Raw genomic sequence first — 226,572 nt, forward strand, 5'->3', positions numbered from 1 at the left:
ACCTCGTGTGAGTGGGTATGGGGCTAGTGTACTGTCGCGCCGCAGATGTATTAAGTAGCTGAAACACGCCATACTGTCTCGCAGACGTTGACAGTGAGTGCGCCATGAACCCTTTCGAAGACATGCGGTTGTTTACTCAAGTATTGGAGTCCGGCAGCTTCACTGCCGCAGCCGAGCACCTGGGGGTGTCCAAACAGCTGATCAGCCGCCGGGTAATGCAGCTCGAGGAGCGCCTGGGCGTACGCCTGCTCAACCGCTCCACCCGCCGGCTGGACGTGACGCCGCTCGGCCATGCCTACCACGAAGCCGCACTGCGCCTGCTTAATGAAGTGGAACAGGTAGAGCAGAGCATCGCCGGCGAGCATGGCCAGCCACGCGGTACCGTTCGCTTGAGCGCGCCCTTGTCGTTCGCGGTGGAGCACCTGAGCGGGCTGTTCCCACTGTTCATGCAGCGTTACCCGGACGTAAGCGTTGAAGTGGATTTGAGCGACCGCTCCGTGGACCTGCTCGCCGAAGGCTTCGACATGGCCCTGCGCATTGGCGACCTTGAAGATTCGAGCCTGATCGCCCGGCGCATCGCTCAGGTGGAGCGGGTGTGGGTATGCAGCCCGGCGTACCTGGCAGCCCGTGGCGAACCGGATAACCCTGCCGCATTGGCTGGCCATGAGTGCTTGCCGTACGGGCACGGCCGCACGTCTCAGTGGCGCTTCGAGCGGGAGGGGAAGGCGCAGGTGGTGCACGTAAGCGGGCGATTGCGCGCCAACAACGGGGAAGTGTTGCGCGACGCGGCCGTCGCTGGGCTGGGTATTACCTACCTGCCGCTGTTTATCGTGCGTAACGCCTTGGCCGAGGGCCGCCTGGCCCGCGTGCTGGATGAATGGCGGCCACCGGCCCTGGCGCTGTCCGCGCTGTACCCCCAGCATCGGCAAGGCTCGAGGGCCGTACAGGTGCTGGTGGAGTTTTTAAGGGAGCAACTGCAAGGCGCTTTATGACGACCTGCGTGAGCGCAGCAGGAAGATCACCAGCCCCACCAAGGGCAATGCAATGCCCAGCAGCACCACGCCGTGCCAGCCGGCGGCTTCGTACAGGCTGCTGGCAAAGGCCGAACCCAGCGCGCCGCCGATGAAGATACTGGTCACGTACAGCCCGTTGAGCCGCGCGCGGCTGCTGGCGTCCAGGGCGTAGATCACGCGTTGACCGGTGACCATGCTCATCTGCACCGCGAAATCCAGCAGCACGCCCGTAAGCGCCAGCCACAGCACACCGCCTGGCAGTTCCCCCAGCAAAAAGGCGGAGGGCGCCATCACCAGTGCCAGCAGCGTAGCGGCCCGGCTGTGCCCGGCATCCGCCAGGCGACCGGCGATAGGTGCCGCAATTGCACCCATGGCCCCTACCAGCGCGAACAGCGCGATCTGCGTCTGGCTCAGGCCGTATACGCGCGACAGTTCCACTGGCACCGTGGTCCAGAACAAACTGAACGCGGCGAACATCAAGCCCTGGTACAACGCGCGCTCGCGCAAGGCGGGGAAGCGATTGAGCAATACCACCATCGAATGCAGCAACTGGATGTAAGTCGCGCTGTGTGCCGGTTGCCGCCGGGGCAAGGTGAACATCAACAAGGCGAGGATGGCGACCATTACCACCGCAGCCACGATGAATACCGCGCGCCAGCCCAAATGGTCGGCAATCACACTGGCCAACGGCCGGGCCAGCAAGATGCCCAGTAGCAGGCCGCTCATGATATTGCCCACCACCCGGCCCCGGATGGCTTCGGGCGCCATGTGTGCGGCCATGGGAATCAGCATTTGCACCGCGACCGAGCTGAAGCCGATAAGCAGCGAGATGCCCAGGAATACCTCTGGCCGCGCCGTGAACGCCGCCCCCACCAGGCTCAGCGCCGCTAATACCACGGTGGCGAGAATAAGCCTGCGGTTTTCCAGCAGGTCCGCCAGCGGCACCAGCAGGAACAACCCCAGCGCGTAGCCCACCTGGGTGAGCGACACCACCAGGCTGGCACCGTGGGGTGACAGGCCGATGGCAGGCGCAATCAGCTCGATGATCGGCTGGCTGTAGTAGATGTTGGCAACAATGGCACCGCAACAGAACGCGAACAGCACTACCAGCGCGGGCGTGAGCGCCGTGTGGGCGCGAGGGATAGAGGTCATTTCCAGGTCCGGGAGAGGAGGGTTCATTCAGGCAGTGCTGGAGAGGCTTCTGGACATCACCACCAGCTCGGCAAACGACGTGGCGGCCATTTTTTTCATGGCGCGGGCGCGGTGGATCTTCACGGTGATTTCGCTAAGCCCCAGTTCACCGGCAATCTGTTTGTTCATCATGCCGCTCGCAGCGTAGTGCATCACCTGGCGCTCGCGCTCGCTGAGCATGGCATAGCGGCAACGGAGCTCGGCTTCCCCTTTGCGGGCCTGGTGTTGCTGGCGCGCCGCCTGCAGCGCAGTGTCCACGGCCTGCAGCAGGTCCTGGTCACGAAAGGGCTTGGGCAGAAAATCCACGGCGCCTGCCTTCATGGCCCGTACGGTCATGGGAATGTCCCCATGGCCGCTCATGAAAATCACCGGCAACGTCGCGCCCTGATTCGCCAGGAGCTGTTGTACCTCGAAGCCGCTGCTGCCGGGCAGCTGTACGTCAAGCAAGAGGCAACTGGGTACCTGTGGCAAGGGGGCCGCCATCAGCTGGGCGGCGCTGGAGAAGGTATCGACCGGGTGGCCCGCCGATCGAAGCAGGCGGCTGAGTGAGTCGCGCAGGCCATGGTCGTCGTCGACCACCAGCACTTTGTGCGAGGTATCACCGGGAGCGAAGCCGGCGCTCACAGGGCGGCCTTCTCGCTGACCAAGGGAAGGCGAAAGACGAAACAGGCGCCGCCTTGAGACGCATTGGTGGCGGAAATCCGGCCACCCTGGGCTTCGATCAACGACCTGCAGATGGACAGCCCCATCCCCAGGCCGTCCTGGCGGGTGGTGAAGAATGGGGTGAACAGGCCAGGCAGCACAGCGGCCGGGATGCCGGCACCGCCGTCCTGGATGCTGACGCTGAGCCAAGGACCTTGCACGCGGCTTTCGATGTACAGTTCGCGCGCCTTGGGCGCCACGCCTGTCATGGCCTGGCATGCGTTGATCAAGAGATTGATCAGCACCTGCTGTACCTGCACAGGGTCGGCCGATACGCGCGCTTCGGCTGTGTCGAGGGAAACCCGGGCACGCACCCGGTGGCGGCTCAATTCACCACGGATCAGGGCCAGGGTATCGGTGATCAAGCTGTCCATGCACAGGGATTGCCGCACGGGGTCACCCTTGCGGGCCAAGGCCCGAATGCGAGCGACCACTTCGCTGGCGCGGTGCGCATCTTCGGCTACCCGCCGCAGGGATTCGCACGCTTCCTCCAGCTCGGGCTGAGGCCGTTGAAGCCAGCGCAGGCCCGCGCCGCTGTTATTGGCGATGGCGGCCAACGGCTGATTCACTTCATGGGCGATCGAAGCTGCCAATTCGCCCAAGGTGGTCACGCGGCTGGCGTGGGCCAACTGGGCCTGTGCTTCGAGCAACGCCTGGGTGGCGCGCTTGCCCCGCAGGGCCAGGAGCGCTGTGATGCCGATGGCGGCCAGGCTGATGAGGCAGCGCGCCCAGGCGGGCCCGGTGTCCGCCGCCGGATGGCCATGTACCAGCGCAAACGCCAGCAGCGTGAGCCCTGCGCAGGCGGCCGCCACCCACAGCAGGGTTTTCGCCGAGCTGCGGTTCGCAAGCATCAGCAATACCGCGACATATAGCACCGCAACGGCGGTGTCCAGGCGGGTGACCGTATCCACGATAAAGATACAGCAGGCTACCAGCAGGGCAGCGAAGCCCCAGAAGCCCTGCCATTCGATAGAGACATGCCGGCGGATGCTCAGGCTGGTCATAGGTTTGGCACCGAAAAGAAAGGTGAGCGCGATGGCCCGTGGCGGCAGCCGTGGCAAAAAACGCCGGGGTTGAAGTTCCGCTACTTCATAAGCAGTTACAGAATAGTCGCAAATGTATCGTGTTTGCGGCGGCGTTGCTACCTCGTGCGGCGCACCCGTGCTAGAGCGGCTGGCCTGGCAACGGCGCAAGCATTGAGGCAGCCAGCAGCTCCCGGGTATAGGGGTGCTGGGGCGCCTCGAAGAGTTCGTGGCTGGGGCCGCGCTCCACAACCTGGCCGTCCTTCAATACGATGATGTCATGGGCCAACGCTCGCACCACGGCCAAGTCATGGCTGATGAACAGGTACGTCAGGCCGTGGCGCTCCTGAAGCTGACGGAGCAGGGCCACTACCTGCTTTTGCACGGTGCGGTCCAATGCCGAGGTAGGTTCGTCGAGGAGTATCAGTTCAGGCTTGAGCACCAACGCTCGCGCAATTGCGATGCGCTGGCGCTGCCCGCCGGAAAACTCATGGGGATAGCGGTCCCGGGTACTCGGGTCAATGCCTACCTCGCGCAACGCCTGTGCGACCACGTCCTCGCATTCACGGGCACTGGCGTCCATATGCACTTCCAGCCCTTCGGCAATGATCTGCCCCACCGACATGCGCGGGCTGAGGCTGCCATAGGGATCCTGAAACACCACCTGCATTTTTTTGCGCCACGGCCGCATCTGCTTCTGGCTCAACCCGTGCAACTCATGCCCCTGGAAGCGAATGCCACCCTCGGCGTCGATCAGCCGCAGGATGGCTTGGCCCAGCGTGGACTTGCCTGAACCGGACTCCCCTACGATGCCCAGGGTTTTTCCCCGTTCCACCGCGAGGCTTACGCCATCCACCGCTTTTATATGGCTCCATGGCTTGCGCAGCAACCCGCCGCCAAGGGCGTACCACACCTTCAGATCACTCACGTTGAGCACTTCTTCACGGGTGTCTCGGGGCAGGGCTTCGCCAGCGGGTTCGGCATCCAGCAACAGCCGGCTATAAGGGTGTTGCGGCGCGGTGAACAATTGCTCACATGGCGCCTGCTCGACGATCTCGCCACCACGCATCACGCATACCCGTTGGGCAATGCTGCGTACCAGGTTCAGGTCGTGGCTGATCAACAGCAACGACATGCCCAGGCGTTGTTGCAGGGACTTGAGCAAGGCGAGGATCTTGCGCTGCACGGTCACGTCCAGCGCGGTGGTGGGCTCGTCGGCGATCAGCAGCTCTGGCTCGCAGGCCAGGGCCATGGCGATCATCACCCGCTGGCGTTGGCCGCCCGACAACTGATGGGGGTACGCCCTGAGGCGCGAGCTTGGGTTGGCGATGCCCACCAGCTCCAGCAGCTCAAGGATGCGCGCCTTCGCCGCCTTGCCGGCAATGCCGCGATGCACCAGCAGGGTTTCGCCGATCTGTTGCTCTACTGTGTGCAACGGGTTGAGCGAGGTCATCGGCTCCTGGAAGATCATCGCGATGCAGTTGCCGCGTATTTCCCGCAGGGTCTTGTCATCGGCGCCGATCAGCTCCTGCCCGCGGTAGCGGATGCTGCCTTGGCTGTGACTTGCGCTGGCGGGGAGCAGTTGAAGAATGGCGTTGGCGGTCACCGACTTGCCAGAGCCGGACTCGCCCACCAGCGCCAGGCATTCGCCAGGGCAGATATTCAGCGACAGGTTGCGCACCACCGGTTCGCCGTTGAAGGCGATCCACAGGTCACGGATTTCGATCAGGTGTTCGCTCATCAGAAGCTCCGGTCAGGCGCGAGGGTCAAAGGCGTCGCGCAGCGCTTCGCCGATAAACACCAGCAGGCTCAGGATCACTGCCAGCGAAAAGAATGCCGTGAGCCCCAGCCAGGGCGCCTGCAGGTTTTGCTTGCCCTGGGCGATCAGCTCACCGAGCGAAGCGCTGCCGGCGGGCATGCCGAAGCCGAGAAAGTCCAGTGCGCTGAGCGTGGTAATGGCGCCCGTGAGAATGAACGGCAGGTAACTGAGTGTTGCGTTCATGGCATTGGGCAAAATGTGCCGCACGATCACCGTGCGGGTGGGGAGGCCCAGGGCACGCGCTGCTTTTACATATTCCAGGCTGCGCCCGCGCAGGAATTCGGCCCGCACCACGTCTACCAGTGCCAGCCATGAGAACAGCGTCATGATCCCCAACAACCACCAGAAGCCTGGCTCCACGAAGCCGGACAAGATGATCAGCAGGTAAAGCACCGGCAGGCCCGACCACACTTCCTGCAAGCGCTGCCCGAAGAGGTCTACCCAGCCGCCGTAATAGCCCTGCAGAGCACCGGCTGCCACGCCAATCAGCGAGCTGAGCACAGTGAGCGCCAGGGCGAACAGGATGGATACGCGCGCGCCGTAGAGCACCCGCGCCAGCACGTCACGTGCCTGGTCATCGGTGCCGAGCCAGTTGATGCCCGTGGGCGGGCTGGGGGCAGGGCGGGACAGTTCGTAGTTAGGCGTGTCCGGGCCGAACGAAATGGGCGGAAACAGCATCCAGCCGCCTTGCTCGGCCACCAGCTTGCGCACATAGTCGCTGCGGTAGTCGGGCTGGAACGGCAGCACGCCACCCAGCTGCTGCTCGGTATACCGTTTGACCACCGGGAAGTAATAGTGCCCACCGGCCTTGAGCACCAGCGGCTTGTCATTGGCCACCAGTTCGGCGCCCAGGCACACTGCAAACAGGCCGAGGAACAGCCACAACGACCACCAGCCACGGCGGTTTTTGCGAAAACGGTGAAGGCGCCGCTGCGCCAAGGGGGACAGGCGCATCAAGCGTTCCTCGAAAAGTCGATACGAGGGTCTACCAGGGTGTAGCACAGGTCCCCTACCAGTTTTATCAGCAGCCCGAAAAGGGTGAAGATAAACAGCGAGCCGAACACCACCGGGTAGTCACGCGAAACGGCGGCTTCGTAGCTCATACGGCCCAGGCCGTCCAGAGAGAAAATCACCTCCACCAGCAGCGACCCCGCGAAGAACACGCTCACAAACGCCTGGGGCAATCCGGCCACCACCAGCAGCATGGCGTTGCGTAGCACATGCCCGTACAACACCCGGCGCTCGCTCAGGCCTTTGGCGCGTGCGGTGACCACGTATTGACGGGTGACTTCGTTGAGGAAGGCGTTCTTGGTAAGGATGGTGAGGCTGGCGAAACCGCCAATGACCAGCGACAGCACCGGCAGCACCAAGTGCCAGAAGTAGTCGGTGATCTTGCCCAGCGTGGACAGCTCATCGAAGTTGTCAGACACCAGCCCACGCACCGGGAACCAGTTCAGCCCGGTGCCGCCGCAGAACACAACGATCAGCAGCATGGCAAACAGGAAAGACGGCATGGCGTAGCCGACGATTACCGCGCTGCTGCTCCACACATCGAAGGGGCTGCCATGGCGTACCGCCTTGCGAATGCCCAACGGGATCGACACCAGGTAGGTGATGAGCGTGGCCCAGAAGCCTAGGGAGAGGGTGACCGGCATCTTGTCCAGGATCAGGTCCGTTACCTTGGCACCGCGGAAAAAGCTGTCGCCGAAGTCAAACACCGCATAGTGCTTGAGCATCAGCCAAAGCCGCTCGTGGGCCGGCTTGTCGAAACCGTACTGGCGTTCGATTTCCTTGATCATCTGTGGGTCCAGCCCGCGGCTGGCGCGAGAGCTGCCCTGGGCTGCATCACCGCCACCGCCACCGGCCGGGCTGCCACCCACACCTTGCAGCCGGGCGATGGCTTGCTCCACCGGCCCACCGGGCGCGGCCTGCACGATCACGAAATTCACCAGCAGGATCACCAACAGGGTAGGGATGATCAATAGCAAGCGGCGCAGGATGTACAAGGTCATGGTCGCGCTCCCGTGGCCTTGGGCTGCGCCATCTGTTCGGTAGTGAGTGCCGTGGGGCTGACTTCCCACCAGGTTTCCGGCGCTTCGTCGTACGCCGCCTGAATGTCAGGTATGCCAAACCGGTTCCACCACACGGTGGACGTTCCCGGTGGGTAGTAATTGGGAATCCAGTAGTCGTTCCATTGCAGCACCCGGTCCAGGGCATGGGCGTGGTTGACCATGTCGTCGAAATTCGTGGCTTTCACCACACCGTCGATCAACCTGTCTACAGCAGGGTCGCGCAACACCATGTAGTTGCCCGAGCCGGTATCGGTGGCGGCGGACGAGCCGAAATAGTTCACCAACTCGAGGCCCGGCGATGCCGATACCGGGTAGCCGGCCACGATCATGTCGTAGTCCCTGGCCATCAGCCGGTTGAGGTATTGGGAGGGATCGATGCGGCGGATCTGCAAGTCGATGCCGATTTGCGCCAATGTGCGTTTGTATGGCAGCAGCAGGCGCTCAAGGCTGCTTTGGGCATTGAGAAAGGTGAACGTGAGCGGCTCGCCGCGGGCATTCACCAGCCGATCGCCGTCCGGGTGCCAGCCCGCGTCGGCCAGCAGCTGCAGTGCCTGCAATTGCTTGTCGCGAATAAAGCCTGTGCCGTCGGTTTTCGGTGCCTGGAACGCCGTGCCGAATACTTCGTCCGGCACCTGCCCGCGCAGGGGTTCAAGAATCTTCAGCTCGGCGGGCGTCGGCGGCTGGGTGGCTGCCAGAGGGCTGTTGGAAAAGAAGCTTTGCTGGCGGATGTACACGTTGCGCATCAGTTGACGGTTGCTCCACTCGAAATCCCAGAGCATGGCCAGCGCGTGGCGTACCCTTCGGTCCTGGAACACTGGCCGGTCGAGGTTGAACACGTAGCCCTGTGCCGGCTGCAAACCCTTGGGGGCCAGGTGTGCCCGTTGCAGGCGACCATCGTCCAGGGCAGGCCCGGCGTAACCGATGGTGTAGGCCGTGGCGGAAAACTCACGGTTGTAGTCGAAGCCGCCGCCGCGCAGTACCTGGCGAGCGACTTCGATATCCCCGAAGTATTCCACGCTGAAATGATCGAAGTTATACATCCCTCGCGCTACCGGCAGGTCCTTGCCCCACCAGTCCGGGTTGCGTTCGAAGGTGATACTGCGGCCATTGTCTACCTTGCCCACCCGATAGGGGCCGCTGCCCAGAGGGGCTTCAAAACCTCCGCCATTGGCAAAGTCCCGGCTTTTCCACCAGTGCTCGGGGAACACAGGCAGAGCGGCCACGTCCAGTGGCAACGTACGGCTGTCACGATTCTTGAAGTCAAAACGCACCTGGCGCTCGCCTTCCACCACGACCTCGCTCACGTCTGCGAACTGCGCCCGGTAACGCAGGCTGCCTTGGGTCATGAGCAGGTTGAAGGTGTAACGGACGTCTTCGGCGGTAATCGGCGTGCCATCGGCGAAGCGGGCGTTCGGCTCGAGGTAGAAGCGCAAGGCCAGGCCGTCGGGGCTCAGCTCCATCGCCTTGGCCACCAGGCCGTAGACGGTATACGGCTCGTCCAGCGAGCGGATGGCGAGTGGGGAGTACACCAGCCCGTCGATCTGGGAAACCCCGATGCCCTTGTCAATGTAAGGCATGAGGTGATCGAACTGGCCGATGTCCGTGGCCGAGCGCCGGAAGCTGCCGCCCTTGGGGGCATCAGGGTTTACATAATCGAAGTGTTTGAAGCCCTGGGGGTATTTGGCCGGTTCGCCGTACACCGTCAGCGCTGGCGCGGGTGCAGCGAGGGCGGCATTGCCCGTACACAGCGCAAGCACGCAAGAGAGGAAGAAGAAAACCGATCGCATTGGCTACCTTGAGCGGGTCCGCGAGAAATGTCCGGTTGCCATCATGCACGTTCGTGTACAGAAACAAAACGGCCCGCCGTTGGCGAGCCGTGATTCAGCGTGGCGGTGATCAGTCCTGGCGGCTGGTCACTTCCAGCAGGTGATAACCGAACTGGGTTTTCACCGGGCCCTGTACGGTGTTGACCGGGGCGCTGAACACCACGGTGTCGAACTCCTTGACCATCTGGCCTGGGCCGAACGAGCCCAGATCACCACCCTGACGGCTGGAGGGGCAGGTGGAGTTGGCCTTGGCAACTTCGGCGAAGTCGGCGCCGCCTTCGATCTGCGCCTTGAGTTCGTTGCACTTGTCTTCGCTGGAAACCAGGATGTGGCGTGCGGTGGCTTTGGCCATGGGGAAGTACCTCTCGATAAATGAACGCAACAGCCTAACCCGCGCTGGCCCCTGAGGCCAGCGCGATCAAGTGCTCAGCTTCGAGCGCACGCAGCGATCAGCGCGGCTTCGGTAGCCTCCCAGCCCAGGCAACCGTCTGTGATGGACACACCATAGCGCAATGCCCCCCCCGTTCCCTGTGCGCCCTCGAACAGGTGGCTTTCGAGCATTACGCCAATCAGGTCGCGGTTGCCCTCGCGCCGCTGACGGATGACCTCGGCAAGCACCTCGGGCTGACGTAGGGGGTTCTTGCCGCTGTTGGCATGGCTGCAATCCACCATGATCCGGGGCGCCAGGCCTGCCTTGAACAGCTGCGAGCGGGCCGCCGCCAGGTGCGCCTCGCTGTAATTGGGGCCGCCATGGCCACCGCGCAGGACCAGATGGCAATTCGGGTTGCCTTGGCTGCGCAGGATCGCCGGATGGCCGTGCAGGTCCAGGCCGAAGTGGCGATGCGGGTGGGCCGCGCTGCGGATGGCATCGCAGGCCACGCCCAGGGAGCCATCGGTACCGTTCTTGAAACCCACTGGCAGCGACAGCCCGCTGACCATTTCCCGGTGCACCTGGGATTCGGTCGTGCGCGCGCCCACCGCGCCCCACGCCAGCAGGTCGTCGAAATAAGCGGTGGCCATTGGCTGAAGCAGCTCGCCAGCCAGTGGCAGGCCGAGGTCCAGCAGGCCGAGCATCAATTCGCGAGAGAGCGTCAGCCCCAGCAGCATGTCGTCGCTGCCGTTCAGGCGGGGGTCGTACAGCAGGCCTTTCCAGCCCACCGTAGTGCGGGGCTTTTCTATATACGCCCGCATCACGATCAATAAGTCGTCTTTCAAGCGTTCGGCGAGCCGGGCGAGGCGCTGGCCGTATTCAAGCGCGCAGGCGGGGTCGTGGAGGGAGCAGGGGCCTGCGATGACCAGAAGCCGGTTGTCGCGGCCGTCGAGAATGTTGCGCACCTGTTGGCGCTGCTCTGCAACGTGCACTTCCAGTGCGCTGGACATCGGCAGGGCCTGGCGGAGCGCAAAGGCGCTGGGGAGTCGCTGGCCGACGCCGGGGTTGCGGTCGCTATCCAGTGAAGGGGTAGCGGTTAGGGCGGTGAGGCAAGGGGTGACGAGGGTGTTCATGGGCGATCCTTTTGCCCGCTGCGTTTCAAGCACGCAAGCGGGTAGTCAACGGTGTTCGTAAGCGCATATTCGCGCGAGCAAGGGCTTCGCCACCTTGAGTGGACCGGTCGGAGGCGGCGTGCTGTACCGAACGGGACGCGCTAAATCGCCAGGCGTAAACAGGGGTGGTGCGGTAGGTGGCGTAATACATGCTGTGAACTCCAAAAGTACAAGGGCTGAAAAAGCAAAACCCCCGATCGGGTGGCCGACCGGGGGTTTCGAAAAACGTTGGCAGGCTACCCGTATGCTGGGCGCCTGTATCGGGGAATCAGGCGCGCGTTTGGCTAAACCAGTAACCAAAATACGAGCAGGCATAAGCGGCTGCGGCGCGCACGGCTACGCCAGCCATGACGGCAGCGTGAGCGACGATACGAAGGGCCTGGGGCATGCTAGTGTCTCCTGATGAGGTTTCGGAGCTTACTGGAGCCGATAGGCAATCGCAATGCCCGTAGTCTCTGTTACGGCCAGGCAGTGGAGCAGCGCATGATCGTCGATTTTCAACCTGCGGCGGAAGCCGACCTGGCGTTCGCCCGCACCCTGGCACGGCGCACGATGATGCCGTACTACACCCGCCACGGCCTGCTGTGGCGCGACAGCGACTTCGATGATGGCTGGGGCTGGCGGGAAAACTACATGCTCTATCAGCAGGAGGAGTTGTTGGGGTTTGTCAGCCTGAGCGTGGATGCGCGTGCGCTGTACATCCGCGAACTCCATCTGCTGGAATCGGCACGGGGAAGGGGCGTAGGGTCGGCGGTACTCGATCGGATGGTGGCGCTGGCCGCGCGCCGACATCTGGGGCTGCTGCGCCTGATGGTGTTCAAGGACAACCCGGCGCAACGGCTTTACACCCGCAAAGGGCTGCAAGTTGTTGGCGAGGATCCCTGCTTCTGGCGAATGCAGAAGCAGGTGGACGCGCCGCTTTCGATACTTTCGCTATAAGTGCGATACAAAAAACTTCGGTGTACAGGTTGTCGCGTTCTGTACAATTCTTGTCGCGCGCTGAGCGCTTTCAGCTACCCTTCAACCGACCGGTGACCCGTGTCGCACATACAGTGCGGGCGACCGCGGCCGATAGTACTGATGTAGCAAGTATGTCGTCGCGTCCATGTGTGCCGGTGGCTACCTGTTCGCACTCATTTCTGCGTTCCGGAAGCCCACCCGGATCACCGGGCAAGGATGCTTTTTCATTTCAGGTTGTCTGGTAGCCGCATGTTGACAGGTATTTATTCTCCCGCACTGGTGGCGATCTCGTTCGCGGTCGCCATGCTCGCAGCCTACACAGCGCTGGACCTTGCCGGCCGTATCATCAGCGCCCACGGCAAGGCCGCTCTGCTCTGGATGGCAGGGGGCTCGTTGGCCATGGGCGTAGGCATCTGGTCCATGCACTTCATTGGCATGTTGGCGTTTCGTTTGCCGATCGTGCTGGGATATGACCTGGGCCTTACCTTGATATCCCTGCTGATCGCGATCGGCAGCTCCGGTTTTGCGTTGTGGATGGTCAGCCAGCCAAGCCTGCCGTGGCCGCGACTGGCCTGCGGCGCATTGATACTGGGGGCAGGTATCGCGGCCATGCATTACACCGGCATGGCCGCCATGCGTTTGCAGCCGGGCATCGACTATGACCCGCTGCTGCTGGGCGCCTCGTTGGTCATCGCCGTCGGGGCTTCGGCGGCGGCGCTGATCATTGCCTACCGGTTACGGCGCCACACGCCTCATGTGCGCCTTGCCCGGGCCGGCGCTGCCGTGGTGATGGGCTTCGCCATTGTGGGCATGCACTATACCGGCATGGCAGCGGCGCGGTTTCCCGAGGGCTCCTATTGCGGTGCGCTGGATGGCGTAAGCCTTACCGGGGACGGCCTCGCCTACCTGGTAGTGGTGACCTCACTGAGCGTGATCGCTATTGCCCTGTTGACCTCTGTGCTCGATGCGCGCCTCGAAGCGCGCACCGCCGACCTGGCCAGCTCCCTTACCGCGGCCAACAAGAAACTCACTCGCCTGGCCCTTCACGATAACCTCACGGGCCTGCCCAACCGTGTGCTGCTGGGCGACCGGATCGCACAGGCCATGCAGAGCGCCAACGAGGCGGAGACGTGCTTTGCGCTGATGTTCATCGACCTGGATGGTTTCAAGCCGATCAACGATGCGTTTGGCCATCATGTGGGCGACCAGTTGCTGTTGGGGGTTGCGGAGCGGCTGGGGGCAGGCTTGTCGGCCCAGGACACCCTGGCCCGGATAGGGGGCGATGAGTTCGTGCTGTTGGTGCCGCTGCGCCGGCCGGACGACGCGGTTTCGGTAGCGGCCACCCAGGTGGCGTTGCTTGCCGAGCCTTTCCGCGTGAACGAGCATGATTTGCAGGTTTCGGCCAGCGTTGGTGTGGTGCTGTATCCCGGATGTGGCATCGACCAGCATCAGCTGTTGATCAACGCTGACGCGGCGATGTACCACGCCAAAAGTAGCGGCAAGAATAACTACTGCTTCTTTGACGTTTCCATGAACAGCAACGCGCGCAAGCAATTGCAGCTCATTCAGGACCTGCGCCTGGCTGAGGCTCGTGGGGAGTTCCGGCTGTTCTACCAGCCCAAGTTCGACGCGGCCAGCGGCCGGCCGGTGGGCGCCGAAGCACTGCTGCGCTGGCAGCACCCTCAGCTGGGGTTGCTGGGGCCGGACAAGTTTATCGAGCTGGCTGAAAAGACCGGCATGATCATTCCCATCGGTGACTGGGTACTCAACGAAGCCTGCCGTCAGATGGCGATCTGGGTTCGCGAGGGCTATGACGACTGGCGTGTGGCGGTGAACCTTTCAGCGTTGCAGTTCTGCCATGGGGGCCTGGTGGAAAGCGTGGCGCTGGCCCTGTCCCGGAACGGGCTGGAGGCGCGCAACCTCACGCTGGAAATCACCGAAACCACCGCCATGAGCGATGCGGATGCCAGCATGACGGTGCTGCAGCGGCTCTCCGATATGGATGTGGACATTTCCATTGACGACTTCGGCACCGGTTATTCCAGCCTCATGTACCTCAAGCGGCTGCCAGCGAACGAGCTCAAGATCGACCGGGGCTTTGTTCGCGACCTGGAGCAGGACAGCGACGACGCGGCGATCGTGTCCGCCATTGTGGCACTGGGGCAAGCCCTGGGGTTGCGCATCGTGGCGGAGGGCGTGGAAACCGACACCCAGCAGGCATTTCTGACGCGGCTTGGCTGTGACTCCCTGCAAGGCTACTTGCTTGGCAGGCCCCAACCGGCGGAGCGGTTCATCTCAGAGATACGCGAAAAAGAGGTTGCCCCGGAACGGGCTTGAGCTGCGCGATACAATCGCACAACATCCAGATGCTCCCCGACCCAGGCGCCTCTCATTGAATAACCAGGCAAGCTCAAATGCCTCCAGGCCTTGGCGAAGTGGGCGACACGCTGTCTCCCACTGAGAAGGTCCGAATCATCAGCGAGCTGCGCTTCTCAGGGCAGCAGGCATGGCGCGCAGCACTTATTACTACCAGTGCAAGGTACTCGCCGCCCCGGACAGGTATGCCGACTTGAAGGCGCGGATACAGGCCATACACGGGGAATCGGACGCGCAATTTGGCTATCGAAGGGTCACCGATGCCCTTCGGGCAGAAGGGCGTCTAGCCAATGGCAAGACCGTGCGTAAGCTGATGCTTGAACCAGCTCGAAGGGCGCTCCCGCTAACCCACGAATAAACCCCAATAAAAAACGCCGGCATTGAGCCGGCGTTTTCATATCGCGGGAAAGGTATTTACACGCGAGGCGCGGCCTGAGCGCGCATAGCGTCGTAGTCGCGTTTTTCCAGCGGCACCGCGTTGCGCTTGCCCAGCTCTTCCATCGGGATGCGATAGGTTTCACGAGCAGTATAAGCGGCGAGGGCGGCCACGGCGGTCACGGCGAACGCGATGCTGCCAACGGTCAGCGGGATGTTGTCCGAGCCCGGTGGTGCAACGGCCGCGAACAACGCCGGGAGCAAGGCGGTGATCATGGTGCCCACGTTCTGGGAGATGGCCATGGCCGACACCCGGTAGCGGGTCTGGAACAACTCAGGATAGAAGCTTGGGAATACCGCGTTATAACCCTGGTACACCACACCCCACATCAGCAGTGACATGGCGAAAGCCAGCGGTACGCTGTGAATGCTGATCGCATACAGGTAGCCGAAGGACAGCAGGCCGGCGCCCAGTGCGCCACCGATGATCATCGGGCGACGGCCGATCTTGTCGGACAAGTTGCCCACAAACGGGATCACCATCACGGCTACCAGGTTGCCTACCACGGGAATCCACAGGTAAACGCTCTTCTCGAACCCGATGCCATAGGCAGGTTGCACCGCATAGGCTGCACCAAACACTGTGGCCACTACCGGGATCACGTTCATCAAGGCCATGCAGGTGACCAGGCCCATGTTCTGCCAGTTTTTCTGGAAGGCTTCTGCAATAGGGGACTTGGTGACCGCACCCTTGGCCTCGGCCTGGGTGAAAGCGGGAGTTTCGTGCACTTCGCGGCGGATGATATAGCCGGCAATCAGCACGATTGCGCTGAGCAGGAACGGGATGCGCCAGCCCCAGCTATTGAAAGCCTCATCGGGCATGAAGTAAGCCAGAGGCAAGAAGATCGCTGCGGCGAAGATCTGGCCCGCCTGCACGCCCTGTAGGGTATAGCTGGCGTAGTAACCTCGCCGCCCGAAGGGGGCGTGTTCCAGGATCATCGAACTGGCGCCCGAGATTTCACCCGCAACGGCAAAGCCCTGGATCAAACGCAGCACCACCAGCAAGGTAGGGGCAAGCATGCCAACCTGGCTGTAGGTGGGCAGCAGGCCCACTGCCATGGTGGCGAAGCCCATCAGGAACATGCACATCAGCAGTACGTTCTTGCGCCCACGGGTGTCACCTAGGTGACCCAGCACAAACGCGCCGATCGGGCGCGCTACGTAACCCACACCGTAGGTTGCAAGCGACGCAACGATTGCTACCTTGGGATCTGTAGAGGGGAAGAAAATCTGTGGAAAGATCAGTGCCGCCGCTTGGGCATAGATGAAGAAGTCGTAGTATTCCAGCGCGGAGCCGACCCAACCGCTGGCGGTGGCCTTCTTCGTCTGTTGTGAGCCTTTCGAATGGATGTCATGGCTAGCCATGTTTGTCTCCGTTGTTTTTATTATCAAGCGTGGCCGTCGTTGTGCCTGGAGGCAAAACTAACCGGGTGGTACATGAATATCAGCCGCCTTGCGGGGCGTCAACCAGCCCAGGGCGAGGCGCCTGAAATGCGTTCGATTAACGAACGAGGCATTGTGCCAAACTCCCGGGGCCCCTACATCTGATTTTGCTCAGTTTTGTCGCTCGTCCCAGGCGCCCGCCGCCAGCAGGCGCTCCGCCAGTTCTGCGGATACAGGGGCTTCGAGCCCGCCCATCTGAGCGCGAAGGTTGGCGTCGCTTCCTCGCACGCGCACTTCATGAGCGTCGCCAGGCAATAGCTCGCCAACAATGTCGATACGGGTCAGGCCTTCATCTTCAAACAGGGTAACAGGCATGGGCGCCTCGGCACTTAGCGGTACGGTAGGTAGTCAAACGCAATCATGACTTGGGAAACGTACATGGACGGCTGGTGGACGCAAGTAGTCGGTGCCCTGCAGGAGGAGTTTGCCGATATCACCGACATCGAGCAGCTCACCAAGGTGACTGCGCGGCTGCTGATTGCAGCATTGCTTGGCGGCATCCTGGGCTTCGAGCGAGAGCACAAAGGCAAGGCTGCGGGGGTACGGACGCATATGCTGGTGTCTATTGGCGCCGCGCTTTTTGTGTTGGTTCCGCAAATGGCTGGCTCGCAAGCCGACGCCCTGAGCCGAGTGGTGCAAGGCATCGTTGCCGGTATCGGCTTTCTTGGAGCGGGCACCATACTCAAGGGCAATCGGCTAGACACCCACGATGTGAAAGGTTTGACCACCGCCGCGGGCTTATGGATGACCGCCGCCATCGGGATCGCCGCCGGCATGGGCCGCGAGGCGACCGCCGTATTGAGCACGGTGCTCGCTTGGGCGGTACTGGCGCTCGGGCCGTTCCTGCTCGAGCGCAGCGAGCACAAGGGCGATAAATGAGCAATGTTCACGGCAGAATCTTCACGGTCCTCACCGCTCGGGTTTCGTAGGGCACGCTGATTTCGGCCTTGCCCGCGAGTTCCGGATGTTCGGCGATCAGCCTGCGTACCCGTTCCATGATCTGGGTTTTCTGGGGCTCGGGCGCGGCCGCGATAAAGCTGATGGACTTGATTCGCCGTACGATGACGTCTTCGGGGCTGCCGGTGTGCAAGTGCTTCCACGTCGCCTCTTTGAGCGGCGCATAACCGTGCTTGATGCCGTTGTTCAGGGGCTCGCGCCACTTGTTATCGTAGTAGCGCGGGTGGTCGCCAGCGAATTCGTTGACGATTTCCGCCAGCTCGTGCACCCAGCCTACGCTGGCATCCCTTACGTTCCAGAACAGCCCAAGGTGGCCACCTGGTTTGAGTACCCGGTGGATTTCCCGCATGCTCTGCTCGCTGGCGAACAAGTGGAAAGACTGTGCACACACCACTGCGTTCATGCTTTGCGACGGCAACGGGATCTCATCGGCGGTGCCTGAGAGGAGGGTGATACCGGGCAGGTTCTTGTGAAACCGTTCGGCCATGCTCGGCTCGGGCTCTACGGCTGTGACATTGGCATGGAGGTCAACCAGCAGCCGGGTGAACTTGCCCGTACCTGCGCCCAGGTCCAGCACCGCGGTCTGGTTCTTGATTTCCATCTCTGCCGTAAGCCATTTCTTGATCTCCGGCGGATAACCCGGGCGGCCTTGGTCGTAGGTATCGGAAACAAGGCTGAAACCGTGAAATTTCGGCAGGTGAAGAAACTCAGCGACGGTTTTCATGGTGGTTCCTCGAGCAACTGAGCGCAGGCTGCTGGCAGCCCAGGCGGAAACGGCGCGACGCCTGATTCAAGCGTAGCGCACCTATCGCCAGGCGTGAGGCGAGGTATAGCCGCACGTCGCCGTCACGGGCCATGGCGGGCTCAAGCGTGCCGGTTCTGCTCAGTGAGGCGTTGTACCGCAAGGCGGCGGTAGTGGCTGGGGGTCATGCCCTTGAGTTGTTGAAACCGCCGATTGAAGTTGGAAATGTTGTTAAAGCCGGATTCAAAGCACACCTGGGTGACAGGCTTGTCACCATCGGCCAGCAGCTCGCAGGACTTGCTGATACGCAGGCGGTTGACGAACTCTACAAAACTACGACCGGTTGCCTGTTTGAACACCCGTGAGAAATAAGTGGGCTTCATGCTCAAATGCTCCGCAACTTCCTCCAGTGACAGCTCGCGGCCATAGTTGGCAAAAATGAAGTCGACGGCCCGGTTGGTCCGATCAACGTTGTTCTCATCGGCCAGGTCGCTGGCACTGGTGGCCGACAGCAGCAGGTAATCCTCACTCGCGGCCAACACCTCCATCAGAATAAGGAAATAACCCAGCCGGGTAACCCCTGTGTGTGCGGCGATCAGTTCCATTAGCCGAGTGGCTTCGGTAATAAGGGCGCGATCCCTGAATTCGATCCCATAGCGCGCCCTGTCCAGAAGCGGAGCGAGGGTTTTGAGCTCCATGAATACGAGGTGGCCGGATTCGAACAGGGCATCGGTAAAGTTGACCAGCATGTCCCGCTGCGGGTAGTGCTCGCTGCCGTCTATCTGGCTGATCCAGTTATGGGGCAGGTTCGGGCCGGTCAGAAAAAGGCTGCCAGGATTGAAGTTGCCAATGTAGTCCCCGATAAATACCTTTCCGGAACTGGCGGTGATCAAGTGCAGTTCATATTCCTTATGAAAGTGCCAGCGAACGAGCGGGCACGGAAAACCGTGTTGGCGATAGATAATCGACAAACCCTCATGGTCGTCCATCAACTCATAGGAGGGTTCGCTGCCGCGGGCGGGTCTGCTCATCACGTGGCCTGGTCTTGTTATTGATGGCCTAGTTTCCAACATTTACCGTGCATTGCAACGTGGTTGTCCAGGCGTCACGACGCACCGGCGCCCTTGGACGACGGCAGGCGCAAGCTGTTGACGGCCTCTTGTGCCTGGCGCAGCGCCTGGCTGGCTTTCCCCTCGCACCGGTGGCGAATAGTGGCTGCAAGCGCTTCGATAAGCGCCACCGCGCTGGTGGTGCTTTCGCCGAGGACAGGATGGTTGCCGGGCGCATAAAGCGTAAGGCTTGCATTGCGCGCAAGCGGTGCTGCAGGAGAGTCGGTAATGGCCAGCACCGTTGCCTTCTGCCGCAGTGCGTACCGTGCCAGCGCGGCAACTTCCTCGTTGTAAGGCGGCAGCGCTACTGCAAGCAATGCATCCTGAGGCCCAACCCCCGCCAGCCGGCAGGCCGCCGCTTCGCCGCCGCCTTCGTTGCTGAGCGACGTGGTTTGGTGACACACCGGTAAAAAGGCTGTAGCCGCCAGGCCCGCCAAATGATGACAAATACCGAAGCCGAGGGTGTACACCCGGTTGGCACCGACCAGCGCATCGGCCATCCCGTTGAAGGTGCTATCGGCATTGGCCGCTAGCGTCGCGTCTAGATTCCCTTTGGAAATCCTTGCCTGCAGTTCCAGCGCGAAGGCACGGCCCGGCCGCTGTGCCAATTCGCTTCGGACCTTGTCCGCGGGGGAGATCAAGGCCAGCAAGTTCTCCACGAGGGCGGCGCGAAGGCCTGTGAAACCGGCCAGGTCGATGGCATGGGCCAGCCGATTGACCGCAGCGGTAGACGCCCCAGTGGCGAAGGCGATTTCATCGATGTTCATGGTGGCCGAGCGCATGGGATTGCGCAGGATGAAATCGGCAACCTTTCGCAGTGCGGGCTTAAGGGAGGGGGTGACAGTGACAAGCTTGCGCATGACGGGCGTTTCGTAAACCAGGCTGCCGGTAACATTAAGCATGGTCGTACCCTGTGGCTGGAACATCTGTGTAGGAAATTTCTACAAGAGTGTAGAGGTAATTCAATAAGGATCCAATAGTGGCGCACTGGAAATGAACAGCCCTGGCCGCAGTTTTTTCGCTCGCAGCGAATTCATGGATAGAGAAAAAGCGGCAACTTCAACCCCGTCAATTTATGGGTGATCGAGGATATTAGCTGCAAATCAAGTGCTTGGAGGGGGGAAGAAACACGACGATGGTGCGCTGGAGAGAAGCTTCCCGGCAATCGGACAGCCACATGACTTATCGCGGAAACATCTTGAATAGAATTTAATGATCGTAGCGGTCGATCAGAGGTCAAGGCCGAGAGGACCTTCGCGGTACACGCGGCCCTCTTTTTTTGTCCATAGTTTGTATAAGGTCAAGCGCTAGTAGTGCGCTGGGGCACAAGTGCATCCCGCACGCTGTCGCGCAGCGTGTCGATGCTGAAAGGCTTGCTGAGGAGCCGGGCGCCCTCGGGCAGTGTCAGGGTGTTGCCATAGCCGCTCGCAATAAGCACCGGTATGCCTGGCCGCAGCTTCATGGCTTCCTGTGCGAGGTCCAGCCCCGTTCGCTCTTTCGCGTCGCCCAACCCTACGTCCGTGACCAGCAGGTCAATGGCCTGGTCACTGGCGAGCGCCCCGATCGCCGGGTCCCAGCCGTCCGCTTCGATGACCTTGAACTCAAGTTCCTCAAGGACGTCCGCTATGAGCATACGGACGATGTCGTCGTCCTCGACCACAAGAATGGTATGGAGGTCGGATGAAGGCATGGATACATCCCATAAAGTGAAGGAAACGCTACGCGACCTAGGCCTGGGGGCAACCGGCCACACGAACTGGATGCGAAACCGCAAGGGGCATCGCAGGGGCGTTATCCTACGCCAATTCCCGGCCCCGCTTAAGAATTTTCATTGAAGAGGCAAGGAAACAGGATACGTGGCAAAATTTCCGGCAGACTTCCGCTGTTGTCCTCAAGCCAGGCCATGGATATGACCAAACCGTTTTCCCTCGACGAATTCGCCTTCCGCAAGATCCTGATGCGCAACGTAGCGCTTCCCCTCGGTGTCGGGATAGTCAGCGTGCTCGTGTTCGCCGCGCTGCTCAGCTACCTGATGAATGTCATCGGTTGGGTGGACCATACCGACCGGGTGATCAACAACGCCAACGAAGCGGTCAAGCTGTCGGTAGACATGGAAACCGGCATGCGCGGGTTTCTGCTGACAGGTGACGAGCACTTCCTCGACCCCTATGAAGTGGCCAAGCCACGCATAAAGGCAGAGCTCGAGGGCCTCAAGGGCCTGGTAAGCGATAACCCTCAACAGGTTGACCGGCTAAACCGCCTCGAAGCGTTGCAGGACGCCTGGAATCAGTTCGGCGCGGAAATGATCACCATGCGCCGGCAGAATCTGGATTTCCGTAGCGCAGTACAGGCTGGTCGTGGCAAGCGCCTGACGGACGAGATCCGCAGCGAGTACGACGGCTTTGTGGCGATGGAGCAGCAGCTTCGCATTCAGCGCAGCGAGGAAGTTACCCGTACTACATGGGTCGCGATAACCGTGTACCTGCTGTTTGTGATCATGCTCAGTGGATTGCTGGCGTACCGTGGCCGCCGTGATCTGCTTAACCTGTCCAACCAGTATGGCGACATCCTCGATGCACAAAACCGCAGCGCTGAGCGCCTGGAGGCTCAGGCCTGGCTGCGCACCGGTCAGACCCAGCTGGCGGAGCAGGTGCTGGGGCAGCTTACCGTGCAGGCGCTGGGCACTAATGTGCTGAGGTTTTTCTCGCAATACCTGGGCTGTGTAGTGGGCGCGCTTTATGTACGCGACGAGCAAAGCAACCTTCGTCGCGTGGCCACCTATGGATTTTCCCGCGAGCAGGAAGGCCGCGACCACGTGGTTCGAGGCCCGGAAGGGATTGTCGGGCAGACCGCACAGCAGGGTAGGCTGCATCGGCTGGACGATGTGCCCGAGGATTATTTCCGAGTGAGCTCGGGCCTTGGCGAAGGCTTGCCGCGCAGCGTGGCGGTGGTACCGGCCATGAACGACGGCCAGGTCAATGCAGTGATCGAGTTGGGCTTCCTGCGCCCCCTGAGCGAGCGCGACATTGCGTTCCTGGAGTTGATTGCCGGCAATGTGGGCACGTCCGTCGAAGCCGCCCGGTATCGTCAGCGGCTGCAGGAAGTGCTCGCCGAGACCCAGCAGCTCAATGAAGAGCTGCAGGTACAGCAGGAAGAGCTGAAAACAGCAAACGAGGAACTGGAAGAACAGTCTCGGGTGTTGAAGGAGTCCCAGGCGTACCTGGAAACGCAGCAGGCCGAGCTGGAGCAGACCAACGAACAACTGGCCGAGCGCACCGAGGCCCTGGCCAAGCAGCGTGACGCACTGGAGCATGCGCAGATACAGCTTGAGGAGCGGGCCGATGAACTGCAGCGCTCCAGCCGCTACAAGTCCGAGTTCCTGGCGAACATGTCGCACGAGCTGCGTACACCGCTCAACAGTTCGCTGATCCTTGCCAAGCTGCTGGCCGAAAACCCGGAAGGCAACTTGTCCACCGATCAGGTGAAATTCGCCGAGTCGATCTATTCGGCCGGTAATGACTTGCTCAACCTGATCAACGACATTCTGGACATCTCCAAGGTGGAGGCAGGCAAGCTCGACGTGCGCCCGGAGAACACCAACGTACACCGGCTTGCAGACAGCCTGCGAGTGATGTTCCAGCCGTTGGCGGCAGACAAAGGCCTGGACTTCCAGGTGCGGGTAGACGAGCAGGCGCCGGTTTCACTGTTCACCGACCGCCAGCGGGTGGAGCAGATCGTCAAGAACCTGCTGTCCAATGCGCTCAAGTTCACCGAACAAGGTCAGGTAAGCCTGACGGTCACCCGTGAGGGCGAGGACAACATCGCCTTTATCGTGGCCGATTCGGGCATTGGCATTGCGCCGGACCAGCAGCAGATCATCTTCGAAGCCTTCCGCCAGGCCGATGGCACCACAAGCCGCCGGTACGGCGGTACGGGCCTGGGGTTGTCCATTTCGCGCGACCTCGCCACCTTGCTGGGCGGCGCGATCAGCGTAAGCAGCACCCTCGGTGGTGGAAGCACCTTCACGCTGGTGCTGCCGTCGCACTTCGAACCCGGGGCGCTGCCCACCGCCGGAGCGCCGCGGATTGCCGCACACACCGTAACCGCCACGCCTGTACCAGCGCCCATCCCGGCAGCTGCCGCGCCTGCCGTGCAAGCCCCTGCCGTTCGGCCACCGGCGTTCCCGGATGACCGTGAACTGGCCCCTTCCGACCAGCGCTGCATCCTGGTGATCGAGGATGAGCCCAGCTTTGCGCGAATCCTTTATGACCTCGCCCATGAGTTGAATTACCGCTGCCTGGTCGCCCATGGCGCCGACGAAGGCTTCCTGTTGGCCGAGGAGTTCTTACCTGACGCCATCCTGCTGGACATGCGCCTGCCTGACCATTCCGGCCTGACGGTGCTGCAGCGGCTCAAGGAGCAACCCGACACCAGGCACATCCCGGTGCACGTGATTTCCGTGGAAGACCGGGTGGAAGCTGCCATGCACATGGGCGCGGTGGGCTATGCCGTGAAGCCGACGTCGCGAGAAGAGCTCAAGGCCGTGTTTGCCCGGCTTGAAGCCAAGCTCACGCAAAAGCTCAAACACATCCTTCTGGTAGAGGACGATGACCTGCAACGCGACAGCATCGCCCGGTTGATCGGTGACGAAGACATCGAGATCACCGCCGTGGCGTATGCGCAGGAAGCCTTGGATCTGCTGCGCGAGAATATCTACGACTGCATGATCATCGACCTGAAACTTCCTGACATGCTTGGCAACGATTTGCTCAAGCGCATGTCTACGGATGAGATTCGATCGTTCCCGCCAGTGATTGTGTACACCGGCCGCAACCTCACCCGCGAAGAAGAAGCCGAGCTGTTGAAGTATTCCCGCTCGATCATCATCAAGGGCGCACGCTCTCCCGAGCGCTTGCTCGATGAAGTGACCCTGTTCCTGCACAAGGTCGAATCCCAGTTGTCCCACGAACGTCAAAAGATGCTCAAGGCGGCCCGTAGCCGGGACAAGGTGTTCGAAGGGCGCAAGATTCTGGTGGTGGACGATGACGTACGTAACATCTTCGCCCTTACCAGTGCGCTGGAACAGAAGGGTGCGGTGGTCGAGATCGGCCGCAACGGCCGTGAGGCCATTGAACGCTTGAATACGATTGACGAAATAGACCTGGTGCTGATGGACGTAATGATGCCGGAAATGGACGGGTTCGAAGCCACGCGGGAGATTCGCAAGGATCCGCGCTGGCGCAAGCTGCCGATCATCGCCGTAACGGCCAAGGCCATGAAGGATGACCAGGAGCGGTGCCTCAATGCTGGCGCCAATGATTACCTGGCCAAGCCCATCGAACTGGATCGCCTGTTCTCCCTGATACGCGTGTGGCTGCCACAACTGGAGCGGATTTGAGTGTGCAAGAACGACCGGATCGCACCGAGGGCGCGCCGTCCATGACTGGCGACCGCACCCGGGATATCGAGATCAAGCTGTTGATCGAGGCGATCTACCTGAGGTACAGCTACGACTTCCGCAATTATTCCGGCGCTTCCATCAAGCGCCGGATACTTCACGCGCTGCGCCAGTTCGAGTGCCCCAGTATCTCCGCGCTGCAGGAGCGGGTGCTGTACGATCCGGCTGTGTTCACCGAGCTGCTGCAGTACCTCACCATCCCGGTCAGTGAGATGTTCCGCGACCCGGAGCATTTCCTGGCCATCCGGCGTGACGTTGTACCGCTGCTCAAGACCTATCCTTCCCTCAAGCTATGGATCGCCGGCTGCAGTACAGGTGAGGAGGTGTATTCGCTGGCTATCCTGTTACGCGAAGAAGGCCTGCTGGAACGAACCCTCATCTATGCTACCGACATCAATCCGGTTTCTCTGGAGCGGGCCAAGCAAGGGATCTACTCCCTGGAGGCTATCCGCGCCTATACCGAGAACTACCATCGTGCGGGTGGCAAGCGCAGCTTCTCCGATTACTACACCGCTGCTTACGATCACGCGATCCTGGATAGCACCCTGCGCGAGAACGTGACCTTTGCCGACCATAGCCTGGCAACGGACAGCGTGTTTTCAGAAACGCATATGATAACCTGTCGCAACGTATTGATTTATTTCGATAAAATCCTTCAGGACCGCGCGTTCGGGTTGTTCCATGAGTCCCTTTGCCACCGAGGTTTTCTCATGCTGGGAGCCAAGGAGAGCCTGGATTTTTCCGGCTACGCCGCCCGCTTCGAGACCTTGTCCCGACAGGAAAGGATCTACCGCAAGCTATGAAAGGGCCGCTCGCGTGAGGCCTGCCTGCGAGGCCGTGGTGGTCGGCGCGTCGGCGGGTGGCGTGGAAGCGCTGCTTACCGTGTTCGCTCACTTGCCTCCTGCCTTCGAACTACCTGTGGTGGTGGTACTTCATCTGCCGGAGCGGCGGCCAAGCGAGCTGCCCGGGGTACTGGAGCGCCGCTTGCGGCGGCCGGTGCGTGAAGCGCGTGACAAGGCTCCGGTGGAGCGGGGCCTGATTTACGTGGCGGGCCCCAGTTATCACTTGTCCATCGAGCGAGACCGTAGTTTTTCCCTTAGCCTGGAGCCCCGCGTGCATTTTTCACGGCCTTCCATCGACCTGTTGTTCGACTCTGCCGCCGATGCCTATGGCCCAGGCCTCACAGGCGTGCTTATGACCGGCGCGAGCGAGGACGGCGCGCGTGGCCTCGCTGCCATCCGCGAGGCCGGTGGCCGTACAGTGGTCCAGGACCCTGCCGAGGCCAAAATCGCAACCATGCCCGAGGCAGCGCTGGCGTTGTTTCGGCCTGATCACATTCTTACCTTGCACGGCATCGGCAAGCTACTGGCCGATCTGGAAACAGGCACATGTTAAGTCAAACCCCCGCCAAACTGCTGATTGTCGACGACTTGCCGGAGAACCTCCTGGCGCTCGAGGCCTTGATCAGCCGAAGTGATCGCGATGTCTACAAGGCGCTTTCGGCTGACGATGCGTTGTCGTTGCTGCTGCAGCATGAGTTCGCCATGGCCATCCTGGACGTGCAGATGCCAGGAATGAACGGCTTTGAACTGGCAGAGCTGATGCGCAGCACGGAGAAGACCAAGCACATTCCGATCGTCTTTGTGTCAGCGGCCGGCCGTGAGCTGAACTACGCCTTCAAGGGTTACGAAACCGGTGCGGTGGATTTCCTGCAAAAGCCGCTGGATACCTTGGCGGTGAAGAGCAAGGTCAATGTGTTTGTCGACCTGTATCGTCAGCGTAAAACGCTTAACGAACAGCTGGAGGCGCTAGAGCGCAGCCGGCGGCAGCAGGAAACGTTGCTCAAACAATTGCAGGCGACCCAGAGCGAGCTGGAGCACGCCGTGCGGATGCGCGATGATTTCATGTCCGTGGTCTCGCACGAGGTGCGCACGCCGCTCAATGGCCTTATTCTGGAAACCCAGCTACGCAAGATGCACATCGCCAAAGGCAATGCCGAGGCGTTCTCCCTGGACAAAATGCGCGGGATGGTGGAGCGCGACGAGCGCCAGATCCAAAGCCTTATCCGCCTGATCGAAGACATGCTCGACGTCTCGCGCATCCGCACCGGTAAATTGTCGATCCGCCCCGCCATGTTCGACCTTGCCCAATTGGTAGGCAATGTGGTCGATCGCTTCATGCCCCAGGCGCTCAATGCGGGTATGGAGATCGAATACACCGCGACCGCACCGGCGATAGGGAACTGGGACGAGTTCAGGATCGAACAGGTGGTGGCCAACTTGCTGACCAATGCCCTGAGATATGGCGGCAAGGGAAAGGTCGAAGTGGCCGTTCAGGCAGACGGAGACTGGGCTTGCCTGACCGTTCGCGACCATGGCGCCGGGATCAGTGAAGAGGATCAGCGGCGTATATTCCTTCAATTCGAGCGCGCGTCGAATCGCCATGGCATAGCCGGCCTCGGGCTGGGTCTGTTCATTTCCGAACAAATCGTGTCTGCGCACAAGGGGCGTATCGGTGTGCAAAGCACGCCGGGTGAAGGCGCCATGTTCAGTGTCCATCTGCCCCGGGCCACCGGCGGGGAACAATGAAGCAACCTCTTGTATCGGCTGCGGTCACATAGGCAGCCCGACATAACATCATATATAGGCATCGCAATGAGTGGAGACGCGCAAGACGTAGTATTGATCGTCGAGGATGAGCCGGTGATCCGGCAGGTCCTGAACGATTACTTGCGGGGGGAGGGGTATCATGTGCTGGAAGCAGAGAATGGCGTGGAAGCCTTCGGTATCCTTGCCACCAAGCCGCATCTGGATCTGATGATCACCGATTACCGCCTGCCTGGTGGTATTTCGGGTGTGGATATTGCCGAGCCGGCGGTAAAGCTGCGCCCGGAGCTCAAAGTCATCTTCATCAGCGGGCACCCGCAGGAAATCCGCGACAGTACCCACCCCATTGCCCAGCGCGCACCTGTACTGGCCAAACCGTTCGAGCTGGACGACCTGCACGCGGCCATTCGAAAAGAGCTAGCTTGAGCGCGCCTTCAGGCGCGCGGGAAGTAGAGTTCAACCCGGCTGCCGCGGCCGGCCTCGCTGCGCAAGGTTACGTGGCCCCCTGACTGACGTGCGAAACCATACACCATCGACAGCCCCAGGCCGGTACCCAGCCCCGGGGGCTTGGTGGTGAAGAACGGGTCGAAGGCCCGCCCCAAGGTCTCGCGGTTCATGCCGCAGCCGTTGTCTTCTACCCCGATGACAACGTAATCGCCGGCAGGCAGCGCGAGGCTCATGCCTGGCTCATTGATGCCGACACGCCGGTTGGCCGTGTCGATCACCAGGCGGCCGCCTTCCGGCATGGCATCTCCGGCATTGATCACCAGGTTGAGCAGGGCACTTTCCAATTGCCCTGGGTCTATGCAGGCCTGCCATAAACCCTCGGCAGGGCGGAACTGGAGCGAGATTTTTCCACTGAGGCTACGCCCCAGCAGGCCGAGGCCCGCGTGTATCAGACTGTTCACGTCCAATAGCCGGGCGTCGAGGGTTTGCCGGCGGGCGAACGCCAGCAGGCGATGGGTGAGGTGCGCTGCGCGTTCGGCCGAGGTTGCGCTCAGGTCGAGCAGGCTCTCCAGCTTTGTGTATTGGCCGTTGGCCAGCCGCCGCCGGATGAGGTCCAGGCCGCCGGTGATACCTGTAAGCAGGTTATTGAAATCCTGGGCGATCCCACCTGTAAGGCGGCCCACTGCTTCGAGGCGTGAGGGAGGCTCTACGCATTCCCCCAGCGCATTGGGGCCTGCCTGGAGGCTGTGGAGCTTGTCCCTCATCTGGTATTGCTTGCTGCGGTTTGCCAGGCTCGCCTCTACCAGCATTTCCAGCGCGGCGGGGTGGTAGGGGCGTTGCAACACCCGTACATTGCCGAGCGCGGCCAGGGAAGGCGGCGGCGCGAGCCGGCGCCCCCCTGTCGCGGCAGTCAATACCAATACTGGCAGGTCGGACCATTCCGGCTGGTTCTCGAGCCACGCTTGCAGCGGCGCAAGATCGCCACAGGCCAGGGTTTCGCTGGTTGTGATCAGCAAATCCGCACCGCGTTCGAGTGCAGGAAACAGCTCGGCGGGCGCTACCAACTGATACTCACCGCCTGTGCCGCTGTCGAGCACCGCGCACAGCTGGTCTCGATCCGGGCCAGGGGCAGCGCACACGAACAGGCTGGTGCTGCTGGCCGCGGTGGCACAGGCGCCATGCAGCGGCCAGTGACCCCGGTCGTCGCGCCAGGCGCGGCCGCTTTCTGGTTTTGCTGTCATCACCCTTGCCGCCCCCGTCCGTGCGTTGTAGTCCCGCCGCTGACTCCTGAAATTGCCGGCGCTAGCTTCTGGACCACAGGCACGCGCGCGGGTTCAGCCGTGAACCGGTTGCTACAGCCCTTGTTGGACAGCAGGGTCGTCGGGGTTCTGCTGCTCAAGCTCGGCCAGCAGCACCTGCACGTTCTGCAACTGGCCGGTCTGTTGCCAGTAGTCAATCAGCAACATCCGTGCCTTGCGGTTCGCGGGCTGGCGGCGCACCAACTGATCGAGCTGGACCTGGGCGGCGTCCGGCTGGCCCAGGCTATGCAACGTGGTCGCCAAATCAAAGCGATAATCGGCGGCCTCTGGCGCAAGCTCTACGGCTTTGGCCAAAGCCAGCAGCGCGAAGGCCGGTTCGCCATGGCCGAGCAGCCACAGGCCCAGCTCGTGCTGCAGGAAGGCATCGTCAGGGTGCTGGCGCAGAGGTTCGGCCAGCGCCGCGCGGGCTTCATCCGGTTTGCCACGTTGGTCAAGCGCCCGTGCCAACAATACTCTGGCGGGCAGGTTGTCGGGGCGCAGCGCCAGCACCGTACGCGCCGCCGTTTCGGCTTGCACCGGCGCCCCACGCTGCAGCAGCAGACGGGCCAGTTGCAGTTGGGCGCCGTAATCGTCAGGCATCGATGCCAACTGCTCGGCCCAGGTATTCAGTACTTCGCCCAGCCGATGTACATATTCGCCAGTGCCCGCGGGCCCAAGCTCGAGCAAAGCCTGGGCTGCGGCGGTGCGCACGGTTTCATCCGGGTCACTGAGCAGTGGGCCAAGAGCGTCTGCCTGGGCGACGGTGGGCAGCAGCCTGACGAGTGCCGCAACTGCGGCATGGCGAACAACGGGTGCCGGGTCGGTCAGGCCCTGGTGGGCGAATGCCAGCGCTCGAGGGCTGGGGTAATCCGGCAATGGCCCATACAGTGTGGCACGGGCGGCTGGCGCGAGGTCGTCGCGGGCAAGCTGCTGGTATAAACGCCGGGCGGCGCCGGGTTCTCCCCCACGTGCCGCGCGCAGGGCTTCGGTGTAGCTATGGGGTGCGAGCGATGGAGCCTGGGGCTGTGGCGGGGCGGAGAGGAACCAGATAACCGCGCCGGCCAGCAGGGCCAGGCCAAGAATCGAATACAAGCGTGAGGCGCGGGTCATGCGTGGGTCCGCCAATGCAGGACCCACAGCTTCGGGCACAAGCCCCGATGAGTCAAACCGAGGCGTTGATCCCGCGGGTCAGAAGATGTAATCGGTACTGAGAAAGCCCGAGCTGCGCGCCTGGATGATGTCGCTGACCAGTTGCTTGTTCGCCCCGTTGAAGCGTGTCGCGACCAGCGTTCGGATGGAAAAGCTGCGCAGGGCATCATGAACCGAAAGGGTGCCCTCGGCCGAGTCCTTGCGGCCGTTGAACGGATATTGGTCGGGCCCGCGCTGGCATTGCGTGTTGAGGTTGATCCGCCCGACCTGATTGGCAAAGGTATCCACCAGGCGGCCCAGCGTCATCGGATCAGTGCCGAACAGGCTCAACTGCTGGCCATAGGTGGAGTCGAGCACATAGTCGATCACCTCCTCGATGTCGTCGAAGGGCACCACGGGCACCACCGGCCCGAACTGTTCCTCCACATAAGCGCGCATCCCCGGCCCGACGGGGTAGAGCACCGCAGGTTGGAAGAAGGAGGCACGGGCGGTGCCGCCGCCGGGGTTGATCACTTGGGCGCCGTGGGCCTTGGCATCCTCGACCAGGCTGGTCAGGTAGGCCACTTTCCCGGGCTCGGGCAATGGCGTAAGGGTAACGTCAGGGTTCCAGGGCATCCCGGCGACCAGCGTGTTCACCCGGGCGCTGAACCGGCCGAGGAAGTCCTCGGCAATGCTGCGATGAACGAAGAGGATCTTCAGCGCAGTACAGCGCTGGCCATTGAACGACAGCGTCCCTGTGATGCATTCGTTCACGGCATTGACCAGGTCGGCATCGGCGAGAATGATGCCCGGGTTCTTGGCGTCCAGGCCCAGCGCCGAGCGCAGGCGGTGCGGCTTGGGGTGGAGCTTTTTCAGTTCCGCCGCCGCCTTGTGGGTACCAATGAATGCAAAGATGTCTATCTTGCCGCTGGCCATGAGAGCACTGACCGTTTCCCGGCCACTGCCGTAGATGACATTGATGACCCCTGCCGGGAAGCTGTCCCGGAACGCCGCCAACAGGGGGCGGATCAGCAACACGCCAAACTTCGCGGGCTTGAATACCACCGTGTTGCCCATGATGAGTGCCGGGATCAAGGTGGTGAAGGTTTCGTTCAGCGGGTAGTTATAGGGCCCCATGCACAGCGCCACGCCCATGGGCACACGGCGGATCTGCCCTAGCGTCCCTTGTTCCAGCTCGAAGCGGCTGGAGCGGCGGTCGAGTTCTTTCAGCGCATTGATCGTGTCGACGATGTAGTCACAGGTGCGATCGAATTCCTTCTCCGCATCCTTCAAAGGCTTGCCGATCTCCCACATCAACAGCTTGACGACCTCGGCGCGTTGTTCGCGCATTCTTGCCAGAAAGCCTTCGACGTGATGAATACGTTCGGCCACGCGCATCATCGGCCACACGCCTCGCCCTTTGTCATACGCCCTCACGGCGGCGTCCAGTGCTTGCATGGCTGCTTGGGCATTGAGCCGCGGCGTGCTGCCCAGTTGGGCATGCTGATCGCCCTGTTCGGTGGCGAGGCAGAGAGGGCTCACGACCGGCGCCAGCGGACCTTCCCACTGTTCGAAGCGGCCGTCGATCAAATACTCCCGCTGCTCTTGCGGTTCACCGAATTGCCAGGCCTGGGGAATGTCACCAGGCGCCGGAAAGAGTTGAGGCGGCAGAAAGGCTTCGCTCATGGGGCACTCCACTGGAGGGAAAACCCGAACTTTAGCAGCCTGCGCCCGGCCCGCCACATGAGGCCTGTTTAATGCCTTGCCGCCAATGCGCGCCCCATCGGCACCCTGGCACCGCCGCGCAGGCACAAGAGCGCGATCGCGGCCACCAGTAAACATGCCCCCGCCGCAAGGGCGAACGTGAGCCAGGCCTGCCCCTGCGCCACCAGGTACAGCCCGGTACCTGTCGCAAGTGCTTCGGCGAGTGCCCAGGTCAAGGTCAGTACGGCCATGGCGAAGGCGGGCCGGTTTGGGAACAGGCTCAGCGCCATCACCTGATACAGCGGGCCGAACACCATTTCCGCCAGGGTGAGCAGCAAGACAGCCGCCAATGCGACTGCCGGAGTGCCGCTTGCGTGAAACAAGGCAAACATGCCGATACCCATCAGCAGGTTGGAACCTGCCATCAGTACGCCGCGCCGCAGCCCTGCGAGCAGGCGGGTGAGGGGTAGCTGAAGCACCACGATCAGCCCGCTGCTAAGGGCGAACCACAGCCCTATGGCTTCCGGATCGAGACGCGGCTGAGCGTGTAGGGGGAACACGTTATAGAAATGGCTGAATGCAAAGAAGGACAGCGCGTTGATCGCCAGGAACAGCACAACGGCTGCCGCCGACCCCACCCTGGGCGTTTGGGAGGGGCGCTCGCGTTCGCCAGGTGGCTCGCTTGCGGGCGCCCCCAGGCAGAAGCAGAGCGCAACCGTGGCCGTGCAATACAGCAGCGGAAACAACGGGTAGTACGCGGGCCAATGCTTGAGGATTATTGCCGACGCATACGGTGTAATCCCGGCGCTGAGGTTTAACGCAACATTCTCCAGCGAGAACGCCTTCACGTGGTCGCTGCCAGTGTGGCCTGCAGCGATGTACGTCAGCTGAGCCAGGGATGCCAGGGAATGCCCCAGGCCGTACAGGCACACCAGCGGTAGCCAGGCAGCAAGGGAATAGTTGTGGGCGGCATGCAGCAGGTAAAGCCCGGCGATCGCCAGCCCGATCAGTGATTGGGTCACTACCACCAGGCGGCGTATCTCCGTGCGCGCAACCCACCGCACGAACAGTAACGAGCCAGCACGGTTGCACAGGGCGATGCTCGCGCCCAGCAGGCTGATCGCACCTGCCGAGAACGCAGAGGCCTGCGACAGCCACACGGCGAAGAACGAGAACAGCAGGCTCCAGCTGCCCCAGGTGGTGAAACGGATAAGGTAAATGGCCATTGCGCTCAATCCAGGCTGTAGGCAGGCAATTCCAGGCCACGGTCAGTATGGAGCCGTAGCGTGGCCAGGCTGGCCAGCACGTCCGCCTCCTGCCCGCTGAGCATGCCGACCCAGGCATAGTCCGAGGTGCCTATGGCCGGAACGGACGCGCCATCTGCCGCAAAGCGTGTATGGCGCGCCGAGGAGCAAGCCACTTCGATGCCGCTCAGGATCGCGGCTTCCGGCAACCCGTACCACACACCAAGGGTGCCCTTGAGCGGCGTGCGCCACCGGGGCAGCGCCGGATAAAAGTGAGCAAGCGGCAACAGCAGCACATGGGCCAGCAGTTCCGCTGGCATCACGTTGCAGGCCAGTGCTACCTGCTCCAGTACCGTCGCGCCACCAATACGGCCCACATTGGCGTCCACCAGGTGAAGCCCGGCGGGGCCGGCGATGCACTCGCAATGAAACCACCCATCCCGGCAGCCGCTGCGTTCGAACAGTTGCGCCAGGGAGGCCCAGCCCTGCGCCAGCTGTTCCGGCGCCAGGCTGGCGTTGGCGGGAAAGCGGTTGGCAACCTCGGTCAGGCCGATGCGGCTGCGGCGGGATAACCCCACCGGGTTCAGCCGCCCGCCTTGCAGGTAGCCCTCGAAGCTCACGAGTACACCTTCAAGGCGTTGCTGAAGAATCCACCGCTCGGCGTTCAGGTGAAAATGGCGCGCCAGATGTACCCTGATCTTGCCCACGGCGCCAATGCCGCCGGTGATGTGGCCCACGGCTTCGCCACCGGACCCGCAAGCGGGCTTCACTACCCAGTCGCGGCCCGGTGCGGCCAGCACATTTACCAGGGCTTCCGGGTCACAGGCTGTGAAGGCATGGCTTTGAGGGGACAATTCACCTGCCAGCTCCGCAACCACCGCCTTGTCGCTCAGCCGTGCCAGTGCAGCGCCGGGATGATCCCAGCCATGCGCCATCGCAACTCCCTCGACCAGTGGGAACAGTTCATCGAACAGGGTTGTAACGGCGCAGATGCTTTCAGCCAGCCCGCCGTGTTGGCGCAGATACCGCTCGACGGCGCCGCACTCCAGCGCCACATCATGGAAGCGCGACGAGGGGAAGTTGTCCCACACTTCGGCCGGCCGCCCCTGCCGGTCGCCGAATACCACCGGCTGCAACCCATAGGGCGCCAGAGCTTGTTCGAGGTACTTGAGGGCCACATTGCCTATGCCCAGGATCAGGAGTTTACGGTCGGTCATGGGAGCGGCCCTGAAAACGGAAGAGAATGTCAGCGAGCGCCGGGTTGAGCAGCTCGGGCTGCAGTGAAACCCTGGCGATGTGAACGTGCCCATTGAGTGCGCCCAGGTACAGGCTTGCACCCTGCGCCAGAAGGTGCGCGCGCAGGCTTTCGCCGGCCTGCCTGTCCGGCAAGGGGACGGTAATGAAATTGGTGGCCGAGGGAAGGCAGCGAAGCCCGCCGGCGACGGCCTGTTCCAAGAACCAGGCCTTCAATTCTTCCGTCGCGGCGACAACGCAACGGTGGTGCGCCTGATCCTGGAGCGCGGCCAGCGCCAGGGATTGCGCGACCGTTCCCACGCCATAGTGCACCCGGGCGCGGTTTGCCACCTCCAGCAGTGCCGGCTCCGCGATCGCGTAGCCGACGCGCATCCCAGCGAGGCCGTATGCCTTGGAGAAGCTGCGCAACCGCACCACATTGGGTAGGGGGTAGGCACAATGTTCGCTGCCAAAGGCCTCGTAGGCTTCGTCCAGGATCAACAGCGTACCCGCCGGCAGCGCGGCGGCGAAGGCCTTGATCGCGGCCGCGCCATGCTCGCTGCCGGTAGGGTTATCGGGGTTGGCCAGGTACACCACGCGCGCCCTCTGGCGTATTGCCTCGGCTGCCAGGCGTGCCAGGTCCACCTGCGCGCCGCTTTCGTTTACCGCATAGCTCACCGCGTACGGGCGAAGCCCCAGGGAGCGGGCGAAATAGCCCACGGTGGGGTAAGTGCCTGCCGCATGGATCACCACGCTGCCCGGATCCGCGAACGCCCGCAGGAAAAGGAAGATCAGCGCGTCGGCGCCAGCATCGACCAACGTCGAACCCACCGGCAGCCCATGGTGCGCCGCCAGCGCTTCGCGGAGCTCGAAGGCAGCAGGGTCGGGATAACGCCGCGCCTGCTCGAGCAGGGCCTGGCCGTACCGCGCGGTCAGGCCTTGGCTGTAGAACGGCAGCGCTTCGTTGGCGCTTAGCCGCGCGGTAACCGGGGCGCCGAGGGTACGTTCGAGCGCGGCAATACCCGGGAACGGGTTGCTACCTGTCGGTGACCGTAACGGCCGTGCAGGGCGGGGCATCAGAGGGTTCATAGGCGGTTCCGATGTTGGCCACTGACCAACAGTGCTTTGAGGCAAGCAGCTGCCTTGCGCCGCAGCTCGGGCAGCGCCTGCTCGGAGTAGAACGCGGCATGGGGCGACCACAGTACTTCCGGGGCCATCAGTGCCGCCGGCGGTGGTCGCTGCTCGTCGGCGTACACATCCAGCGCAACGCCTGCCAGTTGGCGCGCACCCACCGCTTCGCACAACGCGGTGGGGTCGATCAGGCCCCCACGAGCGGTGTTAACCAGATATTTGCTTTGCAGCCAGCGAAGCTCGGCTTTGCCGATAAGGTGTTGGGTGCGTGGCGTCAGCGGAGCGTGCAGGCTTACAAGATCGGCATCCCGGAGCAGGGCTTGGAGGCTTTCCCTGCGTTCGATTCCCAGGCTCTTCTCCCACCCGCTGTCGCGGGCGGGATCGTAAAACAGCACACGGCAGCCCAACGCCTTGAACCGTAACGCCACCGCCGCGCCGATTCGGCCCAGGCCCACCAGGCCAATGGTCAGGCCACGCAGGCGGGGCACAGGGCCTACCTCTCGCCAGTCCCAGCTACCGCCTCGCACGATGGCATCCGCGCGGGGCAGTCGGCGTATCAGCGCGAGTGCCATTGCCAACGTGTGGTCGGCCACTTCCTCGGTGCCGTAGTCGGGAACATTGGCAATGGCGATGCCCTGCAGCCGCGCTGCTGTCAGGTCTATATTGTCCACCCCCACCGCTGCCCGCACGATCGCTCGGCATTGGCTCAACCGCGAGAGGGCCCCGGCGGCAAGTGGCACCAGGTGCCAGCTGATGGCACCGTCACAAGCCAGTGCTGCAGTAGAAAGGTCCGCCACTGTGTCCACGTGAACCAGTGTTACCTCCACCCCGGGGCCAAGCACCTCGGCCTCGATGTCCGGTGTGTCGACGTAACTGTTGCGGGCAGAGTCCAGCACCAGCACTCTGGTCCCTTTCAAGCGGTCGCCGACTATTGAGGGAACACGCATGGCTGGCCCTTCCAATTGGTGAAATGAATGCGCTCGTTACCTTGGGCGTCCACTTCGAGGCGCGTAGGGGCGCCGCCCAGTTCCAGGGGCAACGTGTGCTTGCCACTGAGGTGCGGTATCACGAATTCGGGTACCGCCAGGTTGGACACGTGGCGCTTGAGCTGCCGCAGTAAGGTGAGCGCGTGTTGGATAGAGGCGGCATAACGGCGGTGCCCCGGGGAAAACGGCATGAACTGGTAGAGGTAATGAGGGGTGACCCCGGCGCGATACAGCCCCATGCAGAGGCCGCGCAAGGTAGCCAGTTGATCGTTGACGCCGGCGAGCAAGGGCATATTGGCGAAGAGCAGCGGCACAGCCGTTTGCAATGACGCCACGCCGGTGAAAAAGGCTTCGGTCAGCTCGCGAGGGTGGGCTACATGCAGCCCCACTGCGGTGACCCGATGGCGCGCCAGGGATTGCACCAGGGCAGGCGTAATCCTGAAGGGGTTGAACGTCAGGGCCCGGGTATGCACGCGGATCACGATATCCGGGCGGCACTCGCGGATGCTCTGCAGCAGCCCGTCCAGTCGGGCATCGGACAGCATCAGGGGTTCTCCACCACTCAGGATCACTTCCTCAACGTCAGCATGGCTGGCCAGGTAATCCAGCGTTGCCTGCCAGTCGCTTTTGCGCAGGGCGGGCTTGCCCGGCTGTTTTTCCAGTGTGCGCAAGGCTTCGTAGCAAAACTGGCAATAGGCGTGACACACGTTGGCGGCGCGCACGATCACCCGGTTGTCATATTTGTGCTGACAGATACCTGTGACCATTTCGGCATCGAGCTCCCAGTTCTCGGTGCTGCCGTCGTATTCGAAGGCACTGGCTTGCGTGAACTCCGGGATGGTTTGCGCCCAGATGGGGTCGTTCTCGACCGGGCGCTGGAAGTCGTCAGTCTCGATGAGCGCCAGGGCATAAGGGGTGAGCGAAACCTTGCGGGTATCGAACGCCCCCCGAAGGCTTTCGAGGCGTTCACTGTTGGCCAGGCCAGGGAAGGCCTGAACCAGCTCTTCCAGTGTGGATACGCTGTTCTGTTGCTGCCATTTCCAGTCGAACCAGCAGGGCTGCGGGATGGCCTGGGTCATAACGCGCCTCCTTGGGCATTGGTGCATTCCTTGTAATGGGGAGAAGTCTATGGCGCCGAGCGAGTTGGCGGCCTAACAGCCAAGGCCTCACAACGCCTAACTGTTAGCAGATGGCACCTAACAGCGGCGCAACGGGACTATTTCCCCGGCAGCGTTATGACCGTTCAGCCCAAAGGGGTAGAGTCCGGGGAACACCAGCAAGCGGAACGGCGGGTACATGATTGCAGGCAGTCGCGACAGCCCAGCGCAGAGGGCGTTTCTGGAGATCAGCGAGGTGCTGGCCAACGGAACTTTCCAGCCAGGCGAACAGCTCCCTTCCATCCGCCGATGGGCCGAGCGGCCAGGTTTGAGCTTCCATGGCGTGGTGCGTGCCTACGAACGTCTCGAAGCGCTGGGGCGCGTGGTGGCCAACCCCGGCCGCGGTTATTTTATGGCAGCGCAGGGCATGGCCGCCGACGACATGGCAGGCGCAAGCAGGACAGGCGAGGGCGCCGGTTCGCTCATGGCCGCCCCACCCACCCGGGCGAGCACGGAGATGGACCCGTTCTGGGCTCTTTTCCACGCCTCGGGCACTTCGATGAAACTGGGCTGCGGTTGGCTTCCGCCAGAGTGGACAGACACCCGCTCGCTCGCCCGGGTTATCCGCCGCACCGCCACCTTTGCCCGCAGTTCGCTGGTGGAATACGGCGATCCAGCGGGCTACCTGCCGATGCGAGAAGCACTGGCCTGTCATTTACGGGGGCGCCACTGCCTGCCAGTGACTGCCTGCAATATCCTCACTACATTAGGTGCGACCCAGGCACTAGACCTGATCATCCGGCTGCTGGTATCGCCGGGCGACCGGGTACTGGTAGACGACCCCTGCAACAGTAACCTGATCCGACTGTTGCATTTGCGCGGCGCTCAGGTGATCGGCATAACCCGCCTGAACGACGGCCCCGATCTGAACGCTGTGCAGGCCCGGTTGCAAGAGGGTGCGGTGCGAGCGTTCTTCATCAATTCGCGGCTGCATAACCCGACGGGCACCTCCGTGAGTCCGCGGCAAGCCTGTTCACTGCTGAAACTGAGCGCGGCGCATGGCGTGCTCCTCGCAGAGGACGATGTCTATGGGGATTTCTGTACCCGGCCAGCACACCATCTGGCCAGCCTGTCGGGATTGGTGAACGTCGTGTATGTGGGCAGTTTTTCCAAAACCTTGTCGGCCAACCTGCGCGTGGGCTACGTGGCCGCGCCTCCTGCGCTGATCGCTCGGCTGGCAGACCTCAAGCTCCTGACCAGCGTGGCCGTACCCGGATTTTGCGAGCGTTTCATTGGTGCGATCCTCGCCGATGGCAGCTATGAACGGCATGTGCGCAAGGCCCGCTTGCGGTTGCAAACCGCGCAGGCCACTACCCGTGCAGCGCTTGAGCGATGGGGCTGGGAGCTCTATCACACCCCTCGCGAGGGTATGTTCGTGTATGTGCGTCACCCCCGGCTGGCGTGCACGCGGGGCCTGATCGAAGCAGCGCTGGCCCACCAGGTATTACTCGCGCCAGGGCGGCTGTTCAGCGCCGATGGCAGTGAGGCCCCCTGGTTGCGTATCAACGTCGCGCATTTTGACCGAGACCGGGCCAAGGCAGTGTTCGAATCGTTTGTCGATCAAGGGTGTTCGTCGTAATCAGCGGCTAAAACTTGCAGCCTGGTTTACCCTTCTTCACTACCCGGAAGGCCTGGTGCCGGGTTGTGTCGCAGGAGGTTGCGTATGGATCAGACCCAAGCCCTCGAGGCACTCTCCATGCTGTGCCGAAAACTGGCCGGCGCCCCCGTCCTTGCCCTGACCGGGGCAGGGATCAGCACGGCTTCAGGCATACCGGATTACCGTGATACTGAAGGTGTGCGCCGCGGCAATGCGCCCATGATGCACCAAGAGTTCGTGAGTTCGCTGCAAGCGCGCAAACGGTACTGGGCCAGGGCGATGGTGGGCTGGCATGGGGTGGAGCGGGCGCGGCCCAACCCTGCCCATGAAGCGCTGGCGCGGCTGCAGGCTGCGGGCCACGTGGTATCGGTGGTCACCCAGAACGTGGATGGGCTGCACGAGCAAGCCGGTAGCCGCGATGTGATCGAGTTGCACGGCAACCTGCACCGCGTGGTGTGCCTGGATTGCGCGGCCACGCTCTCCCGTGCGGCCATGCAAACCGCCCTCGAAGACGCGAACCCTTCCCTTCAGGACGTGCGCGCGGTGCTGGCACCGGACGGTGACGCCCAGCTGGCCGCCAGGTTCCTCGAACAATTCACCTTGCCATTGTGCCCCGCGTGCAACGGCGACCGGCTCAAGCCCGACGTTGTGTTCTTCGGTGACGGCGTGGCAACGCATACGGCGCGGGCTGCCCTGGAGGCGACCGAGCGCGCCGCAGTGATGCTGGTGATTGGCTCATCACTTATGGCCTATTCCAGTTACCGGCTATGCCTGGAGATGTCGCGTCAGGGCAAGCCCCTGCTGGCCATCAACATGGGCCGTACCCGAGCTGATGCCCTGCTGGCGCTCAAGGTTCGCCAGCCTTGCGAAGGGGCCTTGCCCTGGCTTGCGGATCAGTTGGGCGCCGAGTGAATATCCCGCCGGGCAACGTCCATATCGCTCGGGATCACGCCATCCTTCATGCCAAGCAGTACCGCTACCTTGTGGGCCTCCCCCCGTCGGCCCTTCTTGCGCCCTGACAGCACCTGGTAGGTGGTGGCGGGGTCCACATTGTGCTCACGGGCAAATTGTTGAACCGATTTCCCCTGATGATCCAGCCAAGCTCTCGCTTGTGCGGCAGTCCGTATACCGTGCATAGTTCAAGTCCGTTTTTCTAGATTTAATAGTGTTGGATTCCACACCGCTTTGGGTGTTTCGGAAAGGATTATACATTCAAATGACTGCAATTGGTTCTCGCATCCGCGAGGAACGTGAACGCCTTCGGCTTACTCAACGAGCCTTCGGTGAGATAGGCGGCGTAGAGCCCAATGCCCAGGGAAAATACGAAAGCGGAGAGCGCTGGCCCAAGGCCGATTACCTGGCCGCGGTGGCGGATCACGGTGTGGATGTGCTGTATGTGCTTACCGGAGCGCGCGCGGCCGAACCCATCGACCAACTGGACGAAGCCGAAGCCAGCCTGCTGAGGGGCTATCGCTCGCTGCCGTCAGCTGCCCAAACCGCGCTGGCGGGGATGGCAGAGGCCCTGGTGGCGTTGCTACCCGCCAGAAACATTGACGGCAGGCGAGGGCGCTGAGACCGCCGGTACGCAGTTTTCGTTTAGGCCTAGGTTCGCGTGGTGGAACTTTGTTAATGTACCGTTCTGAATGTAAAGCGTAACGAGAGGTGTCTGCTTGATTAGGGTGCTAGTGGTCGACGATCACGATCTGGTACGCACAGGCATTACTCGCATGCTGTCCGACATCGACGGGCTTCAAGTGGTCGGCCAGGCGGAGTCGGGGGAAGAAGCGCTGAAGGCTGCGCGGGATCTGAAACCAGACGTGGTACTGATGGATGTGAAGATGCCTGGCATCGGCGGGCTGGAAGCCACCCGCAAGATGTTGCGCAGCCATCCTGACGTAAAGGTTGTGGTGGTTACGGTGTGCGAGGAAGATCCGTTCCCCACGCGGTTGCTTCAGGCAGGTGCCGCAGGGTACCTCACCAAAGGCGCTGCGCTTGGCGAGATGGTTCAGGCCATTCGCCTGGTGTTTGCCGGCCAGCGCTATATCAGCCCACAGATTGCGCAGCAACTGGCGCTCAAGTCGTTCCAGCCACAGACCACGGCGTCCCCGTTCGATCTGTTGTCAGAGCGGGAAATCCAGATCGCCTTGATGATCGTTGGGTGCCAGAAGGTGCAGAATATCTCGGATCGGCTTTGTCTTTCGCCAAAGACGGTGAATACCTATCGGTACCGCATTTTCGAGAAGCTTTCCATTACCAGCGATGTCGAGCTGACCTTGCTGGCCGTTCGCCACGGCATGGTCGACGCCAACGCGTAAAACATGACTCAGACTTTCGATCCGTCCGCCTTCCTGGCGACCTGCAGCGGCCGCCCCGGCGTTTATCGGATGTTCGACGAGGGTGGGCGGCTGCTTTACGTCGGCAAGGCCCGAAACCTCAAGAAGCGCCTGGCGAGCTATTTCCGCAAAACCGGGCTGGCGCCCAAGACCGCCGCCCTGGTGGGGCACATCGCCCAGGTGGAAACCACCATCACGGCCAACGAGACCGAGGCCTTGCTGCTCGAGCAGACGCTCATCAAGGAGTGGCGCCCGCCGTACAACATTCTTCTGCGCGACGATAAATCCTACCCTTACGTTTACCTGTCGGACGCCGAGTTCCCCCGGCTGAGCATCCATCGGGGCGCGAAGAAGGGCAAGGGCCGCTATTTCGGCCCCTATCCCAGCGCGGGCGCGATCCGCGAAAGCCTCAGCCTGTTGCAGAAAACCTTCCAGGTTCGGCAGTGCGAAGACAGCTATTTCAAAAACCGCACGCGCCCATGCCTGCAATACCAGATCAAGCGCTGCAAGGCGCCTTGCGTGCGAGCCGTGGAAACCCCGGAGTACGCCGAAGACGTGCGCCACTCGATCATGTTCCTCGAAGGCCGCAGCCACCAGCTCACCAATGAGCTGTCTGAAACCATGGAGCGGGCGGCCATGGACCTTGATTTCGAAAAGGCCGCGGAGCTTCGCGACCAGATTGCCGTGCTGCGCCGAGTGCAGGATCAGCAAAGCATGGAGGGGGGCACCGGCGATGTGGACGTGATCGCTGCGTTCGTGAACCCGGGCGGGGCCTGCGTGCACTTGATCAGCGTGCGCGGCGGGCGGGTACTGGGCAGCAAGAACTTCTTCCCGCAGGTAGGTATTGAAGAGTCCCTCGACGAGGTGATGTCGGCATTTCTGTCCCAGTACTACCTGGGCAGTTCCGAACGGGAGCTGCCCACGGAGCTCATCGTCAATACACTTCCCGAAGACATCGAGGCGCTGGTCGAAGCTGTTGCAACCTTGCGAGGCCGTGAACTTGCAGTCAGCCACCGCGTGCGTGGTACCCGGGCGCGCTGGCAGCAGCTGGCCGTGACCAACGCTGACCAGGCACTGGCCGCGCGGCTGGCGAACCGGCAGCACGTTACCGCGCGCTTCGACGCCCTGGCGGACGTGCTGGGGATGGACGAGCCACCGCAGCGGCTGGAGTGTTACGACATCAGCCACTCGAGCGGGGAGGCTACCGTTGCCTCCTGTGTGGTGTTCGGCCCCGAAGGCCCGATCAAGTCGGATTACCGCCGCTACAACATCGAGGGTGTGACCGCGGGCGACGATTACGCTGCGATGCATCAGGCCCTTACCCGCCGCTTCAGCAAGATCAAGAACGGCGAGGGCAAGCTACCGGACGTGCTGCTGGTGGACGGTGGCAAGGGGCAGCTGAACATGGCCCGCGAGGTATTGCAGGCGCTGGAGGTGCCCGAGCTGATCCTGATTGGCGTGGCCAAGGGCGTGACCCGAAAGGCAGGTTTTGAAACGCTGTACCTCAATGACGTGGCCAACGAATTCACGCTGAAGGCTGACTCGCCCGCCCTGCACCTGATTCAGCAGATACGCGATGAAGCACACCGTTTTGCAATCACCGGCCACCGCGCACGGCGTGGCAAAGCCCGGCGTACGTCCACACTTGAAGGTATCGACGGGGTAGGGCCCAAGCGCCGACGCGACCTGCTCAAACACTTTGGAGGGCTCCAGGAATTGTCCCGTGCCAGCATCGACGAAATCGCCAAGGCACCTGGCATCAGCAAAAAGCTGGCGGAGTCGATTTATGCCAACCTGCACAGCGAGTAGAATGGCCGCTCAACCTGCTGCCAGTCGTGCCGATGAATATTCCTAATATCCTAACTGTGTTGCGCGTCGCGCTGATTCCGATCTTCATTCTGCTGTTTTACCTTCCGTACCACTGGAGCTACCTGGCGGCGAGCAGCGTGTTCGCCATTGCCGCCGCTACCGATTGGCTCGACGGTTACCTTGCCAGGCGGCTCGAGCAGAGCACTCCCTTTGGCGCGTTCCTCGATCCGGTCGCAGACAAGCTCACGGTGGCGGTGGCGCTGGTGCTGCTGGTGCAGGCTCACGCCAATATCTGGCTCACCCTTCCCGCTGCGGTCATCATTGGCCGGGAAATCGTAGTGTCGGCCCTGCGTGAATGGATGGCCGAGCTCGGCGCCCGCGCTCAGGTGGCCGTCTCCAGCCTCGGTAAATGGAAGACCGCCGCTCAAATGGTTGCGTTGATCATCCTGCTCGGCAACCCACCTGCGCTCACCTTCATCGTGCTCCTTGGCTACGGCTTGTTGTGGATCTCGGCGGCGCTCACGCTGTGGTCCATGGTCAATTACCTGCGCGCCGCGCTGCCCCATCTGAGTACTGATGTAAAAAAATAAAACTATTTTTGAATCAAAGGCTTGACGGCCTGCGCCGTTTAGATAGAATGGCGCCCGTCAACACGACGCGGGAATAGCTCAGTTGGTAGAGCACGACCTTGCCAAGGTCGGGGTCGCGAGTTCGAGTCTCGTTTCCCGCTCCAGTTTTCGCATCGGGCAGGTTCCTGTCAGGTGTTTTGAGGCCGAGTAGCAAAGTGGTTATGCTGCGGATTGCAAATCCGCCTACGCCGGTTCGATTCCGACCTCGGCCTCCATCATTGAAAGCCCCGCAGATCAACGGTCTGCGGGGTTTTTCTTTTGCGCCTTCGACATCCTTTTTTGCACATACGGGCCACATCAGGGACAGTTCCGGATGTCCCGCCCGCGCGACGGCACCGATCACGTCACAAGATTTTCAGAGCGCGCTATGCTGCAAGGGTCGTAGGCAATGCCCGTATGGGGCATTGATCGTGTACGAAACCTGACCAGCGAGAAGCCTATGGATACTTTGATAGTCCAGCTCCGAGAGGCCAGGGTGAACGGTCGTAATGTATCGCACATTGTTGTTAGGACACCCCCTCTCTGGTACCGCATCGCACTTGATCCGCTGACCGATCGCCAGCCCGACGGCATGGCGTTCCTGGGCGTACCGGTGACCTACCACGAGGCAGAAGAGGAGGGCGACGTCAGCGAATTCAGCCTTGTATTCGAGGAGTAGCGGCATGCCGCGCCGCCGGGCGGGCCCAGGCCAAGGGCCCGCCCGGCCGCGGACGCAACCAGGCGGCAGTCAGTCGTGGTCCGCGCGGGCGGCCAGTACAGTGAAGCCCGCAGCGATCACAAGCAAGGCCACGCTCAGGCCAAAGGTGGCCCGGTAGCCGCTGGCGTCGTACAGCAACCCGCCGAGGGTCGCGCCCAGCATGATCGCCAGTTGCACGATCGCCACCATAAGGCCCCCGCCTGCTTCGGCGTCGCGAGGAAGGGTTTGTGAGAGCCACGTCCACCAGCCCACCGGAGCGGCGGTCGCGATCAGGCCCCATACTCCCAGCAGCACAGCACTGCTACCGGCTGAAGCGCCAATCCAGATCAGCGCCACAGCGATGGCAGCCATCAGCACAGGAATGGCCACCAGCGTGCGGTACAGGCTCCTTTGCAAAACGCTGCCGATCGTGGCGGTACCAACGAAGCCTGCCACTCCCATGATCAGCAATATCCCCGACACCGTCTGAACATCAGCGTGGCCCGCCGTTTCGAGGAACGGGCGCAGGTAGGTGAACAGGGAAAATTGGCCCATGAAAAACAGGCTTACGGCGACCATGCCCAGCGAAACGGCCGGCCGTTTCATCAAGCGCCAGAGTGCCTTTGCCCCTGCGCTACCTTGGGGTTGCAGGGCGGGCAGGCTCAGTAGCTTCCAGAGGAAAGCGATCATCGCGACGGGTACGACAGCGAAGAATGCCCAGCGCCACCCTATGATCGCGCCCAGATAACTGCCTAGCGGCGCGGCAATCACGGTCGCCAAGGCGTTCCCGCCATTGACGATAGCCAGGGCCTTCGGCACCTGATGGTCCGCCACCAGGCGCATGGCGGTTGCCGCCGACATGGACCAGAAGCCGCCGATTGCCACGCCGATCAGCGCCCGGCCAACCATGAAGATTCCATAGTTTGAAGCAGTGGCCACCACGGTGCCGGAGATCACCATCAACAGGGTGAGCGACAGCAGCAGCAGCTTACGGTCTACCCGGCCTGCCAGGGAAGAAATAGACAGGCTGGTGATCAGCGCGAAGGCGCCCGAAATCGAAATCGCCTGGCCGGCCCCGCCTTCGGTGATATGAAGGTCGGTAGCAATAGGCGTGAGCAGGCTGACCGGCATGAACTCGGACGCTACCAGGGCAAATGCCCCCAAGGATAGCGCGAACACCGGGGCCCAGCTGGCGGCGGGTTCGCGGGGCCCGGCAATGCCAGGCAGGGAAAGGTGTTCGAGGGTGTCTGACACGTTGGGGATCTCAAGCAGGCGATGGCGAGGCAGCCATGCTAGCGGGGCGCACCTTGGAGAAAAATTGCTCCCCGGTTGATGGACTGTTGAAGCTTGCTCACCAATCCAGCGGGTCGATTGCTTATTGGTTGGCTATCACGAATGGCTAGGCGTAGCTGAGCGGACGGATTAGCATCGCCCAAACAGGTATTCCCTAAACAATCGTGAAGGCAGGTCAATAATGGCGCTTCCCAAGATCAGCGACTTGCAAGCCTTTGTGGCTGTGGCTCAGGACCAGAGCTTTACCAAGGCTGCAGCGCGGCTGGGTGTTACGCCTTCCGCGCTCAGCCATACGTTGAGGGCGCTGGAGGCTCGGCTGGGCATTCGCTTGCTCACCCGCACCACCCGCAACGTGGCGCCCACCGAAGCAGGGGCCAGGCTATTGCAGGCAGTGGCGCCCCTGTTCGATCAGATTGCCGAGGAGGTATCGGCGCTGGGGGAGCTGCGGGACAAGCCGTCTGGCAGCATTCGGATAACCTGTTCGGATGACGCCGCCGAACGGTGTATCCGGCCGATGCTCGCAGGTTTTCTGGCCGAGTACCCCGACATTCAGGTCGAGGTCAGCATTGACTACGGCTTCACCAACATCGTGACGGAGCGATTCGACGCCGGCATCCGCCTGGGGGAATCCATCAGCAAAGACATGATCGCGGTGCGCGTCGGCCCGGACTGGAGGCTGGCCGTGGTAGGGACGCCGGCCTATTTTCGCCGTCATACCGCACCGGTATTGCCCCAGGACCTGACGCAGCACAGCTGCATCAACATCCGCCACTCGGCCAATGGGGCCTGTTATGCCTGGGAATTCGAAAAGGATGGACGCAAGCTTACGACTCGGGTGAGCGGGCAATTCACGGCCAACAGTATCGTGCATGTGATGAATGCAGCGCTCGACGGCATCGGGCTGGCTTATGTCCCTGACTTTCTCGCCCAGCCATACCTGGAAAGCGGCCGGCTGGTCGAGGTGCTTGCCGACTGGAGTCCCACGTTCGACGGTTTCCACTTGTATTACCCGCACCGCAGCCACGCATCGCCGGCCTTCGCAAAGTTCGTAGAGGCTATCCGCTTTCGCGACTGACCAACGATGCTGTGGCTACCATTGACAGGTTGTCAGCCTTACCCTTACGTTAACGTAAAGTAACCGGCTGGAAGCGCTCCTTGACCACCACCTATACGATCTCCGAGCTGGCCCGTGTGCTGGACGTCACAACCCGGACCATCCGGTTCTATGAAGAGCAGGGCATGCTGACGCCTGAGCGGCGGGGCCAGGAACGGATTTTCCACCCACGCGACCTGGTCACCCTCAAATTGATCCTCAGAGGCAAGCGAATCGGCTTTTCGCTGGCCGAATGCAAAGAGCTGATCGACCTGTACGACCCCGCTGGCAATCGCCGGCAGCTTGCGCGCTTTCTGGAGAAGATCGAAGAGCGGCGCAGCCAGCTCAAGCAACAGATGCTCGATATCGAGCAAATGCATCTAGAACTGGACACTGCCGAAGAGCGTTGCAGGGCCGCGTTGGAGCAAGCCGCCATGCCCTGACGCAGCAGCCCTGAAGCGCGCACCTGCACCTCCCAACAATTACAAAAGAGAGAGCACACAGCGATGACACCCTTGCCCGGCCTTAATTTTTTTCTTGGTGAAGACATCAACATGCTGCGCGATTCGGTCGCAGGCTTTGTAGCGGCCGAAGTGGCACCGCTTGCGGAGCAGGCCGACCGTGACGACGCGTTCCCCATGCACTTGTGGCGCAAGTTCGGGGACATGGGGCTTCTGGGCCTCACGGTACCCGAAGAGTATGGTGGCGCCGGCATGGGCTACCTGGCCCACATGGTTGCCATGGAAGAGGTGTCTCGCGGTGCAGGTGGCATTGGCCTGTCTTACGGTGCGCATTCCAACCTGTGCGTGAACCAGATCAACCGCAACGGCACCCATGAACAGAAAACACGCTTCCTGCCGAAGTTGATTTCAGGCGAGCACGTGGGCGCGCTGGCCATGAGCGAGCCCAACGCCGGCTCCGATGTGGTGTCCATGCGGCTGCGGGCCGACCGTGTGGGTGACCACTATGTGCTCAACGGCACGAAGATGTGGATCACCAATGGGCCGGATTGCGACGTGCTGGTGGTGTACGCCAAAACCGACCCGGCCGCGGGAGCGAAGGGCATCACGGCGTTTATTCTTGATACCGACACCCCCGGCTTCTCCGTGGCGCAAAAGCTCGACAAGCTGGGCATGCGTGGCTCGCACACCGGCGAGCTGGTGTTCGACAACGTGGAAGTGCCCGTCGAGAACGTGCTTGGCCAAGTTAACCAGGGCACAGGCGTGCTGATGAGCGGCCTGGACTATGAGCGCGCCGTGCTCTCCGGTGGCCCGCTGGGGCTTATGCAGGCCGCCATGGATGCGGTAGTGCCGTACTTGCACGACCGCAAGCAATTCGGCCAGAGCATCGGCGAGTTCCAGCTTATCCAGGGCAAGGTGGCGGACATGTACACCACCCATCAAGCGTGCCGTGCCTACCTGTATGCCGTGGGCAAGCATCTGGATGCCCTGGGCAGCGGCCATGTTCGCCAGGTTCGCAAGGATTGCGCCGGCGTCATTCTGTACGCGGCGGAAAAAGCCACATGGCTTGCTGGCGAGGCCATCCAGATTCTTGGTGGCAACGGCTACATCAACGAATTTCCGGTGGGCCGTATCTGGCGCGACGCCAAGCTGTATGAGATCGGCGCGGGCACCAGCGAAATACGCCGCATGTTGATCGGCCGTGAGTTATTCAACGAAACCCGCTAAGGGCGCTTCTTTCGCATACAAGGGACGTTCACATGAGCATTTTGAATTCCGCGATCAGCGCCCAGGCGGCCGACTTCAAGGCCAACCAGAGCGCTATGCTCGAACAGGTAGGTGTACTGCGCCAGTTATTGGACCGCGTTCATCAGGGTGGCGGGGAAGTAGCGCAGGCACGACACACCGCTAAAGGTAAGTTACTGCCGCGCACGCGCATCAACCTGTTGCTCGACCCCGGTTCGCCTTTTCTTGAAGTGGGCGAGCTGGCGGCCTTCCAGGTGTACGACGAGGACGTTGCTGCGGCCGGCCTGATCGCAGGCATCGGCCGGATCGAAGGCACCGAATGCATGATCATTGCCAACGATGCCACGGTGAAGGGTGGCTCCTATTATCCGCTCACGGTGAAAAAACATCTGCGCGCCCAGGCCATCGCTCGGCAGAATCGCTTGCCGTGTGTGTACCTGGTGGATTCAGGCGGTGCCAACCTGCCGCGTCAGGACGAGGTATTCCCCGACCGCGAGCACTTTGGCCGTATTTTCTTCAACCAGGCCAATATGAGCGCCGAAGGCATTGCGCAGATCGCCGTGGTGATGGGGTCCTGCACCGCGGGTGGCGCCTACGTGCCGGCCATGAGCGACGAAACCATCATGGTCCGCGAACAGGCGACCATCTTCCTGGCCGGCCCGCCCTTGGTGAAGGCCGCTACCGGCGAGGTGGTCACCGCCGAAGCGCTCGGGGGTGCCGACGTGCATTGCCGCACGTCCGGGGTGGCCGATCACTACGCGGAAAACGACGAGCACGCGCTGGCCATTGCCCGGCGTTGCATCGCCAACCTCAACCACAAGCCTGCTCAGGCCGTAACGCCCGCTACGCCCATAGCCCCGCGTTATCCGGCCGAGGACCTGTACGGCATCGTGCCCGCCGACCCTCGCCAGCCCTTCGAGGTGCGCGAAGTGATCGCTCGCCTGGTGGATGACTCGCGCCTGGATGAATTCAAGGCGCTGTTCGGGACCACCCTGGTTTGTGGTTTTGCGCGCATCAATGGCTACCTGGTGGCGATCCTGGCGAACAATGGCATCCTCTTCGCCGAGGCGGCGCAAAAGGGCGCGCACTTTATCGAGCTGGCGTGCCAGCGCAAGGTGCCGTTGCTGTTCCTGCAGAACATCACGGGCTTTATGGTGGGGCAAAAATACGAGGCAGGCGGCATCGCCAAGCATGGCGCCAAGTTGGTCACCGCGGTGGCCTGCGCCCGGGTGCCCAAGTTCACCGTGATCATCGGCGGCAGCTTTGGTGCCGGCAACTATGGCATGTGCGGCCGCGCCTACGACCCCAATTTCCTGTGGATGTGGCCCAACGCAAAAATCGGGGTGATGGGCGCCGCCCAGGCGGCGGGGGTGCTGGTGCAGGTGAAGGAAGAACAGGCTCGCCGCGCCGGGCGTGAGTTTGGGGACGCTGAAGCGCAGGCACTCAGGCAGCCACTGGTCGCGCAATACGAGCAGCAGGCCCACGCGTTCTATTCCAGCGCGCGCTTGTGGGACGACGGGGTGATCGACCCCGCGCAAACCCGGGACGTACTGGCGCTGGCCTTGGCCGTGGCGGCCAATGTACCTGTGGCCGATACCCGCTTCGGCGTGTTCCGCATGTAATCACCGCGCCGCGCCTATAGCGACGGCCTGGCCTTCGAAGAGCACACAACAATGACAAACTTTTCGACCGTAACCCTCGAACGACACGCCGATGGCGTGGCCACCCTGTGGCTTAACCGCCCTGACAAGAACAATGCCTTCAACGCATTGATGATCAGCGAACTTCGCGAAGCCTTCCGGCTGATCGCCGCGGATACCCGTTTGCGCCTGCTGATCCTGCGCGGGCGTGGCCGGCACTTCAGCGCCGGTGCCGACCTGGCCTGGATGCAAGCCAGCGTGAACCTGAGCCTGGACGAAAACCTCGCCGACGCACGCGCCCTTGGCGATATGCTTGAAGCCCTCCATACCTTGCCGATACCAACCCTGGCGGTGGTCGACGGTGCCGCCTTCGGCGGTGCGGTGGGCCTGGCGTGTTGTTGCGACATGGCTGTCGGCACACAGGATGCGCAGTTCAGCCTGTCAGAGGTGCGGCTGGGCCTTGCCCCTGCGGTGATCAGCCCCTACGTAACCCAAGCCATCGGAGCCCGCGCCACGCGCCGCTATACCCTCACGGCGGAGCGTTTCGATGCCGCCCGGGCCCGGGAGCTTGGGCTGCTGGCGGAAGTGTACGCGCCTGAAGCCCTCGAGGGCGCCCTGGGCCAGTGGGTTGCCAAATTGGTGAATAACGGCCCCGCAGCCTTGCGTGCGAGCAAGGCGCTGCTGCTGGAAGTAGGTGACGGGGCGGTCACTGAGCCACTGCGTCGTCGCACCGAAGAGGTGATCGCGCAACTGCGCAGTGGTGCCGAGGGGCAGGAAGGGATTGCCGCCTTCCTGGAGAAACGCTCCCCCAACTGGCAGGCGAGGGCAGGCGCATGAGCGTACTTGACCGGTTGTTAATCGCCAACCGTGGCGAGATCGCGTGCCGCATCATGCGGACCGCCCAGGCGTTGGGGATCGAATGCGTAGCGGTGTACAGCGATGCGGATCGTGGGGCACGCCATGTGCGCGAGGCGGACCTTGCCATTGCCTTGGGCGGCACCAAACCCGCCGAGAGTTACCTAAACATCGACAAAGTCATCGCTGCAGCGAAGGCCAGCGGGGCTCGGGCGGTACACCCGGGGTATGGCTTTCTGTCCGAGAACGCCACGTTCGCGCGTGAGTTGGAGGAAGCAGGCCTGATATTCATCGGGCCGCCAGCCTCGGCCATCGACGCCATGGGCAGCAAGGCGGCGGCCAAGGCGCTGATGGAAGTTGCACAGGTACCGCTGGTGCCGGGCTACCACGGCGAGAACCAACGCTACGAAACCTTCCGAGCCGCCGCCGAGCGCATTGGCTACCCCGTGCTGCTAAAGCCCAGCGCGGGGGGCGGCGGCAAGGGCATGAAGGTTGTGGAAAACGAGGCCGGCCTGGCCGAGGGCATAGACTCTGCGCAGCGGGAGGCCCAGTCCTCCTTCGGCGACGCCCGCCTGCTGGTGGAAAAGTATGTGCTTTCGCCGCGCCACGTCGAAATTCAGGTGTTCGCCGACCAGCACGGCCATTGCGTGTACCTCCACGAACGGGATTGTTCGATTCAGCGCCGTCACCAAAAGGTCATTGAAGAAGCACCGGCCCCAGGGCTTACGGCTGAATTACGCCAGGCCATGGGGGAGGCTGCAGTGCGTGCGGCCCAGGCGATTGGCTACGTAGGGGCAGGTACCGTGGAGTTTTTGCTGGACGCCCGGGGCACCTTCTATTTCATGGAAATGAACACGCGGCTACAGGTGGAGCACCCGGTGACCGAAGCCATTACCGGGCTGGACCTGGTCGCCTGGCAACTGCGCGTGGCCCGGGGCGAGCCGTTGCCGCTCACGCAGGGCCAGGTGCCGTTGCGCGGCCATGCCATCGAGGCACGGCTGTATGCCGAAGACCCGAATACCGGCTTTCTGCCGGCCAGTGGACGGCTTTCGGTTTATGAAGAACCCGCCGCCGGGGTCGGCCGCCGTGTAGACAGCGGGGTACAGGAAGGCGACGACATTTCATCGTTCTACGATCCCATGCTTGCCAAGCTGATCGCCTGGGGGGAAACCCGTGAAGACGCACGGTTGCGGCTGCTCGCCATGTTGGGAGAAACCACAGTGGCCGGGGTGAAAACCAACAGGCACTTTCTACAGCGCCTGCTGAGCCTCAAAGACTTTGCGGATGCCCGGCTGGATACAGGATTCATCGGCCGCCACGAGGCCGTATTGCTGCCGCCAGCCGAACCACTGGACGACGCCTTCTGGCAGCAGGTCGCCAGGCTGTACCTTGCTACGTCCGAAAAGCGGGCAGAGCCTTCCCCCTGGGCCGCACACTCAGGCTGGCGTCAAGGAAGGCCCGCCGAGGCAGTGCTATCCCTGCGGTGTGGCGAGCAGCAGCGCCTTGTAACGTTCGATCCGACCGAGCCGCAGGCACGCTCCATGGTCGGCGTGCGCCGCGGTTCGGCGTTGCACGTGCAATGGCAAGGGGCGCAATACGAAGTGCATGCGGTGGACCCGCTGGCGCAAAGCGATGCCGCTCATGCTGCACCCGGCAGCCTCGCCGCCCCCATGAATGCGAGTGTGGTAACCATATTGGTGGCCGTAGGGCATCGAGTGGAGGCGGGCGCCAGCCTGGTGGTGCTGGAAGCGATGAAAATGGAGCACACGCTTCGAGCACCGCGCAGTGGGGTTGTGACCGCCATCAATTGCGCCCCTGGCGACCTGGTGGGCGAGGGCGCGGTGCTGGTTGCCGTCGAGGAGGCCGATAATGCTGCCTGAGCACGTACGCATTGTGGAGGTGGGCCCGCGTGACGGCCTGCAGAACGAAGCGGTGATGGTGCCGCTGGCGCAGAAAGTAGAGCTGATAAATGGCCTGACCCGGGCGGGGCTGGATTACATCGAGGTCGGCAGTTTTGTGTCGCCCAAATGGGTGCCACAGATGGCGGATACACCGGCGGTATTCAGCGCCATCGAGCAGCGCCCAGGGGTGACCTATGCGGCGCTGACGCCCAACCTGCGCGGTTTGGAAAGCGCGCTGGAGGCAGGTGTGAAGGAAGTTGCCGTGTTTGCCGCCGCGTCCGAAAGCTTTTCGCAACGTAACATCAATTGCTCCATTGCCGAGAGCATCAAGCGCTTCGAGCCGGTATTGGCGCTCGCCTCAAGCCGGGGCGTGCGCGTGCGAGGGTATGTGTCCTGTGTTCTGGGTTGCCCCTACGAAGGCGAGGTAAGCCCTGGGCAAGTGCGCGATGTCGCACATGCCTTGGCCGAACTCGGATGTTATGAGGTGTCCCTGGGGGACACGGTGGGCGTAGGCACTGCACAGGCTACGAGGCATTTGATCGAGACGGTAAGCGCAAAGGTGCCGCGTAGCCGGCTGGCAGGTCACTTCCATAACACCTACGGCCAGGCACTGGCCAATGTTTACGCCAGCCTGCTTGAAGGTATCGCGGTGTTCGACAGCTCCATCGGGGGGCTCGGCGGCTGCCCTTATGCCAAAGGCGCCAGCGGAAACCTGGCCACAGAGGATTTGCTGTACCTGCTCAACGGCCTGGGCATTTACACCGGGGTCAGCCTGCCAGCATTGATAGCGTTGAGCGTCAGTTTCAATGCTTCGCTGGGGCGATTGCCGGATGCAAAGGTAAGCCGCGCGGGGGGAGCGTCGAGGACCGAGGACAAGCCGGGGGAGGGGCGTGATGCCGCCTTCGCGGATAAACAGATGGTGCCCGAACCCGGGGTCGAACCGGGACGCCCAGAAGGCGAGGGATTTTAAGTCCCTTGCGTCTACCAATTTCGCCATTCGGGCGGTAGCGCTGGAGTGAAGCGCGCTGATAAGCCATTGACGGCAAAGCAGAATCAGCGCAAGGCCAGAATATATACAGCCTGCGCGGTACAGGCAAGAACAAAACTCGCCCGGGCACCCCAGACGCACGGGGCCGGTGCAACGCAGCCTGGCAAAACGACTGAACTGGCGCCGTCCCGGGGTGGTCGCTATTTCATATCGACCTAACGACCACGGGAGATCCAGCATGAAAAACTACCCAACGCCGCCGTTCCCGCAGCAAGCCCAGCCAGTGCCTGGCAGCCAGGCGAAGATGAACCCGCTGCCGGACTGTGGCGAGGAGAGCTACAAAGGGTCGGGCCGTCTCGAAGGCAAGGTGGCACTGATAACAGGGGCTGACAGCGGCATTGGGCGCGCGGTGGCAATTGCTTTTGCGCGCGAAGGCGCAGACCTGATCATCGGTTACCTGGATGAGCATGAAGACGCCCAGGCGACCGCGAAGATCGTGGAAGCGTCGGGCCGTAAATGCGTGCTGGTGCCAGGAGACCTTTCCAAGCGGGACGCCTGCCTTGAACTCGTAAACAAGGCGGTAGCGGAGTTTGGACGGATCGATGTTCTGGTGAACAACGCCGCCTTCCAGATGACCCATCAAAGCCTTGATGAAATCCCGGATGAGGAATGGGTGCATACGTTCGATGTAAACATTACGGCCATGTTCCGGATCTGCAAGGCCGCCGTGCCGCACATGAAGCCGGGCTCGTCGATCATCAATACCTCGTCGGTGAACTCAGACAACCCCACGCCGCAGTTGCTCGCATACGCCACTACAAAGGGTGCCATTGCCAACTTCAGTGCCGGCCTGGCCCAGTTGCTGGGGCCTAAAAACATTCGGGTCAACAGCGTGGCGCCAGGGCCGATCTGGACCCCGCTCATCGTTGCGACCATGCCCGAAGAGCAAGTAACGCAATTTGGTTCGCAAACCCCGTTGGGCCGCCCGGGCCAGCCGGTGGAAGTGGCGCCTATCTATGTGATGCTGGCGTCGGACGAGTCCAGCTACATCTCCGGCACGCGGTTCGGCGTAACGGGCGGCAAGCCCATCCTGTGAGGAAAGCGCCCAGGTTTTGAAGTGCATCGGGCAGCCCGCTGAGCGCCTGCCCGGCCACCAAGCCCGTACACGCTGTACAAGTGAGAAATGTGCAGCGCAGGCCATCAATCGGTCATGACAGCTCGCGAAACCCTACGTCGCTGACACCCGCCTGCTCGGCGATCCGCCTCACGGCCGTAGCGGTACCGTGAAGCGCCACTTCATATAGCCCGGCCCCGGCATGCAGCGAAGCATAGTACCAGGCGTCGGCTGTCGACATACGTGAATCCGGCTGGCCGAAACGCCGTGCTTTGCCCTTGTAGCGATAGCAGATCTCGTAATGCTTGTGCGATTCCATTGCGTAGCTCCTCCTCGCGCCGAGGCTTTTTGACCGGCGTCGGATCCAACAGTTCCCTGGAGCCGATGAGAGGCTAGCCGCTTTTAGGCTGGCGTGTGGTTTTTCCCAGGATTTTTAGCGAAACCAGGGTGTCCCGGATGCCGAGGTTTGTACAAGTCTGGTAAGGTATTGTCTAATTTATCAATGGTTCCACGGAGCGTTCAGTGACCCCACCCGAATCGGAGCAGGCCCTGGCCGCCGCCGTCGAGCAATGCGCGCGGGAACCTATTCGGATTCCCGGCAGCATCCAGCCTCACGGTTTTCTGCTGGTGCTCGATCCTGTCGATTTCACTGTACTTCAGGCCAGTGAAAACGTTCGTGTTTGGCTTGGCCTGGACGCAGAGGTGTTGGTCGGTCAGCAGTTTCCGGCCTTGATCACGTCCCCGCAGCCCATGCTGCAGCGCCTTGCCGCTGCGCCGGCCGAAGACCCGCATCCGTTTCACGTAGGCGATGTGAGTTTCAGCGCGTCGGGTACCGCTGGGCCGTATGCAATGCTCGCCCACCGCTGGGACTCGGTACTGGTTGCCGAATTTGAGCCCGCCACGGACGTCAGCCTGGTCTACGGGCAGCTCTACCCGCTGGTCCGCGCGTTCGTAACCGGGCTGCAGGACCTGGAGGGCGTCACAGCGCTGTGCCGCCGTGCGGTAACTGAAATCAAGCGCATTACCGGTTTCGGCCGGGTAAAGGCCTATCGTTTCGATGCTGCTGGCAACGGGACTGTGCTGGCCGAAGAGCTGGACCCGCACTACCCGAGCTACCTTGGCATGTGCTTCCCCGCCAGCGACATCCCTGCGCAGGCAAGGGCGCTTTATTGCGTCAACCGGATTCGGGTCATCGAAAACGCCGATTACCAGCCGGCGCTGCTGGTGCCCGCGCACAACCCGGCTACCGATAAGCCCCTGGACCTTAGTTATTCCGCCCTGCGCAGTGTTTCCCCGGTGCACCTTCAGTACATGCGCAACATGGGTACGCTCGCCTCGATGTCCATCTCTATCGTGGTACGGGGCAAGTTGTGGGGGCTGGTGTCGTGCCATAACGCAGCGCCGCGCCGGGTGAACTTCCAGGTACGTACCGCCTGTGAACTGTTGGGCAGCGTGTTGTCCTTGCAGATAGAAGCACGTGAAGCGCATGCCGATACCCAGCGGCTGCTCGGGTTGCGCCAGCATGTGGTTGAGCTGTTATCGGCCATGGCGGACCGCGACAGTGTGGCCGAAGGGCTGCTCGCCGTGCCTCAGACGTTCATCGACTTCGCAGCTGCCAGCGGTGCCGCGATCATCAGTGACGATCGCTGCGAAACCATTGGCCAGGTCCCGCCGCTGGGGTCTATCGAGGCCTTGGTCCAGTGGCTTGGACGGGACGGGGCCGACGACGTGTTCCATACCGACAATGTTCGGCGGGATGTGCCTGAGCGCTGCGCGATAGCGGAGCATGCGGCCGGCGTGCTCGCCATTGCCATTTCCAAGATCCACAGCCATTACCTGATCTGGTTCCGCCCTGAACAAGCGCGCACGGTGACCTGGGCCGGGCGGCCCGAGAAAACCGTCGCAGCTGGCGGTTCGCTGCACCCCCGGCACAGTTTTGCCCAGTGGCAGGAAGAAGTGCGGGGGTATTCCGTGCCGTGGGATCCGCTGGAGGTCGAGGCGGTCATCGAACTGCGTACCGCGGTGCTCGGTATCGTGTTGCGCAAAGCCGAGGAACTGGCGGCACTGGCGGGCGAACTGAAAAAGTCCAACAAGGAGCTTGAGGCATTTTCGTACAGCGTATCCCATGACCTGCGGGCGCCCTTGCGGCATATCGCGGGATACACCGAACTGCTCACCGACTTTGACGGCGACAAGCTGTCTGATCGTGGCTTGCGCTTCCTGGAGCACATCGGTGACTCAGCGCGCTTTGCTGGCACCCTGGTCGATAACCTCCTGAGCTTCTCCCAGATGGGCCGGGCTGCCCTGCGACACTCTGACGTGAACCTCGGGGCGCTGGTGGACGCTATCCGTGAAGAGATGCTGCCCGATTATGAAGGGCGGAACGTCATCTGGAGGGTTGCCCACCTGCCAGCCGTGCTGGGTGATGCGGCCTTCCTCCACCTGGCCCTGCGCAACCTGATTTCCAACGCCCTTAAGTACAGCCGTGAGCAGGACCCTTCCATTGTCGAGATCGGTGCCTTGCGTAACGAGAAAACCGGCGAAACCGTGATCTTCGTCAAGGACAACGGCGTCGGCTTCGACATGGCCTATGCGGGCAAGCTGTTCGGCGTGTTCCAACGCTTGCATCGCATGGAAGAGTTCGAAGGCACGGGGATCGGCCTTGCCAGCGTGCGGCGGATCATCGAGCGCCACCAGGGGCGGGTATGGGCCGAGGGTGCACTGGGCGAAGGTGCGACCTTCTATTTCGCTTTGCCCGATCAACAGTGATCGGCCTGCGTATCTATTCGAGAGGTATTAAATGCTCAAACCCATCCTTCTGGTGGAAGACAATCCGCGTGACCTGGAATTGACCCTGGTCGCATTGGAAAGAAGCCAGCTGGCCAATGAAGTGATCGTGCATCGTGACGGTGCCGAGGCGCTCGATTACCTGTTCCGCCGCGGCAACCACGCCGGGCGCCCAGAGGGGAACCCGGCGGTACTGCTGCTTGACCTCAAGCTGCCCAAGGTCGACGGGTTGGAGGTGCTCAAGGCCGTGCGCGACAGCAGTGAGCTGCGCAGCATTCCGATCGTGATGCTGACCTCTTCACGGGAGGAACCGGACCTCACCCGGGCTTACGAGCTGGGGGTGAACGCTTACGTGGTCAAGCCGGTCGAATTCAAGGAATTCGTGACTGCCATATCCGACCTCGGGATTTTCTGGGCCGTGCTCAATGAGCCGCCACCCGGGTCATTGCGGTTGCAGCGGCGACCCACGAACTGACTTGTCGAGACTACCTGCCCGTGCTCAACCCAGCGCCCCTCAAGCTGTTGCTGATCGAAGACAGCAATCGCGATGCCGAACTGACGCTGTTCGCCCTTGAGCGCAGCGGGTTGCGGCTTGAACCGCACCTGGCATATCACCATGGCGACGTTGCGCAACTGTTGGATGCGCATACGTTCGACTTGATCCTTAGCGACGTGGTGCTGCCCGGCTCATCCGGGGAGCAGGTGCTGGCAATTGCCAGGCAAAAGGCACCCTTGGTACCGTTCATATTCATTTCCGGCGTGTTCGGCGAAGAACACGCGGTTAAAATGATGCGCGAAGGCGCGACCGACTATGTGCTCAAGCAGAGCCTGCCATTGCTGCCTGCCGCCGTTAAGCGCGCCATGGCGGAGGTGCATGAACGTCGTCAGCGGGAACTGGCCGAACGCAACCTTCACGAAGCCGAGTCACGCGCCCGTATCGCCATCGAGGCGGCGCGCATGGGTACATGGGAGCTCAACCCGCAAACTGGCGTGCTTAACTGGGACGAGCGCATGCGGGTGATGTATGAGGTACCTGCCGGTGCAGCAGTGACCCTGGAGCTGTTCTATTCCACCATCGTGCCCCAGGACAGGCCTCGGGTTCGCGAGCGCGTGGAGGCTGCCCTGACCGCTGGGGCCGACCATGGCTACCAAGTAGAGTATAGGGTGCGCCTGCCCAGCGGCGCGGAACGCTGGTTCGCGAGCAGTGGCCGCTCAAGCGTTGTGGACGGCCAGTGTGTACGGTTCAGTGGTGTCCTTCAGGACATCACTACCCAGAAAGAGGCGACGGAATCGCTGGAACGGCTCAACGATCTGTTGGGCGATCGGGTGCAGAAGCGGACCCGGGAACGTGACCGCACCTGGGAGTTGTCCCGGGAGTTGCTGGCAGTACTGCATTTCGACATGCAGCCGGCGGCCCTCAACCCTGCCTGGGAGGCCACCTTGGGCTGGCCACGCGCCGAGCTTGCGCACATGGGATTGTGGAGCCTGGTGCATCCCGACGACCTGGCAGCTACCAGCCGTGAAGTGGAAAACGTGGCCGAGGGTATCGTTTCCAGCCGTTTCGTGAACCGCATGCGACACGCGGACGGTGGATACCGCTGGCTGTCCTGGACCATCGTGCCGGACCAGGGAATGATGTACGCCGTGGCCCGGGACATTACCAGTGAGCGGGCGGTGCTCGACGAACTCGCCGCCACCAACGAGCGGCTCCGCGAACAGATCCGCGAGCGCGAACGGATCGAAGCGGCGTTGCAGCAGATGCAGCGGCTTGAAGCGGTGGGGCAGCTGACCGCCGGCGTAGCGCATGACTTCAACAACCTGCTGACGGTGATCCTGGCCAGCGCCAATTTCCTTATTCGCGACCTCGCCCGTGGCAACTACGCTCGCTTCGAGAGCCGTCTGCACAGTATTCAGGAAGCCGCCGAGCGTGGCGCCCGGCTCACCAGCCAGTTGCTCGCGTTCTCGCGCCGGCAACGCCTTGAGCCTGCCGCGGTCAGCCTGAACGACACGGTGTCAGGCATGCTCGACCTGCTGCAACGCACCCTGGGCGGCAGCATCTGGATCGAGACCGAAAAGGCACCCGGTTTGTGGAATGCATTGGTGGACGCTACCCAGACCGAAATGATCATTCTTAACCTGGCAATCAATGCCCGGGACGCCATGCCGAACGGGGGAACGCTTCGCCTGACCACGGCCAACGAGACCGTGACGCGGCCGCCAAGCCGGCCGGAAGACCCGGATGTGGGTGACTATGTAGTGCTCACCATTCGCGATTCCGGCTGCGGGATGCCACCCGAGGTGCTGGCCAAGGCTTTCGAGCCATTCTTCACCACCAAGGATGTAGGCAAGGGCTCGGGCCTGGGCCTGGCTCAGGTGTTCGGCTTTGCCAAGCAGTCCGGCGGGGGCGTTGCGATCGAAACCGCGGAGGGCGAGGGCACGGCCGTGAAGGTGTACCTGCCCGGGATGCGAGCACCGAGCCTGGCGCTGACGGAGGATGGACCTACCGAGGCCCTGCTGCCGCCCGATGGGCTTCGCCATCGCATACTGCTGGTTGACGATGACCCTAACGTGCGTCAGGTAACGGCCCTGCTGCTTGATGCGCTGGGCTACAGCGTGGTAGAGGCCGACGGTGCCGCCAAGGCGCTGGAGCAACTGGACGAAGAGGTGGATGTGTTGCTCACCGATTATGCAATGCCAGGCGCAAACGGCGCCGAGCTCGCCCGCGAGGCTCGCCAGCGATACCCGCATCTGCCTGTCGTCTTCATTACCGGTTATGCGGAGGTGGGCGGCCTGGATGATGGCCAGTACCTGATCGTGCAGAAGCCTTTCCGGGAAGAGGAACTCACGCAGAAACTACGCCTGGCCTTGGCAGCGCCGTTACCCGCGCCCTCGGCCTAATGAACCAATGGCCCCTGTGGCGTGTCTTTTCTCCATACACCACCGAAACCCAGGCAATAGGGGAAGCGACATGTCACATGGACACGAAAACGAGGATTGGCTAGGTAGCGACCACTCGCCGCGGGAACACACAGAGACCCTCGCCAACGGCACGAGCATTCACGTGCTGGTCCGGCAATTGGCCGCTGACAAATACGAATCGGACGTTCGCGTGCTCGACAGCGATGGCAAGGAATTGCGCCATGTGACCAAAATGCGCGAAAACGATCCGGGGCCGGCAGCCGAAGTGCTGAAGTTCGCCATCGATGAAGCCAAACGGATCGCGGGCGGCCACCGTGGCGCGCCGCTGGACAACCACCATCAGAAAACCCCGATTTAAGCACTTTAAGGTGTAGCGCCCCCGTCCTGCAGAGTAGGGGGCGCCCTACTGTCAGCGTGTCGCCAGGCCTTGTTCTCCGGTGCCCAGCCCGCCCCCCAAAGCCTTATAGATCGCCACGATGCCGTGGTACAGGTCCACCTCGCCTTGCGCCTGTTCGTCCTCTGCGGTCAGCCGTTCGCGCTCGGCATCCAGCAGCACCAGGTAATCCACGGTGCCCTCGCGATAGCGCACGCGAGCAAGGTCTGCCGCGCTGCGGCTTGCTTCGCTCTGGCGAATCAACGACACCAGGCGCTGCTGGCGCTTGCCGTAGTCACTGAAGGCGTTTTCCGATTCCTCCAGCGCCAGCAATACCTGCTGCTCATAGGTTGCCAACGCGCCTTCGGCGTCGGCGTTGGCGCCCCTGATGCGCGCCCGCACACTGCCCAGGTCGAACGCTGCCCAGTTGATGCTTGGCGCCAGGCTCCACGCCTGAGCGGCGGCCGAGCCGATTTGCGAGCCACGCCCGGCGGTAAAGCCCAAAAAGCCCGTCAAGCTCACGCGTGGAAACAGGTCCGCGGTGGCTACGCCAATATCAGCCGTTGCAGCGGCCAACTGCCGCTCAGCCGCACGGACGTCAGGGCGGCGCTGTAGCAGTTCGCCTGGGTCGCCGATCGGCAACGCCTTGGCGATGGCCGGCAAGGGTTTGGGTGACAAGTCAATGCTCAGCGCGTCGGGGCGCTGCCCGAGCAAGGTAGCGATCCGGTGCCGTGCCCGGGCCTGTTCGGCTTGAAGCAGCGGAATACTGGCCTCTACCCCTGCAAGCCGGCCATCGGCCCGCACCACATCGAAGGCGTCGCCCACGCCAAGATCACGCAGCTGCACGGTGATTTCGCGAGAGGCTTGCTGATTGCTCAGGTTGTCCCGCGCAATCCGTTCGCGCAGCTGAGCGCCGCGGAGCTGCCCATAGGCGTCCACCAGGTCAGCAATCATCGTCACCTGCAATTGCTGAAGCTGCGCTTGCGCGGCGCCTTCCTGCGCATCACTGGCTTCCAGCTGGCGCTGGATACGGCCGAACAGGTCGACCTCCCAGGCCATGTCCAGGCCCAGGTCATAGCGCTCGATGTTCACCCGGTGATCGGTTTGCCCAGGCACTTGGGCGCGGCCCACCTCGCTGCTGGCCCGGCTGGTAATCACCGGCAGATCATCGTTGGCCACGTCGTCACGAATCGCCCGTGCGGCTTTCACTCTGGAAAACGCCACCCGCAGGTCGCGGTTGCCGGCCAGCGCTTCGCGAACCAGCTGATTGAGCGCCGGGTCGTCGAACTGTTGCCACCACAGGCTCTCGAAACGTGAACGGTCGTACTGCGCGTTGCCTTGGCTCTGCGCTTCGCTGAGGGCCGCTGGCGCAGGCTGCGGCGCCTTGTAATCAGGGCCAACCACACACCCGGCCAGGGCAAGTGTCAACAGCGCCGGGGCGAAACGGAACAAAGCGGTCATGGCTGCGCCTCCAGGCGAGCAGGGGAGTTGGCCGATACGCGCGCAGCCTGGCGCCGCTCTACGAATCGGCGAATCAGGAAGAAGAACACTGGCGTGAGCAGCAGGCCGAAGAACGTCACCCCAAGCATGCCGGAGAACACCGCAACACCCATCGCATGGCGCATTTCAGCGCCAGCGCCGGTGGACAGCACCAGGGGGACCACGCCCATGATGAAGGCAAACGAGGTCATCAGGATCGGCCGCAAGCGCAACCGGCAGGCCTCCAGAACCGCAGCCAGCGGGTCCAGCCCTTCGAGCTGTTTATCCTTGGCGAACTCCACGATCAGGATCGCGTTCTTGCACGCCAGCCCCACCAATACGATCAAGCCGATCTGGGTGAAGATGTTGTTGTCGCTGCCCGCGATGATTACACCGGCAATGGCGGACAACAACGTCATGGGCACGATCAGGATCACCGCCAACGGCAGGCTCCAGCTTTCGTACTGAGCCGCCAGCACCAGGAAGGCCAATAACACGCACAGCGGGAACACGAACAGCGCAGTGTTGCCCGAGAGGATCTGCTGGTAGGTCAGCTCGGTCCATTCGTAGCTCATGCCATTGGGAAGCTCGGTACGCAGCAGTTTTTCCATGGCGGCCTGCGCCTGGCCAGAGCTGTAGCCCGGCGCGGCGGCACCGTTGATCTCCGCGGTGACGAACCCGTTGTAGTGCATCACGCGGTCTGGCCCGGCGGAATTTTCCACCTTGATCAATGTGGCCAGCGGGATCATCTCGCCGCGGTCATTGCGCACCTTCAACTGGCCGATCTGCTCGGCGTCCAGGCGGAAGCGTTGATCGGCCTGCACGTTTACCTGGTAGGTACGGCCAAAGCGATTGAAGTCGTTGGCATACAGCGAACCCAGGTACACCTGCAGCGTGTCGAAGATGTCACTGATGGCCACGCCGTGGGTCTTGGCCTTGTCGCGGTCGATGTTGGCGTCTACCTGCGGTACGTTCACGGTGTAGCTAGTGAATAGCGCGGCCAACTCCGGCACGTTGTGGCTCTTGGCGATGATGTTCTGGGTTTCCTTGAACAGCTCGTCATAGCCCAGGTTGCCCCGGTCTTCCACTTGCACCCGGAAACCGCCGATCGTGCCCAGCCCCTGTACGGGCGGCGGTGGGAAGATCGCCATGTAGGCCTCCTCGATGCCGGCGAACTTGCCGTTAAGGGCACCGGCGATGGCACTGGCGGATTCGCTGGGGTCCTTGCGCTCGTCGAAGTCCTTGAGAGCAACGAACACAACGCCGCTGTTGGGGCTGTTGGTGAAGCCGTTGATGGACAGGCCCGGGAAGGCGATCGCGTTGGCCACGCCCGGTTGCTCCATCGCCATGGTAGACATGCGCTTGATCACAGCTTCGGTGCGGTCCAGGCTCGCCGCATCCGGCAGCTGGGCGAAAGCCACCAGGTATTGCTTGTCCTGCTGGGGCACGAAGCCGGTGGGCGTATTGGCGAAGCCGAACCAGGTGAGCACGATGAAGCCTGCGTACACCAGCAAGGCGATGCCGCTGCCACGTATCACTCGGCGCACCGTGCCGACGTAGCCATGGCTGGCCTTCTCGAACAGGCGGTTGAACGGGCGGAACAGCCAGGCACCGAATAGCTTGTCCAGTATCCGCGAGAACCGGTCTTTCGGCGCGTCGTGACCTTTGAGCAACACCGCGGCCAAGGCCGGCGAGAGGGTCAGCGAGTTGAAGGCCGAAATCACCGTAGAGATCGCGATAGTAAGTGCGAACTGCTTGTAGAACTGCCCCGTGAGCCCCGAGATGAACGCGGCCGGCACGAACACCGCGCACAGCACCAGCGCCGTGGCGATGATCGGACCCGTCACTTCCGTCATGGCGCGATGGGTTGCGGCCATCGGGTCCAGGCCCAGTTCAATGTTTCGCTCCACGTTCTCCACCACCACGATGGCGTCGTCCACCACGATCCCGATGGCCAACACCAGGCCGAACAGGGATAGCGCGTTGAGTGAGAAGCCGAACATGTGCATCACGGCGAAGGTACCGATCAGCGACACCGGCACGGCGGCGAGGGGAATGATCGATGCGCGCCAGGTTTGCAGGAACAGCACCACCACCAGCACCACCAGGATCAACGCCTCGAACAACGTGTGCACAACGGCTTCGATCGAACCCCGCACGAAGATGGTGGGGTCATACACGATGCTGTAGTCCATGCCTTCCGGGAAGCTTTGCTTAAGCTCCTCCATCCGGTTGCGCACCTGGTTGGAAATGTCGATGGCGTTCGAGCCAGGGCGCTGGAAGATCGGGATTGCCACTGCAGGCTGATTGTTGAGCAGCGAGCGAAGGGCGTATTGGCTGGACCCCAGCTCCACCCGGGCGATGTCTTTCAGGCGGGTGATCTGGCCGTCGGCGCCAGCGCGGATGATGATGTTCTGGAATTCTTCCTCGCTGACCAGCCGGCCCTGGGTGTTGATCGACAGCTGGAAACTGCTGGCATTGGGGGCGGGCGGTGCGCCGAGCTGGCCGGCCGCGACCTGGCGATTCTGCTCGCGGATGGCATTCACCACGTCAGTGGCGGTGAGGTTGCGCGAGGCGGTTTTGTTCGGGTCCAGCCATACACGCAGCGAGTAATCGCCCATGCCGAACAACTGTACGTCGCCGACACCGTTGAGGCGAGCGAGCTCGTCCTTGATGTTCAGCACCGCGTAGTTGGACAGGTACAGCATGTCGTAGCGCTGATCGGGCGAGGTAAGGTGCACCACCATGGTGAGGTCGGGCGACGCCTTGTCCACCGTGATGCCGATACGGGTCACCTCTTCAGGCAGCTTGGGCTCGGTACGGGTCACGCGGTTTTGCACCTGCACCTGGGCGGTGTCCAGGTCGGTGCCCAGGGCGAACGTGATAGTGAGCGTGAGCTTGCCGTCGGCGGTGGCCTGGGAGCTCATGTAGAGCATGTTCTCCACGCCAGTGATGGCCTGTTCCAAGGGTGAAGCAACGGTTTCGCCGATCACCTTGGGGTTGGCACCTGGGAAGTTGGCCCGTACCACCACGGTAGGCGGCACCACCTCGGGGTATTCGCTGATGGGAAGCTGGAACAGCGAGATCGCCCCGCCGATCAGAATCAGCAACGAGAGCACGGCCGCGAAGATCGGCCGCTTGATGAAGAAATCGGAAAACGTCATGGCGCTGATCCTTTAGCCGCGTGGGCTGGCGGTGCTTGCCAGTTTCTGTTGGGGAGCGTTCGCGGGCCGGTTGTTCGCTTCCAGTGCCTGGCGCTGGCTGGCGAGCGCGGCGAGCGTTTCACTGCTGGCCATAGGCACGGTTTGCGGGTCGACCGTGGAGCCCGGGCGCACGCGCTGCAGGCCATTGACTACAATACGGTCGCCCTTGGCCAGGCCGCCGCGCACGATGCGCAAGCCTTCGAGTTTCGGCCCAAGGTCAACTGAGCGATAAGTCGCCTTGTTGTCCTTGTCCATTACCAGCACAAACTTCTTGCCCAGGTCGGTGCCTACGGCTTCGTCCTTGATCAGCACCGCTTCATACACGCCGCTGCCTACCAGCTTGAGCCGCGCATACAGGCCTGGGGTGTATTGGCCGTCGCTGTTGTCGAACACCGCGCGGCCACGAATGGTGCCGGTTTGCGGGTTCACCTGGTTATCGAGGAAGTTCAGTTGGCCCAGGTGGCTGTTGCCATCCTCGTTGGACAGCCCCATGTACACCGGTGCCGCGCTGCTTACCCGGCCATCGCGGGTGAGTTGGGTGTATTTGAGGAAGGCGCGCTCGTCGGCGTCGAAGTAGGCATACACCTTGTCGGTGGACACTACGCTGGTGAGCAGGCTGCTGTCGGCGCTCACCAAGTTGCCGGCGGTGATCTCTGCCCGGCCCACGCGGCCGCTGATGGGCGCGGTGACGCGGGTGAAGCTCAGGTTCAGGCGGGCGAGGTCCAGCTGGGCCTGGATCGCGGCAACCCCCGCGCGGGCGGCGAGGGCGGCGCTGTTACGGCCGTCGGCCAGCTCTGCGGAAATGGCATTTGCGCTGCGCAGGCGTTCGCCGCGGCTGGCTTCGTTCTCGCTGTTGGCGGCATTGGCGCGGGCTTGTTGCAGCTGGGCTTCCAGGCGATGTACCTCAGCCTGGAACGGCCGCGGGTCGATCTGGAACAGCAGGTCGCCCTTTTTTACCAGGGCGCCTTCGGTAAACGCGACGGTATCGATCTGGCCCGACACGCGCGGGCGGATCTGTACGGTTTCCGGGGCTTCAAGGCGGCCAGTGTACTCGTCCCACTCATTCACGGGCTGATCCAGCACTTCAGCAACGCTGACCTTGGGGGCTTGTGGTGCTTGAGCGGTTTCAGGCGCTTTGCCGCACGCTGTGAGCACAGCGAGCGCGAGCACGGCCAACGGATAATGCAAGGGTTTGAATGACTGTTCCATGAGAAGCCCGCCCATTATGTTTATCAGGATGGACGGATTCTGGCGACACGCGCGACCATCGACGAATCGAATGGTTCGAAGGTAACTATCATTGCCAGTGATTCGGGCTATTCAAAAAATTTCTGAGCCACACCCTTGTAGGACCCGGCGCAGCCGTAGAACCGTTCGCGGCCTTTACCGCCCTACGCGCCAGCTGTTTCCAACGCCCAATCCATGAACATCCGCACGGCAGGCAGCCGCTCGCGCCCTGGCAGGCAACTGAGCCGGTAGGTCGCCGCACGCAGGCGCAGATGGGGGAGGTACGGCTGCAGCAAACCCTTGCTCACGCTATCCGCTACCAGCACGTCGCTGGCTAGCACCAGGCCGTGCCCGGAGATGGCCGCCAGCAGCCCGTGCTGCTCATCTGCATAGGCGCGCCGCCCGGGCCGTGACAGCCAGTGCTGGTGCTGGGCCATGGCGCACCACTGGGGCCAGTCGGGCGTGCCGGGAACGCTGCTGGCCCATGGCATGTCGATCAGCACCGGGGCCTGGGCGACCGAGGGCGACCAACCGTGTGGGGTATACACCGCGAAGTGCTCTTCGAACAGCGTCACCTGATACAGCTCTGGCTCGGCATTGAAGGTCGCACGGATAGCCAAGTGTACCGAGGCATCCCGAGCCAGGTCCGTCAGCGCTTCGGCCGTCTCCACGCGTACGTTCAGGTGCGGGCAGCGCGCATAGAAATCGCCCAGGCGAGGGATCAGCCACAAGCTGGCAAAGGCCGGGGTGGTCGTGATCACCAAGGTATTGGTGGCTTCATCCGGCAACAGCGGTAGCACGGCGCTATTGAGGCCAACAAACGCCTGATGAAGGCCCGCGTGCAACCGCTTGCCCGCATCGCTCAGCCGTACCCCCTGGCCGGTGCGCTCGAACAGCAAGGTGCCCAACCACTGCTCCAGGGATTTGACCTGATGGGAAATGGCCGCCGGGGTGACCGACAGCTCTTCCCCGGCGGCGGCGAAGCTGCCGAGCCGGGCGGCGGATTCAAAACCGCGCAGGGCGGTGAGGGGAAGGTGGGCAAACACCGGGTTTAGCCTCATTAGGGGTGGGTCAAATCTACTTGCTTGCACCGCCGGGCTCAACCATCGAAGCTGCGCGCATGTTCACGGGAGTTTTGACATGCAAGGCGCGAAACGCAAAATCGTCCAGGCCGTGCTCTACGAAGCGGGAGCCCTGATATTCGTGGCACCTGCCCTGGCCCTGCTATTTGGCCAGGGGATGGGGCACTCCACCGTGCTCTCGGTAGTGATCAGCACCGTTGCGCTGGGCTGGAACATGCTGTTCAACCATCTGTTCGAAGCGTTCGAGCGCCGTCGGGGCTGGCATGCACGTACGCCCTTCAGGCGGCTGCTGCATGCGGTGGGCTTTGAAGGCGGCCTTACGGCCATTCTCACCCCGGTAATGGCTTACGGCCTTGGCGTGGACCTGATTACCGCTTTCCTCACCAACGTAGGGCTGTTTGCCTTCTTCTTCGTTTATGCCTACGGCTTTCAATGGGTGTTTGACAAGGCCTTCGGGCTGCCTCGGCAAACAATGTTCAACGCCAGTGCATGCCCCGGCGCGGATTGACCTGTGGGCTGGCACTGCGTAGGCTTGCCCCTCGAGGTGCTTCCAGGGGCAATGCCTGCTGAAGCTAAGATGGGAACGCGGTAACAAGCCGCGGCTGCCCCCGCAACTGTGAGCGGTAAAGCCTGGCCAATGCCACTGCCTTCGGGGCGGGAAGGCGCCAGGCCGCCATCGGGTGTATTGCCCGGGGCGCCGCAAGCCAGGAGACCTGCCTCGTGCCGATCCTTTTATTCAACCGGGCGGGGTGATCCGGTGCGAACCTGCCCAGGCGCCGCCTGCGGTGCCTTCGCGCCTGCCCGCCACAGTGCCAGGGCCACCCATGAAAACGCTCAGCAAGCTTCCCGTTACCATCGTTACCGGCTTCCTTGGGTCGGGTAAAACCACGCTGCTTCGTCACATTCTCGATAACGCCGAAGGCCGGCGCATTGCGGTGATCGTGAACGAGTTCGGCGAGCTGGGCATCGACGGCGACCTGCTCAAGCAGTGCAGCATCGGCTGCACCGAAGAAGAAGCCGCAGGGCGCGTGTTCGAGCTGGCCAACGGTTGCCTGTGCTGCACCGTCCAGGAGGAATTCTTCCCGGTGATGCGTGAATTGGTGCAGCGCCGCGGCACCCTGGACCACATCCTTATCGAAACCAGCGGCCTGGCCCTGCCCAAACCGCTGGTGCAGGCCTTCCAATGGCCAGATATTCGCAATGCGTGCACCGTTGACGCGGTGATCACCGTGGTGGATGCCCCTGCGGTGGCCGCCGGCACCTTCGCCGCCTTCCCTGAAGCCGTGGACGCGCAGCGCCGGCAGGACCCGAACCTGGACCACGAGTCCCCACTGCACGAGCTGTTCGAAGACCAACTGGCCAGTGCCGACCTGGTAATCCTGAACAAGGTCGATCTGATCGACGCGCAAGGCCTGGAACGCGTGCGTGCTGAAGTGAGCGAAGAGCTGCCGGCCGCGGTGAAAGTGGTCGAAGCCAGTGCCGGGCAGCTGCCGTTGGCAGTACTGCTGGGCTTGGGCGCCGAATCGGAAGCGCACATCGATGGCCGCCTTACCCATCACGATCAACACCATGATGGCGAAGAAGCGGACCACGACCATGACGCCTTCGATTCCATCTGGGTCGAGTTGCCGGAAGCGCCAGAAGCTGCATTGATGGCGGCGCTCGAAGGCGTGGTCCAGCGTCACGACGTACTCAGGGTGAAAGGCTTTGCCGCCATCCCCGGGAAACCCATGCGCTTGCTGGTACAGGGCGTAGGCAGCCGGTTCGACCGGCATTTCGACCGGCCGTGGGCTGCGGGCGAGGCCCGGGTAAGCCGGTTGGTATTGATTGGCCAGGCGCTGGACGGTGGCGTGCTGCGCGATGAACTGACCCAAGCGTTGCGCGGCTGACCGATGCACCTGCTACGCACCCAGCCCGGCGGTTTCGTTCCGGACGACAGCATCGCGGACCTGGGCCAGAGCCCGGCTGAACTGGTAATCCTGTGCAGCGGCGATTCCCACCTTGCCCTGTTGGCCGAAGCGGCGAACGGCCTGCCGGGGGACTACCCGAGCGTGCGCCTGGCCAACCCGATGCAGGTGCAGAACCACGCCTCGGTGGACCTGTATGTGGACCAGGTGCTGCGTCACGCTAAAGTGATCGTGCTGTCGCTGCATGGCGGCGTGAGCTATTGGCGCTACGGTGTCGAGCAGCTGACACGCCTGGCCGAGCGGGGCGTGCTGATCGTCGCGGTACCCGGGGACGACCGGCCAGACCCGGAGCTGGGTGCGCTGAGTTCCGTAACGGCGCAAGTGGCAGAGAACATCTGGCAATACCTGCGCCAAGGTGGCATGGGTAACGCCCACTCGCTGTACGCCTACATGGCTGCAGAGTTTTTCCCTCAGGCACTGGCGCAGCCCTTGCCCTGGCAACCGCCCGCGCCGTTGCCCCGGGTAAGCCTGTATCACCCGGCCTCCGGCACAACAGACCTGGCACACTGGCAAGCCTGCTGGCAGCCCGGTGCGCCGGTGGTGCCCTTGGTGTTCTACCGATCGCACCTGCAGGCCGCCAATACGGCGTTCATCGATACCTTCTGTGACGTGCTCATCACGGCTGGGTTGAACCCGATGCCGGTGGCGGTGGCCAGCCTGAAGGAAGCCGAATGCCTGGCGCAGCTTGAAGCCTGGATGGACGAAGCCCAGGCAGCGCTGGTGATCAATACCACTGGCTTCGCCCTGGCCAGCCCCGACGCCCCTCGGCAGCGCCCGTTGCGCCGCGACGTGCCGGTGATTCAGGCCATTTGTGCCCAGGATAACCAGCCCATGTGGGAGGGCAGTGCCCAAGGGCTGGGGCCGCGAGACCTGGCCATGCACGTGGCATTGCCCGAGCTGGATGGGCGCATCATCAGCCGGCCGGTCAGTTTCAAGGACCTGGCCTGGCGCAGCGAGCGCAGCCAGAGTGACGTGGTGTGCTACCGCGCGCACCCTGAGCGTATGGCCTTCGTGGCGCAACTGGCGGCTCGATGGATTGCCTTGGCCCGTACACCGCCGCAGGGCAAGCGCGTGGCCTTGATACTGGCCAATTACCCGACGCGGGACGGCCGCATCGGCAATGGCGTAGGCCTGGATACCCCTGCGGCCGCCCTGAACATTCTTCGCGCGATGCAGGGGCAGGGGTATGCCGTGAGCCAGCTGCCCGAAAGCGGCACCGCGCTGATTCACGCGCTGCTGGGCGGCGTGAGTAACGATCTGGAGCACCTGGACGCCCGCCCGTGCGCGCAAAGCCTTGAACTGGGCGCCTACACCGAAGCGTTCCTGAGCCTGCCTGAAACCTGCCGGCAGGCCGTGATCGACCGCTGGGGCGCACCCGACGCCGACCCGATGTACCGCAGCGGGCGGCTGATGATCGCCGGGCTTCGGTTCGGCGACACCTTCGTCGGCATTCAGCCTGCCCGCGGCTACCAGCTCGACGCCAGCGCGGTTTACCACGACCCGGACCTGGTGCCCCCGCACGGCTACCTGGCCTTCTACTTCTGGCTGCGGCGTACGTATGGCGCCCATGCCGTCATTCACGTGGGCAAGCACGGCAACCTGGAGTGGCTGCCTGGCAAGGGCGTAGGCCTGTCCGCCGGTTGCTGGCCAGACGCGCTGCTCGGCCCGCTGCCGAATATCTACCCGTTCATTGTCAATGACCCGGGCGAGGGTGCCCAGGCCAAGCGCCGTACCCAAGCGGTGATCATCGATCACCTGATGCCGCCCTTGACCCGCGCCGAGAGCTACGGGCCGCTGCGCGACCTGGAGCGGCTGGCGGACGAATACTATGACGCTCAGTTGCTGGACCGCCGTCGCGCGCTGGAGCTGCAAGGGGAAATACTGGCGCTGGTGCGTGCTACCCAGCTGGACCGCGAACTGAGCCTGAGCGATACCGCCTTGAGCGATGCCGATACCTGGTTGCCGCGCCTGGACACCTACCTGTGTGACCTGAAGGAATCGCAGATCCGCGACGGCCTGCACGTGTTCGGTGAGTCCCCCACGGGGGGGCTGCGCATCGATACCCTGTGCGCGCTGTTGCGTGTACCGCGCGGGGCAGGCAAGGGCGCGGAGGCCAGCCTGCCAAGGGCGCTGGCCAAGGCCCTGGGCCTGGGGTTCGATCCGCTCGACTGCGTGTTCGGCGACCCTTGGCAAGGCCCTCGCCCACGGCTACTGGCCGATGTGGATGCCGGCCCGTGGCGCACCCATGGCGATACCCGCGAGCGCCTTGAACTGCTTGGTGCTCAGTGGGTGGAAAACGCCTTGAATGGACGCTGGGAGTGCCCGGCAGGGGCAGAGTGGGAGGGCGTTGCAGCCATTGTCGAGGGGCTGCTTGGGCGGGTAGCGCCCGCGCTGGACGCCTGCGGCCCCGCGGAAATCGGCAACCTGCTGGCTGCGCTTGAAGGCCGCTTTGTCGAGCCCGGCCCCAGCGGCGCGCCCAGCCGGGGGCGCCTGGATGTATTGCCCACCGGCCGTAACTTCTATAGCGTGGACGTACGCAACCTGCCTACCCCCACGGCCTGGCGGCTGGGTTTCGCCTCGGCCAACCTGGTGCTAGAGCGCCACTTGCAAGACCACGGCGACCACCTGCGTGCCCTCGGGCTTTCCGTCTGGGGCACCGCGACGATGCGCACCGGCGGTGATGACATTGCTCAGGCCATGGCCCTGCTCGGCGTACGCCCAGTGTGGGCCACCGGCAGCCAGCGGGTGGACGATTTCGAGATATTGCCGCTCAGCCTGCTGGATCGTCCCCGGGTGGACGTAACGCTGCGTGTGTCCGGGTTCTTCCGTGACGCCTTCGGCAACCTCATTCGATTGTTCGATGCTGCGGTCCAGGCGGTAGCGGCGCTGGACGAGCCGGAAGACATGAACCCCCTTGCCGCGCGGGTGCGCAACGAGCAGGCGCAGCTCATAGCCGGTGGTGTCGAGGCTGACGATGCCCGGCGCCAGGCCGGCTGGCGAATCTTCGGAGCCAAGCCAGGGGCCTACGGCGCCGGCGTACAAGGGGTGATCGAGTCCCGCCAGTGGACCGAACGGGACGATCTGGCCGAGGCGTACCTCAATCACTCCGGCTATGCCTACGGCGCCGCCGATGAGGGCGCGCCAGCGCGCGTGGAGCTGGCCCGCCGCCTGGGCCAGGTGGAGGCAGTGCTGCAAAACCAGGACAACACCGAGCACGACCTGCTCGACTCCAACGACTACTACCAATTCCAGGGCGGCATGCTGGCGGCAGTGCATCAACAAAGCGGTCGCGAAGCCGCCAGTTACCATGGCGATCACAGCCAGGCGGACGTGCCGCGCATTCGCACGCTCAAGGAAGCCCTGAACCGGGTAGTACGGGCGCGGGCAGCGAACCCCAAGTGGATCGAGGGCATGCGCCGCCACGGCTACAAGGGTGCCTTCGAGATGGCCGCTACCTTGGACAATCTGTTCGGCTTCGATGCGGCTACCGGCTTGATCGAAGACCACCAATATGCACTGCTGGCTGAAGCGTACGTGCTGGATGCGCAAAACCGCGACTTCCTTCGCGACCATAACCCCCATGCGTTGCGGGACATGGCCGAGCGCCTGCTGGAGGCTCAGCAGCGCGGCCTGTGGCAACAACCCGGCGACTACCGCCAGGCACTGGAAGATGTGCTGCTGGACAGCGAAGAAGAGGGCTGAGATGACGTTTCACTATCCCCTGAGCGCGGTCGTCGGCGCTGAGCCACTCAAGCTGGCGCTGTGCTTGGCGGCGATTGATCCGAAGATCGGCGGCGTGCTGATCGAAGGCCCGCGTGGCATGGCCAAGAGCACCCTGGCCCGCGGGCTGGCCGACCTGTTGGAGGGGGCGCCTTTTGTGACCTTGCCGCTGGGCGCCAGTGAGGACCGCGTTGCCGGCACACTGGACCTGGACGCTGCACTGGGGCAGGGGCAGGTCCGCTTTTCGCCCGGTGTGCTGGCGGCCGCCGACGGCGGTGTGCTGTACGTCGATGAAGTGAACCTGTTGCCGGACCCGCTGGTGGACCTGCTGCTGGATGTCGCCGCCAGCGGGATCAACCGCGTGGAGCGCGACGGCATTTCCCACCAGCATCCGTCGCGTTTCGTGTTGATCGGGACCATGAACCCGGAAGAGGGTGAACTCAGGCCCCAACTGCTGGACCGCTTTGGCTTGAACGTCGCACTGGAACAGCGGCCCGAGCCCGCCGAGCGCCAGGCCATCATCCGCCGGCGCCTGGCGTTCGACAACGACCCGGCCGGCTTCTGCGAACAATGGGCGAGCGAGCAGGCCAACCTTGGCCAACGCTGCGGCGAAGCCCGAGTGCGGTTGAATGACATACCGTTGGATGACGCAGCATTGTCCAGCATCAGCGAGGCCTGCCATGCCGCTGGCGTGGACGGCTTGCGCGCGGACCTGGTGTGGCTGCGCGCCGCCCGTGCCCACGCCGCCTGGCGCGGTGGGGCGCGTATCGAATATGTGGACATTGAGGCGGTGGCAGAGTTTGCCTTGCGTCACCGTCGGCAGAGCTCCGCGCCGCTGACCCCCCCGGCTAGTTCAAGCGCCGCTCAGCCTCAGCAGCCGCAACAGCCCCAGCAAGGGGCGGCGGGTGACTGGGGGCAGATGCCCGCGCAAGTGGTTGCCACAGGGCCACGCACTGGCCTGCCGGGGTGGCCAAAAAAGCATTGAGCCCCCCCTTGGCCCAGGCGGGGGCGAAGCGCACAAGCGTTGTGGGCAAAGCCAGCCACCGGAGCGGGCGCCGGGGCCATGGTGGGCGCATCGCCTGGGTGCCCACGCTCGCGAAGGGCCGCCCCGCAAGCCGAGCGGATGTGCAGTGGCAAGCCGGCCCGGCGCATGCGCCGCCGCTGTGGTTGATCGTGGTAGACACTTCGGCGTCCACCCGCCGTCACGGCGCGCTGTCCCGCGCCAAAGGGTTTTTACAGGCTTTGTTCGACCAGGCGTACCGCCAGCGGGCGCGGCTGGCCCTGATCACCGCCAGTGGCGCTGGCGCTCAATGGCAGCGCCATGGCCTTAAGGCCTCCCGCGCGCTGGGGCCCTGGCTTGATCAGCTCGGCGCCGGCGGCGGCACGCCGCTACCTGAAGCGCTGAGCGAAGCAAAAACCTGGCTGGCCCGGCAGCAGTACGTCGAGGCCGGGCGCGTTTATCGCTGCGTGGTGATCACCGACGGGCGTTTGAAGACAGTGCAGGGTATACAAAGTGTGGGCTGTGACACCTTACTGGTGGACATGGAGCTGGGCGGGGTGCGGCTGGGCAAGGGGCGTGAGCTGGCCCGGCTTCTGGAGGCGGAATACATGCATGTGGACGCGTTGCCGCCGGGTTGAGAAAAACGTTGGACTCTGTGGGAGTAGGCGAAAGCCTGCGAACATTCCCGGGCTGCGCCCAGTCCTACAGATAGCGTTCGCGGCCTATCTTCCCGCAGTGGCCGGTGCGCCCCGGGAGGGCTATCCAGCCCTTGGCCGGGTGATGGCAAAGCTCCATACCTTGCGCTTGCAGCGGGGGCAGCCCAGCCGTTGATGGCCTGCCAGCCGCTGCACGCCACCACAATGTTCGCAGGCATACAACCCACTCGCCTCGGGCGCTTCGGAGGGGGAGCGGAACTCCCGCGGCAGGATCGATAACCCAGGCCGCACTTCGTCCCGCTCATAGAAGTACACGCTGACGTCGCCGTTTACCTCCAGCAATGCCAGCCGAATCTGGCCCAGATGTTCAGCCCCATGCAAGCGCAGTTCCATAAGGAACTCGTCGTGGGTAACGTTGCCCTTGTCCAGGGTTTCGAGCTCGAACACGCCGTCACGAATAATAAGAATCGCGCGGCCCTCCAGCCATTCACCGAAGCGGCTGCTGCGCTCGATCACAAAGGTTGTAAAGCGGTACAACAGCGTCATTACCAGGAACACTGTGAGTACCGGCAGTATGGGGACGTCGTCGTAAAACGTGACGTCGCCGGCCGCGGAGCCGAGCGTGAGGATGACCACCAGTTCGAACAAGGAAAGCTGGCGCACGCCCCGCCGGCCGGCAATCTTCAGGAAGATAAAGACCACCGCATAGGCCAGCAGCGTGCGCCCGGCCACTTCCCACAGAAAGGCCAGCGACTGCTTGTCCAGCAGCACCCGCTGCCAGTCGATAGACATTACACGCCGTTTCGGCGATTACGGCCGGTCAAGGTAATCAGTGGGCAAAGGCCGGCATGCTCCAGGGTTGCAGGCTATAGCCATGACGGGACAGGCCGGCGCGCACTTCTTCGAGCGCGGTGGCGAGTTGCAGCGGGTCGGAGTACGCACTGGCCGACAATTGCGCGCGGCACAGGTTGTGACTGGTGTGGTCATCGATCACGGTAAGGCTGAGGGCGCCGTCACCGTCTTGCTGTGTCCAGGCTACACAGTGAAAGGGTTCGAAAGCGTTGCCGGCGATCAGTAGGGCTTCGTTCACACGCAGCGTTGCGTCCATGAGTTGTTTGCTCTCTCGAAGTGCACGTCAGGTTGCCATCGCCGCGTCTTTGGAGGCGGCAGTTGAAATACTGATGCCCTGACGCGACCAGCGAGTCACAAAGGCGGCCACATATTTTTTGAAGTATTGCGTCTTCATAAAGGTCGCCGTTTGCAGCCGTAAGACTTCGCCGGTGAGGGTGAATTCCAACCGACCGATCGCCGGTGGGCTGTCACGGACGGGCGGTACCCCCGAAAACACGAGCGATGGCGGCGTGAGCTTGCGCTTCCCGGGCTGCCCAATCGCCGGTTAGCACAACAAAAGGCTGCTCGTTGTTCCTAAGCCAATGCAGGCATGCCTCGAAAAAGGCGCGACGATCTGCCACATCCGGCTGGCAGCGCTGGCCGTCGGCTACCCACTCTACGCCCTCAGGAGAAAGCAGCAGGTGAAGGTCGTAACGCCGTTCCAGTAACGCCGTGTGGAGCCATGCCGGACAGCTTCCGAACAGCAGGTTGCTCCACAAAAGGTTGCTAAGCAGGTGGGTATCCAGCCAGAGCCATTCGGGCCGGGCCGCCCTAGCCGCGTCCTCCATGGCGAGTTGACCGCGGGCGATCGTGGGAATGTCGCTCAGCGAGGTATCCCTTTGGTGGGTGTCGATGAACTCACGCACGTATTCGGCGCAGCGTAGCCCCCCATAGCGCTGCTGCAGGCGCAAGGCCAGCGCGCTTTTGCCTACTGACTCCGGCCCGGTCAATACCACCACATTCATCTCGCCACGCTCGCCTTTCGCCTATGGAAAGTCGACATCCTAACCCGCGCCGCCCAAACCCTCACGCAGGTGTACTGGCGTTGGTGTCAAGCATCAGTCAGAATCGCCGGCGCAGGCGCTTCGCTGCAGGGAAATGCTTGAAAAAACTCAGGAACTTGCGCCTTTGTCACCAAAGTGTGTGCCTAATCATTCAAGCCGTCATAGAACGGCCGGATCTGGGGGAACTGTATGGACATGTGGACAGCCGCTTCGGCTATGGTGCTGGGAATTGTCGAGGGGCTTACCGAGTTCCTGCCGATTTCCAGCACCGGGCATCAGATCATCGTGGCAGATTTGCTCGACTTCGGCGGGGAGCGAGCGATGGCATTCAATATCATCATCCAGCTGGGGGCAATCCTTGCCGTGGTGTGGGCGTTTCGCGGCAAGATCATCAGCGTGGTCGCCGGTTTGGGCACACAGCCCGAAGCACGGCGCTTCACCGCAAACCTGCTGATCGCGTTCCTCCCGGCAGTGGCGCTCGGTGTGCTCTTCTCGGATCTGATCCACCACTACCTGTTCAACCCGGTAACCGTGGCCTGCGCGCTTATCGTAGGGGGGGTGGTGATGTTGTGGGCCGAAAAGCGAACCCATCAGGTGCGCATCGAGCACGTGGATGACATGCGCTGGACCGACGCCCTGAAGATCGGTTGCGCCCAGTGCCTGGCGATGATTCCCGGTACCTCGCGCTCCGGGTCCACGATCATTGGCGGGCTGTTGTTCGGAATGTCGCGTACAGCGGCCACCGAATTCTCATTCTTTCTCGCCATGCCGACGATGGTGGGGGCTGCGGTTTATTCCGGGTACAAGTACCGGGATCTGTTCCAGGCTTCGGACCTGCCGGTGTTCGCGCTCGGTTTTCTGGTGTCCTTCCTGTTTGCGATGATCGCCGTGCAAGGCCTGCTGAAATTCATCGCCCACCACAGTTATGCCGTGTTTGCCTGGTATCGGGTGGCGTTTGGGCTGCTCATTCTCCTGACCTGGCAATTCCATTGGGTTGATTGGTCTACGGCTCAAGGGTAAACGGCTGAACTCCGCCCTCAGCCGCTCAGTCGAAGTGGGGTGCGCCCGCGTTTGCCGACCGGCACAAAGCAGTTGGCGCAACTTGTGCTAGGTACTATCAGGTTCCCCGCACAACCGCATGGGGCAAGAAGGCTAGGGGCGCCGCCTGTAACGCGCCCTTGAGACGGTTCGAGGGCGTAGGGATGAAGCGTCTGTGTACAGCTTTGGGCCTGTTGGTGCTTCTGGGCCTGTTTTCGGTGCAGCTTGAGGCGGCCCCGCGGGCACACTGGGGTGTGGGCGTGCATCGCTTGACATTCTCGGACCCGCTGGATGGCAAGCCTATGCACGCCTATGCGTTCTATCCCTCCAGCATGATGGGGCATACCGCCCGGGTGGATGGCTATCAGCTGGACGCCGATGAAGACGCACCTATCGCGATGGGCCGTTTCCCGCTGCTGATGCTTTCCCACGGCAATACCGGAACGCCCTTGGCGCTACATGACCTGATCACCTCCATTGCAGGCAAGGGGTTCGTGGTGGTGGCCGTGCTCCATCCGGGTGACAACTACCTCGACCAGAGCCGCTTGGGCACACTCAGCAACTTGTATGGTCGGCCGTTGCAAATCTCTGCCGCGATTACTTCTGCGCTCGACGAGCCCATGCTATCGCCGTTCCTCAATGCCCAGCAGGTGGGTGTTATCGGCTATTCAGCCGGGGGCGAGACGGCGCTGATCCTTTCTGGGGCCCGGCCGGACCTGTCCCGCCTGAAGGCCTACTGCATCGAGCGGCCTCACGACACCGACGCGTGCAAAGGCCATGGCGAGCTGGTTGCCGACCGCAAGGACCTCACCGCCCAGGCAGACCCGCGCGTACATGCGCTATTGCTGATGGCGCCCTTGAGCCTGATGTTTGGTCGCCACGCGTTAGCGACTGTGCAGGTGCCTACGCTGATCTATGCCGGGGACAACGATCAACTGGTGGCGGTCGACAAGAACGCCGAAGCCCTGGCCCGTAAGCTTCCTGTGAAGGCGCGTTACCATCCGTTGGCCGGTGCCGGGCACTTCGTGTTCATGGCGCCCTGCACGGCGGAGCAGGAGCGGGAACTGCCCGCGCTGTGCAAGGACGCTCAGGGTGTGGACCGCGCGGGCATCCACCGTACGATGATCGACGAAGCCGGGCGTTTCTTCGCCCAGGCGCTGGGCCGGCCTACCCGTGCCGGCTGGCAGACCGCCGATCAATGACTCAGCGGCTGCTGCCTTCTCGCGACAGCCAGCCAATCAGTGCCAGCCCTACTACCGACAGGCCTGAGGCGCAGAGGAAGATGGCCGCGTAACCGGCAGTGGCCGCAAGCGCTCCCATCAGCGGCCCGGCAATGGCCAGAGCAATGTCGAAGAACACCGCGAACGCACCGAGGCCCGAGCCGCGGCTGCCGGGGGGTACCTGAGCAATGGCCAGCACGCCCAGTGCCGGGTATACCAGCGACAGGCCGAACCCTGCCAGGCTGGCCCCGATCAGGGCGAACACGGGCGAAGGCGCCAGCCACAGGAATACAAAACCGACCGTTTCGACGCTAAGGCAAGCGAATGCCACGGCGAACCCGCCGTAATGGTTGATCGCATTGATGAACAACAATCGGGCGAGGATGAAACAGGCCCCGAAGGCTGTCAGGCAGAACGCTGCGCCTGCCCAACCCTGCTCCAGGTAATACAGGGTAATGAAGGTGGTGAGGGTGCCGTAGCCGATCGAGGCCAGGCACAAGCCCAAGCCGTAGGGGGCCACGCGGCCGAACGCGGACCAGAACGGCAGGCGCTCGCCGCCGCGTATTACCGGTACCGAGGGGCGCTTGCGCAGCATGAACAACGCGAACGCGGCGAGGGCGAACAGGGCAATGCCCAGGGAGTGGAAGCCCAGGTCGCTGGTCATCACTACGCCCAATGGCGCCCCGACAGCAATCGCCCCGTAGGAGGCGATGCCGTTCCAGGAGATCACCTTGGCCGTATGCTCCGGCCCCACTTGCCCGATGCCCCATGCGCTGGTGCCAACGCCCACCATACCCTGGCCCACCCCCAGAAGCAGGCGCGCCACCAGCAACACGCTCAGGCTCAGGGTGTTCCATTCATGCAGCAACGTGGCCAGCAACGTGAGGGCACCGCTGCCGGCGATGGCGTACAGCCCATAGGTGATGGTGCGTTTGGTGCCCAGGCTATCGGCCAGCCGGCCAGCAAGCGGGCGGATCAGCAAGGTGGCGAAATACTGAGCGGCAATTACCACACCCGCAACCACGGCGTTCAGGCCCAGTACGTCGTGGACGTAGCCTGGCAGTACCGCGATCGGTAAGCCGATGCAGAAGAACGCGATGAAGGTGTAGAACACGATGGACAGGATTTGCAGCGTAACGGCGCTGGAGCGCGGGGGGAGGGTGCTCGAAGGTGTGGTCATCGGTGCGCTCGCGGGCAGTGGGGCTACACCTATGATCGCCATCGGGCGAGAAAATTAAAAGCTGGCTAATGATTTTCTCGCCCGGTGCGGGCCGGTTACACCACGCCCTGGCTGCGCAGGTACTCGTCGTAGGTGCCGCTGAAGTCCACTACGCCTTCAGGCGTGAGCTCGATGATGCGCGTGGCCAGCGAGGACACGAATTCGCGGTCATGGCTCACGAACAGCAAGGTGCCTGGGTAGTTTTCCAGCGCCAGGTTCAGCGCTTCGATGGATTCCATGTCCAGGTGGTTGGTGGGTTCGTCCATTACCAGCACGTTGGGCTTTTGCAGGATCAGCTTGCCGAACAGCATGCGGCCCTGTTCACCCCCGGAGATCACCTTCACCGACTTGTTGATCTCGTCGCTGGAGAACAGCATACGCCCGAGCGTGCCACGAACCAGCTGCTCGCCGCCTTGCGTCCACTGGCCCATCCACTCGAACAAGGTCGCGTCCTGCTCGAAGTCCGAGGCGTGGTCCTGGGCGTAGTAGCCCGGTTCGGCACTGTCGGTCCACTTCACGCTGCCCTTGTCTGCCTGCAGCTCACCCATCAGCAAGCGCAGCAGGGTGGTCTTGCCCGCGCCGTTGGGGCCGATGATCGCCACGCGCTCGCCGGCTTCGACCTGCAGGCTCAGGCGCTCGAACAGCCGCTTGCCGTCGAAGCCCTTGGTCAGGTTGTCCAGGGTGACGGCCTGGCGGTGCAACTTCTTGTTCTGCTCGAAGCGGATGAACGGGCTTACACGGCTGGAAGGCTTGACCTCGGCCAACTGGATCTTGTCGATCTGCTTGGCGCGCGAGGTAGCCTGCTTGGCCTTGGAGGCGTTGGCCGAGAAGCGGCTGACGAAGGTCTGCAGCTCGGCGATCTGGGCTTTCTTCTTGGCGTTGTCCGCCAACAGTTGCTCGCGCGACTGGGTGGCGGCGGTCATGTACTCATCATAGTTGCCCGGGAACAGGCGCAATTCGCCGTAGTCCAGGTCCGCCATGTGGGTGCAGACGCTGTTGAGGAAGTGACGGTCGTGGGAAATGATCACCATGGTGCTGTTACGCGCCGTGAGGATGGTTTCCAGCCAGCGGATGGTGTTGATGTCCAGGTGGTTGGTCGGTTCGTCGAGCAACAACACGTCCGGGTCCGAGAATAGGGACTGGGCCAGCAATACCCGTAGCTTCCAACCCGGGGCAACTTCGCTCATGGGGCCGAAATGCTGCTCCAGTGGAATGCCCAGGCCCAATAACAGTTCACCGGCGCGGGATTCAGCCGTGTAGCCGTCCATTTCCGCGAATTCGGTTTCCAGCTCGGCGACCGCCATGCCGTCGTCTTCGGTCATTTCAGGCAACGAATAGATGCGATCACGCTCGGCCTTGACCTTGTACAGCTGCTCATGGCCCATGATCACGGTGTCGATCACGGTGCAGGCCTCGTAGGCGAACTGGTCCTGACGCAGCTTGCCGAGCCGCACGTTGGGCTCCAGCATCACTTGGCCGCCGCTGGGCTCCAAGTCGCCGCCAAGGATTTTCATGAAAGTGGACTTGCCACAACCGTTCGCCCCGATGAGGCCGTAGCGGTTGCCGTTGTTGAATTTGACCGAGACGTTCTCGAACAGCGGCTTGGGGCCGAACTGCATCGTGATGTTGGCGGTGGAGATCAAGAGCCTTACCTATCAGTAACTTGCGATGTTGATTCTGCGCTTGGTACCAATCTGGTACCAATCAGGAGTTTTTCCAGCTCCGGCCAGTCCGTGGGCTTGATTCAACGTGCATAAGTCCAAGGGAGCATCTGCACGTTATGCCCGAGCTGTGGGGCGGTGAATGCGGGGGTTGAGACCAGACATTGCGCATATTGTGGCATAGGTATGCCGGCAGTCATACCGGTGCGGCGCGTGTTGGGGGCTAGTGGACGTCGGCCGTTACTGGTTGGGCCGGGCCTTACGTACTAACCTCACCTCACTATGCTGCGGAGCATCGGCCATGAGAACAAAAATAATTTATTTCCATAACGAATACCGCATCGAGACAAACCCCGAGTACCGGCAGGCGACGTTGCTGGAGCGGGTTTATGACCGGTATAGCGATGCCTACATTCCAGAGCCTGGCAAAGGCATCTCGATTCAGCAGGGAAGCAGGGTGTCGGGGTTCAGCGTGGAGAGCGTGCAGGTGCGGCTGGAGGCGGATTTCGACGTATTCCTCGTCCACCTTCGGGACCATTAGCCTGTTCGGGTTACTTGAGTCTATCGCACGGGGGCAGGTGCAAGCCTCGCCACGCTGGCCCGGCATACACGCCGGGCCAACAGGCAAGGTTGAGAGGAGTGTGGGCCAGGCGGTTTACAGCACTACGCTAGGCAACCAGAGCGAGATTGCTGGAATGTAGGTGACCGCCATCAGCACCAGGAACAGCGCCACATAGAAGGGCAGCAACGCCTTCACCGTGGCTTCGATGGTGACTTTGCCTACTGCCGCCCCCACGAAGAGCACCGCACCAACGGGTGGTGTGATCAAGCCGATCCCCAGGTTCACCAGCATGATCATGCCGAAGTGCACCGGGTCCACGCCGATGCCCACGATCACTGGCAGCAGGATCGGGGTAAGGATAAGGATCAGCGGCGCCATGTCCATCACCGTGCCCAGTAACAGCAGCATCACGTTGATGCACATCAGGATCACGTAGCGGTTATCGGACAGCGTCAGGAACGCGGTGGTGATCTTGGTGGGAATTTCCATCAGCGTCAGGATGTAACCGAAGCTGGCGGCAAAGCCGATCAGGATCATCACGATGGAAACGGTTCGCACGGCCCGGTGCATCAATTTGGGCAGGTCGCGCCACTTGTAGTCCCGGTAGATGAACATGGTGACGAAGAACGCCCACAGCACCGCGATCGCCGCGGACTCGGTGGCAGTGAACACGCCGGACAGGATCCCGCCCAGGATAATCACCATCGCCATCATGCCCCACAGGGCTTCAGCGGCAATTTTCAAGGCCTTGCGTAGCGGAATGACCTCGCCCTTGGGGTAGTTGCGTTTGCGGGCGAAGATCATGCACAGCACCATCATCACCGCACTGAGCAACAAGCCCGGGCCGATCCCTGCCATGAACAACGCGGCGATGGACACCGTGCCGCCGGCAGCGAGCGAGTAAAGCACCGAGTTGTGGCTGGGCGGGGTGAGCAGCGCTTGTACCGAGCCGCTGACGGTCACTGCGGTAGAAAAGTCCCGTGGGTAGCCGTTGCGTTCCATTTCCGGGATCAGTACCGAACCCACCGATGCAGTGTCTGCCACCGAGGAGCCGGAAATCGCACCGAAGAAGGTGGACGCCACTATGTTCACCAGCGACAAGCCACCGCGCACGAAGCCCACCAGCACACCGGCGAACGCCACCAGCCGGCGAGACATACCGCCTTCGGCCATGATGGCGCCGGCCAGCACGAAGAATGGGATTGCCAGCAGAGAGAACTTGTTCACGCCGCCAGCGACTTGAATCATTAATGCATCAAACGGGATCTCGATCCACCAAGCCCCTACCAAAGCCGCCAGGCCCAGGGCATAGGCAACCGGCATGCCCACCACGATTAGAAAGATAAAACTGCCCAGCAAGATAAACGCGTCCATTCAGGCAGCCTCTTCGCTTTCTTCGATCAGGTCGAAACGCACGGCCCGGCGGTGGCTTTGGTCACCAAGGAATAGCCGTTCCAGCACGAAAACCAGGGTGAGTACGCCGCCGATGGGGATCGGCAGGTAGGAAATGCCCACCCGCAGCCCGGGCATTTCCCCCAGAAATTGGTTCCAGGTGTTGAGGCACAGCTTCATGCCTTTCACTGCCATGAACACGCAGACCAGGGCCATCAGCAGCTGCACAAGTACCGCCGCCCCATGGCGCAGGGCAGGGGGCATGCGCTCGGTGGCCATGTTTACGGCCATGTGTGCACCGGCACGGTAGCTCGCGGCGGCGCCGAAGAACGTGAACACCACCATCAGTAAAATGGCAGTGGGCTCTGGCCAGCTCGATCCCGAGCCAAGCACATAGCGAGCGAAAATGCCCCACGGGATGATCAGTGCCATGGTGAGCATGGACAGCCCCGCGATGCCGATGCACAAGCGGTACAGCCCATCATTGATGTGTAAAACTGTGTTTTTCATACGCACACCCTCGGCCAGCGGGCGTGAAGCCCGCTGGCTCGGCATTAAATGGCCGCAGCCTTACTGAACAGCTTCGATGCGAGAAATGAGGTCCGCGTAGGGTGCGCCGTACTTGGCACGCACACTGGCGGTGGCGTCGTAGAAGGCTTTCTTCTGCTCTGGCGTCAGCGTGATGAACTCCACGCCGGCAGCCTTGAGCTTGGCTTCACTGTCCGCCGATTTCTTGTCCCACAACACGCGCTCTTCGGCCTGAGCCTCTTTGGCCAACTTCTTGACCAGCGCCTGCTGTTCGGGGCTGAGCTTGTTCCAGGTGACCTTGGAGATCACTACCGGCTCGGGCAAAATCAGGTGCTGGGTAAGGGTGTAGAACTTGGCGTTCTGGTAGTGGTTGTGTTCGAGCATGGTGGGCGGATTGTTTTCAGCCCCGTCTATCACGCCGGTTTGCAGCGCGCTGAAGATTTCGCCGGTGGCCATGGCGATGCCGTTACCGCCCATGGCATTGATGGTGTCGATAAACACCGGGTTGCCCTGAACGCGGATCTTCATGCCCTTGAGGTCGGCAATGTCACGCACGGGCTTCTTGGTATAGAGGTTGCGCGTACCGCCATCCATCCACGCCAGGGCCACCAGGTTGAATTCGGAGTTGGTGATCTTGTCGAGAATTTCCTGGCCGATGTCGCCGTCGATCACCTTGCGCATATGTGCATGGTCGCGGAACACGAAGGGAAGGTTGAATACGTTCACATCAGGGACCACCGGGCCGACGATGCCCAGGCTTACCCGAGTCATCTGGATGGCGTTGGCTTGCACCTGTTCAACCACTTCCTTCTCGGAGCCTAATACGCCGCCCGCGAACATCTTGAAGCTGATCTCGCCCTTGCTTTGCTCCTCGAGCTTCTTGCCCATCTCCTGTTCTGCGACAACCGGCGGGTACCCGGCTGGGTGCACTTCAGCGAACTTGATCTTGACCTCTGCCATGGCCGCGGTGGACATGCAGAAAACAAGAGGGAGTGCCGCCGTGAGCAGCTTGCGTTTGAAGTCCATGGATGTCTCCGATCGTTATTGTTTTTGTCAGCAGGGCGTGCAGCGACTTTACGACTCAGTTATCCGTTGTCGTACGTCTCGAAGATTATCGACATGCGTCAAAACATTTGTCAACGCGACTTAAGTCGGTCGAAAGCCGGAAGAGGGCTGCTAAGAGGGTATTCGTAGGCGGACATGTCCGCCACGAAACATTTAGTAAAGATTAGACCTGGGATGGAGGAGCGGCCGCCTGTCAGGAGACAATCAGCGTTGCTGACGTCGCTGAATAGCAGCAACTGCGGAGCGGATAAGGTCTGTGAGTTCGCCGATCTGCCAAGGCTTTTGCAAGAAACGTATATTGCCTTCACTTTCACCGGCCGAGCCGGTGGTGAGAATAACGGGCACATCCGGCCACTTTCTGCACACCTGTTTGGCGAATTCCCAACCATCCAGCGTGCCCGGCATGATGTAGTCCGTCACCACCATGGACACCTCATCGGGATGGGCCCGCATATAGGTGATAGCCTCGTCCGCACTTTCGAAGCTGACCACGGCCAGCCCGAGTTGCTCTACCACCTCTTCGGCAATCCAGCGCAGTAGCTCGTCGTCTTCTGCAATCAGTACCTTCATTCGGGCAGGCTCTGCAGCTAATGGCACTTGCGTCACAGCTTCAAATTCCCTCATGGCTATAAGCATCCCCTGGCCCGACAGCCTTGGCACGTGTGCTCGGCCAATCCGGCACGCAAGCCTATGACCGCAAAAACCCTAAGGGTTCCACGCGCTTACGCAATTGTGTGTATCCATAATGTAAACATCGCGGCCCTATCCCTCGCTCAGGACGAGAGGTCGGCGCCCTGCGCGGGCTGCACCGCAACCGCTACAAAATGGCCCGCCTGCACCTCTTCGGCATACCGCTTGAGCCGCGCTTCGCCACGCTCGAACACTGTGATCATGCGCAGCAGCGCCTGAGCATCCGGCTGGTTGTGGCTATGCTCGAGCCGTTGCGCGATGCCCTTCAATTCTACCGCAGACCATTTCAAATCCGAGGCGATGTTTTCAAGTTCACGCTTGAGGTCCTGTTCGGTCTTGCCAAGGCTCATTTGCTGCGACGCCTCCATTGCGATTCTGGCCGGCCTTGATCATTTGCCAAGGCCTCCAAGGCATCATCCGCAAGGCTGAAGAAGCTGGCAAGTTCCGGCGACAATCGGAAGCGCAGCGGCGGGTTCAACCTTACGATGCTTTACGGGACTTGCGAGGAGTACGCGACTTCGACGCTTTGGCCGGCGCGGGTTTTTCCTCGGTGGCTTTCCCCGCCGCTTTCGGCGCCGTTTTGCCGCCCAGGCTACGCTTGAGCAACTCGGTAAGGTCGATCACGTCCGCCCCTTGCTTGCCGGTGTCCTGGGCGGTTTCCACTTCTTCGATCTTGCCCTCGTGGGCCTTGCGGTCCACCAGTTCCATGATTTTGGCCTCGAACTGATCGGTATAGTCGTCCGGGCTCCAGTCTCCGCTCATGTCTTCCACCAGCCGCTTGGCCATTTCCAGCTCGCCTTTCTTGAGTTCTGCCTTCTTTGCTTCGGCGCTCAATTCCAAGGTATCCAGGCTGCGCACTTCCGCCGGCCAACGAAGTTTTACCAATACCAAGGCATCGTCCAAAGGCATCAATGCGGACAAGTACTGGCGTGTGTGCAAAACCACCAGCGCGAGGGCCACCTTGTTGGTCTGCCGCAGGGTTTCCCGCAACAAGGCATACACCTTCTCACCGCGCTTGTCAGGGGCGAGGTAATAAGGCGTGTCAATATTTGGCAGGGGGATCTGTGAACTGTCCACAAACGAGAAAATTTCTATGGTCTGTGTCGACACCGGGTGCGCGGCGCGGATTTCGTCCTCACTGAGCACAACGTATCGGCCTTTCTCATATTGCACGCCCTTTACAATGTTCTCGCGGTCCATTTCCTCACCGCTGACCTTGTTGATGCGCTTATAGCCCACCGGGTCCATGCTGCGCTTATCAAGCCAGTCGAAGTCCACCCCTTTTGAGGCGGTAGCCGAAACCAGCGCAACGGGGATATGAACCAGGCCGAAACTCACGGCGCCTTTCCAGATAGCACGGGGCATGGGAAAAACCTGCTATTAAGCGGGGGAGATCCTTAAAGGACCGACGCGTATACGGCTAAGTTCAGTGCACACATCGGTGCACAACCGTGCAGTTTGCAGTTCAATGCGATACCTTTTCGGGCATTTCGCATGGTGGCTTTTTAGCTATTTCTCAAGACATCAACGTAACATATTGATAATGAACGCCAGACGGACGGCAGTACACGCGGCACAAAAGCTGCTCTTCCTTTAAAAGTTCTGAAACGCCGGATCATGATGAACCGGTCACCTGACGATGTGGCTTCAATCCGAAGCCTGCAGGCGAACGTTCGGGACGCTAACTGTGACGAGGGAGAGGCGCGATGCTGTCCACACTTGAACTACGCAATATCATTGAAAGCAGCTTTCTTCCCCAGCGGTGCCAATGCACCCAGGGGCCGGATCAGTCGCTCACCGTCAAGGTTTTCGAAAAGGGCTCTGACCGCCCGGATTTCATGGTCACCGGTATCAACACCCGCGAGCTGAACAGCAGCCGCGCGATCTCCAACCTGATCGCCGGCCTTCGACGTGATCTGTCCACGCGGCAGGGGATGAATCAGGTGGAGCAGCGCCGCCGAGCCAGCGCCAGCCTCTGATCCCGCAAGATTGGTCAAGAAGCCCGCACCGCCCCAGGCCGTGCGGGTTTTTTAATCCCGGTAGAACACCTGCACCAGGTGATAGCCGAAGCGGCTTTTGACCGGGCCGTGGATTACCTTGAGCGCTTTGCGAAAGATGATCTGGTCAATCGCGCCCACCATCTGACCGGGGCGGACCTCCCCGAGGTCACCGCCGCGTTTTCCGGAGGGGCAGGTGGAATGCTTGCGCGCCAGTACATCGAATGGCTCGCCCTTGGCCAGGCGTTGGCGCAGGGTTTCTGCCTCTTGGGCGGTGCGAACGAGAATGTGACGGGCCTGAGCTTTCATGGAAGGTGCTGAAATAACAGAATCGGGCGCGCATGGTACTGCCTGAACGCCAGCGCGCCCACCCCGCTAGTCGCCGATCATCTGGCGCACCTTGCTGGCAAGCATTTCCAGAGTGAACGGTTTGCTCACGATGTCCATGCCTTCCTCCAGGTACGTGTCGCGGTCTGCCGCCTTGTCGATATAACCGGTCATGAACAGTACCTTGAGCCCCGGGCGGCGCTTGCGGGCGATTTCGGCCAGCTGCCGGCCATTGATACCCGGCAGGCCTACGTCGGTCACCAAGAGGTCGATACGCAACGCAGAGTCGAGCAGGGGTACGGCGACTTCCGCATCGGCGGCCGGGTGGCCGCGGTAGCCCAGTTCATCCAGTACGTTAAGAATGAGCATGCGCACAGCGGGATCGTCCTCGACCACCAGCACGCTTTCACCCTCCTGTGCCAAGGGCGGGATGCATTCAGCCTCGAGCGTTGCCTGGGCGGCGTGTGGCTCCAGATAACGCGGCAAATACAGGCACACCTCAGTCCCCTGGCCCAGCTCGCTCACAAGGCTTACATGCCCGCCGCTTTGTTGGGCAAAGCCATAAATCATAGACAAACCCAGGCCGGTGCCTTGCCCTGTGGGTTTTGTAGTGAAAAACGGATCGAACGCCTTGGCCCGGGTGGAGGCTGACATCCCGCTGCCGGTGTCTTTCACGCACAAGGTCACATAATGCCCGGGCCGGACGGGCTCCATGGGCGGGTTTTCACGCGGGTCGGCAATCAGCTGGTTGCCGCTGGCGATAATCAGGCGCCCACCCTCGGGCATGGCATCGCGGGCATTGATTACCAGGTTGAGCAGCGCGCTTTCGAGCTGATTGGGGTCGGTATGCACCGGCCACGCCTCCGTTGCCAGCTCCAGGCGCAGTTCGATCTGTTCGCCGGTAGTGCGGGCCAGCAGGTCTTCCAGCGAAAGTACCAAGGCGTTGAGGTCGATGCGCTGGCGGTCCAGCGACTGCCGGCGGGAAAAAGCGAGCAGGCGGTGGGTGAGGGCGGCTGCCCGCTGCGCCGAGGACAACGCGGCGTCGGCGAACCGGCCGATTTCTGCACTGCGGCCTTTGGCGATGTAGCGATTCATCAAGTCCAGGCTCCCCATGATGCCGGTGAGCATGTTGTTGAAGTCGTGAGCGATGCCGCCGGTCAATTGCCCCACGGCTTCCATCTTCTGTGCATGGCGCAGTAGCTCCTCGGCGCGTTCACGTTCCTGCGCTTCGGCCAGAAGTCGGCGATTGGCATCGATCAGTGCCCGCGTGCGTTCGGCCACGCGTTGCTCGAGCGTTTCGTTGAGTTCGCGCAGCGCCTGTTCGGCCAGCTTGCGTTCGGTGATGTCGATGGACGCGCCAATGAAGCGGGCCGGGCGCCCGTGATCGTCACGGAAACACCGCCCGCGCGCGAACACCCAGCGCCAGCCACCATCGGCCTGAAGCAGGCGGTACTCCTCGGCGAACTCTCCGCTGCCGTGCATGCAGGCCTTTATCCGCCTCGCCACGAACACGCGGTCTTCGGGATGGACCGCCGCGAGATAATCGCCGATCGGGCGTTGGCCTTCCTGAACAGGCTCGACATTGTGCATATAGGCAAAATGCGCATCGGCGATAAACCGATCCTCGCGGATATACCAGTCCCAGGTACCCACCGCGTGGGTCGCATCCAGGGCCAGCCTCAGCCGCTCTTCAGAGGCTTGATGAGCCCGCCGTTGTTCGGCAAGGCGAGCGGCGAGCAAACCGTCACTGGCCCCGGTGGAGGCCTCGGCGAGCATGGTGAGCCAGATTCCGATCACCAGGCCGTTATCATCCCGCACCGGTGCAAGGTGGGCGCTGAAATGGGCCGATACGGATGCGTTGGGTGCGAGCTTGAGCCCCGAAACCACCGAGCGATCGCCCCCACCGGCTGCCTGCAGCGCCGCAGCAAGGGGGTAGTCGGGCTCCGGTAGCAGATCACGCAGGGCTTGGCCGGGGCGCAGGGCGGTCAGCCCCAGCGCCGAGACCAGGCCGGGGTTGGCGATCAATTGATGGTGTACGCCCCAAAGGACAGCGGTGGGCACTGGCAGATTCAGTGCGATGTCTACCGCCATGTGCAGCGCCGGTGGGCATTGCGACAGTTGCTCCAGGCGCGCTGCGCTGTGAGGTACCAGCGTGGTCGCCGGTTTGGTAACTGTCATCGGCTTACCTTTGCTTGCCATTCGATTTGCACCACAAGGCCTTTCCCAGCCAAGCTATGCGCCTTGGCGCTCATTGATTCCAACGTATTATTGGCGGACTGCATTCATGGATCTCCCGGCCCTGCTCAAACTGCTTGCCACCCAGGACGGTTCCGACCTGTACCTTTCCACCGGCGCGCCACCGTGCGCCAAGTTCAACGGGGTGCTGCGGCCCGTCGCTGCCGAAGCGCTGAAGCCCGGGGAAGTGGCCCAGATCGCGGCAAGCATCATGGATGCCGAGCAGCGAACGGACTTCGAGCGAGAGCTGGAAATGAACCTGGCGCTGTCGTTGCCCGGCGTGGGCCGCTTCAGGGTGAACATTTTCAAACAACGCAACGAGGTTTCCCTCGTAGCGCGCAACATCAAACTCGACATCCCACTGTTCGACGACCTCAAGCTGCCCCCCGTACTGCTGGATGTGATCCTGCGCAAGCATGGCCTGGTACTGTTCATTGGCGCGACGGGGTCGGGTAAATCCACGTCCCTCGCGGCCCTGATCGACCACCGCAACCGTACCAGCAGTGGCCACATCATTACTATCGAAGATCCCGTGGAGTATATCCACCGTCACAAGAAGTGCATCGTGAACCAGCGCGAGGTGGGCGTAGACACGCGCAGTTTCCGCGCTGCCTTGAAAAACACGCTGCGCCAGGCGCCCGATGTGATCCTGATCGGGGAAATCCGTGACCGCGAAACCATGGAGCACGCGCTGGCCTTCGCCGACACTGGCCACCTGGCGATATCCACCCTTCACGCCAACAACGCCAACCAGGCACTGGACCGGATCATCAACTTTTTCCCCGAAGAACGGCGGCCGCAATTGCTCCAGGACCTGGGCAACAACCTCCAGGCCTTCGTGTCGCAGCGGCTGGTGAAAACCGTGGATGGAAAGCGGCGTGCCGCCGTGGAGGTCATGCTGGGCACGCCGACCATTCGAGACCTGATCCACCGCAGCGAATTCGGCGAATTGAAGGGGATCATGGAAAAATCAGTCAACCTGGGCATGCGTACCTTTGACATGGCGCTGTTCGATCTGGTCGTTGAAGGGGCCATCAGCGAAGAAGAAGCCCTGAAGAACGCCGACTCGGCCAACAACTTGCGCCTGCGCCTCAAATTGCAGCGCGACAATCCGGCTGAGCGCAGTACCGCGCCGGCAGCCCCTATGGGTGCGGCGCGGCCGGGCAAACCGGATTGGGGCCTGGTAAGTGACGAGGACGGCCATCGCTGAGCGCGCGCGTCATACCATTCGCAGGCGCTGCTTGCGCGTGGGCGGCGGGAACGCAGCATCCAGCTCCGCGAGGTCCTGAGGGGTCAGGTGCAACCCGGCGGCCCGGGCGTTGAGGCGCACATGCACGGGGTCCACCGCTTTAGGGATCGCCAGTACATTGCCGCTGCGAATCACCCAGGCCAGGCACACTTCGGGCGGCGTTACCTTGTGCCGCACGGCAATCTGCTGCAGGGTCGGGTGTTCGAGAAAGCGCCCGCCCTGGGCGAGCGGGCAGTACGCCATGATCGGCGTACCGTGCTCGTTCGCCCAAGGCAACAGGTCGTATTCGATCCCGCGGGCTTCCGGGTTGTACAGCACCTGTTGCGTCGCACAGCTATCCAGCGGCGTGTCCTGGAGGTCCGGCAGGTCGAAGTTGGATAATCCCCACGCGCCGATCTTGCCAGCCTCACGCAGTTGCTCGAAGCCTTCGATGGTTTCCTCCAGCGGGTACTCGCCTGGCCAGTGCAGCAGGTAAAGGTCCAGCCGCTCCACGCCCAGGCGCTGCAGGCTACGTTCACAAGCGCCGATCACGCCATGACGGCTGGCGTTGTGCGGGTACACCTTGCTCACCAGGTATAGCGGCTCGGTATTGCCACGAAGGGCTTCGCCTACCACGCGCTCGGCTTCCCCCTCGCCGTACATTTCCGCGGTATCAATGACTTTCAAGCCCAGCTCAAGGCCCAGGCGCAAGGCTGCAATTTCTTCCTGCCGGCGGCTTGGGTCCTCGCCCATGCGCCAGGTGCCCTGGCCGATCGGAGGGAGGGCCTGGCCGGCCAGTGTTACAGCTCGCATAGTGATCTCCTTGCAGGGTCATGAGAGGCGGGGATCTGCCGGAACGGCCAGCGTGGCCAGCAGCACATCCCTCAATGCCTGGGCAGCGCTGGACAGTTGATGGTCCGCCAGCCGCATCAATCCGATTCGTCTTTCAATCCGAGGTTCCTCCAACGGCAGGCAATGGGCGCCCGACCCTTCCATCTGTTGGCGGCACAGCGCCGGCACGGCACTCACTCCCAGGCCCGAGGCTACCATCCTGCCTACGGTGCTCAGTTGATGGCTCTCCAATGCCACCGCCAGGCCACCGTGGCGCTCGCGCAGGTCGGCCTCGAGCAATAACCGCACCGCAGACGGCCGTTGAAGGGTAATGAAATCCGCTTCCAGCAGTTCGGCCCACGTCACACTGCTTAGCCGAGCCAAGGGGGAATCCCGGGGCACCACGGCGATGAAGCGGTCCGTGAACAGCGGCTGAAATACCAGAGACGGCAGCGACTCAGGCTCGAAACCGATACCCAGCTCCACGCGACGCTGGCGGACCATTTCCACCACTTGCTCGTTGACCACGTCATGGACGGCTACATTGACGTTAGGGTGCAGGTCCTTGAACCGACGCAGGGCCGTGGGTAGCAGGTTTCCGGCAAAGGAGGGCATGGCCGCGATGGAGACTTTTCCTCGCTGCAAGGTGAAGTGCTGGCGCATCAACTCTTCGGTGTTGTCCCAGTCGGCAAGCAGCCGCCGTGCCAGCGGTAGCAAGGTTTCACCCTCGGGCGTGAGGCGTACGCTGCGCGTGCTGCGAACGAGCAGGGGCCCGCCAAGCTTTTCTTCCAGCGCTTTGATAGTCAGGCTCAGGGCCGGTTGAGACAGGTGCAGCCGCTCGCTGGCCTGGGCGAAGCTGAGGGTTTGCGAGACGGTTACAAACGCACGGAGCTGCCGGGGATTCATTAAAATTCCATATCAATGGATCAGTAAATCAAACTTATCAAATCAGCCGGCGGGGCGGAAGATAGCTCGGCGCCAGCCTCTCGGCGAACAATAACTATAGGAAGGCAACCTCCATGGCCGGACTCGATAAACGGGTGTACAGCTACGAAGAGGCCCTCGCAGGGCTCACCGATAACATGACCGTACTGTCAGGCGGCTTTGGCCTGTGTGGCATTCCGGAAAACCTCATTGCCCAGATCAAGCGCATGGGCGTGCGCGGCCTCACGGTAGTGTCCAACAACTGCGGCGTCGATGGCTTTGGCCTGGGCGTGCTGCTTGAAGACCGCCAGATTCGCAAGATGATCGCGTCCTACGTGGGCGAGAACGCGCTGTTCGAGCGCCAATTGCTCGATGGCGAACTGGAAGTGGAGCTTACCCCTCAAGGCACCTTGGCTGAAAAGATGCGCGCTGGCGGGGCGGGCATCCCTGCGTTCTATACCGCAACCGGCTACGGCACCCCGGTGGCCGAAGGCAAGGAAGTGCGCGAATTCAATGGGCGGCCTTACATCCTCGAGCAAGCCATCACGGGCGATTTCGCCATCGTGAAGGGTTGGAAGGCGGACCATTTCGGCAACGTGGTTTACCGCCATACCGCTCAGAACTTCAACCCTCTTGCGGCCACCGCTGGCCGCATCACGGTGGTGGAAGTAGAAGAGATCGTGGAGCCTGGCATGTTGGAACCCAGCCAGATTCACACGCCGGGCATTTTCGTGGACCGAGTGATACAGGGCCAATTCGAAAAACGTATCGAAAAACGCACCCTGAAGGCGTGATCGCACCCTATACGAGGCTCTGGAACATGGCACTTACCCGTGAACAAATGGCGCAACGCGTCGCTCGCGAACTGCAGGATGGTTTTTATGTAAACCTGGGGATTGGCATCCCCACGTTGGTCGCCAACTACGTGCCCGAGGGCATGGACGTAATGCTGCAATCGGAAAACGGCCTGCTGGGGATGGGGGAGTTCCCCACGGAACAAACCGTGGACGCCGACATGATCAATGCCGGTAAACAAACCGTGACCGCGCGCACGGGTGCATCGATTTTCGATTCCGCCACATCTTTCGCGATGATTCGCGGCGGCCACGTGGACCTCACCGTCCTGGGTGCCTTCGAAGTGGACGTGGAGGGGAATATCGCGTCCTGGATGATCCCCGGCAAGCTGGTGAAGGGCATGGGTGGGGCCATGGATCTGGTGGCCGGGGCGGACAACATCATCGTGACCATGACCCATGCCTCGAAAGATGGCGAATCCAAGCTGCTGCCGCGTTGCAGCCTTCCACTGACCGGCGCGGGTTGTATCCGCAAGGTGCTTACCGACCTGGCGTGGCTTGAGATCGAAGACGGAGCGTTCGTTCTGCGCGAGCGCGCCCCGGGCGTGAGCGTGGAAGAGATCGTCGCCAAAACCGCTGGCAAACTGATTGTGCCCGCTGAAGTCCCTGAAATGGTGTTCTGAAGCGCTATCCTGTTGTCGTGAGCGCGTCGTTATCCAAGGGCTCCACGCCGCCCTTTGGTAGCGGCGCGTTCACGGTTTTACCTATAACGACAATAAAAGGTCCTGCCCATGCCTGCTTCGCTGGAAGACAGCCGTTTTGCCCGGTTCGCCCTTCGGTGCTCGCACTTCGCCGAGCGCTGGTTTCCCGATTCCTATGTGTTTGCCGCGTTGGCAGTGGTGGTGGTGGCCCTCGCTGCGCTGGCCATCGGAGGTACGCCAACAGCGACTGCCGCTGCGTTCGGTGACGGCTTCTGGAGCCTGATCCCCTTCACCATGCAAATGGCCTTCGTGGTGATCGGTGGCTACGTGGTTGCCAGTTCTCCCCCGGCCGCGCGGCTGATCGAGCGCCTGGCGCGCCTGCCTCGCAATGGCCGCTCGGCGGTGGCCTGGGTGGCGCTGATCTCCATGGTGGCCTCGTTGCTGAACTGGGGGCTGTCGCTGGTGTTCGGCGGCCTGCTGGTGCGTGCGCTGGCGCGCCGTGAGGACCTGCGCATGGATTACCGTGCCGCCGGGGCCGCTGCCTATCTGGGGCTGGGCGCGGTGTGGGCATTGGGGTTGTCATCGTCGGCGGCCCAGCTTCAGGCCAACCCGGCCAGCCTGCCACCGTCGATCCTGGCGATCACCGGGGTCATTCCCTTCACCCAGACGATTTTCATGTGGCAATCCGGGGTGATGTTGCTGGCGCTGGTCGTGGTGTCTCTGGTGGTGGCCTATGCTACGGCGCCTGGCCCGGCCACGGCAAAGGATGCCCGTGCGTGCGGTGTCGAGCCGGTATTCAGCCTGCCCAAGCTACCGAAGCGCGAGCGCCCGGGTGAATGGCTCGAATACAGCCCTGTACTCACGTTGATCCTCGTAGTGCTGGCCGGGGGATGGCTGGCGAAGGAGTTCGCCAGCAAGCCGGCGATCACGGCTATCTCCGGGCTGAACACCTACAACTTCCTGTTCATCATGCTGGGCGCGCTGTTGCACTGGCGGCCACGCAGCTTCCTTGATGCCGTGGCCAGGGCAGTACCGACCACCACGGGGGTGCTGATTCAGTTCCCGCTGTATGGCTCCATTGCCGCGATCATGACCACGGTAAAAGGCAGTGATGCGCAGACAGTCGCTCACCACATCTCGACGTTCTTCGTGCAGATCGCAACCCATGACACGTACGCATTGTTGATGGGGGTGTACTCGGCGGTGCTGGGCTTCTTCATCCCGTCCGGGGGCGGAAAGTGGATCATTGAGGCACCTTACGTGATGCAGGTTGCCAATGACTTGCAGTACCACCTGGGCTGGGCGGTGCAGATCTACAACGCCGCCGAGGCGCTGCCCAACCTGATCAACCCCTTCTATATGCTGCCGCTGCTTGGCGTGTTGGGGCTCAAGGCGCGGGAGCTGATCGGCTTTTCCTTCGTGCAACTGCTGGTGCATGCGCCGCTGGTGCTGCTACTGCTGTGGCTGCTTGGCGGAACCCTGGCCTATGCGCCACCCGTCATGCCCTGAAATGACACTGCCCTCGCAATGCGAGGGCAGTGGGGCAGGCCTGGGCCTATGTCACATAATCAGCAACGGTTTCAGCTAGCCACCATCGGTGTCGATGTCGGCATCCTTGGGCTTGTACAGTTTCTCTTCATCCTGCTCCGGCTCGAAATCCGGGCTGAAGGTGTTCCCTTCCGGCGTTGAGGGGTCATCGCTTTCAGGTTGGCCTGGAGTGCGCTCGTCAGGGTCGCGGGTGGTCATCATTACCTCCGCTTACTTATCGGTGCCAGTGCCTTCGGAGCCAGTACCGCCCATTCCCGTCTTGCCATTGGTGGGCTTGGTATCACTGCCCTGGGGCGTGGTTACATCAGTATTACTGCCTGGCTTGGGTGACGTCGCGGTGGAGCCGTCGGTGTTGCGGTTCGGCAGGCTGCCCGTGCCGGTACCGGTAGCGCCGCCTTTATTGGCGGGCAAAGTCCCCGGGGTGGTGGGGTCGGTAGTGCCAGTGCTGGAATCGGCCAGGGCGATAGCACTGCCAGCGCCCAGAGCGGCGGCCAGGAAAAGTGTGGTAAGGCGTTTGCTGATCATGTTCGTCTCCAGTATGAAAGACACATGACTTAAGGCGATCAACGGAGCGCAAGGTGCCAGCGAAGCGACGAATGGTCGGTGGCCGGGCGCGTAGAGGAGGGAAAAATCAGTTCGCAAGCTACGCCCTGTTGCCTGTGAGAGCCGTAGGCGTAGCTCGCGAATGGGGGTCAGACCACCATCGACAGCAGCATGATCAGGATGATGCCCACCACCGAAAGGATGGTTTCCATCATGCTCCAGGTCTTGAAGGTTTCTTCCACGGTCATGTTGAAGTACTGCTTCACCAGCCAGAAGCCGGCATCGTTCACGTGTGACAGGATCACCGAACCCGCGCCAGTGGCCAGTACCAGCAATTCGCGGTTCACGTCCGGGATCAGGGTCACCACAGGTGCAACAATGCCCGCGCCGGTGATGGTCGCAACGGTCGCCGAACCGGTAGCCACGCGGATCACCGCCGCCACCAGCCAAGCCAGCAGCAGCGGGTTGATCTGTGCATGCACCGCCATCTGGCCGATCACGTTACCTACACCGGTATCCACCAGCATCTGCTTGAAGCCACCGCCGGCGCCCACGATGAGGATGATCGCGGCAGTGGGCGCCAGGCTTTGGTCAAGCAGCTTCATTACCTGCTGGCGAGAGAAGCCACGGGCAAAGCCAAAGGTGTAGAAGGCCAGCAGCAGCGCGGCGAGGAGGGCGGTGATCGGGTGGCCGATCAGGTCCATCCATACCCGCACCACATGGTCTGCGGGCAGCACCACGTCGGCGAAGGTCTTGAGCAGCATCAGAAATACCGGCAGCAGCACGGTGACCAGGGTCACGGTAAAGCTGGGCAGGTCCCGGGCGGAGGATTCCTTGGCGATCTGGTCCATCAACTCTTGCGAGGGGTTGCCTGGCACGTAGCGGGAGATGAAGGAGCCGAACAGCGGGCCGGCGATCATGGCGGTGGGCAAACCTACCAGCAGCCCGTAGAAAATGGTCTTGCCGATGTCAGCGCCAAACACGCCAATGGCCAGCAGTGGGCCCGGGTGCGGCGGCACCAGGCCATGCACTACCGACAGGCCCGCCAGCAGCGGAATACCCACCTTGACCAGCGACACGCCTGAACGGCGGGCGACGATGAACACCAGGGGAATCAACAGCACGAAGCCGATTTCGAAGAACAGCGGAATCCCGACCAGAAACGCCGAGAACATCATGGCCCAGTGCACGTAACGCACGCCGAACCAACGGATCAGGGTTTGCGCGATCTGGTCAGCGCCGCCCGAATCCGCCATCAGCTTACCCAGCATGGTGCCGAGCGCGAGCACGATACCGACGAAGCCAAGCACACCACCAAAGCCGTCCTGGAATGACTTCATCACCTTCGCAACCGGCATGCCGGAGGTAAGCCCAAGGAAGCCGGCGGCCAGGGTAAGCGCCACGAAGGGGTGAACCTTCAGTTTGGTGATCAGCAAAATCAGGCCGACGATGGTAACCAGCGCGTCGATCATCAAAAAGGTATCAAGGGGCAAACCAAACATGGTTCAAGGCCTCGTATTGTGATTATTAAGGGCACAGAAGGGGGCGCCAGCGGTATCGCAGCCGGCCTGGCTGTGATCGTCGGCACCGTTTTCCCGCAGCCAGCCATCGACGTGCTCTGCAAGCTCGGCAATCGGCTCGGCAGCGTTGACGGTCAGGGTGAAGGCTTCGCCGGTGGGCGATTCGAGTGTGGCGAACTGGCTGTCCACCAGGCTGGGCGGCATGAAGTGGCCCGGCCGGTGAGACACCCGGTAAGCCGCTTCCTCGCGGGTCAGTTCAAGGAACACGAAGCCCAGCTCCGGAACCGCCGCGCGCAGCGTATCGCGATAACGGCGCTTGAGCGCCGAGCAGGTCAGCACGGGGCGTTCGCCCTTGGCGACCCAGGCCGCCAGCTCTTCGCCGAGCCGTTCGAGCCAACCGGCGCGGTCGGCGTCATCCAGGGGAATGCCAGCGCTCATTTTTTCAATGTTGGCGGCGGGATGAAACGCGTCGCCTTCGATCAGCCGGCCGCCGCTGCGCTCGACGATAGCCGCGCCCACGCTACTCTTGCCGCAGCCGGACACGCCCATCACCACCAGCGCGCTGAGGGGAGAAACCATCTTTACCTCCAGCGGGGTAGCGCTGTCTCGGAAGAGGTCGACAACCGTTCCGCTGACGCCACACCCAGTTTTGTTGTTGGTATTGTCAAAGCGGTATGACAGCTTCGACCGCGGCAGGGGCACGATTGTGCGTTGCTCCCCGCCTGAGACAGCGCTACCTTAGCCAAATTCCTACAATTCGCAAGCGTAAATTCCTACACTGCGCCTCCTGACGTCGTTGCTACCCGGAACCCGCACCATGGCCCGCCCCGGCACCCGTACTACCGGTCGTCCTACGCTTACTGAAGTCGCTCGCTTATCTGGCGTCTCTCCCATCACTGCATCCCGGGCCCTGCGCGGGGTGAGCACTGTGGCGCCAGAGCTCGCCGAGCGGGTACGGCACGCGGCCGCCAGCCTGGGGTACATCGCCAACCCGGCTGCCCGCGCGCTGGCCTCGGCGCGAAGCCATTCGGTGGTGGTGCTGATCCCTTCGTTGTCCAATCACTTGTTCATCGACACCCTGGAAGCTATCCACGAGGTGCTGCGGCCCCGCGGCATGGAAGTCCTCATTGGTAACTATCATTACGACGAGCGCGAGGAAGAAAACCTCATTCGCAATTACCTCGCCTACCAGCCCGCAGGGATGCTGCTCACCGGTGTACAGCGCAGCGAGGCAAGCCAGCGGATGCTCGCTGCGGCAAATGTGCCGTGTGTGCACATGATGGAACTGAGCGGCGATGACAGCCTGGCCTGCGTGGGTTTTTCCCAGGAGCAGGCCGGCGCCGTGGCTGCGCGCCATTTGCTTGGCCGCGGGCGAACCCGCCTGGCATATGTGGCGGCGCAGCTGGACCCGCGGGTGATGCGCAGGGCCAATGGCTTCCGTAGCGCACTGACCGCTGCAGGGCTGCATGATGCGGCATTGGAATTGATGTCGCCGATGCCCTCATCGATCGAACTGGGGGGTGCGCTGTTCCGTCAGTTGCTCGAGCATCACCCGGAGGTGGACGGAGCCTTCTTCTGTAACGATGACCTGGCCCAGGGCGCCATCTACGAGGCCCAGCGGCTGGGCGTGAAAATTCCCGGGCAAGTGGCAATGGTGGGCTTCAACGACCTGCCAACCTCTGCGCACATGGTGCCGCGGCTGACCTCCATTCGTACGCCCCGGGCCGAGATCGGCCGCCAGGCTGCCAGGCTGCTGCTGGCCAGGCTGGACGGCCAGCCCCTGCAAACAGGCCCCCAGGACCTCGGTTTTGAGTTGATCGTCAGAGAAAGCTGATGACCGGTCACCGGAACCTCGGTGATTTCAGTGAACTCCGCTCCAGATCATTGCGTCCTCAATAGTGTAGGGCGATGTGTGCTTGCCGTGGGCAGCGTGCATCAACAGTCCACTTCCTTTGAGGAGCGACATGATGACCATACCAAACCAGTCACCGACGCCGAAGGGCGCGGACAGTACTCAAGACCACCTGCATAACCTGAGCGAGGAAGCCAGTTCTGCGGTGGGCGACCTGAAAGAGCAGGGTACCCAGAAGTACGAACAGTACCGTGACCTGGCCGCCGATCAGATCGAAGGGCTGGTGGAAGGCGCACAGTCTGCCGCCTCCGCGATGGAGGGGCATGACACGCTGGGGCTGTCGCAGGGGCTGGCGGATGTCGCGACCAGCCTGGGTGAGTTTGCCGAGCGCATGCGCAACAAGAGTGCCGAAGAGCTGCTGCAGGAAGGCGCCCGGGTAGCCCGGGAGAATCCGGTGCTGTTCCTGGCGGGCACCGTGGCCGTTGGCTTTGCGCTGTCACGTTTCCTGCGGGCATCGGCGCCAGCGAATACCGCTTCGGACAGCGACGATGGGCTGGGTGCATTGGCACCGACCCCAGCCGAAGCCTATGGCGCCTCGGACCCGTACGAAACATCGCAACCGGTGCAGAGCGCCGTTCCGCCGGCCCGCAGCACCGCCATCGACCCCCTGCCTGCAGCAGACCCGCTCGGAGAGGCCGCCACGTACCCAACCCTGGACAAGCCCGTGGACCCGCTCAATAAAGGAGGCCTGGTATGAACGTAGACACTCGCACGACGAACCAAACGGCCCAGCCCACGCAAATGCGCCGTGACGGTACCGTACATACCCCGGAAGGGGACGCCAGCGTAATCGGCTTGCTACGCCAGCTGACCCATGAAGTGCCAGCGCTGTTCACCAAGGAACTGGCACTGGCCAAGGCCGAGATGGAAAACAGCCTCGGCACCCTGAAGGCGGGCATTGCCGCCGTGGCAGGCGGGGCGATCGTGCTGCTCGCCGGCTTTATCGTACTGTTAATGGCGGCGGTGTACGGGCTTAGCACTGTGCTTGAGCCTTGGGCCGCAGCGCTGATCGTGGGCGGTATCGTAGTGGTGATCGGCTTTGTGATGATCCAGGCCGGCAAAAAGCAGTTCGAGCCTTCTCACTTCAAGCCCGACCGCACGCTCAATGCCTTGGACAAGGACCAGCAAACCCTGCGGAGTAAACTGCCATGACTTCTTCGATTACCGCGCAGTCGCACAAAAGCCCGGAAACGCTTGAGCATGAGATTGACCAGCAGCGGGCCAATATCAGCAGCATCGTCGACGCCCTTGAAAGCAAGCTGACCCCGGGCCAGTTGTTCGATCAGGCTTTGGCTTACACCAAGGGCAACGGTGGGGAGTTCTTCCAGAACCTGGGCACCACGGTGAAAAACAACCCTATCCCCACGGTGCTGGCAAGCCTGAGCCTGGCATGGTTGGCGATGAACCAGAACCGCCCGATTGCCCCCGCGCGGGTGCACACCGGCCCAAGCCTGATGGACCGCGCCAGCGCCGCCGCAAGCAAGGTAGGGCAGGCAGTGGACAGCGCCAAGGAACAGCTCCGCGGAGCGGCCGACACGGTGACGTCGCGTGCCTCGTCCGTGGCCGACAGCGTGACCGCGCGGACCTCCGCGGTGAAGGACAAGGCGGGCAACTGGCGTGACGGGGCGAGTGACCGCCTGGCCGACGGCAGCGAACGGCTCGGCCGTAATGCCCACGACCTCACTGCTCAGGCTCGTGAAACTGGCGCACAAGCGAAAGGGCAGTTCGAACATATGCTCCGCGAGCAGCCGCTGGTCCTGGCCGCTATCGGCCTGGCCCTCGGGGCTGCTGTGGGTGCGGCGCTGCCTTCGACGCGCCACGAAGATCGCCTGCTGGGCAAAACCAGCGACCGCTTGACCGACCAGGCCAAGGCCAAGGTTCGGGAGGTGAAAGAAACCGTCACCGCCCAAGCCAGTGCCGTGGTTGACGAAGCCCGGGGGCACGACTCGGCCGGCAGTACGGGGAACCCGCCGTACAAGCCCGGTGATACCGACTTGTCGCGCGGCCTGGGTACCCATCACTGAAAACGTTGCACTTTGGTTTCTAACGCCCGGTAGCCGAATTGGCACCGGGTTTTTTTTGGCCTCTGGTAATTATCGTCAAAATTCCGACGCGAGAGGGCTGCGTTCGGCGCATCGACCTTGCTTTCCGCCAATTTATATACCAGTCTGCCTGCGTGCGTTCCCGAGGCTGGGGCAAGGATGCGCATAAAAATGACAGCAAATGGCCGGTAGTGGCGGAATGAAATCGAACTGCTACGGTCTGAGACTCGGTTTTCATACTTGGTAACGCCTTAATGCGCCTGACACTCGATCCTCGCAATGACATCGACGCGGCTCTCCTGAAGTATCGGCGGGTTTTCTGGTCACTGGCGATCTTCAGCGGCGTGATCAACCTGCTGGTACTCGTCCCGTCCCTTTACATGATGCAGGTGTACGACCGGGTACTCACCAGCCGTAACGAAACCACGCTGCTGATGCTCACGATGATTGCGATCGGCCTGTTTCTGCTCAGCGGGGTGATCGAATGGCTGCGGGGGCAGGTGATGATCCGCATGAGTGCCGGCATCGATGCCAACCTCGCACAGCGCCTGTTCGACGCGGCTTTTACCCGCAGCCTGCGCAAAACCGACAGCAACCCGGCGCAGGTGTTCGGTGACCTTACCCAGGTGCGGCAGTTCATCACTGGCCAAGGCCTGCTGGCCATGCTCGATGCGCCATGGCTACCGGTATTCATGGTAATCGCGTTCCTGTTCCACCCCTGGTTCGGCGTACTTTCCCTGGTAGTGGCTCTTACCCTGGTGGTGCTTGCCTTGTGGGGCGAACTGGCAACAAGGCCCAGCCTCGCTCAGGCCAATGCTTTGTCAATGAAGGCCAACCTTTATGTAAACAGCAGCTTGCACAACGCCGAGGTGATCCAGGCCATGGGCATGTTGCCAGCCTTGCGCAAGCGTTGGAGCTGGCTGCAACAAGGAATGATTGCCTCGCAGGCCGTTGCCAGCGATCGCGGGGCGCGGATCAGCGCCATGACCCGTTTCGTACGGATCGCGGCGCAGTCCCTCTCGCTCGGGTTAGGGGCGTTGCTGGTACTGGAAGGGCAGATCTCCGGCGGCATGATGATCGCCATGTCCCTGTTGTTAGGGCGGGCGCTGGCACCGGTAGAAGTGGCCATTGGCTCCTGGAAACAATTCGTCGGCGCGCGCCAGAGCTATCGCAGGCTCAGTGACCTGCTGGCCGAGGAGCCCGTTGCCGTGCCCCCCATGGCGCTGCCCGCACCTACTGGCGCGCTGAAGGTAGAGCAGTTGCAAGTGGCCGCGCCGAACTCACAAGAGCCTATTATTCGAGGGCTTGATTTCGAGTTGGCCAAAGGAGAAATCCTGGCTGTTATCGGCCCGAGCGCATCGGGCAAATCGAGCCTGGCGCGGGCCCTCGTGGGTATCTGGCCACCGCTTGCAGGAGCCGTGCGCCTCGATGGCGCGCCGTTGGATCAATGGGCACCCGAGGAACTGGGCCCGCACCTGGGCTATCTGCCGCAGGACATCGAACTGTTCGATGGCAGCGTGGCCGAGAACATCGCCCGCTTTGGCGAACTGGACTCCGAGCCGATCATCCAGGCCGCGCGGCATGCCGGGATTCACGACATGATCCTGCGGTTCCCGCAGGGCTACGACACGGTGCTGGGCCCAGGTGGGCAGGGGCTGTCAGGCGGGCAGAAACAACGCATCGGGCTGGCGCGGGCCGTGTTCAAGCAACCGGCGCTGATCGTGCTCGATGAGCCCAATTCCAACCTTGATGAGGCTGGCGAGAAGGCGCTGGTGCATGCACTGCGCGCCCTGAAAAACGCCGGCAGCACCATCATCATGATCACCCACCGGCCCAGCGTGCTGGGCGTGGTCGACAAAATTCTGGTGCTTAACGAAGGGCGCCAGCAGCTGTTCGGCACCCGTGACCAGGTGCTCAAGGCGGTACTGCCGCCGGCCAGCGCACCCACACCGGTAAGAGAGGCACGTTCCGATGCGTGATGTCACTGCGCGGCGCCCCTTGGCGCCGGTTACTCCGATCAGCTCCGAAACCGCCAATGCCGATGCCGCCAGTACGGCGCGCAAGGGGCTGTGGTTTCTGCTGATCGCCTTGGGCGGGTTTTTCCTGTGGGCATTTCTGGCCCCCTTGGACCAGGGCATGGTGGGGCAGGGCAAGGTGGTAGTGGCCGGGGAGCGCAAGACGGTCCAGCCACTGGTGGGCGGTGTCGTCGAGAAAATCCTCGTCAACGAAGGCGACCTTGTAAGCCCGGGGCAGCTGCTGGTGCAGCTCAATACGGTCCAGGCGCGGTCCCAGCTTGAGGTCACCCTGGGCAAACTGCTTAACGCGCGGGCCACGGAAGCGCGCCTCACGGCTGAGCGGCTGCGCCAGGACACTATCGACTGGCCCCAGGACTTGCTGGAACATGCGGCCGACCCTCGGGCCAAGGCCGCCATGGCCCTGCAACAAAACCTGTTCCTTACCCGCAAGGCTGAGTTGGCCAGCCGCCAAGGGATCGTGGACCACGAGGTGACGTCCCTGGGCCAGCAGTTGCGGGCTTATCGTCAGGTGAAGGGCAACTACGATGCCCAGATGAGTTTCCAGCAGGAAGAGCTCAACGGGCTGCGCGACTTGGCCAAGGAAGGCTACGTGCCGCGGGCCAAGCTGTTCGAGGCCGAGCGCAACACCGCACAGCTGTCGGGCCAGATCGCCTCGGCCATCGGTGACATCGGCAAGACCGAACAGTCCATCAACGAGAGCAAGCTCAAGGCCATGCAACAGGAGCAGGAATTCCGCCGCGATGCGGAAAGTCAGCTCAGTGATGTGTCGGCTGAGGCCTCTGGCTACGCCGATCAGATCCGCGCCTTGCAGTTTGAAGTGGACAACGGCTCGCTGCGCGCGCCGGTGGCCGGTGAGGTGATGAACCTGACCGTGCACACCATCGGCGGTGTGGCCACGGCCGGGCAAGCATTGATGGAAGTGGTGCCGGTGGGCACGCCGCTGGCGATCACTGCGCGTTTCCCGCCAATGCTGGCCAACAAATTGCGGCCCGGGTTGCCGGTGCAGGTGCATTTCACGGCGTTGCAGCGCGTAGACACACCTACGGTAACGGGCACGGTCATGACCGTTTCCGCCGACCAATTGATCGACGAACAGACCCACCAGCCGTACTTCTCGGCGAAAGTGGAAATACCCGCCGACACGTTGCCAAAGCTACAAGCCAAAGGCTTGCCGGTTAAGCCGGGGATGATGGCGGACGTGACGGTAATCACTGGCGAGCGCACCTTGGTCAATTATCTGATGAAACCCTTGCGTGAGCGTTTGCTCGCAGCCTTCAAGGAAGAATGAATGAGGAACCGCTGGCTTCCGTTTACCCTTTTGTGCCTGGCCATGCAGGCCCATGCTCAAAGCCCTGAAACCGACCATTTGACCTTGATGCAGCTGTACGACGCCTCGCGGCTGAACGATCCCGTGATGCGTTCGGCGGACTTCTCGCACCGCGCGGCGCAAAACGAAGAAGCCATTGGCCTGGGTGGCCTGTTACCGCAATTGTCGCTGAGCTCACGCTACGGCAAGGGTGGCCGTACCGATGGTGGGACCGATGAAAGCTACGTAGACAGCGATGACTACCAATCCAACAGTATGTCGCTGATCGCCCAGCAGCCTATCTACGACAAGGGTCGTTGGGCGGCCTATCAGCAAGGCAAGGCCCGCGGCGAACTGGGTGAGGTGCAATACGATGTGGCTACCCAGGCGCTGTTCGATCGCGTAGCCAAAGCCTACTTTGCTGTGGCGAGGGTGGAAAACGAGCTCAAGTTGATCGCGCAACAAAAGGCGGCCATCGCCGGGCTGGTGAAGCAAAGCCAGCGGCTGCTCGACAAGGGCCAGGGCGCAATCACCGACGTGGACGAAGCGCAGGCGCGCTATGACCTCGTGGAAGCTCAGGAAGCCGAGAACCAGGCGCAGCGGATAGCCGCCTTGCGTACGCTATCGGGCCGCGGCAGCCTGCCGCTGCTGGAAATCACGCCTATGCGCGAGTTGCCGCCCGACAGCAACCCGCTGAGCGATACCCAGGACCTTGGATACTGGACAACCCTGGCCCGAGAGGCGAGCCCGGAGCTGGCGGCGCGAATGGCGCAAGTGAAAGTGGCCGAAACCCAAGCCGACTCGGAGAAGGCCGGGCACTACCCTACGCTGTCGCTGACCACGCAGTTGACCCGCCGGGACAACACGCAGTATCAGGACCTCTCGCCTCGCCAGGACAGTTACTACGTAGGCCTCGCGCTGGACATCCCGCTGTATCGCGGCGGTGCCACCAGCGCTTCGGTGCGGCGGGCAACCGAAGCATTGGCCGGGGCCCAGGCGGACGCTGACGCCCAACGGCAGCAGCTGAGCGAAGACGTGGAAACCGCGTACGCCGGGGTAGTCGCCGGGTTCGCCAAGTGCCGCGCCACCCAGCGCGCGGTGGAGTCCAACCAGCGGGCGCTGGTGTCCACCGAAAAGGGTTTCCAGGGCGGTGTGCGTTCTACCGTGGACATTCTTGACGCCCAGCAACGGTTGTTCGAGGCCCGTCGAGATCTGCTGAACGCCAAGCTGGACATGCTGCAGAGCTACGTCACGCTGCACGTCCATACCGGCCAGATGGACCGCGCCGTGCTGAGCCACGTGGAGGCCATGTTCTGATCAGGTCACCGCTTCCAGAAATACCGGCCAGTCGACGTTTCGGCCGCATAGCACCACCGCCAGCCGTTTGCCCTTCAGGCTGCGGGCGATCTTGAGGGCGCCCGCCAGGGACACGCCGGCGGCGCCTTCGATGATCCAGTGTTCATCCACCGCCACGGCGCGCATGGCCCAGCGGATTTCTTCTTCTGTCACCAGTACGCTGCGGTCCAGCAGCCGGCGGCAGAGATCGAAGGTAACGGCGCCGGGGTAGATGCCGCCGATATTGCTGCTGCAGATGCTGACCTCTTCCGGCACCGATACGATTTTTCCGGCCTCCAGAGACCGGTACATGGGGGCCGATTGCTCAGGCCAGCAACCGATGATCTGGGCGCCAGGGTTAAGCCGTGACAGGGCCGTACCCAGCCCGGAAACAAGGCCACCTCCACCTACCGAGGCGAACACCGCGTCGAGTTCCGGTAGCTGCTCGTTCAGCTCTACCCCGACGGTGCCTTGGCCCGCGATCACCGCAAGGTCATTGTAGGGTGATACGTAAGTCTTGCCCTGTTGCCGCGCCTGTTGCTCCGCCTCCAGCTCGGCGTCCAGAGATGTTCCGGGCACTGTTATCACGGTAGCGCCCAGCGCCCGCATGGCTTCCACCTTGTAAGGGGAAGTTTTGTTCGGCGTGTAAATCGTGACGTTCACGTCTGCCACCCGCCCTGCCAATGCCACGCCCCCGCCATGGTTGCCCGACGTCGCGGCAATCACCCCCTGGGCACGCTCCGCTGGCGAAAGCAGCCTGAGCTTGTTGAACGCGCCGCGGTACTTGAACGAGCCGGTATGCTGCTGATGCTCGCATTTGAGATACACCTCACAACCGGTGGCGGCGGATAAGCGCTCGCTGAATGTCAGCGGGGTAACGGCCACTGCCGGGCGCATGGCGGAATGTGCGCTGATGATGTCTCGGTACAGCTTGTCGAGCAGTGCGTCCGTGCTTTCGGTCGTCTCGGTCATTCTCGCTCCAGGGGAATAAACGCTCTTGGAAATAGTCAGCCTGCGCTGCGCCGGCCGCAACGCAGGGCCTTGGTAGAGGAGAGTGTAGTGGCCCTTCCGGGGTTCAGCCGCAAAGGGAGTGAACCCTGCGAGTGGGGGGCGCCTCGAATGAGCGTGAACCCTGAAGGAGAGCAGGAATGAACGATCCACGGCAGCAGCAACATCCCGGCCAGACGCCCGCCGATTACGACGAGTACGGCGATGAGCCCCAGCGGGACGAACCGGGCCATGAGGACACTGGAGACTCATCGCCTCCCAAGCCCGACGAAGCGCTGACAGACCCGGCTTGAGCCAGCGGGTTTCAGCCAGCTAGAAGGCGAACGACTCGCGGCGATCGGGTACCGGCAGCCGGATTTCGGCATTGCGCAGTGGGCTGCGGGGTGCCGCATCGGCTTGGGCTGGCGCCTCGGCCTCAACGGGTGGGACCGGGGTCGGCGCGCGGCGGCTGGCCTTGCGGGCGGAGTGCTTGGGTGGTGCCAGGGGCTTGACCGCCGCCAGGGCGCTCGCGCTATCGCCCATGGGCGTTGTGCGCCACGAAGTGCTCAGGCTCCTCGCCTGCGCGACCAGGTCGGCCACGCCGCCCGAGCGGATAATCCCTCCAGCCCCACTGGCCAGTACGTCTACCCCGCAGGCGCTATGGCTGGCGATTGTGCGGTTCTCGTCTATGGCGATGGTTTGCACGAAATTGGGATCGGCCACGGTGACTGTGAAGCGCTGCTGGGCCAGCGGCGCGCTCAGGATGGTCAGCGTAGCGGTGCGGCACGCGGAATAGAAATACAGGCTGCCCGTACGCTGCAGGTCCAGGTGGCGGGTTTCGATGGCGTCGGCTGGCACCGGGTCGAAGACGATATCGAATGCCAGCTGGCGGCCCGCACCTTCGACAATGCCGGACATGGGAACCCGCTCGGGGCGAGCGCTGGGCAACAACGCCTGGGTGTCGATGGTGAATGCAAGGCCGGTAAAGGCTGGGATGGTAGCGGGCAGGGTGAGAGGCGCTGTCAGGTTGTCGCTCGAGCTGTCGCGCTCGGCAGGGTGCAAGGCCAACGAGCTTACCAGGTTGCTGTTGCCGATCTTGGTGAGCTGCAACGCAATGCCTGCGGCACCAGGTACCTCTCGTATACCGAAATCGGTGCCATCGCCCACGGCTTCCGAAGGCACGGAGGTCACTTGTGCGCGCTCGCCCGCGCTGGCCTGTACAAGGAGCAGGCTACGTGCAAGGGTAAATTTGGTCAGCCCGGCATAGTCGCCCTGCGGAGCGCTCCCGCCGTCCGAAAACGCAGTGTATTGCAGGGGCGGCCCCTGCACGCATCCGCTCAGCAATGGATAGCCCATGACGAGCGCCAGCACAGACCTGGTTCTCATGATCGTTCACCTCTAATGCAATCCGATTGCGCCGCGACGCCTCCATGGCGCCGTTCGACTGTAGGAAACATATCCTCGCCGGTCGTCGCTGTCTAGTGACAAACACTGGAACTGGAAACGATTTCTACTGTCGTGTCCGAAAGTGACCGGCGAGTCCATTTTGCCATCATTGAGAATTTTGATAGTCCTGTCGGACAACCTTCTTAAGCCATTGGCCCTGATAGCGGGATCGAAAGCAAATAGCAGTGAAAAAATCCGCCAGCGGGTGCTGGTGCTGGCATAGCTTGTACGATAACGTAGCACTATCTGCCGCCGACCTGATGCGGCAGCCCGCATAATGATAAGAAGTGGGAGTGCCAAGCATGCATGCCAGCAAGAAAACGCATGTGCGTTATCTGATTCTGTTCCTGTTGTTCGTAGTGACCACGATCAACTACGCCGACCGGGCGACCATCTCGATTGCCGGTTCGAATATCCAGAAAGACCTCGGTATCGACCCGCTCACGCTGGGCTTCATCTTCTCCGCTTTCGGTTGGGCCTATGTGGCCGGGCAAATCCCGGGCGGCTGGCTGCTCGACCGTTTCGGCTCCAAGAAAGTGTATGCCGCCAGCATCTTTACCTGGTCCGTGTTCACTATTCTGCAGGGCTTCGTAGGCTTCATGCCCGTCGCTACCGCGGTCATGGCCTTGTTCACGTTGCGCTTTCTGGTGGGGTTTGCCGAGGCGCCATCATTCCCGGGCAATGCGCGCATCGTCGCCGCCTGGTTCCCCACCGCGGAACGCGGCACGGCGTCGGCCATCTTCAACTCCGCACAGTACTTCGCCACGGTATTGTTCGCGCCGCTGATGGGCTGGATCGTACATGCCTGGGGCTGGGAACACGTGTTTATCGTAATGGGTGGCCTGGGCGTGGTATTCGCCGGCATCTGGATGAAATTCCTGCACAACCCCGGCCAGCACCCGATGATCGGTGAGCAAGAGTATCGCCATATCGCGGACAACGGCGGGTTGGTCGACATGGATCAGGCCGGCCAGAAGCGCGCCGGGCCGCAGTGGGGCTATGTGCGCCAACTGTTGTCCAGCCGCATGATGCTAGGTATTTATCTGGGCCAGTACTGCATCAACGGCATTACCTATTTCTTCCTTACCTGGTTCCCGGTGTACCTGGTGCAGGAGCGGGGAATGACTATCCTGAAGGCAGGTTTCGTGGCCTCGCTGCCGGCCATCTGCGGCTTTATCGGTGGTGTGCTGGGCGGAGTGATCTCGGACTGGCTGCTGCGTCGAGGCCACTCGCTTACCTTCGCCCGCAAGCTCCCAATCGTATGCGGCTTGCTGCTCTCGACCACTATGGTGCTATGCAACTACGTAGAGCTCGATGCGCTGGTGGTCGGCTTCATGGCGCTGGCCTTCTTCGGCAAGGGCGTGGGCGCGCTGGGTTGGGCGGTAATGTCCGACACCTCGCCCCGGCAGATCGCCGGTATCAGCGGCGGCTTGTTCAATATGTTCGGTAATGTGGCCTCGATCACTACGCCCATCGTGATCGGCTACCTGATTTCCACCACCGGCTCGTTCAAGTGGGCACTGGTGTATGTCGGCGCCAACGCATTGGTGGCCGTATTCAGTTACCTGGTGATCGTAGGGCCTATCCGCCGCGTGCAGTTGCGCGACGCTGAAGGCCGACCATTGCTCGAATCACAACCCGTACAAGCCTGATGACATTACAAGGGGCCAACCCCATGCAGTTGATCGAACATTCCGATTCCCCGCGCTACGTGCGCTTGCACGAAGCCGACAACGTGGTAGTCGTGGTCAATGACCAGGGCGTTGCCGAGGGCAGCGTATTCCCGGACGGCCTGGTGACCGTCGAGGGCGTGCCGCAAAGCCATAAGGTGGCGCTGGTCGATATACCCGAAGGCGGCGAAGTACGCCGCTACGGGCAGATCATCGGCTACGCCCTGGAGCCGCTGCGCCGTGGCAGTTGGGTGAAGGAAACCCAACTGGCCATGCCGTCGGCGCCGCCACTGGACAGCCTGCCCATGTCCGATGCCGTGCCGGCCCCGTTGCCACCTCTGGATGGTTATACCTTCGAGGGTTATCGCAACGCGGACGGCACTGTCGGCACCCGTAACATCCTTGGCATCACCACCACCGTGCAGTGCGTGACGGGCGTGCTCGACCACGCCGTGAAGCGCATCCGCGAAGAACTGCTGCCGCGCTACCCCAACGTAGACGACGTGGTAGCGCTCACCCACAGCTATGGCTGCGGCGTGGCAATCAACGCCCGCGATGCTTACATTCCGATCCGTACGGTGCGCAACCTGGCGCGCAACCCCAACCTGGGCGGCGAAGCCTTGGTGATCAGCCTGGGCTGCGAGAAATTGCAGGCCGGGCAGGTGATGCATGAAAACGACCCGTCGGTAGACCTGAGCGAGCCCTGGCTGTATCGGTTGCAGGACGCCAGCCATGGCTTTGGCGAAATGATCGAGCAGATCATGGCGCTGGCCGAAACCCGCTTGCAGAAGCTCGACCTGCGACGCCGCGAAACGGTACCGGCCTCCGAGTTGATCCTAGGCATGCAGTGTGGTGGCAGCGATGCGTTTTCGGGCATTACCGCCAACCCTGCGCTGGGCTACGCCTCTGACCTGCTGATACGTGCGGGCGCCACCGTGATGTTCTCGGAAGTGACCGAGGTACGGGACGCGATCTACATGCTGACCTCGCGCGCCGAGACCCAGGACGTGGCGCAAGCACTGGTGCGTGAAATGGATTGGTACGACAACTACCTCGACCGCGGCGCGGCAGACCGCAGCGCCAACACTACGCCTGGCAACAAGAAGGGCGGGCTGTCGAACATTGTCGAAAAATCCCTGGGCTCTATCGTCAAATCCGGCAGCTCTGCCATCAATGGCGTGGTAGGGCCAGGCGAGCGCGTAACCGGCAAAGGCTTGATCTACTGTGCCACGCCGGCCAGTGACTTCGTGTGCGGCACCTTGCAATTGGCCGCGGGCATGAACCTGCATGTTTTCACCACTGGCCGCGGCACCCCCTACGGGCTGGCGATGGCACCGGTGGTGAAGGTGTCTACCCGCACCGAGCTGGCTCAGCGCTGGCCGGACCTGATCGACGTGGATGCAGGCCGTGTTGCCACTGGGCGCGCTACCATCGAGGAGCTGGGCTGGGAGCTGTTCCACTACTATCTGGATGTGGCCAGCGGGCGCAAGCAAACCTGGGCCGAGCGGCACAAGCTGCATAACGACATCGTGCTGTTCAACCCCGCGCCTATCACCTGATACGGCGCGAGCACGGTCGCTCGCGGGAACCTTCCCCGCGAGTGGCCGTCGCCTTGCTTTTGCCTTGGCGCATCGGCAAGGTACGGGTTTCGCCGTCGGGATCCACGTACCGCCATGACCGCCAGTTCTACCTTCGCCACCGCCTCGGTGGGCCGTGCACAGCGTATCTCAACGCGCGTCGCCTTCTTTATCGCCGGTTTCGTCATGGCCGCCTGGGCCCCCATGGTGCCGCTGGCCAAGGCCCGTGCCGGGCTGGATGACGGCACCCTCGGGCTGCTGTTGCTTGGCCTGGGAGGCGGATCGATTCTGGCCATGCCTTTTGCCGGTTACCTCACTGCACATCGCGGTTGCCGTTGGACCATCGTGCTGGCGGCGCTGCTGCTGTGCGCGCTGTTGCCGTTGCTGGCCATCGCGCCCTCCGCCCCTACGCTCGCCATTGCCCTGGTGCTGTTCGGTGCCACCATGGGAACCCTCGATTGCGCCATGAACATCCAGGCCGTGCTCGTGGAGAAGGCCAGTGATGAAGCCGTGATGTCCGGCTTTCACGGGATGTACAGCGTAGGTGGGATCGCCGGCGCGGCGGGCATGACGGCCTTGCTCAGCACCGGCCTGGGGCCTTTCCCGGCCACGCTGGTTGTGGTCGCGGTGGTGCTGGTGGGGCTGTGGTATGCGGCGGCCTCGCTACTGCCCGAGGGTACCGAGCGCGATGGCCCACTGTTCGCTGTGCCCCGCGGGATTGTGCTGTTTCTCGGCGCGCTGTGCTTCATCGTGTTTCTCACCGAAGGCGCGGTATTGGACTGGAGCGCGGTGTTCCTCGTGTCTGCGCGGCAAATGGAGCCGTCCCTTGCCGGCCTTGGGTATGCCGCCTTCGCCGCCACCATGACCATCGGCCGGCTGACCGGCGATGCCTGGGTCAACCGGCTCGGGGGCATGCGCGTGGTATTGCTGGGCGGTGCTTGCGCCGCCGCAGGGCTGGCGGTGGCGTTGCTGTTGCCCGGCTGGCCCGCAGCGCTGGCAGGTTTCGCGCTCGTGGGGGCAGGCTGCTCGAATATCGTGCCGGTGCTGTTTTCCGCTGTAGGTCGCCAGCGCCGTATGCCGCAAAGTGCGGCCATCCCGGCGATGGTCTCGCTGGGGTACGCTGGCATTCTGCTGGGCCCGGCGGCCATCGGCTTCATTGCTCACTGGGCTAACCTGTCCTGGGCGCTGGCCAGCCTGATCCTGTTGTTACTGTTCGTAAGCGCCAGCGCGCGCTACCTCAAGGCGTAACCCATCACACCTGCGGAGGATGACCCATGCACCTGGAAGGTTCCTGCCACTGCGGCGCCGTTCACTTCAGCCTCGACAGCCCGCACCCGTATCCCTATCAGCGCTGCTATTGCTCGATCTGCCGCAAGACGCAGGGTGGGGGCGGCTATGCGATCAACCTGGGTGGCGATGCCCGCAGCATGAAGGTGACTGGCGAGGATTCAATCAATGTGTATCACGCCCGCATGGCCGATGGCTCCCGGAGCACGGCAGAGCGGCATTTCTGCAAGCACTGCGGGTCCGGCTTGTGGTTGTTCAGCCCTGAGTGGCCTGAGCTGATCCACCCGTTTGCCAGCGCGATCGACACCGACCTGCCAATTCCACCGGAGCATACGCATTTGCTTCTGAACTCAAAGGCCAGTTGGGTAGAAGTGCAAGGCGGGCTCGAAGACAAGCGTTTCGAGGAGTACCCGGAGGAATCCATCGCGGACTGGCACCAGCGCCTCAAGCTTGAGCAGTGATCAGCCCAGGCTGCGCCATTGACGGGGGCTTACGCCATGCCAACGGCGGAAGGCGCGGGAAAATGCACTGGTTTCCGAGTACCCGAGCAGCCCCGCAAGCTGCGTGACAGAGGTAATGCCTTCACGCAGGTAACGCTGCGCCAACCGCTGGCGAACCTGTTCCACCACCTGCGTGAAGCAACAGCCGTGTTCGCGCAGGCGGCGCTGCAAGGCCGTGGGGCCCAGATTCACCGCCATTGCTACAGCCTCAAGGTTGGGCTCGCCGCTTCCAAGCTGGTCAACGATCACAGCTTCCACGCGGGCGGGCAGGTCATCTTCAGCGGGATCGCCGCTGAGCTGGCGGATTGCGTCTTTCACCAACATCAGAAGAATAGGATCGCTACCGGGCATTGCTCGCCCGGCGATGTCGGCTTTCGGAATCAACAGCCCGTTGCAAGGTTGATCGAAGCGCACCTGCGCACCAAATACCTGCCGATGCTGTTCGCCGCTGTCGAGCCGGCTGTGTTCGAACAGCACCTCGCGTGGGTGCCACTGATCGCCCAGCACATGGCGCACCAGATTCATGGCCATGCCCATGGTCAACTCGGCATCGTGGCGCCGTTCGCGAATGGAGGCATGGCGGATCTGGTAGTCGAAGCGATAACACTCACCGGCATCCACCAGCTGAATCAGGGTGTTGTGCTGGTGAAACGGGAACGCTTCGGCGAAGTTCACCAGGGCAGCCTCCAGGGTGGGTGAGCACAGCCCGACGTAGCCCAGCAGGCCCAATGCCTGAGGCTTGAACTGTTCACCGTAGCGCAGGCCAAAGTGCTCACATCCGGTTTGCCGCGCCGCTTCTTCCAACACCTGGCAGTAGTTGGGCAAGGCCAGGCTGAGGGTTGGGTGCGCGAGCTGCTCGGGATTGATGCCGGCGTGGCCAAACACTCGATCCAGGTCGCCGCCGTGATCGGTAATGAACGCATCAAGGCCACTGGCAGCGGCCGACAGCACGCCGTGGTGGTGCCGTGGGCCGGAGGAAGAGGGGGCAAGATAGGCGTGAGTACGCGTCACGGTCGGTTACCTGCAAGGGGTCTATCGTTTGAGCAAGCAAAAGCCATTCCCGGCTGAGCCGCAGTTACGTGCCTGTATTGGCGCCAGCCTGGTGCGGCCGACTGTTCAAGCGCCCGATGGCGGGGCGTCAGGAGGGATTTGACCGCAGGCGCTTCGTGTTCGACCTCTGCGGTCAAGTTTTGCCGGCAGCAGGTGGCTAAGCTCGGGAAAAGCCATTTGCGGCCAACACTGGAAGGTGACTGATGAGCGCGAACACACTCAAACCCACCCTGGGCACCTTGCACCTCTGGGGCATTGCCGTGGGGCTGGTGATTTCCGGCGAATACTTTGGCTGGAGCTACGGCTGGGGTACCGCGGGCACGCTGGGCTTTCTGGTGACCACGCTGCTGGTAGCCGTGATGTACACCTGCTTTATCTTCAGTTTCACCGAGCTCACCACCGCCATTCCCAACGCGGGTGGGCCGTTTGCCTACAGCCTTCGGGCGTTTGGTGTTACGGGCGGTACCATCGCGGGGCTGGCCACGCTGATCGAGTTTGTGTTCGCGCCTCCGGCCATTGCCATGGCCATCGGGGCCTACCTCAACGTTCAGTTCCCCGGGCTGGAACCCAAATGGGCTGCCGTTGGCGCCTACGTGGTGTTCATGACCCTCAATATCCTGGGGGTGAGCATCGCGGCCACCTTTGAACTGGTGGTGACGGTGCTGGCCGTCGCCGAACTGCTCGTATTCATGGGCGTGGTGGCGCCGGGCTTCAGCTTCGCCAACTTTGCCCTCGGCGGGTGGGCGGGCGAAAACACCTTCAGCACCGGCGCGCTTGCGGGCATTTTCGCCGCCATTCCCTTCGCGATCTGGTTCTTCCTCGCCATCGAAGGCGCGGCAATGGCGGCCGAGGAAGCCAAAGACCCCAAGCGCACCATTCCCAAGGCCTATATCGCAGGCATCCTGACCCTGGTGGTGCTGGCGATTGGCGTGATGGTATTTGCCGGCGGTGTAGGCGACTGGCGCGCCCTTAGCAACATCAACGACCCGCTGCCCCAGGCCATGAAAGCGGTGGTGGGCAACGACAGCAACTGGATGCACATGCTGGTGTGGATCGGCCTGTTCGGCCTGGTGGCCAGCTTCCACGGGATCATCCTGGGCTACTCCCGGCAATTCTTTGCGCTGGCCCGCGCCGGCTTCCTGCCCCCGTCGCTGGCCCGGCTGTCCCGCTTCCAGACGCCGCATCGCGCCATCCTTGCAGGCGGCGTGGTGGGGATCGCTGCAATCTTCAGTGATGGCCTGATCAACCTGCAGGGCATGAGCCTTACCGCGGCCATGATCACCATGTCGGTATTCGGGGCTATCGTGATGTACATCGTCAGCATGCTCAGCCTGTTCAAGCTGCGGCGCAGCGAGCCAGGCCTTGAGCGCAGCTTCCGCGCGCCAGGCTACCCGATCGTGCCCGGCATTGCGTTGGTGCTGGCGGTGGTATGCCTGATCGCCATGATCTGGTTCAACTTTCAGGTGGGCCTGGTGTTCCTCGCGCTGATGGTGCTGGGGGCGATCTTCTGCAAGCTGGTGCGCGATCGCACCCCGAACCTGACCGTCGCGGTCACCGAGGGCTGACACATGGGGCAGTACAGCCAGACCATCGGTAGCCTGAGCTGGCACTTCGAAGACCTGCGCACGTTGCTGGCCAAGGCTAGCCCGGCACGCTCCGGCGATGCCCTTGCTGGCATCGCGGCGGCCAGTGACGCGGAGCGCGCCGCGGCGCAGATGGCGCTGGCGGACGTGCCGCTGACGCGCTTTCTCGAAGAGGCGGTGATCCCGTACGAAACCGACGAGGTCACCCGGCTGATCATCGACGCCCACGATGTAGAAGCTTTTCTGCCGGTTCGCCACCTTACGGTAGGTGGCTTCCGGGACTGGCTGCTGAGCGAGGCGGCCAGCGGCCCGGTATTGTCTGCGCTGGCGCCTGGCCTTACACCGGAAATGGCGGCGGCGGTGTCCAAGCTGATGCGGGTGCAGGACCTTATCCTCGTGGCGCGCAAGCTGCGGGTTGTCACAGCCTTCCGCGGCACCCTGGGGTTGCCCGGGCGCATGTCTACCCGGCTGCAGCCCAATCACCCCACGGACGACCCCGCCGGTATTGCCGCCAGCCTGCTCGACGGGCTGCTGTACGGCAACGGCGATGCGATGTTCGGGATCAACCCGGCCAGCGATAGCCTGCCAGCGATCATCGAGCTGTTGAAGATGCTCGATGGTGTGATCCAGCGGTACGAAATTCCTACCCAAGCCTGTGTGCTCACCCATGTCACGTCCTCGATCGCCGCCATCGAGCGCGGTGCGCCGCTGGACCTGGTGTTCCAGTCCATCGCGGGGACCGAGGCCGCCAATGCCAGCTTCGGTGTTAGCTTGAATGTGCTTCAGGAAGGGTACGAAGCCGGGCTGAGCCTGAAGCGCGGCACCTTGGGGCAGAACCTGATGTATTTCGAAACCGGGCAGGGCAGCGCGCTGTCGGCCAACGCCCATCACGGCGTGGATCAGCAAACCTGCGAGGCACGGGCCTATGCGGTGGCGCGGCGGTTCAACCCGTTTCTGGTCAACACCGTAGTAGGGTTCATCGGCCCCGAGTACCTTTACAGTGGCAAGCAAATCATCCGCGCCGGCCTTGAGGACCACTTCTGCGGCAAGTTGCTGGGCGTACCCATGGGCTGCGACATCTGCTACACCAACCATGCCGAAGCCGACCAGGACGACATGGACACCCTGCTGACCCTGCTGGGCACCGCCGGGGTGAACTTCATCATGGGCATCCCCGGCTCGGACGACGTGATGCTCAACTACCAGACCACCTCGTTCCACGATGCGTTGTACGTGCGCCAGGTGCTGGGGCTGCGGCCCGCGCCGGAGTTCGAGGCCTGGCTGGCCCGCACCGGCATTCTTCAGCAGCAGGGCGGGCACGTGCGGCTGGGCGCCGACCTGCCTGCAGCGTTCGCCGGTGCGCTGGCCCACATTCGATAAGCGCTGTTGGATAAGGAAGTGGCATGAGTGACGAACCCCGTACCCCCGCCCAGGCCGACCCGTGGCAGGCCCTGCGTTCGCTGACCCCGGCAAGGATTGCCCTGGGGCGGGCCGGTACCAGCCTGCCCACGGCGGCACAGCTGGATTTTCAGTTCGCCCACGCACAGGCCCGGGATGCCGTGCATGTACCGCTGGACGTGGCTGCGCTCACAGCCGACCTGGCGGGCGAAGGGCTACAGGTGCTCACGGCCCATAGCGCGGCCAGTGACCGGCTCGTTTACTTGCAGCGCCCCGACCTCGGCCGCCAGCTGGATGCAAGCAGTGCGGCCAGCCTGGATACCCTGGCGGCCACGAGCGGGCAGGGTTTCGATCTGGCCGTGGTAATCGCCGATGGCCTGTCCTCGCTGGCCGTGCAGCGGCATGCTGCGCCGATGGTGGGCCGCATCGCCGCACTGGCAAAGGAAGAGGGCTGGCGCCTGGCACCGCTTGTAGTGGTAGAGCAGGGCCGTGTGGCGGTCGCTGATGAAGTGGCGCAACGGCTGGGCGCACGGATGGTGGTCAACCTGATAGGCGAGCGCCCTGGCCTGAGCTCGCCTGACAGCCTGGGGTTGTACTTCACCTTTGCCCCGCGGGTGGGGCTTACCGATGCGGCCCGCAACTGCATTTCGAATGTGCGGCCCCAAGGGCTGAGCTATGCGACCGCCGCCCACAAGCTGGCCTATTTGATGCGCGAAGCCTGCAAACGCCAGCTTTCGGGTGTGAGTCTCAAGGATGAAGCCGAGGTGCCGGTGATTGGCACCGACACGGGCCAGGGGCCGGGCAATTTTTTGCTGGCGCCGGGACGGCCGGACGGGCCATAGGAACCTGTGGAAGCAGCCAGTTTCAGCCTCGATACCGCGCCTCGATCACTTGCCACAACCGGGCATCGGTGAAGTCGTCGATTACAAGGTCCGCGCCAGCGGCGAGCAGGGCAGCTTCGCTTTGGCTGGTTGCCAGGCCCACCGTAAACAGGCCGGCGGCCTTGGCGGCGGTCAGGCCTGGGATCGAGTCTTCGAACGCCAGCGCTTGCTCGCTGCTGGCGCCGAGGCGCTCCAGCCCGGTGAGGTAGGGCAGCGGATCAGGTTTGGCGCGAGGCAGCTCTTCAGCGACCACCACACTGGCAAACGCCTGCTGCAAGCCAAGCGCGGCCAGCATGTGGTCGGCGTTGGCCCGTGGCGCGTTAGTCACCACGACGCGTCCCACTGCGTGTTCCTGGGCCCAGGCGAGCAGGTCCATCAGTCCGGCGATCGGCTCCAGCGTCTGGGAAAGTGCACGGAAACGGGCTTCCTTGCGGTCGGCGAACCCGCGGTGGGCTTCGATGCTGCGCTCCGGGAACAACAGCGCGCACAGTTCCGGGTTCGCACGGCCGCTGCACAGCACTTCGAACTCTTGCTCCGTGAAAGGGCGGGCATCTTCTTCCCAAAGCAGCTGCTGAATGGCTACCAGGTGAAGCTTGTCTGTGTCGGTCAGGGTTCCATCGAGATCGAACAGCAGGGCAGTGAGCATGTGCGCATCCAGGGCGAGAAAACCGCGAGGGTAGCAGGCTCTGCCCGGCAGGCTCAAACCGGCCAGGCGCTCGCCGCCCGGTGGCACCGGTCGGCGGGTGGCGGTTGAAGCCGAACGCGGCTGTATGTATAACCAGCGCCACGGCGACCTGGACACTGTGGCGTGACTCCCCTCGACAATCCCCTGTATTACCTACACAACTTCGAGCAGGCACTTGCCTGGCTGCGGCTGCGTTACGCAGACGTGTTCGATAGCGAAGAGCGGCACTTCGTGGATACCTTTCAAGGGTTGCCCCAGGCCGCGCGCTGCCTGCTGGTGCGGCTGATCATGCGCAAGGGCGAGCGGTTTCGCCGGGGCAAGCTGGTGTACGGCGAAATCGGCGATCCGCTAGCGGCAGCACAGCCATTGCTGGCTTTGGGTTGGCTGGCGGCAGAGGTACCCCTGGAGCTTGCGGACCTGTTTGCCTTGTTCGGCAAACCGGAATTGCGCCAGTGCTTCGCCGCGCATTCGCTGCCTTCGGCCGGGCGCAAGGACGAGTGGTTCGACGCGCTGACCCCGCTTCACGACCGAAAGGGGCCATTGCGTGAGTGGTGGCCCGCTTGTGAGGAAGAAGTGTGGGCTTTGGCCATCCGGCCACTGTGCGAGCGCTTGCGCATGCTGTTCTTCGGCAACTTGCGCCAGGATTGGTCCCAATTCGTATTGGTGGAGCTGGGCATCCAGCGCTTCGAACAGGTGGACTTTCCTTTGAGCTCCCGGGCCATCCGTCACCGTGACGATCTGCAGATCGCGCTGGGTTTGGCAGAGTGTGCCCAGGCGCTGGAGGAGGGCGTGGATACCCACGCGTTGCTGCAGGCCATGCAAGCGCTTGGCTCGGACAACCCCTGGCTGGCGAGCCGCCGGCAGAAGCTGCTGTTCCGCCTGGGCCAGCGCTGCGAGCGTGCCGCCGAATGGGGCCTGGCGGCGAGCCTGTACGAGCAGTGCGCCTGGCCAGGCGCCCGGCTGCGCAGGATGCGGGTACTGGAGCGCACCGGGCAATTCGTTGAGGCGCTGGCCCTTGCGAACCTTGCCAGCCAGGCGCCGGAAAGCCCCGCCGAAGTCCAAGGCTTGGAACGGCTACTGCCGCGGTTGCGCCGCGCGCTGGGTGAAGCGGTAAAAGTGCGACGGAGCGCGGCCACTGTCGAGCGGCTGGACCTGTGCCTGCCCCGCCATGCCAGCGTGGAGCGGGCGGTGTGCGAGGCCTTGTGGGGCGACGATGCGCCGGTGGCCTACGTGGAAAATACGCTGTTCAATGGCTTGTTTGGTTTGCTGTGCTGGCCGGCGTTGTTTGCGCCGGTGCCTGGAGCATTTTTCCACCCCTTCCAGGCCGGCCCGCTGGACCTCCACCAGCCCGACTTCGCCCAGCGCCGCGCAGCCTTGTTCGAGCGCTGCCTGGCGGAGCTGGACACCGGCGAGTACCGGATTACGGTGCTTGAGCGCTTCAAGGCCAAGTACGGCCTGGCCAACCCTTTCGTCCACTGGGGTGCCATGGACGAAGCATTGCTCGAAATGGCCCTGGCGTGTATTCCAGCCGCTCATTTGCGCGCGTGTTTCGAGCGCCTGCTGCAAGACCCGAAAGCCAATCGTACAGGCATGCCAGACCTGATCCAGTTTTACCCGGCCACCGCCAGCTACCGCATGGTCGAAGTCAAAGGGCCCGGCGATCGCCTGCAAGATAACCAGCTGCGCTGGATAGCCTTCTGCCACACCCATGGCCTGCCCGTGAGCGTGTGCCATGTGCGCTGGGAAGCCCATGCCCAAAGCCCTGAGCCGGCATGAGCCAGGCCGTCGCGGTGCGCGCCCTGTGCGAGTTCACCGCCCGCGAGGGCGACCTGGACCTGCGCTTTACCCCATCCCCCAGCGCGCTCGAAGGCATCGTCGGGCATCAGCGGGTCGGTGAGCGGCGCGGCCCTGAATACCGCAGCGAGGTGCCACTGGCCGGTAGTCATCAGGGCCTTCGAGTGCGTGGCCGGGCCGACGGGTTCGACCCTGTGCGTCAGTGCCTGGAAGAGATCAAGACCCACCGGGGCGATTTGTCCCGCCAGCCCGCCAACCACCGGGCGCTGCACTGGGCTCAGGCCAAGGTGTACGCCGCGTTGATGTGCGCCAGCGAAGGCCTGGCTTCGCTGAAGGTGGCCCTGGTGTACTGGCATGTGGACCTGGAGCGCGAAACGCGGTTTGAAGTGGAACTGACCGCAGAAGCGCTACAGGCGTTTTTCCAGCAGCAATGCGACGCCTACCTGGCTTGGGCCGCGAGGGAAGAAGCGCACGGCACTGCCCGCGACGCTGCGCTGGAACACCTCACATTTCCCTATGCCGCGATGCGGCCCGGCCAGCGTCATCTGGCGGAGACCGTTTACAAGGCTGCCAGCACAGGTCGCTGTGTACTGGCCCAGGCGCCAACGGGTATCGGCAAAACCCTGGGCACCTTGTTTCCGCTGCTCAAGGCAATGCCACGGCAAGGGCTGCAGCGGATCTTCTTCCTTACTGCCAAAACCCCAGGGCGCAAGCTGGCCCTCGATGCCCTTCGCCAGCTGTATCCGGCCCGTGGCGACGCCCAGCCGGTTCGCGTGCTGGAACTGATCGCGCGGGAAAAAGCCTGCGAATATCCCGGCACCGCCTGCCATGGCGATGCCTGCCCGCTGGCGAAAGGGTTTTACGACCGTTTGCCTGGCGCGCGCGTCGCCGCGGCCGAGCGTGGCCTGCTCGACCGCGAAGCCCTGCGAGAGGTGGCGTTGGCCCATCAGGTGTGCCCGTATTACCTCAGCCAGGAAATGGCCCGCTGGGTGGACGTGGTTGTCGGTGACTACAACTACTATTTCGACCTTAGCGGCTGGCTGTTCGCCTTGGCTCAGGCTCAGGAATGGAAGTACGCGGTGCTGGTGGATGAGGCACATAACCTCGTGGATCGCGCGCGTAGCATGTACAGCGCCAGCCTGGACCAGCGGGTGCTGGCCACATTGAAGGCAACTCCTCTGGCAGGTACCAGCGGTGCCTTGCGCACCTTGAGCCAACACTGGGCCGCGCTCACCAAGGGGCATGGCGAGGGGTACCACAGCGTGCCAGGCGTGCCCGGGCAATGGCTGCTGGCACTGCAGCGCTGCATGAGCCTGATCGGCGAACGGCTGAACCTGGAGCCTACCGCAGTGCCGCCCGCCTGGCTGGACTTCTACTTTCAGGCACTGCAGTTCTCTCGCATCGCCGAGCTGTTCAGCGATGCTTATGTGTGCGACCTGGAGGTGTACCCGGCCGCGAAGCAGCTGCGCGCCCGGCTCAACCTGCGCAACGTGGTGCCCGCCCCCTTGTTGGTCCCCCGTTTTACCAGTGCACGTAGCTGCGTGTTGTTCTCGGCCACCCTTAACCCCGCGCACTATTTCGCCGACCTCTTGGGCCTGCCCAACGGCTGGGCGTGGCTGGAGGTTGCGTCTCCTTTCAACGCCGGCCAGCTACAGGTGCGGTTGGCGGCCGAGGTGTCCACGCGGTACGCCGACCGTCACCAGTCACTGGCCAACGTTGCGAAGATCATCGCCGAGCAATACCAGGCCCGGCCGGGCAACTACCTGGCCTTCTTCAGCAGCTTCGATTACCTCAATCAGGTGGTTGAACGGCTGGGGCGGGACTATCCTTCAGTACCGCTGCGCTGTCAGCACCGGGGCATGGACGAACAGCAACGCCAGGCGTTTATCGAAGGCTTCGAGGCCGACGGCCGTGGCGTGGGGTTCGCAGTGCTGGGCGGGGCATTCGGCGAGGGCATCGACCTGCCCGGCGCACGCCTGATCGGCGCCTTCGTGGCCACCCTCGGGCTGGCGCAGGTGAACCCGGTGAACGAGAGCTTCAAGCGGCGCATGCAAGCGCGGTTCGGTAACGGGCACGATTACGTCTACCTCTATCCCGGGCTGCATAAGGTAGTGCAAGCCGCTGGCAGGGTAATACGCAGCGAAGCGGATCAGGGCACCATCGTGCTCATTGACGACCGCTATGCGCAGCCCAGGGTGCAGCGTTTGCTACCGGCTTGGTGGCCGGCGGCACAGCCTATCCAAGGCTAGCCTTGCGGGGGATCATTCCCGTCGCGTGGCGGTCGAATCGTCAGTAAACTGTCACTGTTTGATACCTATTCGAGGTTTTGCATGACGCACAGTCCGCTAGCGGGCAAGCCGGCACCGGCCGAATTGCTGATCGATATTCCCAGCCTGGTCACCGCTTACTTCTCCAGGAAGCCAGACGCTTCGGTTGCCACTCACCGCGTGGCCTTCGGTACCTCCGGGCACCGTGGCAGTTCCTTCGACAACAGCTTCAATGAAGATCACGTGTTGGCGATCAGCCAGGCCATTTGCCTGTATCGCAAGGCCAAGGGTATCGACGGGCCGCTGTTCATGGGGATAGACACCCATGCGCTGTCGACCCCCGCCGGGATAAGCGCGCTGGAGGTATTCGCAGCCAACGGTGTGAACGTCATGCTCGCTACCGATGACGAATACACGCCCACCCCGGCGCTGTCCCACGCAATCATCTGCTATAACCGCGGCCGCACGTCTGGCCTGGCGGATGGGGTAGTGATCACGCCTTCCCACAACCCGCCGCAAAGCGGTGGCTTCAAATACAACCCACCCAATGGCGGGCCTGCGGACAGCGACGTCACCAAGTGGATCGAGGCCAAGGCCAATGAGTTGCTGGAAGGCAAGCTTGCCGATGTCCAGCGCATGCCATACGAGCGTGCGCTGAAGGCGGCCACTACCCATCGCCATGATTTTTTAAACACCTACGTGGCAGACCTCGAAAACGTGATCGATTTCGAGGTGATACGTGGTGCCGGGCTGAAGTTGGGCGTGGACCCGCTGGGCGGCGCCGGTGTGCGGTACTGGCCCGCCATCGCCGAGCGCTACAAGCTGGACCTGGACGTGGTCAATCGCTTCACCGACCCCACGTTCCGCTTCATGAGCATGGACTGGGATGGGCAGATCCGCATGGACCCATCCTCCCGCGATGCCATGCAAGGGCTGATCGGCCTGAAGGATCGCTACGACGTGGCCTTCGCCTGCGACCCGGACCACGATCGTCACGGTATCGTCACGCGCAGTGGCGGCTTGATGGCGCCCAACAACTACCTTGCGGTGTCCATCGACTACCTGTTCCGCAACCGGCCGCAATGGCGTGCCGATGCCGCCGTCGGCAAAACCGTGGTCAGCAGTGGGTTGATCGATCGCGTCGCGTCCCGGCTGCAGCGCACCTTGTACGAAGTGCCGGTAGGCTTTAAATACTTCGCGCCCGGGCTGTTCGACGGCTCGCTGGGCTTTGGTGGTGAGGAGAGCGCAGGTGCATCTTTCCTGCGCCGGGATGGCAGCGTGTGGACCACCGACAAGGACGGCTTGATCCCCGGCCTGTTGGCGGCAGAGATGACGGCGCGCCTGGGCAAGAATCCGCATCAACTGTACCTGGAGATGATTGCCGACCTGGGCGAGCCCTTCGCGACGCGGGTGGATGCCAAAGCCGACCCCCGGCAGAAGGCCGCGTTGGGCAAGCTTTCACCCGAGCAGATCACCTCGACCACCCTGGCGGGGGAGCCGGTGGAGCGCGTCCTCAGCAAGGCGCCGGGCAACGACCAGGCAATTGGTGGCCTCAAAGTGATGACGGCCAACGGTTGGTTCGCCGCCAGGCCGTCGGGCACCGAAGATATCTACAAGATTTACGCCGAGAGCTTTACCAGCGAAACGCACCTGAAACAATTGGTGAGCGAAGCGCAGCAGTTGGTAGATAGCGCCATCAGCGCCTGAAACCGCCGTAATGACCCGGCTTCGGCCGGGTTATTTTTTGCTTTTGGCACCCCTGAGAAAACTTCTAGATAAACACTGTAACCAACTGATAAATAAGACTCTTATAGCGTGTTCTCGAAATTACATGAAGTTCTGCGGCGCTGGTTTCCCCGGTGGCTGGGTGCGGCCGGCTTACCGCCAGCGTCTGCGCGCAAGCCTGCTTCCGCGCCCCGGCGAGCCCGTAAGGCGCCGCTACCGAAAGCGCCCGCGCCGGAACAACCCGGGAGTGAAGGGCCTTTGTTGTTCGCAGACCGGCCGCTGAATATCACGCCTGCGATCCGCAAGCGGATGAAGGCTGACGTGGCTCGCCTGATACCTGCCCAGGGGCAGCCCACGGCTGCGCAATGGAAGATGATTTTCAGCGGTGCAATCACCACCTGTGTGGTGGCAGGCGCCGGTTCAGGGAAATCCAGTTCACTGGCCCTGCGGGTGGTGCTACTGACTCAGTACCTCGAGGTACCCCTGAGCGACGTTAGCGTCGTCACGTTTACGCGAGCATCGCGGGTGGATTTCGCCGAGCGGCTGGTGCGGCTGTTCACCCTGTGGGGGCAGGCACTCAGCATGGTCGATGCGTATGCACGGGTGACCACTTTTCATGCGATGGCATTGGCATGGGCGCGAACAATGCCCGGGTTTGCACAGCTGCGCGCGTTCGAAAGCCTGGGTGAGGCCGAAGGCACGGGAGATTCCTTCCAGCTCAAGGTAAACGCAGCTCAGCGTGAACAGCTTAATGGGTGCTTTCAGCGCCTGGTTGAAACGGATGGCGAATTCGCCTCAACCATACGGGCGCTTCGGCTACGGGCCAGCCGAATGGCGCCGCTTCCACAGTCTCATCCGCAAGTGCAGCGGCGCCTTGCGGCATTGATCCCTGCGGCGGAACGTGACGCGGTGCTATGTGACCTGATAGAGGCTCATTGGCGTGAGGCTGGGCATTGGCCGCTGCCGGGCGTTTCGGCAACTCGCAGTGAGCACCGGATCCATGGCCAGGTATTTCTTTGTCACGGTTACAACGAAGCTCAAAAGGCCTGGGTGATGTTGGGTGCTGACCCGAGTATGGTCGATACGAGCCGTCCCGGGGCACGCTTGCCTGTGCGTGCGGAATGGGCGGTAAAACGTACTTTGTTTCAAGCTTTCTTCGATAAACCTTTGATATGGCTGGACTCCTTTTCTGAAGTTAATGTTGCTTCTGAAGTGCTGCAGGGCGCTGGTATGGACTACAAGCTCAGTGGCGAAAACAGCTCCCAACCCTTACTCGACGCTTTTGTTGCAATGGCGGGCTTCATAGAAAATCTGGGGCTGGAAGTCTCCTTTGCCGCCGCTTCGTTGGAAAACAGCGATGATGGCCTGTTTTTCCAGGCGCTGGGGCGCTATTGGCCAGCACTGGAGAAGCAGCTGTTAGGGCTGACACCACCAGTGCTCAGCTACAACCGCATGTTTTCGATCTTCAATGCCCCCCAAGGTACTGCGCTTAGCCGCCTCCCCGAAGTGAGGCTGAACGCCATACGCCACTTGCTGGTGGATGAGTTCCAGGACATTTCGCCCCAGATTGCCCGTTGGTTGCGGGCTGGGCTGGCGGAACGGCTGCGCCGGGACGCGCAGACGAGCGCCACCCTGATGTGTGTAGGGGATGATTGGCAGTCCATTTATGGCTGGCGAGGTAGCTCACCTGACTTCTTCATGCACTTCGCACAGGCGTTTCCATCCCCGGGCTTTAAGCGGCTGATGCTTAAAGAAAACTTTAGGAGTAACCGTCAAGTTATTGAAGCTGCTGAGTTTCTTGTTGGAAGTATCGCAGCGATCCCCGGCAAGAATGCCGTGGCCGCAGGTGCTCAGCTCGACAACGAGGGAGGCTCAGGCGTGTATATACATAATAGGGACGACGACACCATTACCGGTATTGCCCAGGAAGCCCTGGATACGGGCGCGACGGTATTGTTGTTGTACCGCCAGGCCAGCGATGACCCTCGAAAGGCGCCTGCGGTGCAGGCATTGCTGCGGGCTCAGGCTCAACTTGCCCCCGAAGCGCGGCGCCTGCGATGCATGACAATCCACGCGTCCAAGGGGTTGGAAGCACAAGTGGTATTGCTGATGGGGGATTGCGCAGCGCGGCCGGCAGCGCCTGCACGCAACCGGTTGTACACGCTGGCGGGGCTTGGTCGTGAGGGGGCTGGGGCGCCTTACGATCAGGCTCAGGCTGAAGAGGCCTTGCGCCTGGCTTATGTTGGCATTACCCGAGCGGCAAGGGCCGTGCACTGGTTCCTCGAGCCAGCCGCGGCCACCCGCGCGCCGGGAGGCGCTGCTGCCCGCGCCGCAAGTGCAAGGCAGCTGTTCCAGCCGGTGAAAGCGACTAATGCCTGAGCAGCGGAATCAACCGCAAGCGCAAAGGGATTGTGGAGGGATAAACGTTTCGAGCTCGGTTTCGACCGCCTCGATCATGCGCTCCACATCGGTGGCGTTCATCACGGTGGCGCAAGGAATGCCAGCAATGGCGATCAACGTTTCGCCCGTGCTGCGATCGAACAGGCGGGCGACCATGCTGCCTGGGGCGTCCATGTTGCCCTCGAAGCCCAGCGGATGAAAATGCCAGCGCATGACCTGGCAGGCATTGGGGAAGGTCATCTTGTTCATGGTGCGTACCTCTGCATCATGCAATATCCATTTGCCGAAGTCGCAATAAAGTCGGGCAGTTGGCCGGTTCAAGAAACATAGCATCGCCATGCTTCACCTGGCGGATTTTTTTTGTACGAAGTGGCACTTTTTCCCATTATGTTGATCTCCGTCACGCGCGCCGGTAAACCGCGGTAACACCACTCTCTCACTTGTACCGTTTCAGCTTAAAGTTTCGATATTCCTCTTCAGTTTCCGTCCCACCGCGCCGATAGCTTCGACAAGGCAGGGCTTCGCGACCTGCCTTCCGTCACGCGGCAGGTCGCTGCGGTCAATCGAGAAACGCCATGGCCACAAGAAGCCTCACCATCGCCCCCCGCGCCTTTATCGGCTTCGCTTTCATCGCTTGCCTGTTGATCGGGCTGGGCGCATTTGCCGTGGACCGCATGGCGGTGATCCGGGGCGCCGCGTCGGACATGGAACAGAACGAACTGCCCAGCATCGGCTATATCGGCGACCTGATGGAAAACGTGTTGCGCCTGCGCATTACCTCTTTCCGCGTATTGGTAAACCGTGAGCCCGCCGCATTGGTCGAGACAGGCACTCGCATCGCGTCGTTGATGGACAAAGTGGCCGAAGCCCGCAAGCAGTACTCACTTATGCCCAAAGGCGAGCGGGAGGCAGCGGTATTTCGGGAGTTCGAAGCCACATTGACCGATTACCTCGATGCCCAGCAAAGCATGCTGGCCTTGTCCCGGGACAATCGCCTGGAAGAGTTGCGCGCGCTGATCAACGGCCGAATCAAGGCGGGCACCGACAAGATGGGCGATCAACTCCGAGACTTGGTCACCATCAATAAGCAGGACGCGGTCACTGCCAGTACCGCCGCCGGCGCCCAGTATCATCAGGCGATCTGGACGGTGATCATCATCGCTGCAGTTGCCTGCCTGCTTACCGTGGTACTCGCCCTTTGGCTTACCCGCAGCATCGTCGCACCGTTGGCTCACGCCGTACGTATCGCCGATGGCATTGCCGAAGGAAACCTGGGGCAGACAATCGACACCACGGGCAATGACGAGCCGGCACGTGTGATGGGGGCGCTGGCCCGCATGCAATCGAGCCTGCGCAACACCATTGGGGAGATTGCCGGCTCAGCCACTCGCCTGGCCACCGCAGCCACCCAATTGACCTCGACTACTGCCGAAGCCAACCGCGGCCTTGGGCGCCAGCACGATGAGATCGAGCAGGCGGCCACGGCAGTGAACGAGATGACGGCAGCAGTGGAAGAGGTGGCCCGCAACGCCGTTTCCACCTCCGAAGCATCGGAGGATTCCAGCCGGATCGCCGATCAGGGGCGAGATCGCGTGAGCGAGACGGTACAGGCCATCCAGGCCATGACCGGCGAGGTTGAATCCACGGCCCGCCTGGTGGAGGGGCTGGCTGCGCAAGGGCGGGACATCGGGCAGGTGTTGGACGTTATCCGTGCTATCGCCGAACAGACCAACCTGCTGGCACTTAACGCGGCCATCGAAGCGGCGAGGGCAGGCGAGGCCGGCCGTGGTTTTGCAGTGGTGGCGGATGAAGTGCGCGCACTGGCGCACCGCACGCAGCAATCCACACGCGAAATCGAACAAATGGTCGCCGGGATTCAGACCGGCACCGGCAATGCCGTGAGTGCCATGCAGTCGAGCACACAGCGCAGCCAGCACACCTTGGAGAAAGCTCGCGAAGCCGGCGCCGCGCTCGGGCAGATCACCTCCGCCATCGCTCAGATCAACGAACGTAACCAGGTTATCGCCAGTGCTTCGGCCGAGCAGGCGCAGGTGGCGCGGGAAGTGGACCGCAACCTGGTCAACATCCGGGACCTGGCCAGTACCACGGCCAATGGCGCGCGGCAGACGTCCCTTGCCACCGAGGACCTGTCTCGCCTGGCCGAAGCCTTGAACGGGCTGGTAGCGCGTTTTCGCACCTGATACGACCGCTGCACCCGCACCTGCCTCGCACCCGGACCTAAAGTGCCCGGGTGACTCGAATGTCTTTCAAGCTGTTGGCATGTTCCTGCCCATGGATGGCCAGCAGCGCGGCGAGGGCCTCTTCCGGGGTGCCGTGCTCAAGTTGCGCGAAATCCCAGCGGCGCTGGCCGTCGAGGGTGTAGTGAATGACATAACGGGTCACGGACGAACCTCAGCTGAAGGAAGAAGGCGAACGGCGGATCAGTTTGATCGAGTGCTTGAACGGCGCTTTTTTCGCAGCGGCGTTCAGCTTGCTCCCTGCGGTGTCTAGGGTAATGTTCCAGTAGCCGGTGCTAGGCACGTTGATGCGGGCAGGGAAGCGGTCGAATTCGCCACCATGGTACGTGTGGCGCGCGCCGTTCTTGAAAGCGCGAAAATTGGCATCGCTCATCAATCGGATGTTGCAGCGCTGGGAACACTCGATCACGACCACGTCGTCCTCGTTCAGGTGTTCACGCTGGTGTACGAATTTCATGCTGGCTCCAGGTATCGGCAAGGCGCGAACCATAGCACGACGGCCGCACGCCCCCAAGCACAGCGCCGCGAACGTTCCTGAGCGGCCACGGTCCTAGCTTCTTTTTGTGGAGGTACACATGAAGGTAGCCGGGCTGTTGCTGGCCGTTCTTTCGCTTGGTGGCTGTGCCACGGTCGCGGAGATCGAGAACACGCATGAAACCATGGACGTGATGTCAGGGAAAGACCCACAGGCCTTTACCGAATGCCTGGCCCGCAAGCTTGCGGCGACGCGTGGCCCGGCTACGCTGGTGAAGAACGGAAGCGGCTACAAGGTCATCGTGCCGCGCAAGTTGTCCTCCGGGCCTGCGGCAGTGGTGGATGTGCAGGAGCGTTCCGGCGGCAGCACGATCAAGGTTCATGAACGGTTGTCGAATCTCCCGCTACGCTTCAAGGACGTGCAGGCATCCGTTACCGAATGCATCTCCGGATGATTCGGGTAAAGCGAAGCGGAACTTACACGTAAGGTTTTTTTCTATTAGTGCAGCAGCCGCTTGAGGCGCCCATTGTAAGCCTCGATGCGCGTGATTAGACTGCGCCGAACCTGTACGTAACGCCCTAAGAATCAAGGACACTTCATGATCAAGAAATGCTTGTTCCCGGCAGCCGGCTACGGTACCCGCTTCTTGCCGGCTACCAAGGCCATGCCCAAGGAAATGCTGCCAGTGGTCAACAAGCCACTGATCCAGTATGGCGTCGAAGAAGCGCTGGAAGCAGGTTTGACCGGCATTGCGATCGTTACCGGGCGTGGCAAGCGGGCACTCGAAGACCACTTCGATATCAGCTATGAGCTGGAAAACCAGATCCGCAACACCGACAAGGAAAAGTACCTGGTCGGTATTCGCAAGCTGCTGGACGAGTGCACCTTCTCGTACACCCGCCAGATCGAAATGAAAGGCCTGGGCCATGCCATCCTCAGCGGTCAGCCGCTGATCGGCGATGAGCCCTTTGCCGTGGTACTGGCCGACGACCTTTGCGTGAACCCGGAAGGTGACGGCGTGTTGCAGCAAATGGTCAAGCTGTACAACCAGTTCCGTTGCTCGATCGTGGCGATCCAGGAAGTCGACCCCCAGGAGACCAGCAAGTACGGTGTGATCGCCGGCGAGATGATCCGTGACGACATCTACCGGGTCAACAGCATGGTCGAGAAGCCCAAGCCTGAGGACGCCCCGTCGAACCTGGCGATCATCGGCCGCTACATTCTGACCCCGGACATCTTCGACCTGATCAAAAACACCGAACCCGGCAAGGGTGGCGAGATTCAGATCACCGACGCGCTGATGAAGCAGGCGCAGAACGGTTGTGTGCTGGCCTACAAGTTCAAGGGCGAGCGTTTCGACTGCGGTAGCGCCGAGGGTTACATCGACGCCACCAACTACTGTTTCGAGAACTTCTACAAGAAAGGCCAGTTGTAACCAACGACCGGTTAGACTCGAACGCCGCCATTTCTCGTAAATGGCGGCGTTTTCGTATCAGGAGTTTTCATGGCTTACGATTTTGACCTCTTTGTTATCGGTGCAGGCTCAGGTGGCGTACGTGCTGCCCGTTTCAGTGCCGGGTTCGGCGCCAGGGTCGCGGTAGCAGAAAGCCGTTACCTGGGGGGCACCTGCGTGAACGTGGGTTGCGTGCCGAAAAAGCTGTTCGTGTATGGGGCGCACTTTCACGAGGACTTTGAAGCCTCCCAGGGCTTTGGCTGGGCGCCCGGCACGCCGTCCTTTGATTGGCCGACACTGATCGCCAATAAAAACCGTGAAATCGAGCGCCTCAATGGCATCTATCGCAACCTGCTGGGCAACAGCGGTGTAACGGTCATGGACGGGCACGCACGTATCCTCGATCCCCACACAGTGGAAGTGGCCGGTGCCCGGCACACGTGTGAGCGCGTTCTCATTGCCACGGGCGGCTGGCCTTCGATCCCCGAAATTCCCGGGCGCGAATACGCTATCGGTTCGAATGAAGCCTTCTTCCTCGAGCAATTACCCAAGCGGGTAATCGTGGTAGGGGGGGGTTATATCGCTGTCGAGTTCGCCGGCATTTTCCACGGCCTGGGCGCGCAAACCACCCAACTGTATCGTGGCGACCTGTTCCTCAGAGGGTTCGATGATGGCGTGCGCAAACACCTCGCCGGGGAACTGATCAAAAAGGGCCTGGACCTTCGCTTCAATACAGACATCGCGCGTATCGACAAGGATGGCGGGGTATTGAAGGCCACGCTCAAAAGCGGCGAGGTGCTCGAAGCCGACTGCATACTCTATGCGACCGGCCGGCGCCCGATGCTGGACAACCTGGGGTTGGAAAACACAGGCGTGCGGCTCGATGACAAGGGCTTCATCTCGGTGGACGATTACTATCAGACGGCGGAGCCGTCTATTCTCGCGCTCGGTGACGTCATCGGTCGCGTGCAGCTCACACCGGTTGCCCTGGCAGAGGGCATGGCCGTGGCGCGCCGGCTGTTCAAGCCGGAGCAATATCGCCCGGTGGATTACGCCAATATTCCCACAGCCGTGTTCAGCCAGCCCAGCATCGGCACCGTTGGCCTGACCGAAGCCCAGGCACGGGAAGCGGGCCACAGCGTGCGTATTTTTGAAAGCAGCTTCCGCCCGATGAAGCTGACGCTGACCGACATTCCCGAGCGGATATACATGAAGCTGGTGGTCGATAGTGCATCGGACAAAGTGCTTGGCTGCCATATGGTTGGCCCCGAGGCTGGAGAAATCATTCAGGGCCTGGGCATTGCCTTGAAGGCAGGGGCGACCAAGGCCATGTTCGATGACACCATTGGCGTGCACCCTACGTCTGCGGAAGAATTTGTGACCATGCGAACCGCGGTTGGCGAATAATCTGGCTGTTACCCAGGCGCAGGGGTAGGGACCGAATCGGAGTTCAAGCCTAGTTTATCCAGTGCTGACCGGCGCTGTCGGCTGATGGTTTTTTCGCTGCGCTGCAATTGCGCAGCGATCTGCCGGCCCGTAAGGCCCGCAGCACTCAGGCGCATGACCTCCCGCTCCCGGGGGGTAAGTGCCTCGTGGTTTTCCTGGCCCCAGTGGTATCGGCTGAGGTAATGGCGCTCCAGCACTGTTTCCAGGCCGGTGCTCACACACAGTTTGCCCTGTGCGGCCTGGGTGAGGATGCGAGGCAGCTGATCGCCGCACTCCCGCTTGTCGTATAAACCCTTTGCCCCTGCTGCCAGGCTGGCAGCCAATACGGCGGGTTGTTGCGAAGCCGTCATTACCACCACCGCGGTCTGCGGGAAGGTCGTACGCAGCTGTACCAGCAGTTCACGCCCGGACGGCCCGCGCTCTGGCGGCATATACCAATCGACCAGTGCGAGGTCGCAGTCTCTGCCGCGCAAGCTTCGTAGCAAGGCCTGGCCCCCCAGCACCGTATCCGCAATAACGAAACGGCTGCGAGGCAGGTTTTCGAGCACGCGGCGCAACCCATACAACACGGCAGGATGGTCATCCGCGATCAGGATACTGAGGGCCATGGGCGGTCCTTGGATAAGAAGTAAAGGTGTCAGTGGAGGTCTATCAGGTTGTGCTCCAGGGCAAGCAGCACCGCGACATGACGGGACTTCACACCGAACTTGCGGCGAATATTGCAGAAGTGGAAATTGATAGCGGACTCACTGCAGCCCAGTATTCGCGAAATTTCCCACGAAGATTTCCCCCGCGCGCTCCACTCCAATGCAGCCACTTTTCTTTTGGTCAGGTAAATCGACTCGGTTTGTTGCGCGCGTCCGGTGAGGATGGTGTACGACATCACGATGCTCCCTGGTGAACATGTAAGGCTCGCAAGAGTGGAAACGTGGTACGCCATGCGGTTCAAGCGCTCTCCACGGTCCTGTACCTTAATGCGGCTTGTCAGTTAGCCGTGTAGGAAAAGGCGCCGTATGAATGATGAAAAATCAACAGGTTAAGGGGCTTGTTGAAAGCTGCAGCTGGCTGCCGGGCGGGGAGAAAAAGAACGTACAGTGAGAGAGGCGGGGATTTCGGATCCTGTTTGAAAGCTGCTTTACGGACCGCTGGTAGTGTTATACAAAGCTTCGCTGCTGCGTTTTCGTATGACCTTGGTGATGGCCATAGCCAAAACCAATGGCCAGCATGTGTATTGCCAATGAGCATGCTAACGATTTCGTAGTTAGGATTGCTCCAGTCAGATTTACCTACCCAGGAGATTCACCGATGCCCATCATCAACAGCCAGATCAAACCCTTCAAAGCCCAGGCTTTCCACAACGGCAAATTCGTTGAAGTGAGCGAAGCGGACCTGAAAGGCAAGTGGTCTGTGGTGTTTTTCTACCCGGCTGACTTCACCTTCGTGTGCCCGACCGAGTTGGGCGACCTGGCCGATACCTACGCTGAGTTCCAGAAACTGGGCGTTGAAATCTACAGCGTTTCGACCGACACCCACTTCACTCACAAAGCCTGGCACGACACCTCGGAAACGATCCAGAAGATCCAGTACCCGATGATCGCCGACCCGACTCACGTGATCTCCCGTAACTTCGACGTGTTGATCGAAGACGCAGGCATCGCTGACCGCGGTACCTTCGTGATCAACCCGGAAGGCCAGATCAAAGTCGTTGAAATCACCGACGGCGGCATCGGCCGCGACGCGCTGGAACTGCTGCGCAAGGTCAAGGCTGCTCAGTACATCGCCGCTCACCCGGGCGAAGTATGCCCAGCCAAATGGCAAGAAGGCGAGGCCACCCTGGCTCCGTCCCTCGACCTGATCGGCAAGATCTAAGATCGTGACCCGGTCCGCGGCGGTGAGCCGCCTTTCTTAAGCGACACCACCGCCCACAAAAGCGCCCGGGCGACCTTCGCCTGGGCGTTTTTATTTGTGCCGGTTGTTCTGAATCGAATGCTAGTAAAAGGAAATCGCCCGTATGTTGGAAGCCAATCTTAAATCCCAGCTCAAGTCGTACCTGGAACGGGTCACCCAACCGATCGAGTTGATCGCTTCGCTCGACGACGGTGCGAAATCCCGTGAAATGCTGGAGCTGCTCAAAGAGATTGAAGGCCTGTCTGCGCTCATTACCCTGCGCGACGATGGCACGGACGCGCGCACGCCGTCCTTCAGCGTCAACCGCCCGAACGGGAACATCAGCCTGCGTTTCGCGGGTATCCCCATGGGGCATGAATTCACTTCGCTGGTATTGGCACTGCTGCAAGTCGGCGGCCACCCGTCCAAGGCCAGCGCAGAAACCCTGGAGCAGATCGCCAACCTTCAAGGCGAATTCCGCTTCGAGACCTATTTCTCGCTGTCTTGCCAGAACTGCCCGGACGTGGTGCAGGCCCTGAACCTGATGGCGGTGCTCAACCCGGCCATCCAGCATGTGGCCATCGATGGCGCGCTGTTCCAGGCCGAGGTTGAGCAGCGCCAGGTGATGGCGGTGCCTAGCGTTTACCTCAACGGTGAACCCTTCGGCCAGGGCCGTATGGGCCTGGAAGAGATTCTCGCCAAGCTCGACACCAATGCCGGTGCTCGCCAGGCTGAAAAGCTCAATGCCAAGGCAGCCTTTGATGTGCTGGTGATCGGTGGTGGGCCTGCTGGCGCCGCAGCGGCGGTGTATGCGGCACGTAAGGGCATTCGTACCGGCGTGGCCGCCGAGCGGTTCGGGGGCCAGGTACTGGATACCCTGGCAATCGAGAACTTCATTTCGGTGAAGGAAACCGAGGGGCCGAAACTCGCCATGGCCCTTGAAGAGCACGTCAAGCAGTACGACGTGGACATCATGAACCTGCAGCGGGCAGAGCAACTGATTCCGGGCAGGCATGGCGACCTGCACGAGGTGCGCTTCGCTGGCGGTGCTTCGCTCAAGGCCAAGTCCGTGATCATTGCGACCGGTGCCCGCTGGCGCGAAATGAACGTGCCGGGTGAGCAGGAATACCGTAACCGTGGCGTTGCCTATTGCCCACACTGCGATGGCCCGTTGTTCAAGGGCAAGCGCGTGGCAGTGATCGGTGGCGGCAACTCCGGCGTAGAGGCCGCGATCGACCTGGCCGGTATCGTTTCCCATGTAACGCTGATCGAGTTCGACAGCCACCTGCGCGCCGATGCAGTACTGCAACGCAAGCTGACCAGCTTGCCGAACGTCAAGGTGATCACCAGTGCGCTGACCACCGAGGTGAACGGTGACGGCCAGAAGGTAAACGGCCTGACCTACAAGGATCGCCAGACCGGCGACTTGCACAAGATCGAGCTGGAAGGGATTTTCGTACAGATTGGCCTGCTGCCTAACACCGACTGGCTCAAGGGTGCGATCGAGCTGTCCAACCGTGGTGAAATCATGGTAGATGCGCGGGGCGAAACCGACCTGCCGGGGATCTTTGCCGCGGGCGATGTGACCACCGTGCCTTACAAGCAGATCATCATCGCCATGGGCGACGGTGCCAAGGCGTCGCTGGCGGCGTTCGATCACCTGATCCGCAGCTCCGCACCCGCCTGATCCATTGGGGGGCTTGCTCCCCTTTTTGATTAACGCCCAGGCCGGCTGTTCTCTCGCGAGGGCAGCCGGCTTTTGCGTTTGAATAGACAGTGGCGGCCCGTTCGGCTTACGGAACGGCGAGCCTTCGGCGTACTCTTATGTAGCCTACGCAACGGTGAATTGGCAGCTTGGCGCGGCATGGCAAGGGAGTATTGCAGGTGATTCCAAAGCATGAGGTCCTCAAGATCATCCAGTCCAGCTTCCTGCCATTGCATTGCACCTGCATGCTGCACGATGGCGGGACCATGACGATCGAGGTAACTGACCCCGCCAATGGGCATATCGACCTTTTGGTGGTAGGCGTGCCACTGGCGCCCCTTACCAACATTCGTGCGATCTCCAACCTGGTGGCCGAATTGCGCCAGGAGCTGCAAGCCAACCAGGAGTGGTTCGCCGGCGATCAACGCAAGGGTGTATGGCCGCGACGCTAGATCAGCGGCTTTCCTTGTGGATCAGATACATCACATAGCCGAAGGAGCCCAAGGTACCCGCCACGATGGCGACCATGATAATACCGTCCATTTACCTGCCCTCTGAAAGAAGTCGAGGGTTGCATGATGCGCGGGTTCGCATATGTGTAACAGCAGCAGATTGATAGGAAAAAAGCGGATCAGAATAAGCGCAGCGCCGACTATTCGAGCGCCTGCTAGAGTGCAACTACCATTATCGAATGAGGGAACGACATGCGGCGGCTGATGGCAATGATAGGGATGGCACTGCTGGCGGGGTGCGCCGGCAAGGCAGCGGACCCGAGGGCACCGTTGGATGAAACAACCAGCAAGTCAGCTGAGAGCTATGCGCAGTGCCTTGCGCCGAAATGGGCGGCGTTCAAGCCAGTTCGCCAGACAGATACAGAAACCGGCTACAAGCTTACGGTAGAGGCCGCTTATACCGCAGCCCCTGCGTGGGCGCAGATCGACCGCGCCGGCGATGGCGCTCGAGTGCAGGTCTTCCTTCCGCCAGAGTGGGCCGAAACCAACGGGTGGACCGACATGGCAAAGGATTGCCTCTGACTTGCAAGCATAGCCACGTTCAGAACGCCGGCCCCCGGTCCAGCGGTAATATCAGCTGAGGGCCTTCGTTGCGAACGTTGCCGACGGCACGGTCTACTGGATACCACTCAAAGGCTTGCGCTGGCAGCGCATGATTCAAGGCAATGTCCTCGGCGCGGTCAGGGGTGGTATCCACCGCTACCCATTCCCGGGCCATCGCAGGCGACAGCACGATCGGCCGACGGTCGTGGATGTCAAGCAAGCCCCCCTTGGCATCGGCGGTCAATATGACGAAACCGTCGCTCTGGTCGGCTTCGCCCCCGTCGTGGGAAAACTGACCGATCGCTGCCATGAACATGGGCTCGCCCCCGCGTAAGCGAATGAACCATGGCTGCTTGCGCTTGGGGTTGGCGGGATCGTGGACCCATTCGTACCAACCATCGGCGCTTACGAGCGCGCGATTCGGCCAGATGTTTTTGAAATACTTGCCGCCCGCCACGGTTTCGACGCGGGCGTTGATGGGTGGGGGCATCCTTCCCACCGCCCAGAAGGGCTGCCATCCCCATTTCACGGCGGCCACAACGGTACCGTTCACCACTTCCCGGATCACCTGGACACGGCTGGTGGGCGCCACGTTGTAGCGTGCCAGTGGTACGTCGTCGTAACCCGACAACACGGGGACATCACTCTCGAGCGTAGCCAGATAGGCCGCGACCCCTTTGTACTGAGCTATCCGGCCACACATCGTGCCTCGGCCCCTTCGGCATGCAAAGCCCGAGCATACCGCACCTGCCCGAGACCAAGGCCGGGGCCGCCGACCACTGGCATGCACCCCTAGGTTATTTGCGGGCCTTGCTGTACGCTCCGCTTGGGCAAAGGGCGCGACCGGGGCAGTCAAGGAGGGCGTGGGTGAAGTTCAGTAACGACGAGAATCGCGCCGGCCACCAGCGTATGGCCGATGAACTCGCCGACTGGGGCCGCCAATGGCGCCTCGAGGCTGATATGGTCCGCTGCCCTTATTGCCACAGCGTTCAGATCGCTACTCAGGCGGATCGCTCGTTCCTGCACGACCCCGCCTGTGCCGCCGGCGCGCTTGGAGAGCAGTACCCCTGGCGCAGCCTTGCCTGGATACTCCGGGCGCTCTGATGTGCCCTAGTGCAGGAGTTTGAGCCCAATCAGTCCCAGCATTACAGCCAGGCAAGGTCGCAGCACGGTATCCGGCACCCGCCCCGACAGGTGACTGCCCAGGTAGATCCCTGGCAACGAGCCAATCAGCAAATGGCCCAATAGCGGCCAGTCCATATTTCCCATGCCGGCATGCCCTAGCCCTGCTACCAATGTGAGCGGGACGGCATGTGCGATTTCCGTACCTACCAGGCGGCGTGTCGCAAGAACCGGGTACAGCATGAACAGTGCAACCGTGCCCAGTGCGCCCGCGCCGATGGACGTCAGCGACACCATGGCCCCGAGAATCACGCCAGTGAGCAGTGTGCAGCCATTGAGCGCCCGTGGCCCAAGGCTGTAACGGTCACCCGCGTGCCGGGTGGCAAACGCAAGCAGGCGGGAGCGGAACAGGATTGCCAGAGCCGTGAGGAAGAGTACGTAGGCGAGGGATGTCTTGATGACCGCGTTCAGTGCCTGCGTATCGGTATGCAGGCTGTTGAGCACCCACAGCGTGAGCGCGGCCGCCGGCACGCTACCCAGTGCAAGCCACCCGGTGATGCGCCAGTCGATGTTGCGGTTACGGCCATGTACCCACACACCGCTGCATTTGGTGACCGCAGCGTAGAGCAGGTCTGTACCTACCGCTGTCGCGGGGTTGATGCCGAACCACAACAGAATCGGGGTCATCAGTGAACCGCCACCTACGCCAGTCATGCCGACGATAAAGCCCACGACCAGCCCCGCGATACTGAACCCCAGAAAACTTGAATCCATGTTGCGCACCGACTGCCTATAACCAAACTGGCGCGCAGCATAACCACAAACTATATAGCCGACTATAACGTTATCGAATTTGCTTATTCGATCCGGTTATTAGTTGTCGAATGAGTGAACTCTCGGTCGCAGCGCCCGCCCAATGTGTATCCGTAGAGGAGAACGCCATGAGCGACGATGACAAGAAGCAGGATGAAACCCCGGCCCATTCCACCCCCGAAGAGCAGGAACGCCTCAAGGACTACAACAAGGACGGCATTCCACCCGGCAGTTCATGACACGAACGGCTCTGCGATCAAGCCGGGCTCCATGACCGGTGCAGGCTCACGCATCAGGTCTGCCAGCTTGCCGCGTAGCCAGCGTTCGGCCGGGTCGGTATCCAATGCCCCTCGCCAGGCCATGGACACTTCGAATTGAGGTGCGCGGAAGGGCAGCGGTTCTGCCCGAACTCCGCCGTGGGCCACCATGGCATCGGCTACATACCCCGGCACGGTGGCCACCAGTTCACTGCCCGTGAGCAGGATTGGCAGTGAACTGAACTGAGGCACTGCCAGCTTGACCCGACGGGTACGCCCCAGCTTCTCCAGCTCTGTATCGATGAACCCGCAGAGGTCCCCGGCATACGACACCAAGGCGTGCGGCCGCTCGCAGTACTGATCCAGCGTAAGGGCAGGGCTGCCGTCCTCAGACCGCAGCAGCGTAGGCCGCTGATAGCGCAAAAACTTGCGTTTTGCGTTTGCGGGGAGGTCCCGGGTGTAGCTCACGCCCACTGAAATCTCACCCGAAGCCAGCAGATGCGGCATCTGCCAGTAATCTACCCGGCGGACGACCAGCGTGATATCAGGCGCCTCTTCACGCAGCTGCCGCATGCAGGCCGGCAGCAGCCCGTACTCCACGTCATCAGAGAGCCCGATACGGAACGTAGCCTGGCTCGTGCCTGGATCGAAACCCGAACTGCGGCTGAGCGCGGACGACATGGCATCCAGCGCCGGCGACAATTGTACGAGGATCTCCTCGGCACGGGCCGTGGGTTCCATGTAGCGACCGGTACGGATGAACAGCGGGTCGTCGAACAACCCGCGAAGGCGGTTGAGCGCCGCGCTGATCGCCGGCTGGCCCAGAAACAGCTTTTCGGCCGTTCGGGTTACGTTGCGCTCATGCATGAGCGTTTCAAAGACGATCATCAAGTTGATGTCGGCGCGGCGCAGATCATTGCGATTCATGGCGGTCCCTGCGTTCCAGGCGAAGGTCCCGCGAATGATGCCAGTGCGCTGGCTGCTCCGCCAGCGCTTGTGGCAGCGAAGAAGCGTCGCCTACGCTGGCTGCGCCTGGGAAAGTGGCCGGGCCACCTGTTCCAGTGGCTGGCGTTCGGCGGCGACGCCGAACAGGGCCTGCACCAATCCCGCAACCGCCATCAGGGCGGCCCCGATCAGATAGCCGATCAGCACATTGGTGCGGTCATGGCTTTCAATCAAAGCCCCGAACAGCGTGGGGCCGATGATGCCGCCCAGGCCCGTGCCAAAGGCGTAGAACACGGCGATGGCCAGGGCGCGGATTTCCAGCGGGAAGGTTTCGGCCACGGTAAGGTAAGCAGAGCTGGCGGCAGCGCTGGCGAAGAAGAAAATCACCATCCAGGCAATCGTCTGCTGCACCACGGTGAGCAGTTCCTGTTGGAACAGGTAACCGGAAATCGCCAGCAGCACGCCGGACAGAATATAGGTGGTACTGATCATGACCTTGCGGCCGACCACGTCAAACAGTCGCCCCAGCAGCAGCGGCCCACAGAAGTTGCCCAGGGCAAACGGCAGCACGTACCAGCCGATGTGCTCCGAAGGTACGTTATAGAAATCAGTCAGTACCAGCGCGTAGGTGAAGAAGATCGCGTTGTAGAAGAAGGCCTGGGCGGTGAGCAGCGTGAGCCCTACCACGGCCCGGCGGCGATGGTCCACGAACAGGCTGTGGAACACTTCCTTGAGCGGCGTGTGGTCCCGGGCATGCAGGCGAAGGGGGTTGTCGGCCGGCGGGGGCAAGTCATGGCCCAGGTCGCGGAAGTGTTTCTCGATATTCTTGACGATGCGCTCGGCTTCTTCGGGCTGGTTATGGATCATCAACCAGCGCGGGCTTTCTGGAACCCACAAACGCATGAACATGATGATCAGCCCCAGCACCGCGCCGATACCGAAGCACAGGCGCCAGCCCAGGTCGCCGCCCACGATGGCCGGATCCAGCAGGATCAACGAACCCCCCGCGCCCAGCGCGGCGCCGATCCAGAAGGTGCCGTTGATAGTGAGGTCCACCCAGCCCCGATAGCGAGCCGGGGTAAACTCCTGAATGGTCGAATTGATAGCGGTGTATTCACCGCCGATCCCCGCGCCGGTCAAGAAGCGGAACAGCAGGAAGCTCCACAGGTTCCAGGAGAACGCGGTCAAGGCCGTGGCGCCCACGTAAAGGAACAGCGTGATGAAAAAGAGCTTGCGCCGACCCAGGCGGTCGGTCAGCCAGCCGAAGAACAGCGCGCCCAGCACCGCCCCCGCGATGTAGACGGCGCCCGCCAGGCCGATATCGGCGTTGCTCAGGTGAAGCGCCGGGCTGCCTTTCAATGCGCCGGACACCGACCCCGCGAGGGTGACTTCCAGCCCGTCCAGAAGCCAGGTGATACCCAGCGCAAACACTAGCAGGGTATGAAACCTGCCCCAGGGTAACCGGTCGAGCCGTGCCGGCAGATCGGTTTCGTAGATGCGCTCCTCGGTGTTGCCCACATCTGCTGGCTGACCCTGAACCGGCACTTCCCGACTTGTCATCGCTCACTCCTTTCATGGCCACAGGCGCCGCGCACTGGTTAACCCGTAGGAGTGGATCCGCTCTGGCAGAGTTCAAAAAGCTCGGATGGCACTTTTTCAAACACGCCCGGTCATTCTGGATGTGCAGCGGCCATGCCTTTGGGCCGCACAGACAAGGAGTTTCCACTGATGCGATCAAGGATGAGCGTGCTGCTCCCCATGGCCTCGTTACTAGCGTTGGCAAATACCACCCCGGCAGCAGCCCTGGAGTTTTCAGGCTATGGACGAATCGGCGTTGGCGATGCTACCAGTGGCGGCAAGCAATCCTGTTTCCAGCTCCCGGGTGCGCCGATGAAATATCGCCTGGGCAACGAATGCGAAACCTATTGGGAGCTGGAGCTCAACCAGGAGGTGTATCGCGGCGCGGATGGTACCGTGATCAAGGTCGACGGGATGGCCAGCCTGGTGGAGCAATACAACCATGCGCCCACCTTCAGCGGGGAGTATGGCGACATTCGCCTGCCCCAGGCCTGGGCCAGCATACAGTCCCCAGTGGTGAACGACGCGACCATCTGGGTAGGCCGTCGGTACTACAAGCGCCATGACATCCATATCGGTGACTTCTACTACTGGAACCCAAGCGGCACCGGCGTGGGTATCGACAACTACAAGCTGGGCCACTATTTCCTCAGCTATGCCTTCACCCGCGAAGACACCATCGATCAGCCCGACAAAGCCAACCGCCACGATTTCAACCTGGGCGGTATTCAGACCAACGACCACGGCGACCTTGAGCTGGGCCTGAGCGTTATCCAGAAAGCCGGGCAGGTGGAAGGCGCCCACAGCGGATGGTCGTTCACCGCCGAGCACGACCAGGATGGATTCCTCGGTGGCGAAAACCGCTTCGTGATGCAGTATGGCGAGGGGCCGGGGATCGGCCTGGGCCAGACCGGCGATCTTACGGCTTCTCGGGACACCCACACCTGGCGTGTGCTGGAGTCGCCCATGTGGCAAGTCACGCCCAACTTCGGTGGCATGCTACTGGCGGTCGTGCAGAAGACCAAGGCCCCGGACAACGCGGGGCTCACCTGGTACTCCTTCGGGGTGCGCCCTTCGTATGCCTTCACTGACCACTTCAAGCTGGTGGTGGAGTTCGGGCATGACCAGATCAACCCGGACGCTGGTGCCACCCGCAAGCTGGACAAATTCACCGTGGCGCCCACCCTCAGCCTGGGCAAGGCCTTCATGGCCCGCCCCGAGCTGCGCCTGTATTACACCTATGCAAAATGGAACCGCGCCGCGCAAGCTGCCGCCGACCCCGGCACGGCGCTGTCCGACAGCGGTGCGTTCGGTTCCCAGCGGCACGGGTCCAATGTGGGCGTGCAGCTGGAAACCTGGTGGTAACGGCTCAGCCGGCGATGTCTTCGAGCGCGAGGTTGCGGGTGCGCGGGCCGAATATGCCGATGGTGGTCATCACGATCAGCATGCTTGCCACGATGAACGCCAGCACGCCCGGCGTGCCCCAATGCTCCAGAAAGAAGCCGATGATCAGGCTGCTGAAGACGGTGGACAGCCGGCTGAACGAATAGCAGAAGCCTACCGCCCGGGCGCGGATGGCCGTAGGGAACATTTCGCTCTGGTAGGCGTGATAGCTGAAGGTGAGCCAGGCATTGGCAAACGTCACCATGATGCCGCAGATCACCAACCCTATGGCACTGGATTGGTAAGCGAACAATGAGCCGAAGATCACCGTACACAACGCTGAGCCGACGATGCCCCATTTGTTCTCGAGCCTGCCGGCCAGGCGCATGCAGAACAGTGGGCCCAGCGGGTAAGCGAGCGTGATGATGAAGGCGTAGCCAAGGCTGTGGGCAGTGGCCATGCCCTGGCCGTTGAGCAAGGCGGGCAGCCAATTGCCAAAGCCGAAGAAACCAATGGCCTGGAAGATGTTGAACACGATCAGCATCACGGCACGGCGCCGGTAGGGCGGTTGCCAGATATCGCGGAAGCTGCCTTGCCGGGTCACGCTCACTGTGTGGGCCTCGGCGGGCGGCAGGGGCGCGCCCAGGTCCGCCTCGCAGCGGGCTTCAATCGCAGCCAGCGCCTGCTCGGCCTCCGCCAGGCGGCCGTGTTGGGCCAGCCATCGAGGGGACTCTGGCAAACGCTTGCGCAGCCACCACACGAACAAGGCGAACACGGCGCTGGCCAATACTACCCAGCGCCAGCCGGCTATGCCCCATGGGGCCTGTGGCACCAGCCACCAGGACATCAACGCTACGGCGGGTACCGAGAGAAACTGCACGAAGAATGCAAAGGCGAACGCCGGGCTGCGAAGGCGCTTGGGCATCAGTTCGCTCAGGTAGGTGTCGATGGTGACGAGCTCGATACCCAGGCCGATCCCGACCACGAAGCGGCAAAGGATGATGCCCATCGCGGTGCTCTGCAGGCCCATCAGCACGGTAGCCAGGGTGTACCAGATCAAGGCGAAGGTAAAAATTGCGCGGCGGCCGAATCTGTCTGCAATAGGGCTGAGCACGCTTGCCCCCAGAAACAGCCCCAGGAAGGTGGACGACGCGAAGGCCGCCTGATCGGAGACACCGAAGGCGCCGTCGTCGCCTTTGTGAAAGATACCCGCGTCAAACAGCCCGGGGCTGATATAGGCGGTCTGGAACAGGTCGTACAGCTCGAAGAACCCACCAATCGACAACAGAGCGATGAGCTTCCACAGCGTCGCGACTGAGGGCAACCGGTCGATACGCGCGGAAATAGCTGCCGCGCGGGCTTCAAGGGGAGGGGAGGCAATGGCGGAAGTCATGTGCGCGTCAGGTCCGAGGATCAGGAGCTAACAATGCTAGCCAAGTCAACGGAAGAAGGTTTGCGAATTATGTCCGGATCGAGGTTTCAGGAGCAATATAATCGCGCGCAAAAGGTGCAAAGCGCTGGGTTCTGCTTGGCTATGCGCTTCGAGGGGTTCTGACGTTGTAAGCGGCCGGCGAATGAAGAAAGTTCGCGAGCCATGTATCAATTCTGATGATTCTTAACATCGCCTCAATGAAATTCCGTATTTCGGTCAGGCGCGTAGCATTGGCTTCACAAACCCTTAGACACCCCTGCAAAGGAAGCCAGATCATGAAACGCCAACTTGTTTTGAGTATTGCACTGACCCTGATGGCTAGCACCAGCGCCTTCGCCCGTTCGCACGCTGAACACCCGCTTGATCGCGTGAGCAGCGCCGCCGAATCCACCTACAGCCAAAGCGTTGCCCAGGATGGCGCAGAGCGTCAGCTGAACACCGTGGCTCAGGACGGTGCTGAACGTCAGTTGAACACTGTGGCACAGGACGGTGCTGAACGTCAGTTGAACACCGTGGCTCAGGACGGTGCTGAACGTCAGTTGAACACCGTGGCTCAGGACGGTGCTGAACGTCAGTTGAACACCGTGGCTCAGGACGGTGCCGAGCGCCAGCTGAACACCGTTGCCCAGGATGGTGCTGACCGCCAGTTGAACAGCGCAAGCTGATCATCCCGCTGTTCTCCGAACCAGCCCGGCCTTTGTGCCGGGCTCGGCTGTTCACCGGCTATTGCCACCTTGCGCAGTAACTCACGGATCAGACCCCTCCAGCGGCCGCCACGCTCGGACAGCCGGCGGTGGTATCGGTCACCCAATGGCTCGCCGTCCCTGCAATGGTTGCAGACAGTCGATCAATAAGGTGTTGGTGCGCCAGTACCAACTCATCGAGGCTGCCCGCAGAGGCTTGCTGCAGCAACGTGGAGCAGGTCAGGTTACGCCGGCCTTTGCTGGCGGTATCGGACAGGCCCAGGCTCCATACCACATCCACGAGGGCATATTGCCCAGGTACCGTCTCGAACCGGCGCACGTCGGCGCGCAGCGTCAGCACAGGCAACCCCGGCGCGCGCGGCAGGCCAGCGATGTCACGGGTGCCCAAGCGCTGCTCCAGCCGCTGAGTGAGCGCATCGTGGAATTCGTCAGCCAAGGGGGCGCCCCAGCGCTCGCTTTCCAGGATTGCCAGGCTACCCTGGCCCTGACGCACCACTAACTGGGGCTGGTCCACCTGTACCGGCATGCGCACCTGTTGCATTTCGAACTGGTACGCCGGAGCGGCCACTGGTTGCCTGTCGGGCACGGCTTGCGGCGCCAGCAGCGTGTGGTAACCCGTGGGGGCCGAGGAGCACGCGGCCAGGGCCAGGGGAGCGAACAGCGCCAAGGTGTATTTAAGCGTGGCTTTCATCGGGCTTCGGACTCCCTGGAGGTCGGTGAGGTCGTGCGGTAGGCGTCCGGCTGGCCTTCGCGAGTACGCCCTCGAATGAGGGATTCAGGGTGCCGGCCCAGATAGTCTGTCAGGGCCCGCACCGATTTCGCGGTGCGCTCGAGTTCGCCCAGCGTGTCACCGAGTTGCTGGCGCTGTGGAGAATCCTCACCCAGCGTTTGCTCGGCCGCAGCGAGGGTCTTGCGGGTTTGTTCCAGCGTATCGTTGAGCTGCGGCAACATGCTGGTATTGACCTGGCGAAGGGTCTTGTTCATTTCTCCCAGGCTGCCATTCAGGTTGCCCGCAATCTGGTCCAGCGGCAGTTTGCTGAATTTGTCGACCATCGCTTGTAACTGTTCCTGAAGCTTGTCCAGGCTGCCAGGAACGGTGGGGATAAGCAGCGGCCGCGCCGCCGTGTCGAAGTTAACTGGCGCGGCGCGGGGTACGAAGTCCAGCGAAATGTACAGCTGGCCGGTGATGAGGTTGGCCGTGCGAGCCTGCGCCCTCAGGCCTTGCTTGACGAACGCCGCCATCAGCTGCGCCGAGCGCGCATCGTCTTCGGCGCCCCATTGCGACAGAATCTTTTCATGGGCCTTGCCCAGGCGGGCGGGGTAGATCACCGCGCCTACCATGGTTGGAAAGGTCCGTTTATCGATGTCGTAGTCCAGGTCCACCGATACCACCCGCCCCAGGTTTACCCCGTGGAATTCCACCGGTGCGTTAACCGTCAAGCCTCGCATGGGCTGTTCGAAGCGCATGCGAATGTAGCGAGGCTCACCATCCGGCGGCGCCAGGGCGGCTTCCTGGTCTGTGTACAGCTGGAACTGCGCGTGCTCGTTGGCGGGGGTGGCGTCGGGGCTCCAGCGAGGCTCCACGAAAGCGATACCGCCGGCCAGGATCGCCGACACCGATTGTGTATTGACCTTCAAACCGTTTGCCCCCAGGGACACGTCCACGCCACTGGCATTCCAGAATCGGCTATCGGACGTCACGAACTTGTCGTTCGGCGCGTTGATGAACACCTGGATGTCCACGCCCTTGCCATCCTCGGCCAGCTCGTAGGAGATCACCTGGCCCACCTGGATTCGCCGGTAATAGACCGGCGAGCCGATATCCAGCGAGCCAAGGTCTTCGGTGTGCAGTGTGAAACGTCGCCCCTGTTGGCCATAGGTGATCGGCGGCGGGGTTTCCTGGCCTACGAAGTCTTTGCGGGTTTCCTTGGCCGAACCGGCATCGGCCCCAATGAATGCCCCGGACAGCAGCGTATCCACTCCGGAGATACCCTGCGCACCAATACGCGGCCGCACTACCCAGTAGGTGGAATCCGCGGCGGTAAAGCTTCCGGCCGAGGCATTGAGTGCCACGCTGGCGACCACATGCGTGCGGTCGGGCGCCAGCTGAATGTCGGTTACCCGGCCGATGACCACGTTCTTGTACTTGACCTGGGTTTTGTTGGCCTCAAGGCCTTCTGCGGTCTGGAACTGAACCGTGATCTTCGGGCCGGCCGAGAGGCTGTCGTGCACCAGCATCGAAAGGCCGACCAGTGCCGCAGCAATCGGCACCAGCCATACCAGCGACACGTTGAAGCGGCGCCGGCGCACGGCGGGTGTCGGCACGCCGTCAGGCCCGGTCGGGTGTGCGTGTTCTGTCATCGTCTACCTCTGCATCCCAGATCAACCGGGGATCGAAACTCATGGCGGCGAGCATTGTGAGCACTACCACCAGGCCAAAAAACAGAATGCCGAGCCGCGCCTCGATCGAGCTGAGCGAGTCGAACTGGACCAACGCGGTCACCAGGGCAACCACCAGCACATCGAGCATGGACCAATAGCCGATCAACTCGATGAAGCGAAACAGTTTGGAGCGCTCGCGCATGGCCCATTGGCTACGCCGTTGAGCAGTGATCAGCAGTAACCCCAAGGCAAAGAACTTCAAACAGGGCACGACCACGCTCGCAAAGAAGATCAGCAGCGCAATGTCCCAGGAACCACTTTCCCAGAACTCGATAACCCCGCTCATGATGGTGTTTTCGCTGGCATTGCCGAACATCTGGGTATTCATGACCGGCAACAGGTTAGCCGGTACATAGAGGATCAGCGCCGCGATAAGGTACGCCCATGTGCGACCCAGGCTGTGCGGCTTGCGCGAATGCAGGGTGCCGTAACAGCGGGGGCAGCGCTCATCGGCCCGGGCGCAGGCGCGGCCGCAGACATGGCATAGCTGCAAGCCGGCTTCGCTGGCATAGGGTAGGCGGTTCATGTCAGGCGGCCGTCAAAGTCGTCCCAGAGGTAGCGGACTTCGCGCCCGCCCAGGGTGATCAGTAGCACCGTGAGCATGGCCAGGGCCCACAGCCCCACGCCTGCATGCACGTCGAGCATGCCGCCCAGCTTGATGATCGCCACCAGAATCCCCAAAAGGCACACCTCGAGCATGCTCCATGGGCGCAAGTGCTCCAGGGTGCGCATGCACAGCCTGAACCCCGGCGCTACCTGATCCCTGCAGGCGAATACCAGTACCCAGCACAGCAGAGAGACCTGCAGTAGTGGGGCGAGGATGATCGTAAGCGCCGTGACCGCAGCCATGGGTGTGATACGGCCGTGATTCAGCGCCTGCACGGATTGGAAGAGTGTGGCGGCGTTGCTGAGGCCTTCGAGGCTGATGGAAATGACCGGGAAGGCGTTGGCGAAAATGAACAGAATCGCCGCCGTGAGGGCCAGCGCCAACTGTTGTTGCACGCAAAGGCGACGCGCGCGCTCCAGCACCGCGCCGCAACGCAGGCACGTAGTTGCCTCGCCACGGCGCAGCGTTACAGGCTGGTACAGGGTGTCGCAATGCTCGCAGATGAGCCAGGCGGAGGAGGCCGCCGGGGCATTTCGAGGCTGCGCGCTAGGGGTTGATGGCATGGGGGTGCATTCTCGTCAAACTGGCCTGGCCTGTCCACATCGGGCCTGCTTTGTGCTTGGAAAGCAGCAACCGCGGAAATATCCGCCGGGCTAGCGGATCCCTCGCTTCAGCAAATGCCGTAGCCCTTCAAGCACGAGTACGCCCACGGCTGCCCAGATGGCGGCGTAGGTAGGCCATTGCTCGGCGGAAATGGTTTCGCCCAGCATCAGTGAAACCGCTACCAGCAGCACAGGCTCCACGTAGCTCAGAAGCCCGAACAGGCTGAACGGGAGCTGGCGGCTGGCCAATACGTAGCTCACCAACGCCAGCGCGCTGATCACGCCCAGGCCCGGTATCAATGCCCAGAGAGCAGGGTGTGCGGCCAGTTGAGCTGAGGACAAGGGACCGGTTATCACGAAATATAACGCCGCCGGGATCATCAACAGCATGTCGGTCCACAGGCCACCGAGATGGTCGGTACGAAAGCGCCGGCGAAGGATGAAATAGACCGGATACCCGAGTGTGACCAGTAGCGTTTCCCAGGCGAAGCTGCCATGCCTGAACAGCTCGTGGCCCACGCCAAGGGCCGCCAGGATCACGGCCAGGGTTTGCGCGCGGGACAGTGATTCGCCCCATAACAGCTTGCCGGTGAGCACCATCGCCAATGGCAGCAGGAAGTAGCCCATGGACACTTCCAGGCTGCGGCCATGCAAGGGCGCCCACAGGAACAGCCACAACTGCACGCCCATGAGGCTCGCCGTGGCCATCGAGCCGACAAGGCGTACCGGCTTTTGTGCGATCCGCCGTATCACGCCCGTAACCAGGCGCCAGTCCCCGGTGACCAGCAAAAACAGTGTCACGCACGGCAGCGTGAGCAGCATTCGCCAGCCGAAGATCTCTTCGCCGCTGAGCGGCTGCAACAGCGATGTGTAGTAGTACAGCAGGGCAAACAGCGACGATGCCAGTACGGATGCAGCGATGCCTCGGGACACGGGAACCTCGATCAGCAGCGGGGGCGCGGCGGGGCCGGCACGTTACCCTAGCTCGACCGCCGACGCCAGCGGTAGCGCGGGGCCGCGTTCCTGGCAGGCCTGCACATGACTGATGAACAGATCGGCCGGCATCGGCCGCGCAAAATAATACCCTTGCAGGTAGGCGACCCCATGGCGGGTGAGGTAGTGGTGCTGTTCGCGGGTTTCGACACCTTCGGCCACCATCTCCAGCTCGAGCTTGCCGCACAGCTCGATGATGCTGTCCAGGATATGTCGGCCAAACGCCTCGCTACCGATCATGGCGACGAAGCTTTGATCGATCTTGAGGTAGTCGACCTTGAACTGGTGGAGGTAAGAAAGGCTGCAATGGCCGGTGCCGAAGTCGTCCAGCGCAATCTTCACCCCCATCGCCCGCAAGGTACTGAACAACTCCAGTGTCTGAGGCGTAGGCGTTACCAGTTCGCGCTCGGTAATCTCCAGCACCAGTTGTACCCGGCCCGGCGCAAAGGCTGCGAGAAACTGCCGGCAATCCTCGGCCAGCAGCGGATCCTCGCAGTGGGCAGCGGCGATATTGACGCCCACGTGGAAGCCATCCGCAACCCCATCCGCGATCGGGGCAAGCGCCGTTGCGGTCTGGCGCATGAGGCTGCGGGTCATGGGCACGATAAGCCCGCAGGCTTCGGCATAGGGAATGAACAGATCGGGGCGCACCAGGCCTTCGCGGGGGTGGCGCCACCGCATCAATACCTCCGTGCCGGTGCACTGCCCGTTCTGCGCAGCCACTACCGGCTGGAAGAAAGGCACGAACTCACCTGCCGCCAGCGCCCTCGTCAGCTCCAGGCGCTGTGAGCCGGCCCGCCGTTGTTGCACGTAGCACACGGCGCCAGCGCATCCGCCGAGCACCACAAGCAGGGCCAGCATCGGGTATTGCTGCAACATCCGGTGCCAGGGGGCCGGCTCTGCGTAGCCTCCACGCACGGTGAACGGATAGCGCGCGGAGGCAGCGTACGCCTCGCCGGAGGCGAAACGAGGCACAGGGCCCAAGGATACTTGCCCCTGGGCGGTCATCCAGGCAGAGCCGACCTGGAACAGCATCTGGTTGTCGACGTCTGAGGCGGCAAGCGCGTTGGCCAGGTGCTGGCCGTCCACCGTGGCCAGTGCCGCCCCAGCCTGGGCAGCTTCACGGTAAACCAGCAGGGCGCGGCCCGGTGTGACGGTGTTCGCCTCGAACAGGCGCAACCGCCCGGCAGCAAAGCCGTCCAGGGAAAAACTCTCGCTGAACGAGCCGTACAGCGAGCTACAGTACAGCCGGTTCGCGGCTACCAGGTTGGTGGATCGAACGTAGGGGTTGCCTGTGACCTGCTCTCGCAGCGCCAAGGTAATATCGGAGCAGGGTTTTCCTGCCAGGGGGGCCAGTGCCCGGGCGGCACTGGCAGCGTTATCCAGAATGGTTTCGAGACGTTTGAGTGCTAGCGAAACATCACGCGACGATTGCGCCGCCAGGTTGCGTTCCGCCTGCCAGGCCAGCAGAGGAAGGCCCAGGACCAACGGGAGCAAGGTAACCAGCACCACCCATAACCATCGACGAGCCCTCTGGGGGGTGGCGGGTAGGGACATGGCAACGCTCCTGGGGTCAGGGTGGGCCGGGGTGGCAGGCCTGCAAGCCCGAACCCGGCGCGGCTATTGCCAGGGTCGAGGTTCGACGGCTGGCAGCAGCATAGCCCTGTCCCGAGGTTGGATCACTTTTTCTGTTCGTCCTTTTGTTGCATCTGTATGGAAGCCGGGCTGCTGTCAGCGTTTTGCTGTGTCGTCTTTTTTTCACTGCTGTCGAAACAGCCAGCCAACAATACAAGGCTTGCAGCCAGGACAGCAGTGGACAGGGTTTTCATAATTAGCACGCTCCAGCGGTAATGGATTCGATACTGTGACCCGAACTGCGCCGTAGGGTTGCGGTAGTGCGTTGGTGTACCTTCAAGCAGGCAAGTCAATTGCGACGCTCCGGCCGGCTAAGCAACCAGTGACAAAGCCCGCCGCTGAAAATCGAGAGCATCAACACCGGGCCGAGTATCAGAAGCAGCTTGCGCGTAATGAGATTGAGGACATCCTCACCGGAGAGGCTGCTATGGATGGCATAGCTGAACTGAGTAGAGGGCACCAGAACGCGATAGCGAGGGTTCTGTCGAAGCTCACCGCGAAGCAGCGACCCGTCATCCCAAAGATAGGTACCTGCAACATGCAGCGCCACATCGGCGCTGCCACTGATCAGTTCAAGCTGTTCGGTTATCACCCGGTTATCAATCCTCACGGTCAGTGAGTACTGGACATTGCCCTTGATCAATAGCAATGATCCAAAGCCTTCGGACATTGCATCGGGCCTCTGCAATTCAAGGGTCTGGTAGTCGAAGGGGCCAGCCACGGCGACAGGCGCGCGGGCCGCTCCCGTGCTTCCGGAAACCGTGTTGCAATAAGGAACGTTCTTGTGTGCATAGGAGGCTGATCGTACCCATGGCGCCTGCGCTACTGCCCGGCGCATCGCGCTTAGAACGGTCTGGCAACGCTTGCCGACCATAGGCGAAAGGATGTCAGCGGTTTCGGAAGCCGCGTTTAGTATCTTGTCCATGCGTTCCACGGCTGCCTTGCCGACACGCACGTTTTCTTCGTGAAGCGCCTGGTCCGAGAGCTTGAAGGTCAGGCCTACGCCGGCAACGAGGGGAATGGCTGCGGCCCCTATTGATAGAAGTGCCGCGCCAAGGGCCGAGCGGTGTTTGTCTGTCCGTGACATATGTGATCCTGTTGGTGTGAGCCCGGCGGCAGGTTAACCGCGGCATGGGCCCAGGCCAGGGACTGGTGCGGGATTGATCAGGTAAGGAACGCGCCGTTACGGTGTAGGAAAAAGGGAAAAGCAGCGTTTGATAGGATCCTATCCGTTGCGGTCCCTGGGGGGATGGTCAAGAATGGCCGGGTTTATCGCGCACAGAGCCGGTCATGCCCTACACAGAACAGCTGTCGTTTCCGTATTCACAGGGGGTGATGAGTGATCGCATTCGGCACTATCCGTGGCAAGGCAGCGAGCCGGGCCCCTGGGAAGACTGGCCGGAGGTTGTTCGCTGCAGCCTTATCAACCTGCTGGGTTGCCGCTTCCCCCAGTGCCTCATCTGGGGCGTGGAGCAGTACACCTTCCATAACGATGCATTCGCGGACCTGTTAGGGCACGGTGCTCCCGTAGTCGAACGTACGCTTGAGCGCCTCTGGCCGCACGCCGGGGCACGGTTGTGCACCGCGGTGCAGCGGGCGTTCGGGGGGGAAGCCTGCCATGGCATCAACCATTGCCTGCCCGTCGAGCGTAACGGGCGCCGGGAACCGGCGTGGTACACCTTTTGTTTCAGCCCTCTGCGCGATGGGCAGGGTGTTGTGCTCGGGGTATTGGCCACGATCATCGAAACCACGGCGACGGTACAGGCCGAGGGGGAGCTTAAAAGCCTGGCCCATCGCTTCGAGCGTGAGGTCGCCGAGCGCACCGCTGACCGCAATCGCCTGTGGCAATTGTCCACGGACATCATGCTGGTGACTCGAAGCGACCTTACGATCACGGCAGCCAACCCTGCCTGGGAGACGGTGCTGGGACGGCCCGTGCCCGAACTGCTCGGCATGAACGTGCTTGAGCTGCTTCATCCCGAAGATGTAGCGGTATGTGAACAGGCCGCGCGCGACCTGAGCGCCGGCCACCCTTTGCGGGATATGGATTGCCGCCTGCGACACAAGCGCGGCGGCTACCGCTGGATCAACTGGGCGGCTGTGCCGGGTGGGGGTTTTTTCAATGCGGTGGGGCGCGACGTCACGGTGGAGCGCGAGCGTGCCGCCGCGCTGGAGCAGACCGAGGCGCTACTGCGGCACAGCCAGAAGATGGAAGCGGTTGGCCAACTGACTGGTGGGTTGGCCCATGACTTCAATAACCTGCTTACCGCTATTTCCGGCAGCCTTGAACTGATGGACCGGCGTATCGAACAGGGGCGGGTGGATCAGCTGGGGCGCTATATCACCGCAGCCCGGGGCGCTGCGGACCGCGCCGCCACACTGACCCACCGGTTGCTGGCGTTCGCCCGCAGGCAAACCCTGGATGCCCGCCCTGTGGCCGTCGCCGCGTTGATAGAAGGGTTGGAGGCGCTTGTTCGGCAAACGTTGGGGCCTCATATCCACTGCGAGCAAGCGTTCGGCCATGAGCCCTGGTGTGTATTGGCCGACTCTAACCAGTTGGAAAGCGCGCTGCTTAACCTGTGCATCAATGCTCGGGACGCCATGCCCGAGGGCGGCACACTCACGCTCGCCTGTGCTGCCCATGCCCAGACGAGCACGTCGGCCGGCGTGGAAGCGTTGTCGCCGGGAGACTATGTGGTCATCAGCGTCATAGACACCGGCCATGGTATGACGGCAGACGTACTGTCGAGGGTGTTCGATCCGTTTTTCACCACCAAACCGCTGGGCCAGGGCACCGGCCTGGGGTTGTCGATGGTGTATGGTTTTGCCCGTCAATCGGGGGGCACCGTGAATATTGCTTCCCATCCGGGCAAGGGTACCCGGGTCAGTATCTATCTACCTCGCTACAGCGAAGCACTGGCACCCGCACCGGAGGAACCGCCGGTAGCGTTGGCGCAGCCGACGGCGAAAGGCGAATGCATCCTGCTCATCGATGATGAGGCTGCCATTCGTGAATTGGTAAGCGAAACGCTGGAAGGGTTGGGGTATCACGTCGTGTGTGCCGAAGACGGCGCAAGTGGGCTTGCCGCGCTGGGCCGTACGCCGCAAGTGGCCCTGGTGATCACTGACATCGGCCTGCCTGGCGGGCTGAATGGGCGTCAGGTCGCCGAAGCCGCCCGCGCCATCAAGCCCCACCTTCCGGTGCTTTTTATTACGGGGTACGCCGAACAGTCCGCGCTGGGGCCCGCGCTGCTCAGATCGGGCATGGAGATCATCACCAAGCCCTTCGCGCTGAACGAATTTGCCCGGCGCGTCGCACACATGCTCCGTCAACCCGCTGCGGAATAACGCTTGCCCTTGCCTGGCGCAGCGGTAGTGTCTTCACCGGGTTGCTCGCCGTTGCTCGCAGGTTCCGGCGTTCCGCCTCGGCGGGTCTTGCGCTCCAGCACCAGATACACCACGCAGGCGATTGCCAGGGGTACGAGGAAATACAACGCCCGGTAGGCAATCAGCGCAGCCAGAAGAGCGCCCTTTGAATACTGCCCCTGCAGTAGAGAAATGAAGATGGTTTCCAGTACGCCCAGCCCGGCGGGTATGTGGGTGATTACTCCGGCGATGCTGCTGATCAGCAGAATTGCCAGCACCGTCAGGTAGTCAGCTTTTTCCGGTAGCAAAGTGAAGATAAGCGCGCCCATCAACGACCAGTTCAGTGCGCCTGTCGCGGCCTGGAGCGCCGCGAAGCGGAAGGAGGGCAGTGTGACCTCCTGCTTGCGTATCGTCCACGTGCGCCGCTTGGCGAACCGGCATGCCAGCAGGTAGGCAACGCCAGCTGCGACCATTGCAACGCCGATCAGGCGCAGCCCGGTAGACCCTATTTTCACGCTGTCCGGAAGGGCCGGCAGCCCCATGGCGAACACCACACCGCCCAGCAGCAGGTAACCCAGCCAATTGGTGACCAGGCCCAGGCTGAGGATTTTAGTAATGGTCGCGACGCTCAGGCCCAGCTTGCCGTATAGCCGATAGCGCAGGGCAATGCCGCCAACCCAGGAGCTGAGGTTGAGGTTGAAGGCATAGCACACGAAGGCCAGTGGCAGCACCTTGGTCGCGGGCAGGCGGTGGCCGGTATAACGTCGGGACAAGAGGTCGTAGCTGCTGAATACCAGATAGCTCACCAAGGCCAATGCGCCACCCAGCAGGAGCGTACCCGGCTTGTAAGACCTGAGCGCTTGCACCACTTCTTGCCAATCAAGGTTGCGCACCAGCATGAACAACAGCACCGGTACCAGGAGGAAGCAGCTCCAAGTCATCAGGCGCTTGGTCCATAACCATATCTTGGAGCGACGTTTAGGCTGGCCATCCCGTACCTCAGGGGTGGCTGCGGGATCTACGGAGGGGTTCATGCGCTTTTCTCCGCGTTCAGTGGGGTATCGCCCGGCGCCGTTTCATTTACGGTTGTCCAGGGTTTGAGCCGGGGGGAGTGGGCAGGCAGCAGGCCGATCCAGGCAGGGAAATGGCGCAGGAAGTGAAAGCTGAGGAAGATCAAAGGCGCGCGCCACCAGTAACCGCGCAGCACGCGTTGCAGAGTAATGCTCTTGGATTCTTCTTTGGCGAGCTGCGCCAGATGGGTGTAAAGGCGCTCGTTGAATGCGGTGTCATCAATCACCAGGTTGGCTTCCAGGTTGAGTGACAGGCTGAGCGGGTCGAGATTGCTGGAGCCGACCGTTGACCAGTTGTGGTCGACCAAGGCCACCTTGCCATGCAGTGGCCGGGTGGTGTACTCGCGAATCACCACCCCATCGCGCAGGAGGTAGTTGTACAGCAACCTTGAGCACAGCCGTACCAGTGGCATGTCGGGCATGCCCTGAAGAATAAGTGTGACGTCTACTCCGCGACGGGCCGCGTTGCGTAGCTCGCGAAGTACGCGGTAGCCCGGAAAGAAATAGGCATTGGCGATGATGATCCGCTCACGGGCGGCTTTGATGGCGCTGAGGTAGTGGGTTTCGATATCGTCGGTATGGTTGTTGTTGTCGCGAATGCTCAGCAGCATTTTTGCGTGAGCACTGTCGGGTTCCAAGGGTACCCGATCGGTCAGCCAAGGCTTGTGATGCCGGGTAACGCGGCTGGTTTCGTCCATCAGGGCCAGCGAAGCCTTGTGCAGGTCGGCAACGATCGGCCCGCGTACTTGCACTGCGTAGTCCTGCTTGGCCATGGGGCCGAAGTCGCCCAGGTGGTCCGCGCAGAAATTAATACCGCCAACGAAACCGATCTCGCCATCGACGACCACGATCTTGCGGTGAAGCCGACGGAACAGGTTGGTTCGCATGCCCAGCATCGGCTTGCTCGGGTCGAACGCCAGCACCCGCACGCCGGCTTCCGAAAGCGCGGTCAGGGTAGAAGGCGACAGGTCCGCGCTGCCATAGCCGTCCACCAGCACTTCGATTCGCACCCCGCGTGCGGCCGCCTCGGTGAGCACCTGCTGCAGCTCCAGGCCCACTTTGTCGTCACGCAGGATAAAGGTTTCGATCAGCACTTCCTCCCGGGCCTGGGCAATGGCCTGGAACACGCTTGGATAAAACTCCTCCCCATTGATCAGAAGCTGTATCTGGTTATTGCTACGCCATTGCTCGGTCACAGGCGTACCTCCACAGCCAGGGGCACATGATCCGACAAATGCGACCAGGGTTTGCGGGACAGTGCCAGTGGGGCATGCGCGGTGGCATTGCGCAGGTAGATGCGGTCCAGGCGCAACAACGGCAGCCGCGCCGGGAAACTGCGCGCCGGCGAGCCATGGGCTTCGGCGAAAGCCTCACGCAAGCCACAGCCAGCCAACAGCTTGCTGGCCTGCTGGCGCCAGTCATTGAAATCACCGGCGACGATCACGGGCTCGTTTTCCGGCAAGCCTTCGAGCAGTCGGCACAGCAAGCGAAGCTGTTCCTGACGCTGATGCTCGCGCAGGCCAAGATGAACGCAAATGGTGTGCACCGGCGGTTGCCCCGGCACAGCCAGCACGGAATGAAGCAGCCCGCGCTCTTCCTGGCCGGCGACGCTCACGTCGTGATTCTGGTAATGGAGGATGGGGAATTTGGACAATAATGCATTGCCATGGTCGCCGTCCGGGTACACCGCGTTACGCCCATAGGCAAATACCGGCCACATGCTGTCGGCGAGAAACTCATATTGCGGCACATCGCTCCAGTTGTCGTAGCGCTCGCCATGCCGCCGGTGCACACCCAGTACCTCCTGGAGAAACACCACGTCGGCAGAGGTCGCCCGCACCGCTTCGCGCAGCTCGGGCAGCACGAAGCGGCGATTCAACGGGCTGAAGCCCTTGTGCATGTTCACGGTGAGGATGTGCAGCGCATGCACCGGCGGGGCTTCCTGCGGAAGCACGTCCGCGGCCGTGACCTGCTCATCCAGCGGCCGGAAATCCTGTGTTGCCATCGGCCAAGCTCCCCAAATCCTGGTTGAAAAGTCCTCATAGTCGGACTTTCAGGGGGGTAGATGGTTCAGCGTAGGGCGCTTGGGAGGGTGCGGCGCTGGCGTTCCAGGGGCCGAGGTGGTTAGGCATGGTTCCGGTAGCCAGGTGCCGAGCAGGCGTAGCTAGGCAAACCTCACTGCTTCTGTTTAAATCCCTTTTAACGGTTTTTAAGTTTGAATATTAGCCTTAAGGTCCATTATGTTGGATTTATCTTTAAGAAAGCCTGACGAGATCGTCCGACGTCTGTGTGAACGTTTACGCATGGAAAGGCTGGCATTGCAAATGACCCAAGCGGATGTCGCTGGCCGGGCCGGTGTGGGGGTCAACACCGTGTCTAACCTCGAAGCTGGACGCAGCGTCGGTTTTGAAAACCTTGTACGCGTGGCCATGGTGCTCGGGCGAACCAGCGAACTTGAGGCCCTGTTTTTGCCGAAGCTGGAAAGTATTGAAGATATTCGCCGCTATGAGAGCAGTAACGGCCGTCAACGTATACGAAAGGAAGCACAATAATGCTCCAGCAGGTTGACGTGTATTACTGCGGATGGGGGCAGCGCTGGCTATGGGGCAGGCTTGCATCGACCACTGCCCTCAATGGCCGCCCGCAGATCCTGTTCGAATACAGCGACGAAGCGAAGCGCAAAGGCCTGGAGTTGTCCTCGTACACGCTTGCGTTGGAAGGGCCCCAGCTGCGCAGGGGCTTTCCGACTCACCAGCTAGGGTTGCCCGGGCCTGTCTACGATGCGCTGCCGGATGGCTGGGGCATGCTATTAATGGATCGACTGTTCAAGCGGCGCGGGCTCAATACATCGAGGATTGGGCCACTGGAGCGACTTACTTGTATCGGTCATAACGCAATGGGAGCGATGTCGTTTGAGCCGGCAGTAACCGAGGGGGAGGAGGGGCTGGTAAATATACCCCTTGAACTTCTGGCAGGAGAGGTTCAGGAAGTTCTCAACGGTGAAGGGGGCGAGTTTCTGCAAAATCTGCTGCAAGTTGGCGGTTCGCCTCAAGGCGCCAGGCCTAAGGCATTGGTCTATCGAGACCCCGCAACAGATATCTTCACTACCGCCCCTCGGCCTGACTTCGAAGCTTGGCTGGTCAAATTTCCAGCAAAGGACGAACACCCCGAAGTGTGTGCCATCGAGATGGTTTACGCACAGTGCCTGCGACTGTGCGGTATTCAAACTCCAGATACTCGCTATTTCAGCCTTCCGAGTGGGCAAGCTGCATTCGCGAGCAGGCGCTTTGACCGGTTACAAGGGCAGCGCGTACCGATGCAAAGCCTTGCAGCCTTCACTGGCGCGGACTACAGGGCGCCGGGGAGCCTGGATTATGTAAACTTTCTACGTGCGACAAACCTTTGCACTAATGATGTAAGAGAAAAGGCATTGGGCTTTGAAAGGGCGGTCTTCAATGTGGTTTTTAACAATCGCGACGACCATCCAAAGAATTTTGCATACGTGATGTCGCCTTCCGGGGCATGGCGATTGGCGCCTGCTTACGACGTAACGTTTTGCGAAGGCCCAGGTGGCTACCACCAGATGGACGTCATGGGGGAAGCGATGGCTATTGATCGCAGAGCGATGCTTGGCCTTGCAGAGGAGGCGGAGCTATCCAAAAAGGATGCGGATGAAATCATTCAGCGGATCTGCACAATGGGTGGCCAGTTCACGGAAATTGCCCAACGCCTTCATCCAGGCGCGATCAGTCTAGGCACGCTCGAAACCATTCAGCGCCGCATCGAGGAGAACAGTGTTCTGCTTCGCTGAAGCCATGTCGACCCTGGCGGGATGCTTAGGCCGAAATGCTCAAGGCTAAGCAGAGCGCCAGTTGCGTCAGGTGGATGCAATGAGTGCATCCTAATCAGGCTTAGCTGCCCACTCACGCATTCATGGAACAGTATTGTCCACCCGTTACGCAGCATCAGAGCGTAAGATCACGGTTGGCGAACGGACTCAAGGCTTATCACAGGCTATCTGGATCCCCAAAGAACAGTATGACTGGGCTCTAGCACGATAGTTTCAGTTTGAAAAAATCTTAATATGCCCCCAATTTTGCCCCCACTCAGACGCCTTGCATGAGCGATCACGAATGGCGATTCCTGACGAAATCCAGTATGGCTCTGGATGGCTTTGAGTTTACGCCCGAACTAGGGTTAGCTGGGGGGAGGGAAGTGGCACGCTCAGAGGTTCTCCCTCGGTGAACTGGAACCAAAGCAGGTTATGCGCAGCCCAATTCTTGTTCGGCCCTGCTAATGCAAAATGACCGGTTCGGTTTCGACACTTGTCGGATAGCGAGGCGCAGCACGCGGGCGGTCGAATGCGAGCGCCCGCGTGCCCAGGTACCGCTTATGCCGACGCCGGCCTTGGCTCTGAAATTACATCAGGGTGTCTAGTGCCTTAGTGTCGATGCGGTCGAATAGGAGCTTGCCTTTGTTTTGATCGAACACATCAACGGTAGCTAACGGAATAGCCGTGATTAGAACACTGGTAGCTGAATGATCATCGTCAATGGCTTTTACCTGCAGAGCGATAAGGTGATTAGCTCGAGGTCAAATCTACCGATTGAGCACCCAAACGAGAAGACCATCGCCAGAGCCACCTATCATCCAATTCAAAATTCGCGCGCGTCAGGTGCGACATAACCAGGAGCAAGGATCGCGTTCTTGACACCGTACAGTGCCAAGGGATCGGACAACCACAACCTATATTCTGGCCCCCTTAGACTGTGATCTAGTGAACAGTCCACGCTCCACTTACGTAGGGTGTAGCCCGCCGTAGCCGCCCGAAGTTTCAGTGACAGCATCCCATCAACCATTGCGTAATCCATGAGCGTGACTTCCGGTCGCGGTTGATCAGGGTGAGGGATAAGTGTCAGCTCAACGATCCTTGTCCACTGAATGTCTTGATCGCTCGTCTCGTGAACAGCGACGGCATCATCGAGAAGAGGGCTTGCCTTGCGGATCCGGGTGATGACGAAATCTCGGAACTCGCCCGACTTTCTGTCAAACCCACGGACGTGCCAGCGAAGTCCATTGTCGACCAGAGAGAAAGGCACGATGACGCGCTGGCTGGATCCGTTCAGCGACTCGTAATCAATCTGCAAGGGGCATTTCTGGTGAATCGCCTGGGTGACGTGGCCCAAGATATCGAGCTTCGGCCACGTCAGCTGATCTGGAAAATCGACCGTAATCCCAGGCGTGGTGTCTCTGGGTTCCCCATCACCGAGCCCCTTGGTGATCCAGATCAGCGCGTGTTCCGCGGTGGGGTCAAACAGGCTCTTGAAGGATTCACTGGCTTTGTAGAGGCGCGAACTCGCGTCATACACCAGGTTGTATTTACTGAGCGTTTTGTACAGCGCGATGTCACGACTGGCCGCCGCTTCCTGAATGTCAAAGCGCTCGATCAAGTGCTGACGCTTGAGTTCACCCAGCATCCGCAATCTGAGATCTATGAAGGCGAGGCGGTCTCTTTGTGGCTGACTGAGGTTCTCAAGCATGGTCGAACTTTTTGTAGTGAAGGGGATTGCCATACTACACCATCATCAATAGACTTCATGCATGGTTATCAAATTGATGACCATTTAAGAGTGGCGTTGGCCTCACTACTGAGCAGATGAAAGCCCTATGCCAAACGAACAGTTGCCCGATGCATCCGATTCGCTGGGCGAGCCCAAGAGCGAGTTGATCGACTTATCGCCTCAGTTGCGAAATCAGCGGTTGCTGGAACCAATGAACCAGCTCTATTCGACTCGTAACTTCCATCAAGACGAGGCTGGAGAGCCGCTATTTGATGGCCTGGACACCCACTACCTGTGCATGGCCACCCTCAATTTTCATGATGGAGGGATCCGCAGTTGGCGCGGGGTACAGCATGGCGGATGTGCACACCTATGTGAGTTCAGTGATCAGTCGGATCCGGCCAGAAAAAACCGGCTCAGCGTGTGCAAAGGCAGCCGATGTCGTGATTGGCTGCCTGAGTAATAAAGCCGAGAACTACAAAGAATTCGAATTCACCTACTTTCACGCCCCCACTGTGCAAACCCTCGTATACCGCTTTCGCCTGTTGAATCTCGAGCCGGATCTTGATGACGTTTATCGGTATCGCCCCTCACCGGAGGGTTATCTGCTTCTGATCGGCATGCTGAATGTGGACGTTGAAGATCAGCAGATCCTAATGGAAAAGATGCTGCAGATCCTGATCGAGAGAGGGCGCTTTGAGCAGGCCGCGGAGTTCGCCAGGCGCGCCATGGTGCTTTCCATTGAGCATCGGCAACACATTCAGGGACATATTACTCAGGCGATTCGCGCACCGGGAACGGTGAGATGGAGTACGGATATCAAACCTCGATTAGACGACTCCCGCCAGCACGTTAAAGCTCGCCAGGAAGAAGAGGGGCGGCTGCTCATGGCGATTCGCAACAAGATTGGTGAAGTAGAAAACATTAAGAGCAAGCAAGAGCTTTCAAGCCTGCATGACTTGTTGTCGAAGGCTGGCAACGTAAGAGCTCGGCTGCAGCTGGAGGTTAGCAGCGCCGAAGGGCGTTTCATCGACGCTCAGACAGCCGCGTTCCGTGCCCGAAAATCTTCCGGCATTCCTGATCTTGAGACACATCTTCTCCCGCAAGCAATGATCCGCCCAGGCGCGCAATTGGCTGTGGCGGCCGAGGAGCTAATTGTCAGTTTGTTCCCGGCAGTGTTTCCAAAAACACCTGATTTATCGAACCTGCTTAGCATCCTGCTGGAGCGACGTCAGTTAACCAAGGACGCAGATGACGACGAGGATGACGACGAGATCGAGCCGTTCCAGGTCTGGCCGGATCCTTTTCCAGATCAATTGGTTGTCAAAATTTCTCAATGGCTATCCGCAAAATTTGAAGAAAACCGTTCTTGGCGGATTAATGAATTGATTGATGCGGGAGCGAACGAAGGCTTCAGTGCGATTGAGCAGCAGTGCATTGCGTTCTGCCTTTACCGCAGCTTCCCCGACAGCGAATCAGAATTTGAAAACCACCATGCGATGCTCGACGGTGAATACGAAACCTGGGTGGTCCGAGGCGACAACCTCAGATTCGACGTCAAGACAATGGTTTAGGAGGTTCATTTGGATAACCAGAACAGCGCCGCAGCACGTCTGATTTATCGGGCACTTAATCTAAGTGCGACCCCGGCCAATGACGGGGAGTATCGCGAGCTATTGGCTCGGTACCGTGCTAGCCCAGAACTGCAGCAGGTACTTGCGCAAATTGCTGAAGGGATGGAACTGATGGTGCTCGATGTCAGCGAGCGTGGCTTGATCATCGCCCCGGCGCGTAAGGAAAGTCGCTTCTCGATTCGACTTGGTGATCTACGCAAAAACTTGTCTGAAGACCAGCGTGTCGCGCTGGCGCTGAGCTTCCTGGCCATCTGCGCGGTGTTTTATCCAACGACCGCTTTGATTGAAGATGACAGCCGGTTTCCAATGCCGGCGACGTTGGCCATGTTCAGGGACACCTTAACTGGCTTGTCCGGGCGCATGAATGCACTCGAAGATTCCGATAATTATTCCCGAGAGGAGCTGCGACCAGGCTGGAGCTACATTCACAGCCTGCCTACTTCGATCCCCCAAGCCGATCGCGCGTCGCCAAACTCGATAGAAGGGTTGGTGCGCATGGCACTGAACTACCTGATTGAGTACGGGCTAGTGAATAACGTGGGGGCCCAGGATGAGGGCGAAGCGGTTGAATACACCGCCACCCATCGACTGCGCATTCAGCTACGTGAACGGACGCTACCGCGACTATTTGACTATGTGCGTTCCGGCGCAACGGCCTGAGGATTTTATGCAAAAAATTACCCGAATGCTTGTTTGTCGCTACGGTACTGCCACTGCCTGGTACGACCAGACCTTGCTCGACTTCACTGCGCCGGATACGCACGAGGCGGTCAACGCAATTGTCAACCTTGAAAACACCGGTGGCAAAACCTCTTTGCTGTCGTATGTGTTCAGCATCTTCGAGCCGCGCCGGGATCTGTTCATTCAGCACATGCAGAACCCCAACCACCAGTTCAATGACTATTTCGCTAAAGACGGAAAGCCATCTTTCATCATCATCGAATGGTCGATGCCATCACGGCTGCCTGGGGGCAAGGACTACAAGTTGGTCATTGCCCAAGCCGTTGCGACGCGAGATGTCATTGAACGCGGTAACGACGTTGATCGGGTGTTTTTCGCTTTCGAATCCCAGCACGGCATAACTTTTGAAGATATCCCAGCACCCGGCATTAACACGCTTGGCATGCCTGGGGTGAGCACGATGGGAGAGTTCAATCAATGGCTAACCCAAATGTACAGGAAGTGCCCTGAAGACTTTTATCACACTCGCAATCAGCACGATTGGATCACGCATCTTGCCACCACACGGTTGTTGGATCTCGATCTTCTGGTCATGCAACGACAATTTAATGGGCAAGAAGGTGGCCTGGAAAGCGGCTTCCTGACCTTCAAGGATGAAGAGGATCTGGTTCGTAAGCTCATGGCGCTAACGATGGACCCTGAGCGCGCTCAAACGGTACGCAACACCGTGGTGAATGTGGCTGACAAATACCAGAATAAACCTCGCCTTGAAGCGCGGCTTGTTCAGTTGGCCAGAATCCTGTCGTCCATGAAGCCCCTGGGTGAATCTTCTAAAGCGTTTGAGCTTGCACTTGAAACGCGCATCGGGTTGTTACGCCGTGCGTCGGGACTGGCCGCTGTCATGGAGCTGGCTCGTTTAAGTGAAGAAAAGCAGGTCACTAATTTTGGTGACCTGATCGATACCCTCAACTCACGCATTTTGGAAAACCAGGAGCTATTGGCACATCAGCGAGCGTTCACGTTTTCCATGCATGCTTTGCAGCACACGCGCAGTGTGGATCGCACAGCAGCGGCGTTTGAAGCGGCTAAGGTTGGCAGGGACGCGGCTCAATTGCGTCTGAGGCATCTCAAGGGTGCCATTTCGTACAAGAAGATCACCAGCGCTCATGAGCAAGTTCTCATTGAAGAGCAGTCGCTGGCAGAAGAAGTTGAGGGCTTGTGCCCGATCAAGGAAGCGCTCGAAAGACAGGGGGCGCTGCTTCGTGGCGCTATCGATATTCTGCTCAAGCAGACCGACGACAAACACATAGCGCAGAAAAATTTTGAGCTGGAGGCTGCTGAGGCAGTGGCTCAAGCCAAGGCCCAAATTAAAACGTTGAGCTTATCCATCAGGACGCTTCAGCAAGAGGAGGCAAAAGTCGGGGCCGACATCCATAATGCTCAGATTGAACGCACCAGTTTGCTGGACGACGGGGTACTTGACGCGTTCGATCATGACGCCGCTGCAGCGATCGAAAGAATCACGGTAGCCATTGCCCAAGCGCAAAGTCGCCTCGACACGTTGCGCATTGAACGAGCGGACTATCTACAACACGTTGACCGTCTTCGTGATCAGGCGACGCAGCACGGATCGCGTGCCCAAGCGGAAGCGCACATTCAGGAAAATCTGAGCAGAGAAGTCGGTGATGCCAGAACCCTTCAAGAAGATCTTCAGCAAAATCGGTTGCTGTGTTCGGTGGTCGAAGCTGAGCTGTGTGACCCTGACTCTTTGACACTGCTGGGCACCGTTAACGAATTTATCCAATCCATGGACCGTGAAGTGCTGGAGCGGGACATTCGCCTGGCCAACCTGGAGCGCGCCAGGCAGTCCATCGAAGAATCCGAACTTACGGGCCAGAGTGATGACGTCGATCAAGTTGTCAGGCTACTTCGGTCCGCCGGCATTCATTCTGCGCGAGCAACCAATTCCTACATTGCCAAGGTTGTCTCCGATGCTGAAGAGGCTCGCCGACTGGTCGCCTCCGACCCAGCCAGGTTTCTCGGCGTCTGCGTGGCCTCCGAAGAGTGGGAGACGTCATGCAAGATTGTTGCGGGTGCTGACTTACCCCTGAATACCCCGGTGACTGTCGCGCTTGCCACCCTGGATGCGACCGTCGTTGCATTCGACCGGGTGGTGATACCGGCAGAAGACGACTCTGCCTATAACCTAGAGGCCGCGGCCGCCGTGCTGCTCAATTTTGAACAGCGAATCGCTGAAATCTCAGGCACGCGCGACGCACACATTCAGCGCCGTAACGACGCTCGTGATGCAGCCAACAAACTCAAAGATTATCAGGGGCGCTTCGGTGCTGTGCGAATCGCTGAGCTTGAGCAAAAAATTCACACTCACTATGAGGAAGAACGGGCGTTCGCGAGTCTGCAGGCAGGGTGCCTGGAAGAAGCCAGTGAAGTGCTAGAGCGTGCGAAGGGACTTGAAAAGGAGATAGATCTGATTCCAAGTGAAATCGCCAATCAGACCAGTAAGATCCAGCGTCTGGAGCGTTATTCGCACCAGTATGATCAACCGCTTGCGCAATGGAGGCAGCAGTTGGCAACGGTGCAAGCGTCTCGGGCAAAGGCGGAAACAGAGAGTGAAGGCCTTGAGCGACTGATCGATTCGAAAGCGGATATCATCACCCACTCGAAACAATTGCAGTTCGATCTTGTGGGTCGCGCCCAGCAGTTGCTGAATCGCAAAGACCTCACCGAGATTTTCGATCCCAGTCTCGATTATCGAACAGCTCTTGAGTCTGGTTTCGATCTGCAAACATTGATCAAGACCTACGACTCAGACAAAGTCGTATTTGATACTGAGGAATCTCAGCGATTGGGAGTTCGTAGGGTAACCCTTGAGCAATTACGTAAAACGGAAGCCACGTTTCGAGAAGAATACAGGTCTGAATTTTCCGATCTGCGCGAAGAAGCCGTGGTCAACCTACTCAGTCTCGATCTCGCGAATGAATGCACGGCCCAGATAACGCAGGTCGGTTTGTACGAACAGGTTTTTTTATCATCATCGAACGCACATGCGGTGGCTAGCAGCGACAAAAAGGCCTTCTTCGCCAAGGTCGATCCCCCTCAACCTTCTGATGATGTCTTATTACTCAGTGATGATGAGCTTGCAGAACACATCGTGGTGGTCCAGGGAAATACGGATCAGCTTGAGAAAAATCTGGTTTCCGATCAGAGCGAAGCCGAGAAAGCATCACAGAGGCGTGCTCAAGGCAAGAAGAACGTCGAGGTGTTGAACAAGCATAAGAAAATGCTCATTTCTGCGGTTCCTCATGAGGCTGCCGCTCCTGAGTTTATTGAGCTTGAAGGTGACGGCGAAGCGCAAGTGATGGAGGTGCTCGACCGCTATAAGCAGCAAAGTGTCGGTCTGGAAGAAGCTCGAAAATTGGCTCAGTCGCACTTCGATGGACTTACAGATGTGGTGAAGTCAAAGGGCGTGCAGGACGTTGATCCGGGCCTTGCCCACGAGCTGTCGAGCAACTCATTTGAAACCACCTGCAGCGATTTTGAGCGACTGATGATGCTGATCGTTGAGCGTACGGATGCCTCTCAGTCTGAGTTGGAAGGCATGCTGCCCGACTTTGAGAATTGCGTGGGCGAAGTGCATCAGTTGGTAGAAGAGGGCATGAGTGTCCTGAAGAAAGCTTGCGAGGTCATGGTGCCAAAAGGCGCCCCCTATGTCGGTGGCAAAGTCATCATGAAGATGCGTCACCCGATTACAGGTGTTTCGACGGAAGCGGGGAAGGCTTCTATTCGGCATTACTTGAACACGTTGATCGAGACTAAGGTCATTCCTGAACATGGTGCGGACCTGGTCGCGGCCGGCATGATCAACCTTTCCCCACAACGCGCGTTCGGCTTGCAATTATTGCAAATGGAGCAGAATGCCGATCACCAGTACCAGGATGCCGGGCGGCTGAAAAAGTCCGGCGGCCAAGGGGTGGTCATCGCCATGTTCATGTACCTGATGATGAGCCAACTGCGACGTACCCATCAGGCCGTCACTAAGCGCGGTGGCGGGTGTCCCCTTATTCTTGATAACCCGTTTGCCAAGGTACAGACCCGGGCGTTGATTGATGTCCAGATCATGCTGGCCGAGGCCATTGGTGTGCAGTTGATTTTCTTCACAGCCATGAAGGATTTGAACATCCTTGCCGGCTTTCAGCGAGTGATCCGTCTGCGCAAGGAGGGCGTGAAAAGCGGGCGATCTCACATTCAAATGGCAACTGCAACCTTCAATACTGCGGTGCAAAGAGCAGGTACAAATTGATGAACATTGCTTTTTTTGAAGCATTGCGCGGCAGCCGTAAAAAGCGCATAGACCTGCTGAAGTTAAGGAGCCTCTGGATAGAACACCATCCAGAGCTCCAACAGCATCCCAATCGGGATAGGTTACTCATGGAGGCCCTGAGGGCTGGCGATGAGCAAGGAATCCTGAGACTTCCTTCTCCCCGCAGTTTCGAGCGTATTGGCAATCCGGCCATGCCCATGTTTATCACCGTGATTGTTGAAACGATCTCGGTGTTGAAATTAGACTGGACAACCGTTTCCTGGATGCCGGAACTGGGGTTTTGGATGCAATTGACGGAAAGCGAAAAGGTGACGGCCAAGGTCATCAACGAATGGCTCATCCGCCGCAAGGGGCGCTTTATGATGGTGCCGTTGCGTGAGCGATCGCTTGAGATGTTCGGGGATGAGAAATACCTCGATGGCAGGGTGCGATCCAATGCACTTTTTGGCGGCAGGCTTGCTTTGTCAGCGATTGGTGCCAGAAAGGTGGACCTTCCCTTGCCTTACCGACAGCAGCCTGGCAAACCAGGGCGGCCGGTGCTGGTCGTGGAAAACCATCACACGTTCTTCAGCCTTGGCGAATGGAACGACACCGCACATCGCTACGCGGCCGTCGTATATGGCGCGGGTAGCGCCATTACGTCGACGGGTACAGCGCTGGATGAAGTCATCAGGGAGGTTGACGGTGATGGAGCGGAATACTTCGGAGATCTGGACCCCGAGGGTGTTTCAATACCGCTGCGATACAACTCTAAGCATAAGACCCAGCTGTACCCGGCGATCTGGCTCTACCGAAAGCTGCTGACTATTGGTCGCCACAGGCCACTGCCCATCCTTTACGCAGGTGACAACCAAGCGGTTACTTCGTGGATACCTGAACTCGCTCAGGAAGTCCACGATGTGTGGAAGGAGGGCGACTGTCTGCCACAAGAGGGCATAGGGCTTGAGCAACTCTTATCCCAGCCTTATGAACTAGGCTTAAACAAAGCCTCTATCGATAATTTATCTGCAGCCGCTCAGTCGTAGGCTAGCGACAAAATGATCGTTGTGCCGGCTGCGGACAATAGGCATTGGATATCCAAGGCTTCGCGCAGCCATCATTGAGCTTGCCTGGTAATGTCGAAGCATTGACGTACCCGGGGCGCTCCATGCACCCCGACCTCGAAAGCGTCAGTATCGATGACTCGCTCCGGTTACTCCTGTCGCTGAATTGCTACGCGGTGACCATTAGGACGCTTGCTTGGCCAAGCGTTGCATGTTGAGCGAGCTCGTCGTCAGACCTGCCCGGTTGAAGCGGTAGCGCATGTACGCCGAGATATCGTCCTCGTGCGACGACACGATCAACTGGCTATGTTTGAGCTCACAGCGGAGCAGGTCGGTCAGAGATGCGATGTTTACCTCGTCTAGAGATTGGGATGGATCGTCGATGAGGATAAGCGGGACTTCTGCGTAGACCTTGTTTAGCGACAGGAAGAAGGCCAGGCTCAGCGCCGACACCTGGCCCGTGCTCATGGACATCACCGCGTCATGCTCAGATTTTTCTGCCGTCAGGAACCTGAGCTGCTTGCCATCTCGGCTCTCGATGAACAACCCAAGGCCGCGTTGGTAGTTCTGGATCAGTCGCCCACTGTAGATGTGGAAGATGAGCTCGATCTCCGAGATGGTCTGATCTGCATACTTCTGCTCCGCTTTCTCCAAGGTAGCGCGCAGCTGGATGACCTTGCCCTTTGCTCTGGTGGCGGCCTCCGTTTCGCGTTGCATTTTCTGCAGTTCTTCAAGGCATTTTTGAAGTCGGCTGCTCTGCGCTTCGTTGGCTTTGATCGTGATGTAAAGTTCTTTTTTTGCCAAATCCTGAGCGTCGAAAATGTAAAAATCCTGTAAGTCCTTGAAGACTGCTTCGATGGTTTGCCGCCAATCGTCAGGGAGCGCCACTGTCTCGTCCGTTTTCTTGGCGTGCATCGATTTTCGCAGTTCTTCCAGGCGAGCGTCTGTCACCACTTCGTCGTTGTTGAATGTGAAGGTGATCAGAATGCCTTCGCCCCTGAGCCGTTCCAGGAGCTGCTGGATTGCAGGGAGGCGGGTTTCAACTTTGGCCAATGCCTGATGCAGTGCCTCGTTGTACCCAGGTTTAAGGATCGCTTCGCGCCCCTGAATGAATGTATCAATGGTGCCCAACTCAGTGGTCATCGCAGTGGTTAGCACGACGAGTGCCTTCCCATCCTTTCCTAAGGTGTCAGAGATTTTTTGGGCTCTGACCTCAATCGCCTCGAGCATTGCAACGTGAGTTTTCCAGTCATTCCCGCACAACGGGCAAAACTTGTCGTCCGGATGGAGCTTGGAGTGCTCATCAAGCAGCTGCTGCTTCAGTCGGGCCAGTTCGGCAGCGGCGCTGTCATTGGCTGTGTTCTTGATGTTCAGGTCATTACGCGCTTTGATTTGCTCTTCAAACCATTCAAGTCGCCCAGCAGCCCAACTTGGCAGTGTTCGTGCCTGCTCAGCAGTGATGGCGGAAGCACCTTTCTTGACGATTTTGGCTGCTTTATCGAGCCCGTCGAGCTCCTTTTTGATCTGTACCAGGTCATCTAATTTGTTCAAGTCGGTGCCCAGCAGTGCCAAGCTGCTCAGCGACTCCGCGTGCGACTCGATGTCCGCATTGATGGCATCATTCTGAGCTCTGACCCGAATGGCTGCTTTCTGAGGGAGCAAGCCATTTAGCTTGCGAATGGCGTTTGAGAACTGGGTGTGAATCTCTGAGTCGTAGGTGGGGAAGGGATCTTCCTTATCCCAACCCGGCCCAACCTCAACCGTCGACAGCTTTTTGTAATCACTATTTCCCAGATCGGCTTGCACCATCGCGCGCAGGGCTGTGCACTCATTGTTAAGAGCTTCTTCATCAGCTTTGCGTTTTTCGTCCCCTAGGAATTTTGTGAACCTTGTCGAGAGTGAGCGGCAATTTTCAATCTCAGCTGCAACATCGTTGATGTTGAACAGGTTGCCAAGCTGGTCTTTACGCTCGTCTACTCGCGTGTGAAGCAGTTTGTTCTGCCCTTGCTCAAGGTAGTTGAGGAAGGTGAAATTTTCCCGAAAGTTTCTGCCGAAGACTTCGTCTAGAAACCCGTTCTCACGCAGGTTGACCGGCGTGAAGGCTTTCGAATCGAAATCGGGAAGTTCATACAGCTTGAAGTGCTTGAACTTGTCGGCTCGGTTGTTCGATTTCTTGTCGAACGCTTTTACGGGCGAATGCCGGGCCAGAACCAAGCGTTTGTCCCCATCATGGAATTCGATTTTGATGCTCAGGTCTTTTTGATCGGTGCGCTGGTTCCAGAATAGGTTGTCGTCATAGTTTGTTTTGAGCTTCGTCATCAATGTCGAAAAAAGATTGTCGATCCGCTTGATCTGACCCGTGAGTAGCAGCTCGACAGCATCGAAGACACTGGTTTTTCCATACCCGTTCGGCCCGTCGAGCGTTAGCAGCGATGAGGTGCCAAGATCCAAATTGATTTGTTTAAAAGCCTTAAATCGAGAAATTTCAATCCGCGCTATTTTCCATTTCATTGCTCATCAGCTCCGTGATCAATTCTTCAGCGTTATTCGACGTGAGTTTCTGGATGATTGTGTAGGTTTCATCAAGGCCTGCTTCGGCTACGGCGTCGGCTGCTTGCAGGCGCAAGGAAATAAGCTCACGTCGGGTGAACGGGAGCTCAAGAAAAGGAAGTTTGATGAAAATCTTTGCTGCAACACTGTAGTGCGTCGCGGCCAGAGGGTCTTCCTTGTAGTTGCTGAACTGGCTCTTGTCCGAGACAGTGGCCACTAGTTCGTTGAAGGTATAGTTCTGGATGGCATGCTGCTCAGTATCGCTGTAGTAAAGTACATATTTCTTGAAAAAGTGAGGGTCCTCTTCAATCGCAAAAATCTGTTCTTCCTGGTCTTTGAATTCAGCTAGGTGGTTCAGGTGATGGATGCAGATGAGGTCACAGTTTTTCTTGAATGTTGGATGGTTCAGAAAGGAGTCGGGGGCCGATTGATTAATAAGAGTATTTAGTTCGGTGGGGCTGGGTAAGTGATCCAGCTTGTGCAAAATCGCAAAGCGGATGGCGGAGCCGGATTCCCGAACGTAGAAGCTCGTAAGGTCGGTTTCAAAGTCTTTGGTGAATCCATGATAAATGAGAGCCTCATCAATAATTTTATTTATCATTCAAGCGAGCCTCTGCGTCTTCTTTAGTCACGATGCTTAAACAAAATGATTTGAGAATGTTGCTGTCAATGCGGTCTCTGACCTGCTGATCGTCAAGTTCGTTGGGGTGCGTGAACTTGGTGTTGATGATGAAAGACTCGGAAGATCTGCTGGGGATGAGGTTGTTGTACTCAAACAGCAGCTTGAGTAAATCTCCGTTGGCATCTATCTCTCCCAGCAGGTCTACAGTGCAACCCTCGTGGTCATCAACGAAGGGAAGGTCGAGGGCCGTCGGAAGATAGAATCGCTTGTCACTGTCCAGATAGTGCGGGAATTGTTTAAAAATCGGCTCAATCGACATGCCCTCGATAAGGCCGGAATAACGCCGGATATCTACTTTTTGTATGCTGGAGAAACGCTCTGATGGCTTTATCAGTTGACAAAGCGTCTGCATTTCGCTGGCTTCTGAATCCCGAATATGTTCGAAGAGCCGACGCGCTCGCCCGTACGAGGCGTCACTCATACCAGGTAAGGCTTGATCGAGTCTGTCTTCTAGATGACTGTGCAGCTTTGCCTTCAGATCGATCGCATAATACTCAGTGTTGTTGTATGGGTTTTTGTTAATAATATCGTCTATTAGGCTCTGGGCTGTAATACGGCTTTCATACGCTGCCTTGTTGGCCTTTTCTCGGTCGACCTGTACCATTCGGTGAATTGCGACTGCTTGTGTGCTTATCTTTTCAGACAGAAGGCAGTAGTTGTAGTGCAAGAGTTCGTCGGTTAGCAGGATGGAGTTGCTGCTGCATATTTCTATGATGACAGCTTTTGTGAGGCCTTCGATTTCGCCTAGACCGCAATATTTGTTGTTCCCGTACGAGTAGAATTTAACCAGCTCGTTGTTGTTTCCAGTGTAATCATCGGTATCGTTGAGTTGGACCGATACATGGAAGTATCGTGATACGCCTTTAACTCGATCGTACTCGACAGTAGATGATTTTTCCAGTGCCTCGATGTACTCGCTTTTGTACGTGCCAATCTTGGCTTTTACTTGATGAGCGCTTACAAGTGCGCCGCTTTTGTAAATGGCGAAATCGTCGCTGCTATCTAGTTGAAGCTCAAAATCTAAGTCGCCCTGATGGATTAACCTGAGCGAGTGATAGAGTGCAATTTTCCCTTGGTAGACGTAGCCGCTCCACGTAGACACAGCGGTGGCTGGATAGCCTTTGCTCTTGACGCTCACGTTGACTCCCTTCACGTATAGATATGACACTCATAAATGGCACAAAGATATCACCATGTAAATGTCGTCTTGTAAACCGCAGGTTGGAGAGCATGGAGCTCCATGGTTTGTGGAAAGGTAAAAATAATCAGATAAACAGGCTGTCCAGCGACGCCTAAAGACTCTCAGGATCCCCAAAAAACATCTGCAACCGCGAGCGTAGCCAGCGCTCGCTGGGGTCGTTGTCCTGCGAGCCGCGCCAGGCCATGTGAAGTTCGAAAGTCTCCATCTCCATGGGCAATTCCTCGGCGCGCAGCCCGCCCGCTGCGGTGAGCGCATCGGCGGTGTAGTCCGGCACGGTAGCCACGATATCGGTACCGGCCAGCAGCGTACCCAAACCATTGAACTGAGGCACGGCGAGCACCACGTGGCGCTTGCGGCCCAGCTTTTCCAGGGTGGTGTCGATAAAGCCGCTGAGGTCGCCCGCATAGGACACCAGTGCATGGGGCCGATCACAGAAATCATCCAGGCTGATCGGCCCTGGCATGGTGTCGGCCCTCAGCAGGCGCGGTTTGCTTCGGCGCAATACCTTGCGCTTGGCATTGGCGGGCAGCTCGTTGGTGTAGCTCACGCCCACCGAGATTTCTCCGGAAGCAAGCAACGCCGGCATCAGGATGTAATTGACCCGCCGCACTACCAGCACGATGCCCGGTGCTTCCGCCCGCAAGCGCTTGAGCAATTGCGGCAGCAATGCAAATTCGACGTCATCGGATAAACCCACCCGGAACACCGCCGTGCTGGTGGCCGGGTCAAACTCGGCGGCGCGGCTTACCGCCGTGGAGATCGAATCCAGGGCAGGGGACAGCAGCGCGAAGATTTCGGTGGCGCGCGCCGTAGGCTCCATGCTGCGGCCGGTACGCACGAACAACGGGTCATCGAAGAGGCTGCGCAGGCGCGAGAGGGCAGCGCTGATGGCCGGCTGGCCGAGAAAAAGCTTCTCCGCGGCACGGGTTACGCTGCGTTCATGCATCAGGGTTTCAAAGACAATCAGTAAATTGAGGTCGACGCGGCGAAGGTCGTTACGATTCATCTGGATCGCTCAGGCAGGGGTCGGGGCGCTGGAGATAGTACGGGGAATGATTGCCTGGGTGTACGCCAAATATTAAATCGCCGCTATAGAGATTGAATCGAGGATCAATATTAGGCATGTTGACTATCAATTTCCCTCGGTGGTGATGTGGGCAAAGCCCGGATAACCTACGTGGTAATAGAAGTGATCAGACGAGGTTAGCGATGTCCCGCACAATCCGTTTTCACAAGTTTGGCCCCGCCGACGTGCTCAAGTGCGAAGCGCTCGAGCCTCGGCTGCCAGGGCCGGGCGAGGTGCAGGTACAGGTCGCTGCCATTGGCATATCGTGGTTTGACGTGCTCTGGCGGCAGAATCTGGCCCCCTCCCAGGCACGCCTGCCAGCTGGCATTGGCCATGAGATGGCCGGGGTTGTCAGTGCCGTCGGCACCGGCGTGACCGAGTTCAAGCCAGGCGATCGCGTGGCGAGCTTCCCCGCCACCAGCGCCAACGACTACCCGGCGTGCGGTGAGCAGGTGGTAATGCCCGCGGCAGCACTCACTCGATACCCGGACCTGCTCACGCCGGCGCAGGCGGCCGTTCATTACACGCCCTTGCTGGTCGCCTGGTTCGCATACGTGAAACTGGCCCATGCCCAGCCGGGTCAGACCGCGCTCATCACCGATGCCAGCCATTGCTCGGGCCCTGCGTTCGTGCAGCTGGGCAAGGCGCTGGGTGTGAATGTGATCGCGGCCACCCGCAATGAAGCGCAGCGCGAAGCGTTGCTGGCGCTGGGTGCGCACAAGGTGATCGTCACGGACGACCAGGACCTGCTCATGCAGATCAACAAGTACACCGATGGCAAAGGCGTCAATATGGTGTTCGACGGGCTGGGCGGGCCGCAGATGTCCCTGCTCGGCGATGTACTGGCGCCCCGCGGCACGCTTGTGCTCTATGGTTTGCAAGGCGGAAACCAGACCCCGTTCCCGGCGTGTGCGGCGTTCCAGAAGAACATTCAGTTCCATGTGCATTGCCTGGGCAATTTCACTGGCAAGCCGGAGCTGGGAATCCCTCAGGATGCCGAAGCAGTGCGCCAGGCCCTTGTGCAGATCAACCAGCTCACTGCTGATCGCGTGCTCACACCTCAGCCAACCCGGGTGTTCGCGTTCGAGCAGGTAGTGGAGGCCCATCGCTATATGGACGACTGCCCGTGCAGTGGCCGGGCAGTGCTGGAAATAACACCCGCGTAATGCATGACTCCTGCCGGGCTGCCACTGCAGCCCACTGACGTACGCCGGCTTTTCCTACAGTCTCTTGAGATTTTTCCTTCAGTAATCTTCCGGCTCGACCCGCTGCCCGGGTGGGCCGGTATCGCTATCCTTCGCCGCGCTGAATCCGCTACCAAGAAAGCGGGTCGCCCTCGGAGGACCCATGAGCGAAATACACCAACAAGCCCTGGCCAGTATCTATCGCCAAGTGCTGCAACGCCTTGTCAATGCCCATGGCGAGGCACAACGGCAGGCAATGCTGCGGCTGGCCGAATGGTTGGGTCGCCGTTTCCCGCAGTTGCAGCAGGCACGCCTGGTTGTGATGTGCTCAGGGGATCGGGATGGCTTGCTCACAATGGCACTGCTACGCGGGGCCCAGCTGCTGCTGGCCGAGGCGCAGGGGCAAACGTTCCGGTTGCGCGTGGCCGTCCCCTTGCACCCAGGTATGAGTACCGTCGACCACGGGAACGTGCAGCGCGCCTGTGCCGCATTGTTCCTGCATGAGGATGAACGGGTTGAAGTGCTTGCTGTGGATTGCACCGGCTTGCACCCCTACGAGCGAACCCGGTTGGGCCATGTAGCACAAGTAGGTACCGCCAGGGCCTTGCTGGGTTCGGGCCATCGGGGTCGGGCCGCCATTGGCCTCGAAGGCAAGCACTGCATCATCAGCACCGCCCGTTTGCTGCTGTTGGCGCTTGAGGGTACTCAGCGGTCGAACGTGCTGGTAACGGCCCAGCCGCACGCCGGCTTGTTGCGTCAATGCGCTCGAGCCAGGCGCTTGTTGCGCAAGGCAGGGCGGCTTGGCCCTGGTGAACGCCGGCCGGTGCCGGCCTGGTTGCACAGGGTAGCTGGGCTGATGGAAGGTGCTTCGCCACGCCAGCCCCCGGAACAGGCCTTGGCCACTCCCTTGAACGTGCAGGCGTTTCTTTCCCCCAGCCACAAGGTGCGCTGGGAACAGGCAATGCAGTGCCTTGGCATGCAGCTCGATCCTTTTTCCCTGCGAAGCGATGCACTGGACTGCAGGGATTACCTGCTTGGGGCGCATTTGTCTGCCTTGGCGGCGAAACACCTCAAAGGTGAGGATGCCGCTTCAGGGCTTGTGGATTGGTTACGCCCCCGATTCGATCGTTTGCGAAGGGAAGGGGTGCCTGTACGCAAACTGGCAGGGTTGCGTGCCGCTTGCCTGGGTGAGCGTGCCATCGACAGCCAGGCGTACCGCCTGCAGTTGCATTCAGAAGAGCGCTATGGCGTGAACGAAGAGCAGCTGTGCTGCTTGGTCTTCAAGCCGTTCATTGACCGGGGCGCAGGTTTGAAAGCGTTTCTGGAGTGCTGCCACCCCGATAAGCTGCACCGTGAAAGGCAGCTGAGTCAGGCACTCGAAGGTCAGATTGCCCCCGCCGAGGCAGTGGGTTGGCTGCAACAGGTATCCGGGTTGCCGCTGCCGTTGTTGCGCCAACTGTATGCCAGGGTTACCAAGGGGAACAGCCACTACGGCCGCCTGAGTGCAACCTTGCATAGCCCTTGCGGTTGTCATGCCGCCCCGCTGTTGGAGCGAACAACACGTGGCCTCACCCAGGTGCAGCAGGGGCAATCGACAAAAGGGTCTGGTCACGGATAACCGGCTGGAGTACAAATGTACTCCATGAAAACAAACATTCTTTCCCCACGTCGCCGCGCTGTCCTTGCCTTCATCCGTGAACGCATCGCCCTGCACGGTCAATCACCCAGCCTCGCCGAGATAAGCGAGGCTTTTGGCTTTGCCTCGCGCAGCGTGGCCCGCAAGCACATTGTGGCGCTGGCCGAGGCCGGTCATATCGAGGTCCAGGCTCACCAGGCGCGCGGTATCCGGTTGGTAGCACAGGCCGGCCGTGCCGAGCTTGTCCAGGTACCCCTTATGGGGCGGGTCGCGGCGGGGTTGCCAATCGATCCGGATGTAGGCGTGCATGACCACCTGGCATTGGACGTGCGGCTGTTCTCCCGGGTGCCGGATTACCTGCTGGAGGTGCAGGGCGATTCGATGCTTGAAGACGGCATTCTGGACGGAGACCTGGTGGGCGTGCAGCGGCTGCAGGAGGCCCGCAACGGGCAGATCGTGGTCGCCAGGCTGGATGGCGAGGTTACCATCAAGCGCTTCGAACACAGCCTTGAAGGTGTGCGGTTGTTGCCCCGCAACCCTGCCTACACGCCTATTGCAGTAACGCCGGATCGCGATCTGGTGATCGAAGGTATCTTTTGCGGGCTGGTTCGGCGATGAGCGCGGCGGTTGTAAGCCTCGATGGCCTGCTGGGCACGCGCCGTGTCTGGAAGGGCCGCAATACCCAGGGCGAACAGCCCGCAACGCCCGCCCAACCCACAGGGCATGCCCAGCTGGATCAGGCCTTGCCCTCGGGCGGCTGGCCGCCCGGGGCCTTGAGCGAAATCCTTATCCCTTTCACCGGTTGCGGCGAGCTGCAATTACTGTGGCCAACCCTGGCCCGCCTTACACAGGCCGCCGAGCGCGTGGTATTGGTCGCGCCACCGTTCATACCCAACCCTCAGGCCTGGCAGGCCGCCGGGGTAGACCTGGGCTGGCTGACCCTGGTGCGAGCCGAAGGCAAGGAGGCGTTGTGGGCAACTGAGCAATGCCTGCGCTCTGGTAGCTGCGCGGCAGTCATGTGCTGGGCGGGGCAGGTCGATGATCGCGCCTTGCGTCGGCTGCAGGTAGCCGCCGAGGCAGGCCAGGCGCTGGGGTTCGTATTGCGCGGCAGCCAGGCGGCGGCCAATCCGTCACCGGCCGCGCTTCGCCTGGCGATCGCCCCGCAGCCCGCTGGCTGGACCATTCTCAAATGCCGCGGTGGTTTGCCGCCGGCTCGCCCTATCCCTTGGTTGGCCAACGCCTGAGGTCGCCATGCTCTGGGCCTGTATCCTGTTTCCCCAGTTGGCGTTGGACGTGGTGGTGCGCCATCAACCCGACCCGCTGGCGCCTCTGGCGCTGGTCAGTGGGCCTGCCCAACGGCGCGTGCTGCGCGCGGTCAACCCTGCGGCCCGGGCGCTGGGCCTGCGCCCAGGGCAAAGCCTGAGCGCGGCGCATGCCCTAAGCCGTGATTTCCACCTGGTGGACTACGACCTCACTCAGGTCGGCCAGGCCCAGCAATTGCTCGCCGCCTGGGGCTATCGCTACAGCTCGCATGTAAGCCTGCATTTCCCTCGCGCGCTGTTGCTGGAGGTTGCCTCAGGCATGGGGTTGTTCGGGCCATGGCCGGCCTTCGAGGCCCGTTTGCGCGATGAACTGCAAGCCATGGGTTTCGCGCACCGTATCGTGCTGGCCACCAACCCCGTGGCCGCCCGAATGCTTGCCAATGTGCACGATGGCCTTGCGGTCACTTCACCTACTCAGCTGCAGGCCGTATTGGCCCAAATGCCCGTAGACAGGATTGGCTTGGCCAAAGAGCAGGCAACGGCACTCATGCGCATGGGGCTGCGCCAGGTTGGCCAATTGCTGCGGCTTGAGCGCGCGGCGCTGGCACGACGGTTCCCGGCCCAATTGCTCATGCAACTGGATCTGTTGCAAGGGCTACGGCCCCAGGCGCTGGAGTTCTTCGCGTTACCGGAAGGTTTCGACAGCCGTATCGAGCTTAATTTTGACGTTGAATCCACCGAGGCTTTGCTGTTTCCGTTACGGCGACTGATCAGCGACCTGGGTGTGTTTCTGGCCAGCCGTGATGGCGGGGTACAGCGTTTTGTGGTTCACCTGGAGCATGCCGAGGGCGCGGACACCCAGGTTCCGGTAGGGTTGCTCACGGCGGAGCGGGACCCCAACCTGCTGTTCGAACTCACCCGTGGCCGCCTGGAGCCGGTGCAGGTTACCCGGCCGGTACGCAATGTACGCCTGGTGGCCAGAGAGCTGCCGGCGTATGTCCCGGTAGCGCATGGGTTGTTCGAGGCGAGGCTGGCCGCCGGGCAGGGCTGGGAACAGCTGCGTGAACGCTTGCGTGCCCGCCTGGGTGACGACGCCGTGGCCTGCCTTCGTTACCTGGCTGACCATCGCCCCGAGCGTGCCTGGGCACTGGAGGACACCCCTGGGCTTCAGCTGCACGCTGGCCCTGCGCCCTTGCGCCCCGGTTGGTTGTTGCCCAACCCCGAGCCACTTCCCGACGGCCGCTGGCAATCGCTTTCCGGCCCGGAGCGGATTGAAAGCGGATGGTGGGACGGTGGCGATGTGCGCCGCGACTACTTCCGCTTGCGCCTGGCCTCGGGGCGACAAGCCTGGGCCTACAAGGCTGTGAGCGATGACAGTTGGTGGTTGCAGGGGTGGTTCGGATGACTGCATATGCCGAGCTGCACTGCCTGTCCAGTTTCAGCTTTCAGCGGGGCGCCTCTACCGCCATGGAGCTGTTCACCCGCGCCCGCCGGCATGGCTACCGCGCGCTGGCCATTACCGATGAATGCACCTTGGCCGGCATTGTCCGGGCATGGCAGGCGGCCCGGGAATGCTCGGTGCCCTTGCTGGTGGGCAGCGAGATCCAGGTGGACAACGGTGCGCGGCTGGTCGTACTGGTAAGCGACCTGGGCGGGTATCAAGCGTTGTGCCACTTGATCACCCTGGCGCGGCGGCGGGCCGAGAAGGGCAGTTACTGTTCTCTGGCCAGTGACTATCAAGAGGTGGACCTGTCCGGGCTATTGGCCCTGTGGCTGCCTTCGCCTGGGTTGAAGATTGAGCACGGCCAGTGGCTGCAACAGCTGTTCGGCGATCGCTTGTGGCTGGCGGTGGAATTGCACCGCAGTGCCGATGACACCCAGCGCCTGGCGCATCTGCAGGCCCTGGCCGTCAAGCTGGGCATCCGTTGCGTGGCCAGCGGTGATGTGCACATGCATGCTCGCGGGCGGCGGGCGTTGCAGGATACCCTCACCGCCGTACGTCATCATGTCAGCGTTGCCGAGGCGGGCCAGTGGCTGTTCCCCAATGGCGAGCGTCATTTGCGCAGCCTGGCCCAGCTCGCCGAGCTATATCCGCCGGCCTTGCTGGCCGAAACCGTGCACATCGCCGAGCGATGCCGTTTCGACCTCGGCCAACTGCGCTACCAGTACCCCCATGAAGTGGTGCCTGCCGGCCAAACCCCCACGGCGTGGCTGCGTACCCTGACCGAGCGCGGCGCGGCCGAGCGCTGGCCAGAGGGTACCCCGGCGCCCGTGCGGGCCATGCTGGAGCGTGAGCTGGAGATCATCGCCGACCTTGCCTATGAATCGTATTTTCTGACCGTACATGACATTGTCGACTTCGCCAGGCGCCAGGGCATCCTGTGCCAGGGGCGAGGGTCTGCCGCGAACTCGGCCGTATGCTTTGCGCTGGGTATCACTGCTATCGACCCTGCCCATACCAGCATGTTGTTCGAACGCTTCATTTCACGCGAGCGCAACGAACCGCCAGACATCGACGTGGATTTCGAGCATGAGCGGCGTGAAGAAGTCATCCAGTACGTGTTCAACCGCTATGGCCGCCATCGGGCCGCGCTCACGGCCATCGCCAGCACCTACAGGGCTGCGGGGGCCGTGCGGGATGTGGCCAAGGCCCTTGGGCTGCCCCCGGACCAGGTGAATGCCCTGGCCAGTTGCGTGGGGCGCTTCAGCGACGCACTGCCATCGCCAGAGCGGCTCGCCGAAGCCGGTTTCGACCCAGCCAGCCCGGTACTGCGCCGGGTGCTGACCCTCACCGGTGAGTTGATAGGCTTCCCTCGCCACCTGTCCCAGCACCCTGGCGGTTTCGTGATTTCGGAGCACCCGTTGCAAACCCTGGTGCCGGTGGAAAACGCCGCCATGGAAGGCCGCACCGTCATTCAATGGGACAAAGATGACCTGGACATGGTTGGCCTGCTGAAGGTCGATATCCTTGCTCTGGGCATGCTGACCGCGATCCGTCGCTGCTTCGACCTGGTAAAGCACTACCGCGGCCGCCACCTTACCCTGGCCACGGTGCCCGCCGATTGCGCGGCGACCTACGACATGATCGGCAAGGCCGATACGGTAGGGGTATTCCAGATAGAATCACGGGCGCAAATGGCCATGTTGCCCCGCCTCAAGCCGCGCAACTTCTACGACCTGGTGATCGAGGTGGCGATCGTACGCCCCGGCCCCATCCAGGGTGACATGGTGCACCCTTACCTGCGCCGCCGTAATCACGAAGAAGAGGTCACCTACCCGTCGCCGGAATTCGAAGCGGTGTTCAAACGCACGTTGGGCGTGCCGCTGTTTCAGGAACAGGTAATGCAGCTGGCTATCCTGGCGGCGGATTACACCCCTGGCGAGGCTGACCAGTTGCGCCGTTCCATGGCCGCCTGGAAGCGCCACGGCGGGCTGGACCCACACCAGCAGCGCCTGCGTGAAGGCATGCTGCGCAATGGCTATAGCGAAGCGTTTGCCCAACGGATCTTCGAGCAGATCAAGGGCTTTGGCAGCTACGGGTTCCCTGAATCCCACGCCGCCAGCTTTGCCTTGCTCACCTATGCCAGCAGCTGGCTGAAATGCCACGAACCCGCAGCGTTCGCCTGCGCGTTGGTCAACAGCTGGCCCATGGGCTTCTACAATCCGGATCAGGTGTTGCAGGATGCACGGCGCCACGGCATCGAGGTGCGGCCGGTAGACATACGCTACAGCGACTGGGATTGCACGCTCGAGCCTTGCACAGAAGAGCAGCCGGCCATTCGCATGGGCTTGCGCATGATTCGCGGGCTTGCCCAGCAGGCCGCGCAGCGCGTGAGTGAAACCCGCGAAGCAGCGCCATTCTCCAGCGTGCAGGACCTGGCATTGCGGGCAGGGCTGGACAACCGCGCGCGCGAGCTGCTGGCCGATGCAGGCGCCTTGCGTGGCCTGGTCGGGAACCGGCACCGCGCCCGCTGGGAAGTGGCCAGCGTAGAGCGACAATTGCCCCTGTTCGAAGGGGTCGAACCTGTACCCGATGCGGACGTTTTCCTTCCGGTGCCCACCGCTGGAGAAGACTTGCTGGCCGACTATGCCTCCATCGGTACTACCTTGGGCAGGCACCCACTGGCCATGTTGCGCGGCGCATTGGCCAAATGGCGCTGCCGCAGCTCCCGAGACCTTGCCCATATTGCTCATGGGCGCGCGGTCAACGTGACCGGGCTTGTCACCAGCCGGCAACGGCCCGGCACGGCCAGCGGTGTCACGTTCGTTACCCTTGAGGATGAATTCGGCATGGTCAATGTGATCGTGTGGCGCGACCTGGCCGAACGGCAGCGAAAGGCGCTCGTGGGCGCCCGGTTGTTGCAGGTGCAAGGCCGGTTCGAGCGTCAGGGTGAGGTGTGTCATCTTATTGCACGTAACTTGCTGGACATGACGCCTCTGCTCACCGGGCTGGATGTTCGCAGCCGGGACTTCCATTGAAGCGGGGCGGTGGGCCAGCTACGCAACACCGACGCCGTACCGTTGTCATAGCTCACTGGCCAATGAAGGAGAGCCCAGCGCGTGAATATTGATGGTGTGATTTTCGATTCGGACGGCACCCTCGTGGACAGCGAGCGCATCGCCGCAGGCCTGTTGTGGGAAATGCTCGTGGAGCGAGACATCCATTTGCCCCAGGACGAGGTACTCGGGCGCTTTCGCGGGGTGCAGTTCAAGGTCTTCACGGCGCGCCTGGTCCAAGCGTACCCATGGCTTGAAGCCGAGCCGTTCATGGCAATATTTCGCGAGGTCAGCCTGGCAAGGTTCGCGCAAGGCATGCAGCCGATGCCCGGCGCGCTGGCGTTCGTGCGACAGCTTCGCCTGCCCAAATGCGTGGCCTCCAATGGCCCGCGCAACAAGATAGAAACCTGCCTGGGCAGCGCCGGGCTGCTCGACCATTTCGACGGCCGCATCGTCAGTGCTTATGAAGTGAACGCCTGGAAGCCCGCGCCGGGCTTGATACTGGCAGCCGCTGACACGCTGGAGCTTGCCCCCGAGCGCTGCCTGCTGGTGGAAGACAGCCATGCCGGCGTGGAGGCAGGGTTGGCCGCAGGTACCTGGGTGGCCGGGTATGGCGAAGAGGATTTCAGTGCCTACGTTGGCGAGCCACGGTTCCACCTGGCGCCAACATATGACGATGTCGCGCGTTTGCTGGCTTAGTCCACCGACTGGTTGTTGCGACGCTCATAGTGGTCCAGCAGGGGCTGGGTGCTCACCCCATGCACAACGATGCTCAAAGCCACCACGGTGAGCGTCAGGCTGGTGCAGGTTCTGGCCACTTCATCGGACAACCCGTGCTGAAGGGCGAAGCACAGGTAGTAGATCGAACCGATGCCGCGTATACCGAACCAGCCCAGCAGCACACGTTGATGCCGGCTGAGAAGGGCACGGCTACCCCCCAGCCCCCAGACTGCCAGCGGCCGGATGATACAGAACAGCACCAGGCCAATGCCCACGCCGCGCCAGTCCCAGTAGCCCCAGAGCAGCGCCCCGAGCAGCGTGATCAGCAGCACCTCCATGGACCGCTCAACCAAACTGCCGAAGGCCATGATGTCGCCCATCATGACGCCAGCGGCCAGTTGAGGCGCTTCCAGGCTATCCAGTGGCTTGGCAACCGCATGTTCCAGCGGCAAATGATGGTGGCCAATCACCGGGTGCGTCAGCTGTTCGGCAGGCACCTCGGAGTTGGTGGAATGTGCCTCGGCCTGGCGCAGCCCCAACCCGGCGGCGAACACTGCCAGAAAGCCGAAGGCGCCTACGTACCATGCGGCCGAATACGCCAGCGCGATCAGCGCAAGGGCCAAAAAGTCGTTGGGCGACAAGGTGCTGTCCTGATGACGCACCCTGAGAAAAATCATCAGTTGCCCGATCAGCCTGCCCAGGCCGTAGCCAATCAGTAATCCAGCGCTCACGCCCCAGATCACATCCTTGAGCACCCAGCGGGTGAGCCACTCGCCCTCCAGCCCCCCATGCCCGATCAGCAGCAGGCCAAACAACACAAAGGGGAAGGCCGTGCCATCGTTCAGCCCGGCCTCACCGGAGAGGCCAAAGCGCACCCGGTCGAAATCCTGTGCACTGTTGACCTGTACCATGTTGGCCAACACCGGGTCTGTGGGGGCGAGCATTGCGCCCACCAGCAGCGACACGCCCCAGTCCAGGTTAAGGGCGTAATGGATAAGCACTGCCACACCCACGATAGAGGCGACCATGACCGGCCCCGCCAACAGGTAGGCGCAGCGCCACGCACTGCGGCCAAACGAGAGGCGCAGCTTGATCCCGGTACCGAACAGGGAAAACAGCACCGCCGCTTCAGTGAGCCGTTCCAGCCAGTGGGTAGACTCCCGTATATCCAGGGTGACCACCCCCAGCCCGACCGGGCCGATGGCCAGGCCGACCAGTAGGCAAACGGCAGACGTGGTGACAGGCAACCAGCGCAGGTAGGCGGACGCAAGTGCCAGCAATAGCAGGACCGCGCCAAGAATGGTGATCGCAGTGATAAAACTCATCAGGTCTCAATCGAAACAGCATGTAGTTTTGTGACTGCGGGTGGCGCTGTTAGTTGGAACGGATGCTGGAAACAATCCCGTTTGTTTCCAGCTCAAGCAAGGCCTGCTTGCGCTCGACGCCCCAACGGTAGCCCGATAAGCCGCCATCGCTGCGTACCACCCGGTGGCAGGGGATGGCCACGGCCAGGCTGTTGGCCGCGCAAGCCCGGGCCACCGCGCGCACTGCCGTGGGCGCGCCAATCCGCCGCGCCAGCTCCGCATAGCTCACGGTCTGGCCAATGGGAATGTCCTGAAGTGCTCGCCACACACGCTCCTGGAACACCGTGCCGCGCAAGTCCAGCGGCAGGTCCAGCCCCAGCCCCGGCGCTTCCACCAGGCCCACCACCTGAGCCACCACGGCCTCGAAGGCTTCATCCGCGCCGATAAGCCGTGCCTGCGGAAAACGATCCTGGAACTGCTCGAGCAATGCCTGCGGGTCATCACCCAACAGAATGGCGCACAGGCCCCGGGGGCTTTGCGCCACCAGGATAGCGCCCAGGCTGCATTCCCCTACCGCGAAGTGAATATCGGTTCCGGTGCCCCCGTTGCGCCAGGCGCTGGGGGTCATCCCGAGCCGGGCCGGAGCGCTTTCGTAAAAGCGACCGTTGGAGTTGAAACCCGCTGCGTAGATGGCTTGGGTAACGTTGCCAGCGCTGTCGAGCTGCGCCTGGGCCCTGCGCGCCTGGGCTGCCTGGGCGTAAGCCTTCGGCGATAAACCGGTGACGGCCTTGAACACCCGTTGAAAATGGCCCGGGCTGAGCCCGGCCTGGCCTGCCAGGTCGCTCAGCAGTGGCGCTTGCTCGCTGGCGTCGATCCGCCGGCAGGCTTCGGTAACCAGGGCAATGTGGCGTTGCCGGAGGGCGGAGGGGAGGGTATCGGTGCTCATGCTGAGGGCTCTGGCTGGCGGGTACAGGGCCAATATCGCCCGGATGGGCAAAGCCATACACTCCGTTTCTTGTGACGTGCGGTATTAAAGTGTGTTCCCGCCCGGCTCAGTATAGAATTCATCATCTTACACCGGCGGGGCGCGCCTTCCGTCCGGTCGGCACCGTGTACCTCATATACAGGCAGGTTTGAACTTGGAACAGCTAAAACGCCTAGCGACTGGAATAGCAGGCCTGGACGCCCTGCTTAAGGGGGGGCTGGTAGCGGGTGCCTCCTACATCGTGCAAGGGCGGCCGGGGTCGGGCAAGACCATCCTGGCCAACCAGCTGAGCTTCAACCATGCCCGCAACGGGGGCAAGGTGCTAGTGGCAACCTTGTTGTCCGAATCGCATGAGCGGCTGTTCCAGTACCTGTCCACCTTGAAGTTCTTCGACCCCTCGCGCATAGGCGAGCAGATCCAGTTCGTGAGCGCGTTCGATACGTTGCAAAGCGAAGGCTTGGAGGAAGTGGTCAAGTTGCTGCGCCGCGAAATAGGCCGTCAGAAAGCAACCGTGCTGGTGGTCGATGGCTTGCTCAACGCCCGTACCAAGGCTGAGTCCCAACTGGACACCAAGAAGTTCATTGCCGAACTGCAGGGCCATGCCGCTTTTGCGGGCTGCACGGTGCTGTTCCTTACCAGCGCCCGGCTCGATGACGGCAGCCCCGAACACACCATGGTCGATGGCGTGATCGAAATGGGCGAAGAGTTGATCGGCTCCCGCTCGGTGCGCCGCATCCAGCTGCGCAAAACGCGCGGCAGCGGTGCGTTGTCGGGCCTGCACGATTGCGAAATCAACGACGATGGGCTGGTGGTATACCCGAGGCTTGAAAGCCTTTACAGCCATCCTTCCCGCCAGGATCCAGCCGATAGCACATTGGTGAGCTCCGGCGTGCGAAGCCTGGATGACATCATCGGCGGTGGCCTGGCGCGTGCCTCGGCTACCCTGGCCATGGGGCCAGCTGGCGTGGGCAAGACATCGCTGGGTATCCAGTTTCTGGCCGAGGGCACGCCCGAAGCGCCGTCCCTGCATTTCGGCTTTTATGAAACCCCTCAGCGCCTGTCGCTGAAGGCGGCGGCATTGGGCTTCGACTTTCCGGGTCTGCAGCGCAGTGGCGCGCTGCACGTGTGCTGGCAGCCTACCACGGAAGGGTTGCTCGACGGCCTCGGTGCCCGGCTGCTCGAACAGGTTGAAACGTACGGCATCAAGCGCGTATTGATCGACAGCCTGGGTGGCATGACCCGGGTGACCACCAACCCCGCACGGCTGAGCGACTTCTTCAGTGCCCTCACCGGTGAATTGCGCGCGCGTGGCGTGACCATCCTGGTCACCTGCGAGATGCAAGGCCTGATTGGCCCGGAAATCAATTCGCCAATGCCGGACATGTCCAGCGTCGTGGACAACATCATGGTCATGAGGTTCGTGGAATACGCGTCTGAACTTAAACGAATGATGACCATTCTTAAAATCAGAGACAGCATTTACGACCCGACATTGCTGGAAGTCGTGATCGGCGCGAAGGGGCTGGATTTCAAAAAAGCGTTCAAACATGCCGAGGCGGTGCTGACGGGCAGCGCCTCGTCCACAAGCCACTGAGTGATCGAGTCAAATTGAAATGACGACCATCCTTATAGTCGACGACGAGTATTTGATCGCCGATATCCTCGGGTTCGCCCTTGAGGACGAGGGGTACATGGTCGTCAAGGCCGGCAATGGTCGAAAAGCCCTCGAGGTGCTGGATCGCGAGCGGCCGAGCCTGGTGATCACCGACTTCATGATGCCGGTAATGGATGGTCTCGAATTCGCTCGCGAAGTGCGCAAGCGCCCGTTGTTTGCCAGCCTGCCGCTGTTTCTCATGAGCGGCGCCCAGGGCAGCATCGGCCGGGCCAGCCCGGATCTGTTCGCGGTGGTGTTCGACAAACCCTTCGATATCGAGCAGGTCATCCGTGAAGTCGTCGAATTCGTAGGGCGGCCTGCAGAGTAATCAATACCGTAATGAAAGAGGTTTCGCATGCCGCATGACGGCAACCTGTTAGGCGCCGCTGTTGTATTTCTTCTCGCCGCCGTTCTGGCGGTTCCCCTGGCTAAAAGGCTTCAACTGGGTGCCGTACTCGGCTATCTGCTGGCCGGTGTTGCCATCGGCCCTGCGGTGCTCGGGCTGGTTGGCAACAGTCAGAGCCTGAACCACCTTTCCGAACTGGGCGTGGTGCTGTTGCTGTTCATCATCGGCCTGGAACTGTCGCCCAAGCGCCTGTGGGTGATGCGCAAGGCGGTATTCGGCATCGGCCTGGCGCAGGTGGCGCTGACCGGCTGCGTGATCGGCGCGGTCGCCATGTACCTGTTCTCTCAACCCTTCAACAGCGCGGTCATCCTGGGCCTGGGCCTTGCCTTGTCGTCCACGGCGTTCGGCTTGCAAAGCCTGGCCGAGCGGCACGAATTGCATAGCCCTCACGGGCGCCTGGCGTTCGCTATTCTGCTGTTCCAGGACATCGCCGCCATTCCGTTGATTGCCTTGGTACCGCTGCTTGCCAGTGGCTCCGCCACGCGGCCGCCGCCAAGCCTGGAGCATGGCTTGCAGGTACTGGGCAGTATTGCCCTGGTAGTGGTGGGCGGGCGCTACCTGCTCCGCCCGGTATTTCGCGCGGTCGCCAAGGCTGGCATACAGGAGGTCTCTACCGCGACGGCATTACTGGTAGTGATCGGTACCGCCTGGTTGATGGATCAGGTTGGCGTGTCCATGGCGCTGGGGGCGTTCCTGGCGGGGCTGCTGCTGGCGGATTCGGAATACCGGCACGAACTGGAAGCACAGATCGAGCCGTTCAAGGGCCTGCTGCTGGGGCTGTTCTTCATCAGCGTGGGCATGGGCGCCAACCTGGGCCTGCTGCTGGCCGAGCCAGTCACCGTGATCGGGCTTACCTTGTTACTGCTTGGGCTCAAGCTGCCCTTGCTGGCCTTGCTGGGTAAATACGCCGGTGGCCTGCAGCCTGGTTCCTCGTTGCGCCTGGGGCTGGTCCTTGCCACTGGCGGTGAGTTTGCTTTCGTGGTGTTCAAGCTGGGTCGTGACAACGGTTTGTTCGACGCTCGCTTGTATGACCTGCTGGTGTTGGCAATCACGCTGTCCATGGCCGTTACGCCACTGTTGCTGCTGGGGGCAGGCCGCCTGTTGGCCCGCAAGGAGCGCCCGGTGCCCGTGCCGGAGGAATATCGAAACATCGACGCGGATGCACCGCGCGTGGTCATCGCTGGCATGGGCCGTATGGGGCAGATCGTTGCGCGGATCCTGCGTGCGCAGAAAATCCCCTTCGTGGCCCTCGATACGTCGGTCGAGAGTATCGAACTGTCGCGCAGCTTCTCGGGATTGCCGGTGTTCTATGGGGACCCTTTGCGTGCAGAAATCCTGCGCGCGGCCAAGGTGGACCAGGCCGAGTATTTCGTGATCGCCACCAACGATCCCGACACCAACATCAAAACCGCCGAGCTGGTAAAGCGGCTGTATCCGCATCTCAAGATCATCGCGCGGGCGCGCAACCGTCAGCACGTTCACAAGCTCACCGACCTGGGGGCGGACGCCGTGCGTGAAACCTTCTATTCGAGCCTGGAGATGACCCGGCGTACGTTGATCGGGCTGGGCTTGACCGAGGTACAGGCGCAAACCCGCATACGCCGGTTCCAGCACCACGACCAGGTGGTGCTGCGCGAGCAGCACCTCGTATACGACGACGCCGCCAAGGTGATCCAGAGCAATCAGGAAGCCCGGGCAGAGCTGGAACGGCTGTTCGAGGCCGACGCCCAGCGCGAAGCGAACGAGCCGGGCTAGAACATCAGCACGCCGTAGAGCCCGAGCGCGCCCAATGCCACGCAGGCAACTGCCAGGGCAAGCACTTCAAGCACTGGCGGTACCGTGCGGCCATCGTTGATCGCGGCAATGCTCTGCCGGTAGCGGCGCTGCTGGCCCAGCCCGATCGCCAGAGCGGCCAGCAAGGCCAGCGCCACCAGCAAGAAAGCGAAGCGGCCATGCTGGGGTACCCAACGCAGGCATAGCAGGCTGGCGGCCACCAACGACAACAGGGTGCGCCGCCAGGCCATCCACGTACGTTCAGGCTGCAGGCCGGCATCGGAATGAGCGCGGGTGAGGTTCATGCCGGGCGCAGGGCAATGAATACCAACAGCACGGCCGTCGCCAACGCGCCGCCGAATGACAGCAAAGGCACCAGCAGGGGGAGCGGCAGGGCACGGCCATGGCGCATGGCACGCTCCACGTTCAACCAGCGAACGCCAGCGCTGGCGCTCAGGATCAACCCCAAGGTCAGCAGCAGTACTGCCAGCACCTTGCGGGCGTCGGGCGCGAACACGTCACCCGTGAAAGCCTCCACGGCGATCCCGCCAGCCATCAGTGCCAGTGAGGTACGTATCCAGGCCAGGAAGGTACGCTCGTTGGCCAGGGTGAACCGTGGATCAGGCTCGATACCGCCGCCGAGCAGCTTGTCCCGCAGGGGCGCGCGAGGCGGGGTGGAAAAGGGTGGTGTCATGGTTCGATCCCGTGGACGGGTAGGCGATAACGGCGAGGCGAGGCCGGTGAGGGCCCCGCCAGGCTCATTTCAGCAACTTGGCGAAGTGGTCGATGGCCAAGGTGTAGCCGTGCGTGCCGAACCCGGCGATCACGCCCACTGCCACCAGCGACACATAGGAGTGGTGGCGGAAGGATTCACGCTTGTGCACGTTGGAAATGTGCACCTCAAGCACCGGTACCTCGGCCGCCACCAATGCGTCATGCAGCGCGATGGAGGTGTGGGTCCAGGCGCCCGGGTTGATCACGATCCCGGCGATCCGGCCACGGGCCTGGTGTACCCAGTCGATCATCTGGCCTTCGTGATTGGTCTGCTGAAACTCCAGCGCCAGCCCGTGCGCCTCGGCGGTGGCGCGGCATTGTGCTTCCACATCGGCAAGGGTTTCCTTGCCGTATACGGTGGGCTCGCGAGTGCCGAGCATGTTCAGGTTGGGGCCGTTCAAAACCAGCAAGGTGGTTGCCATCAGGTGCGTCTCTCTCTGCAGCAGGCAGGCGGGGCTGCCATGGTAATAGCCCCACCGGATGGCGCGCTACTGCCTTATGCCTTCACGGGCACAGGGGGCAGGTAATACTGGGCGAAGCGCACGTTGTCCACGCCATCCACCAGCTTCTTGAGCTTCTCGTTGAAGGCACGGCCGATTGCATATTGGCCCCCGGAGGTGGTGCGGAACTGTGCGGTCAGAGTAATACCGTTGAGGTCCATCTTGTCCACGCCGAACACCTGCAACGGGCCTTGCAGGTTGGTCTTGAGCAGAAGGTCGTCGGCAATCTGGTCCGCGGCTTGCTGGATCAGCGCCAGCGCTGTGTCGATATCGCTGTCGTAGGTCACCTGTACCGAGAAGAACGCATTGGCGAACTGCCGCGACTGGTTGGTCACCGCCTTGATCTGGCCGAAAGGCACCGAGTGCACGAAGCCCTTGCCGTCGCGCAGGCGCAGGGTGCGAATGGTGAGGCTTTCCACGGTGCCGGCGTGGCCTGAGTCGAGCACTACCCAGTCGCCGATGGCGATGGTGTCTTCGATCAGGATGAACAGCCCCGTGATCACGTCCTGTACCAGTTGCTGCGAACCGAAACCGATCGCCAGGCCCACCACACCGGCACCCGCCAGCAGCGGGGCTACATTGATGCCCAGGTTGGCCATGGTGGTGATAGTGCCGATCACCACCAGTACGATCTTGGTAGCGTTGCGCAGCATCGGCAGGATGGTCTTCACCCGGGTGCTTGGCTGGCGGCTGGCCCGCTTGCCTACGGCCGGCTTGAGCGCCTGCTGGATCGCGGTGTCGATGACCACCCATACCAGCCAGGTCACCAACAGGATCAAACCGATGCTGCTGAGCGAGTTGCTGATGGCGCGGCCCACACTGTTACGAGCCGCGAATTCCAGTACCGAAACGCCCCAGGTACGCGCCAGCAGTTCGATGAACACGATGGCGATAATGATCCGCGACAGCGCGTGGCCCAGGCTGCGGAACAACTCTACATAGGGGCGCGGGCGGTCCGGGTCGACCGCGGCCTGGGGTTTGAGCACATGGTGCATGACGGTGCTGAGGAACACTGCGCCGATCAGTAGCACGGTGCTCATCAGTGCGCGCTGCAACGCTTGCTGGCTTTGCTCGCCGGCCCCGATCAAATGAATGGCCGACACCAGGATCATCAGCAGGATCGGCAGGTACCACACGGCGGCGAATACCCGCAGGGTTTCCTGCACCGCGCGATGGTCGTGGCGCTGGCGGTAGGCACGGTTGCGAATGAGGTGTGCCACGGGGCGGCGCATCTTCAACACCAGTACAGCGAAGGTGAAGGTTGCCATCAACCCCACGAACACTGCGATGCTGCCAGTAAGGTTATTGCCCAGCTGCCGGGCAATCTGAGGGCTGGTGAGCGCATCGCCAAGGGCCGCCAGAAAGCCGATCACAAACAGCGGCCTGGGAGCGCCCCGCCGCAGCGCGTTGACCGCCGCACGCTTGTGGCCGACGTTGAACAAGGTGATGGCGCAGAGAATCATGGTGGTTGAGAAGATGCCGCTGCTGGTGGCATATGCCAGGCACAGCGCCAAGGCCCGGGCGTCGGACGGAGCAAGGTGATGGCTGACCACCAGCGCCATGCCAAAACTGAGGAGGGCAGGCACGGTGAACCGCAGCAGGTAGCCCAATACCCCATGCAGGCGGCGTCGGCGATAAAGGAAGCCCTGGCGGCCCACCCGCGACCACGCTACACGGGCAAGGGTGTAAAGCGCGAAGAAAGTGGCGATCCAGGTAAGGCTCAGCACCGCGAAGTCGCGGGTCAATTCCCAGCCCGAAGCGGCGGCCTGTTGGTCGAACAGCCGGCCTGCCTCGGCGGCGGCGCGGTCGGTGCGCAAACGCCAGGTGTCCACCAAGTGTTCGTTGAGGTCGAGCTTGTCTTGAACGTTATCGAGGCTGGACGTCAACGTTCCCAGCAGCCCGCCTTGTACCAGCACTTCTTTTTCCGCCGGGGCCTGTTCGGCGGCGGGAGTGTCAGCGAAGGCCGGGAGGGTAAGCAAGGCAGTGAGCAACAGCATGACAAGGCGTGGCACGAGGGCAAGGCTCCACAAAGGTTCTCCTGACAGACCCTCACTGCCCGGGAATGTTCGCCCCGCCGGTGAATGAGCGCGTCAACGCTTTCGGCAAACCACAAATGCAAAGGCCCGGCATAAAAACCGGGCCCGGGTTTGACAAGCCAGGGGTCAGGCCGCGGCGGCGTCCTTTTTCAAGCTGGCCATGTCGATCACGAAACGGTACTTCACATCGCTCTTGAGCATGCGCTCGTACGCCTCGTTGATGGTCTGGATGTCGATCATTTCGATATCCGACACAAGGTTGTGCTTGGCGCAGAAGTCCAGCATCTCTTGAGTTTCCCGTATGCCGCCGATCAACGAACCGGCCAGGCTTCGGCGCTTGAAAATCAGGTTGAACACGGTTGGCGCAGGGTGTGGATGCTCCGGCGCACCCACCAGGGTCATGGTGCCATCGCGCTTGAGCAGGTTAAGGAAAGGGTCCAGGTCGTGCTGGGCGGCCACGGTATTGAGAATGAAATCCAGGCTGTTGGCATGGGCTTGCATCTGCTCAGGGTCCTTGGACACCACGACTTCTTTCGCACCCAGGCGCAGGCCATCTTCGCGCTTGTTGGGAGAGGTGGTGAACAGCACCACGTGAGCGCCCATGGCGGCGGCAATCTTCACGCCCATATGGCCAAGCCCACCCAACCCCACGATGCCGACCTTCTTGCCAGGGCCGACCTTCCAATGGCTCAGTGGCGAATACGTGGTAATGCCGGCACACAGCAATGGCGCGACAGCGGCGAGGTCACCCTCGTCATGGCTGATACGCAGCACAAAGGCTTCCTTCACCACAATGCGTTCGCTGTAGCCGCCATACGTGTTCTCACCCCCGAACACAGGGCCGTTATAGGTACCGGTGAAGCCGTTTTCACAATATTGCTCGTCGCCTTCGGCGCAGGCCGCACAGTGCTGGCAGCTGTCCACCATACAGCCCACTCCGGCGAGGTCGCCGACCTTGAAACGGGTGACAGCGCTGCCCACCGCACTGACCCGGCCCACGATTTCGTGGCCAGGCACAGACGGGAACAGGGTGTTTTGCCATTCGTTGCGGGCAGTATGGAGGTCAGAGTGGCATACCCCGCAGTAAAGGATTTCAATCTGTACATCGTCGGCGTTGGGGGCACGTCGTTCGATCGCATAGGGCTTCAACGTATCGGAAGCGTTTTGTGCGGCATAGGTCAGGGTCTTGCTCATTGGAAATCTCCTGATGAAGTCATTAGTGCCGACAGTTCGGCCGACTCGAACGTTCGAAAGGACGGATGTCCGGAAGAATCGGTTTAGCACAAAGCGAGCCCGTGACCGAGCAGCACGCGCCATCATTTTGCTGAAAGCCGAGTTGGCGAAACTCGAACGCGCTAAGTAATTGCTACGCAAGGTACTGATAGCCAAACGAAAGCACAACCGTCCGTCGATTAACCCCCCGGGAGGGGCGAATCATCTTGGTTTCTGGTTGACGAAGGGATTATGGGCGGTAGTGCCCCGACTCAATGCCAAGGACACCAAGATGCTCAATGCCCCATCCCATACCAACACTGCCAGCCCCGCCGAGCCTCGACCAAAGATCATGGTGGTGGAAGACGAAGTCATCATTCGCGAGTTCGTTTGCGAAATTCTTGCCGGGGAAGGCTTTGATACGATCGAATTCGGCACCGCTGACGACGCCTGGAAGGCCTTCGGGGAAGGGCTGCACGTAAACCTGTTAATCACTGACATCCGCATGCCCGGCGAAATCGATGGCGCTCAGCTGACGCGGCGCGTGCACAGAGAATGGCCCGAGCTTCCGATCATTGTGATGTCGGGCCATGAGACCCCGGAAACTGCGGATATCGGTAATGATATCGCGTTCCTGCCAAAGCCTTGGACCATCGGCAAGCTGACCGATGAGGTGATGCGAGCCATCGTTGCCGAAGAGGCCAAGCTCGCCCGTTGAGCGTCATGGCCGTATTGGCGGGTTTCTGCCGGTAATTGGCAATTCCCGCGAGCGGGTACTGGCTACTGTGAAGGCGACCACCCACCATGGAGCGCCTTCATGCATATCGGTTACCTCGTTTTTCCCGGCGTACAGCCGCTGGACCTCGTTGGCCCCTTCGACGTATTTGCGCATTTTGCGGATGTGCATCAACACCTGATCTGGAAAGATAGCGCCCCCGTGACCGCCAGCGGTGGCCTGACGCTACAAGCCACCACCACATTCGCGGATTGCCCCCCGTTGGATCTGCTCTGCGTGCCCGGTGGGGGTGGTGTGGAGGCGCTGATCGAAGATGCCGCAGTGCTTGCGTTCCTGCGAGCGCGCGCGCCAAGTGCCAGGTTCGTCACGTCGGTGTGCACCGGTGCCCTTGTATTGGGGGCGGCGGGCTTGCTAACGGGCAAGCGTGCCACCACCCATTGGGCCTATCACGAACTGCTTGAGCCACTGGGCGCGCTACCGGTACATGACAGGGTGGTCACAGACGGCAATTTGATTACCGGAGGTGGTGTAACGGCCGGGATTGATTTCGCGCTGGCGGTGGCCGCTCAGTGGTTCGGAGAAGAACAGGCCCAGCGTGCGCAGCTGGCACTAGAATATGCCCCCGCGCCGCCGTTTGCCTCAGGGGACCCCACCCAGGCTCCCGCGCAGGTGCTCCAGGCCCAGCGCGAAGCTGTGGCGCCCTCGGTAGCGCGGCGGGCCCAGGTCGTCGCACGGGCTGCGGCCCGGCTTTGATGCTGTGCCGTTCAGGCCGATTCGAACCGATACGCCGCACCGGGGTGGTCCCCGGGCAGGCGGTTACCGGCACCGAACAGCTTGTTACGCAGGCTGCCTTCGCTGTAGGCGGTCTTGTAGCGCCCACGCGCCTGTAGCTCGGGTATCACCCAGCGAATGAAATCCTCATAGCTTTCAGGGGTAACCGTGCGGGTGAGGTTGAAACCGTCCAGCCCGGTGGTGTCGATCCAGTCCAGCAGTTGTTCGGCAACCACCGCTGGGCTGCCTACCAGCGCTGGATAACGGCCGCCCAGCGCGTTCTGTTCGAGGATACGGCGTACGCTCCAGTCACCGTTGCAGGTAAGCGCCTTGGCGGCCGATTCAATGGCATTGGTCTGTTGTGGCCGGATCGGCTCGTCCAGCCCGTAGCGGGACAGGTCGATACCCGTGGAGGCCGCGTAATGTGCCAGGCCCGCCTCAGGGCTGGCGTAGCGCAAGTACTCGGCGTGTTTCTCCCGAGCCTCTTGCTCGGTAGCGCCCACCACAACGGTAATTCCCATGAACACCTTGAGGGCGTGCGGGTCGCGCCCGGCGGCCTGGGCTGCGGCGCGAAGGCTGTCCACTTGCCTGCGAACGCTTTCGCGGTCCTGCCCCATGATAAATATGCACTCGGCATGCTGCCCGGCGAAGCGTGAGCCTCGCGGAGAGGCACCGGCCTGGAACAATACCGGCGTGCGCTGCGGCGAGGGTTCGCTGAGGTGATAACCCTCCACCTGATAGAACTCGCCTTGATGGCGTACCGGGCGCACGCGGTCGGGCCGGGCATAGATCCGGCGTTCGCGGTCTGCTATCACGGCGTCATCCGCCCAGCTGCCTTCCCACAGTTTGTACAGCACCTCAAGGTATTCATCGGCTTGATCGTAGCGCCGGTCGTGTGCGGTTTGCTCGCTGCGGCCCATGGCGCGGGCGGCGCTGTCGAGGTAACCGGTCACGATGTTCCAGCCCACGCGGCCGCGGCTCAAATGGTCGAGCGTGGACATGCGCCGGGCGAACAGATAAGGCGCCTCATAGCTGAGGTTTGCGGTGACCCCGAAGCCCAGGTGGCGGGTACTGGCCGCCATGGCCGAGATGAGCAGCAGAGGGTCGTTGACCGGCAACTGGATGCTCTCGCGCAGGGTGAGGTCCACGTTGCCCTGATACACGTCATATACGCCTACGATGTCCGCCAGGAACAACCCGTCGAACAGCCCGCGCTCCAGCAGTTGGGCCAGCTCGGTCCAATACTCCACGCTGTGGTATTCGCAGGAGCGGTCTCGGGGGTGAGCCCAGAGGCCGTGATTGATATGGCCCACGCAGTTCATGTTGAATGCGTTGAGCAAAACCTGTTTGCGTGCCATGGGCCGCTCCTGTCAGAGGTAACCCTTGCGCGGCGGCAATTGGTCGTTGAGGTAGTAGTTGCCAATGGCGTGGTATTTCCAGCGCACCGGGTCGTGCAAAGTGTGGACCCGCGCGTTGCGCCAGAACCGGTCCAGGCCGTCCTCGGCCAAGGCTGCCCGCGCACCGCCCAGCTCGATCAACTTGTTGCCCGCCAACAGCGATACGTCGGTGCCCAGCGCCCTGGCAGTGGCCACGCTCAGGGAAGCCGCCGCCACGCTCTGGGCGTCCGGCGCCACGCGCGCAATGTCCAGGTGCGCGCCGGCCCGGGCCAGTACGGCCTCGGCGGCATGCAAGGCGATGGCCACGCGGCCGATGTCGTAGATCGTCAGTGGGTCGTCACACGCCGCGCTCACGCCGCTGTCCGGCCACGGCCGAGCGCGCTCGCGCACAAAAGCCCGCGTGGCCTCGTAAGCGCCACGGGCAATGCCGATGTCGATGGCCGCGTGGAGGATCTGAGCGAAGGGCCCCACACTGGTAGGGCGCTCGAACGATGCCTGGAACGGCACCACGTCCTCGGGCGATATGGGAACGTTATTCAGTAGCACGCTGCCACTGCCGGTGGTGCGTTGGCCGAAACCGGACCAGTCGTCGATCACCTCCAGGCCTTGCGCATGGCGGGGCACGAACGCCATGTACTGCACACCCTGCTCATCCACTACAGAGGTGGGGATGCGCTGGGCGAACAGGGCGCCGGTTGCGTAGAACTTCTGCCCTTGGATGGTCCAGCCATCCGGGCCCTTGCGCAGGGCGGTGGTGCGCTGCTGCGAATCCTTGGTGGTGAACTCGGCCAGCGCATTGCCAAAGCGCCGGCCTTGTAGCGCTTCGCTGAACAGCCGCTGCTGCTGGGCTTCGCTGCCGTTCACGCGCAGCACTTCGAGGGCGTAGAAATGGTTTTGGGGGATTTGCCCAAGGGAGCCGTCGGCCTGCGCGATACGGGCGATGACCTTGGCCAGGGTGGCGCTGGACACGTCCGCGCCACCGAAGCGCCGGGGCACGGTAATGCCCCACAGGCCTGAGGCGCAGAAGGTGTCCAGTTCGGCATGGGGTAGCCGGCGCTCGCGGTCACGGTCGCTGGCACCTTCGGCAAAGCGCAGGGCGAGTGCATTGGCGACCGCCAAGGCTTCAGCGTCATCGCGAATGACGGCGGCATCGATGTGCGCCGGTACGGAGGCGAGGGTAAGCGTGTTCATGGGTCAGATCCAGGAGTGGCGCGCGGGATAAGTGCCATTGAGGTGATAGCTGCCGACGGCATGAACCTTCCAGCGCACCGGGTCGTGCAGCGTATGCACGCGGGCATTGCGCCAGTGGCGATCGAGGTTGTGCTCGGCCAGGGTGGCGCGGCTGCCGGCCAGTTCGAACAGCTTTTCGCTCGCCTTCAAAGCAATTTCAGTGGTGAGCACCTTGGCTTCGGCAACCGCAATAGAGGCACGCGCCGCGCTGTGCTCGTCCACAGGCACGGCATTGATCTGGTCCAGGGTAGCGGCGGCACGTTCGAGCAGGGCATCAGCGGCTTCAAGCTCTACTTGCAAGCGGCCTACCTCAGCGATCACGTAGGGCTCCAGGCGGGCCGCTTCGACCTTGGCATCCGGCCACGGGCGGGCCCGTTCCCGTACGAAGGCAACGGTATCGGCCACGGCGGCGTGGGCGATGCCAGCATCGATCGCGGCCTGGATAAGCTGGGCATACGCGCCCTGGGTATTGGGGCGCTGGCCCAACGCGCCGTTGCTCACGATGTTTACGGCCGGCACGGGTACATTGTCCAGAATCACCGTGCCAGAGGCGGTGGTGCGCTGGCCGAAGCCCGACCAGTCGTCAATCACCCGCAGCCCCGGGGTGCCACGAGGCACGAAGGCCATTACCTGTTCGCCCTCGTCGTCCAGGGCCTTGACGGTAATCCAATGGGCGAACAGAGCGCCCGTGGAATAGAACTTCTCACCGCTGATGCGATAGCCGTCGCCTTCGCGGCGCGCCCGGGCGCGCAGTTCCAGCGTGTGTCGGCTGTTGCGTTCCGGGCCGGCATTGCCGATCCGGTGGCCCTGCAGCACGCTGCCAAACAGGCGCTGTTGCTGCTCGGGCGTGGCGGCCAGTTCGAGCACGCGCAGGATGCCAAAGTGGTTCTGCGGGATCTGCCCCAGCGCGGGGTCAGCCGCGCAAATGAGTTTGAACACCTCGGCGATGGTCACGTGGCTCACGCCTGGCCCACCGAAGGCCTTGGGTACACCGATGCTGCCCAGCCCACTGGTAGTGAACTGTTCGAGTTCGGCCCAGGGAAGGCGCCGTTCGGCGTCTCGCTCGGCAGCATGGGTGGCGGCGAAGGCGGCGAATTCCCGGGCAACCTGCAGGGCCTGGGCGTCGTCTTCTAGCACGCGGGCCGGCAGCAGTCGCGGGGCCGTATCAAGCCCTGGGATGGACAGTGGTGCGGTTGGATGTGTCACACGAACCTCGCAGGCGATAACGAGGCATGCCCCGGCATCGGTCAAAATGATAAACAACGATGTCCGGTGGTCCGGTGGCGCTACCCTAATGCGGAAGGGCGCGGGCGGTGAAATAGCATTTTGGTCTATGGATAAAACCCAGCGCCCGGGTGCGTGGTCCCACAGTAAACCCAGGGGGAAGCCGACCGATGAAAATTGCTACGTTCAATATCAATGGCATCCGCGCCCGGCTGGATGCGCTGCTGGCCTGGCTTGAAAAAGAGGCACCGGACGTCGTCTGCCTGCAAGAGCTCAAGGCCGCTGATACGGCGTTCCCTCGGGAGGCGATCGAAGCGGCAGGCTATGGCGTGATCTGGCATGGCCAGGCTAGTTGGAACGGCGTTGCCATTCTCTCGCGCGGCAGCGATCCGCTGGAAATCCGTCGAGGGCTACCGGGATTCGAAGATGACACTCATAGCCGCTATCTGGAGGCAGCGGTGCAAGGTGTGGTTGTAGGGTGCCTCTACCTGCCCAACGGCAACCCGCAGCCCGGGCCAAAGTTCGAATACAAGCTGCGTTGGTTCGAGCACTTCATCACTCATGCCCAGGGGTTACTCGACAGTGGCCATCCGGTGGTACTGGCGGGGGACTACAACGTAGTGCCTACGGATTTCGATATCTACAGTCCCAAATCCTGGCGCAAGGATGCTTTGCTCCAGCCTGAAAGCCGGGAATGCTTCCAGCGGTTGCTCGACCAGGGCTGGACCGACGCCCTGCGTGCGCACTTTCCGGAGGAACAGGTGTTTACCTTCTGGGACTATTTCCGTCAGCATTGGCAGCACAATTCGGGCCTGCGTATCGACCACCTCTTGTTGAGCAAGGACCTGGCTCCGCGCCTGGAAGACGCAGGCGTGGACCGTTGGGTGCGCGATCAGCCTCACGCCAGTGACCATGCGCCTACCTGGGTGCGCTTGCGCCAAGGCTGATGCCTTTGGTCTCGTGCGGGGCACCGCTGGCCTGCGCAGCGGTCCATCGACTATCACCCACGCAATGGAGCGCTCCGATGGACACCAATCCCCACTACAAGGGCGGGTTGCAAGGCGCCGACCTGTCCGCCCCCACAGGCGATGGGCTGATGGCCAACGACCCTGCCCAGGCCTCGTTGTATCGCTGCCGGGTCAGTTACCTCTATAACGAGCAGCCGCGGAATCTGGAGCTGGAATACGAACACGCGCAGATACCGCCCGAGGTTGTGGCGCTCAGGCTGTTGGAAATCCACTACGGCGATGCTGAAAACAGCCTGCTGATGCCTGCGGCTGACGACTCACCCCAGGAGGTGATGGATCAGGCGCAACTGATGGGCATCACCATGATTGAAATTCAAAGCCACGGCAGGGTGATCAACGATGTCAGCGAATGAGAAGGACCCAAACCCCACCCCGGAATGGCCACTCAATGCGCCCAGCGATCCGGTCGAGCTGAACGACACTGGCTTCGACCCCGCCCGCGACCCGCTGGACGACGCCGCGGCGGACGACAGCGACCTGGACCCGGATTTAAGCGACCCTGACGCGTAGGAATCGCCTACCCTTATTCGCGAGCTCCGCCTTCGGCTTCGCTTGCTCCTACAGTTGGCGCATCCGTGGGAGGCGGGGGGCCGGCCACCCGGCGGAGCTCGCGAACAGTTTCTCGCTTCCCAGCGCTCTGATCTGGCAGGACGGGCAGCGTCACCCCAGCACGGCCACACCTTTGATCTGGGCCCACACCACAGTGCCAGGCACCAACCCAAGGTGGTCGACGGAATAGCGGGTAAGCCGGGCGAGCAGGGGGGTGCCCTGGCAATCCAGCGTTACCAGCACATCACCTGAGGCGGTGGCGTCGGCTTGTGGGCCGATCACAGCCGGCAGCCGGTTCAATATGCTGCTGTTGCTGTGCGCATCCAGGCTCAGGCTTACATCCCGCGCCAGTACCCTTACGCGCAACCGGCTGCCTGTCGGGCGTTCGCCATGGGGCACGCGCAGTGTGGTTCCCGCCCCGAAGCTCAGGTGCAGCAGGCGCCATTGCGGGTCGTAGCCGCTGACCACCCCTTCGATGACCACGCCGGCATCCAGCCCCTTCGCCAACGGCAAGTCGAGCCGTGTGAGCAGCGTGTTCAGCGGGCCGCTGGCCATTACCTTGCCGTGGTCCAGTACCACCAGATGGTCTGCGAGCCGTGTGATTTCTTCCATCGAGTGGCTGACATACACCACGGGGATCGCCAGTTGTTCGCGCAGCCGTTCCAGGTACGGCAATATTTCGCTCTTGCGTTCGTTGTCCAGCGAGGCCAGTGGCTCATCCATCAACAACAGCCGGGGTGCGCGCAGCAGTGCTCGGGCGATGCCTACCCGCTGCCGTTCACCCCCGGACAACCCGCCCGGGCGCCGTTCCAGCAGGTGTTCGATACCCAGGGTGCGGAGCAGGCTGTCGCGGTCGAGCGTGCGTTGCGCGGCAGGCAGGCGGCGCCAGCCATACGCCAGGTTGTCGGCCACACTCAGGTGCGGGAACAACCCCGGCTGCTGAAATACATAGCCAACGGCGCGGCGGTGGGCCGGTACAAAGCGGCGGGCGGTGGTGTCCTCCCACACCTCATCACCTACCTGTATGAACCCTTCGTCTGCGCGCTCAAGCCCGGCCAGGCAACGCAGCAACGTGCTTTTGCCGGACCCGGAGGGCCCGCTCACGGCATTTACGCCCTCGCCGGGCAGGCCAAGGCTGATATCGATGGAAAAGCCCTGTCGCGCCAGGCGAAAACGCAGGTCGAGCGCACTCATTCGTCTTCCCTCTGTGCCGAGGAACGCTTGCGGTACAGCAGCACCAGCACTACCAGCGAAAAGGCCACCAGCAGGGCGGCCAGCCCATGGGCCTGGCCGTATTCCATGGCTTCCACGTGATCGAACAGTTGCACCGAGACCACACGGGTTTTGTCGGGGATGTTCCCGCCGATCATCAGCACCACACCGAACTCACCTACCGTGTGAGCGAAGCCCAGCACTGACGCTGTCAGTATCCCGGGGCGGGCGAGCGGAAGCGCTACCGTGATGAACCTGTCCAGCGGCGCGGCGCCTAGCGTGGCAGCAACTTCCATCGGGCGAGTGCCCATGGCTTCGAAGGCGTTCGTCAGCGGCTGCACCACAAAGGGCAGCGAATAGATCATCGAGCCCACCACTAACCCCGGAAAGCTGAATACCAGCGTGCCTAGCCCCAGGCCGGAGGTCAGCTGGCCCAGCCAGCCCTGCGGCCCCATGAGTACCAGCAGATAGAAACCGATGACCGTGGGCGGCAGCACCAGAGGGAGCGCAACGATGGCGCTGAACACAGGCCGCAGCCGACACCGGGTATGGGCCAGCCACCAACTGATAGGTAACCCTATCAACAACAGCATCGCGGTGGTGATGCTGGCCAGCTTCAGCGTAAGCCAAATGGCGCCCAGGTCGCTGGGCGACAGGTCAATCGGGCTTGGCATCAAGGGCGTAGCCATAAGACGTGATGAGCTGCGCGGCTTTTGGCCCCCGCAGGTAATCGACGAAGGCTTTGGCCGCGGCGTTGCTTGCGCCTTTTTCAAGTATTACCGCGTCCTGGCGGATAGGGTCGTACAGGCTTTGCGGCACCACCCACGCAGAACCGCTGGTGATCTTGCCGTCCTTGTACACCTGGCTCAGGGCTACGAAGCCCAGTTCCGCGTTTCCGGTTTGCACGAACTGGAAGGCTTGCGTGATGTTCTGGCCCTCCACGATCTTGGCCTGCGTGGCCTCGGTCAGCTTGAGCTGCGCCAATACCTGGGTGGCGGCCAACCCGTATGGCGCGGCCTTGGGGTTGGCGATGGACAGGTGCTGGTACGCGTTGGCCTTGAGTACCTCGCCATTGGCGTCCACATAGCCGGCCTTGGGAGACCACAGCGCCAGCGTGCCGATTGCGTACGTGAAGCGCGAGCCTTTGGCCGTAGCGCCTTCGCTTTCGAGCCGAGCGGGGGTGGTGTCATCGGCCGACAGAAACACCTCGTAGGGCGCGCCGTTCTTGATCTGTGCGTACAGCTGGCCAGTGGCGCCGGGGGAAGCGACCACATGATGGCCGGTGTCTTTTTCGAACGCTGCCGCGATTGCGTTCAACGGGGCGGTGAAGTTGGCGGCGACGGCGACCTGAACATCATCGGCAAGCGCCTGAAGGCTGAACAGGCTGGCGAGTGTAAAAAGCGAATAGGGCACGGCGCGGATGAGAGGCATGGAGCGTCCTGATGGGTGGCGTTATGCAACGAACTATATAGCGCAACCCCCGGGGAAGCCAATCACCGGGGCTGAAGCCATGCAAGCGGCAGTGGTACCCTCTGGTGCGACCTTCCCGAGCGAGAGCCCCGCAATGATGAAGTGGTTAGCCGCCCTGTTGTTTCCCCTGATCGCAAGCTTGGCCCACGCCCAGCCGGTGCTGCAGCACGACCTGCCGTTGAGCTACCTTGCCCAGGCCGGTGCCCACCCACAGGCGCACCCTCTGATCATCTTCCTCCATGGATACGGTGCGAACGAGGAGGACCTGTTCGAGATTCACGAGCGCCTGTTCCCGGACTTCACTTACCTGTCGGTGCGCGCGCCTACGGACCTGGGTGAAGGCCATTATCAATGGTTCAGCAAAACCCCGGGCAACGGCCCGTACGAAGGCGTGCCGGCAGAGGTGCAGCGCAGCCTGGAAACCTTGCGTGCTTTTGTCACCGAGGCCGGGCGCAAGTACAAGGTCGCGCCCAAGCGCATCTACCTGGTGGGCTTCAGCCAAGGCGCGATGATGAGCTACGAACTTGCGCTGCAGTACCCTGATTCGGTCGGGGGTATCGCGGCGCTCAGCGGCAAGCTCACCTCGGGCATGCGCCAGCGCCTGGCTCCACTGCCGGGGTTGGCCCAGTTGCCGGTGTTCATCGGGCACGGCACCGCAGACCCGATCCTCCCCTATGCCGAGGCGACGCAGGCCAACGAAGCGTTGCTCAAAGTGGGAATCAAGGCCGAGTTTCATGCCTACCCCGGCATGACCCACGGCGTGAGCAAAACCGAAGTGGATGACCTCGCCAAGTGGTTGTTCAACGTCACGGGGATAGCGGCCTCGCACTGACGGCCGCCGGGGGAAAAGCCCCGCCGCGCTGGGCGGCGAGGCGTGGCCTCAGGCCGTGGTGGTGTGGTGCTCGGTGTCGGTGGTAGTGCCGAGGATCACTACTTCGGTGGCCGTGGCGCTGGTGTCCACCGTGGTTGTATCTACGGTAGTGGTGCTGGCAGGTGTGGTGCTGGCGAACACGAAGTTGGCTGCGGTCAGGTCCGTGGTGTGGTTGCCCGACAGCGCCACTTCGAAGCGGTTGCCGTTGGCATCGGCGTCCAGGTCCTTGATGTAGGTACGGTCGGTGGTGGCGTTGTACACAATTGACAAGGTGTCGTTGTGCCCGTCGCCCAGGCCGGTGAAGCCCAGCGCGGAGAGGTCGATCTTGTCCTCACTGGCGTTGAAATCCAGGATCAGGTCATCCGCACTGGTGCTGGCCGTACGGTAGCTGTCAGTGAGGTTCTCGAAGCGGAAGGTGTCTGCCCCATCGCCACCGGTGAGCTTGTCCAGGCCCGCGCCGCCAATAAGGATGTCGTCGCCTGCGGTGCCGGTAAGTACATCGTTGCCGGCGGTGCCTTGCAGCGTGGTACCAACCACCGGGGTAGCGAACACGAAGTTGTCCGCCGTCAGGTCGGTCAGGTGGTTGCCCTCGATGGCAACTTCGAAGCGGTTGCCATCGGCATCCACGTCGCGGCTTTTGATGTAGGTGACGGTACCGGAACTGTTCAGCACGATCTGAATGGTGTCGTCATAGCCACTGCCCAAGCCGGTGATGCCCAGCGCAGACAGGTCGATCTTGTCTGTGGTCACGTTGAAGTCGACGATCTCGTCGCCCTGGTCGGTGCCGCCAGTGTTGTAGTTGCGGAAGCTGTCGCTCAACGAGGTGTACACGAAGGTGTCCGCCCCATCACCGCCGCTAAGGGTGTCCGCCCCGGCGCCGCCGTAGATGATGTCATTGCCGGCGCCGGCATTGATGGTGTCTGCGCCGCCCAGCCCGTAGAGGGTCTCGTTCAGCGCGGTGCCGGTGAGGGTTTCCGCGCTGTCGGTGCCCTGGACCACGTACTTGAATACGAAGTTATCCGAGGTAAGGCTGCCCGCCAGGTTACCGGCCAGGCTCAGCTCGAAGCGGTTGCCCGAGGCGTCGGTTTCGTAGCTCTTGATATAGGTACGGTCGGTGCTGCTGTTGTACACCACGGCCAGGGTGCCGTTGTAGCCGTCGCCCAGGCCGGTGAAGCCCAGGGATGCCAGGTCGATCTTGTCTTCGCTGGCGTTGAAGTCGGTGATCAGGTCTGCGTTGGTTGCCGTGGTGGTGCGATAGCTGTCGGTCAGCGCGTCGAAGCGGAAGGTGTCCGCGCCGTCGCCACCGGTCAACGTATCCTTGCCCGCACCGCCCACGATCACGTCGCTGCCGCCCGCGCCGTTCAAGGTGTCGTTACCCTCGCCGCCGAGGATAAGGTCGGCCACGGCGGTACCGGTGAGGGTATCCTTGCCGGCGGTGCCGTCGATTTCATGCAGAGGCACTTGCGAGCTCACATAGCTGCCGTCGCCGTACAGCAGGGTGGTGGCCTTGGTGGTGCCGGTAATGGTGTTGCCGATCACCGCGTTGCCGTCGGTACCGTCTTCGTTACGCTCGGCCACCCCATAGGTGGAATTGCTGCCGCCCGTGATGGTGTTGCTCTCGATAACGTTTCCGCTACCAGCATAAAATTCGCCCGACACCCCGTTGGTGTCGTCGTAGGACTGGATGATGATCTCTGGCACCGGATTGTTCTGGCCGTTGGCGGTCAGGGTGTTGTCCACCACGGTCACATCAGAAGAGCCATAGATGCGGATACCGGCGCTGCCGTTGTTGTAGATGTCCACGCCGCTGATGGTCACGTCGTCGGACATCTTCACGAGGATGCCTTCCGCGGCGTTGTCGTACACCGCGCCCCCTGTAATGGTGATGTCGGTAGGCGAGGGGATGTCCTCGCTGCCACGCTGCACCACGATACCGCCGCCGCCGTTATCGTAGGCCACGTTGTCCACCAGGCTGAAGCTGTTGGTGCTGGTGACGATGTTGAAACCGTGGCGGTCGTTGTCGTAGGCCACGTTATTGATGAAGGTGCTGTCGATCAGGTAATCGGCCACGAAACCGTCCAGGCCGTTGCCATGGGAAATGCAGTTTTCGATGACCATGTTCACGGTTTGCTCGTGCGGGTCGAAGCCGTACCCGGAGCAGTTCATGATTTCCACGCCATCGAGGGTCACGTTCGAATCCTGGCCTTCCTCGCCTGGGATATAGCCGTTGAACCAACCGTCCACCTTGCCGGTGGTGTTGTCACGGTTGCCGTCGATGGTCAGGTCACTGAGGCCGAAGTTAGTGGTTTCCTCGCCGTAGGCCGAGCGCACGATGCCCGTGATTTCCTGATCGGAGCCGTCGGCCAGCTTCAGGGTGGTTTCACCTGCGCCGTCACCGTACATGTACACGTTGCTCTTCAACATGAGGCAGCCGTCCGACGCTTCCTCGCCGCCCGACACGATGTAAGTGCCGGTGGGGATGTACACCTGGCCACCACCTGCCGCAGAGGCGGCATCGATGGCGGCCTGAATCGCCGCGGTGTCGTCGGTTACGCCGTCACCTACGGCGCCATAGTCTTTAACGTTGAAGATCATCGCTTGCTCCTTATCCATTGCTCGACGGCGGGCGCCGATCAGGGCTCGCTGTCAATCCTGTAGTGTCAATAGTTTGTCGTTCGGAATACTGCAAGGTGCTTGGCGCGCCCACACCCTGTGACCAAGCGCAACGGCGATAGTTTGGCGCTGCGCCGAGCGTAGGTGAAAAATGATCGTGCCGTCACATTAAATTTTCGCTGTAACGCCCGTGATACAAGGGCTGCAGCGGGTAAGCGCAACGGAAGATTTCATCTTTGTAATGGGTGGAAAAGCCCCACGGGTACAAGGCAATCTGCTACTGTTCCTGTCAATCAACTGGCTCTTTTTCCGATTTTCTGCCGGACGCAGAGGTAACACGTTGATACACAAGAAGTATTCGACAGCGTTTAGCATGGACACCAAGCGATGCGAATGACACGGCGCACTATCCTTGCGGGAGCGGCCCTGGGCGGTTTGATGGTTCCGGTGGGTTATGAAGGGGCCCGACGATGGAAGAAGTGGTGGGCGGAGGGCGGCACGCCGAGCGAAGCCCGCGTGGAGCTGGCAGACGTGCCCACCCAACGGCTGGCAGACCTGCTGCGCGGGGTGTGGCAAGTGGATGCGCCAGAGGTCCCTGCCTTGCACGGGACTACCCTGCTGCTTGATGCCGGGGAGCGCGGCCGAGGCTTGCGGGGCTATGTAGATACCTACAAGCGCCTGGCGAGCAATGAGTATCCGCGCTTCAAGGTCATTGGTGACCTGGTGGGGGCCAGCGCCTCACAGGTACGCTGGCGCCTTATGGAACATGAGCCGGCGCCGGGCGCTCCTGGCTACTGCCTGAAGGTGAAACTGACCGACTTGTGGGGCGGGGTAGGCGTTGCGGATAACGACCTGCTGAGCGGCAACGTGACTGAGCTCCACCCCGACGGCAGTAAAACCTCTACCGCTTTCAATGCTCGCAAGTTGGCGTTTCCCGAGGCGCGCGAGCGCATCCCCCTGGCGCCGGCATTTGCCCAGTGGCTGGTCACGCCCCAGCACCGCCTGGCGCATCAGCTCTGGCACACCGTGCGAGACAAATGGCACCTGATCGGGGAGGACCGTCGCCAGGCCTTGCGCGGTCTGGGCTGGCAGCCAGGCCCGCGCAATGAAGAGCGCGATTCGCGCGGCCGGTACAAAGACCGTAATGGCTCAGGCATCGACTTCCTTTATATGCACCGCTACATGCTGGGCGAAGCGGCCAAACTGGGCGCGCCCACGCCCTGGCGGTATTTCCCCTTGCCGCGCCCGGCAGTGGAAACCGATCGGGTAGCGTTCATCCGGTATTTCGAGAACGAAGATGGCCGCGCCATTCCTCCCACCTGGCTTGCCCCCGGTGACGAAAGCTATAGCCAAGGCATGGCGGCGATCAAAAGCCGCGACACCTACGATGGCAACTTTCAGGTGTGGGAGTCCCGTTATCGTGACCCAGACTACCTGGCGAAAATGACCCTGGGGCAGTTCGGTTCCGAGTTGGAGCTAAGCCTGCACGACTGGCTGCATATGTGCTGGGCCAGCGTAGCCCGGGCCCCGACAGACGGGCGGCCACTCCCGATGGCGCGCCAGCCCACGGACTTCGCCGAGTCTTGGTTCGATGCCAGCAACGACTTCCTGGGCGACCCGTTTTCCTCCCATGTGCATCCGCTGTTCTGGGGCTTCCACGGTTGGATCGACGCGCGCATAGACGACTGGTTCGCGGCGCACCGGCTGTTCCATCCCGGCGAGGTGAGTGTCTCTGAAATTCGTGGTGTACAGTGGTTTGCCAAGGGTAAATGGGTGGAACAGGATAATCCCTGGATGGGCCCGGTGAGCCATGCCTGTGCCGATGGTCCGGGTATCTGGATGGGCACCGCGCTGGACAGCGACCTGGAGGTGATGAAGATCGCTTTGCGGCTGGCAGTGGAGCCGCGGGCGACCCTGGGCAATGCGATCGACCAGGCTCAGGAACGGCCCTGGTATGCGCGCAATCTGCCAGGCACGCCGTTGCAAAGAACCTGATGTGAGCCTACGCCCGGTGGCTCTATAGCCAATGTCTTACAAAACGGCGCAGCGTTTCGCTCTCGCCACAAGGCACCGTGCAACGTATTCTGAATCCATCAACTGAAGCGCAGGATGGCCTTCAGCGATAAAGGAAGATCGGCCATGGCCCAGGACGGCTACCGGCAGGATGCTGGAATGGCACTGAAAAAAGACCCGCTTCGGCGGGTTTTTGCTTTTTCGGGCATAAGTACCTCCGACCAAGGGTGCTTGAGGTTGTACATCCAACCAGCTACTGTACAAAAAACCAGTTAGCGGGCCCGTTATGGAGTTGATCGACAAGCTGAGCATTCTGGCCGACGCCGCCAAGTACGATGCGTCGTGCGCGAGCAGCGGCGCGCCTAAGCGGAGCGCCGAAGGCAAGGGCGGCCTGGGCTCCACCAATGGCATGGGCATTTGCCATAGCTATACACCGGACGGCCGCTGCGTATCCCTGCTCAAGGTATTGCTCACCAATTTCTGCCTGTACGACTGCCAGTATTGTGTAAACCGGCGCTCCAGCAATGTGCCGCGGGCGCGGTTCAACCCGGAGGAGGTAGTACGGCTTACGCTGGACTTCTACCGGCGCAACTATGTAAGCGGCCTGTTTCTCAGCTCGGGCATCATCCGCTCGGCCGACTACACCATGGAGCAACTCGTAGCCGTCGCCCGTACGCTGCGCGAGGTTCATGAGTTTCGTGGTTATATCCATCTCAAGACCATCCCGGACGCCGACCCCAGGCTGATCGAGCAGGCCGGGCAGTACGCCGATCGACTCAGCGTGAACGTGGAGCTGCCCACCGGCGAAAGCCTGCGCGTGCTGGCGCCCGAGAAACAACTGATCACTATTCACCAGGCCATGGACACGATCCACCAAGGCCAGCAGGCGGTGGCGGGGGAAGCGCGCGCGCCGAAATTCACCCCGGCGGGTCAGAGTACGCAAATGATCATCGGTGCCGATGCCACCGATGACAGCACTATCCTGCGCAGCGCCGAATCCCTCTACGGTAATTTCAAACTCAAGCGCGTGTATTACTCGGCGTTCAGCCCTATTCCGGACAGCCCCGGCAGTGTGCCGCTGGCGCCGCCGCCCTTGCTGCGCGAGCACCGCTTGTACCAGGCCGACTTCCTGTTGCGAGGCTATGGGTATCAGGCCAGCGAACTACTGAATGGGCCGGGCAACCTGGCGCTGGATATCGACCCGAAGCTGGCCTGGGCACTGGAGCACCGCGACATGTTCCCGCTGGACCTCAACCGCGCCGAGCCGGCGATGATCGCCCGGGTGCCGGGCATCGGCATTCGCACCACCAAACGGATCGTCGAGCTTCGCCGCCAACGGCGTATCCGCTATGCCGACCTCGCGCGCCTGCGCTGCGTGCTCGCCAAGGCCAAGCCGTTCGTGGTCACCGCCGATTACCACCCCCCGCAGGCAGACACCAGCAGCCATGCCTTGCGCCAGGCCATGGTCGAGCGGCCCCAGCCTCAACAGCTGGGGCTGTGGGGATGATTTGCCTGGAGTGCAACGGGCGGTTCAGCGAATGGCGCCAGCAGGCGCGGTGGTTGCTCAGCCATCAAGTGGACCCCAGCCAGGTGAGCTGGAATGGTGAGCGCGAAGCGGACCTGTTCAGCGCGCCCCATGGCTTGCCGGCGGAACCGGGGCCTTTCCAGTCGCGTATTCCGCAGGCCCTTCCGCCCTTGCTCGAAAGCGCCTCGCAATACCTGGGCGAGCAGCGCTGGAGCCTGCTCTATGAAGTGCTGTGGCGGGTAAGCCACGGGGACCGCACGGCGATGCTGGCAGGCGATGCGGTGGGCAGTGAATTGCACCGTCGCATCAAGCAGGTAAGCCGGGAGGCCCATCATCTGCACGCCTTCTTACGTTTCGTGGAGCGTACGGAGGCTGATGACGGGCCGGCTTATGTGGCCTGGCACGAACCGGCCCACGACATCCTTGAGCGCGCCGCCGAGCATTTCGTGGGGCGCATGGGGCGGCAGCGTTGGCTGATCGCTACCCCGCGCGATGGGATCTACTACGACGGTGAAGCCCTGCACTACGAGCGCGTATGCCCGCCGGCCTGGGCAGCGCTGGCGCGGGGGCAGGGCGATGCCACCCATGCATTGTGGCGGGCCTATTATGCACATACCTTCAACCCTGCCCGGGTGAACCCCGGGATCATGCAGGGGCACATGCCGGCACGGTTCTGGAAGCTGCTACCCGAGGGCGACCTGATCCCGAAGCTGGTGACCCAGGCGCGGCACGGCAAGCAACGGGACGGGCAGGCGCAGGCGGTATCGGAGCGGGCGGGCAAGGCTATTTCCCGGCCGGGTGGGCCGTTGGGAGCGGCTTCGCGCACGCCTGCGACCAGCGGAAAGTAAAACTTTGAAATTTTTTGTCACATTGCCTTAACAAGCGAGCCGGGGTGCCGATAAAGAGGCTACCAAGCCCTCTATAAGTAGCGCCCGGTCATGACCCGAAACCTGAAGTTCAGCCACAAGATCCTCCTGGCCGCCTCCCTCGTGGTGGTGCTCGCGTTTACCTTGTTTTCGCTCTACAACGACTATTTACAGCGGCACGCGATCACCTCGCAGCTCAACAGCTACCTGGCCGAAACCGGCGAAAGCGCGTCGGCCAACGTGCGCAACTGGTTGTCCGGGCGCATCCTGCTGGTAGAAGGCATGGCTGAAGGCCTGGCCGCAACGGCCGATGACGATGCCGCCAGCCAGTGGATGAAGCAGAAGACGCTGCTGGCCACCTTCATGAACGTGTACATCGGCCGCGCCAACGGCGTGTTCGTGATGCAGCCGCCGGATGAAATGCCCGCTGGCTACGATGCGCGCACCCGCCCCTGGTACAAGGGGGCCGTGGACGCTGGCAAGACCACGCTCACCGAGCCTTACACCGACGCGGTCACCAAATCCCTGATCATTACCATTGCCACTCCGGTGAAAGGGCCGAACGGGCAAGTGCTCGGCGTGGCAGGCGGCGACCTCACCCTCGATACGCTGGTCAAGACCATCAACGCCCTGGACTTCCACGGCAACGGATACGCGTTTCTGGTAGATGCAACCGGGCAGATTCTCGTGCACCCCGATCAGGCGCTGGTGAATAAAAACCTCAAGGATGCCTACCCCCAGGCGACACCGCGGCTGAGCGCAGACATCAGCGAAGCCGATCGCGCTGGGCGCACCGAGGTGCTGACTTTTGCGCATGTCGATGGGCTGCCCTCGGTGAACTGGTACATCGGCCTGGCCCTGGACAAGGAAAAAGCCTACGAAAGCCTCAGCGACTTCCGCACCTCTGCGGTGGTGGCAACGTCGGTCGCCGTGGCGGTGATCATCATTCTGCTAGGCATGCTGATTGCCGTGCTCATGCGCCCCCTGAACGTGATGGGCCGCGCAATGCAGGACATTGCCGCCGGTGAAGGCGACCTTACGCGTCGGCTGGAGATCCAGAACCAGGACGAATTCGGGCACCTGGGCACCGCCTTCAACCGGTTCGTGCAGCGGATTCACGATTCCATGCGGGAAGTGTCGTCCTCCACCGTGCAGCTCAACGAAGTCGCGCTGCGGGTGGTAAGTGCGTCGAACTCGTCGATGATGAACTCCGACCAACAAAGCAGCCGCACCAACAGCGTAGCGGCGGCCATCAACCAACTGGGCGCCGCGGCCCAGGAAATCGCCCAGAACGCAGCGCTGGCAAGCGAGCATTCGAGCGATGCCAGCGACCTGGCGGCCAACGGCCAGGCGGTGGTGCAGCAAAGCATCGACGCGATGAACCGCCTGGGCAGCAAAATCAGTGGGGCGTGCGAGAAGATCGAACAGCTCAACCTGAAGACGGCGAACATCGGCCAGATCCTTGAGGTGATCACTGGTATCTCCCAGCAAACCAACCTGCTGGCGCTCAACGCCGCCATTGAAGCCGCCCGGGCAGGAGAGGCGGGGCGTGGTTTTGCGGTGGTGGCAGATGAAGTGCGTAATCTTGCTCACCGCACCCAGGAATCGGCCCAGCAGGTTCAGAGCATGATTGAAGAGCTTCAGGTAGGTGCCCGTGAGGCGGTGGCGATCATGAACGAGAGCCAGCGTGAAAGTGACCAAAGCGTGACCATTGCCAACCAGGCGGGCGAGCGGCTCACCAGCGTGACCCAACGCATCGGTGAAATCGATGGCATGAACCAATCGGTCGCCACGGCCACCGAGGAGCAAACCGCAGTGGTGGAAGCCATCAATGTGGACATCAATGAAATCAACACACTGAACCAGGAAGGGGTGGAAAACCTTCAGGCCACGCTGCGGGCCTGTACCGATCTGGAACAGCAGGCGAGCCGTTTGAAGCAGCTGGTGGGTAGCTTCCGGATCTGACCCGGTTGGTGCTGACACACATTGACACAACCTCCGGGAGCGAAGATTATGACGGCCATCATATCAAGCTGATTCCTGGAGGCGTCAATGGTGTCCGGCACGCTGGCGGCGGCCCTCGGGCGGCGTAACCTGCACTACGGCTGGGTGGTGGTGGCCGCTACCTTCCTGGTGATGCTGGTGGCCGCCGCTGCCATGGGCGCGCCTGGGGTGTTGATCGTGCCCCTGCAGCAGGAGTTCGATTGGTCCACCTCACAGATCTCCGTCGCGCTGGCTTTGCGTCTGGTGCTGTTTGGCCTGCTCGGGCCCTTCGCGGCGGCGCTGATCAATCATTTTGGCCTGCGGCCTGTGGTCGTCACGGCGCTGGGCTTGATCGCTGCGGGCTTTTTAGGCTCGCGGATGATGACCGAGCTGTGGCAGCTGTTGCTGTTCTGGGGCGTGGTCGTGGGCGTGGGGACCGGCATGGTCGCCATGGTGCTGGCCGCTACCGTTGCCACCCGCTGGTTCAATCACCGTCGCGGTTTGGTACTGGGCTTGCTGTCGGCCAGCTCCGCCACCGGGCAGCTGGTATTTCTGCCGCTGATGGCGCAGCTTACCGAACGCTACGGTTGGCGTGCTGCCCTATTGTTCGTCTGCCTGATGCTAATGGCGACCTCTCTGGTGGCACTGCTGTTGATGCGCGATCGGCCGGCAGACCTCGGCCTGCCCGCTTACGGCGATCACACTGTGGCCCCGGCGGTACCGTCTGCCAGCTTCCTGACCCACCTGCGTTCTCCTCTGGTGGCCCTGCGCGACGCCAGCGGCGACGCCACCTTCTGGGTGCTCGCGCTCAGCTTCTTCATTTGTGGCGCAAGCACCAACGGGCTGATTCAAACCCACTTCATCAGCCTGTGTGGTGACTTCGGCTTGCCTGCCGTGGGCGCGGCCAGCGTGTTGGCGCTGATGGGCATCTTCGACTTCATCGGTACCGTCGGCTCTGGCTGGCTGTCGGACCGCTACGACAACCGCTGGCTGCTGTTCTGGTACTACGGCCTGCGAGGGTTGTCGCTGCTGTTCCTGCCGTCGACTGATTTCACCTTCTATGGCTTGTCGATCTTCGCAGTGTTTTATGGCCTGGACTGGATTGCCACGGTGCCGCCCACGGTCAAGCTGATCGCCGAGCGTTTCGGCCGAGAGCGTGCAGGCCTGGTATTTGGCTGGGTGTTCGCGGCGCATCAGCTGGGCGCAGCCAGTGCGGCCTATGGCGCGGGGCTGTCGCGTACCTTGCTGGCAAGCTACCTGCCGGCGTTTTACGTGGCTGGGGCCTTGTGCCTGGTCGCCGCGCTGTCGATGCTCGTACTACGCCGCTATACCGCTCAGGCAGCCGCGCTCAGTTGAATCAGGGGCGCGCCAGGCCGTCGCAGGCGGTGTGCCCGCCCAGTTGCTGGCAACGCAAGGGCTTTGCCTTGGGCAGTGGTTTTTTCTCCGGCGCCGGCGCGCCACCCGGAAGGTAATGCACGGTGTAGCGGACCTTGGTTCGGTAGCTGGCCTTGAGAATGTCCGTGGCGCGCTTGTTGATCACGTCGGGTTTGGCATCCTCGGGGTTTACGCTTACCCACTGAGCCTGCTCGACCTTGCGCGCCCATTCCGTGCTCCCGCGCGTCACCGGGCAGGGCACGAAGCTGAAGCTCACGCGGCCGTTGGCACCTGTGCATTTATAGGCATCGGCCAAGGCATAAGGCGCGGAGCAGGCGAGGGCAGCGCAGAGTAGCAATCCGAAGCGCATCAGGTCGTCCATAATGGCGATGAGACATCGGCGCATTCTAAAGCGAACGGGTACCCCCCACAACGCACGCCGACGGAACGCCAGCGCCCGGCCGTCAGTCCCACCTGCATGACTGCAACCTCTGAATCTCCACTGTACATAGGCTGTGCGGGCTGGAGCCTGCCGCGCGAGCAATGGCCGCGCTTCAGTACCGAAGGCAGCCATCTCGAGCGCTACGCCAGCCGGTTTGGCGGCGTCGAGATAAACAGCTCGTTCTACCGGCCGCATCGGCCAGCGACCTATGCGCGCTGGGGCGCTTCGGTACCCGAGGGGTTCCGCTTCTCGGTAAAAGTCCCTCGGCAGATTACCCATGAACAACGGCTTGAGGGCTGCGAGCCATTGCTGGCGGCCTTTTTCGACCAGTGCAGCGCCTTGGGTGATCGCCTGGGTTGCCTGCTGGTGCAACTGCCGCCTTCGCTGGCCTTCGACCCCGGCACGGCGGGGCCGTTTTTCGAGGCGCTGCGCAGGCTTTACAGCGGTGCGGTAGTGCTGGAGCCCCGACACCCCAGTTGGCTTGAGGCCGATGCATTGCTGCAAGCCTGGCAGGTAGGCTGGGTAGAAGCCGACCCGGCACCGCTTGGCGAACCCGCGCCGCTCGGCTGGCAAGGCGTCGCTTACATACGCTTGCACGGTAGCCCGAAAATCTATTATTCGGCCTATCCCGAGACGGTACTGGCCGCGCTGGCTGAGCGACTGCGCGATCGTGCCGTGCCCACATGGTGCATCTTCGATAACACCGCCGCCGGCGCTGCGGTGCCCGATGCCTTGGGGGTGGTGGAGCGGTTGGGGCTGAGTTAGATAGGTCACCCGCTGGCGAGCATCGCTTAGTTCCCATGGAATTTTCCCACAACACATTGAGAATCCTCCGGCATTCAAGCCGGTACCGCTTCTCTAGCATGGCGGCTCCTGCGCGTTCTGCGCCTGTTTCCGGAGCCCCGTCCATGCCTTCACTGCCTCTTCGCGCCTGTGCCTCTCACTGCCCGGAGCGATGGGCATGAGGCTCTATCACATCTTTCGCGGCGACAAAACCACCGCCGGCGGCACTGTCATCAGCGGCAACCCCGCGTGCAAGCTGGAGGGCCGGCCGGTAGCGTGCGAAGGCGACAAGGTGGAGTGCCCCGCCTGCGGCACCGTGGGCGTGATCGTGTGCACCGGCCCTCATCGGCATGCTTACGTAGACAAGGCACAATGCGCGCTGGAAGGCGACCAGTGCCAATGCCAATGCTCGCCAGCGCCCACCCTGATCGCCAACCAGACCAGCATATCTTATGACTTCGGCCCGTCTTCGCTGCCTTTGGTGGGCATGGGGAAGATGGGCGCAGGGCGGTACCGGGCCGCTGCCACGCGTTCAAGTACGCCCGGCGTCGTATCGCACACCCGGGTGACCGCCCCGCCGGCCACAACGCTTGGCCAGCAGCTTGTCGAGGAAGAAGAAGAGGAAGAACCTGCCGAAGGCATCATCGTGCGGATCGGACTGTTCTTCGACGGTACCGGGAACAACATGGCCAACGCCGAACTCACCGCCGACTGCCAGCCGAGCGACGTGGGTTATACCGAACAACAGGCACGGGAAATCAGTGCCTACTGCGTTCAGGAAGGCTTTGACGCCGCCGGTGGCGTGCCGGACAGCAGTTATGGGAATGCGTCGAGCAATGTGGCGCGGTTGTATGATTTGTATCCTGATCAAGCGGAGGAAGAGCTGGCCCCGGATACCGAGACCGCCTGTCTTTCAGTCTACCTCGAAGGTATCGGAACCAGCAGCGGCCAACCCGATTCGCTGTACGGACAGGGGCTGGGGATTGGCGCGACCGGTGCGGCAGCGCGGGTGAAGCAGGCGCCGGCCTTGGTGGTGGAGAAGCTGCGACGGCTTAGGGACACTAACCCTGGCCTCGTCATTCGCCGCATTGAATTCGACCTGTTCGGGTTCAGCCGCGGCGCGGCGGCCGCCCGTCATTGTGCCAATGAGCTGCTCAAAGGCACCAAGAGTGGCTTGGCTAAAGCGCTGCCGGCGGGGTCTCCATTGTTCGCGCCGGTTTTCCGTTGGCGCCATGGCCAAGACTTCATCATCAACTTTATCGGCCTGTTCGACACGGTGCCCGGGATTTCCAACCCGCTGCGGGGTGATTTCTCTCCTCACGATGGCCACAACCCAGGGCTCAACCTGCGTCTGGCGCCAGGGTGTGCGGAGAAGATCGTGCAACTGGTGGCCCAGCACGAGTTCCGCCACAACTTCTCGGTAATGCTCAGCGACCACGACATTCGCATGCCTGGCGCGCCCATTCGGACCTGGGCGGCGGCTACCCACCGGCGATCAGAGAAACCGTACTGCTCACCCGGCCCGAGCACAGCGAAATACCCTATGAGCAACAGGCCCGGGAATCTCAGGCCTGGCGCACGGCGAAGCGCCAGGTTGAGGCTCACCTGCCACCGTACGGCAATGCGTTCACCCAGCCCGGCCAACCGTTGAGCGTGCAGCCCTGGGCCATCGCCCTGCCGTACAACCCGCACCAGGACGCGCGCCGGCTCAAGCGGGTGTACGCCGCGGTGGTCAGCAAGCGGGTGGTGCGCGGGGCGCTGTCGCTGGTGTACTTGCGCGTCATGCGCAAGCTGGCCGTGCGGGCGGGCGTGCCGTTCAAACCTATCGACAAGCGCGACAATCGACTGACCTTGCCGGCGGAGCTCAAACCCATCTCGCGCAAGCTGACGGCCTACGCCCTGGGGGAAGCCCCCAATACCGTCACCGAGACCGAGATGGACCTGCTGCGTCGCTACTACATTCACCTGTCCGCCAACTGGAACGCCGCCCGGGGCAAGAACAACTCCGACCTGTCCGTGCTGTTTATCAATCGCCCGGCAAGTGAGGGGCGGCGCGCCGAATATCCCAATGAATAGCCTCGGTCGGCTATTGATATTGGTGACTGCCTTGGCGCTGGCCTCCTGCGCAAAAGGGCCTCACGGGCTTCCCTACCATGCCTGGTACATCGGCGTGTTCACACGCCCCTACATGGACGTATGGATCGAAACGGTGGATACGGCGGACGTACGCGGCCATGTGTACAGGCGGGCCATGTCGGGCGTGGCATCAATCAACAGCCCCGCCAGCCTGAAGGCCAACCCGAAGGGCTGGCCTGAGCCTCCGGGCGTGGGTAAAGGAAAGCACGTGCTTGGCGCAGCCCTGCCGCTGTGGATCTACGTACGCTGGCAGTCGCTGGTCGAGCCTAAAACGTACGAAGCCTTCATTCGCGTCGATGCGGCCATGCGCAAGGCCATGGTCACAGGCAAAAAGGCCTTCTGCGCAGCGGACGGCAAATGGATCACCGACTACCCCTATGCCGTGAACATCGGCCTGGCCCCGGGCGGTATCGCCAAGGTCTGGATCGCCGGCCAATGCACCCGCAGCGTGCCCATAGCTCGCGTTCAAGGCCGCGTTGTCGAGGCCGGCCCCTATGGCGGACGGTACGGCAACCAATATCCCGACCTGAACGACGTGTCCAAAGCCTACGTCGAAAAATACGGTGTGCCCTATGGCAGCTGGTAACCGATGTCGCGGGCTGCTCATAGTGATAGCTGCCCTGGCGCTGGTCTCCTGCGCCAAGGGGCCTCATGGGCTTCCGTTCGATGCTTGGTGGATAGGTGTGTTCGCCCGCCCGTACATGGATGTCTGGATCGAAACCGTGGATGTCGCCGATGCCCGCGGCCGCGTGTACAGGCGGGCCATGTCTGGTGTGGCTTCAATGGGCAGGCCCTCAAACTTGAAGGCCGATCCCAGGGGTTGGCCGAGCAACCCCACCTGGGGCAAGGGCAAGCATGTGCTTGGCGCAGACTTGCCCCTATGGATCTACGTACGATGGCAGTCGCTGGTCGAACCGCGCACCTATGAAGGTTTCATTCCCATCGATGCTGCAACGCGCAAAGCCATGACGAAAGGGGAGCGGGTACACTGCGATTTCGGTGACGAATGGATCACCGACCATCGCTACGCCGTGGCGCTCGGCCTTGCCCCTGGCGGCGTCGTGCGTATGTGGATCAGCGGCCGATGTTTGAGCTCCATCCCCATAGCTCGCGTTCAAGGCCGCGTTGTCGAGGCCGGCCCGTACAATGGACAGTCCGACGGGCACTATTACCCGCTCGACGACGTGTCCAAGGCTTACATCGAAAAATACGGTGTGCCCTATGGCAGCTGGTAACCGGAGTCGCGCAACGCCCTGCAGCTACTGTGCAGCTACGCGGCCTCGAGAGCCTTTGCCGGCCGTGCCCTCCAGGTAAACACTGCGAGCCCCGCCAACAGCAGGCTGGTCAGCCAGAACACCGAGCGCATGCCGTAATGCCCGCCCGTGAAGCCGCCTGCCAATGGGCCGAGCACCTGGCCTACGTACTGGCAAGACGTTGAATAGCCCAGCACGCGCCCGGCTACACGGTCCGGTACGGCATGGCGAATCACGCTGGCAATGCAGGGCAACAGGCCGCCCAGGGCCAGCCCCATGGCCAAGCGCAGTACTACCAGTTGCCAGCCTTCGGTAACCAATGCCTGGGGTATCAGCAGCAGCGCGGCCGTGGCCAGGCAACCGCTGAGCACGGGCCAATGGCCAATGCGATCAGCGAGCTTGCCAAGGCGGGAGGCCGAAACAATGCTGCCCAGCGCCGTGGCGGCCATGGCCAGGCCGGCCATCCAGGTGACCTCGTTCACCTGCAGTTGCTGGAAGTACACCGTGATGATCGGCTCGATAGACATGGTTGCGAACATCAATGCCGCCGCAGTGATCAGCATGCTGATCGCCTGAGGATTGAGCGCCGCCTCGCCGCCGTTGGCTGAACTTAAGGTATGGGCTTTCGGTACAGGGGTTTCCTTGAGCAAAAAGGTAGTGGCGAGAAACGCGATGAAAATGGCGCCGCCACACAGGAAGAACGTATTGCGGATACCTACCAGCGGCGGCAACGCTCCTCCCAGCAACGGGCCGGCGAGGTTACCTGCCATGATCCCCGACGCCAGTACACCCAATGCCCAGCCCGAGCGGGCTTTGGGCGCTTGGGTGGCGACCAGGATGGTCGAGCCCGAGGCATAGCCACCGAGCAACCCCGCCAGCAAACGCAAGGCCACCAACTGCCAGGCACTTTGCGCCAGGCCGATCAGCGCCATGGCCACAGCCATGCCCAGGCTGGCACGTATCAGCATCAGCTTTCGGCCATAGCGGTCGCCCAGCCGGCCCCACAACGGCGCGGTGAGCGCGGCGGAGAAAAACGTGGCGCCGTAGGCTGCGCCCGACCATTGCACGATCGCAGCTGTATCTGTAACGCCCAGGTGTTCTACGTACAGCGGCAGGAAAGGCAGCAGGATAGTCATGGCCACGATGGTGGTGAACGAGCCAAATACGCATACCCACAGGTTGCGCTGCCAATGTGGTTCAGGGGCCATGCCGGTGTACCTCTATCGCAGGGGAATAGCCCTACGGTAGCGCCCACTCCGGCATAAATAAAATTCATGTTTAGAATTTACTGGATTCCTTGAAGGAATTCGTATGCACTTCAGCTTGCATCGAATACCGGGCCTCTGCGCAAACGGATCGGCCCTTTCACGGGGGCGGCAGGGCCCACAACTTGCTGCCCTTGGGTAATTACTACAACGCCTCTTTCTGCCAGTGCGTTTGCAACGTCACGCACGGGCCCCATCAACGCCCGCCACCCATCCGTGTCGCTCGCCAACGCTCGAGCGACATCCGACGGGCAGATGGAAGCGTCCGGGCTTCGCGCGGCGAGCAGTTCAAGCATGCGCGCCTCGATCAGCCCGGCCTGATTCATTGCGCGCTGAAGCGGAACAGCGTGGTCTGGGTGTAGGTTTTCTTCGGATCAAGCCGCGTGCTGGGGAAGTTCGGCTGATTCGGCGCGTCTGGGTAGTGCTGGGTTTCCAGCGTGAAGGCACCCCAGTGCGGGTAGGTTTTGCCGCCTTTGCCGGTGAAGCCCTTCAGGAAGTTACCGGTATACAGTTGCACCCCGGGTTCGGTGGTGTACAGCTGCAGCCGCCGCCCCGAGCCTGGGTCGAACACCTCGGCCGCCAGCTTGCTCAGGTCGCCTGCGCTGTCCAGCACCCAGTTGAAGTCGAAGCCGCCTTGCTTGGGTTCGGCGAACTTCAGTTGCTCGTGGTCGTCGCGGATGTGCTTGCCGAACGCCACGGGCTTGGTGAAGTCCAGCGGCGTGCCGGCCACGGGGGCCAGTTCGCCGGTGGGGATCAGTGTGCTGTCGATAGGGGTGTACTTGCTGGCATACACCGTGGCCACCTGGTTGAGGATGTCACCTTCGCCGGCACCGGCCAGGTTGAAGTAGCTGTGGTTGGTGAGGTTGAGCACGGTGCTGCGGTCGGTGGTGGCTTTGTAGCGGATACGCAGCACGTTGTCTTCGTTGAGGCTGTATTCCACCTCCACGTTGAGGTTGCCCGGGAAACCCATTTCACCGTCGGCGGAATGGTAGCTCAGCGTTACGCCCACCCAGCCTTTTTCGTCGGTTTCGCGGGCCTTCCACACATGCTTGTCAAAGCCTTTGGGCCCACCATGCAAGGCGTTGGGGCCGTCGTTGAGTGGCACCTGGTATTGCTTGCCATCCAGGGTGAACTGCCCTTTGGCCAGGCGGTTGCCGAAGCGGCCGATGGTTGCGCCGAAGTACACATCCCCATGGGCCTGATAGCCCTGCACGTCATCGAAACCCAGCACCACATCGGCAAGCTGGCCTGCGCGGTCGGGGACCAGCAACGATTGCAAGGTGGCCCCGTAGGTCAGAATGCTCGCCTGCATGCCATGGCCATTGCGCAATACATAGCGCTCCACGGCCGTTCCGTCTTCAAGGGTAGCGAAGCTGGCGTGTTCGCGGGTAAGGCCTGCCGCCTGAGCCGAACTGGCTGCCAGGCCGAGCGCCAAGGCGAGGCCGGCGGCCTGGCCGCTGCGCGCGAGAAAGGGTTTCATGAGCTATCTCCATACAGTTGTTGTTATAAATGGATGCATCGCCGAGCGCGACCCCTTGAATATAGTCATACCAATTTCAACATCAAGTCGTTCGTTGCGATGATTCAAGGGGCTTGAAGTCCAAATAGTAATATTATTTAATGCTGAACACCTGCCAACCTCGATTGGCCGGCGAACATACAACAATTAATAAAAACCGGAGGCGCCGTGCACTGGCAGCCTGTTTCGCCCGATCGCTTCAAGCTCGCGGAAGGCCCGTTCTGGGACGCTTCCAACCAGGCACTCTACTTTGTCGACATCGCCGGCCAGGCCGCCTGCCGTTTGAGCACCGACGGCCTTGAACGCTGGCAGCTTGCAGAGCCGGTGTCCGCATGCATTCCTACAACCTGCGGCGATGCGTTGGTGACCTTGCCCAGCGGCGTGTACCGGCTGAGCCTGGCCTCTTCCAAAGACCACCCTGAGCTGCGCTTGTTCAGCAAAGTGGATCCGCTCGACGGCAACCGTGCCAATGAAGCCCGCTGCGATCCCCACGGCCGCCTTTGGCTGGGCACCATGCAGAACAACCTTGGCCCTGCTGGGGAGGACATCCCTGTCACGCGTGACAGCGGAGGGTTGTTTCGCATAACGGCGGGTCAGCCCGGGCAACCCCCGCAGGTAACACCGCTGCTCGAACGCTTGGGCATTCCCAATACATTGGAGTGGAGCGCCGATGGCCGCTTCGTCTATTTCGCTGACAGCCGTGCGGGGCAGCTGTATCGCTTCCCCCTGCAGGCAGACGGCAGCCTCGGCCCCCGAGAAGCCTGGGCGGCGGATGGCCCTGGCGTACCTGATGGCTCCGCGCTCGACAGCGAAGGCTACTTGTGGAATGCCCGCTGGGGCGGCGGATGCCTGTTGCGCTTCGCGCCGGATGGGCGCATCGATCGCCGCGTGGACGTGCCGGTGAGCCATCCCACCAGTTGTGTATTTGGCGGGC

At 61.8% G+C, this 226,572-nt stretch carries 202 protein-coding genes, 3 tRNA genes, 5 pseudogenes and 1 riboswitch (1 of these 211 cut by a window edge); of the genes and pseudogenes, 110 read left to right on the plus strand and 100 right to left on the minus strand.

Annotated elements, in window-relative coordinates; all coding sequences use genetic code 11:
• The first annotated feature begins 104 nt into the window (after positions 1-104).
• Positions 105-992 carry a LysR family transcriptional regulator gene (locus AC3Z8Y_RS10420; protein WP_490089617.1) on the plus strand — a complete coding sequence of 296 codons (888 nt, stop codon included), beginning with the start codon at positions 105-107 and terminating at the stop codon, positions 990-992.
• Here AC3Z8Y_RS10420 and AC3Z8Y_RS10425 read toward each other — a convergent pair.
• The 9 genes from AC3Z8Y_RS10425 to AC3Z8Y_RS10465 form a co-directional block, all read right to left on the minus strand.
• The gene (locus AC3Z8Y_RS10425; RefSeq protein ID WP_490089618.1) at positions 987-2,192 is read right to left on the minus strand and encodes an MFS transporter; all 1,206 of its coding nucleotides are present in this window, start codon (positions 2,190-2,192) and stop codon (positions 987-989) included. The two genes, AC3Z8Y_RS10420 and AC3Z8Y_RS10425, sit on opposite strands and share 6 nt — an antisense overlap.
• Positions 2,193-2,828, minus strand: a complete 636-nt coding sequence (locus tag AC3Z8Y_RS10430; RefSeq protein WP_490089619.1) for a response regulator transcription factor — start codon at positions 2,826-2,828, stop codon at positions 2,193-2,195.
• Entirely contained in the window at positions 2,825-3,910 is a 1,086-nt protein-coding gene (locus tag AC3Z8Y_RS10435) for a sensor histidine kinase (protein ID WP_490089620.1), read from the minus strand. The genes AC3Z8Y_RS10430 and AC3Z8Y_RS10435 overlap by 4 nt, the downstream gene beginning before the upstream one ends.
• 160 nt (positions 3,911-4,070) lie before the next feature.
• Positions 4,071-5,669 (minus strand): ABC transporter ATP-binding protein, encoded by a 1,599-nt coding sequence (locus AC3Z8Y_RS10440; protein ID WP_490089621.1) that lies wholly within the window; start codon positions 5,667-5,669, stop codon positions 4,071-4,073.
• 12 nt (positions 5,670-5,681) lie between these two features.
• Entirely contained in the window at positions 5,682-6,704 is a 1,023-nt protein-coding gene (locus AC3Z8Y_RS10445; RefSeq protein ID WP_490089622.1) for an ABC transporter permease, read from the minus strand.
• Complete coding sequence (locus tag AC3Z8Y_RS10450) at positions 6,701-7,759, minus strand: microcin C ABC transporter permease YejB (RefSeq protein ID WP_490089623.1); 1,059 nt, start codon at positions 7,757-7,759, stop codon at positions 6,701-6,703. Before AC3Z8Y_RS10450 ends, AC3Z8Y_RS10445 begins: the two co-directional genes overlap by 4 nt.
• A complete protein-coding gene (locus tag AC3Z8Y_RS10455; RefSeq protein WP_490089624.1) occupies positions 7,756-9,606 on the minus strand; it encodes an extracellular solute-binding protein in 1,851 nt (616 codons plus the stop codon). The genes AC3Z8Y_RS10450 and AC3Z8Y_RS10455 overlap by 4 nt, the downstream gene beginning before the upstream one ends.
• Before the next feature lie 109 nt (positions 9,607-9,715).
• A complete protein-coding gene (locus tag AC3Z8Y_RS10460; protein WP_181111874.1) occupies positions 9,716-9,997 on the minus strand; it encodes a peptidylprolyl isomerase in 282 nt (93 codons plus the stop codon).
• Between the two features lie 74 nt (positions 9,998-10,071).
• A complete protein-coding gene (locus AC3Z8Y_RS10465; protein WP_490089625.1) occupies positions 10,072-11,148 on the minus strand; it encodes a 3-deoxy-7-phosphoheptulonate synthase in 1,077 nt (358 codons plus the stop codon).
• Positions 11,149-11,670: 522 nt separating this feature from the next.
• Between AC3Z8Y_RS10465 and AC3Z8Y_RS10470 the strand changes: the two genes are divergently transcribed.
• The 3 genes from AC3Z8Y_RS10470 to AC3Z8Y_RS10480 all read left to right on the plus strand — a co-directional run bounded on the left by AC3Z8Y_RS10470 (position 11,671) and on the right by AC3Z8Y_RS10480 (position 14,881).
• Positions 11,671-12,126 (plus strand): GNAT family N-acetyltransferase, encoded by a 456-nt coding sequence (locus AC3Z8Y_RS10470; protein WP_490089626.1) that lies wholly within the window; start codon positions 11,671-11,673, stop codon positions 12,124-12,126.
• 270 nt (positions 12,127-12,396) lie between these two features.
• Positions 12,397-14,484 (plus strand): putative bifunctional diguanylate cyclase/phosphodiesterase, encoded by a 2,088-nt coding sequence (locus tag AC3Z8Y_RS10475; protein WP_490089627.1) that lies wholly within the window; start codon positions 12,397-12,399, stop codon positions 14,482-14,484.
• 169 nt (positions 14,485-14,653) lie between these two features.
• Positions 14,654-14,881: an IS3 family transposase gene (locus tag AC3Z8Y_RS10480; protein ID WP_490089628.1), complete on the plus strand. Its 228-nt coding sequence runs from the start codon at positions 14,654-14,656 to the stop codon at positions 14,879-14,881.
• Between the two features lie 56 nt (positions 14,882-14,937).
• Here AC3Z8Y_RS10480 and AC3Z8Y_RS10485 read toward each other — a convergent pair whose 3' ends face one another.
• Both AC3Z8Y_RS10485 and AC3Z8Y_RS10490 read right to left on the minus strand, forming a co-directional pair.
• The gene (locus AC3Z8Y_RS10485) at positions 14,938-16,323 is read right to left on the minus strand and encodes an MFS transporter (RefSeq protein WP_490089629.1); all 1,386 of its coding nucleotides are present in this window, start codon (positions 16,321-16,323) and stop codon (positions 14,938-14,940) included.
• 189 nt (positions 16,324-16,512) lie between these two features.
• Positions 16,513-16,716 (minus strand): DUF3203 family protein, encoded by a 204-nt coding sequence (locus AC3Z8Y_RS10490; RefSeq protein WP_490089630.1) that lies wholly within the window; start codon positions 16,714-16,716, stop codon positions 16,513-16,515.
• A 63-nt stretch (positions 16,717-16,779) separates the two neighbouring features.
• Here AC3Z8Y_RS10490 and AC3Z8Y_RS10495 point away from each other — a divergent pair, with 63 nt between their 5' ends.
• Positions 16,780-17,280: an MgtC/SapB family protein gene (locus AC3Z8Y_RS10495; RefSeq protein ID WP_490089973.1), complete on the plus strand. Its 501-nt coding sequence runs from the start codon at positions 16,780-16,782 to the stop codon at positions 17,278-17,280.
• Positions 17,281-17,287: 7 nt separating this feature from the next.
• On the opposite strand, the gene AC3Z8Y_RS10500 is transcribed toward AC3Z8Y_RS10495, so the two are convergent.
• From AC3Z8Y_RS10500 to AC3Z8Y_RS10515, 4 genes are all read right to left on the minus strand, one after another.
• A complete protein-coding gene (locus AC3Z8Y_RS10500) occupies positions 17,288-18,082 on the minus strand; it encodes a class I SAM-dependent methyltransferase (RefSeq protein WP_490089631.1) in 795 nt (264 codons plus the stop codon).
• Positions 18,083-18,222: 140 nt separating this feature from the next.
• Entirely contained in the window at positions 18,223-19,131 is a 909-nt protein-coding gene (locus tag AC3Z8Y_RS10505) for an AraC family transcriptional regulator (RefSeq protein ID WP_490089632.1), read from the minus strand.
• A gap of 74 nt (positions 19,132-19,205) precedes the next feature.
• Positions 19,206-20,111: a MurR/RpiR family transcriptional regulator gene (locus AC3Z8Y_RS10510; RefSeq protein ID WP_490089633.1), complete on the minus strand. Its 906-nt coding sequence runs from the start codon at positions 20,109-20,111 to the stop codon at positions 19,206-19,208.
• A 398-nt stretch (positions 20,112-20,509) separates the two neighbouring features.
• The gene (locus tag AC3Z8Y_RS10515) at positions 20,510-20,899 is read right to left on the minus strand and encodes a response regulator (RefSeq protein ID WP_490089634.1); all 390 of its coding nucleotides are present in this window, start codon (positions 20,897-20,899) and stop codon (positions 20,510-20,512) included.
• Positions 20,900-21,118: 219 nt separating this feature from the next.
• Here AC3Z8Y_RS10515 and AC3Z8Y_RS10520 point away from each other — a divergent pair, with 219 nt between their 5' ends.
• The 5 genes from AC3Z8Y_RS10520 (at position 21,119) to AC3Z8Y_RS10540 (ending at position 27,699) form a co-directional block, all read left to right on the plus strand.
• The gene (locus tag AC3Z8Y_RS10520) at positions 21,119-24,607 is read left to right on the plus strand and encodes a response regulator (protein WP_490089635.1); all 3,489 of its coding nucleotides are present in this window, start codon (positions 21,119-21,121) and stop codon (positions 24,605-24,607) included.
• A gap of 41 nt (positions 24,608-24,648) precedes the next feature.
• Positions 24,649-25,470, plus strand: a complete 822-nt coding sequence (locus AC3Z8Y_RS10525; RefSeq protein ID WP_490089974.1) for a CheR family methyltransferase — start codon at positions 24,649-24,651, stop codon at positions 25,468-25,470.
• A 13-nt stretch (positions 25,471-25,483) separates the two neighbouring features.
• Positions 25,484-26,062, plus strand: a complete 579-nt coding sequence (locus AC3Z8Y_RS10530; protein WP_490089636.1) for a chemotaxis protein CheB — start codon at positions 25,484-25,486, stop codon at positions 26,060-26,062.
• The gene (locus AC3Z8Y_RS10535; RefSeq protein ID WP_490089637.1) at positions 26,056-27,255 is read left to right on the plus strand and encodes a hybrid sensor histidine kinase/response regulator; all 1,200 of its coding nucleotides are present in this window, start codon (positions 26,056-26,058) and stop codon (positions 27,253-27,255) included. Before AC3Z8Y_RS10530 ends, AC3Z8Y_RS10535 begins: the two co-directional genes overlap by 7 nt.
• 66 nt (positions 27,256-27,321) lie before the next feature.
• Positions 27,322-27,699, plus strand: coding sequence for a response regulator (locus tag AC3Z8Y_RS10540; RefSeq protein ID WP_225773930.1), 378 nt, complete (start codon positions 27,322-27,324; stop codon positions 27,697-27,699).
• 8 nt (positions 27,700-27,707) lie between these two features.
• Here the strand turns inward: AC3Z8Y_RS10540 and AC3Z8Y_RS10545 are convergent, their stop codons facing one another.
• The 8 genes from AC3Z8Y_RS10545 to AC3Z8Y_RS10580 form a co-directional block, all read right to left on the minus strand.
• Positions 27,708-28,961 (minus strand): ATP-binding protein, encoded by a 1,254-nt coding sequence (locus AC3Z8Y_RS10545; protein ID WP_490089638.1) that lies wholly within the window; start codon positions 28,959-28,961, stop codon positions 27,708-27,710.
• Between the two features lie 111 nt (positions 28,962-29,072).
• Positions 29,073-30,128 carry a tetratricopeptide repeat protein gene (locus tag AC3Z8Y_RS10550; RefSeq protein ID WP_490089639.1) on the minus strand — a complete coding sequence of 352 codons (1,056 nt, stop codon included), beginning with the start codon at positions 30,126-30,128 and terminating at the stop codon, positions 29,073-29,075.
• 78 nt (positions 30,129-30,206) lie between these two features.
• Positions 30,207-31,832, minus strand: coding sequence for an NADP-dependent glyceraldehyde-3-phosphate dehydrogenase (locus tag AC3Z8Y_RS10555; protein WP_490089640.1), 1,626 nt, complete (start codon positions 31,830-31,832; stop codon positions 30,207-30,209).
• 68 nt (positions 31,833-31,900) lie between these two features.
• A complete protein-coding gene (locus tag AC3Z8Y_RS10560; protein ID WP_490089641.1) occupies positions 31,901-33,076 on the minus strand; it encodes an MFS transporter in 1,176 nt (391 codons plus the stop codon).
• Between the two features lie 5 nt (positions 33,077-33,081).
• A complete protein-coding gene (locus tag AC3Z8Y_RS10565; protein WP_490089642.1) occupies positions 33,082-34,311 on the minus strand; it encodes an ATP-grasp domain-containing protein in 1,230 nt (409 codons plus the stop codon).
• The gene (locus AC3Z8Y_RS10570) at positions 34,298-35,416 is read right to left on the minus strand and encodes an aminotransferase class I/II-fold pyridoxal phosphate-dependent enzyme (RefSeq protein WP_490089643.1); all 1,119 of its coding nucleotides are present in this window, start codon (positions 35,414-35,416) and stop codon (positions 34,298-34,300) included. The genes AC3Z8Y_RS10565 and AC3Z8Y_RS10570 overlap by 14 nt, the downstream gene beginning before the upstream one ends.
• Positions 35,413-36,375 (minus strand): C-terminal binding protein, encoded by a 963-nt coding sequence (locus tag AC3Z8Y_RS10575; RefSeq protein WP_490089644.1) that lies wholly within the window; start codon positions 36,373-36,375, stop codon positions 35,413-35,415. The genes AC3Z8Y_RS10570 and AC3Z8Y_RS10575 overlap by 4 nt, the downstream gene beginning before the upstream one ends.
• Before the next feature lie 11 nt (positions 36,376-36,386).
• A complete protein-coding gene (locus AC3Z8Y_RS10580; RefSeq protein ID WP_490089645.1) occupies positions 36,387-37,523 on the minus strand; it encodes a KamA family radical SAM protein in 1,137 nt (378 codons plus the stop codon).
• A gap of 217 nt (positions 37,524-37,740) precedes the next feature.
• Between AC3Z8Y_RS10580 and AC3Z8Y_RS10585 the strand changes: the two genes are divergently transcribed.
• Together AC3Z8Y_RS10585 and AC3Z8Y_RS10590 are read left to right on the plus strand one after the other, a co-directional pair.
• Positions 37,741-39,180, plus strand: coding sequence for an aminotransferase-like domain-containing protein (locus tag AC3Z8Y_RS10585; protein WP_490089646.1), 1,440 nt, complete (start codon positions 37,741-37,743; stop codon positions 39,178-39,180).
• 84 nt (positions 39,181-39,264) lie between these two features.
• Positions 39,265-40,110, plus strand: coding sequence for an NAD-dependent protein deacetylase (locus AC3Z8Y_RS10590; protein WP_490089647.1), 846 nt, complete (start codon positions 39,265-39,267; stop codon positions 40,108-40,110).
• Here AC3Z8Y_RS10590 and AC3Z8Y_RS10595 read toward each other — a convergent pair.
• Positions 40,092-40,334 (minus strand): DNA-binding protein, encoded by a 243-nt coding sequence (locus AC3Z8Y_RS10595; RefSeq protein WP_490089648.1) that lies wholly within the window; start codon positions 40,332-40,334, stop codon positions 40,092-40,094. The genes AC3Z8Y_RS10590 and AC3Z8Y_RS10595 overlap by 19 nt on opposite strands.
• An 80-nt stretch (positions 40,335-40,414) precedes the next feature.
• On the opposite strand from AC3Z8Y_RS10595, the gene AC3Z8Y_RS10600 reads away from it, so the two are divergent.
• The 7 genes from AC3Z8Y_RS10600 to AC3Z8Y_RS10630 all read left to right on the plus strand — a co-directional run bounded on the left by AC3Z8Y_RS10600 (position 40,415) and on the right by AC3Z8Y_RS10630 (position 44,627).
• On the plus strand, positions 40,415-40,771 hold the full coding sequence (locus AC3Z8Y_RS10600; protein ID WP_490089649.1) for a helix-turn-helix domain-containing protein: 357 nt from the start codon (positions 40,415-40,417) through the stop codon (positions 40,769-40,771).
• A 97-nt stretch (positions 40,772-40,868) separates the two neighbouring features.
• The gene (gene gacA, locus AC3Z8Y_RS10605) at positions 40,869-41,513 is read left to right on the plus strand and encodes a response regulator transcription factor GacA (RefSeq protein ID WP_181111900.1); all 645 of its coding nucleotides are present in this window, start codon (positions 40,869-40,871) and stop codon (positions 41,511-41,513) included.
• A 3-nt stretch (positions 41,514-41,516) separates the two neighbouring features.
• On the plus strand, positions 41,517-43,340 hold the full coding sequence (gene uvrC, locus AC3Z8Y_RS10610) for an excinuclease ABC subunit UvrC (protein WP_490089650.1): 1,824 nt from the start codon (positions 41,517-41,519) through the stop codon (positions 43,338-43,340).
• 32 nt (positions 43,341-43,372) lie between these two features.
• Positions 43,373-43,930 (plus strand): CDP-diacylglycerol--glycerol-3-phosphate 3-phosphatidyltransferase, encoded by a 558-nt coding sequence (gene pgsA / locus AC3Z8Y_RS10615; protein ID WP_490089651.1) that lies wholly within the window; start codon positions 43,373-43,375, stop codon positions 43,928-43,930.
• A gap of 67 nt (positions 43,931-43,997) precedes the next feature.
• Positions 43,998-44,073 (plus strand) — tRNA-Gly (locus tag AC3Z8Y_RS10620).
• Between the two features lie 37 nt (positions 44,074-44,110).
• Positions 44,111-44,184: transfer RNA gene (locus AC3Z8Y_RS10625), tRNA-Cys, on the plus strand.
• Between the two features lie 224 nt (positions 44,185-44,408).
• Positions 44,409-44,627: a hypothetical protein gene (locus AC3Z8Y_RS10630; protein WP_225773945.1), complete on the plus strand. Its 219-nt coding sequence runs from the start codon at positions 44,409-44,411 to the stop codon at positions 44,625-44,627.
• A gap of 69 nt (positions 44,628-44,696) precedes the next feature.
• On the opposite strand, the gene AC3Z8Y_RS10635 is transcribed toward AC3Z8Y_RS10630, so the two are convergent.
• Complete coding sequence (locus tag AC3Z8Y_RS10635) at positions 44,697-45,863, minus strand: MFS transporter (RefSeq protein WP_490089975.1); 1,167 nt, start codon at positions 45,861-45,863, stop codon at positions 44,697-44,699.
• A 256-nt stretch (positions 45,864-46,119) separates the two neighbouring features.
• On the opposite strand from AC3Z8Y_RS10635, the gene AC3Z8Y_RS10640 reads away from it, so the two are divergent.
• The 7 genes and pseudogenes from AC3Z8Y_RS10640 to AC3Z8Y_RS10670 form a co-directional block, all read left to right on the plus strand.
• Entirely contained in the window at positions 46,120-47,013 is an 894-nt protein-coding gene (locus AC3Z8Y_RS10640) for a LysR family transcriptional regulator (protein ID WP_181111904.1), read from the plus strand.
• 80 nt (positions 47,014-47,093) lie between these two features.
• Positions 47,094-47,474, plus strand: a complete 381-nt coding sequence (locus tag AC3Z8Y_RS10645; protein ID WP_490089652.1) for a MerR family transcriptional regulator — start codon at positions 47,094-47,096, stop codon at positions 47,472-47,474.
• A gap of 63 nt (positions 47,475-47,537) precedes the next feature.
• Positions 47,538-48,719, plus strand: a complete 1,182-nt coding sequence (locus AC3Z8Y_RS10650) for an isovaleryl-CoA dehydrogenase (RefSeq protein WP_490089653.1) — start codon at positions 47,538-47,540, stop codon at positions 48,717-48,719.
• A gap of 32 nt (positions 48,720-48,751) precedes the next feature.
• On the plus strand, positions 48,752-50,359 hold the full coding sequence (locus tag AC3Z8Y_RS10655) for a carboxyl transferase domain-containing protein (protein ID WP_490089654.1): 1,608 nt from the start codon (positions 48,752-48,754) through the stop codon (positions 50,357-50,359).
• Between the two features lie 51 nt (positions 50,360-50,410).
• Positions 50,411-51,214, plus strand: coding sequence for an enoyl-CoA hydratase-related protein (locus tag AC3Z8Y_RS10660; protein ID WP_490089655.1), 804 nt, complete (start codon positions 50,411-50,413; stop codon positions 51,212-51,214).
• Entirely contained in the window at positions 51,211-53,112 is a 1,902-nt protein-coding gene (locus tag AC3Z8Y_RS10665) for an acetyl/propionyl/methylcrotonyl-CoA carboxylase subunit alpha (protein WP_490089656.1), read from the plus strand. Before AC3Z8Y_RS10660 ends, AC3Z8Y_RS10665 begins: the two co-directional genes overlap by 4 nt.
• A pseudogene (locus AC3Z8Y_RS10670) lies at positions 53,099-53,995 on the plus strand (hydroxymethylglutaryl-CoA lyase); the annotation flags it as partial. The gene AC3Z8Y_RS10665 and the pseudogene AC3Z8Y_RS10670, both read left to right, overlap by 14 nt.
• Positions 53,996-54,050: 55 nt before the next feature.
• Here the strand turns inward: AC3Z8Y_RS10670 and AC3Z8Y_RS10675 are convergent.
• A tRNA-Leu gene (locus tag AC3Z8Y_RS10675) sits at positions 54,051-54,136 on the minus strand.
• A 223-nt stretch (positions 54,137-54,359) separates the two neighbouring features.
• Between AC3Z8Y_RS10675 and AC3Z8Y_RS10680 the strand changes: the two genes are divergently transcribed.
• Positions 54,360-55,217 carry an SDR family oxidoreductase gene (locus tag AC3Z8Y_RS10680; protein ID WP_490089657.1) on the plus strand — a complete coding sequence of 286 codons (858 nt, stop codon included), beginning with the start codon at positions 54,360-54,362 and terminating at the stop codon, positions 55,215-55,217.
• A gap of 112 nt (positions 55,218-55,329) precedes the next feature.
• Here AC3Z8Y_RS10680 and AC3Z8Y_RS10685 read toward each other — a convergent pair whose 3' ends face one another.
• Entirely contained in the window at positions 55,330-55,554 is a 225-nt protein-coding gene (locus AC3Z8Y_RS10685; RefSeq protein WP_490089658.1) for a DUF6555 family protein, read from the minus strand.
• A gap of 203 nt (positions 55,555-55,757) precedes the next feature.
• On the opposite strand from AC3Z8Y_RS10685, the gene AC3Z8Y_RS10690 reads away from it, so the two are divergent.
• From AC3Z8Y_RS10690 to AC3Z8Y_RS10705, 4 genes are all read left to right on the plus strand, one after another.
• Positions 55,758-58,004: an ATP-binding protein gene (locus AC3Z8Y_RS10690; RefSeq protein ID WP_490089659.1), complete on the plus strand. Its 2,247-nt coding sequence runs from the start codon at positions 55,758-55,760 to the stop codon at positions 58,002-58,004.
• 31 nt (positions 58,005-58,035) lie between these two features.
• Positions 58,036-58,497: a response regulator gene (locus tag AC3Z8Y_RS10695; protein WP_181119714.1), complete on the plus strand. Its 462-nt coding sequence runs from the start codon at positions 58,036-58,038 to the stop codon at positions 58,495-58,497.
• A gap of 20 nt (positions 58,498-58,517) precedes the next feature.
• A complete protein-coding gene (locus AC3Z8Y_RS10700; RefSeq protein WP_490089660.1) occupies positions 58,518-60,920 on the plus strand; it encodes a response regulator in 2,403 nt (800 codons plus the stop codon).
• 70 nt (positions 60,921-60,990) lie between these two features.
• Positions 60,991-61,299 carry a hypothetical protein gene (locus AC3Z8Y_RS10705; RefSeq protein ID WP_490089661.1) on the plus strand — a complete coding sequence of 103 codons (309 nt, stop codon included), beginning with the start codon at positions 60,991-60,993 and terminating at the stop codon, positions 61,297-61,299.
• 51 nt (positions 61,300-61,350) lie between these two features.
• On the opposite strand, the gene AC3Z8Y_RS10710 is transcribed toward AC3Z8Y_RS10705, so the two are convergent.
• From AC3Z8Y_RS10710 to AC3Z8Y_RS10725, 4 genes are all read right to left on the minus strand, one after another.
• Entirely contained in the window at positions 61,351-62,775 is a 1,425-nt protein-coding gene (locus AC3Z8Y_RS10710) for an efflux transporter outer membrane subunit (RefSeq protein ID WP_490089662.1), read from the minus strand.
• The gene (locus AC3Z8Y_RS10715; RefSeq protein ID WP_490089663.1) at positions 62,772-65,957 is read right to left on the minus strand and encodes an efflux RND transporter permease subunit; all 3,186 of its coding nucleotides are present in this window, start codon (positions 65,955-65,957) and stop codon (positions 62,772-62,774) included. The genes AC3Z8Y_RS10710 and AC3Z8Y_RS10715 overlap by 4 nt, the downstream gene beginning before the upstream one ends.
• A gap of 12 nt (positions 65,958-65,969) precedes the next feature.
• The gene (mexE, locus tag AC3Z8Y_RS10720) at positions 65,970-67,205 is read right to left on the minus strand and encodes a multidrug efflux RND transporter periplasmic adaptor subunit MexE (protein WP_490089664.1); all 1,236 of its coding nucleotides are present in this window, start codon (positions 67,203-67,205) and stop codon (positions 65,970-65,972) included.
• Positions 67,206-67,387: 182 nt separating this feature from the next.
• A complete protein-coding gene (locus AC3Z8Y_RS10725) occupies positions 67,388-68,269 on the minus strand; it encodes a LysR substrate-binding domain-containing protein (protein ID WP_490089665.1) in 882 nt (293 codons plus the stop codon).
• Between the two features lie 94 nt (positions 68,270-68,363).
• Between AC3Z8Y_RS10725 and AC3Z8Y_RS10730 the strand changes: the two genes are divergently transcribed.
• The 5 genes from AC3Z8Y_RS10730 (at position 68,364) to AC3Z8Y_RS10750 (ending at position 75,630) form a co-directional block, all read left to right on the plus strand.
• Positions 68,364-68,813, plus strand: coding sequence for a PACE efflux transporter (locus AC3Z8Y_RS10730; protein WP_490089666.1), 450 nt, complete (start codon positions 68,364-68,366; stop codon positions 68,811-68,813).
• A gap of 17 nt (positions 68,814-68,830) precedes the next feature.
• Positions 68,831-69,040, plus strand: a riboswitch (cobalamin riboswitch).
• A gap of 89 nt (positions 69,041-69,129) precedes the next feature.
• On the plus strand, positions 69,130-70,194 hold the full coding sequence (cobW, locus tag AC3Z8Y_RS10735; protein ID WP_490089667.1) for a cobalamin biosynthesis protein CobW: 1,065 nt from the start codon (positions 69,130-69,132) through the stop codon (positions 70,192-70,194).
• Positions 70,195-70,197: 3 nt separating this feature from the next.
• Entirely contained in the window at positions 70,198-73,974 is a 3,777-nt protein-coding gene (cobN, locus tag AC3Z8Y_RS10740) for a cobaltochelatase subunit CobN (RefSeq protein WP_490089668.1), read from the plus strand.
• A 1-nt stretch (position 73,975) separates the two neighbouring features.
• Positions 73,976-74,977 carry a magnesium chelatase ATPase subunit I gene (locus AC3Z8Y_RS10745; RefSeq protein ID WP_490089669.1) on the plus strand — a complete coding sequence of 334 codons (1,002 nt, stop codon included), beginning with the start codon at positions 73,976-73,978 and terminating at the stop codon, positions 74,975-74,977.
• A gap of 89 nt (positions 74,978-75,066) precedes the next feature.
• Positions 75,067-75,630, plus strand: a complete 564-nt coding sequence (locus AC3Z8Y_RS10750; RefSeq protein WP_490089976.1) for a vWA domain-containing protein — start codon at positions 75,067-75,069, stop codon at positions 75,628-75,630.
• 120 nt (positions 75,631-75,750) lie between these two features.
• On the opposite strand, the gene AC3Z8Y_RS10755 is transcribed toward AC3Z8Y_RS10750, so the two are convergent.
• Genes AC3Z8Y_RS10755 through AC3Z8Y_RS10770 form a run of 4 tightly spaced genes read right to left on the minus strand, consistent with a single transcriptional unit; the run spans position 75,751 to position 77,504 of the window.
• Positions 75,751-76,440 carry a DUF421 domain-containing protein gene (locus tag AC3Z8Y_RS10755; RefSeq protein WP_490089670.1) on the minus strand — a complete coding sequence of 230 codons (690 nt, stop codon included), beginning with the start codon at positions 76,438-76,440 and terminating at the stop codon, positions 75,751-75,753.
• Positions 76,441-76,477: 37 nt separating this feature from the next.
• Positions 76,478-76,756, minus strand: a complete 279-nt coding sequence (locus tag AC3Z8Y_RS10760) for a hypothetical protein (protein WP_490089671.1) — start codon at positions 76,754-76,756, stop codon at positions 76,478-76,480.
• A 27-nt stretch (positions 76,757-76,783) separates the two neighbouring features.
• Complete coding sequence (locus AC3Z8Y_RS10765) at positions 76,784-76,945, minus strand: hypothetical protein (RefSeq protein ID WP_490089672.1); 162 nt, start codon at positions 76,943-76,945, stop codon at positions 76,784-76,786.
• A gap of 22 nt (positions 76,946-76,967) precedes the next feature.
• A complete protein-coding gene (locus AC3Z8Y_RS10770; RefSeq protein ID WP_490089673.1) occupies positions 76,968-77,504 on the minus strand; it encodes an AAA family ATPase in 537 nt (178 codons plus the stop codon).
• Between the two features lie 228 nt (positions 77,505-77,732).
• Between AC3Z8Y_RS10770 and AC3Z8Y_RS10775 the strand changes: the two genes are divergently transcribed.
• Both AC3Z8Y_RS10775 and AC3Z8Y_RS10780 read left to right on the plus strand, forming a co-directional pair.
• Positions 77,733-78,563 (plus strand): undecaprenyl-diphosphate phosphatase, encoded by an 831-nt coding sequence (locus AC3Z8Y_RS10775; RefSeq protein ID WP_490089674.1) that lies wholly within the window; start codon positions 77,733-77,735, stop codon positions 78,561-78,563.
• A 182-nt stretch (positions 78,564-78,745) separates the two neighbouring features.
• Positions 78,746-79,783 (plus strand): alpha/beta hydrolase family protein, encoded by a 1,038-nt coding sequence (locus tag AC3Z8Y_RS10780; RefSeq protein WP_490089675.1) that lies wholly within the window; start codon positions 78,746-78,748, stop codon positions 79,781-79,783.
• 1 nt (position 79,784) lies between these two features.
• Here the strand turns inward: AC3Z8Y_RS10780 and AC3Z8Y_RS10785 are convergent, their stop codons facing one another.
• The 3 genes and pseudogenes from AC3Z8Y_RS10785 to AC3Z8Y_RS10795 form a co-directional block, all read right to left on the minus strand.
• Positions 79,785-80,981 (minus strand): MFS transporter, encoded by a 1,197-nt coding sequence (locus AC3Z8Y_RS10785; RefSeq protein ID WP_490089676.1) that lies wholly within the window; start codon positions 80,979-80,981, stop codon positions 79,785-79,787.
• Positions 80,982-81,076: 95 nt separating this feature from the next.
• Entirely contained in the window at positions 81,077-82,663 is a 1,587-nt protein-coding gene (locus AC3Z8Y_RS10790) for an ABC-F family ATPase (protein ID WP_490089677.1), read from the minus strand.
• Positions 82,664-82,668: 5 nt separating this feature from the next.
• Positions 82,669-82,882, minus strand: a pseudogene (locus AC3Z8Y_RS10795) (hypothetical protein); the annotation flags it as partial.
• Between the two features lie 100 nt (positions 82,883-82,982).
• Here AC3Z8Y_RS10795 and AC3Z8Y_RS10800 point away from each other — a divergent pair.
• Positions 82,983-83,222, plus strand: a complete 240-nt coding sequence (locus AC3Z8Y_RS10800; RefSeq protein ID WP_181111932.1) for a hypothetical protein — start codon at positions 82,983-82,985, stop codon at positions 83,220-83,222.
• A 114-nt stretch (positions 83,223-83,336) separates the two neighbouring features.
• Here AC3Z8Y_RS10800 and AC3Z8Y_RS10805 read toward each other — a convergent pair whose 3' ends face one another.
• From AC3Z8Y_RS10805 to ku, 6 genes are all read right to left on the minus strand, one after another.
• Positions 83,337-84,617: a TRAP transporter large permease gene (locus AC3Z8Y_RS10805; protein ID WP_490089678.1), complete on the minus strand. Its 1,281-nt coding sequence runs from the start codon at positions 84,615-84,617 to the stop codon at positions 83,337-83,339.
• Entirely contained in the window at positions 84,618-85,145 is a 528-nt protein-coding gene (locus tag AC3Z8Y_RS10810) for a TRAP transporter small permease (RefSeq protein WP_490089679.1), read from the minus strand.
• A 60-nt stretch (positions 85,146-85,205) separates the two neighbouring features.
• Positions 85,206-86,189 carry a TRAP transporter substrate-binding protein gene (locus AC3Z8Y_RS10815; protein ID WP_181111935.1) on the minus strand — a complete coding sequence of 328 codons (984 nt, stop codon included), beginning with the start codon at positions 86,187-86,189 and terminating at the stop codon, positions 85,206-85,208.
• A gap of 243 nt (positions 86,190-86,432) precedes the next feature.
• The gene (locus tag AC3Z8Y_RS10820) at positions 86,433-86,798 is read right to left on the minus strand and encodes a response regulator (RefSeq protein ID WP_490089680.1); all 366 of its coding nucleotides are present in this window, start codon (positions 86,796-86,798) and stop codon (positions 86,433-86,435) included.
• Positions 86,799-87,001: 203 nt separating this feature from the next.
• Entirely contained in the window at positions 87,002-87,268 is a 267-nt protein-coding gene (locus tag AC3Z8Y_RS10825) for a hypothetical protein (protein ID WP_490089681.1), read from the minus strand.
• A 130-nt stretch (positions 87,269-87,398) separates the two neighbouring features.
• The gene (gene ku / locus AC3Z8Y_RS10830; protein WP_490089682.1) at positions 87,399-88,283 is read right to left on the minus strand and encodes a non-homologous end joining protein Ku; all 885 of its coding nucleotides are present in this window, start codon (positions 88,281-88,283) and stop codon (positions 87,399-87,401) included.
• A 341-nt stretch (positions 88,284-88,624) separates the two neighbouring features.
• On the opposite strand from ku, the gene AC3Z8Y_RS10835 reads away from it, so the two are divergent.
• Positions 88,625-88,897 (plus strand): DUF1652 domain-containing protein, encoded by a 273-nt coding sequence (locus AC3Z8Y_RS10835; RefSeq protein ID WP_181111939.1) that lies wholly within the window; start codon positions 88,625-88,627, stop codon positions 88,895-88,897.
• 51 nt (positions 88,898-88,948) lie between these two features.
• Here AC3Z8Y_RS10835 and AC3Z8Y_RS10840 read toward each other — a convergent pair whose 3' ends face one another.
• Together AC3Z8Y_RS10840 and AC3Z8Y_RS10845 are read right to left on the minus strand one after the other, a co-directional pair.
• Positions 88,949-89,224 (minus strand): peptidylprolyl isomerase, encoded by a 276-nt coding sequence (locus AC3Z8Y_RS10840; protein ID WP_225773972.1) that lies wholly within the window; start codon positions 89,222-89,224, stop codon positions 88,949-88,951.
• Positions 89,225-89,290: 66 nt separating this feature from the next.
• Entirely contained in the window at positions 89,291-91,018 is a 1,728-nt protein-coding gene (locus AC3Z8Y_RS10845; RefSeq protein ID WP_490089977.1) for a PAS domain-containing hybrid sensor histidine kinase/response regulator, read from the minus strand.
• Positions 91,019-91,526: 508 nt separating this feature from the next.
• On the opposite strand from AC3Z8Y_RS10845, the gene AC3Z8Y_RS10850 reads away from it, so the two are divergent.
• Positions 91,527-92,687 (plus strand): PilT/PilU family type 4a pilus ATPase, encoded by a 1,161-nt coding sequence (locus AC3Z8Y_RS10850; protein WP_490089683.1) that lies wholly within the window; start codon positions 91,527-91,529, stop codon positions 92,685-92,687.
• Positions 92,688-92,696: 9 nt separating this feature from the next.
• On the opposite strand, the gene AC3Z8Y_RS10855 is transcribed toward AC3Z8Y_RS10850, so the two are convergent.
• Both AC3Z8Y_RS10855 and AC3Z8Y_RS10860 read right to left on the minus strand, forming a co-directional pair.
• Entirely contained in the window at positions 92,697-93,518 is an 822-nt protein-coding gene (locus tag AC3Z8Y_RS10855) for an aldo/keto reductase (protein WP_490089684.1), read from the minus strand.
• Between the two features lie 18 nt (positions 93,519-93,536).
• A complete protein-coding gene (locus AC3Z8Y_RS10860; protein WP_490089685.1) occupies positions 93,537-94,442 on the minus strand; it encodes a LysR family transcriptional regulator in 906 nt (301 codons plus the stop codon).
• 113 nt (positions 94,443-94,555) lie between these two features.
• Here AC3Z8Y_RS10860 and AC3Z8Y_RS10865 point away from each other — a divergent pair, with 113 nt between their 5' ends.
• The 3 genes from AC3Z8Y_RS10865 (at position 94,556) to AC3Z8Y_RS10875 (ending at position 97,464) form a co-directional block, all read left to right on the plus strand.
• Positions 94,556-95,254 (plus strand): CoA transferase subunit A, encoded by a 699-nt coding sequence (locus AC3Z8Y_RS10865; protein ID WP_490089686.1) that lies wholly within the window; start codon positions 94,556-94,558, stop codon positions 95,252-95,254.
• A 26-nt stretch (positions 95,255-95,280) separates the two neighbouring features.
• Positions 95,281-95,937, plus strand: coding sequence for a CoA transferase subunit B (locus tag AC3Z8Y_RS10870; protein WP_490089687.1), 657 nt, complete (start codon positions 95,281-95,283; stop codon positions 95,935-95,937).
• 108 nt (positions 95,938-96,045) lie between these two features.
• Positions 96,046-97,464, plus strand: a complete 1,419-nt coding sequence (locus AC3Z8Y_RS10875; protein WP_490089688.1) for a short-chain fatty acid transporter — start codon at positions 96,046-96,048, stop codon at positions 97,462-97,464.
• 75 nt (positions 97,465-97,539) lie between these two features.
• Here the strand turns inward: AC3Z8Y_RS10875 and AC3Z8Y_RS10880 are convergent, their stop codons facing one another.
• From AC3Z8Y_RS10880 to AC3Z8Y_RS10895, 4 genes are all read right to left on the minus strand, one after another.
• A complete protein-coding gene (locus AC3Z8Y_RS10880; protein WP_490089689.1) occupies positions 97,540-97,701 on the minus strand; it encodes a hypothetical protein in 162 nt (53 codons plus the stop codon).
• Positions 97,702-97,713: 12 nt separating this feature from the next.
• A complete protein-coding gene (locus AC3Z8Y_RS10885) occupies positions 97,714-98,028 on the minus strand; it encodes a hypothetical protein (RefSeq protein WP_490089690.1) in 315 nt (104 codons plus the stop codon).
• Positions 98,029-98,195: 167 nt separating this feature from the next.
• Positions 98,196-99,548 carry a GntP family permease gene (locus AC3Z8Y_RS10890; protein ID WP_490089691.1) on the minus strand — a complete coding sequence of 451 codons (1,353 nt, stop codon included), beginning with the start codon at positions 99,546-99,548 and terminating at the stop codon, positions 98,196-98,198.
• 3 nt (positions 99,549-99,551) lie between these two features.
• Positions 99,552-100,145, minus strand: coding sequence for a gluconokinase (locus AC3Z8Y_RS10895; protein WP_490089692.1), 594 nt, complete (start codon positions 100,143-100,145; stop codon positions 99,552-99,554).
• Between the two features lie 238 nt (positions 100,146-100,383).
• On the opposite strand from AC3Z8Y_RS10895, the gene gntR reads away from it, so the two are divergent.
• The 7 genes from gntR to AC3Z8Y_RS10930 all read left to right on the plus strand — a co-directional run bounded on the left by gntR (position 100,384) and on the right by AC3Z8Y_RS10930 (position 108,179).
• On the plus strand, positions 100,384-101,400 hold the full coding sequence (gntR, locus tag AC3Z8Y_RS10900) for an HTH-type transcriptional regulator GntR (protein WP_490089693.1): 1,017 nt from the start codon (positions 100,384-100,386) through the stop codon (positions 101,398-101,400).
• Positions 101,401-101,533: 133 nt separating this feature from the next.
• The gene (locus AC3Z8Y_RS10905) at positions 101,534-102,175 is read left to right on the plus strand and encodes a hypothetical protein (protein ID WP_490089694.1); all 642 of its coding nucleotides are present in this window, start codon (positions 101,534-101,536) and stop codon (positions 102,173-102,175) included.
• A 44-nt stretch (positions 102,176-102,219) separates the two neighbouring features.
• A complete protein-coding gene (locus AC3Z8Y_RS10910; RefSeq protein ID WP_490089978.1) occupies positions 102,220-102,630 on the plus strand; it encodes a phage holin family protein in 411 nt (136 codons plus the stop codon).
• Entirely contained in the window at positions 102,627-103,502 is an 876-nt protein-coding gene (locus AC3Z8Y_RS10915) for a DUF3618 domain-containing protein (RefSeq protein WP_490089695.1), read from the plus strand. Before AC3Z8Y_RS10910 ends, AC3Z8Y_RS10915 begins: the two co-directional genes overlap by 4 nt.
• A gap of 272 nt (positions 103,503-103,774) precedes the next feature.
• A complete protein-coding gene (locus AC3Z8Y_RS10920; RefSeq protein WP_490089696.1) occupies positions 103,775-105,499 on the plus strand; it encodes a type I secretion system permease/ATPase in 1,725 nt (574 codons plus the stop codon).
• Positions 105,492-106,844: an HlyD family type I secretion periplasmic adaptor subunit gene (locus AC3Z8Y_RS10925; protein WP_490089697.1), complete on the plus strand. Its 1,353-nt coding sequence runs from the start codon at positions 105,492-105,494 to the stop codon at positions 106,842-106,844. Before AC3Z8Y_RS10920 ends, AC3Z8Y_RS10925 begins: the two co-directional genes overlap by 8 nt.
• A 42-nt stretch (positions 106,845-106,886) precedes the next feature.
• Entirely contained in the window at positions 106,887-108,179 is a 1,293-nt protein-coding gene (locus tag AC3Z8Y_RS10930; protein WP_490089979.1) for a TolC family outer membrane protein, read from the plus strand.
• On the opposite strand, the gene AC3Z8Y_RS10935 is transcribed toward AC3Z8Y_RS10930, so the two are convergent.
• A complete protein-coding gene (locus AC3Z8Y_RS10935) occupies positions 108,180-109,169 on the minus strand; it encodes a threonine/serine dehydratase (RefSeq protein ID WP_490089698.1) in 990 nt (329 codons plus the stop codon).
• Between the two features lie 176 nt (positions 109,170-109,345).
• Here AC3Z8Y_RS10935 and AC3Z8Y_RS10940 point away from each other — a divergent pair, with 176 nt between their 5' ends.
• Complete coding sequence (locus AC3Z8Y_RS10940) at positions 109,346-109,498, plus strand: hypothetical protein (protein ID WP_490089699.1); 153 nt, start codon at positions 109,346-109,348, stop codon at positions 109,496-109,498.
• 19 nt (positions 109,499-109,517) lie between these two features.
• Here AC3Z8Y_RS10940 and AC3Z8Y_RS10945 read toward each other — a convergent pair whose 3' ends face one another.
• Positions 109,518-110,570 carry a hypothetical protein gene (locus AC3Z8Y_RS10945; protein ID WP_490089700.1) on the minus strand — a complete coding sequence of 351 codons (1,053 nt, stop codon included), beginning with the start codon at positions 110,568-110,570 and terminating at the stop codon, positions 109,518-109,520.
• 362 nt (positions 110,571-110,932) lie between these two features.
• Here AC3Z8Y_RS10945 and AC3Z8Y_RS10950 point away from each other — a divergent pair, with 362 nt between their 5' ends.
• The 4 genes from AC3Z8Y_RS10950 (at position 110,933) to AC3Z8Y_RS10965 (ending at position 115,625) form a co-directional block, all read left to right on the plus strand.
• Positions 110,933-112,282 (plus strand): MFS transporter, encoded by a 1,350-nt coding sequence (locus tag AC3Z8Y_RS10950; protein ID WP_490089701.1) that lies wholly within the window; start codon positions 110,933-110,935, stop codon positions 112,280-112,282.
• A gap of 23 nt (positions 112,283-112,305) precedes the next feature.
• Positions 112,306-113,859, plus strand: coding sequence for a galactarate dehydratase (garD, locus tag AC3Z8Y_RS10955; RefSeq protein WP_181111962.1), 1,554 nt, complete (start codon positions 112,306-112,308; stop codon positions 113,857-113,859).
• Positions 113,860-113,973: 114 nt separating this feature from the next.
• The gene (locus AC3Z8Y_RS10960; protein WP_490089702.1) at positions 113,974-115,125 is read left to right on the plus strand and encodes an MFS transporter; all 1,152 of its coding nucleotides are present in this window, start codon (positions 113,974-113,976) and stop codon (positions 115,123-115,125) included.
• Positions 115,126-115,151: 26 nt separating this feature from the next.
• Positions 115,152-115,625 carry a GFA family protein gene (locus AC3Z8Y_RS10965; RefSeq protein ID WP_490089703.1) on the plus strand — a complete coding sequence of 158 codons (474 nt, stop codon included), beginning with the start codon at positions 115,152-115,154 and terminating at the stop codon, positions 115,623-115,625.
• Here the strand turns inward: AC3Z8Y_RS10965 and qhpR are convergent, their stop codons facing one another.
• The gene (gene qhpR / locus AC3Z8Y_RS10970) at positions 115,626-116,675 is read right to left on the minus strand and encodes an AraC-like transcriptional regulator QhpR (RefSeq protein WP_490089704.1); all 1,050 of its coding nucleotides are present in this window, start codon (positions 116,673-116,675) and stop codon (positions 115,626-115,628) included.
• Positions 116,676-116,917: 242 nt separating this feature from the next.
• Between qhpR and eat the strand changes: the two genes are divergently transcribed.
• Genes eat through eutC form a run of 3 tightly spaced genes read left to right on the plus strand, consistent with a single transcriptional unit; the run spans position 116,918 to position 120,537 of the window.
• Positions 116,918-118,279 carry an ethanolamine permease gene (gene eat / locus AC3Z8Y_RS10975; protein WP_490089705.1) on the plus strand — a complete coding sequence of 454 codons (1,362 nt, stop codon included), beginning with the start codon at positions 116,918-116,920 and terminating at the stop codon, positions 118,277-118,279.
• A gap of 3 nt (positions 118,280-118,282) precedes the next feature.
• Positions 118,283-119,677: an ethanolamine ammonia-lyase subunit EutB gene (locus AC3Z8Y_RS10980; protein WP_490089706.1), complete on the plus strand. Its 1,395-nt coding sequence runs from the start codon at positions 118,283-118,285 to the stop codon at positions 119,675-119,677.
• A 23-nt stretch (positions 119,678-119,700) separates the two neighbouring features.
• Positions 119,701-120,537: an ethanolamine ammonia-lyase subunit EutC gene (gene eutC / locus AC3Z8Y_RS10985; protein WP_490089707.1), complete on the plus strand. Its 837-nt coding sequence runs from the start codon at positions 119,701-119,703 to the stop codon at positions 120,535-120,537.
• 22 nt (positions 120,538-120,559) lie between these two features.
• Here eutC and AC3Z8Y_RS10990 read toward each other — a convergent pair whose 3' ends face one another.
• Positions 120,560-121,222, minus strand: a complete 663-nt coding sequence (locus tag AC3Z8Y_RS10990) for an HAD family hydrolase (RefSeq protein ID WP_490089708.1) — start codon at positions 121,220-121,222, stop codon at positions 120,560-120,562.
• 162 nt (positions 121,223-121,384) lie between these two features.
• Between AC3Z8Y_RS10990 and AC3Z8Y_RS10995 the strand changes: the two genes are divergently transcribed.
• The 4 genes from AC3Z8Y_RS10995 to AC3Z8Y_RS11010 all read left to right on the plus strand — a co-directional run bounded on the left by AC3Z8Y_RS10995 (position 121,385) and on the right by AC3Z8Y_RS11010 (position 129,426).
• Positions 121,385-123,037, plus strand: coding sequence for a VRR-NUC domain-containing protein (locus AC3Z8Y_RS10995; RefSeq protein WP_490089709.1), 1,653 nt, complete (start codon positions 121,385-121,387; stop codon positions 123,035-123,037).
• On the plus strand, positions 123,034-125,304 hold the full coding sequence (locus tag AC3Z8Y_RS11000) for an ATP-dependent DNA helicase (protein WP_490089710.1): 2,271 nt from the start codon (positions 123,034-123,036) through the stop codon (positions 125,302-125,304). The genes AC3Z8Y_RS10995 and AC3Z8Y_RS11000 overlap by 4 nt, the downstream gene beginning before the upstream one ends.
• Before the next feature lie 81 nt (positions 125,305-125,385).
• A complete protein-coding gene (gene pgm / locus AC3Z8Y_RS11005) occupies positions 125,386-127,029 on the plus strand; it encodes a phosphoglucomutase (alpha-D-glucose-1,6-bisphosphate-dependent) (RefSeq protein WP_490089711.1) in 1,644 nt (547 codons plus the stop codon).
• A gap of 276 nt (positions 127,030-127,305) precedes the next feature.
• On the plus strand, positions 127,306-129,426 hold the full coding sequence (locus tag AC3Z8Y_RS11010) for a UvrD-helicase domain-containing protein (protein ID WP_490089712.1): 2,121 nt from the start codon (positions 127,306-127,308) through the stop codon (positions 129,424-129,426).
• A 9-nt stretch (positions 129,427-129,435) separates the two neighbouring features.
• Here the strand turns inward: AC3Z8Y_RS11010 and AC3Z8Y_RS11015 are convergent, their stop codons facing one another.
• The gene (locus AC3Z8Y_RS11015; RefSeq protein ID WP_490089713.1) at positions 129,436-129,696 is read right to left on the minus strand and encodes a DUF1652 domain-containing protein; all 261 of its coding nucleotides are present in this window, start codon (positions 129,694-129,696) and stop codon (positions 129,436-129,438) included.
• 326 nt (positions 129,697-130,022) lie between these two features.
• On the opposite strand from AC3Z8Y_RS11015, the pseudogene AC3Z8Y_RS11020 reads away from it, so the two are divergent.
• Positions 130,023-130,565, plus strand: a pseudogene (locus tag AC3Z8Y_RS11020) (MCP four helix bundle domain-containing protein); the annotation flags it as partial.
• A gap of 21 nt (positions 130,566-130,586) precedes the next feature.
• The gene (locus AC3Z8Y_RS11025; RefSeq protein ID WP_490089980.1) at positions 130,587-131,648 is read left to right on the plus strand and encodes a methyl-accepting chemotaxis protein; all 1,062 of its coding nucleotides are present in this window, start codon (positions 130,587-130,589) and stop codon (positions 131,646-131,648) included.
• Between the two features lie 37 nt (positions 131,649-131,685).
• On the opposite strand, the gene AC3Z8Y_RS11030 is transcribed toward AC3Z8Y_RS11025, so the two are convergent.
• Positions 131,686-131,850: a hypothetical protein gene (locus tag AC3Z8Y_RS11030; protein WP_490089714.1), complete on the minus strand. Its 165-nt coding sequence runs from the start codon at positions 131,848-131,850 to the stop codon at positions 131,686-131,688.
• Between the two features lie 9 nt (positions 131,851-131,859).
• Positions 131,860-132,162, minus strand: coding sequence for a DUF1883 domain-containing protein (locus tag AC3Z8Y_RS11035; RefSeq protein WP_490089715.1), 303 nt, complete (start codon positions 132,160-132,162; stop codon positions 131,860-131,862).
• 118 nt (positions 132,163-132,280) lie between these two features.
• Between AC3Z8Y_RS11035 and AC3Z8Y_RS11040 the strand changes: the two genes are divergently transcribed.
• From AC3Z8Y_RS11040 to gorA, 3 genes are all read left to right on the plus strand, one after another.
• Complete coding sequence (locus AC3Z8Y_RS11040) at positions 132,281-132,634, plus strand: hypothetical protein (RefSeq protein WP_181111976.1); 354 nt, start codon at positions 132,281-132,283, stop codon at positions 132,632-132,634.
• Positions 132,635-132,778: 144 nt separating this feature from the next.
• Positions 132,779-133,615 (plus strand): UTP--glucose-1-phosphate uridylyltransferase GalU, encoded by an 837-nt coding sequence (gene galU, locus AC3Z8Y_RS11045; protein ID WP_181119787.1) that lies wholly within the window; start codon positions 132,779-132,781, stop codon positions 133,613-133,615.
• A gap of 69 nt (positions 133,616-133,684) precedes the next feature.
• Positions 133,685-135,040 carry a glutathione-disulfide reductase gene (gorA, locus tag AC3Z8Y_RS11050; protein ID WP_490089716.1) on the plus strand — a complete coding sequence of 452 codons (1,356 nt, stop codon included), beginning with the start codon at positions 133,685-133,687 and terminating at the stop codon, positions 135,038-135,040.
• Positions 135,041-135,048: 8 nt separating this feature from the next.
• Here gorA and AC3Z8Y_RS11055 read toward each other — a convergent pair whose 3' ends face one another.
• Together AC3Z8Y_RS11055 and AC3Z8Y_RS11060 are read right to left on the minus strand one after the other, a co-directional pair.
• Positions 135,049-135,687: a response regulator gene (locus tag AC3Z8Y_RS11055; RefSeq protein WP_490089717.1), complete on the minus strand. Its 639-nt coding sequence runs from the start codon at positions 135,685-135,687 to the stop codon at positions 135,049-135,051.
• 29 nt (positions 135,688-135,716) lie between these two features.
• Entirely contained in the window at positions 135,717-135,962 is a 246-nt protein-coding gene (locus AC3Z8Y_RS11060) for a LuxR family transcriptional regulator (RefSeq protein ID WP_490089718.1), read from the minus strand.
• Positions 135,963-136,384: 422 nt separating this feature from the next.
• Between AC3Z8Y_RS11060 and ahpC the strand changes: the two genes are divergently transcribed.
• The 4 genes from ahpC to AC3Z8Y_RS11080 all read left to right on the plus strand — a co-directional run bounded on the left by ahpC (position 136,385) and on the right by AC3Z8Y_RS11080 (position 139,705).
• Positions 136,385-136,948: an alkyl hydroperoxide reductase subunit C gene (ahpC, locus tag AC3Z8Y_RS11065; protein ID WP_181111981.1), complete on the plus strand. Its 564-nt coding sequence runs from the start codon at positions 136,385-136,387 to the stop codon at positions 136,946-136,948.
• Between the two features lie 142 nt (positions 136,949-137,090).
• Positions 137,091-138,653: an alkyl hydroperoxide reductase subunit F gene (gene ahpF / locus AC3Z8Y_RS11070; protein ID WP_490089719.1), complete on the plus strand. Its 1,563-nt coding sequence runs from the start codon at positions 137,091-137,093 to the stop codon at positions 138,651-138,653.
• A gap of 197 nt (positions 138,654-138,850) precedes the next feature.
• Positions 138,851-139,123, plus strand: coding sequence for a DUF1652 domain-containing protein (locus AC3Z8Y_RS11075; RefSeq protein ID WP_181111983.1), 273 nt, complete (start codon positions 138,851-138,853; stop codon positions 139,121-139,123).
• A gap of 264 nt (positions 139,124-139,387) precedes the next feature.
• Positions 139,388-139,705, plus strand: coding sequence for a hypothetical protein (locus tag AC3Z8Y_RS11080; RefSeq protein ID WP_490089720.1), 318 nt, complete (start codon positions 139,388-139,390; stop codon positions 139,703-139,705).
• A 19-nt stretch (positions 139,706-139,724) separates the two neighbouring features.
• Here AC3Z8Y_RS11080 and AC3Z8Y_RS11085 read toward each other — a convergent pair whose 3' ends face one another.
• Positions 139,725-140,429, minus strand: a complete 705-nt coding sequence (locus tag AC3Z8Y_RS11085) for an SOS response-associated peptidase family protein (RefSeq protein WP_490089721.1) — start codon at positions 140,427-140,429, stop codon at positions 139,725-139,727.
• A gap of 164 nt (positions 140,430-140,593) precedes the next feature.
• Between AC3Z8Y_RS11085 and AC3Z8Y_RS11090 the strand changes: the two genes are divergently transcribed.
• Positions 140,594-140,830: a hypothetical protein gene (locus tag AC3Z8Y_RS11090; protein WP_490089722.1), complete on the plus strand. Its 237-nt coding sequence runs from the start codon at positions 140,594-140,596 to the stop codon at positions 140,828-140,830.
• 6 nt (positions 140,831-140,836) lie between these two features.
• Here AC3Z8Y_RS11090 and AC3Z8Y_RS11095 read toward each other — a convergent pair whose 3' ends face one another.
• The 3 genes from AC3Z8Y_RS11095 to AC3Z8Y_RS11105 all read right to left on the minus strand — a co-directional run bounded on the left by AC3Z8Y_RS11095 (position 140,837) and on the right by AC3Z8Y_RS11105 (position 144,423).
• Complete coding sequence (locus tag AC3Z8Y_RS11095; protein WP_490089723.1) at positions 140,837-141,622, minus strand: sulfite exporter TauE/SafE family protein; 786 nt, start codon at positions 141,620-141,622, stop codon at positions 140,837-140,839.
• Positions 141,623-141,894: 272 nt separating this feature from the next.
• The gene (locus AC3Z8Y_RS11100; RefSeq protein WP_490089724.1) at positions 141,895-142,845 is read right to left on the minus strand and encodes a LysR family transcriptional regulator; all 951 of its coding nucleotides are present in this window, start codon (positions 142,843-142,845) and stop codon (positions 141,895-141,897) included.
• A 90-nt stretch (positions 142,846-142,935) separates the two neighbouring features.
• A complete protein-coding gene (locus tag AC3Z8Y_RS11105; RefSeq protein WP_490089725.1) occupies positions 142,936-144,423 on the minus strand; it encodes an MFS transporter in 1,488 nt (495 codons plus the stop codon).
• 168 nt (positions 144,424-144,591) lie between these two features.
• Here AC3Z8Y_RS11105 and AC3Z8Y_RS11110 point away from each other — a divergent pair, with 168 nt between their 5' ends.
• On the plus strand, positions 144,592-145,806 hold the full coding sequence (locus AC3Z8Y_RS11110; RefSeq protein ID WP_490089726.1) for a maltoporin: 1,215 nt from the start codon (positions 144,592-144,594) through the stop codon (positions 145,804-145,806).
• A 4-nt stretch (positions 145,807-145,810) separates the two neighbouring features.
• Here the strand turns inward: AC3Z8Y_RS11110 and AC3Z8Y_RS11115 are convergent, their stop codons facing one another.
• A complete protein-coding gene (locus AC3Z8Y_RS11115) occupies positions 145,811-147,217 on the minus strand; it encodes an MFS transporter (RefSeq protein WP_490089727.1) in 1,407 nt (468 codons plus the stop codon).
• A 314-nt stretch (positions 147,218-147,531) separates the two neighbouring features.
• Here AC3Z8Y_RS11115 and AC3Z8Y_RS11120 point away from each other — a divergent pair, with 314 nt between their 5' ends.
• Positions 147,532-147,921, plus strand: a complete 390-nt coding sequence (locus AC3Z8Y_RS11120) for a hypothetical protein (RefSeq protein ID WP_490089728.1) — start codon at positions 147,532-147,534, stop codon at positions 147,919-147,921.
• An 88-nt stretch (positions 147,922-148,009) separates the two neighbouring features.
• On the opposite strand, the gene AC3Z8Y_RS11125 is transcribed toward AC3Z8Y_RS11120, so the two are convergent.
• From AC3Z8Y_RS11125 to AC3Z8Y_RS11160, 8 genes are all read right to left on the minus strand, one after another.
• Positions 148,010-148,651, minus strand: a complete 642-nt coding sequence (locus AC3Z8Y_RS11125) for a PqiC family protein (protein WP_490089729.1) — start codon at positions 148,649-148,651, stop codon at positions 148,010-148,012.
• Positions 148,648-150,321, minus strand: coding sequence for a PqiB family protein (locus tag AC3Z8Y_RS11130; protein WP_490089730.1), 1,674 nt, complete (start codon positions 150,319-150,321; stop codon positions 148,648-148,650). Before AC3Z8Y_RS11130 ends, AC3Z8Y_RS11125 begins: the two co-directional genes overlap by 4 nt.
• Positions 150,290-150,928, minus strand: coding sequence for a paraquat-inducible protein A (locus AC3Z8Y_RS11135; RefSeq protein WP_490089731.1), 639 nt, complete (start codon positions 150,926-150,928; stop codon positions 150,290-150,292). Before AC3Z8Y_RS11135 ends, AC3Z8Y_RS11130 begins: the two co-directional genes overlap by 32 nt.
• Positions 150,925-151,572 (minus strand): paraquat-inducible protein A, encoded by a 648-nt coding sequence (locus tag AC3Z8Y_RS11140; protein ID WP_490089732.1) that lies wholly within the window; start codon positions 151,570-151,572, stop codon positions 150,925-150,927. Before AC3Z8Y_RS11140 ends, AC3Z8Y_RS11135 begins: the two co-directional genes overlap by 4 nt.
• Positions 151,573-151,662: 90 nt before the next feature.
• Positions 151,663-152,544, minus strand: coding sequence for an EamA family transporter RarD (gene rarD / locus AC3Z8Y_RS11145; RefSeq protein ID WP_490089733.1), 882 nt, complete (start codon positions 152,542-152,544; stop codon positions 151,663-151,665).
• 42 nt (positions 152,545-152,586) lie between these two features.
• The gene (locus tag AC3Z8Y_RS11150; protein WP_490089734.1) at positions 152,587-154,161 is read right to left on the minus strand and encodes an EAL domain-containing protein; all 1,575 of its coding nucleotides are present in this window, start codon (positions 154,159-154,161) and stop codon (positions 152,587-152,589) included.
• A 122-nt stretch (positions 154,162-154,283) separates the two neighbouring features.
• Complete coding sequence (locus AC3Z8Y_RS11155; RefSeq protein ID WP_490089735.1) at positions 154,284-154,433, minus strand: hypothetical protein; 150 nt, start codon at positions 154,431-154,433, stop codon at positions 154,284-154,286.
• 95 nt (positions 154,434-154,528) lie between these two features.
• Positions 154,529-155,326, minus strand: a complete 798-nt coding sequence (locus AC3Z8Y_RS11160) for a CSS-motif domain-containing protein (RefSeq protein WP_490089736.1) — start codon at positions 155,324-155,326, stop codon at positions 154,529-154,531.
• 203 nt (positions 155,327-155,529) lie between these two features.
• Here AC3Z8Y_RS11160 and AC3Z8Y_RS11165 point away from each other — a divergent pair, with 203 nt between their 5' ends.
• On the plus strand, positions 155,530-157,587 hold the full coding sequence (locus AC3Z8Y_RS11165; RefSeq protein WP_490089737.1) for a hybrid sensor histidine kinase/response regulator: 2,058 nt from the start codon (positions 155,530-155,532) through the stop codon (positions 157,585-157,587).
• Here the strand turns inward: AC3Z8Y_RS11165 and AC3Z8Y_RS11170 are convergent.
• From AC3Z8Y_RS11170 to AC3Z8Y_RS11180, 3 genes are all read right to left on the minus strand, one after another.
• Positions 157,569-158,546 (minus strand): lysylphosphatidylglycerol synthase domain-containing protein, encoded by a 978-nt coding sequence (locus tag AC3Z8Y_RS11170; RefSeq protein ID WP_490089981.1) that lies wholly within the window; start codon positions 158,544-158,546, stop codon positions 157,569-157,571. The two genes, AC3Z8Y_RS11165 and AC3Z8Y_RS11170, sit on opposite strands and share 19 nt — an antisense overlap.
• Before the next feature lie 89 nt (positions 158,547-158,635).
• Positions 158,636-159,871: a cardiolipin synthase ClsB gene (gene clsB / locus AC3Z8Y_RS11175; RefSeq protein ID WP_490089738.1), complete on the minus strand. Its 1,236-nt coding sequence runs from the start codon at positions 159,869-159,871 to the stop codon at positions 158,636-158,638.
• Complete coding sequence (locus AC3Z8Y_RS11180; protein WP_490089739.1) at positions 159,868-160,680, minus strand: endonuclease/exonuclease/phosphatase family protein; 813 nt, start codon at positions 160,678-160,680, stop codon at positions 159,868-159,870. Before AC3Z8Y_RS11180 ends, clsB begins: the two co-directional genes overlap by 4 nt.
• A 235-nt stretch (positions 160,681-160,915) precedes the next feature.
• Between AC3Z8Y_RS11180 and AC3Z8Y_RS11185 the strand changes: the two genes are divergently transcribed.
• Both AC3Z8Y_RS11185 and AC3Z8Y_RS11190 read left to right on the plus strand, forming a co-directional pair.
• Positions 160,916-161,227, plus strand: a complete 312-nt coding sequence (locus AC3Z8Y_RS11185) for a helix-turn-helix transcriptional regulator (protein WP_490089740.1) — start codon at positions 160,916-160,918, stop codon at positions 161,225-161,227.
• Positions 161,227-162,486 carry a type II toxin-antitoxin system HipA family toxin gene (locus tag AC3Z8Y_RS11190; protein ID WP_490089741.1) on the plus strand — a complete coding sequence of 420 codons (1,260 nt, stop codon included), beginning with the start codon at positions 161,227-161,229 and terminating at the stop codon, positions 162,484-162,486. The genes AC3Z8Y_RS11185 and AC3Z8Y_RS11190 overlap by 1 nt, the downstream gene beginning before the upstream one ends.
• Positions 162,487-163,330: 844 nt before the next feature.
• On the opposite strand, the gene AC3Z8Y_RS11195 is transcribed toward AC3Z8Y_RS11190, so the two are convergent.
• On the minus strand, positions 163,331-164,215 hold the full coding sequence (locus AC3Z8Y_RS11195) for a BrxR family transcriptional regulator (protein WP_490089742.1): 885 nt from the start codon (positions 164,213-164,215) through the stop codon (positions 163,331-163,333).
• A gap of 374 nt (positions 164,216-164,589) precedes the next feature.
• Here AC3Z8Y_RS11195 and AC3Z8Y_RS11200 point away from each other — a divergent pair, with 374 nt between their 5' ends.
• The 4 genes from AC3Z8Y_RS11200 to AC3Z8Y_RS11215 are packed head-to-tail and all read left to right on the plus strand — an operon-like array spanning position 164,590 to position 171,918.
• Entirely contained in the window at positions 164,590-165,810 is a 1,221-nt protein-coding gene (locus AC3Z8Y_RS11200; protein WP_490089743.1) for a hypothetical protein, read from the plus strand.
• 9 nt (positions 165,811-165,819) lie between these two features.
• Positions 165,820-166,530: a DUF6063 family protein gene (locus tag AC3Z8Y_RS11205; RefSeq protein WP_490089744.1), complete on the plus strand. Its 711-nt coding sequence runs from the start codon at positions 165,820-165,822 to the stop codon at positions 166,528-166,530.
• 7 nt (positions 166,531-166,537) lie between these two features.
• Positions 166,538-170,872, plus strand: a complete 4,335-nt coding sequence (locus tag AC3Z8Y_RS11210) for a coiled-coil domain-containing protein (protein WP_490089745.1) — start codon at positions 166,538-166,540, stop codon at positions 170,870-170,872.
• Positions 170,872-171,918: a Wadjet anti-phage system protein JetD domain-containing protein gene (locus AC3Z8Y_RS11215; RefSeq protein WP_490089746.1), complete on the plus strand. Its 1,047-nt coding sequence runs from the start codon at positions 170,872-170,874 to the stop codon at positions 171,916-171,918. Before AC3Z8Y_RS11210 ends, AC3Z8Y_RS11215 begins: the two co-directional genes overlap by 1 nt.
• A 201-nt stretch (positions 171,919-172,119) precedes the next feature.
• On the opposite strand, the gene AC3Z8Y_RS11220 is transcribed toward AC3Z8Y_RS11215, so the two are convergent.
• From AC3Z8Y_RS11220 to AC3Z8Y_RS11235, 4 genes are all read right to left on the minus strand, one after another.
• A complete protein-coding gene (locus AC3Z8Y_RS11220; RefSeq protein ID WP_490089747.1) occupies positions 172,120-174,447 on the minus strand; it encodes an AAA family ATPase in 2,328 nt (775 codons plus the stop codon).
• Entirely contained in the window at positions 174,422-175,087 is a 666-nt protein-coding gene (locus tag AC3Z8Y_RS11225; RefSeq protein WP_490089748.1) for an ABC-three component system middle component 1, read from the minus strand. The genes AC3Z8Y_RS11220 and AC3Z8Y_RS11225 overlap by 26 nt, the downstream gene beginning before the upstream one ends.
• Positions 175,077-176,306, minus strand: a complete 1,230-nt coding sequence (locus tag AC3Z8Y_RS11230) for an ABC-three component system protein (protein WP_490089749.1) — start codon at positions 176,304-176,306, stop codon at positions 175,077-175,079. Before AC3Z8Y_RS11230 ends, AC3Z8Y_RS11225 begins: the two co-directional genes overlap by 11 nt.
• 154 nt (positions 176,307-176,460) lie before the next feature.
• Positions 176,461-177,375: a LysR family transcriptional regulator gene (locus tag AC3Z8Y_RS11235; protein WP_490089750.1), complete on the minus strand. Its 915-nt coding sequence runs from the start codon at positions 177,373-177,375 to the stop codon at positions 176,461-176,463.
• A 203-nt stretch (positions 177,376-177,578) separates the two neighbouring features.
• Here AC3Z8Y_RS11235 and AC3Z8Y_RS11240 point away from each other — a divergent pair, with 203 nt between their 5' ends.
• The 7 genes from AC3Z8Y_RS11240 (at position 177,579) to AC3Z8Y_RS11270 (ending at position 186,713) form a co-directional block, all read left to right on the plus strand.
• Positions 177,579-178,601, plus strand: a complete 1,023-nt coding sequence (locus AC3Z8Y_RS11240) for a zinc-dependent alcohol dehydrogenase family protein (protein WP_490089751.1) — start codon at positions 177,579-177,581, stop codon at positions 178,599-178,601.
• A gap of 181 nt (positions 178,602-178,782) precedes the next feature.
• Positions 178,783-180,237 carry a hypothetical protein gene (locus tag AC3Z8Y_RS11245; protein ID WP_490089752.1) on the plus strand — a complete coding sequence of 485 codons (1,455 nt, stop codon included), beginning with the start codon at positions 178,783-178,785 and terminating at the stop codon, positions 180,235-180,237.
• A gap of 15 nt (positions 180,238-180,252) precedes the next feature.
• The gene (gene lexA / locus AC3Z8Y_RS11250) at positions 180,253-180,873 is read left to right on the plus strand and encodes a transcriptional repressor LexA (RefSeq protein WP_490089753.1); all 621 of its coding nucleotides are present in this window, start codon (positions 180,253-180,255) and stop codon (positions 180,871-180,873) included.
• Positions 180,870-181,499: a translesion DNA synthesis-associated protein ImuA gene (gene imuA / locus AC3Z8Y_RS11255; RefSeq protein ID WP_490089754.1), complete on the plus strand. Its 630-nt coding sequence runs from the start codon at positions 180,870-180,872 to the stop codon at positions 181,497-181,499. The genes lexA and imuA overlap by 4 nt, the downstream gene beginning before the upstream one ends.
• A gap of 7 nt (positions 181,500-181,506) precedes the next feature.
• Positions 181,507-182,922, plus strand: a complete 1,416-nt coding sequence (locus tag AC3Z8Y_RS11260; RefSeq protein ID WP_490089755.1) for a Y-family DNA polymerase — start codon at positions 181,507-181,509, stop codon at positions 182,920-182,922.
• Positions 182,919-185,996 (plus strand): error-prone DNA polymerase, encoded by a 3,078-nt coding sequence (locus AC3Z8Y_RS11265; protein WP_490089756.1) that lies wholly within the window; start codon positions 182,919-182,921, stop codon positions 185,994-185,996. The genes AC3Z8Y_RS11260 and AC3Z8Y_RS11265 overlap by 4 nt, the downstream gene beginning before the upstream one ends.
• Before the next feature lie 81 nt (positions 185,997-186,077).
• The gene (locus tag AC3Z8Y_RS11270; protein WP_490089757.1) at positions 186,078-186,713 is read left to right on the plus strand and encodes an HAD family hydrolase; all 636 of its coding nucleotides are present in this window, start codon (positions 186,078-186,080) and stop codon (positions 186,711-186,713) included.
• On the opposite strand, the gene AC3Z8Y_RS11275 is transcribed toward AC3Z8Y_RS11270, so the two are convergent.
• Positions 186,710-188,059 (minus strand): cation:proton antiporter, encoded by a 1,350-nt coding sequence (locus AC3Z8Y_RS11275; RefSeq protein ID WP_490089758.1) that lies wholly within the window; start codon positions 188,057-188,059, stop codon positions 186,710-186,712. The two genes, AC3Z8Y_RS11270 and AC3Z8Y_RS11275, sit on opposite strands and share 4 nt — an antisense overlap.
• A gap of 49 nt (positions 188,060-188,108) precedes the next feature.
• Positions 188,109-189,056 (minus strand): annotated as a pseudogene (locus AC3Z8Y_RS11280) (bifunctional transcriptional activator/DNA repair enzyme AdaA); the annotation flags it as partial.
• A gap of 121 nt (positions 189,057-189,177) precedes the next feature.
• Between AC3Z8Y_RS11280 and AC3Z8Y_RS11285 the strand changes: the two are divergent.
• The 3 genes from AC3Z8Y_RS11285 to AC3Z8Y_RS11295 are packed head-to-tail and all read left to right on the plus strand — an operon-like array spanning position 189,178 to position 192,838.
• The gene (locus AC3Z8Y_RS11285) at positions 189,178-190,617 is read left to right on the plus strand and encodes an ATPase domain-containing protein (protein WP_490089759.1); all 1,440 of its coding nucleotides are present in this window, start codon (positions 189,178-189,180) and stop codon (positions 190,615-190,617) included.
• A gap of 19 nt (positions 190,618-190,636) precedes the next feature.
• On the plus strand, positions 190,637-191,005 hold the full coding sequence (locus tag AC3Z8Y_RS11290; protein ID WP_490089760.1) for a response regulator: 369 nt from the start codon (positions 190,637-190,639) through the stop codon (positions 191,003-191,005).
• A gap of 27 nt (positions 191,006-191,032) precedes the next feature.
• Positions 191,033-192,838 carry a monovalent cation:proton antiporter-2 (CPA2) family protein gene (locus AC3Z8Y_RS11295; protein ID WP_490089761.1) on the plus strand — a complete coding sequence of 602 codons (1,806 nt, stop codon included), beginning with the start codon at positions 191,033-191,035 and terminating at the stop codon, positions 192,836-192,838.
• Here AC3Z8Y_RS11295 and AC3Z8Y_RS11300 read toward each other — a convergent pair.
• The 5 genes from AC3Z8Y_RS11300 to AC3Z8Y_RS11320 form a co-directional block, all read right to left on the minus strand.
• Entirely contained in the window at positions 192,835-193,161 is a 327-nt protein-coding gene (locus AC3Z8Y_RS11300) for a DUF202 domain-containing protein (protein ID WP_490089762.1), read from the minus strand. The genes AC3Z8Y_RS11295 and AC3Z8Y_RS11300 overlap by 4 nt on opposite strands.
• Positions 193,158-193,550 carry a YidH family protein gene (locus AC3Z8Y_RS11305; protein WP_490089763.1) on the minus strand — a complete coding sequence of 131 codons (393 nt, stop codon included), beginning with the start codon at positions 193,548-193,550 and terminating at the stop codon, positions 193,158-193,160. Before AC3Z8Y_RS11305 ends, AC3Z8Y_RS11300 begins: the two co-directional genes overlap by 4 nt.
• 64 nt (positions 193,551-193,614) lie before the next feature.
• Positions 193,615-194,052, minus strand: a complete 438-nt coding sequence (gene aroQ / locus AC3Z8Y_RS11310) for a type II 3-dehydroquinate dehydratase (protein WP_490089764.1) — start codon at positions 194,050-194,052, stop codon at positions 193,615-193,617.
• A 74-nt stretch (positions 194,053-194,126) separates the two neighbouring features.
• The gene (locus tag AC3Z8Y_RS11315) at positions 194,127-196,127 is read right to left on the minus strand and encodes a mechanosensitive ion channel family protein (protein ID WP_490089982.1); all 2,001 of its coding nucleotides are present in this window, start codon (positions 196,125-196,127) and stop codon (positions 194,127-194,129) included.
• A gap of 165 nt (positions 196,128-196,292) precedes the next feature.
• A complete protein-coding gene (locus AC3Z8Y_RS11320; protein WP_490089765.1) occupies positions 196,293-197,360 on the minus strand; it encodes an NAD(P)-dependent alcohol dehydrogenase in 1,068 nt (355 codons plus the stop codon).
• A 280-nt stretch (positions 197,361-197,640) separates the two neighbouring features.
• Between AC3Z8Y_RS11320 and AC3Z8Y_RS11325 the strand changes: the two genes are divergently transcribed.
• Together AC3Z8Y_RS11325 and AC3Z8Y_RS11330 are read left to right on the plus strand one after the other, a co-directional pair.
• Positions 197,641-198,096: a response regulator gene (locus AC3Z8Y_RS11325; protein ID WP_490089766.1), complete on the plus strand. Its 456-nt coding sequence runs from the start codon at positions 197,641-197,643 to the stop codon at positions 198,094-198,096.
• A gap of 99 nt (positions 198,097-198,195) precedes the next feature.
• Complete coding sequence (locus AC3Z8Y_RS11330) at positions 198,196-198,867, plus strand: DJ-1/PfpI family protein (protein WP_490089767.1); 672 nt, start codon at positions 198,196-198,198, stop codon at positions 198,865-198,867.
• 11 nt (positions 198,868-198,878) lie between these two features.
• Here AC3Z8Y_RS11330 and AC3Z8Y_RS11335 read toward each other — a convergent pair whose 3' ends face one another.
• The 3 genes from AC3Z8Y_RS11335 to AC3Z8Y_RS11345 are packed head-to-tail and all read right to left on the minus strand — an operon-like array spanning position 198,879 to position 202,718.
• A complete protein-coding gene (locus tag AC3Z8Y_RS11335) occupies positions 198,879-200,243 on the minus strand; it encodes an LLM class flavin-dependent oxidoreductase (protein ID WP_490089768.1) in 1,365 nt (454 codons plus the stop codon).
• Between the two features lie 12 nt (positions 200,244-200,255).
• Positions 200,256-201,473 (minus strand): SfnB family sulfur acquisition oxidoreductase, encoded by a 1,218-nt coding sequence (locus AC3Z8Y_RS11340; protein ID WP_490089769.1) that lies wholly within the window; start codon positions 201,471-201,473, stop codon positions 200,256-200,258.
• A 3-nt stretch (positions 201,474-201,476) separates the two neighbouring features.
• Positions 201,477-202,718: an SfnB family sulfur acquisition oxidoreductase gene (locus AC3Z8Y_RS11345; RefSeq protein WP_490089770.1), complete on the minus strand. Its 1,242-nt coding sequence runs from the start codon at positions 202,716-202,718 to the stop codon at positions 201,477-201,479.
• 188 nt (positions 202,719-202,906) lie between these two features.
• On the opposite strand from AC3Z8Y_RS11345, the gene AC3Z8Y_RS11350 reads away from it, so the two are divergent.
• The 3 genes from AC3Z8Y_RS11350 to AC3Z8Y_RS11360 all read left to right on the plus strand — a co-directional run bounded on the left by AC3Z8Y_RS11350 (position 202,907) and on the right by AC3Z8Y_RS11360 (position 204,274).
• Complete coding sequence (locus tag AC3Z8Y_RS11350; RefSeq protein WP_490089771.1) at positions 202,907-203,683, plus strand: exodeoxyribonuclease III; 777 nt, start codon at positions 202,907-202,909, stop codon at positions 203,681-203,683.
• A 77-nt stretch (positions 203,684-203,760) separates the two neighbouring features.
• Positions 203,761-204,117: a hypothetical protein gene (locus AC3Z8Y_RS11355; RefSeq protein ID WP_490089772.1), complete on the plus strand. Its 357-nt coding sequence runs from the start codon at positions 203,761-203,763 to the stop codon at positions 204,115-204,117.
• A complete protein-coding gene (locus AC3Z8Y_RS11360) occupies positions 204,104-204,274 on the plus strand; it encodes a hypothetical protein (protein WP_490089773.1) in 171 nt (56 codons plus the stop codon). Before AC3Z8Y_RS11355 ends, AC3Z8Y_RS11360 begins: the two co-directional genes overlap by 14 nt.
• Positions 204,275-204,424: 150 nt before the next feature.
• Here the strand turns inward: AC3Z8Y_RS11360 and modC are convergent, their stop codons facing one another.
• The 3 genes from modC to modA are packed head-to-tail and all read right to left on the minus strand — an operon-like array spanning position 204,425 to position 206,956.
• On the minus strand, positions 204,425-205,507 hold the full coding sequence (gene modC, locus AC3Z8Y_RS11365) for a molybdenum ABC transporter ATP-binding protein (protein ID WP_490089774.1): 1,083 nt from the start codon (positions 205,505-205,507) through the stop codon (positions 204,425-204,427).
• Positions 205,504-206,187 (minus strand): molybdate ABC transporter permease subunit, encoded by a 684-nt coding sequence (gene modB, locus AC3Z8Y_RS11370; protein ID WP_490089983.1) that lies wholly within the window; start codon positions 206,185-206,187, stop codon positions 205,504-205,506. Before modB ends, modC begins: the two co-directional genes overlap by 4 nt.
• Entirely contained in the window at positions 206,183-206,956 is a 774-nt protein-coding gene (gene modA / locus AC3Z8Y_RS11375) for a molybdate ABC transporter substrate-binding protein (protein ID WP_490089775.1), read from the minus strand. Before modA ends, modB begins: the two co-directional genes overlap by 5 nt.
• 133 nt (positions 206,957-207,089) lie before the next feature.
• On the opposite strand from modA, the gene AC3Z8Y_RS11380 reads away from it, so the two are divergent.
• On the plus strand, positions 207,090-207,827 hold the full coding sequence (locus AC3Z8Y_RS11380; RefSeq protein ID WP_490089776.1) for an alpha/beta hydrolase: 738 nt from the start codon (positions 207,090-207,092) through the stop codon (positions 207,825-207,827).
• Between the two features lie 48 nt (positions 207,828-207,875).
• On the opposite strand, the gene AC3Z8Y_RS11385 is transcribed toward AC3Z8Y_RS11380, so the two are convergent.
• Entirely contained in the window at positions 207,876-210,461 is a 2,586-nt protein-coding gene (locus tag AC3Z8Y_RS11385) for a glycosyl hydrolase family 28-related protein (protein WP_490089777.1), read from the minus strand.
• 405 nt (positions 210,462-210,866) lie between these two features.
• Here AC3Z8Y_RS11385 and pvdP point away from each other — a divergent pair, with 405 nt between their 5' ends.
• The 6 genes and pseudogenes from pvdP to AC3Z8Y_RS11415 all read left to right on the plus strand — a co-directional run bounded on the left by pvdP (position 210,867) and on the right by AC3Z8Y_RS11415 (position 218,222).
• Entirely contained in the window at positions 210,867-212,474 is a 1,608-nt protein-coding gene (pvdP, locus tag AC3Z8Y_RS11390; protein ID WP_490089778.1) for a pyoverdine maturation tyrosinase PvdP, read from the plus strand.
• Between the two features lie 304 nt (positions 212,475-212,778).
• The gene (locus AC3Z8Y_RS11395) at positions 212,779-213,999 is read left to right on the plus strand and encodes a putative DNA modification/repair radical SAM protein (protein ID WP_490089779.1); all 1,221 of its coding nucleotides are present in this window, start codon (positions 212,779-212,781) and stop codon (positions 213,997-213,999) included.
• The gene (locus AC3Z8Y_RS11400) at positions 213,996-214,865 is read left to right on the plus strand and encodes a TIGR03915 family putative DNA repair protein (RefSeq protein WP_490089780.1); all 870 of its coding nucleotides are present in this window, start codon (positions 213,996-213,998) and stop codon (positions 214,863-214,865) included. Before AC3Z8Y_RS11395 ends, AC3Z8Y_RS11400 begins: the two co-directional genes overlap by 4 nt.
• Positions 214,866-214,955: 90 nt before the next feature.
• Positions 214,956-215,993 (plus strand): annotated as a pseudogene (locus AC3Z8Y_RS11405) (HAMP domain-containing protein); the annotation flags it as partial.
• 93 nt (positions 215,994-216,086) lie between these two features.
• Positions 216,087-216,848, plus strand: a complete 762-nt coding sequence (locus AC3Z8Y_RS11410) for a methyl-accepting chemotaxis protein (protein WP_490089984.1) — start codon at positions 216,087-216,089, stop codon at positions 216,846-216,848.
• 87 nt (positions 216,849-216,935) lie between these two features.
• A complete protein-coding gene (locus AC3Z8Y_RS11415; protein ID WP_490089781.1) occupies positions 216,936-218,222 on the plus strand; it encodes an MFS transporter in 1,287 nt (428 codons plus the stop codon).
• Between the two features lies 1 nt (position 218,223).
• Here AC3Z8Y_RS11415 and AC3Z8Y_RS11420 read toward each other — a convergent pair whose 3' ends face one another.
• A complete protein-coding gene (locus tag AC3Z8Y_RS11420) occupies positions 218,224-218,610 on the minus strand; it encodes a DUF4124 domain-containing protein (protein ID WP_490089782.1) in 387 nt (128 codons plus the stop codon).
• 108 nt (positions 218,611-218,718) lie between these two features.
• Here AC3Z8Y_RS11420 and AC3Z8Y_RS11425 point away from each other — a divergent pair, with 108 nt between their 5' ends.
• From AC3Z8Y_RS11425 to AC3Z8Y_RS11445, 5 genes are all read left to right on the plus strand, one after another.
• Positions 218,719-219,447: a DUF72 domain-containing protein gene (locus AC3Z8Y_RS11425; RefSeq protein WP_490089783.1), complete on the plus strand. Its 729-nt coding sequence runs from the start codon at positions 218,719-218,721 to the stop codon at positions 219,445-219,447.
• Between the two features lie 196 nt (positions 219,448-219,643).
• Positions 219,644-221,116 (plus strand): type VI secretion system family protein, encoded by a 1,473-nt coding sequence (locus tag AC3Z8Y_RS11430; protein WP_490089784.1) that lies wholly within the window; start codon positions 219,644-219,646, stop codon positions 221,114-221,116.
• Positions 221,113-221,541 carry a hypothetical protein gene (locus AC3Z8Y_RS11435; protein WP_490089785.1) on the plus strand — a complete coding sequence of 143 codons (429 nt, stop codon included), beginning with the start codon at positions 221,113-221,115 and terminating at the stop codon, positions 221,539-221,541. Before AC3Z8Y_RS11430 ends, AC3Z8Y_RS11435 begins: the two co-directional genes overlap by 4 nt.
• On the plus strand, positions 221,534-222,187 hold the full coding sequence (locus tag AC3Z8Y_RS11440) for a DUF2931 family protein (RefSeq protein WP_490089786.1): 654 nt from the start codon (positions 221,534-221,536) through the stop codon (positions 222,185-222,187). The genes AC3Z8Y_RS11435 and AC3Z8Y_RS11440 overlap by 8 nt, the downstream gene beginning before the upstream one ends.
• Entirely contained in the window at positions 222,174-222,836 is a 663-nt protein-coding gene (locus AC3Z8Y_RS11445) for a DUF2931 family protein (RefSeq protein ID WP_490089787.1), read from the plus strand. Before AC3Z8Y_RS11440 ends, AC3Z8Y_RS11445 begins: the two co-directional genes overlap by 14 nt.
• Positions 222,837-222,871: 35 nt before the next feature.
• Here the strand turns inward: AC3Z8Y_RS11445 and AC3Z8Y_RS11450 are convergent, their stop codons facing one another.
• From AC3Z8Y_RS11450 to AC3Z8Y_RS11460, 3 genes are all read right to left on the minus strand, one after another.
• The gene (locus AC3Z8Y_RS11450; RefSeq protein WP_490089788.1) at positions 222,872-224,062 is read right to left on the minus strand and encodes an MFS transporter; all 1,191 of its coding nucleotides are present in this window, start codon (positions 224,060-224,062) and stop codon (positions 222,872-222,874) included.
• Positions 224,063-224,172: 110 nt separating this feature from the next.
• On the minus strand, positions 224,173-224,415 hold the full coding sequence (locus AC3Z8Y_RS11455) for a DUF3253 domain-containing protein (protein ID WP_490089789.1): 243 nt from the start codon (positions 224,413-224,415) through the stop codon (positions 224,173-224,175).
• A gap of 26 nt (positions 224,416-224,441) precedes the next feature.
• Positions 224,442-225,599, minus strand: a complete 1,158-nt coding sequence (locus AC3Z8Y_RS11460; RefSeq protein ID WP_490089790.1) for an aldose epimerase family protein — start codon at positions 225,597-225,599, stop codon at positions 224,442-224,444.
• A gap of 207 nt (positions 225,600-225,806) precedes the next feature.
• On the opposite strand from AC3Z8Y_RS11460, the gene AC3Z8Y_RS11465 reads away from it, so the two are divergent.
• Positions 225,807-226,572 carry the 5' portion of an SMP-30/gluconolactonase/LRE family protein gene (locus AC3Z8Y_RS11465; RefSeq protein WP_490089791.1) on the plus strand. Its footprint extends 125 nt past the window's final position, so only the first 766 of its 891 coding nucleotides appear in the window; its start codon is at positions 225,807-225,809; the stop codon falls past the right edge of the window.

The organism is Pseudomonas sp. 3MAES_34.3B (assembly GCF_058145875.1).

Coding starts and splice junctions, on each gene's coding strand:
- AC3Z8Y_RS10420 (WP_490089617.1), top strand. CDS start 105: ATGAACCCTTTCGAAGACATGCGGTTGTTTACTCAAGTATTGGAGTCC.
- AC3Z8Y_RS10425 (WP_490089618.1), bottom strand. CDS start 2,192: ATGAACCCTCCTCTCCCGGACCTGGAAATGACCTCTATCCCTCGCGCC.
- AC3Z8Y_RS10435 (WP_490089620.1), bottom strand. CDS start 3,910: ATGACCAGCCTGAGCATCCGCCGGCATGTCTCTATCGAATGGCAGGGC.
- AC3Z8Y_RS10440 (WP_490089621.1), bottom strand. CDS start 5,669: ATGAGCGAACACCTGATCGAAATCCGTGACCTGTGGATCGCCTTCAAC.
- AC3Z8Y_RS10450 (WP_490089623.1), bottom strand. CDS start 7,759: ATGACCTTGTACATCCTGCGCCGCTTGCTATTGATCATCCCTACCCTG.
- AC3Z8Y_RS10455 (WP_490089624.1), bottom strand. CDS start 9,606: ATGCGATCGGTTTTCTTCTTCCTCTCTTGCGTGCTTGCGCTGTGTACG.
- AC3Z8Y_RS10460 (WP_181111874.1), bottom strand. CDS start 9,997: ATGGCCAAAGCCACCGCACGCCACATCCTGGTTTCCAGCGAAGACAAG.
- AC3Z8Y_RS10465 (WP_490089625.1), bottom strand. CDS start 11,148: ATGAACACCCTCGTCACCCCTTGCCTCACCGCCCTAACCGCTACCCCT.
- AC3Z8Y_RS10470 (WP_490089626.1), top strand. CDS start 11,671: ATGATCGTCGATTTTCAACCTGCGGCGGAAGCCGACCTGGCGTTCGCC.
- AC3Z8Y_RS10475 (WP_490089627.1), top strand. CDS start 12,397: ATGTTGACAGGTATTTATTCTCCCGCACTGGTGGCGATCTCGTTCGCG.
- AC3Z8Y_RS10480 (WP_490089628.1), top strand. CDS start 14,654: ATGGCGCGCAGCACTTATTACTACCAGTGCAAGGTACTCGCCGCCCCG.
- AC3Z8Y_RS10485 (WP_490089629.1), bottom strand. CDS start 16,323: ATGGCTAGCCATGACATCCATTCGAAAGGCTCACAACAGACGAAGAAG.
- AC3Z8Y_RS10490 (WP_490089630.1), bottom strand. CDS start 16,716: ATGCCTGTTACCCTGTTTGAAGATGAAGGCCTGACCCGTATCGACATT.
- AC3Z8Y_RS10495 (WP_490089973.1), top strand. CDS start 16,780: ATGGACGGCTGGTGGACGCAAGTAGTCGGTGCCCTGCAGGAGGAGTTT.
- AC3Z8Y_RS10500 (WP_490089631.1), bottom strand. CDS start 18,082: ATGAAAACCGTCGCTGAGTTTCTTCACCTGCCGAAATTTCACGGTTTC.
- AC3Z8Y_RS10505 (WP_490089632.1), bottom strand. CDS start 19,131: ATGAGCAGACCCGCCCGCGGCAGCGAACCCTCCTATGAGTTGATGGAC.
- AC3Z8Y_RS10510 (WP_490089633.1), bottom strand. CDS start 20,111: ATGCTTAATGTTACCGGCAGCCTGGTTTACGAAACGCCCGTCATGCGC.
- AC3Z8Y_RS10515 (WP_490089634.1), bottom strand. CDS start 20,899: ATGCCTTCATCCGACCTCCATACCATTCTTGTGGTCGAGGACGACGAC.
- AC3Z8Y_RS10520 (WP_490089635.1), top strand. CDS start 21,119: ATGACCAAACCGTTTTCCCTCGACGAATTCGCCTTCCGCAAGATCCTG.
- AC3Z8Y_RS10525 (WP_490089974.1), top strand. CDS start 24,649: ATGACTGGCGACCGCACCCGGGATATCGAGATCAAGCTGTTGATCGAG.
- AC3Z8Y_RS10535 (WP_490089637.1), top strand. CDS start 26,056: ATGTTAAGTCAAACCCCCGCCAAACTGCTGATTGTCGACGACTTGCCG.
- AC3Z8Y_RS10540 (WP_225773930.1), top strand. CDS start 27,322: ATGAGTGGAGACGCGCAAGACGTAGTATTGATCGTCGAGGATGAGCCG.
- AC3Z8Y_RS10545 (WP_490089638.1), bottom strand. CDS start 28,961: ATGACAGCAAAACCAGAAAGCGGCCGCGCCTGGCGCGACGACCGGGGT.
- AC3Z8Y_RS10550 (WP_490089639.1), bottom strand. CDS start 30,128: ATGACCCGCGCCTCACGCTTGTATTCGATTCTTGGCCTGGCCCTGCTG.
- AC3Z8Y_RS10555 (WP_490089640.1), bottom strand. CDS start 31,832: ATGAGCGAAGCCTTTCTGCCGCCTCAACTCTTTCCGGCGCCTGGTGAC.
- AC3Z8Y_RS10560 (WP_490089641.1), bottom strand. CDS start 33,076: ATGGCCATTTACCTTATCCGTTTCACCACCTGGGGCAGCTGGAGCCTG.
- AC3Z8Y_RS10565 (WP_490089642.1), bottom strand. CDS start 34,311: ATGACCGACCGTAAACTCCTGATCCTGGGCATAGGCAATGTGGCCCTC.
- AC3Z8Y_RS10570 (WP_490089643.1), bottom strand. CDS start 35,416: ATGAACCCTCTGATGCCCCGCCCTGCACGGCCGTTACGGTCACCGACA.
- AC3Z8Y_RS10580 (WP_490089645.1), bottom strand. CDS start 37,523: ATGACCCAGGCCATCCCGCAGCCCTGCTGGTTCGACTGGAAATGGCAG.
- AC3Z8Y_RS10585 (WP_490089646.1), top strand. CDS start 37,741: ATGATTGCAGGCAGTCGCGACAGCCCAGCGCAGAGGGCGTTTCTGGAG.
- AC3Z8Y_RS10590 (WP_490089647.1), top strand. CDS start 39,265: ATGGATCAGACCCAAGCCCTCGAGGCACTCTCCATGCTGTGCCGAAAA.
- AC3Z8Y_RS10595 (WP_490089648.1), bottom strand. CDS start 40,334: ATGCACGGTATACGGACTGCCGCACAAGCGAGAGCTTGGCTGGATCAT.
- AC3Z8Y_RS10600 (WP_490089649.1), top strand. CDS start 40,415: ATGACTGCAATTGGTTCTCGCATCCGCGAGGAACGTGAACGCCTTCGG.
- uvrC (WP_490089650.1), top strand. CDS start 41,517: ATGACTCAGACTTTCGATCCGTCCGCCTTCCTGGCGACCTGCAGCGGC.
- pgsA (WP_490089651.1), top strand. CDS start 43,373: ATGAATATTCCTAATATCCTAACTGTGTTGCGCGTCGCGCTGATTCCG.
- AC3Z8Y_RS10630 (WP_225773945.1), top strand. CDS start 44,409: ATGGATACTTTGATAGTCCAGCTCCGAGAGGCCAGGGTGAACGGTCGT.
- AC3Z8Y_RS10640 (WP_181111904.1), top strand. CDS start 46,120: ATGGCGCTTCCCAAGATCAGCGACTTGCAAGCCTTTGTGGCTGTGGCT.
- AC3Z8Y_RS10650 (WP_490089653.1), top strand. CDS start 47,538: ATGACACCCTTGCCCGGCCTTAATTTTTTTCTTGGTGAAGACATCAAC.
- AC3Z8Y_RS10655 (WP_490089654.1), top strand. CDS start 48,752: ATGAGCATTTTGAATTCCGCGATCAGCGCCCAGGCGGCCGACTTCAAG.
- AC3Z8Y_RS10660 (WP_490089655.1), top strand. CDS start 50,411: ATGACAAACTTTTCGACCGTAACCCTCGAACGACACGCCGATGGCGTG.
- AC3Z8Y_RS10665 (WP_490089656.1), top strand. CDS start 51,211: ATGAGCGTACTTGACCGGTTGTTAATCGCCAACCGTGGCGAGATCGCG.
- AC3Z8Y_RS10680 (WP_490089657.1), top strand. CDS start 54,360: ATGAAAAACTACCCAACGCCGCCGTTCCCGCAGCAAGCCCAGCCAGTG.
- AC3Z8Y_RS10685 (WP_490089658.1), bottom strand. CDS start 55,554: ATGGAATCGCACAAGCATTACGAGATCTGCTATCGCTACAAGGGCAAA.
- AC3Z8Y_RS10695 (WP_181119714.1), top strand. CDS start 58,036: ATGCTCAAACCCATCCTTCTGGTGGAAGACAATCCGCGTGACCTGGAA.
- AC3Z8Y_RS10705 (WP_490089661.1), top strand. CDS start 60,991: ATGTCACATGGACACGAAAACGAGGATTGGCTAGGTAGCGACCACTCG.
- AC3Z8Y_RS10710 (WP_490089662.1), bottom strand. CDS start 62,775: ATGACCGCTTTGTTCCGTTTCGCCCCGGCGCTGTTGACACTTGCCCTG.
- AC3Z8Y_RS10715 (WP_490089663.1), bottom strand. CDS start 65,957: ATGACGTTTTCCGATTTCTTCATCAAGCGGCCGATCTTCGCGGCCGTG.
- mexE (WP_490089664.1), bottom strand. CDS start 67,205: ATGGAACAGTCATTCAAACCCTTGCATTATCCGTTGGCCGTGCTCGCG.
- AC3Z8Y_RS10730 (WP_490089666.1), top strand. CDS start 68,364: ATGCAAGGCGCGAAACGCAAAATCGTCCAGGCCGTGCTCTACGAAGCG.
- cobW (WP_490089667.1), top strand. CDS start 69,130: ATGAAAACGCTCAGCAAGCTTCCCGTTACCATCGTTACCGGCTTCCTT.
- cobN (WP_490089668.1), top strand. CDS start 70,198: ATGCACCTGCTACGCACCCAGCCCGGCGGTTTCGTTCCGGACGACAGC.
- AC3Z8Y_RS10745 (WP_490089669.1), top strand. CDS start 73,976: ATGACGTTTCACTATCCCCTGAGCGCGGTCGTCGGCGCTGAGCCACTC.
- AC3Z8Y_RS10755 (WP_490089670.1), bottom strand. CDS start 76,440: ATGTCTATCGACTGGCAGCGGGTGCTGCTGGACAAGCAGTCGCTGGCC.
- AC3Z8Y_RS10760 (WP_490089671.1), bottom strand. CDS start 76,756: ATGGACGCAACGCTGCGTGTGAACGAAGCCCTACTGATCGCCGGCAAC.
- AC3Z8Y_RS10770 (WP_490089673.1), bottom strand. CDS start 77,504: ATGAATGTGGTGGTATTGACCGGGCCGGAGTCAGTAGGCAAAAGCGCG.
- AC3Z8Y_RS10775 (WP_490089674.1), top strand. CDS start 77,733: ATGGACATGTGGACAGCCGCTTCGGCTATGGTGCTGGGAATTGTCGAG.
- AC3Z8Y_RS10780 (WP_490089675.1), top strand. CDS start 78,746: ATGAAGCGTCTGTGTACAGCTTTGGGCCTGTTGGTGCTTCTGGGCCTG.
- AC3Z8Y_RS10785 (WP_490089676.1), bottom strand. CDS start 80,981: ATGACCACACCTTCGAGCACCCTCCCCCCGCGCTCCAGCGCCGTTACG.
- AC3Z8Y_RS10800 (WP_181111932.1), top strand. CDS start 82,983: ATGAGAACAAAAATAATTTATTTCCATAACGAATACCGCATCGAGACA.
- AC3Z8Y_RS10805 (WP_490089678.1), bottom strand. CDS start 84,617: ATGGACGCGTTTATCTTGCTGGGCAGTTTTATCTTTCTAATCGTGGTG.
- AC3Z8Y_RS10810 (WP_490089679.1), bottom strand. CDS start 85,145: ATGAAAAACACAGTTTTACACATCAATGATGGGCTGTACCGCTTGTGC.
- AC3Z8Y_RS10815 (WP_181111935.1), bottom strand. CDS start 86,189: ATGGACTTCAAACGCAAGCTGCTCACGGCGGCACTCCCTCTTGTTTTC.
- AC3Z8Y_RS10820 (WP_490089680.1), bottom strand. CDS start 86,798: ATGAAGGTACTGATTGCAGAAGACGACGAGCTACTGCGCTGGATTGCC.
- AC3Z8Y_RS10825 (WP_490089681.1), bottom strand. CDS start 87,268: ATGAGCCTTGGCAAGACCGAACAGGACCTCAAGCGTGAACTTGAAAAC.
- ku (WP_490089682.1), bottom strand. CDS start 88,283: ATGCCCCGTGCTATCTGGAAAGGCGCCGTGAGTTTCGGCCTGGTTCAT.
- AC3Z8Y_RS10835 (WP_181111939.1), top strand. CDS start 88,625: ATGCTGTCCACACTTGAACTACGCAATATCATTGAAAGCAGCTTTCTT.
- AC3Z8Y_RS10840 (WP_225773972.1), bottom strand. CDS start 89,224: ATGAAAGCTCAGGCCCGTCACATTCTCGTTCGCACCGCCCAAGAGGCA.
- AC3Z8Y_RS10845 (WP_490089977.1), bottom strand. CDS start 91,018: ATGCTCGCCGAGGCCTCCACCGGGGCCAGTGACGGTTTGCTCGCCGCT.
- AC3Z8Y_RS10850 (WP_490089683.1), top strand. CDS start 91,527: ATGGATCTCCCGGCCCTGCTCAAACTGCTTGCCACCCAGGACGGTTCC.
- AC3Z8Y_RS10855 (WP_490089684.1), bottom strand. CDS start 93,518: ATGCGAGCTGTAACACTGGCCGGCCAGGCCCTCCCTCCGATCGGCCAG.
- AC3Z8Y_RS10860 (WP_490089685.1), bottom strand. CDS start 94,442: ATGAATCCCCGGCAGCTCCGTGCGTTTGTAACCGTCTCGCAAACCCTC.
- AC3Z8Y_RS10865 (WP_490089686.1), top strand. CDS start 94,556: ATGGCCGGACTCGATAAACGGGTGTACAGCTACGAAGAGGCCCTCGCA.
- AC3Z8Y_RS10870 (WP_490089687.1), top strand. CDS start 95,281: ATGGCACTTACCCGTGAACAAATGGCGCAACGCGTCGCTCGCGAACTG.
- AC3Z8Y_RS10875 (WP_490089688.1), top strand. CDS start 96,046: ATGCCTGCTTCGCTGGAAGACAGCCGTTTTGCCCGGTTCGCCCTTCGG.
- AC3Z8Y_RS10880 (WP_490089689.1), bottom strand. CDS start 97,701: ATGACCACCCGCGACCCTGACGAGCGCACTCCAGGCCAACCTGAAAGC.
- AC3Z8Y_RS10885 (WP_490089690.1), bottom strand. CDS start 98,028: ATGATCAGCAAACGCCTTACCACACTTTTCCTGGCCGCCGCTCTGGGC.
- AC3Z8Y_RS10890 (WP_490089691.1), bottom strand. CDS start 99,548: ATGTTTGGTTTGCCCCTTGATACCTTTTTGATGATCGACGCGCTGGTT.
- AC3Z8Y_RS10895 (WP_490089692.1), bottom strand. CDS start 100,145: ATGGTTTCTCCCCTCAGCGCGCTGGTGGTGATGGGCGTGTCCGGCTGC.
- gntR (WP_490089693.1), top strand. CDS start 100,384: ATGGCCCGCCCCGGCACCCGTACTACCGGTCGTCCTACGCTTACTGAA.
- AC3Z8Y_RS10905 (WP_490089694.1), top strand. CDS start 101,534: ATGACCATACCAAACCAGTCACCGACGCCGAAGGGCGCGGACAGTACT.
- AC3Z8Y_RS10910 (WP_490089978.1), top strand. CDS start 102,220: ATGCGCCGTGACGGTACCGTACATACCCCGGAAGGGGACGCCAGCGTA.
- AC3Z8Y_RS10915 (WP_490089695.1), top strand. CDS start 102,627: ATGACTTCTTCGATTACCGCGCAGTCGCACAAAAGCCCGGAAACGCTT.
- AC3Z8Y_RS10920 (WP_490089696.1), top strand. CDS start 103,775: ATGCGCCTGACACTCGATCCTCGCAATGACATCGACGCGGCTCTCCTG.
- AC3Z8Y_RS10925 (WP_490089697.1), top strand. CDS start 105,492: ATGCGTGATGTCACTGCGCGGCGCCCCTTGGCGCCGGTTACTCCGATC.
- AC3Z8Y_RS10930 (WP_490089979.1), top strand. CDS start 106,887: ATGCAGGCCCATGCTCAAAGCCCTGAAACCGACCATTTGACCTTGATG.
- AC3Z8Y_RS10935 (WP_490089698.1), bottom strand. CDS start 109,169: ATGACCGAGACGACCGAAAGCACGGACGCACTGCTCGACAAGCTGTAC.
- AC3Z8Y_RS10940 (WP_490089699.1), top strand. CDS start 109,346: ATGAACGATCCACGGCAGCAGCAACATCCCGGCCAGACGCCCGCCGAT.
- AC3Z8Y_RS10945 (WP_490089700.1), bottom strand. CDS start 110,570: ATGAGAACCAGGTCTGTGCTGGCGCTCGTCATGGGCTATCCATTGCTG.
- AC3Z8Y_RS10950 (WP_490089701.1), top strand. CDS start 110,933: ATGCATGCCAGCAAGAAAACGCATGTGCGTTATCTGATTCTGTTCCTG.
- garD (WP_181111962.1), top strand. CDS start 112,306: ATGCAGTTGATCGAACATTCCGATTCCCCGCGCTACGTGCGCTTGCAC.
- AC3Z8Y_RS10960 (WP_490089702.1), top strand. CDS start 113,974: ATGACCGCCAGTTCTACCTTCGCCACCGCCTCGGTGGGCCGTGCACAG.
- AC3Z8Y_RS10965 (WP_490089703.1), top strand. CDS start 115,152: ATGCACCTGGAAGGTTCCTGCCACTGCGGCGCCGTTCACTTCAGCCTC.
- eat (WP_490089705.1), top strand. CDS start 116,918: ATGAGCGCGAACACACTCAAACCCACCCTGGGCACCTTGCACCTCTGG.
- AC3Z8Y_RS10980 (WP_490089706.1), top strand. CDS start 118,283: ATGGGGCAGTACAGCCAGACCATCGGTAGCCTGAGCTGGCACTTCGAA.
- eutC (WP_490089707.1), top strand. CDS start 119,701: ATGAGTGACGAACCCCGTACCCCCGCCCAGGCCGACCCGTGGCAGGCC.
- AC3Z8Y_RS10990 (WP_490089708.1), bottom strand. CDS start 121,222: ATGCTCACTGCCCTGCTGTTCGATCTCGATGGAACCCTGACCGACACA.
- AC3Z8Y_RS11000 (WP_490089710.1), top strand. CDS start 123,034: ATGAGCCAGGCCGTCGCGGTGCGCGCCCTGTGCGAGTTCACCGCCCGC.
- pgm (WP_490089711.1), top strand. CDS start 125,386: ATGACGCACAGTCCGCTAGCGGGCAAGCCGGCACCGGCCGAATTGCTG.
- AC3Z8Y_RS11015 (WP_490089713.1), bottom strand. CDS start 129,696: ATGAACAAGATGACCTTCCCCAATGCCTGCCAGGTCATGCGCTGGCAT.
- AC3Z8Y_RS11035 (WP_490089715.1), bottom strand. CDS start 132,162: ATGAAATTCGTACACCAGCGTGAACACCTGAACGAGGACGACGTGGTC.
- AC3Z8Y_RS11040 (WP_181111976.1), top strand. CDS start 132,281: ATGAAGGTAGCCGGGCTGTTGCTGGCCGTTCTTTCGCTTGGTGGCTGT.
- galU (WP_181119787.1), top strand. CDS start 132,779: ATGATCAAGAAATGCTTGTTCCCGGCAGCCGGCTACGGTACCCGCTTC.
- gorA (WP_490089716.1), top strand. CDS start 133,685: ATGGCTTACGATTTTGACCTCTTTGTTATCGGTGCAGGCTCAGGTGGC.
- AC3Z8Y_RS11055 (WP_490089717.1), bottom strand. CDS start 135,687: ATGGCCCTCAGTATCCTGATCGCGGATGACCATCCTGCCGTGTTGTAT.
- AC3Z8Y_RS11060 (WP_490089718.1), bottom strand. CDS start 135,962: ATGTCGTACACCATCCTCACCGGACGCGCGCAACAAACCGAGTCGATT.
- ahpC (WP_181111981.1), top strand. CDS start 136,385: ATGCCCATCATCAACAGCCAGATCAAACCCTTCAAAGCCCAGGCTTTC.
- ahpF (WP_490089719.1), top strand. CDS start 137,091: ATGTTGGAAGCCAATCTTAAATCCCAGCTCAAGTCGTACCTGGAACGG.
- AC3Z8Y_RS11080 (WP_490089720.1), top strand. CDS start 139,388: ATGGCAATGATAGGGATGGCACTGCTGGCGGGGTGCGCCGGCAAGGCA.
- AC3Z8Y_RS11085 (WP_490089721.1), bottom strand. CDS start 140,429: ATGTGTGGCCGGATAGCTCAGTACAAAGGGGTCGCGGCCTATCTGGCT.
- AC3Z8Y_RS11095 (WP_490089723.1), bottom strand. CDS start 141,622: ATGGATTCAAGTTTTCTGGGGTTCAGTATCGCGGGGCTGGTCGTGGGC.
- AC3Z8Y_RS11100 (WP_490089724.1), bottom strand. CDS start 142,845: ATGAATCGCAATGATCTGCGCCGCGCCGACATCAACTTGATGATCGTC.
- AC3Z8Y_RS11105 (WP_490089725.1), bottom strand. CDS start 144,423: ATGACAAGTCGGGAAGTGCCGGTTCAGGGTCAGCCAGCAGATGTGGGC.
- AC3Z8Y_RS11110 (WP_490089726.1), top strand. CDS start 144,592: ATGCGATCAAGGATGAGCGTGCTGCTCCCCATGGCCTCGTTACTAGCG.
- AC3Z8Y_RS11115 (WP_490089727.1), bottom strand. CDS start 147,217: ATGACTTCCGCCATTGCCTCCCCTCCCCTTGAAGCCCGCGCGGCAGCT.
- AC3Z8Y_RS11120 (WP_490089728.1), top strand. CDS start 147,532: ATGAAACGCCAACTTGTTTTGAGTATTGCACTGACCCTGATGGCTAGC.
- AC3Z8Y_RS11125 (WP_490089729.1), bottom strand. CDS start 148,651: ATGAAAGCCACGCTTAAATACACCTTGGCGCTGTTCGCTCCCCTGGCC.
- AC3Z8Y_RS11130 (WP_490089730.1), bottom strand. CDS start 150,321: ATGACAGAACACGCACACCCGACCGGGCCTGACGGCGTGCCGACACCC.
- AC3Z8Y_RS11135 (WP_490089731.1), bottom strand. CDS start 150,928: ATGAACCGCCTACCCTATGCCAGCGAAGCCGGCTTGCAGCTATGCCAT.
- AC3Z8Y_RS11140 (WP_490089732.1), bottom strand. CDS start 151,572: ATGCCATCAACCCCTAGCGCGCAGCCTCGAAATGCCCCGGCGGCCTCC.
- AC3Z8Y_RS11150 (WP_490089734.1), bottom strand. CDS start 154,161: ATGTCCCTACCCGCCACCCCCCAGAGGGCTCGTCGATGGTTATGGGTG.
- AC3Z8Y_RS11155 (WP_490089735.1), bottom strand. CDS start 154,433: ATGAAAACCCTGTCCACTGCTGTCCTGGCTGCAAGCCTTGTATTGTTG.
- AC3Z8Y_RS11160 (WP_490089736.1), bottom strand. CDS start 155,326: ATGTCACGGACAGACAAACACCGCTCGGCCCTTGGCGCGGCACTTCTA.
- AC3Z8Y_RS11165 (WP_490089737.1), top strand. CDS start 155,530: ATGCCCTACACAGAACAGCTGTCGTTTCCGTATTCACAGGGGGTGATG.
- AC3Z8Y_RS11170 (WP_490089981.1), bottom strand. CDS start 158,546: ATGACTTGGAGCTGCTTCCTCCTGGTACCGGTGCTGTTGTTCATGCTG.
- AC3Z8Y_RS11180 (WP_490089739.1), bottom strand. CDS start 160,680: ATGGCAACACAGGATTTCCGGCCGCTGGATGAGCAGGTCACGGCCGCG.
- AC3Z8Y_RS11185 (WP_490089740.1), top strand. CDS start 160,916: ATGTTGGATTTATCTTTAAGAAAGCCTGACGAGATCGTCCGACGTCTG.
- AC3Z8Y_RS11190 (WP_490089741.1), top strand. CDS start 161,227: ATGCTCCAGCAGGTTGACGTGTATTACTGCGGATGGGGGCAGCGCTGG.
- AC3Z8Y_RS11195 (WP_490089742.1), bottom strand. CDS start 164,215: ATGCTTGAGAACCTCAGTCAGCCACAAAGAGACCGCCTCGCCTTCATA.
- AC3Z8Y_RS11200 (WP_490089743.1), top strand. CDS start 164,590: ATGGCGGATGTGCACACCTATGTGAGTTCAGTGATCAGTCGGATCCGG.
- AC3Z8Y_RS11210 (WP_490089745.1), top strand. CDS start 166,538: ATGCAAAAAATTACCCGAATGCTTGTTTGTCGCTACGGTACTGCCACT.
- AC3Z8Y_RS11215 (WP_490089746.1), top strand. CDS start 170,872: ATGAACATTGCTTTTTTTGAAGCATTGCGCGGCAGCCGTAAAAAGCGC.
- AC3Z8Y_RS11220 (WP_490089747.1), bottom strand. CDS start 174,447: ATGAAATGGAAAATAGCGCGGATTGAAATTTCTCGATTTAAGGCTTTT.
- AC3Z8Y_RS11225 (WP_490089748.1), bottom strand. CDS start 175,087: ATGATAAATAAAATTATTGATGAGGCTCTCATTTATCATGGATTCACC.
- AC3Z8Y_RS11235 (WP_490089750.1), bottom strand. CDS start 177,375: ATGAATCGTAACGACCTTCGCCGCGTCGACCTCAATTTACTGATTGTC.
- AC3Z8Y_RS11240 (WP_490089751.1), top strand. CDS start 177,579: ATGTCCCGCACAATCCGTTTTCACAAGTTTGGCCCCGCCGACGTGCTC.
- AC3Z8Y_RS11245 (WP_490089752.1), top strand. CDS start 178,783: ATGAGCGAAATACACCAACAAGCCCTGGCCAGTATCTATCGCCAAGTG.
- lexA (WP_490089753.1), top strand. CDS start 180,253: ATGTACTCCATGAAAACAAACATTCTTTCCCCACGTCGCCGCGCTGTC.
- imuA (WP_490089754.1), top strand. CDS start 180,870: ATGAGCGCGGCGGTTGTAAGCCTCGATGGCCTGCTGGGCACGCGCCGT.
- AC3Z8Y_RS11260 (WP_490089755.1), top strand. CDS start 181,507: ATGCTCTGGGCCTGTATCCTGTTTCCCCAGTTGGCGTTGGACGTGGTG.
- AC3Z8Y_RS11265 (WP_490089756.1), top strand. CDS start 182,919: ATGACTGCATATGCCGAGCTGCACTGCCTGTCCAGTTTCAGCTTTCAG.
- AC3Z8Y_RS11275 (WP_490089758.1), bottom strand. CDS start 188,059: ATGAGTTTTATCACTGCGATCACCATTCTTGGCGCGGTCCTGCTATTG.
- AC3Z8Y_RS11290 (WP_490089760.1), top strand. CDS start 190,637: ATGACGACCATCCTTATAGTCGACGACGAGTATTTGATCGCCGATATC.
- AC3Z8Y_RS11295 (WP_490089761.1), top strand. CDS start 191,033: ATGCCGCATGACGGCAACCTGTTAGGCGCCGCTGTTGTATTTCTTCTC.
- AC3Z8Y_RS11300 (WP_490089762.1), bottom strand. CDS start 193,161: ATGAACCTCACCCGCGCTCATTCCGATGCCGGCCTGCAGCCTGAACGT.
- AC3Z8Y_RS11305 (WP_490089763.1), bottom strand. CDS start 193,550: ATGACACCACCCTTTTCCACCCCGCCTCGCGCGCCCCTGCGGGACAAG.
- aroQ (WP_490089764.1), bottom strand. CDS start 194,052: ATGGCAACCACCTTGCTGGTTTTGAACGGCCCCAACCTGAACATGCTC.
- AC3Z8Y_RS11315 (WP_490089982.1), bottom strand. CDS start 196,127: ATGCTGTTGCTCACTGCCTTGCTTACCCTCCCGGCCTTCGCTGACACT.
- AC3Z8Y_RS11320 (WP_490089765.1), bottom strand. CDS start 197,360: ATGAGCAAGACCCTGACCTATGCCGCACAAAACGCTTCCGATACGTTG.
- AC3Z8Y_RS11330 (WP_490089767.1), top strand. CDS start 198,196: ATGCATATCGGTTACCTCGTTTTTCCCGGCGTACAGCCGCTGGACCTC.
- AC3Z8Y_RS11335 (WP_490089768.1), bottom strand. CDS start 200,243: ATGGCACGCAAACAGGTTTTGCTCAACGCATTCAACATGAACTGCGTG.
- AC3Z8Y_RS11340 (WP_490089769.1), bottom strand. CDS start 201,473: ATGAACACGCTTACCCTCGCCTCCGTACCGGCGCACATCGATGCCGCC.
- AC3Z8Y_RS11350 (WP_490089771.1), top strand. CDS start 202,907: ATGAAAATTGCTACGTTCAATATCAATGGCATCCGCGCCCGGCTGGAT.
- AC3Z8Y_RS11355 (WP_490089772.1), top strand. CDS start 203,761: ATGGACACCAATCCCCACTACAAGGGCGGGTTGCAAGGCGCCGACCTG.
- AC3Z8Y_RS11360 (WP_490089773.1), top strand. CDS start 204,104: ATGTCAGCGAATGAGAAGGACCCAAACCCCACCCCGGAATGGCCACTC.
- modC (WP_490089774.1), bottom strand. CDS start 205,507: ATGAGTGCGCTCGACCTGCGTTTTCGCCTGGCGCGACAGGGCTTTTCC.
- modA (WP_490089775.1), bottom strand. CDS start 206,956: ATGCCTCTCATCCGCGCCGTGCCCTATTCGCTTTTTACACTCGCCAGC.
- AC3Z8Y_RS11380 (WP_490089776.1), top strand. CDS start 207,090: ATGATGAAGTGGTTAGCCGCCCTGTTGTTTCCCCTGATCGCAAGCTTG.
- AC3Z8Y_RS11385 (WP_490089777.1), bottom strand. CDS start 210,461: ATGATCTTCAACGTTAAAGACTATGGCGCCGTAGGTGACGGCGTAACC.
- pvdP (WP_490089778.1), top strand. CDS start 210,867: ATGCGAATGACACGGCGCACTATCCTTGCGGGAGCGGCCCTGGGCGGT.
- AC3Z8Y_RS11395 (WP_490089779.1), top strand. CDS start 212,779: ATGGAGTTGATCGACAAGCTGAGCATTCTGGCCGACGCCGCCAAGTAC.
- AC3Z8Y_RS11400 (WP_490089780.1), top strand. CDS start 213,996: ATGATTTGCCTGGAGTGCAACGGGCGGTTCAGCGAATGGCGCCAGCAG.
- AC3Z8Y_RS11410 (WP_490089984.1), top strand. CDS start 216,087: ATGAACTCCGACCAACAAAGCAGCCGCACCAACAGCGTAGCGGCGGCC.
- AC3Z8Y_RS11415 (WP_490089781.1), top strand. CDS start 216,936: ATGGTGTCCGGCACGCTGGCGGCGGCCCTCGGGCGGCGTAACCTGCAC.
- AC3Z8Y_RS11420 (WP_490089782.1), bottom strand. CDS start 218,610: ATGCGCTTCGGATTGCTACTCTGCGCTGCCCTCGCCTGCTCCGCGCCT.
- AC3Z8Y_RS11425 (WP_490089783.1), top strand. CDS start 218,719: ATGACTGCAACCTCTGAATCTCCACTGTACATAGGCTGTGCGGGCTGG.
- AC3Z8Y_RS11430 (WP_490089784.1), top strand. CDS start 219,644: ATGAGGCTCTATCACATCTTTCGCGGCGACAAAACCACCGCCGGCGGC.
- AC3Z8Y_RS11440 (WP_490089786.1), top strand. CDS start 221,534: ATGAATAGCCTCGGTCGGCTATTGATATTGGTGACTGCCTTGGCGCTG.
- AC3Z8Y_RS11445 (WP_490089787.1), top strand. CDS start 222,174: ATGGCAGCTGGTAACCGATGTCGCGGGCTGCTCATAGTGATAGCTGCC.
- AC3Z8Y_RS11450 (WP_490089788.1), bottom strand. CDS start 224,062: ATGGCCCCTGAACCACATTGGCAGCGCAACCTGTGGGTATGCGTATTT.
- AC3Z8Y_RS11455 (WP_490089789.1), bottom strand. CDS start 224,415: ATGCTTGAACTGCTCGCCGCGCGAAGCCCGGACGCTTCCATCTGCCCG.
- AC3Z8Y_RS11460 (WP_490089790.1), bottom strand. CDS start 225,599: ATGAAACCCTTTCTCGCGCGCAGCGGCCAGGCCGCCGGCCTCGCCTTG.